We start from the raw sequence: 230,686 nt of genomic DNA on the forward strand, positions 1-230,686 counted from the left end.
TAGTTCAAAGCTGGACGAAACTAAGAGAAAGTCATCTATCCTTAACAGAAGGTGAGGCACATTTTTTATATAATACTCGCAATGATTTATTTGCGATTTATAGATGTGTAGAAGAGGAAGAGAGTCTGTGTGTATTTAATTTTAATGATTATGAAAAAGATTATTTAGCTAGCGATTGGTACTGTGATGAATTAAATCAGTTTGAGGTCGCTAGAATGTTACAACGGTTTGATATTCCTAAATTAAATATATCAAAACAGCACTATTTATTTTTAGTGAAGTCTAAAAAATCAAAATAATAAAAGAAAACCCCATTTTTTAAGTTTAAAAATTGACAAAAATGTTGATTAAAAGCTATTATATTAAAAAGAAATGGGGTTTTTTATGTTTAAAACATATGAAAAAGTACTTTACTCAATTGTTAATATCTTTTTGTTTATATTAGCATTACTTATTATTGCTTATATGGCGAGAGATTTAATCGGAGCGTTCAATTTAATTATGGCACCAAACGATCAAAGAACGCTGGAGGATATTTCAGGTTATATATTATCCTTTTTCATGTTATTTGAATTCATCGTCATGATTGTTAAATATATTGAAGATGCCCATGATATTCCAATTAAGTATTTGGTCATTATTAGTATTACAGCCATATTAAGACAACTTCTAGTCGTTCATAACGATGGCTTGCAGACACTGCTTTTAACAATTTCAACCTTAATATTAGCAGGCGTTCTTTATTTGTTAGAATTATCGAAGAAAAAGCGTAACGAAGACAAAAAATAAATTATTAGGAGTGGATAAGAGATGGGATTAAACGAATTTATTTTAGGATTAAACAACTTAGAGAAAATTACTAGAGCACCAGGATTTTTTAAATATACGAAACACACGGTTGCGGCTCACTCTTATCGTGTCGCTTCAATCGCTCAAGTGTTAGGTGATATCGAAGAAGCAAATGGTGTTTCTATTGATTGGAAGTCATTGTATGAAAAATCATTGAATCATGACTACACAGAGCGTTTCATTGGCGATATTAAAACACCTGTAAAATATGCCAGTAAAGAGCTTAGAGGCATGCTTCAAACAGTTGAAGAAAAAATGACAGAAGAATTTATTTCTCAAGAGATACCAACAGAATTTCAAGACATTTACCGTAGAAGGTTATTTGAAGGGAAAGATGAAAGTGTTGAAGGAGAAATATTGGCAATTGCTGATAAAGTAGATCTTTTATATGAGTCTTTTGAAGAAATTGTTAAAAGTAATCCAGAAGAGGTTTATATGGCGATGTTTATTGAATCTGTGCAAACAATCCAGTCTTATTCTCATAGACCTTCAGTAAAATACTTCTTCAACGAGATATTTCCAGAATTACTGAACAAAGACTTTTACGGAAGAGAGCATTTTATCGCAAAAATCGATCAAATTCATGATTAGTTATTTTAATTTTAAAAAATGCTGAAATATATGCAATAAAAGCATTGTAGTATGAATTTTAATGTGTTAGAATAGTTATTGTAGTAATTGGATACGAGATTAGGAAAATATTTATTTTATATATAATTCTCCTATTAAGCGTCACATTTATTGCAATAATTCGCGTACAAAGATGCGCAATAGGAGGAAAAGCACATGGCTAACGGTACAGTAAAATGGTTTAACGCAGAAAAAGGATTCGGATTTATCACTCAAGAGGACGGAACAGATGTATTTGCTCACTTCTCAGCTATCCAAGGTGAAGGATTCAAAACTTTAGAAGAAGGTCAAGAAGTTACTTTCGACGTAGAAGAAGGTCAACGTGGACTTCAAGCAACAAACATCGAAAAAGCTTAATTAAAGCTTATCGAACACTAGGGACTTGTTCTCTAGTGTTTTTTGTTCTGAACTTTTAAATAAATTAACAAAAAATCCTCGCTATGAGTTTGACTCTAGCGAGGATTTTTTGCTTTATTGATTTTTTTGAGCTCTTCTTGCGAAGAATGGGAAGATTGTTCCTAAACCAATTAAAATGATTGGTGTTAAAATATTCATAATAAATTGGAAAATGAATGCTCTTGGGTCTTCTGCATAAGGGATTTTTGGTACAGCACCTAAAATACAAGCAAAAGCAGTGAATAAGAAGCACCATAAACCAACAATGTAACCAATTTTAGGATTCTTAATAAATTTATAATCAGAATCAAAATCTTTATGCATTTTATTAATCATCATATAGGCAAAGAATACCCATAGATAACGAAGAGGCATAACGATAGAGTTTAAGTTTAGTAACCAAACATAGTTATCGTTCATATTTTTAATTCCTAAACCAGGAACAATAATTAAAATACTTACTAAGATACCTGTTAAAATATAACCTTTAACGGGTGTTCCTTTAGCATTTTTCTTAGAGAAACTTTCAGGAATAAATTCTTTATCTGAATCAGCTAAAAGAATTTTAAGTGGTGCATCAATAGAAAAGGCTAAAGCTGAAATTTGAGCTAACATTTGAGCAATGGCATAGACGATAACGAAGAAGTTACCGACATTGTAATAAGCACCTAATTTACCAAAGGCTTCATAAGCACCATTAGCCATTAAATCTTTAGGAATATTGTTACTATCAAAGAGCATGCCCATTGAGAATGACCCTAAAATCGCACAGACACCAATCATAATCGCTAACACAAGCATTCCTTTAGGAAACTCTTTAGAAGCATTTTTTGTTTCATTAACATATGGAGAAATTTTCTCAGCCCCACCTACAGCGAAAACTAACATTGAAATCGTTGTAAAGTAAGCAAAATCAAATTTAGGTATATAAGATTTGATATTTCCCATATCTGGTGTTGCAAATGATGCACCAGTTAAAGAAGGTGCTGATACTGCTAATAAGATGAATAATAATGACATGATAAACATGGCAGTTCCGGCAACACCACCAATTCTTTTTAAGGTTGTTAACCCTTTTGAAGATATCCATAAAAAGAATAAGAAGATAACTAAACAAATCATAGCAATCGTTGTCGCACTTGCTGTATTAATAAAATTACCATTTTGTTTAAAGATCCAACTTAAAGAAATAATAATTCCTTGAGGTTTTTGAGCTAAGTAGGGGATATGTACAACCCAATAAGTCCATGCTGCAAAATAACCAATTTTTTTAGTTGTTGTATTCTTAACCCAGCTACTAACACCACCAGGGCTGTCTTTAAATGTTGAGCCTAATTGTCCTACTATTAATGCATATGGTACAAAGTAAAGCGCCATGATAAGTATCCATGAAACAATAACAGAAAGACCTTGTGTCGCATAATTATTAACGACGTTACCTAGACCCCATACGGAAACAAAAGCAATGATAGCAACGTTGTACCATCTTAATTGCTTAGATTTATCCATATTAAAATCACTCCTTTATAATTTAGTTACTTTAATATCATAATGATTAAAAAGAGGGATGACAATGAAAATTTTGTGAAAACAAGCTTAAATGATAACTAGATTAAGAAAAAGTGAATTTTACCTAAAAAAAGAACACTTATTTCTAAGTGTTCTCAGTGAAATTTAATTTATGGAGCGGTGTTTTCACTTTTTTGATCTGTTGTAGACTTCTTGTTAGGATCTAATAAATCAGTTGTATCAGAGTAGTTAAGTCCTTTAAGTTTAAAGATATCTTTACCATAAGATAATCCGATACCACGAGTATCATCAAAACCAATACCACTATAGAAAACATAGTATTGCCCATTATCCTTCAGTAAGGCGCTCTTATAAAGTCCTTTACCATCAAATTGATGTTTGTCTTTAGATGGGAAGATAATAGGGGTTAAATCATCCCATTTTTTACCATCTTTTGATTTAGAGTAGTAAACATTCATCACATGACGTTGAGATAATTGAATTGTACCATCGCTCTGGAAACCAGACACGACTGTTTCGTAACCTAAATCTGTTTTTTGGACATCTAAATGCCAATGTTTCATACCGTCAGCGTTAGAATAAGCCATTTTAACTTCAGTAGGTTTTGTCCACTTAAGACCATCTTTACTTGTACGATGCCAAATTTTAAAGCCGTTAGCAACATACCATACTTGGTAACCATTTTCATCTTTAACAAAAGCAGGGGAGATCCAGTCTCCTTTTTTACGGTTTGCTTTATGAATAACTTTTTTATCACTCCAAGTTTTGCCATCAGTTGAATCAATGCGGTAAATAATAACATCTCCAGAAATATCATCAACATAACGCCAGAATAACTCTAAACGATTTTCTTCTTTATTATAAATGATATTTGTATCTGAATCATATTGAAGAGGAACTTCACCATTGAATTTTTCTGATTTTGGTTCATCTAAAGGGTTGTTATCATCAGGAATCCATTCGATTAAATCATTTGATTTGAAAACATGTGGGTTCTCGTATGTTGCTACACCTTTAGGGTAAGCTGTGATTCCCATCCAATACTTATAACCATTCCATTTTTCAGGAAAGCTAATAACAGAAGGATGGGTATTTTCAATTGTGTCATAAGCTGTAGGTAAGACTAGTCTCTCGTGAGCATTGGCGTGACTGACAACTTTTTTACCACTCACATATTGTACGTTGGCACTATCTACAAAGCCTTTTTTCTCTTTAACATAAGTTATTGTGTTAGGTAACAATAATGCCATACCAGCAAAAGCAACAACTAACATTAAGCAGTTAAGTTTCCAATTTTTTAAATCTTTCTTGAAAAAATAACGATAAATAAAATAACTAAAACCAAATACCATAATACTAATTCCAATAAAAACGATTAGTGCTTCTCTAAATCTCATAATTGACCTCCATTTTGTAACGCATTATCAATCACTTCTTTATTAGGTGTGATAAACAACGTTTTTTGATTCTCATATATAACATAACCGGGTTTTGCCCCGTTTGGTTTTTTTACATGTTTAACTAAAACATAATCAACTGGCACTTGGGCTGATAACCGGTACTTAGAATAATAGGCAGCTAAATTTGCCGCTTCGAATAAAGTTTCTTCATCAACCTCAGGGCTATTAATAATAACATGAGAGCCTGGTATATCTTTGGCGTGTAACCAAGTATCCGTTTTTCTGGCTGATTTTAATGTTAATTGATCATTTTGCAAATTATTTTTACCAACAAAAATAGATAAGCCTGTTGAAGAGACAAATTTTTCTGGCTCACTTTTTTTCACTTTGTTTCTTTTCTTTTTCTGCCTGTCTTTAATATACTTTTCAGCAATTAGCTCTTCTTTAATCAACTCAATATCTTTAGGTGAAGCAAGTTCTAACTGATCAGTGACTGATTCTAAATAGAGTAGCTCAAAATTAGCTTTTTCGAGTTGCTCTTTCACAATTTTAACGCTATTTTTTAATTTTTGATAACGTTGAAAATATTTCTGAGCATTTTGATTAGGAGAGAGAGCTTCATTTAAAACAATTTCAATTGGAGCATTCTCTTCATAGTAATTTAGTAAAGATACTTTTTTTGCACCACGTGGGACTTCATGCAAAAAGGTGGTTAAAAGTTCTCCCTTAACTCTAAAAATCTCAGCATTGTCAGCGTCGACCAAGGACTGCTCTAATTTTTTTATTTTTTTCTTAATTTTAGCTAGATCGTTTTTAACTTTTCTGATAAGTTCTCCCGCTTGTTGTTTCACACGATCGCGCTCAGCTTTTCCTTCATAAAATCCATCTAAAAGCTGACTGAGAGAAGTATATATCGTGTAATCATTTTCTTTTTCTGAGAAGGGGATAGGAGTAAAAAATTCTTTCCCGTCTATTTGGTATAAACAAGGTTTAGTCTCATTGATTAACTCCTCAAAAAAAGCTTGCCAAATATTGAATTTATTTTTGATATCTAAATTAATACGACAAACTAATTCAGCAGCAGTATCTTTTCCAAATCCTTGAAAATTTTCTTGAATGAAGGGTGTATTTATCTCATCAGCCGTGTTCATCAATTCAAAAAGTTGCTTCGACTCAATCTGAAAAGGATTGATTTTATCTTGCTCAGGAGGATAAATATAGTCAGCTCCTGGTAGAATCGTTCGGTAACTATTAACGCTAGAACCGACATGTTTAATCGCATCAATTATTTTTTTAGAGGACTGATTGAATAAGATAATGTTACTATGACGACCCATAAGTTCAATCGTAAGAACAATATTTTCTAGATCACCAATTTCATTGCGACTTGAGAAAGAGAACTGTAAAACCCGATCATTTTCTATTTGAGAAATAGACTCAAGTAAAGAACCTTCCAAATATTTCCGCATCACCATACAGAAGTTCGGTGGTGTTGGCGGGTTTTTATAATTTATTTCAGTCAATTGAACGCGAGAGTAGGTGGGGTGAGCAGATAGTAAAAGAGTCTGATTTTTCCCTTTATTTCTAATAACTAACATAAGTTCATTATCGTAAGGTTGGTGTATTTTTGAAATACGGCCACCAACTAATTGATCGACCAACTCACGAGCCATTAAGTGTGTAAAAATACCATCAAAAGACATGGGATAACCTCCTTATAGTTTAGTAAAATTTATTGGTTCACATAAAGAGAGGATGACTGTTGAGTCATCCTCTTGAGTCCTTTTAATTTGGTCCATTCCCTTTAAACCAACCAGTTTTAGCGTTGATTGTGACAACATAAAGCGGAAATTCTTCCGGTTTACTTTTAGGGAATATTTTAGAGTTGGCTGTAGCGTATAAATTATAGAATCCTTCACCGTTTTCAATATAAACAGGTTCCAGATAATAGCCACCTTCACTAACATAACCTCGACTAATAACTTCAGAGATAACTTTTTCTTGAATACCAGGGTTCCAAGCCCATGCAGCATCGTTATAGTTAATGTCACCGTCTTTACGATTACCCCATTTATAGTTAGGGTCAGTAGGTTTAAAGTTACCGCTAGTATTGTTATTGTTGTTTTGAGTCCCTTGATTTTGTTGTTCTTGTTGAGCTAATCTAGCTTGTTCAGCAGCAGCGTTAGCTTCTTCTTGTTTTTTCTTCTCTTGATCATCTAAAAATGTTTTTACTTTATCAAGATTCTCTGTTAATTCTTTTTTCACATCAGGATCTTTAACATCTTTGATTGCTTTTTCAGCCGTTTCATATTGTTCTTTTGTGGCTTCTTTGACAACTTCTTTTTCTTTAAAGACAACGGATAGAGCATCATTAGCTTTTGTTAATAAACTTTTTTGATCTTCAGCTTCTGCGAATCCTTTATTGTATAAAATGTCAAAACCGTCTTTTTCATCAGCTATTTTATTCATCGGCATTTTATCAGCATCTTTAACATAAACTTTAGCATCTAATTGGTCTGAATCGATGATTGGTTTCTTGAAGACAGCGTTTAGGGCACTTTGTTTATTGAATTTTTCTTCAACGCTATCAAACTCTTTTTTAAAGTCAGCGTAGTCTTCTTTACCCTTAAGCTTATCTAGTGCTTTTTTTGCTTTATCAATATCATCTTGAGTCACATTTTTCTTTAAGAAAACATGCTCAGAAGAACTATAAAGAGAATTTAAGTTTAGCTCTGTAGTTGAAACTAATTCAGTGGTTGCTTTTTCATCAGCTTTCTTTTGTTGAGTCGTGTAGAATGTTAAGCCACCAACGATTAAAACAACAGCAGCGGACATACCGATAATTGCTTTTGTTTTCTTTTTATTGCCATCGGAAGATTGGGTTCTAGAATCATTTGAAGAAGATACAGATGACTCTACTAAAACAGATTCAACCTCGATAGATGTTTCTTCATCAAGCTGACTATCAGCATCCATTATGACGGGTTCATCGTGAGTAACATCAACAGGAATTTCTTCAGATACTGCTTTTTCTTCAATAATGCTAGTTAATTCAATGGTTTCTTCTGGCACTGATTCGATAATTTCTTCTTTTGTATCAATATCTTCTACCGAGGGAGTGTTTTCTTTCTCGATAGATTCATCTTCAGCTTCTTCGACAGACGTTTTTCCGCGGTGCTTAAATGTAGGTTCATTAAATGATTCTTCATTTTTATTTTTAGTTTCTTTGAACGTCTTAAACGTTTGGGTTTTTTCAGGATCAAAGGGTGCGTCATTTTCATTATTTTCATTCACTGGGACAAATAAATCACAGTTTGGGCAATAATCTTCACCACTTTTGAACTCATGACCACAATTCGGGCATTTTTTAATTTCTTTTGTCAAAATAGTGTCTCTCCTAATCTAAAAAATTAGTTTTTCAATTAAACTATTATATACCACTTTAGCATAAAAATATAGTCAAAACAAAATTTCAAGTTAGACGAATTGTTGTTTTTATCTGCTTAAGTATTCTCAATCCTTAATTTTTAAGTTATAATACTACTATTAACAAAATAAGGTGGTTATTCAATGAAGGCAAACACTAAGAATAGTGGAGGATTACAAGGCCAATTATTAACCGTGTTGAAAAAGAAAAAAACGATTGCGATAATAGTGGTAGTTGTAGCATCTTTAATTATAGGTAAAATTTTTGTTTCTATGTATAGAGAAACAATTAGAGAAAATCAAATTGAGTCAGTAGCAAAAGTAACATTTAAAAATAAACAATTTAAAAATGTTAAAGATTCAGACATTAAAACAATGTTAGCGAGTAAAGATCAGATTGTCCTCGCTGTGATTGATCCAACAGACAATAAAGGCTATACGGAACTTGAAAAAATGTTTAATCAAAACAAAGCTGTTGAAGGGTTACCAAATACTGTCTATGTTTATCAACCTATCTATGACAGTAAAAAAAGCTTAGGTGAGCTTAAAATTGATAAGAAGAATACTTTTTTATTGATTGAACAAGGAAAAGAAAAGAAACGATTTGCCTTTGACACATTGGAAAATGGGACGACTGAATTAGTTGATCAAGTAAATTTAATGATTAATCCTAAAATCCCACAGAAAAAACCAGTACGTGTTGAAAAAAAAGAAGAATTAGACTTTAGTTCTAATCCAAATGGAGGGACACACACCTCTGAAGTCCAATTTGAATAATTCTGTGTTGACTTTTGGGTTATTTATAGGTAAGATGTGTTTAATATTTTAACGAAAGAGGGATTGTCATGAAACAAACAACAAATAAATTTTCAGAAATTAAATTTAATAGTTTTTCATGGCAAACTTGGCGTAGATAGTTGTATTTAGGCTAATCTTTTGGCGTGGGTACAGCTTTTTAGAAATCATTCTAAAAATATGTATCTATGTTAGGTAAAGAGAAATTATACCGCATAGATTATGCGGTTTTTGTTTTGTCGTCAGACTAGATGAGCAATGACCAGATTAGTGGTTATTGCTCTTTTTTTGATTTTAAAGGAGGAAGAAAGAATGAAAAATAAAAAATTAATCGTCACATTATTCGCGTTATTTAGTTTTCTAGTTATCAGTTTTATAAAAGATAGTCAAAAAATGGAAGTGAAAAAAGATAAAGCAGATGTTCCAGTTGTTGGAGTGCTTCAGTTTGTTAGTCACCCTGCTTTAGACCAAATTTACGAAGGTTTAATTGATGAATTAAAAAATCAAGGCTTTGAAGATGGTAAGACAATGAAGCTTGTTTTTCAAAATGGACAAGCAGATCAAAGTAAATTGACTAGTATGAGCCAACATTTGATTAATGAAAAATCAGATGTTCTCGTGGGGATTGCTACACCAGCTGCTCAAGCTTTAGCCAATCAAACGGCAGAAACACCGATTGTTTTAGGGGCTATTAGTGACCCGAAAAGTGCCGGATTAGTCGCTGATAACAATAAACCAGGAGGCAATATCACGGGGGTGAGTGACCAATCACCTGTTAAAGCTCAGTTAGAATTAGTCAATACACTCCTACCAAATAAGAAAAAAATGGGAGTACTATATTCTTCAGCCGAAGATAATTCAGCGTACCAAGTAGATAAAATTTCAGAAATTGCGACTCAAGAAGGCTACGAAGTGAAAAAATATGCGGTACCTTCGACAAACGAAATCACACAGATGATGCAAGTGATGTCTAAAGAAGTAGATTTTATTTATTTACCAACAGACAATACCATGGCAAACGCGATGCAAACGATTGTAGATGTGGGTAATCAGTATAAAATACCAATCATTCCTTCTGTTGATACGATGGTCGAACAAGGTGGTCTTGCCACAGTCGGTATCAATCAACATGAGTTAGGAGTTCAAACAGGTAAAATGGTTGCTGACATTCTAAAAGGGAAAACAGAGCCTAAAGACACACCAATTTACACATTTGATTCAGGTGACACGATTGTTAATAAAAAACAAGCCAAATTATTAAATATTGACATTCCAGAAAGCATTCTGGATAAAGCGATAATTAAAGGGGGAGACGACAAATGATTGTATCAACGATAGCACAAGGTTTTTTATGGGCAGTACTAGGTTTAGGTATTTACCTTACTTTTAGAATATTGAATTTTCCAGATTTAACAACGGAAGGTAGTTTTCCATTAGGGGGAGCAGTTTGTGTGACAGCCATAACACATGGTATTTCACCGATTTTAGCGACATTTTTAGGCGTTCTAGCAGGCGTTTTAGCCGGATTAGCAACCGGACTGTTATTTACAAAAGGAAAAATCCCTATTATATTATCAGGTATTTTAGTCATGAGTGGTTTAAACTCGGTCATTTTGTTTGTTATGAAATCACCAAATCTTTCACTACTGAATCAACGAAAGATATTTGATAGTTTAAACTTTTTAAATCTACCACCTAATTTTGACAAGATTATCATTTCTTTGATCGTTCTAGTTATTGTAATTGGCAGTATGATCTTTTTCTTAACCACTAATTTAGGTCAAGCATATGTTGCAACAGGGGACAATGAAGCCATGGCAAAATCTTTTGGGATTCACACAGATTGCATGAAAATTTTAGGTTTAATGGTTTCAAATGGAATTATCGCTTTATCAGGTGCCTTAATCGCTCAAAGTGAAGGGTATGCAGATGTGAATAAAGGTGTCGGAATTATAGTTATTGGCTTGGCTTCTATTATCTTAGGAGAATTATTATTTGGTAATTTAACATTACCTGAGCGTTTAATCGCTATTGTGATTGGTAGTGTGCTCTATCAGCTATTAATTTTAATCGTAATTAAACTAAAATTTGACACCACTTACTTGAAACTTTATTCATCGGTTATTTTAGCCGTTTGCTTAATGATTCCTCAGTTTAAAGAAAAAATATTACCGAAAAAGGAGATAATCAAATGAGCTCACCAATTTTAACTATTAAAGATGGCGTAAAAATAACGGATTCAGGCATGAAAATAATGGATTATCTGAATTTAGAAATTAACCAAGGTGATTTTATTACGATTTTAGGGGGAAACGGTGCTGGAAAATCAACCTTGTTTAATTCGATTAGTGGTAATCTACACTTAACTTCTGGTGAAATAAAAATAAATGATACGCTAATCACTCATATGTCAGAGGAAAAAAGAGCGAAGTATATCGGACGCGTTTTTCAAGACCCTAAAATGGGAACTGCCCCTCGAATGACTGTTTCTGAAAATCTTCTTATTGCGAGTTTAAGAGGTCAGAAACGTGGATTTTCATTAAGAAAGTTAGGAAATAAAAAAGAGTTGTTCTATGAATTATGCCAAACAATAGGAAATGGCTTAGAAAATCACCTAGATACACCTGCTGGAAATCTTTCAGGGGGACAGAGGCAAGCTTTGAGCTTAATCATGTCAACCTTACAAAAGCCAACATTACTTTTATTAGACGAGCATACAGCCGCTCTAGATCCTAAAACGGCTAAACAACTGATGACGTTAACTAGCCAAATTATTGAAGATAACGATCTGACTTGTTTAATGATAACTCACCGCATGGAAGATGCGCTTAGGTATGGGAATCGTCTTATCGTGTTAGAGCAAGGTAAGATTATTAAAGACTTTTCTAAAGCGGAAAAAGAAAAATTAACAATGCCAAATGTCTTATCTTTCTTTTAGTATATTTTTAATATGTCAACCAAAATTCATTCTAAGGTCCAATAACATAGAAACCTTCCTTTGGCTATAATAGAGCGAAGGAGGGTTTTTTATGTTAAGTCTAGCCTTAGCTTTTATCATTTTAACAATATACAACTATAAACAACAAAAAACACTATTCAAAATCATGCATTATAAGGAAATTAATCATTATGTGATTGGGTATGGCATGATGCTTTACCTGATGATTATGCTGAAAGAAATTATCGGTTTTCCTAGTCTATCCAATTGGCAACGAGTTTTAAACGTTCAGGGGAATATTTTTGATCCAAATATCAATATAATTCCTTTTGGTACAGGGATGCTTCATTCGGATTACTTGAATATTTTAATGTTTATACCTTTAGGATTTATTCTGCCACTAATGTGGAGCAAATATCGCTCATTTAAAGAAACATTAAAATATGCTTTTTTTCTATCTCTATTTATTGAACTAAGCCAACTATTTACAAGGTTTAGAGCAACAGACATTAATGATTTAATTACGAATACATTGGGAGCTGTGATTGGTTGGTTAATTTATCTAGCTCTATCTAAATTAATCTTGAAGAAAGTAACTCCGATACCTCTATTTCAATCAAGTAAGTTTTTTTCTTTTGAACCTAAAATGTATGTTTTAATAGCTGCTGTATGTAGCTTTTTAAGTTAGGAGCCAAACATGACAATCAAGTTAGTTAGTATAGATCAGGTAACAGACCAACAAATTTTAATGTTTAAAGAACCTTTTCTCAAAGAAAAAGAATTAATCCATGGCTCATCGGGTCTAACTACAGCCAAAGATATAACTAAATGGCGTCGCCAAGTAATTAAAGATAAAGAGAATCCACCTACAAATCATGTTAAGGTGACTCAATTTGTCGTATTAAACGAGACGAATGATTTAATTGGCATGGCAAGTTTTAATCACACGCTTTCTGCGTATCTTCAAATAGATGGTGGACATATTGCGTATTCAATCGGAATGAAATATCGGAGTAGGGGATATGCTAAACAAGTATTGATACAGGTACTAACCTATGTAAGAAAAGAAGGTTTAGCTAATAAAGTCCTGTTAACCTGTAATCAAAGAAATACTGCATCAAGATCAGTGATTATATCTTGTGGTGGACAACTAACAAAAGAAGTACAAATCAACCAACAATGCATTGAACATTATTGGATAGAGATAAAGAACAATTCTAATTTTAGTTAGAGTTGTTCTTTTTTATTGAAGATTAATAACTAACTCTTAAATAGCTATTAACAGGTTAATTTTTGTAATAATTAACCTGTTAAATTGTTAATTATAGGTTAATTATTAGTTTTTTGTGGTATTATAGTAAAAAGAGGTGAAAATTATGACAGAAATTTTTCCGAATATTACTAACAATATGGCTCTAAATTTTTTAAATACTCGTCTGTTTAGAAATGGAAAAATGGTTGAGATTATCCAATCTGTTGAGTGTTTAAAAGCATGGTCTGAGGTACCTATGGATGATAACGAATCATATAATACTCAACTTTCTATTTTTAATACATTCGTAGAAAATATGGATGAGCTCAAACCAATTATTAGTTTTAGATCGGAGCTCTATCACCTACTTACTAGTTACTTAAGGAATGAACTAACTGAAAGTGATTTAAAGAATAGGATTGAAGAGGCAACCCTTAACAATCCCTTTTCATTGATTTTTGTAGATAAAAAGGTGATTTACGTTCCTGCCGTTAGTGGAATAGAAGGTATCCAATCATTAATTTATTTATCTCTTTCTGAACTTATCGAATCAGGAGATATCAATAAACTGAGTCACTGTGCCAATGAAGGGTGCCCACTCTTATTTATTAATAAGAATGGTAGAAGAAAATGGTGTTCTATGAAAATATGTGGAAATCGGGCTAAAGTAGAACGATTTGAAAGTAAAAAAACGAATAGTTAGCTATTGACTGTGTGGTAACAACACCATTTATACTAATCTTCATAAAGGAAAGGTGATTAGTTAAATGAAAAAAATAATGATTAAATTATTGATTGCTCTTATCTCTTTAGGAGTAGTGTTAACCGGGATTTTATTGATAGGAAATAACTATCAGTTTAAAGAAGAGAAAGTAACCATAAAGACAGAAAAAAATAGTTTATCTTCAGTTATTGTGACGCCAAAAGAAGGAAATATAAAGGGAACTATCTTTTTTGTCCATGGTGATGGCGCTCAAAACGCGACTCAAGATGGTGGTTATTACCCGATAATGGAACGGTTTGCTAAACAAGGATACGCTTCTGTTTCTTGGAATAAACAAGGTGTAGGCAAATCGAGTGGCAATTGGTTAGATCAATCGATGGATGATCGTGCTAATGAAGTGAGTGAAGTTATTGACTGGGTAAAAATAAATCGTCCAGAAATTGCTAATAAAATTGGATTATGGGGAGCTAGTCAAGCGGGTTGGGTAATACCTAAAGTTGATAATAAACGGAATGACATTGATTTTTCTATTTTACTAGCCCCTGGCGTTAATTGGTTAAGCCAAAGTGAGTATTATACGGCTAATCAAGCCAAAGATGCTGGAAAAACAGAGAAAGAGGTTCAACAAGAAGTCAAAAAATTTCGAAAAGATAGTGATTTAATTGTTGAAAAGAAAAATTATAAAGAGTATCTCAAATCTGGTGGAACAAGTGAAATGACAGAGGATAGATATCAATTTGTTAAAAGAAGTATGTCACTTGATGCCACGAATGATTTGAAGAACATGAGAAGTCGAGTTCATCTAATTTTAGGTGGAAAAGATAAAAATGTTAACTCAAAAAATACTGAAATAGCATACCGAGAGAGTATCGATCCAGCTAATTTAACAGTTAAAACTATTAATGATGCAGAACATCGAATGGTAAATCCAGCAATTGTTGATTCAGAGTTTCTAATGACAACTACAGCTATTTTTGTTCCTAAATATTACTTAGTGAGTGAAGCATTTTTGGATTACTCAGAAGAACTTGTTAAAGGTGAATAGCACTCTTCTTTAAGACTCATACAATTTTTGTATGAGTCTTTTTTATACAGTTATGCTCTACATTTCAACTGTATAGTTGTACTATATAATTATAGACGAGGAGGCTAGTATATGAGTAGACCAAAATTACCTTTAACGGAAACGGTTTTTTACATATTAGTAGCTTTTAAAAAGCCAACATATGGTTACTTAGCTATTAAATCTATTGAAGATATGAGCGAAGGTAATGTAAGAATTGCTGCGGGCACAATGTATGGAGCCATTGATAATTTATTAAAACAAGAACTTATTGTGCAAGTTCCTTCAGAATATGACAGAAGAAAAATGTATCAAACGACTCAATTAGGGAATGAAATCTTGGAATTAGAGATTAAAAGAATGTCTCATTGTATATCTGTTTGGAATAAATTTTTAGTAGAGGAGTGCTGACTGATATGAAAAAGAGTAAAAGTAAATGTAGATATTTTTCAACAATAGATAAAGAAGAAACATGGCTAAATAAAATGATCTTAAATGGATGGAGTCTTATTGAGGCACCGGGTTTTGGTCAATATAAATTTATTCCAAATGATGCGCTGATTTAGTTATTCGTATGGATGTTAGAGAGTTTAAAAATAAATCTGAGCGAACGGAATATATTCAATTTGTTAGTGACTTTGGTTGGGAGTATATAGAATCAAGAGAACAAAGTCATAAATTATATTTTTTGGGTCAATTAAGTGAAAATAGTGAGTTGTTTTCTGATGATCAATCTAAATATGATCGAGAAGTAAGATCTAAGAAAAAACTTGATGTGACTAACCTACTAATTTTAATTTTTTATGTACTATTCTTCTTTAATGAAAAAGATAAATCTATCCTGTTTAATCTAAAAAACGCCTTTTTAACACCTCATTTATTTGAAAAGACAGGAGATGGTTTTATACAAGCTTTCTTGTTTGAATTACCTTTTGCAATTTTACGGATTATAATTGCTTTTGGTCCTTTTATTTTATTAATGTACTTAATCTATCAATCATATTTAGTTCGACAATCTATTAAAAAATATGAAAAAAGAATTATATAAAAATATACACGAATGGAGATAGTTCTTTTAATTAATAAATTATCTCCATTCGTGTATATTTCGCTTTTTCACTAATATGCTGATCAATTAAAGGAACTAAGCGCTTAAAATGTTCAGTCTTAGTGTGAAATGTAAGGGCATCTTCATTTACCCAGCGCTCTAAGAAAATAAAATGCCCTTCATTTTTCAAATCCTTGGTTAATTCATAAGAAATACAACCGGGTTCTTGACGAGTTTTCTCAACTAATTCTTCATAGTAGGGAAGAACTGTTGAAATTTTTTCAACTTTAATAAAGTCTTCAGCAATCAGTAGTAACATTCTTATCTCCACCTTTATCATTTTTTTATTCAGAATAGTAGAAGAAGAGCAAGCTAAGAGAATTCTCAACTTGCTCTTCTAATTTTTAACATTTTACCATTCTTTACCAAAGCTATTTTTATAATCTGCTTTAGAAGTTTCACTTAATTCAATGCCACATTCTTTATAAATAGATTCCCAATCAGGTAATCGTGTATCCTTAAAGCCTTTTTCTGTAAGAACATAGCTTTCTGGTTTTAAAACCCAAACAATTGCTTGTTTCTCAACTAGATCCTTAACGGCTTCAAAAATAGTAGCATTATCGGCAGCATCTTCACTTAATGTTTTGATTAAATCAGTTACATCCGTAGTGAACATTTTACCAGTATACGCATGTTCCCAATGAATCATCACGTTTGAATTAACTGTTTTATCATCTTTACTTAAAGCTTTATTTAACTTAGCGACATCTTGATCGTTTAAGTTTTCAGCAACAGAAAGGAAGGCAGGGTCCTCGATTTTTTCTACGATTTCATCCATACCAAATTTTAGACTGTAGTTATAGTTTCTTAAGTCTGCTACACCTAAATTTTTAGCAAAGTCAGCAGCGCCTTTAGATACAAAAAGATTAAAGGGAAGAGTATTTCTCCATGAAGCTGTCATCACAGTGATAGTTTCAGTAATCAACATTGATTTCACATCAATGATTTCTTGATTTGTTTCATTTTTGATATCAGTCGTTAATTGTACGGCTGTTTTTACTAAATCAGCAAAGTATGAAGTTCTGCCAGCAATTAAAATATCTTTATTGTTTCTAATTGTTTCTAAAGTGATTTCTTTATTTTGGATAATGTTGTTCAAATGGTTCAGCTCCTAAATATAATTTTAACTAGGTTAGTATATCATTAAATGAGTCCGATGAGTTTATAATTATTGAAACTCTCATAAATAATCATAAAAGTAAGCTTCAAGTTAGAAGGGAATGCAAGTATTTAATATTTTTATCTTTGGTTTACATAATATATATTAAACCAAGTTGGATTTAGAAGTCGAAATGTAGGTGTTTCTGATTATTTTTAAGCATTCAATATAAATTCTTTATCTGTTTGCGTCTGTGACGTTTCATTTTCTGTAAAGTTTAACTTTTTAAGCAGCTGGATACTTGGTTGGTTATCTTTATTTACGTGAGCAACAATTTTCGTTATAGATAAGTTCAACCATAATAAGTTAATTAATTTTTTTAAGGTTTTATAAGTAATTCCTTGACGCCAAAATTGACGATTCATTGTGTAACCAATTTTACAAAAAGTACCATTTTCAGCTAAAGAAACACTGATGATTCCAATAATTTTATTAGTTTCATTAAGTTGTATACCGTATTTACCTAATGGGCTGCTTAAATGCCACTTAACAAGCATTATCAAGCTTTCATCAATCGTTTTATGAGCTGGATAGTTGTATTTAAGAGCTTCTTTATCTGATGTTATGTCGTGATAATCGAGTAGATCTTCTAAGGTTAGCGGTCTTAGAGTGTACTTTTTTAGATTAATGACGTTTAATTTTGCTAGTTGGATTTGATTTAGGTCGTATAGATTAGCCATAAGTATCCTTCTTTCTAAAAAGTTCGTTCTAATTCAATTTCTACGGTACTGGTTGGTGAGTTTTCATCGGAAGCTTCTACATAAACTATTTTGTTGAAACCGATTTCAGTCCAAAATTTTAATCCAAGATAATTAGAACCAGAAACGAGTAATTGACAGGTATTTATTCCTTTTTGACGGTATAAATTGTCTAATAATTCGATAGTTGATCGCCCAATATTTTGTCTTTTTAAACTATCTTTTACATAGAAATGAAGAACATAATAAAATTCAGTACTTTCTTCAAGTATCCATGTATAACCAGCTATTTCATTGTTAAAAAAGATAGTAAAACAAGTGATATTTACGCTGGCAGGTAGATTTCCAATTTGTTCTCTGATATCTTCTAATGGTTTTAAAGGTTCTCGACCTTCAACTTTAAGGAAATACGGAATAGATTCTTCAAAAATTTGATTTAAACTTTCTTGATGATTATCTGTGCTTTTGGTTATTTTTATCATAAGTGGATTCTCCTTCACTCTAAAAACTATGGATTAATCTAACTGAATTATTGTCAGTAATCTCTATAATTTGAGTCTTTAATTGATTTTTAAGAACATAAACAGGGACACCGTTACTATCAATACAGTAAGAAATTGGGATAGACACTCCACAATTTTTATAAGAGCCATCAGAATGACTTGCTCCAATGACAATAGTATTGAATTTCTTTGCTATTTTAATCGCTTCGTTAAGCCAAAGGTCAAACTGCTCTTCACTGAACATCCCGACTCCTATTGGTTGTAGTATAAAATCGTAATGAATAAGTGGTAAATCACGCATACCTTTAAGAATCTCCATACATAAGAGAAATCCAACGTTTTTTTGATGGTCAGAATCAATGAAAAATAGAGGATTTAAAAGTTTTTCCTCATCACGTGAAGCTGTTTTTTTCCTGTTGTAAAGAATATTTCCGAAATCGTCAATAACTATTGCTACATCACCATTCTGACGTAGAGAGCTAATGATATAAGTATGATATTTTTTAGCAAGCAGCTTAGCTTTATTCAAGCTATCAATGTCGTTTAGGTAACCTTCAGGAAACAACATATAGTCAACGTCAGGACAGTCAATTAGTAGTTTCTCAAGTGTTTCTAAATTATTTTCATGTTTTGCTTGGCAGATTAGTAATTTCAATATTAATCACTCAATTCATCATAATTTTGTTCCAAATATGCAAGAATATTTTTTCTTATTTCATCATGTTTACTAGGTTGATAAGCTGTTTCTGGATTGCTCCAATTAGAGGAATCATAAAGCCAAACAGGCATTTTGCGACGTTGTTCATCTTCCCATTGATAACGCGGAAAGATGTGAGCATGGAGGTAATTATCTGTATTTCCTAGAATGTCATAGTTGATTCGTAAAGGTTTTAGAACCTCAATTAATGCGTCACCAATAATCGACATATCAAGAAGAAAAAGAGAACGTTCCTGTAAAGATAAGTCATTTAGAGAATGTATTTCTTTTTTCGGAAGTAACACGCAGTAACCTGGTAAAAATTGCACATCACCAAATACTAAAAAACCACCTTTTAACTCTTTAATAAGCATGGGATTTGTTCCGTTTTGAGCTGATTTAATTCGATTTTCATACCATTTCATTTAATAACCTCTTTCTATTAATTTAAATTAAAGAATATCTAACAATTCGCTAAAATCACTAATAATAAAATCAGAAGGATATAATAAACTTTCTGATTGAAACTTTGCCATACCTTGTTTAATTCTAATAGTTTTCATTCCCAATTGTTTAGCAGGAATCATATCATTATCAACACGATCCCCAATGTAGACAGCAGATGAAGCTTTTACATTAGCTTTCTCTAGCGCAATCTTAAAAATTTCTGGATCAGGTTTCTTTATATTTACATCTGATGAAGAAACAATCAGTGAGAAGTAATCTAGAATTTCAAAAGAAGTTAATCTTTCTTTCAATCCTACCCCCTGATTAGCAATGACTCCTAATTTATATTTTCGAGATAACAGATGTAAGGTTTCTCTTACATCTGGATAAAGGCTTTCATTTACATGCTGCCATTTTGGACGTTGGTCTCCAGAGTTGAACGCCTCCCAAGTAGCGTATAATGGGCGTTTTTCGTTTTGTTTGTAGTTATTTTCAATCATTTTTAAGTATGTGCTTGGTGATACTTCGATGTTTTTTGTAGCTAATTGATGCCTACATCGAGTAGCATAGTTAAGATAACTCTTTTTCTCATCAACTAGTGTTTCCCCAACATCGAAACAAATCCATGAAATTTCTTTCAAAAAACCCCTCCTTCAATCATTTTTTATTTCTTTTCTACCTTTCTTGAAAGTAATCTCTTTCCGTAAAGGTAGACATAATATTTTTACATGAAACTTGTTTTAGTAATTTTTCAAATCAGTTAGTAATTCAATTTTTAAATTTTCTGACAATTGACCTTCTGTTTCCAGTTTAAAATAAATAGCTGCTAAAAAATTATTAAAGTTACTTTGGATTTGATAATCCACTACTTCTGTTAAAGGTAGTTTGATATTCCCTAACCACTCAGCAAGTTCTTCGTCCCCTAACATTTTATTTTCTAACAACTCAAGGATCACCACTGCTAGTCTTCTATCCTCTTGATGTGTTAGAGGTTCTTGAAGGTGTTTAAAAACAGACTCAATCGTTTTTAAAACCTCACCTACTCTTTCCTTGCCGAAATCACTATGACAACATGAAGCTGCTAAAAAATCAGCCCCATGCGCAGTGATATGAATCCAACCATATTTTGTCGAGTAACCGGTTTGATTTCTTTCGCGTCTTAAATAAAGGCTAGCTTGATTAAAAAAGTATTCTTTCTCTTCTGTTGTAAGTTGTTGACAGTATTTACTCTCAATCTCATCATCTACAGCAATTACACAAGCATTCATAAGTGCTGTGAAACTCCTTTGAAGCGTGCTAGGTATTCCTTGTGGCGTTTGACTATTAATCATATCGCCGTTAATACTTGAGGAAACTAGTTGATGATATTGATCTAGAGTAAATTTCCCCTGAATTAATGAAAGTGAAATAGCATTATAAACAAGTTCATCTCTAACTCCTGGATCAACATCCCCAATATGATCTATTAACCATGTAACTTCTTCGTCTGTCCAAGTTCCTTTTCTAGTTGTTCTAATTTACTGCTTACGATATTTTCCAAAGTATCACCTCTAATCTTAGAATTTGATTTTTTTCTTAATTAAAAAGAGTGCTGTTGCTCCTAGAGTTAATAAAGAGATAATCATGAAACTGATAATCAACCATTCAGGAGCTTTAAAGACAATCGCAGTATAGATAATAATGGTAAATGGGATGATTTGTTTTAGAAAAAGATTCGTCACATTACTGTTGTTCTTTTCCTTCTTATTCCAAGAAATCTCGACGATTAATTCAATGGCAATTAATCCAATTATAAAGAAAGCTGCAAGTATGGGTAAGGAAATAGAAATTTTTAATAGATAGATAAAAGCACTTAGAACTAAGTTAAACACTCCAAAGAATAATAAGCATTTTCCTCGTAGTTTATTAGTAAAAGGTAAATATTCCTCCTTGTTCTTTCTAAAAAAATAAGAAGTATCGTTCCAAAAGGTATTTGGTGTAAATCGGGACAAGCTACCAAATAAACTTACAATAGAAATCGCTATAAAAAACCAGACTGTTTCATTCATTTAAATCATCTTCTTTCTAATTATTTTTTATGACTAATTGTGGCCATTTTTCCTGCCAATTCTTCTTTGTGACTCGATTTTGATAGGCAATCATTCGCTCAGAGTCTTCTTCAAAATAAGGTGTTGGTTGTACTATAAATGAAGCGATATCGTCAATTCCATAAGGCGCAATGAGTTCTATATTGCCTTCTTTAAGTCTTACGCCGATTGCTGTACAACGCTCAGGAAATTTTGATAAGGCATCCAGACTACTTTTATAAGTATCTGTGTTTGGGTTATGAGAATGCATATACACTTGGTTTTTAAGTTCCCATTGATAGTTCGGGTAGTTATTTTTAAGTTCTTGTTCTATTTTAAGGGTTTCTTCATAAGTAATAGTGGGATCAAAAAATATGACATCAACATCTGTTGTTAGTTGATACTCTTTGGTTTCAGATAAATAGTCCCAAAAGTAATTCCTAATGGTTCCAGCGCATAACCAACAATCCTTTAACTCAAGTTTTTCGATGATTTTTAAAAGGTCCATCAGTTTAGGTTCATCTCTAATAATTTGTTTAAATTCGTCTAAAGTCATCGTTCTGTCTTTTCCTCTTCTGCATAGTTATTAGAATTAATATAGTATTTTCTCTTTTTATTAGTTTCCATCTTCTTTTGAATTTCTTTGTCTAAATCAATGTTGAGAATCTCTGATAAACCTAATAAGTAGATAGCGACATCCGCTAATTCTTCACCTAGAGTGTCACTATCTTTTTTATAAGCATCAAAAGCCTCCGCTACTTCACCGTAAAGGAACAAAAATTCTTTCTCGATATTAGTAGTATTGAAACCTTGTTGCTTTTTATTGTTCAAAATATCTGTTTGATAAGACTTTATACTCATAATTTTGTCCCCCTCAACTATAATAATTAACTTTTCAGGTGCTACATGTTAATTATATCACTATCTGGTTTATTTTTGAATTTTGACAAAAGAGACAATCTATAATAATATTCATCATAGGGAACGTATGTTTTTACGTGAAAGGAAACTAGTAAAATGAGTCGAGAAAAAATAAATAAACTAATTGAAATCGAAAATCAAAACCTACCTTGGTTTGTTAAAGAATATTTGCACTCTAAGAGTATTGTCCCCTACTCTGCTGTGACTTTATATGAGTATGCTAAAGAGTTTCGTCGCTTTTTTGAATGGCTAATCTCAGAAGAAATCATCTCTGCTCCAAGGACTCTTCAAATTGAGTTAGAGGATTTAGAAGAATTAAGAAAAGAAGATGTGGAATTGTATAAGTCTCATTTAATGCATTCACCAAAAGTTGGGACAGTTAAAGATAGTCGTTCTCGCTCTTTTGTGACGGTTCAACGATCAATCACCGCCCTTCGTTCATTGTTTAAATATTTAAATACGCAAACGGAGACAAAAAACAATCAAGTCTACCTCTCTCAAAACGTGTTTTTAAAGATAGAAAATGTTAAGACGACTAAGACGCTCCAGGAACGCTCACGGAGTATTGAAAAGAAGCTCCTTCTTGATGATGAAGCGATTCTCTTTTTATATTATATTGATCAGGATTATGAAAACACCTTAACGAGCCATCAAGCAAAAGCGGCTTTTAAGCGAAATAAGATTAGAGATTTAGGGATTATTGCGTTGTTTTTAGGAACTGGAATTAGATTATCTGAGTTGGTGAATATGCAAGTCTCCGATTTAGATACCCTAAATTTAGAGGCCACTGTTATTAGAAAAGGTGGATTTAAAGATATTGCTTTAATATCCTCTTTGTTTATTGACTACATCGTTCAATACGAAGAAGCTCGTCAGCGACTTTACGCACCAGATTTTCAAGAGAAAGCTCTATTTTTAACGACCTATAAAGGAGCGGCTAAAAGAATTGAACCTTCGACTGTTGAAAAAATGGTGGCTAAATATTCTAGTTCATTTAAAACGCGAATTACTCCCCATAAATTGAGACACACGGTTGGCACTCAACTCTATAAGAAAACCAATAGCTTATTGACTGTCTCTCATCAGTTAGGACAAACGGGAACAAGTGCCACAGCGATTTACACTCATATAGTGGATTCGGAACAAAGAGATGCGATGAATGATTTGTGGAATGATAACGAATAAAACCAGAGAAAACCGATATTTTTCGGTCTACTCTGGTTTTTTGGTGATAAAAGAAGTTAAAAAAAGAGAAATAATCCCTAGAATAGGTAAAACAATCGGAATTAGTAAATTAAGTTGGTAACTTAAGATGGTTTCTTCAAAGAGACCTGATTGAGCGGTATGTAGAATCGCATAATTAAAGGCAGAGAAACCAATTATCGAACCCATACTTAAAATGAAAATGCTAAAAATCAGTAGTTGAAAAGCGACAAACAATTGAATCATACGTGGTGTTTGCCCTAAGAGTAACATGGTGTGATGCTCTTCTTTTTGGGTTAGACTAAATAATTTTATATTCTTCTTCATATTAAGTAGAGACATAATAAATAAGATACCAGTAATGATCATAGAGCTATAAGTAAAAATCGCAATTGGTAGTAGATATGGCGTATTAAATTGAGCTTCCTCTATATTATGTTCCACTTCCCAAAGCATCCCTTGTCTAATGAAATAGAAAAAGAGGGCTAAATGTAGCATAAAAAAGGTAAATCCACTTAAAAATAGATTACCGATTGTTGTTAGGATAATGCCTTTAGTGCGAATGACTTCTTTTATCGCGTCTTGAAACGCATAGTAAACAACCATTAACTCACCTCTTTTTTGAATGTTTCAGCAAGTATCGATTCTCCTTTACTCTTTAGGTAAATATAGGGAATCTTTTTGTATTCTCCGTATTTCTCTTGATCGAGATTAAAATCTACAACTAACATATCACCGTATCTTTCTTCTAAATCAATCATCTCTCTTAAGGCTGTCAGTATTTTATAAGAATCTCCTGTTACAAAAGAATTGCTTAATTGAGCTCTCGTTTCTTTATCCAAGTAATTTAAACTATGAGTGTATTCTTTTCCGTAGTTTTTATCCCAACCCTCTTTAGCTGCGATGGTCCAGGTAATAGCTTGAATAACTTCCTCACGTGCCAATCTTAAATAAAACTCAGCAAGCAACACTTGATTTCTTAAGGTCGCTTTTAGGATGTTTGGTACCATCCACCAAAACTCAGTGATTGAGTTCTCGACTTGCAACTGACTTGGTTTAGTTAAGTAGTAGTCTGATTCAGTGAGGATAGGTAAATCTTTAACTAAATTATCCTTGTCTTCGATAATCAACGTTAAGGAATCCTCAGCTAAATAATCTGTCAACGTCTCCAGTAATCTAATCTGTAAGTCGATTCTAAGACCATCCACGTACTGAACCAAATAAACATACCCTTTTCCTTTTAATAGCTCGTTAGGACAAACTGGATCGTTCTCAGGCTCTGTCATAATTAAGACTTCACCGAATTTATTTAAAAAGCTGGCATTTTTTATGTATTTTTCTAAATCCGTTGTAAAAAAGACCACGTCATAATCTTTGAATTTATCTTCTGGAATATTCGGATTGACTTTTGAACCATTCATTCCGAAGACTCTTAAATCTTCTTGTTCATGGAAAAATTGTTTTAATTGTTGCATAGTATCTGTCATACTTACTTGCCACCTTCTTTTTTCATGTAGTAATTGATAAAGGTTTCCCCGCGAAGGATTAACTGATTTTCTTTGATAACATCATAGCCAAACACTTCAAAGAAAGGTTGTGCTGTTTTTGAGGCATAAGTAGTGAACGTCTTTCCTTGATGGTTCTTTTCTAAAAAAGAAAGTAGCAACTGCGCGACGCCTCTTCTTTGATAATCAAAGTGAACATATAAATGATCTAAGTAACCCGTGTCATCCATATCAGCAAAACCGACAATTCGTTCCTCTAGAGTTACAATAACTGCTAGATGGTTTTCTAATCCTTTCGCCCATGTTTCTGGATTAAAGTCAGCCCACGCTTCTACTTGATTTTCAGTATAATCTTGTTTATTGACTGTCTTAATTGTTTGTTTAATTAGGGCGATAACTTCATCTCTGTTTTCTGCTTGGTATTTAGTAATCTTCAACTAATAACTCTCCTTCGCTTAATCTAACAATATTATCGTTGAATTAAAGTATTGCTCAATAAATTGAACTTTTAGATAAATCTCTTCTGTCGATAAAGTCACGCCCTCTTTAGCAACTACCCACTTATCTTCTACATCGTCATCTCTAATAATAACTGCAATGACTTCACCCTTAAAGTGTGTTACTCCCTGTGCAAGTTCATCAAAGATATAAGCATCTTGCCAATCCTTGTCACCAGCTAAGATACCTTCTACATAACCATAATTTAGTGGGTAAACATTATTAAATTTATCAACGTAGCCTTTAGGACGATCAATGGTGACTGTCACAGAAAAACGTTTCATGGCTTCCACTCCTTAACTCAATTTTAGTTAAACTGGCGGTAGGAATTTTGTATGCTGACTTCTTATTGGAATAAGACTTTTTATTAATATGATGGAGAATAATATTAATTACCCCACCGTGAGTTACCAAACAAATACTTTCATCTAAATTATTTGTTAAGGCTTCCCAAACGTTGATAATCCGGTGATAAAATAATTCAGGGCTTTCGCCTTCCGGATATTTCCCCGTCCAATCTAGAGTTCTAAAATAAAGATTAGGATATAACTTTTCAGCTGTTTCGTTAGGCATACCTGCTAAAAGACCATTGTTCATCTCTCTTAACCGAGAATCAATCGTAATAGAAATCCCTGGTTGATACTCTTTTAAAATAGCGGTTGTTTCTAACGTTCGAGGTAAATCACTGGTAAAGAGATGATCAATCTGTAGTTCTTTAAATTTCTGCCCTAATTGATGAACTTCATCTCTCCCTGATTGAGTTAAGGGAGATTTTGACCAACCCCCTCGAATTTGATCATCGTCTTGTCCGTGTCTAATTAAATAAACAGTCATTTGTTGCACCTACTTTTCAATCAGTATTTTTTGAACCGCTCTAGAATCATCCACAGATAATTCTAGATTATTTAAACGATACACATCTGTATTGGTTACTTTTTGAAGTTGATAGACAACAGGTTTTACATCAGCATCTTTAGTATCATAAGTAAAATAAAATTGATAATTTGTAGGTCCCTCTAAGGCAATATCTGGAACGGCTGTATCATCGAGTTTTTTTGTGATCTCTTGAATGATTTTAATCTCTTCTTTATCTGTGATGGTTTGATAAGGTTTAAAGCTTTCAGTATCAGTTTTTTCTACTTCGATGCCTGATAATTTAATACTAGGATTATTTTGAGAACAGCCAACTAAAAAAATGAAACCAAGTAGTAAAAAGCTAACTATCATTCGTTTATTTTTCATATAAAGCGCCTCCTTTATTGTTCTTTAATTATACCGTTAAATAGACGAAGACACAAAAAGAAATGAAGTTCCTAAAGATAAGAACGTCATTTATTTTTGATTTTATAAGTTAATTTCAATATTCTTTGATTAATCCGCACGTAATGCAATCGCTGCATCTTTTTTAGCTGCAATTTTCGCTGGAATATGCCCACCGATCATCGTTAAGATAGTTGAAACAACCACTAATACTAGTGCGTGTATAGGATTTAATTGTGCGACGTTTTTTAAGTCAGTCATACTGTATAAAATACTATTAATTGGAAAAGTCGCTAAAAAGGCAATCCCAACACCTAAAGCACCTGAAGCAATCCCTAAAATACAGGTTTCAGCATCAAAGACTCGTGTAATATCTTTCTTTCTAGCACCTAGAGCTTTAAGCACACCAATTTCTTTAGTTCTTTCAAGAACTGAAGTGTACGTGATAATTCCAATCATAATCATACTTGTTACTAATGAAATCCCTGCAAAAGCAATTAAAACGTAAGTTATGGCGTCCATTAAACCACCCGTTAAGTCGGTCATAGTTCCAGCTAAATCAGAGTAGAGAATTTGGTCTTTTTTATCCTTTTTCTTGTTAAAAGCATCTAGATAATCTAAAACAGCCTCTTTGTCTTTGTAGTTATTAGGATAAATCATGATACTGTTAGGGATACTTGTCCCACCAAGATAAGCTAGCGTGCTTTCTTTAGTCATCTCATCTAAAGCTTCTCCTGTCATCACATTATTTTGGCTGTCTTTTTGCGCTTTTACAATATCAGATGTTTCATTTTCAGCCACAATTTTTGAAGTTAATTCATTGCTATAGGCAAAACCAGGGGCTAATAAATTCATAGTTGAAGAAGATTTGACCCTTAAAATACCACTAACAGTTAATGTTTTGTTGTTTTTATTGTCATACATCTTTTGATAGTCTTGATTAGGTACAAAGTTACCTGTTGGAAGTTTTGTGTAGTAATCATTATTTGAAATCAGACTTAATTTGGTTCCAATAATTTTATCAAATGCTAAGGTTTCGTTTTCTTTAGCGTCCATCCCAATATTTTTTAGTGCGTTAATATTGGTACTATTGTTACGATCCACAATCAACACGATATCTGTTTCATTTTTTGGATAGTCTCCTGACAGCACGCTATAGTTTTCTTTTAGAAAATCACTAGCTGATCCATCCGCGTTTGTTGGGAATGAGGAAACGCCAACGCCCGTCATGCTTGCCATAGCACTGGACATAGACCCGCCAGACTTATTAGCATCATTTGAAAAAGATACAGGTTTTACTTCACCATCTACGTCTCTAAGTAAGTTCATGTGAACTAGACGTGTATAACCAATACTATTGCTTAACTTAGGATCAATTTTTTTAATGTAATCCACGTAGTCTTGGTTAATGTTATTTGTGTGTTGTGCTTTATCACTATCACTGGTTTTTAAAGTGACTTCCTTTGTCTTAGAAAAACTACCTTTATCCGATCCTAAAGCATCTTTCGGATTTTTAGACTGATCAGTGGTTACTTTAGAAATGGTAATCGGGAATTTTGATAGGGTTTCTGATTGGGTTTGATCAATTTGTTTTTGGAACCCACTGGATAAGGCTAAAACTATCCCGATACTAATAATGCCAATACTAGAAGCAAAGGCTGTTAAAAAGGTGCGACCTTTTTTAGTTCTAAGGTTGTTGAATGATAATTTTAAAGCCGTTAAAAAGCCCATTTTGGTTCTCTTTAATTGAAACTGATCTTTTTTCTCTTTTTCAATATGAGGTTTAGAATCCGATTTGATGCGCCCATCTGAAAATTCAATGATTCGACCAGCATACTCATGAGCTAGTTCTGGATTGTGTGTCACCATAACAATCAATTTTTCTTTAGAAAGTTCTTTGATTAAATTCATAATCTGAACACTAGTTTCAGTGTCTAAAGCACCAGTGGGTTCATCGCAAAGTAAGATATCAGGATCATTGGCTAAAGCACGAGCAATGGCTACCCGCTGCATTTGTCCACCTGATAGTTGATTAGGTTTCTTATTCATATGTTGTTCTAAGCCTACACGTTTTAGGGCATCTTCTGCGTGTTTTCGTTTCACTTCTTTTGAGACACCGCTTAACGTCATTCCAAGCTCCACATTTTCAATAATACCTAAATGATTGATTAAGTTGTAACTTTGAAAAACAAAGCCGATTGAGTTGTTTCGGTAAGCATCCCAGTCACTATCTTTAAATGTTTTAGTAGATTTTCCGTCAATAACCATATCTCCTGAATCATAGTTATCGAGACCTCCAATAACATTTAACATGGTTGTTTTACCAGAACCACTGGCACCTAAAATAGCCACAAATTCTTGTCGTCTAAAAGCGACAGACACACCGTCTAAAGCTTTTGTGACAGTATCTCCGACTTGGTAATGTTTTTTGATATTTTTTAATTCTAACATGAGATCCTCTCTTTTCTTTAAGTGATAGTTAAGAGATTAACACAGGTTTGTTAACTCAAAATGAACAAAATTCATGTTGGATTCATCTAGTTCTGTTAAACTAGGAAAAAGTAGTCAGGAGGAAGAAATGAATGAATTATATTTTAATTGTTGAAGATGATGAAAATTTAGCCCTACTTTATCAATCGACTTTAAAGAAACGACAATTTAAAACTGTGATTGCTAAAAACGGTTTGGATGCGCTTGAAAAATTTGATGAATATACCATTGATTTAGTTATTAGTGATATTATGATGCCTGATATGGATGGTTTTCAATTAGTCGAATCAGTTCGTGCTAGTGGCTTTCAATTACCCTTTTTATTTATTTCAGCTAAGAATTCTTTTGAGGATAAAAAGCGAGGGTTTAAGTTAGGTGTCGATGACTATATGGTTAAACCGATTGATGTTAATGAGATGCTTTTACGAGTTGAAGCACTTTTAAGACGAGCTAAAATTGTCTCTAGTCAAAAATTAACTGTGGGTAAGACTATTTTAGATAAGGAAACCTTAGAAATTAATGATGGCACGCGTTTTGAGATGCTACCTCAAAAAGAGTTTTTGCTCCTATATAGGTTACTTTCTTACCCGAATAAAATTTTTACCAGACAACAATTAATGGATGAAATTTGGGGAATGGAGTCAGATTCCGATGAGCGAACGATTGATGTTCACATAAAAAGATTGCGCAGTCGTTTAGATGATAATCCAGATTTTTCAATTGAGACAATTCGTGGATTGGGTTATAAAGTGGTGGTTTATTCATGAGAAAAAAACTGCACTCTCAGTTATGGATTTATTTTACTTTCTTTATTTTTTTTACCATTCTTTTTGTGTTAATCGTCTTTATTTTGTTGATCTTTCTTTTAAGAAAATATAACTTATTAGCGAATAATCACAATGATCCTTTATTTCCAATGGTAGTCGTGATGTTGATTAGTTTATTAATTGGTGTCGCTCTCTCTGGATTTATCGGTCGGAAGATACTGCAACCGATTGGGAATTTAAGAGAAGCCATGGGGCAAGTGGCTAAAGGTGATTTTTCTATTCAACTAACTGAAAATCAAAAAATTAAAGATGTGAATCAGCTGTATCATGATTTCAATGTCATGGTAAAAGAGTTACGTAGCATTGAAAGTATGCGTCATGACTTTGTCTCCAACGTCTCACATGAATTTAAAACGCCTATCGCAACAATTAAAGGCTACGTTCAGCTGCTTCAAGATGAAGAACTCTCTACAATGGACCGAGAAACGTATTTACATCGCATGTTAGATGGTGCTAATCAGTTATCTTATTTAACGGATAATATTTTAAGGTTAACAAAGTTAGAAAACCAAGAAATTGGCTTAGACTATCAGTCATTTCGTTTAGATGAACAAATCAGAGAAGTTATTTTGTTCTTGCAACCTAAATGGGAACCCTTAAACATTGAGCTTGATTTAGACTTACCAAAAGTTTATTACAAGGGAAATGAAGAACTACTTTATCATGTTTGGTTAAACATCGTTGAAAATGGGATAAAATATAATCAGGAAAATGGAAAAATTTCAGTGGAAGTATCTTCTTCAAGAAACCAAGTCAGCGTTTCGATTAGTGACAACGGGCTTGGCATGTCAGAAAAAACCGTACAACATGCCTTTGACAAATTCTACCAAAATGATCACAGTCGAAAAGCTAAAGGTAACGGTCTGGGACTATCCTTAGTTAAACGAATTATTAACTTACATGATGGGGAAGTTAATATTAAAAGCAAGCTAGATCAAGGGAGTACTGTAACTGTGGTGTTACCTATAAAATAGGCGTAAGGCTCCAATTTTTGAGCCTTACGCTTATTTACTCTTTCAAGTTTAAATAGTTTTCCATTTCTTTTCGTTGAATAAAATAGGTATTCTCATTTTTTATAATTAAACCACTATCCTTTAAAAATTTAAATGTATGCATGTAATGACGGTAACTTGTACCTAAATATTCTGCGAGCTCAGTGTGTTTTTCTTGGTATGTATCATCAATCGTAATCTCTAAAAGCAGTTTGATTAATCTGATTTTTAATTCTTGAGTTTGCTGATCTTTGAAGTGATCCACACGAATCAATAGTTTTTTTCCGATATAGTTTGCTAAGAAAAAATTAAAGTCGGCTTGGTTGATTAACTGGTTATCAACTATCTTCTTTGGAATACCCAAACAAATAGTCTCTCCTAAAGCAATCACATCTTTAATTGTTTCTTCTGCTTGAACTGCTGTTAACTCGCCGATTAAATCATCTTCTTTTAAAAATTGTAAAATTAATCGTTTTCCATTAGTTTGAGTGGTCATGATTTTCGCTCTTCCAGAAAGAATGAAGTAAAAGTAATTGGGAATTTCTTCTTGCTTGGTAATTAATTCACCAGTTTGATACTCAAAAATAGCAGATTGACTTAAAATTTCTTCATTAATACCTGGAATATCGAAATGCAATTTCATCTTCGACAAAGAATAAAGTGTTTTTTTCAATTTTTCACCCTCTTAGTATGCTATATCTCATACTAACATAATGAGACTTCCTTTAATATAAGTGTATCAAAAGAAAAAAGGATGAGTATTCATGGAAAAATTATTAAAATCATTGTTATTTTATTTTATTAGTGCAGTGGGAATTTCGTTAACCATCAAAGCCAATGTTGGGGTGAGTAGTTTTAATTCTTTAAACGTTTCTTTAAGCCAGTTGTGGGATATCCAAATCGGAACGGTAACCACTATTTTAAATCTAAGTTTCCTTGTTGGGTGTATTGTTTTAGATAAAGACCGTCGATTAACTAAATATGCGCTAATGCTAGTGGCTGTTTTAAGCTTTGGAGAAGTTATTAATCTCGTTTATTACTATTTACTAGCTAATTTAACACTCACAGCCTACCCTATTCGCTTAATCGTGTTCTTACTAGGTGTTTTTATTGCTGGAGCTGGTACGGGGCAGGTATTGCGTTTAAGTCTGTTGAAGTTTCCGATTGAGTCATTCTGTCAATTATTATCAGAAAAAACAAAAGTAAAATTTTCGACTTATCGTTATGGCGTGGATATTATTTGTGTCAGCCTATCCCTCCTATTCTCTCTTCTATTCGACCTACCGATTGTTGTTCGGGAAGGAACCCTTATTAGTTTATTCTTACTGTCAGGAGTCATCAATTGGTCAAAGAATAAACGAATGATCTAGGATAAAACTTGTAACCATTCAGACAATGTGAGAATATAATAAAAGAAATATTTTATGAACAGGAGTTGTCTGAATGAAGTTATCTGAATTCAAGGTGAAGTTACCTGAAGAAATCGTGGAAGAATTAAAACTTTCGGAACAGGACACCATTTTTTTGAAGAAGGAAAACAATCGCGTTATTATCGAGCGAAAAAAGAATGTCGCAGAGTTTCAAGAAGTTTCCTTAAGGTGGTTTTTGATTCCTGTTATTCTAAGTAGCTTAGCTTTTTTTATCTTTTTCTATTTTGAAAATAGCACTCAAATACCTATGGCTGGTGAAGTCTCCATCGCAAGTGCGGTATCATTACTAGGTTTAATAAGTGGTAGTATCTCCTTTATTTTCTTTTTCATTAAAGAGAAGAAGAATCAAGAAAACGATGGGTTGAAAGATATTCTTTGGCGTAATGTCCCAACGGTTATTTTTTCTTTTATGGTTATGCTATCTCTAGGAATTCTTTGCTTTTTCTGGATGATTGGTATTATGTTTGATGGAGCGAGTTTTGATATCTACACAGCAACTGTGGTTTTCTTTTTATTTACTGCTATTATTAATTATTTAATGATTTATGCTGCTCTTAGCTTTACCTCAAACATGATTGTTAATTTACTGATCTTTGTAATTATTGGCGGTGTCTTTTTCGCCATGTTAACCAACAGTGAAAGTAAGTGGTGGCAACATAATTTTAGTTTCTTAGGAACAAATGAAGCAGTGAATAGTTGGCAGTTTAATTTAACGTTAATGTTGTCCGCCCTACTACTCGTTGCGTTGATTGATTATTTATTTGTTAATTTGAAGAAGAGAAATTATGTGGGATGGAAAATTCAAATATTAAGAGTGTTATTAACGCTTATGGCGATAGCTCTTGGTGCCGTTGGTTTCTTTCCTAATAATGGAACAGGTCAACTACATGTGCTTCATACGAAAGCTGCTAATTGGCTCGTTCTTTTAATCATCATTTTGATTATCGGTATTAAGTGGTTGCTTCCTAAAGTAACGAAAGAGTTTTTGATCATCTCTTACGGGATTGCTGGCACCTTAATCATCGCTAACTTTTTATTCCAAAATATCGGTTACCTTTCTTTAACTGTCTTCGAATTAATTGCCTTTGGATTAGCTTTTAGTTGGATTTTACTACTCTTGCAACATATTCAGAAGTTAACCCATTTTTCTAGTACCATTTATGAGATTGAAATTGAAGAAAGCTAAAAAACGTTCTGCCTAAACAAATTAGAGCAGAACGTTTTTTTAGCTGTTATTGGTTTACATAAAATTATTATTTCAATTTTTGAATAAAGTCTTTATTTTTTTGTACAGCAGATGTATCTTTTGCGTTTTCAATCATACTAACCACAAGAAACTTACTTTCTTTAGCATCATAAGCTAGAATAAAGCTATTTTCCTGTCCTTTAGTATCTTGTTTTTCTTTAATTTCAGCAGTTCCTGTTTTACCAGCAATACTGCCATCTCCTGTTGATAATGGATGAGCTGTTCCGTTTTGGTCTTCTACTGTTTTAATTAACGCATTCGTTACTGTTTCAGCAGCAGATTTAGAGATCACATTATCTGTTTGTTTCGCTTTGCCCCCAACCATAATTTGAGGATAAACAACGGCTCCTTGATTTGCAAAAGCTGAGTACATGACCGCTTGTTGAATCGGGTTAATTAATAATTGTCCCTGTCCATAAGAAGTATCTGCAAGTAATATGTCTGATTTAATTTCATCGTTACTAATTTGAGCTGGTGTCATTGGAATATTAACATTCATTTTTTCACCAAACGGGAATTTTTTAAGACCAGCTAAATACTTGTCTTTCCCTATTTCTAAAGCTTCCTGAGCGAAATAAATATTATCAGAGTAGATTAACGCCGATTCCATGTTTACTGTAGTTGGAACTTCTGAAACACGTGTCACAAAATAATCCCCCAAGAACCATCTTTTTGCCATTTAAGCCCAGTGATTTCATGAGTTTTATCTGGTGTAGTGACTTTTTCATCAATACCAATCGCTGCGGTAATGGCTTTAAAGGTTGAACCTGGGGCATAACCTGTACCAAAACGAGCTAAGAATGGATTAAGTGGGTCTTTTGCTACAGCGTCATATTCTTTTTGATTCATTCCTAAAACAAATTTATTAGGGTCGTAAGATGGAGAGCTAACAACAGCTTTTAATTCTCCTGTTTTTGGTGCAGTTACTACCGTTGAACCTGGTAAATTATCTAGAGCTTCAAAGGCATTTTTTTGAATTTGACGATCAATGGTTAATTGAATATCTTCCCCATCTTTTTTCTTTTGTTCAATCAGAGTTTCTTTAAATTCCCCGTTTTCATTAACGATATCGATTTTTCCGCCAGCTTTTCCTCTTAATTTTTCATCAAGTTGTGCTTCAAGGCCTGTTTTACCTGTTTCGTCAAAACCTGTTAAAGAAGGATCTTTTTCGATTTCCTCAGCGGTTGTTTTACCTGTGTACCCTACTAATTGTGCACTAGCTTTTCCGAGTGGATAGTAACGTTTGTTGACAGTCTGTGTAGAAACGCCAGTTGCATCATATTTAGCTAAATCTTCATTGAAATCCACTGTTTTAATGGGAACAAAAGAATCTTCTTTCACCCAACCTTGTGATAACAGACTATTTAGCTGTTCTTCTGTCATATCAAATTTCTTCTCAATATCAGCGAGATTTTTCTTTTTATCCTCGCCCTCACCTAATGTATTAGGGATAATCCCTAATTGCGGATAAGCATGATCAGTAGCTAAAGGTTGTTTGTTAACATCTTGAATCTCCCCACGTTTAGGCGGTTCATTATTAATAAAAACTTTGTCACCTTTTTCCATCTTAGGAAAAATTAAAGAATAATTCCAATCAATAACGTACTTTCCATTTTCTTTAATGAGTTTCCCGGTCATTTTTTCATTATCTAATTTTCCAAAAGGTGTTGTCATATTCAAAGCAATATCAAAATTTTCTTTTTCGACTTTACTAATATCTCCTTTAATACCAGAAATACCTAAGCCATTAAAGATAGAATCATATTTTTCGACGACTTTTTTCTGATCTAATCCTTGATCTTTTACTGATGTTTCAGAAAGATTAGTTGCTAATTTTTCAAAATCTTTCTTCTCAAAAGCCTTCACAAAATTTTCGACTGCTTGTTTTTGTAATGACTTATCATGATATTGGTAAGCCATGTATCCTCCACCAGCAGCTAGTAAAACAGCAGCTGTACTTGCTCCAATAATTATTGTTTTCTTATTCATAATACCCTCACTCTCACATTTCTATTCACTATAACACAGTTTATTTAGTCAGAAAATGCCTTTAAGTTTTTATTAATCTTTTCTTTGTCATAGTCAAATACCCAAGAATGATATTTTTAGTAAAGTACCTTTTGCCTTGTTATGTTATCAGACCAAATATCGCATCCACGATCGTCATAAATGTTCAGAATAATGTTCTCTTTTGCGTTATAGAAAACAAAATTGCTTTTTATTTTTAACTTACCGCGATTAAAAATATCAGTATTTTCTAGATATTTTAACCACCTACTAATACAATGGTAATTCCAAAATTTTGGAACTTCTAGTTATTCCAAGTTGATCAACCCAATTATTTTGAATCGTATTGATGATATCAAAACCGATGGATTGATAGAGTGCTAAAGCTCGATTATTTTCTGGTGCAACGCTAATTTCTATTTTTCTATAGTCAGTATTGGATTTTATATAATCAATACCTTTCAATAATGCGTTTTTACCATATCCTTTTCCTTGACTAGATGTATCCCCAATTTTTAAATCGAAACTACATTTATGATGAGTTAACTCATAGTAGCAAAATTCACCAATCGGATTTCCAAATTCATTTTGTATAATGAGGAATCGAGAGGTATTTGTATTATTATACCGATTTATCGTATTGGATATTTCTTTTTCTGTAATATTTAACCCTAGTGGATACCCAACGCTTTCCATAACGTTTCCGTCAGACCACCAGGCTAATATCGTTTTAGTATCTTCATTATTAGCTAATCTAAGGGTAGGTTTTACTTGCTTCATAATATGCCCTCCGTTCTATCAAAAAAGAAGAACAATTTTTAATCACTGTTCTTCTTAACTACTAGTTTTTAAGTGTTTCAATATAATTTTCAGCCACAGAATAATCCCCTAAATAAGGTGTATCCACACCCTTAATTTTTTGGTATTTATCTTGACCTTTACCTGCAATAATCACTGAATCTTTTTCTCCAACGATTGATAATGCTTTTTGAATCGCTTCAACTCTATCCACAATAATCAGCTGTTCGATGTCTTTATTATCAATAGCTGAACTAATTTCCATTGCGATATCTTTTGGATTTTCTGAACCTGGATCATCTGCCGTTAAGATGGCAACGTCTGTTAATTCTGCTAAAACTTTACCGAAATCAGCACGTCTTGAAACACCTTTGTCCCCTGTGCTTCCAATAACTGTAATGATTTTTCCGTCTGGATGTGCTGACTTAGCAAAACTCAACAGATTTTTTAAACTTGAATAGTTATGGGCGTAATCAACAAATATATTCGCCCCATTAGGATGAGTTAAATGCTCCATACGTCCTGGTACAAGTGTTTCTGCTAATCCTTTTTCAGCCGCTTCTTTTGAGGCTCCAGCTATTTTAGTGGTAATTAAACTTGCTAGGGCATTGTCTTTGTTAAAGTCTCCCATAAGTTTGATTTTATAACGACCATTAATATCTAAAGAATCTTCATGAGTCGATTGAACGTTAAATTCTAGTAGGCTATCTACCGCTGTCTCCCAAGTATAATCAGCCTGTTTATCCGTACTACTATATGCGTAATAAGGGATATTTTTACTTTCTGTTAGTTCTTTTAATAAAGGATAGTCTTTTGTATCTGTGTTCAGCACCATGCGTTTTGAGTTTTCGATTAGTCTTCTCTTACAATAATAATAATCATCAAAGGTTGGATGCTCAATTGGTCCAATATGATCTGGTGAAATATTTAAGAAAATTCCTACATCAAAAGTTAAACCGTAAACGCGATTCAATTTGTAAGCTTGAGATGACACTTCCATAATTAGATGTGACATGCCGTTACTAACTGCTTCAGCCATCATTTTGTATAAATCTAGGGACTCTGGCGTTGTGAGTGCTGATTTGAAATAGTTCACTCCGTCTAAAGTCGTGTTCATCGTTGATAACATGGCAGTTTTATTGTTTGTTGCTTCATCTAAAATGAATTTAGTGAAGTAAGCGGCTGTTGTTTTTCCTTTAGTCCCTGTAAAACCAATCACCGTTAATTTTTCTTGTGGTAACTCATAAAAGTGCATGCTGATTAGAGCCATGGCTTTTCTAATATCTGTCACAATAATACCTAACTTACTGTTCACTTCATAAGGATTTTCTGAAATGTAGAATTTTAAGCCCGCATCCACAGCTTTTTCTAGGTACTCTTCTTTAAAGTTAAGTCCTTTACAAAAGAAAAGGGTATCGGCTGTTACGTTTCTTGAATCATATGAAAGTTCTTTTATTTCAGTATTAGCTATAGGTAAATTATAATACCAATTATTTTGGTAAACATATTCTTTTAATAAATCTTCTTTTTTTAATAAATCATCAATTTTGTTTAATGTTAGTGTCATGGTCAACATCCTAGTATTTTTGTAATTAATTTATTTTAGAGATAAACAAATTAATCCATTTTTTAATTCTATTTTATAGTGTTGGGTCATTTCTTGTATAATCTGTTGTTTCTTCTGTTCCTCAATGGGTTGATTCGTTAATTGATGAAACAATTGATCGATGAGCCAAAGGACAGTGTCATTGAATCCGTGATCAGTACCCTGACTTCCTGATAGAGCGGAAGTTCCTAGTGGGATACTTTGTAAGGTTACATCAATCCAAATCGTGTTATGTCTTTTTATAATGGCTTTTTCTAATTCTTCTAGTGTATTCACATACAGTGACGTTATCACAAAAGATCATCTCCTTTACGTCTAGAAACATCATATCATTTTTTTACGAATTTTCGTACCAATAAAAACATTAAATCTTCATTTTTTTTAAGTAAAATGAACTTATATTAAGGAAGGGACTGTTTAAATGAAAAGATTTATCTCATTATTATTTAAACTAGGTCTAGTATTTCTATTGTGTTACGTCTTTTTAACGCCTGAAGGCTCTGTTCGTCTAGGTGTTTTACGATCTGGGGATATTAAAGATGCATTGACAGCCGATGTTTCTAAATTATCTGAAGAAAAAAACCACTCAGTATATCAAATAAACAAAACGATTGAGGATAAAGAAGGCACACTAGGTTACTGGAAAACGCAAAATAAATCTGTTGTATACTGGAGTACCTCTTTAGATGGGATTTAATCTTTTGTTCGCTTTACAAAGAGAACGTATATTCGTATAATCTTTGTAAGGAGAGAAAAAGATGATTAGGTTAGACCGTATAAAAAATAGTAACGTTGTAGAAATAATTAAAGAAAGTCAGCATTACCTCTCTTTTAATTGGGAGGATGAGGGAACTTTTTTCATCATAAGAGTGCTTTTTGAAAAAGAAGTTCATCTGTCAATTTGTCAAAAAAATAACAATGCCTCGTCTCTTGAAATAGAAAATAATCGTTTAAACCGGTTAAAGCAATTGTGTTTTGGTTACGCTAAACCGATGAAAATCGTTCAAGGAAAAAACTGTGTGTACTTACAGTCTATTCCGGTAAACGAAAAGAAAAGCAATATCTTATTTTTGTGATAAGATATTGCTTTTCTTTATATCTTCCTAATAAATTCTAACATCATTTCTTTTAATATCTCAATATTCTGCTCATCAAATTTAGTATCTAGTCTTGTATGAATATCATTAATATAATACCCAAATAAAGGTATTTTTTTAGCAGCCACAACACCTACACTATTTTTGAAAATCAATTGATCTGAAGTATAGATATGAGTCAGTGCTGAACCGAAGTGGATAGATTTAGTTTTCGGTAGGGATATCTCCTCAACCGCTAATTTCAGTTGAATAAATTTAAACGACTCTCTGAATGTTTTTTTATGAACAAAACAGAAGGTGTTTCCATTCGCGACACAATCAAAGTTGATTAAAGGGATATCGTTGATTTCTGCTTCATGCTTTCTTTTAAAATTAGCCGCTCCGATTAAGCCAATTTCTTCCTGATCAAAAAAGACAACACAAACTTTTTCACGCTCTTCCTTAGGTAAATCTTCTAAAATGGCTAGTAAAGTCGCAACACCTGATGTATTATCATTAGCCGTATGTTTATTGGCAACCCCTTTTGTTAGTTGGTAGAGATATAAAATACAGCTGATTCCTAAAATTAAAGCCATCAACAAGTGGTTAATACTAAAATCAGCTATTAACGAGCCTATGTGATAGCTAGTAAAGTGAACCAATAAAATAGTTGGTAGTAACACCCAGACTTGGCTAATAAAAAAGGAAATCCAGTTACTAAATCCCATAAATACCGGAATTAGACCATTAGGCTGTGTGTCATAATGAGCTGTTAAAATAACCTCCGCAGTTTCTAATTCACCAATGATTAAGTTAGTCCCATTTTTTTCAAAAGCTTCTTCTTTTATTTGATAATCATAATGGTCTAAGTGTTCTTTTAACCATTTAATAAAGCGTTGTTTCTCCATTAATGATTTTCTGACTTGATACTGATTTAATAATGTTTGACTGCTATCTCTCATTTTCTACCTCCTCTTAACTTATCCATTTATAATATATGTTATCTTTTCGTGTTCCCCTTTACAACGAGAACGGATGTTCTTATAATTAGTTTATCAAATAAATGGAGTGATGATGTATGGCAAAAGAAAATTTAATTGGTGTGGTTGATAAAATTAAATGTTTATCGATGTATCCTAATATTTTACTGCGTTTTACCTTGGTTATTGGTAGTGATAAAGTAAATTGTTTGGTGACTGATAAAGCTATCTGTCATCAACTACTCTTTTTAGAAAACGGTAAAAAAGAAGTCGCATTGTTCGGTCAATACAATCAAAAACAGCAGTTAATTGTCCAAAAATTAGCGCTTAGACATTCGGTTAGTATGGAGAGTTCCCTTTTAAAGGAGTGTGGTGCGTAATGAAATTGAATAACTATTACCATGATCGTGGGATTCAGAAATATATGGGCTTTTACCTCTCTGAACATACGAGAGAAATTGATAAAGAAAGCCATGAATCCAAACGATTTAATTTTGGGCTAGAAGAAATGTCTTATGAAGCGATTTCTGAAGTTATTGAGATTGCTTTAATAAAGGATATGCCCGTAGTGATTCAGCCTAATGTGAAATCAATGGATAATCGAGGTTTCCGAGATAATATAATGGGAAAAGTTCTGGGATTTAATGGGGATATCCTTTTTCTTAGTAATGGTCAGATACAACTAGATTTAATTCGACATATTGTCATTACACCCAGTGTGAAGTGGTATTTGAAGGAAGGCGTCTCTTAAAGTGTGGCAAGAAAGCAACCAATATTTTGATTACAGTGAAGAAAAAGTGGAGCCTATTTTATGCATTGATATGAAATCATTTTATGCTTCAGTGGAGTGTGTGGAACGAGGCGAAGACCCTTTAGAAACACTACTTGTGGTGATGAGTGGTGGTGATTCTCCGGGAGGATTGGCTTTATCTGCATCTCCTAAAGCAAAAGAAATTTTAGGAATTAGTAACGTTAGTCGAAGGTTTGAAATTCCTTATCATAAAGACCTGATTTTTGCGGAGCCTCGCATGAATTTATATATCGAAAAGAATCTTCAACTAAATAATATTTTTAAACAATATGTGTCAGATGAAGATATTTTGATTTATTCGATTGATGAAACCTTTGTCCGAGTTAAGGGGTCGCAAAAATTATTTGGCCTCTCCCCTTACCAATTTGCTGAACGTTTTAGAGATGAAATCAAACTAAAATTAGGTTTACCGTGTACTGTAGGTATTGGGGACAATATGCTTCTAAGTAAACTAGCCCTAGATAATGGGGCCAAACATGAGCAGAGCATGATTGCCTCTTGGCACTATGAAGATGTCCCTGAAACTGTCTGGAAAATTAAAAAGATGACTGATTTTTGGGGAATTAATACAAGAACTGAAAAGCGACTAAACAACAAAGGTATTTATTCTATTTACGATTTAGCCCATTATGATTTTTTTAAGATGAAGGAATCTATGGGGATTATTGGCCAACAGTTAATCGCTCATGCATGGGGAATTGATCGAACAGATATCTCAGAGAAATATACGCCAAAATCCAAAAGCATTGGTAACAGTCAAGTATTGCTGAAAGACTACACTAATTCAGTAGAGACTAAACTTGTTCTTCGGGAAATGACGGAACAAGTTGCGGCAAGACTTCGAGCTAGAGAGATGCAAACTAGTTGTGTGCAAGTATCGATTAGTTATTCTAGAACGGAGCTTTCTTCTGGATTTAGTCGCCAACTTAGTATTCCTAAAACAAATAGTTCAAAAGAACTAGTTTCCTATTGTTTACAACTTTTTGATAAATTTTATGATGGCAGTGCCGTTCGAAATGTTGCGGTCAATTTTTCCAAGTTGTCTACTGATACTTCTCTTCAACTTAATTTGTTTGATCAACCAGAAGAAAGTATGAGTAATCAACTACTTGATACAACGATTGATCAAATTAGAAAAGAATACGGATTTGACTCGATTTATCATGCGAGTAGTTTAATGGAAGGTGCGACAGCTATTGCTCGTAGTCACTTAGTTGGTGGACATGCTGGTGGGATGGATGGATTGTAACGTAATAACTTTTAACTCCTCAACAGTATCATCTATTCACTTATGTCATCAAATACAGCTATCCTATTTATGAACCAAAGATATCATTATATATTTTGAAAACTATAAATCGTATCATTTGTACTCTTAAAGTCTTATATGTTAGAATTTGATTGTAATAGAAAGAATATCAAGGAGGTTTTTCTATGACTGATAAAGGTTTTACGGATAAAGTAAAAGGTAAGGCAAAAGAAGTAACCGGTGATATTACACATGACAAAGGTATGAAAGCTGAGGGTCTTGTTGATCAGGCAATTGGTAAAGCAAAAGAGGTAAAAGCGGATATTAAGGATGTTTCCGAGGAGTTAGCCGAAAAAGCCAAGGAAAAATTAGATAAGAATAAAGATTAGTTAAGTTAAAATTAATAGATTTATGAGGTTGACCAATTTGATGTCAGCCTCTATTTTTTTCAGAAAAACAAGCTAGAAAGCGAATAGTCACTTTCTAGCTTGTTTTTTAATATTCTTTTTTACTTCTTTTTCTTCTGGCAAAGAAAATACCACTACTTGTAATAAGTGTCAGTAAACCTAGATAAAACATTTCATTGTTTAAATTTTCCCCAGTTGCTGGGAATTGTTGCTTTTTATTCGTCGTTTTTTTCTGTGGTTCTATTTTGTTTATAGTTGTGACTGGTAATATCGAGATATCTTTATTACTTCGTGTATTTATGATATCAAAACGGTCATAAGTTGTCTCATATGTTGCTATTTTTTCTTGAGCAACAGAGTATTGGTATGTATCTAAACGTGAGTCATATTTCTTTAACTCTTTAAAGGTGTAATGCCATTGACCATCTTTATCTGGAGTTACATCGATTGATTCCATAAGTAAATTTATTCCAGAATTAGTCTGTTGATATAAATTAACTCTTACTTTTTCCGGTCGTTTACTTAGTTGTTTACTATCGTTTTTCCAGATGATATTACCAGAAACCTCTAATGTTTCTTTGTTTTGATAGGTGTTTCTAAAATTCGTTGTGTTTCTTTGATAAGTTATCTCAGTTTGATAATTTTTAATTTTTTCTTGTTCTACTCGGTACTCAATTTCATTACCTTCTTTATCATATTTTGGTAAATCATTAAAAGTATGTTTGTAGTTATTTTTTCGTGTTACTTCTATCTTTTCGATGGCTTGTTGATCATCATAAAGTGTCACTGATATTTTTTCAGGACGAGTGTTTAACTTATTACCTACATCTATCCATTCAAGTGCTACTTTCATTTCAGTCAATTCATTGTTACGATAGCGATTTGTGATGATATGTTGATTGTTTTGAGAGTGATATTTTTCTACAACTACTTGTTTTGTTGTGTAGTTGATTTCTTTGTTTGTTTCATCGTTTTTAACCAAATTTTTAAATTCAAATGCCCAAGTATCTGTTTGTTGAGCTGAAACAATTTTAGTATCAATTAATTTTTGATTAGCATAAAGTTCAATTGTTACAGCTTCAGGTCGAGTATTGAATTTATTATGGTAATCATCCCAAACAATCTCACCGTTGACTGTCGCTAACTCTTTTTCGGTTACTTCAAAAGTATTCGTAAAACTAAACCCATCGATTGCTGTCGTATAATCATCAGGTAGAGCCATTTGTTCTACTGTGTAAGTATAAGCTTTTCCTGCTGAATCAAATTTCTTTAATTCATCAAACGTATAGTTACTAGTATCTGAATCTGTAGAAATCTCTACCTCATCAACTTTTACACCGTTTTGTTTAAGAGTAAGTGCTAGTTTCTCAGGTCGAGTGTCGAACTTATTACTGTAGTCATTCCACGAAACGTTACCTTCTATCTTTGTCTTTTCTTCATTCACAAAAGTATTCGTAAAATTAAAACCGTCAGCTTTAACAGTGTATTCATTAGGCAGATTACTCTGTTCTACTGTATAAATATAAGCTTTACCTGCTGAATCAAATTTCTTCAACTCGTCAAATGCATAGTTACTAGTATCTGAATCTGTAGAGATTTCTTTCTCATCAACCTTCAATCCGTTCTGTTTAAGAGTCAGCTTTAATTTATCGGCACGAGTATCAAATTCATTATGATAATCATTCCACGAAACGTTACCTTCTACATTTGTCTTTTCTTCATTCACAAATGTATTCGTAAAATTAAAACCGTCAACTTTAACAGTGTACTTACTAGGTAGATTACTTTGTTCTACGGTATAAGAGTAAGTCTTACCTTCTGAATCAAATTTCTTCAATGCATCAAACGTATAGTTACTAGTATCTGAAGTTGTAGAGATTTCTTTCTCATCAATTTTCACTCCGTTTTGTTTAAGAGTCAGTTTTAATTTCTCAGGTCGAGTACCAAATTCATTATGATAATCATTCCACGAAACGTTACCTTCTATCTTTGTCTGCTCTTCATTCACAAATGTATTGATAAAATTAAAACCATCAACTTTAACAGTGTACTTGCTAGGTAGATTACTTTGTTCTACTGTATAAATATAAGCTTTACCTGCTGAATCAAATTTCTTCAACTCGTCAAATGCATAGTTACTAGTATCTGAATCTGTAGAGATTTCTTTCTCATCAACCTTCAATCCGTTCTGTTTAAGAGTCAGCTTTAATTTATCGGCACGAGTATCAAATTCATTACGATAATCATCCCAAGTGATGTTACCTTCTATTGTTATCTTTTCTTCATTCACAAAAGTATTGATAAAATTAAAACCATCAGCTTTAACAGTGTATTCATTAGGCAGATTACTCTGTTCTACTGTGTAAGTGTAAACTTTACCTTCTGAATCAAATTTCTTTAACTCATCAAACGTATAGTTACTAGTATCTGAAGTTGTATAGATTTCTTTTTCATCAACTTTTACACCGTTTTGCTTAAGAATCAGTTTTAATTTTTCAGGTCGAGTATTGAATTCATTGCTGTAGTCATTCCACGTAACCTTACCTTCTGCTTTTGTTTTTTCAGGATATGTATAAGTATTGATTATCAGGCTATCAGCGATACTTGTTTGATAGTTATCAATCGCTTCTTGCACAATTTCATAGTCATAAGCTTCTAGATAATCGTCATATTGTGGCAAATCATCAAAACTAAAATACCATTGATTATTTTGCTTATTTAAAGGAGCATTTACCTTTATCGTTTTAAAAGGATTATCAGATGTTGACTTACCATCACTATCTTTTTGAATAAGCATTAGTTGAACATGGTCTGGTCTACTAGAAAGAGCTTCATCACTATCAATCCAATTAATAGAGCCTGATAGATCAATGGTAGCAGTGTTAATGAATTTATTCTTAATCGTAAAAGAAGTTCCTGCCGTACTTAATTCATCCTTATTTAACAATTGATATTGAGCAACTTCTTTTTGTGAAATGGTGTATTCATACAACTCACCGTCACTATCGAATTTAGGTAAATCATTGAATTCAGCGTAATTATTCATTTCTTTGGTAATCGTGTTTTCTTGAAATTTCACTCCATTTTGATATAACACCACAGAGGTACTATCAGGTCTGAGGTTTAATTTATTTTCTTCATCATCCCAAGCAACATCAACTGTAACTGTTTCTTTATCAGTATTACGATAAGTATTCACAAATAAACTAGTATCATTAGAAATTTGCGTTAGTTGATAGTTGTTAGGAACCTTTTCGTCTACTTTATATTTTATGGTATTTCCTTGTTCATCGTATATAGGTAAATTAGTTATTTCATGGTACCATGTATCACTATCATCATTAGGGTTTTGAACAACTATTTGTTCATCAAGAACCTCGCCATTATTGTTTGATAGGACAAACGTGATTGATTCAGGACGAGTATTAAATTTATTGTGATAATCATCCCATTTTTTGGTAATTGTTAAAGACTTCGTTTCCAGATTTTTATACGTATTAGTGATTAAGACATTTTTACTCACATCGCCAAAATCTAATGCACTAAAATTATCAGGAAGCCATAGATAACTAGTTTGATAATCCATTAAAGTTGAAGTACCACTGTCTATATTTTCAATGGCACTATAACGGTAAGGAACACCAGTTGTATCATAACGTGGTAATTGACTAATTTTAAATGAAAACTCATCTCTACTTGTATCAGTCGTATCTAAGGTTAACGTTTTTAAGAAGCGTTCATTTTGAAAAAGATCAATCGCAATTTTATCAGGGCGTGTATCAAATTGATTATGGTAATCATCCCATTTTTTAGTCCCATTAATTTCAATGGTTGCTTGGTTAAGGTATTCAAAAGTAATATGTCTTTCATCTGTTGAAAGAGTTTTAGTATAACCTTTATTTAGGAACTCATCTTCATTTTCAACAACAACTTGATATGAATAGTTGTTGTTTGTTGTATCATCTGTATTTTTTTGACTTCCAAAAGAATAACCATAGTCGTTGTTTCTGTTTAAAGACAATGTTCGAGTCTGATCTGTTGGTTGATTGTCACGGTATAAACGTAAATTAATCGTCTCAGGGCGTGTTCCAAATTTGTTTTCATAATCTAAAATCGTCACAGTTCCTTCGATTTCAATTTCATCAGAAGTTCGGTAACTATTTTCAAATTTAAACCCTGTACTAGTCTGAAGCGGCCCTCGTGTTTGATAATCAGCAACTATTTCTTGTCTAGCTGAGTAAACATAAAGATTACCATTCTCATCATATTTGGGTAAATCCGCGACCGTTTTTTTCCATATATCGGTATTACCTTCTAGTTGTGTGGTCTTATCTGATAAGAGGCGATTATTTTGAAGAACTTCTACAGTGACATGACCAGGTCGTTTACCAGCAATTCCACCGTTGTCATCCCACATACTTTCAAGGGTTAAAGAGACTTTTTCAGTATTTAGATAGGTGTTTTTAATGATATCTCCTTTTAACTCTGAATGATACGGAGAGGTTTCAGGAAGCACTTCTTTAATGGTATAACGATACTCTTCTCCGAGACTATCATACTTAGGTAAATTTTCGAAGGTCGAGGACCAAATATTCTCTTGTTTAGAGCCTGACACTAACATGTCTTTTAAGTAAGCATCATTTTGATAAAGTTCCACTTTTACTGAATCTGGTCGAGTATCAAACTTATTAGAGTAATCATCCCACATTTTGGTAACTTGTTTTGACACTTGATCAGTATTTTTATATTGATAACTAACATTTAAAGGATTACTTACCTCAATTTCTTGCGTGTACTTATCGACTTCACCGAAGTAAACAGTATAGTTATATGGTGTGGCATTAGGATCATACTCTAACAAGTCATCAAAGGTATAATTCCATACATCCGTATTATTAGTTGGTACTATTTGTGTCTGTCCAGTTGGTTGATTATTACGAAACAAACTGATTTCAACATTTTCAGGACGTGTGAGGAACTTGTTTTGATAATCATCCCAAGTAATAGCGCCTTTAACTTCTCTTTTACCTTCATAAGTATTAGTAATCACAAAACCATCTTGACTAGATCCAGTTACTTCAGTTTTGAAATCTGGAATTGCTGTAGTTTCTAGTGAGTACTCAATCAATTCACCGTCTGATGTGAACTTTCTAACCTCTTCAAAGTTTCCATCAAAATTGTTTTCAGAAGTTAATGTCTTATCATAGGATAAATCATGATTGTTAGTTAGTGTTGCTAGTACGTCAGGTTTAGTCAGACTATTAGGTACGCCCTGCCATCTAACTTTGACTGGAACAACTGTCAGAATATCGGTATATTTTCGGTTAGTAATCGTCCTAATTTCAGTATCATCTTCGGTGACTCCGGTTTTCAAATTAATAGCTGTTTGATTTGAGGCATTTAACTGATAACCATCAGGGGCTTTTGTTTCAACCAATAAATAATGATCAAATGTCAATTCGTTGAAAAATATTTTACCATTACTGTTGGTTTTTCTAATATCAACTATCTTTTCAGGATCGATTTTATTGCCTCTATAGAGGGTAAATTCAGCATCTGGTAACATAATACTTGTGTCTAAGGCATCTGCTTTATTTACAATGACACGCCCTGTCTTTCCTTCAACACCACCACCTGTAGAAGGAACAACACCAGAAACACCTGTGGTAATGCGCTGTTCACTATCTTTAGAAATATTACTTCCAGAAATAGATAAATCATTACTCATGACAAAAGGCATCCCTAAGGAATTTGGTGGATAAATTGGATTGCTTGAAAAAAGTAACGTGACTTTATTATTAGAAAAATCTTTCAGAAAATTTATTTGAAAGGATCGTTCTGTGTAAATTAATTGGTAATCCTGACCTTCAATCAAGGGTCTATCTAAGCGAGAAATCGTATCGTGTTCCGTTAGTTTAATGGTATTTTTGATAACTTTCATATTTTGCCATTCATTATTAGTCAAACTAACATCTTGAATAGCTAATTCATTTAAATTAATCGTTGTTTTCCAATTAACTATATTGGTTACTGTATTATTGGTTCCTGTTTCATTTAAAAAAGTTGAACCATCAGATACTGGAACAACAGAGCCACTAAACTCTTGTAAATTAGTATAATCATCTTGATAGAAACCAGTCATGCCTACTTCTTTTATGCCATCAGGAATCATCTCACTAGTTGTCCTAAAGACGACACGACGTTGATAACTATTAGGTTTAAACTTAGCTGTAATTTCATTTGTTATCGCATTGTATTGACTGCTGGCGTTATAGTCGTTAGACCAGGTAGTTGATGAAGGTGAATAGGAATATTCTAATTTAACAGAATTTGGTACAAGTTCTAGACCTTCCGTTATTGGGATTTTTAGTTCGGCATTTTCAGCTAAATTTATTCTATTCTCATTAACATAAGCGCTCCACTCAATCTGATTCTTTTTTGGAAGGTATGTTCCAGTCATTTTTACTAATGGCGACTTTCTCTGATCAATTATTGAATACGTCGCTTTTTTAGGACTTGTCCCATTTTTTGCTGGAGAATAGTCATAATCTGCTGTATTTTTTAATTTTCTTTCTTGATCAACAAAGGCAACTTCGCTAATATCTGAGTTATATCTGATTTGATAAACAAACTTCCCAGCGTTTTCCAAGTGGAGATTAAATCCGTTTGTTTTTCCATCTGAACGTTTTTTTAAATCTAACGTATATTTATCAGGTGAAACTGCCGTAAAACTATTTGTATTACCTGTTGAACTTCTCTCAACAATGATTCCTTTATTTTCTTTAGATTCATCTAAAATAATATAACCTGAATCAAGTGTGTCTGTTATTTCTATTTTCTCTAATGTATCCACTTCTTGATAAGTTCTGGGTTCGTTAGCGATTATTGTCCAAGAAGCGACATCATCTTTTACAGTACCTCTTTTTTTAACGGTACTATCGATATTGCTTTTGGTTGGAGGTACTTTAACATATGCTAAGCTAGATTGCTTACCAGAGTCGATTCGATTACTCGCTAATTCAGCCTCACCACCTAGGTATTTTGTTTGGTACGTGATGACCACTTTTTCAGTAACATCCTGTTGAAATTTTATTTTAAACCCTTTATTAGTTGGTTCTAAGATGTGGGGCAAATTAGGGGTTAATTGAATACTTTCCTTAATAATCTCATGATTACTTCCTGAAATAGCATCTGTAATTACTGCTTCATCTTTAGGAATATGAACATTTTCAGGATTATAAACCGCTTCCCAAAACAAGGGTTGTCCACTTGCGTAAGGTTGGGTACTACTTTTTGTGATAAGTGTAGCTCCTTGAACATTAACTTTCTGTATGTCGCTAACAGGTTTACTACCTGTAAATCTAACGGTTGAACTGATGTCACTTATCACTCCAAAAGAAAGTGTTGTCTTTGTATAAATAATATAAGTTTCTTTTGAACCAGCAGGAAACTTAATATTCCCTTGACTGTCTTTAACAAGTGTCACAGGTTCTTTTTCAATTATTTTAGAGCCATCTATAGAAATATCTGCTGTGTATGCCTTGATAATATCCAATTGTTTTAGATTGGTACCATCAAGTGTTTGTTTTAGAGTGGCACGCGTTAAATCTTCTTGGAGAGGATTTACAATAATTTTCCAGCTTAAGGATGTATAATGATTATTCTCTATTTTTTGATCAATAAATTGATGCGAAACTTGGGCTTGATTTGATTTGACGTACACAAAACCACTCTCTATAGACGGAGGTACCTGTGTAAAAGGAACTTCATGTTTTCCTGGGAAATCTCCTGAGTCTCCTTGAATTTGAAGCATGGCATAGATAGAGCCTCTAATCCCATTCAAATTTTCATTCGCCTTAAAAAAACTAATTTTAGCATGCCCTGATTCACTGATAATAATCGTTCCGTGAGTTTCTCCTGATTGATCTTTTAGAGGTTGTGATTTTCCTACAGAATTATCAATATACAGTTTAACAAGATCTGTTTTAGGCAAATCAAACTCGAAATAATCTCCCTCTTGAATATTTAAGTAAAGTTCTTCCGGGATATCAAAATCATAAGTAGCGTTGATTTTATCACCTACAGAAATCGGAGTAAGTTCTGTTCCTGAATTTGAAATTTCAGCATTTTTTAGAATGGTTGGCTTACCAACTTTATCTAAAGAAAGTTTATCTTTTCCGGTTAACGTTGTAATGTCTTGCGTTTCTCTGCGTTCATTTTGTTCACTAGCAGACTTTAGCTCTGATCTTGTTTCTGTGGTCTCTTGTTCTTTTATTTCTTCGGTTATTTTTGGTTCGGATATAGAAGATGATTCTGTTGAGCTTACGAGGGAATCATCTGTTTGCTTCTTTGTTTCTTGGATTATGTCTGTTTCCGCTACTCCTTCCCCAAATGCTATAATAGTACTGACTGATAATGAAAGATTAGTAACAATTCCCATCAAAAGCACCAACAGTAAAAATAAACTTTTACCTTTTTTCACTTCAAGTCCCCCTTTTTTATTTTTTGTAAAAAACGACGAATAAATGATTTTTGTGATGCAACTATAAATGCTTTATCTGAAAATGGTTTCTAATTATATCTATCGGTATTTTTAATCATTTTCTTAATGTTTTCTAATAAAATAAACTGAAATTTGTTGATTTGACTTATGATTAAAATACAGTCATAATGTTAAAATGATAGTTATTATTAATACTAATTTTATCATAAATGTATTCAACACATAAATTTAAATCAATAGAAATGAGGAATTTTATGGGATTATTTGATGGCTTAATGGGAAATGCAAGTCAAGTGAAACATTCGGAAGTTGAAAGAGAATTAGAGACAGTTTTAATTCCTGGAGAAACGATTGATCTTGCTTTTAAATTAGTGAGAGATTTAATTGTTTTTACAGACTCACGCTTAATTATTGTTGATAAACAAGGGATGACTGGAAAAAAATGTTCTTATAAATCAATTCCTTACCGTAGTATTTCAAGGTTTAGCGTTGAAACATCAGGACATTTTGATTTAGATGCTGAACTTAAAATTTGGATTTCAAGTGGTGTTGAACCAGCTGAAGCTCTACAATTTAGAAAAGATAAAAATATTACTGCGGTTCAACAAGCACTTGCTATGGCGGTTTTAAAGTAATTTATTAATATTAAAAACATTATTTTGATGGAGAAATCTGTTGAGATGGTGTTTTTTATTTGGTTATCGTATATTATTAAGTGAAAGAATAGAATTATAGGAGTTGGATAAAATGGAAATTTTTAAAACAATTTTTTCAAATACTGAGTTAATGAAAATTTTGGGAATAACATTTTTGATTGGTTTATCTTTACATGTGTTAAAGTTTACTATCCAAATAAAGCAAGCACGAAAAATAAATCGAACAATTCACAGTTTAGCTAATAACTCTTTGGAATTAACACCTAAAGAGTACTTAGAATTAAGAAATAAAAAATTATATGGTGAAAAAGCACGACATGCTAATACTCAAAATTTTTCTGGTGTCTACATCCTTCATAATATAAGTAAGGATTTAATTTATGTTGGACAAAGTATTAAAGTGTTAGATCGAATTGGCAATCATTTTAAAGGTAATGGCAATGGAGATGTCTATGCTGATTATAAATATGGAGATGAATTTAAGATTCGAACTATTTCATTAGACTTAAGTCCGTATGATAATTTAAATGACTTAGAAAGACATGCGATTAAAGTGTTTGGGGCTTATGAGAAAGGATATAATAAAAATCGTGGGAATAAAAGATAACTATCCTTAAGGAGGGAATTTGTTTTTGAAAAAGAAACTAATTTGTACAGCACTGATCATTGTGATTGCCCTATTTATGTTTATTCATACTAACTCTAATCGGTCTTTAAGGTTTACAGTAATGCTTCATGGATTCCCTAAAGAGGCACTTCATTCAAAAATTAACTATTCTTTTAAAGATGGAGAGAATACAAAATATTACTTTTTAGATCCCACACCCGTTAGTTCGGCAACTGGACCTACAAATGCTTGGGAAGTTAAAAAGGTCGGTATTTTTTATTTTTCTAGTTATTTTGGCGCTTAAGAAATAGTATTTTTCATTCGTATAATTATTGGTAACTTTCGAATATTAATAGTAAGAATATCTTGGAACTATTCATTTTTTAAGGAGGTTAACAATGGATTTAGATAACTTAAGTGATAATGAGGTTAAAAACCTGATTAAGTCTTTAAAAAATCCGACTAGATTATTTGCGATTGAAGATATTAACGCACAGATCTCCACTATGTTTGGAAATATTGATATTGATAAAACTATGATTGGTGTTATTGATAATATTGAGTACACGCTTCATATTTTTCGTGGTAAACGGGAAGCAAATCGATATAGTATCAATTTAAGATTTACAAATAAGTATCATCAATTGATTCGACTTGATATTGGCTCTAACCACACTAACCCAGATAATACGCAAATTATTGGTGATCACATACATTTTTATAGTAATAAATTTCCTAAAAGAGACTGCGTAGCATATCCTATAAACGTAACAGATTTTCCAAATGTCTCAAATATAATAGATGCGTTTAACCAATTTACGTTGTATACTAACATCATTGAATAAACGAGGAGGCAAGAACTATGAGCCAACTTCTAGATCTAAAAAAGCAGTACTCTGACTGGATAATGGATAGTATGAATTACACACAATTAGATAAGGATATTATACGAATCGATACGCCTTTTTTGGATAATGATTTTGACCATATTGTTTTGTACGTAGAGTTTTTGAAAAATAATCAAGTTCTCATTACAGATGATGGTTATACATTAGCTAATTTAAAAAATTTAGGGTTTAAAATTAGCAATCAAACAAAAAAAAGAAAGACCATCTTGACAGATATTTGTGATGATTATGGAATTGAATTTGATAGTAAGGAAAATGAACTATTTATTAAATCCAATATTGATAAATTTCCTATCTCTAAACATCGACTATTACAAGCAATACTAAAAATAAACGATTTGTTTTTATTGAGACCAAATTATGAGCCTAACTCTACTTTTGAAACTGTCTCAAAGGCTTTAGATGAAGAAAATATTTTTTATTCTACTAAATTCCCAGCAATCGGAAAAAGAGGAATTACTTTCGTTTTTGATTTCTCGATCCCTACTCGCTCTAAAAAGGATAAACTCATTAGAATCATTAACTCGCCTAACGATTTGAATTATTCTAAAGTTTTAAGCATGGATGTCAGTATGTTACAAGGTAATAAAGACGCTGATTATTTCGCTATTCTAGATGATTTAAATCATGAGCTAAAAAACTATGCTGAAGTCGAATCTGTTTATGAAGAAGTAAAAGAACAGTATAATATCAAAATCCATCCAATTAAGATGTCTCAGTTAGATCAAAAAATTGAATTGTTGAGAAATTAGCTGCTGTTAAGTGGCTTTTTTTGATAAAAAAAGCATGTGAATTCATATAAATTGGTTGATATATGAAGAAGAATGTATAAAAAACTTCCGACATTCCCCATCATTTGATTTCAAATGTGGGAAGAATGTCGGAAGAATCAGTCATATTTAATTTTAGAACTTTAACAAACCCTTATTTCTTCTTACCTTCGTCGTCATCCATCTTAAGAACTGCCATGAAGGCTTCTTGTGGAACTTCAACTGAGCCGATTTGTTTCATACGTTTCTTACCATCTTTTTGTTTCTCAAGAAGTTTACGTTTACGTGAGATATCCCCACCGTAACACTTAGCAAGTACGTTTTTACGTAGGGCTTTAATATCCGTACGAGCCACAATTTTTGTTCCAATCGCTGCTTGGATTGGGACTTCGAATTGTTGTCTTGGAATTAATTTCTTCAATTTATCAACGATGGCTTTACCACGTTCATATGAGAAGTCTTTATGGACGATAAAGCTTAAAGCATCCACGTTCTCTGCGTTAAGAAGGATATCCATCTTAACAAGGTTACTTGTACGGTAGCCGATTAATTCATAATCAAGTGAGGCATAGCCTTTTGTTCCTGATTTTAATTTATCAAAGAAATCAAAGACAATTTCTGATAACGGAATATTATAAACCACATTAACTCGGTACTCATCTAAGTAATCCATAGTCACAAATTCCCCACGTTTCCGTTGAGAAATTTCCATAACAGCCCCAACATATTCATTAGGAACCATGATTTGTGCTTTAACAAATGGCTCTTCAACGTTATCAATCATACTTGGCTCTGGGAAATCAGCTGGGTTATCAACGATGATTTTTTCGCCATTTGTTTTGTTTACATGATAAATTACAGATGGTGCGGTTGTAATTAAATCTAAGTTAAACTCGCGCTCTAAACGCTCTTGGATAACGTCCATGTGGAGTAATCCTAAGAACCCACAACGGAAACCAAAGCCGAGTGCTTGTGATGTTTCAGCTTCGAATTCTAAAGCTGAATCGTTTAGTTGTAATCTTTCTAATGCTTCTCTTAAATCAGTGTATTTTGACGTATCGATTGGATAAAGACCGCAATACACCATTGGATTCATTTTACGATATCCTTTTAATGGTTCACTTGCAGGATTATTTGCCAGTGTGACAGTATCCCCTACTTGTGTGTCTTGGATATTTTTAATGCTGGCTGTGATGTAACCAACGTCACCTACCATTAGGAAATCACGAGCAATTGTTTTAGGTGAGAAAATCCCCACTTCTGTTACTTCGTATTCTTTCCCATTTTGCATTAATTGAATAACATCTCCAGGTTTAACCACGCCGTCCATCACACGAACGTTTAAAACCACGCCGCGATATGAATCATAAACTGAGTCAAAAATTAATGCTTTTAAAGGTGCTTCTAAATCTCCATCTGGAGCGGGAACATTTTCAACGATTTGTTCTAAAATTTCTTCGATACCAATCCCTGCTTTCGCACTCGCAAGTACAGCATCTGTAGCGTCAATTCCGATAACTTCTTCGATTTCTCCGCGAACTCTTTCAGGATCTGCTGCTGGTAAATCAATTTTATTAATAACTGGTAAAATTTCTAAATCATTGTCCACTGCTAAATAAACGTTAGCTAGTGTTTGGGCTTCAATTCCTTGAGCCGCATCAACCACTAAGACTGCACCTTCACAAGCCGCTAAGCTTCGAGATACTTCGTACGTGAAATCCACGTGTCCCGGTGTATCGATTAAGTGAAAAATATACTCGTTTCCATCTTTCGCATTGTATGTTAGTTCCACGGCATTCAATTTAATTGTGATCCCGCGTTCTCTTTCTAAATCCATTGAATCTAATAATTGATCTTGCATTTCACGGTCAGATACAGTATCTGTATGTTGTAAAATACGGTCGGCCAAAGTGGATTTACCATGGTCAATATGTGCTATGATGGAGAAATTACGAATAGATTCTTGCCTTTTTTTCATCTCATTCAAATTCATATATATCTCCTACTTTCTTTTCAATCAGCATTTTTAATTATACCAAGCTTTAAGCAGTTTTTAAAGTATTTTAGGAAGGAGTTTGATATAATAATTAGGAAAACAATTTTAGGAGCCTAAAAAATGGATAAAAAAGAAATCAAAGATTCATTAATTTTAAAAAAAGTAGAATTAAAACATATTAAACAGTTCAATGAGTTACTTCGTTATGTTTTTCAAGTCACAGATTCTGATATTGAAGAAGGTGGCTACGAGGATGAATCTGAAATCATTCGTGCTAAGCGCCCTGTTCTTCGTGAAGCCGATGTGTACGGGTGGTTTACTCAGGAAGATCGCTTGATTTCTCAACTGGCAATTTACCCTTGTGAGGTGAATATTCATGACTCTGTTTATAAAATGGCTGGTGTGACAGGCGTTGGGACATATCCAGAATACTCTAATTTTGGGTTAATGAGTGATTTAATCGGTTTAGGGCTTAATAAAATGCGTGAAAATGAGCAATGGATTTCATACCTATATCCATATAGTATTCCCTACTACCGTCGTAAGGGTTGGGAAATCATGTCAGATAAAGTCACTTTTGAAATCAAAGATACCCAATTACCTAAACGTGTGGATGTTCCTGGTTATGTGGAACGTGAAGACATTCATCATGAGGATGTTTTTACAGTCTACGATAAATTTGCTGAGGACAATCACGGGGCGATGATTAGACAAGATTTAAACTGGGAAGAATATTGGCGTTGGGAAAATGAAGTAGAACGAACTGCCGCAATTTACTATAATAGAGAAGGCGAGCCTCAAGGCGTTTGTTTCTACTGGATTGCTGAGGAAATTTTCCATATTAAAGAAATGTTTTACTTAAATCAAGAAGCACGTCACGGTTTATGGAACTTTGTTTCTGCTCATTTTTCTATGGTTGAGTTAGTTCAAGGTGAAACTTATAAGAATGAACCAATTGCCTTTTTATTTGATGATAGTGAGATTAAAGAAACGATCGAGCCTTATTTTATGGCACGTATCGTTGATGTGGAACGATTTATTGAATCGTATCCGTTCATCACAACAGGAAAACCATTCCACTTTGTTGTCGAAGATCCGATTGCTGAATGGAACAATCGCGTCTTTGGTTTGATTTGGGATGAAAATGACGATTTGACAATTACAGAAGAGCCAATTGGAAATCCGGTTCATATCGATGTTCAAACCATGGCAGCTTTATTTATGAGCTATAAACGACCTTCTTATCTTTACAGAATTGAGCGCTTAAAAACAGATAAAGAAACCCTAAGGACTTTAGAAAGAATTATTCCTGATCAAGAAGCTTATTTCAGTGATTACTTCTGATTAGGTATGCCAAAATGGAATAGCAAACACATAAAAACACGTTGTACAAAGTGCGTTAAACCGCTACTTGTACAACGTGTTCATTTTTATTCTACGGATTCTTTAGAAAATTCTAATTGGTTGTCAACCAACTCAATCAAAACTTTTGTTTTAGGCGGTATTTTTCCACCCACGATTTCTTTGGCTAAAGGTGTTTCCACTTCTTTGGTTAAGAAACGTTTGATTGGTCGTGCCCCGTAAATTGGATCATAAGCTTGTTCAGCAATCCATGTTTTAGCAGTATCTGACATGTCCAAGAATATTTCTTGATGTTCCAAGCGTTTTGTTAATTGACTAATCATTTTCACGATAATTTCTTTCACGTTTCCTAAACTCAAAGGCGTGAATAAAATCGTATCATCAATTCTATTTAAAAACTCAGGTTTAAAGTGAGCTTTTAACATGGTCATGACTGCTTCACTTGTTTCATCTGAAATTTGTCCCTCTTCAGAAACCCCTTCAAGAAGAAGTTGTGAACCGATGTTACTTGTCATAATTAATACCGTATTTTTAAAATCAACCACGCGCCCCTTAGAATCTGTCAAACGACCATCATCCAAAACTTGTAGTAAAATATTAAACACATCTGGATGAGCTTTTTCGATTTCATCAAGGAGTACAATCGTATAAGGACTTCTTCTCACAGCTTCGGTTAATTGACCACCCTCTTCATAGCCCACATAACCAGGAGGCGCTCCAACGAGACGTGACACACTGTGTTTTTCCATGTACTCACTCATATCAATCCGCACCATGTGTTCTTCTGAATCAAAAAGGTTTTCAGCTAAAGATTTAGCTAACTCTGTTTTACCCACACCAGTTGGTCCGAGGAATAAAAATGAGCCAAGTGGACGATTTGGGTCTTGAAGTCCAGCACGTGAACGGATAACAGCATCTGAAACAGCATCCACTGCTTCATCTTGACCAATCACACGCTCATGAAGAGTTTCGTTTAGGCGTAAGATTTTTTCTCTTTCACCTTCTTCTAATTTAGACACAGGAATACCTGTCAATCGTCCTACAACTGTAGCGATTTCTTTATCCGTTACCACTTCTTGAACCATCTTACTGTCATTATTGCCTTCTTTTTCTTCCAATTCTTTTAATTCATCTTGTAATTTTGGAATGGTTCCATGTCTTAAAACAGCTGCTTCTTCTAGATCATAGTTACTTTCAGCATTTTCAAGCTGTGTTTTAGCAGCATCGATTTCAGTTCGTTTTTTATTGACACGATCGACTTCTTCTTTTTCTGTTTCCCACTGCATTTTTAAGCTGTTGGTTTCTTCTCTTAATTCTGACAATTCTTCTTGAAGGAGTGATAACCGTTTTTTACTTGCGTCATCCTCTTCTTTTTTAAGAGCAGCTTCTTCGATTTCTAACTGCATCAATCGCCTTGTAACTTGATCAAGCTCTGTGGGCATTGAGTTCATCTCAACACGAATGGTCGCACACGCCTCATCTACTAAATCGATAGCTTTATCTGGTAAATAACGATCTGTGATATAGCGATTAGAAAGAGTCGTCGCAGCAACTAAGGCATTATCATGAATATTGACACCATGATGAATTTCAAAACGTTCTTTCAATCCACGTAGAATACTAATAGTGTCCTCAACAGTTGGTTCTTTAACGAGTACTTTTTGGAAACGACGTTCTAAGGCTTTGTCTTTTTCCATATACTCACGATATTCATCTAAGGTTGTCGCACCAATACAGTGAAGCTCACCACGCGCTAACATTGGTTTAAGTAAATTTCCAGCGTCCATACTACCTTCTGTTTTACCAGCACCCACGATGGTGTGAATTTCGTCAATGAAAAGAATAATTTGACCATCGCTTTTCTTCACTTCTTTAAGTACTGCTTTTAGTCGCTCTTCGAATTCCCCTCTGAATTTTGCACCAGCAATCAAAGCGCCCATATCAAGTGAGAAAATTGTTTTATCTTTCAAGTTTTCTGGTACATCTTTTTTAACAATTCGTTGTGCTAGTCCTTCGATAATCGCGGTTTTACCCACACCAGGCTCCCCAATTAAAACAGGGTTATTTTTGGTTTTTCTTGATAAAATACGAATCACGTCACGAATTTCTTCGTCACGTCCAATAATCGGATCTTGTTTACCACTTTTTACGGCTTCAATCATATTGGTTGCGTATTTTTCTAATGATTCATATTGTTCTTCTTGGTTTTGAGAAGTCACGCGATCCCCTCCTCTAATGTCTAATATTTTTTCGTTTAACTTTTCTTCTGTTATTTGTTGGCTGACTAAGTATTTAGTCAAGGCATGATTTTTTAGTTTCATTAAAGCCGCTACAACGACTTCTGTTGAAAGAAAATCATCTCCTAACTTTTCTCTTATTTTATCGGCTTCTTGTAATAAATTAAATAAGTTTTGACTTAGGTTTTGTCCATATTGAACGTTACTCCCACTAACTTGTGGTAATTTATCAATTTCTTGGTCAATTTCATGTTCGAATAATTCAACGTTTAAGCCTAATCCACTATAAAGATTTCTAGCAAAGTGGTTAGGTTGTAAGAATATTTTCCACAAATGGACAATGTCGATGCTTTGTTGTTGTCTGACCATCGCTATTTTTTGTGCTTCAGCAATGGCTTCTTGTAAGGTTGTTGTCATTTTTTCAATGTTCATTGTCATTCCTCCTCTTACTCATGATTATATTTTACTCTCTTGGTCAAAAAAGGTCAAACAATATGCTAAGAGATTAACTTAAAATATATAAAAAAAGCACTACCTAATAACCATATATGTAAAACATGATGTATTAAGTAATGCTATATTGTTTAATCACTATAAATATTTCTTCTTCTTGACCCTTGTCTCTTTTAAACAAACACCGATACCTACTTCATTCGAGGCTTTCATCTTTCCATTATTTAAGCTAAAGGATTGAGTGATAACATCTTCCACATAATAACGATCAGAAGCTGATAAATCTCCTGGTAATGTAAAAGCTGAATGGTTTGCCAAAATAAGATTTAAACTACGTCCTACGCCAGATTCCAACATACCACCCAACCAGATGGATAGTTGATTATCCTTAGCGTATTCCAGTATCTCAAGGGCTTCGGTTAGACCACCTACTCGAGGAATTTTTAAATTAATACTTTGGCAACTCCTTATTGAATGAGCTAATTTCACATCATTTAGAGAACGAATATTTTCATCTAAGCAGATGGGAGTGTTGATTTCTTTTTGTAGGAGTGAGTGCTCATAGAAATCACTAGCGCCTAAAGGTTGTTCAATCATGGCTAATCGATAGTTGTCCAGTTGCTTTAGGAGATCTATATCAGATAAATGATAACCAGAATTAGCATCCACCATAATCGTTAAATCAGGATAGACTTCTCTTATTTTTTTGATATAGGATAGGTCTTTTCCTTTACTAATCTTGAGCTTAATTCGAGAGTAACCTTGATTAACGTAATCCGTCACAATATTTAAAAGAGTCTCTTCATCCTTTTGAATACCTAAACTAACCCCAACTGTAATCTCTTCATTAATTAAGCCAATATACTCAGATAAAGACAATTCATTCACCTTCGCAAAAAGATCCCAGATAGCTGTTTCTATCGCTGATTTTGCCATTTGATTTCCTTTGACTGGTGAAAAAAGATCTCTAACTTGTCTGGGTGAATACAAAACTTGTCCCGCAATTAATGGCACTAAGTCAGTTTTAATGAGATGACGATCATTGGATAAAGTTTCCTCAATGTAGTCTGGGGTTTCAAAACTAAGGAGTTCTCCGTATCCTTGAATCCCACCTGTAGATGTCACAACAAAAATATCAGTTTTTTTACGTGTCAGTTCACCGTAACTTGTTTTAAAAGGTGTCACCAATTCTAAATCATGCTCATACGCTTCAATGTTTTGAATCTGAATTGTTTTACCTTCAATCATAGCGTGTAAAATATCAAAAAAGTATTCAGGTGCTTCTAAATGAGCACAATGTCCCACATTTTTGATAATCACTAAATTAACCTGTTTAAGGTCTGTTAATGTCTGACCAATTTGCGTATACTTTTCATCTAGACTTCCTGCTATAAAGGTTGTAGGGACTGTATTAAATAAATCTGTTTCTAAAAAATTTAGTTGGTGAGCAACTGATCCATGAACAAGTGAAAGAGCCATTGTTTCAGAATTTTGTTGTTTTTTGCAAGTTACTTCAGCCATTATTTTTTTATCTGAGATTAGTTTTTGACTAGCAAATAAAGGTAGATTTTGCCACATCTCAACAAAACTGACCATACCTTCATGTTTAAGTTTTTGAGCTAACTTTTGATCACTTTCTTTTCTAAGAGTTTTTTCTTCCTCTTCTTTGAGACCTGTCCCAGCACTTTCCAAAAACAAATGTTTTACTCGATTTGGATAATGATAAGCATAGGTTTGTGCCAATCGACCACCAAAAGAATAACCTAGCAAGTAAATGTCAGTTAATGCCATCTTGATAAAAACTTCTTCTAAAGCCTCCGACATGTTAGTTAAAACATAATCCACGCTGTTATTAGAAAGTTCTGATTCCCCGTGCCCCATTAGGTCGATACCAATTATATTCCATTGACTATGTTCCTTTAAAAAATCAAAAGTCGCATGTGTTCCCATAAAGCCGTGTAGACAAACTAAGGTTTTAGCGTTCTTTTTGGGTTTTGTTAAATAATGGCAGGCATAAGAACCAAATTTAGTTTTGATGGTTAACATAATATGTCTACCGTTAACTTCGAAGATATTAATTGGTTTATTTCTTTTCGCTTCGCTGTTTCTTCTTCTCTATTTGTTAAAATTTCAACGATTCTTAATTTAGGTTCTCCCATAATTTTAGGCAACAGACACTTCCATTCTGAGAGTGATTGGATTTTATGGTAATCACAGCTGAAACCTTGTGCTAAAGCTTCTATATTTAAGCTTTGAGGGGTTCCAAATAACGGTTCGAAGGTTTCTTTTGGCAACTGACCTTGAGGTAACATGGAGAAAATTCCCCCACCATCGTTATTGATAACAAAAATGGTTAAAGGTAATGATTCCTTTTTTCCAAGGGCTAGCCCATTTAAACTATGAAAAAAAGATAAATCTCCAATGATTAATCCATTCCAACACTCTTTACTTGCTGCGGTCATTCCAAAAGCAGAGGATAGAATGCCGTCAATCCCGTTAATACCGCGAGTCCCAAATAATCTACTAGTTTGTGGTATTGCTTCAAGAACAGTGTCTGTATCTCTAATCGGCATACTATTCGAAATAAATAATTGACTCTTATTAGGTAAATTATTTAGAATATCAGCTGTTATCCGTGTTTCAGAATAATCAGTCAAAAGATTGGTTTGATGTAGAATCTGACTAACTTTTTCATCTAATTCTTTCCACTGCTTCAACCAATTGTTTGGTGCTAATTCTTCAACTTGACATAAACTTGCTTCAATAAAAGCATTCTTATTAGATTCTATTACTAAATCACACTGATGAGAGTAATCTTGAATCAAACCCGTGTCGTCTACTATGTAGTAATGTCCTTCAAAATTTTGTAGAAAGAGATTGGTATCTTTTGACAAAAGAGCACGACCTAAGCGGATAATAACTTTGGGTTGTAGGTCTTCTTTTAATTCCAAATGTTTCATAAGTAAATCATGATGATTGATGATGACAGACGATTTTACGCCACTTGTTTTTAGATTGGCTAGGCTGTCACTAAAAATCGGCCAACCTAGTTTTTCTGCTAAAGCAACTAATTTTTCTACATCAACTAATTCTGTGGTTTCTCCTAATAAGAAGATTCCTTTTTCTTCATTGAATCCCTCTTTTAACGTTTTTGGGAATTCTTGAACAACTTTTATTCCTTTGACTCTTTGTTTTCTTTTAAGAACGGGTGTCTCTACTTCTAGATTCGGAATTAACGGTTCTCGAAAAGGGAAATTTGCATGAACTGGACCCATTGGAATACTCTCTGCTCGTGAAACTAATTGAAATGTTTGAGCATAGCTATACTGAAGCATACGAGGAGTTTCCTCTGCTACGGGAAACTCCATAGAAAATTTAACTTTATCACCATATAAATGGACTTGCTCCATAGTTTGAGGTGCTCCCACGTGTCTCAGCTCCTGTGGTCGATCAGTTGTTAAGATGATTAATGGAATTTGACTTTCTTTTGCTTCACAAATAGCTGGAAAGTAGTTGGCTGCTGCTGTACCTGATGTGCAGACACAAACAACAGGTTTCTTTTTAGTTTTTGAGAGACCTAAAGCAAAAAAACTAGCTGAACGTTCATCTACATCCATGTAGACTTTAAAATCCTCATCGTTTTCAAAAAGTAAGGCCAAAGGTGTCGATCGTGATCCTGGTGAAAGAACCACATCAACTACGCCGCTATCTTTAAATCCCTCAATACTCGCTTTTAAAAATTTTGTCATTGTGTCACTCATTTATCTCATCTCCTAAGGCTCGTAACATGGGTTGAAATTTGACTTTTGTTTCTTCTCTCTCTAATTCTGGAATCGAGGCTTCCACAATGCCGCAGCCTGCATACAAAATTGCCGTATTTCCTGTAATAATTCCTGATCTAATACCAACAACCATCTCCCCAGTATCTTCCACAATATTTCGCCAACCAAGTGGACCACCATATAAACCACGGGCGTAATATTCATGTTCTCTTATCCATTTTGTTGCTTCTTCTTTAGGTAAGCCGCCTAAAGCAGGTGAAGGATGTAACTCTTTAATCCCATCTAAAAATGAGATTCCAGATTTTCTTTGACCTCGAATTGGTAAAAATAAATGCTGAATGTCTCTATTTTTAAGTAAGGATACAGGAATATTATCTTCAAGAGAAGTCGTTAGTTGGCTCATCTCTTCTTGTAACCACTTCACCACATAATGATGTTCCATCACATTCTTTTGATCATTTAAAAGCTCTGTTCCTAATTTAAAATCTTCTTCAGCATTCTTCCCCCGTTTAATAGAACCTGCCACACAAACAGTCGCAAATTCTTCCTTTGTTGCTTGCAAAAGTCGCTCTGGAGTTGCTCCTATAAAGTACGTTTGATTTTTCGCTACAACAAAACGGTAAGTATCAGGTTGTTCTCTTCTAAGTTTCTTTAACACATCAATTGGTTGGATATTTTTTTCAGTGGTTACTTTTAACTGTCGAGCCAAAACAATTTTATCTAGTGTTTCAGACTCTTTCAAATGTGCCACACAATCAGACACAGTTTTTAGCCATTCAGACACTTTTAATTCTTCCTTCATCAGGATATTAGTAGGAAGACTATTAACTGTATTTTCTATTTCAAAAAAGACGTTTAGCTCCTTCATATTTTCTACCCAGACATCTCTTAAATCATCATTAGATTTAACTACTATATTTATCGTTACCCACTGTTTCAAGTGTTTTTCAGTTCTAATGATCTTTGGTAAATAAGAAACTGATTGATCAAGGTTACCCCAATTCGCTGTATTGTTAGTTTTTTCATCAAAAAGACCTGACGATAATTCAACAGGACCAGTCATAGCAACAGTTGCATTGGTTAAAATACTTGAAAAAGTTTCTACTATTTCTCCTATTCCATAAATAGAACTCTGGTCCACAGCCTTTTCAAAATAAAAATGTTCGTTATAATACCCAGAGGTTCGTTCGTAATCTGAAATGAGAGAGCTTGCTTCAATCGGAAATACCCAGCTGATTAAAGTAGGCTCTCCTATTTTTTTGTTTTTTAACTCTTCTGGTAATTTAAAATTTATTAAGTCTTTATTCATTTATTTTAACTCTTTCATCAAGTGATTTTTATTAATTTTCCCTGACGTCGTTCGAGGTAGTTCCGAAACAACGTGCCACTCTTTAGGTAATTTATATTTAGCTAATTTAGCTTGCCCGTAACTGTTAAGGTCTTCTTCTGAAAGTTCAGTCACCACAAAAGCAATGGGAATAGCTCCCCATTTAGAGTCGTTTTTCCCGATAACTGCGATTTCTTTTATTTTTGGATGAGCTAAATAAACTTGCTCAATTTCAGCAGGATAGATGTTTTCCCCACCTGAGATTATTAATTCTTTCAAACGGCTTTTTACATATAAATAACCGTCTTGATCAAGATAACCTAAATCCCCAGTTTTAAACCAACCCTCTTTGGTCCAAGAATCTGTTTCTCTTAAGTAACTTGTAATAACTTGAGGTCCCTTCAACCAAATTTCACCCACATTATTTTTAGGGTTGGCAATTTTTATTGAAAGGCCTTCTAATGGTAAACCAGATGAGCCAATTTTACTGTAAGCATCCTTTTCACTGAGGGCAATTACTTGGGAACATGTTTCTGTCATACCAAAAGATTGGACCACTGAAATATTGTTTTTCTGGCAGTTTTCAATTAAGTGAGTCGGAACACTCCCTCCACCAACAAGCATTAATCGAAATGATTTAGAATAGCCATTTTCAGGATAAATAGCCATTAATCTTTCCAACGTCATTGAAACCACTGAAACAATGGTGATCTTACCTTTTTTAAGTTCACAGGTTAACTCCTCTTCATCAAAAGTGGTCATCAGGTTAATCGTCAAGCCTAGTATAAGACTCCGACAAACTATAGATAATCCACTAATATGAATGAGAGGTGTTGGCGCTGCCCACTCATCTGAGGAACTTAAATTTAAATTTTTCTTCGTCGCTAAACAATTAGCATAATGATTATCAAAGGTTTGGATGACGCCTTTTGGATGACCTGTCGTGCCTGAAGTGAACATAATTGAAGCGACATTAGTCTTTTCTAAAAGATTAGTTGCAGGATCATCCAGAGATTTTATCTTATTAAGATCGTTAAAATCAATAAATTCAATGGCAGTCAATTTTTCTCGCTGTTCACTGTCTCCAATGACAATTTGCGTGTTCGCTTCTTTTAGTTGATATTCCAACTCATTTTTTGTCAGTCTAAAATTAAGAAAAACGATTTCTCGATGTATTTCCCACAAAGCTAAAATAGTTAAGTACATCTCTAAGGAATTTTTACCGATTAAACCTATTCTTCTTTCGTTACCTACTAGGGTAAGCAGTTTCTTTTTCTTTATCTTAACCAAGTCGTAAACTTCAGAAAAGGTATAGGATACGCCTTTAAAGCGAATCGCTATACCTTCTCCATTCTCAACCACTTGATTTTGTAACCAAGTTTGCATAATTAGCCTTCTTTTTAAGGGAATTTAGGGAATTGATCAAAGTCAGGTTGACGTTTTTCTTTAAACGCGTCACGCCCTTCTTGAGCTTCTTCCATTGTGTAATATAAAAGTGTTGAGTCTCCTGCTAGTTGTTGAATACCAGCTAAGCCATCAGTATCAGCGTTAAAGGCAGCTTTTAACATACGTAAAGCGAGTGGTGATTTTTGTAAAATCTCTTCACACCAACTAATTGTTTCTTCTTCTACTTTATCTAAAGGAACAACGGTATTAATCCATCCCATGTCTAAGGCTTCTTGGGCTGAATATTGACGACACGTAAACCAAACTTCCTTGGCTTTTTTGTGCCCGATATTACGAGCTAAGTAACCCGCACCGTAACCACCATCAAAACTACCCACATTAGGACCAGTTTGACCAAATTTAGCGTTATCAGCAGCAATCGTTAAATCACAAACTAATTGAAGCACGTTTCCACCACCAATTGACCATCCTTTAACCATGGCAATAACTGGTTTTGGAATCACACGAATTAAGCGTTGTAAGTCTAAAACGTTTAATCTAGGAATATTATCTTCACCAACGTAACCACCATTCCCACGAACTTTTTGATCCCCACCAGAACAAAAGGCTAAATCGCCCTCTCCCGTTAGAATAATTACACCAATACTTTGATCGTCACGACTGATTGTAAAGGCATCAATCATCTCAAAAACTGTTTTTGGTGTAAATGCGTTGTGAACATGCGGTCTATTAATACTTATTTTAGCAATTTTTCCAAGTCTTGAAAAAATAATCTCATCGTATTCTTTAATTGTTTCCCATTGGTTCATTTCTTAATTCCCCCTTAAAATTGTACTATCCCATTATACATTGTTTTCATCATTTTCATAAGAATTTTGTTTATGGTTTTTAAATCTTATGCTATACTCCAAAAAAGAGGTGAATCCTAGTGAACTTATTAGATTATTTAAATATTCAGATAGAAGAAGAAAACAAAGAACAAGTTATTTTAACGATGATCGTTGAGGATTGTCACAAACAACCCTACGGCGTTCTTCATGGCGGTATTAACGGCGTTCTGATAGAAACGGCAACTAGTATGGCAGCCATGCAGAATAAGCCTTCTGAGACGGATTATGTGGTAGGAATTGATTTACAAGTCAATCATTTAAAGCCTGTAACAAGCGGCTCTCTAAGAACGATTGCCACACCGAATCACATTGGACGAACCACTCAGGTTTGGGAAGCTGTTGTGTTAGATGAGAATGAAAAGAAAGTTGCGGTAGGTAGGTGTACTTTGTTAAATAAAAAGTCGTAAAACAAAATTTTGTTTTACGACTTTTTGCTATTGTTCTTTAGAGATTGACTCACTTTTCTCTTTCAAAATATAAATTGGTCTCTTTTTAGTTTCTAAGAAAGTTTTCCCTAAATATTGCCCCACGATACCTAGACAGAACAATTGTAAGCCTCCTAAAGCTAAAATAATACAAACCATAGATGGCCAACCACTAGTTGAATCCCCATAAATAGCTGCACGAATGAAGAAAAATATTAAGGCGGCACTTGCGGCAATAAAAGAAAACAGGCCAACAAAAGCTGATAGAACTAAAGGAAAGACTGAAAAAGCAATAATTCCATCTAAAGAATATTTAAATAATTGCCAAAATGACCAAGAAGTATCGCCTTCTGTGCGTTCAATATTTTCGTATTCAAGATAATAAGTATTAAAACCCACCCAACTGAATAAACCTTTAGAAAATCGATTATATTCCTTAAGTTCTAAAATCGCATCCACCATAGGGCGTTTCATTAATCTGAAATCCCGTGCCCCGTCCACAATATTAACATCTGATATTTTGTTAATCACTCGGTAAAAACTTTTAGCAAAGAAAGACCTGATTTTAGGCTCGCCCTCCCTTGTCACTCTTCTTGTTCCAATGCAGTCATAGTCTTCATTTTCTTCGAGTAACTCAAACATCTTTGGAAGTAGTGACGGTGGGTCTTGTAAGTCCACATCCATTACAGTGATATATTCCCCTTTGGCATAGTTCAAACCAGCGTAAAGAGCTGCTTCCTTTCCAAAATTTCTCGAAAAAGATAAGTATTTGACTTGTTCTGGATCTTTTTTTTCTAATTCTCTTAAGACTGTTAAAGTTTTATCTTTTGAGCCATCATTAATAAATATAAATTCAAAATTAATTTGAGGAATCTCCTGCTTAACCTTTAAAACTTCCTCATAAAACGTATGGATTGTTTGTTCTTCGTTGTAACAAGGAACAACAATTGATAGTAAGTTAGACATAGACTAACTCCTTTCTAAAAATACAACTTATGTCATGATAACTCAAAAACATAAGAAAATAAAGTCCATACTAAGCAAAAAAACAGGACTAGTCAGAAACTAATCCTGTTTATATAGATTATTTTTCAGCATTTACTTTCGCAATTTCAACGATTAATGACGTTGCTTTTTGCATACTTTCAACAGCCACAAACTCAAAACGTCCGTGCATGTTTTCGCCACCAGCAAAAATATTTGGTGTAGGAAGTCCCATATAAGAAATTTTAGAGCCGTCAGTACCACCACGAACTGGTTCTGTGTTAGGTTTGATGTCTAAGTTTTTCATTGCTTCTTCAACTAAAGTCACAATACTCATGTCTTTTTGAATCACTTCAGCCATGTTGTAATATGAATCGCTCATATCTAACTTAATACGGTCTTGACCGAAATCTTTGTTGAATTTATCAACGATTGATTGTAGCAATGCTTTTCTTGCTTTGAATTTGTCCATGTCGTGATCACGAATGATGTAAGACATAGAAGCTTGATCAGGTACACCTTTTAAATCTAATAGATGGAAGAATCCTTGATAACCGTCAGTTTTTTCAGGAACTTCATCTTGTGGTAAGGCATTTTGTAAATCAATTGCTACTTGTAGAGCGTTGATCATTGTATTTTTAGCTGTTCCTGGGTGAACATTTTTACCTTCGATTGTAATTTCAGCGCCAGCTGCGTTGAATGTTTCGAATTGTAATTCTCCAACAGGTCCACCGTCCATTGTGTAAGCAAAATCAACGTCAAATTGTTTCACGTCAAATTTATCTGCCCCAATACCGATTTCTTCATCTGGTCCAAAAGCAACCATGATTTTACCATGTTTAATATCAGGGTTTTTAACTAAATATTCCATTGCTGTCATAATTTCAGCAATTCCAGATTTGTCATCAGCTCCTAAAAGTGTTGAACCATCTGTTGTAATTAATGTTTGACCTTTATAGTTTAAAAGATTAGGGAAATCAGTTGTAGTTAACTTGAATTTGCCTTCTTTATCTAAAGCGATGTCTGATACACCATCATAATTTTCTACAAATTGAGGGTTAACGCCGACAGCATTAAAGTCAGCTGTATCCATATGAGCAATGAATCCCATACTTCTTACTTCTTTATCCATATTACTTGGTAACGTTGAGATTAAGAAACCATTTTCCTCATTATAGAAGACGTCAGACATACCGATTTCTTCTAATTCTTTTTTAAGAACCTGAGCAAAATCGACCTGCGTTTGTGTTGTTGGTGTCGTTGTGCTTGTTGGATCACTTTGTGTTTCTGTTTGAACATACTTGATAAAACGAGGTACTAAATTTGTATACATGTTTTTCTCTCCTTTAAATAAATTCAAATGGGTTGGTATTTGTTTCACTCATAATAAATGAAATATCCCAGTTGTTTTTAGCTTTCCATGTGTTGAACAACTCAACGTATTTCTCTTTGCAGCGTTGTTCAATGTAGTGTCCTGGATCGATGACAGACAATTTTTCTTCAATCATGTCATGGGCTGTGTGATAATACACATCTCCAGTAATATAAACGTCAGCGCCTTTTCTTAAAGCGTCTCGGTAAAACTTCTCCCCGCTCCCACCACAAATGGCAACAGTTTGAATTTGTTTATCTTTTGTATCCGTTATCAATCTTAACCCATCAAGATTAAAAGTACGCTTCACTTTCTGTGTGAATTCGATTAAAGAAATAGGTTCTTTTAATTTTCCAATACGTCCTAACCCGTAAGTATCTTTCATATTGGTAATGTCAAAGATATCAAAAGCAGGTTCTTCGTAAGGATGAGCCTTAATAATTGTTTGAATCACTTTAGACTCTAATTTTTCTGGAAAAATAAATTCAAGCTTATCTTCTTCAACAACTTCAATCTCATCTAAACTACCAATGTAAGGTTTTGCTTCGTTGATTGGTTTAAAGCGACCTTGTCCATTTGAAGTAAAACTACAAAACTCATAATTTTCACCATAACTGCCCACACCAATCTTACCTAGTGCTTCTCTTAAAATCAAGCTATGACTTCTTGGTGTATAAATAACCAATTTTTTGTAACCAAAACGATGAGTTGGAGTAATAAAATCAACCACCTCTAACTCTAAATCTTCACAAAACCAATCGTTGAGCCCTGGTTTAACAATATCCATGTTCGTATGTGCTGCATACACACTAATGTCATGTTTTAGTAGATCTGCATACATTTTAGTTTGGAAATCATCAGTTGTCAGTCTTTTGATAGATCTAAAAATAGGCGGATGTTTTGCTACAATCAAATCAATTTTTTTATCAATGGCCTCTTGAACGACTTCTGGACGAACGTCTAAGGTCATCATTACCCGGTTAATCGGTTTATTTAGTGTCCCTATATGTAAACCGACAGGATCTCCTGCTTCAGCTAGATATTGGGGACAGTATTCTTCAAAACGATCAATAAATTCTTGACCTGTCACTTTCATTTTAACACCTCATTAACTAACTCAATTTTTTCTTTCATCTCATTTATTCTACTAGAAACATCCTTAGTAGATTTTTCTAATTGACTTAAAATATTTTCATACTGCTTTAATTCATGCTGCCATTTTTCTTTAAATACTCGATTTTTCTCTTTTAATAGGACAGGACCAAACAGGAGTTCAGCTGCCGTTAATTCGATTTTTTCTTCCGCTTTAGTAGCAACGATTATTTCGTAAATTTTTTCATTTTCACTGATAATATCTTCGTTATCAATAATATAATTATGGTTAACCAACCATTGGCGCAACGTAGGTTCGCCAATATTTGCTTGTAGTAATAACACTTCTCTTCCTGATAACTTTCTTGTCAAGTGACCACGATTTAGAATATCTCTAATCAACGCTCCACCCATACCGCAAATTGAAATAGCCGTGACATTGTCTGATGTCTTAATAACTTCTAGGCCATCCCCTTTTCTAACAGCGATGGCTTTAGACAAATTAAGTTCGGCTACTAAATGCTTCGCAGATTGGAAAGGTCCTTCTACGACTTCTCCAGCAATGGCAGAAGTGATTTTGTTATTTAAAATTAAATTAGCCGGTAAGTAGGCATGATCTGAGCCGATGTCTGCTAAGACCGCTCCTTCAGGTACAAGTTCTCCTACACGTTCTAATCTTCTTGATAATTGTTTGTGATCCATATATCTACCTTCCCATTTCTTTTCTCATAGCATTATTATAACACTAAAAAAATAATTTTAAATGACTTAAAATAATAAAAAGGTTATAACAGAAGCTTTTTCTGTCATAACCCTTTTTATTATATTTTTTATTCTAAAAAGTCTTTTAACTGTTTAGAACGACTTGGATGTCTTAATTTTCTTAAAGCTTTTGCTTCGATTTGACGGATACGTTCGCGAGTTACACCAAATACTTTACCAACTTCTTCTAAAGTTCTTGTACGACCATCGTCTAAACCAAAACGTAAGCGTAAGACGTTTTCTTCACGATCAGTTAATGTATCTAAAACACTCTCTAATTGTTCTTTTAACAACTCATAAGCAGCATGTTCAGCTGGACTTGTTGCGTCTTGATCTTCAATGAAATCTCCTAAATGAGAATCATCTTCTTCCCCGATTGGTGTTTCTAGTGAAACAGGTTCTTGAGCAATTTTTAAAATCTCGCGAACTTTCTCAGGTGTTAATTCCATTTCAGCACCAATTTCTTCTGGTGTTGGTTCGCGTCCTAAGTCTTGTAGTAATTGACGTTGGATACGAATTAATTTGTTAATTGTTTCTACCATATGCACTGGGATACGAATTGTTCTTGCTTGATCGGCAATGGCACGAGTGATCGCTTGTCTAATCCACCAAGTTGCGTAAGTCGAGAATTTGAATCCTTTTTCGTGGTCAAATTTCTCCACAGCCTTCATTAATCCCATGTTTCCTTCTTGGATTAAATCTAAGAACTGCATACCACGACCCACATAACGTTTGGCGATACTTACAACTAAACGTAAGTTGGCTTCGGCTAATTCTTGTTTAGCTTCTGGGTCACCTTCTTTAATACGTAAAGCTAAAGCTACCTCTTCATCGGCGCTTAAGAGCGACACACGACCAATTTCTTTTAAATACATACGAACAGGGTCATTAATTTTTACACCAGCAGGAGCGATTAAATCTTCTTCTTCAGGTTTTTCTTTTGCTTGTTTTTTAGTTGTTACTTTCAAACTATGTTCACTTGGATCGCCTTTTTCATCAACGACGCTGATACCAGCATCCTCAACTTTTTGAATTAAATCGTCCATATCATCTGAGTTTAATTCAAAAGGTGTCGCCAATTTATTCGTTAAATCATTATAATAAACTGAACCCTTTAATTTATTTTCTTTTATAAATTTATTTAATTCTTTTTTGTACGCTTCTTGATTTTTAATGTTTTTTTCTGACATAAAAGAAATCCCCCTTTTAAATTAAATCGCTTTTAGCTTTTGTTGTAGTTGAATAATTTTGAGTGTTGTTTCGCCCTCTAACTCTTTATTACCAAACCTACTCGCCTCTTTCTGTTCAAACCTTAATTGATCTATCTCTTGCTCTAAAATTGCTCGTTGAATCACTAATAAACAATCTTCTAACTCTTGTTTAGTACTCTCACTACTAAAATTTTGCATCGTTACATTAATCAACACGGTTTTTAACTGATCTTCTTTTAAATAATTAAGAAAATCCGCAACTAATACTTCACCATTAACAGCTATGTAATTGTTTAGATGGAGGTACAATTCTTGATAGACATCATGAATAAAGACAATCTCATTTTTAGTTAATAAATGTTGATAACTTCCCCGCTCAGTTAAGACACGATAAATCAATGTCATTTCAGCTTTTTCAACTTGATTGACCTTTTTTACTTCATGAAATTTAGGAATGACCATTTCTCTTTGATTTTCAGAGAAACTAGGCGTTGCTACTTTGTTTTTATAATTTTGCTTTTTTGATCTTAATTCTGACTGCAACGTCTCTTTAGAAATCGCAAATTCCGTCGACAGTTGAGTCAAGGCTGAATCAACTTCAACCATTGATGACACTTTAACAAGTTCCGTTAAGAGTTCATCAATATATAATAATTTATCCGTTTCGAGCTGGATATTTTTATCACGCTTTAAATAATCTTTTTTAAACTGAAAAACAGTATCTCGACTTGTTCTAATCAGTTCATTTAAGGCATCATTTCCGTATTTCATCCGGTAGTCATCTGGATCTTGTCTATCTGGTAGAGAAACGATTTGAATGTTCATCATACTTTGAGCAGAAATTAAATCTACTGCTCGACTCGTTGCCTCGATCCCAGCGTTATCTCCGTCATAACAGATTAGGACTTCTTCACTGACTTTCTCGAGGGCATTAATTTGATCAACGGTTAAACTAGTTCCCATAGATGCAACGCCATTCTTCACACCTGACATGTAGGCCGATATAACATCCATAAAACCTTCAAATAAAATAACTTCATTCTTTTTCCTAATCTCGCTTCTGGCTTGATGGAAATTAAAAAGAATAAATCGTTTGTTGAAGAGTTCTGTTTCCGGACTATTTAAATACTTTGGCTGATCGCTAGAATCAAAGCTTTCATCCTCTAATATTCTTCCAGAAAAACCAATGATTTTCCCTTGAAAATTTGTGATAGGAAACATAATTCGTTGATAAAAACGATCTAACCAATTGCTATTGTCTAATTGAAATAGCAAACCGGATTTTTTTAGAGTATCTTCTGAAAAATTCTCTTTTTGGAGAACTTTGTACAGTAAACTCCGATCAACTGGCGCAAATCCAATTTTAAATGTTTTTATCACTTCTTCTGTTAAACCACGATTTTTAAGATAAATTAGCGCTTTTTCACCGATTTGTGTGTTCATTAAAATATGATGATATAAATCAGCTGTCTTTTCATGAACGTCGATTAATTTGTGCTCTTCTAGGACTTTAGGAGACATCGTTTGTGGCGTACTGCTTAAATTGAACGTTACCTCAATAGATGATAAATCAGCAACTTTTTCAACAGACTCTGGAAAATTTAAGCCTTCAATTTCTTGAATGAATGAAAAAACATTGCCACCTTTACCACAGCCAAAGCAGTGAAAAATCTGTTTATCTTCCGCAACTGAAAATGACGGTGTTTTCTCATTATGAAACGGACACAAGCCGACATAATTCTTCCCAGATTTCTTAAGTTGTACGTACTGCCCAACAATATCGACAATGTTGGTTTGTTTTCTTATGTTTTCGATTGTTTCTTGAGGAATTAACTCTGACATTTAGACATTCCCCCTTAACTTTTTGAAGTAATAAAAGTCGCACTGAAATCAGCGCGACTATACGACATAAATCTACAAAATAAAGTATACCATATTCTTGAAAATTTGCTAGTTTTTTGACTAATTTTCATGAAAAAAATTAAGCTCTCACTGAATCTTTAACAATTAACTTGTCTAAAATAATTTTTCCGATTAGTGTAATAACGACTAAAACAGCAAATATTGGTAATGATTCACTTGTTAACATTGATATTTCAAGTAATCCTTTGAATAACATCGCAGCGACATATGTTCCGACTGTTGTTGTAATCGCAAGGAATGAACGTAATAAATTAAACGGCATACATGCTTTAATCACTGCCATCGCACTTACTGCAATTAACATGTAATACATTAAAGTTGTGATATCAATTTGTGCCCAATTATTTGCATTTCCGTAGAAGTAAATAAACAAGACATTCAATATCACTAGAATCGCATTAGGTAAAGCTCTTCTTAGTGCTGTCGGTAAAAATTTAGTTGTTACTTTTCGCTTATCATTTTCAAAAGATAAGAAAAACGTTGGATATCCTTCAATCGCTAAATCAAGTAAAGTGATTTGGATTGGAATAAACGGAAATGATACTGCCGTTAACGCACATAAAATAGATAAGAATAAAGAATAGATTGTTTTAATAAAGAAAATACTAGACACTTTTGTGACATTATTAACGACACGACGGCCTTCAAATAATACATCAGGAAGAGTGGTGAAATCAGAATTAAGTAAAACTAAGTTGGCAATTTGGCGAGTAGCGTTATCACCTTCTGCCATAGCAATACTACAATCTGCTTCTTTAAGAGCTAATACATCATTGACCCCGTCCCCTGTCATGGCAACCACGTGACCTTGTGCTTTTAATTCTTCAACTAATATTTTTTTCTGTTGTGGAGACACACGCCCGAAGACACGGTAGTCATTAACCACTGAACGAACTTCTTCATCAGATGTTAATTCTGACAAATCAATAAATTTATCATAGTTTTCTAAACCAGCACGACGAGCCACGTTAGAAACCGTTACAGGATTATCACCTGAGATTACTTTAATGTCCACGCCTTCTTCTTTTAAATAGGCTAGCGTTTCATTGGTATTTTCTCTAATTGGGTCATCAATTTTTAAAATAGCTAAAGGTTTTAATTTAGGTAACTCACTAGCAATAATTTGTGTTTCTTCACTAACTCCTAGCATTAAGACACGGTAACCTTCTTTTTGAGCCTCTTCAATATCAGCGGGTAACTCAGATTCAGCAAATAATCTTTCTGGTGCACCTAAAGCAACCACACCGATTGAATCTAAAACCATAGCTCCCCATTTTCTTTCAGAAGAAAAACTAATCACATCTTCTGCTGCAAATTTTGTTGAAATTGGGTAATGATTTCTAATCGCTTGCATTGTAATATTATTATCAGTTGATTGGTTTAAGTAACTACCAATAATTTCATTAAAGTCAGCTTCATAATCACTGTTTAAAATGTTAGCTTCTTGAAGTTTCATTTTTCCTTCAGTAATTGTTCCTGTCTTGTCTAAACAAATCACATCAACATGGGCTAATGTTTCTACAGAATACATATCTTGAACTAATACTTCTTTTTTTGCTAGTTTTGCTACCGCAGTTGCCAATGCAATCATGATTAACAAAACCATTCCTTTAGGTAACATCCCTAAAAGTGCTGCAGCTGAAGCGACCACTGATGATTTTAACTCACCATCACCAAAGAAGAAGGCTTCTGCAAATAAAATTAAGCCTAAAGGTACGATGACAAAACTTGTAAATTTAGCCACTTTTCTAATAGAAGATACTAATTCAGAAGTAAATGGTTTATGGATTTTTGCCTCATTGGCAATTTTTGTTGCATAGTTATCTTTACCAACATGAATAACACGGCCGTAACAACTACCACTTGAAATAAAACTTCCCGATAGTAATTCTGAGTCTGTTTCTTTTTCAATCAAATCTGATTCACCTGTTAAAAGTGCTTCATTGGCTTCGACTTGCCCACTAATTACTACCATATCAGAAGGAACTTGATCACCAGCAACTAGTTTTACAACATCATCCATTACGATATTTTCAGATGGGATAGAAACTTCTTCCCCATCTCTGATCACGATGGATTTATCTTCATTGATAATTGACAACTTAGCCACTAAATTACGAGCTCTAATTTCTTGAATAATCCCAATAGTGATATTCATTAAAATAATTACCATAAAGAATAGGTTACTAAATGCCCCTACTAATGCCAAACAAATACCAATAATTAAATTCAACAAGTTAAATAGTGTTAGAACGTTATCTTTAACAATATCCTTTGTTGATTTTGACACATCTTCATTGTAATTATTTTGCTGTCCTTGATCTATCCGTTGCTTAACTTCTTTTGAGGTTAAACCAGTTATTTTTTTATCCATGTTTATCTAATCATTCCTTTATCATTTGTTTAAAAGACTATCTTAAATATTATACCTGTTCTTCTTTTTAAAAGAAACCATCTTCACAAAAACTTTACATCTCATAAAAAAACACAAGCTATTTTTCCATAGCTTGTGTTTTGGCATCCTCTTTGTCTGATCCTCTTTCTTGTTTACCTGGCTGGTCCGCGAAACGACCATTACTAATACCAAAAGTGATATACGCATCAGAAGCAATGTATTGATTGTATAGATTCATTTTAACAATTTGACCTTTTTCTTGATCTGAATCCATGTAATAAATACCATATGTAATATTGGCACCTTTAGAATTGAAATCATCGTAAATCAATTTAGGAATATCTCCTTCTAATTGACCAAAGTAAGATTTAATATAAGGTTGTCCATATGAATAAACAACTTTAACGGCTTTAGAATCTTTTCCAGTTAAACGTGTTCCAGCTGGTACAGATTGAGAAATCACTTGGCCATAAGCCACATTATCAGCAAAGACTTGCTTGATAGAAACTTCTAAACCTTCCACAGCACTCTGAGCAGACTCAGCTGAATAATCAGCAAAGTTTGGTACAACGGCTGCTTTACCGACTGAAACTTTGACAGTCATTTTATCATGTTTTGCAATTTTTTTATTTTTTTCGATGTTTTGAGAGAGGACTTTCCCCTCTTCCACTTTATCAGAATCAGCTTCTTCATAAGTGACAGTCACAGTATTTTTTTGAGCCCATTCTTCAACTTCCGATTTCATTTTACCTGTAAAATCAGGAACTGAAATGTTCTTCTCAAAAGTTTCTTTTCCTTTAGAATAGTAAACATTGACAGAATCACGACGTTTATAAGTATCTGCTGTAACTTCTTTATCGTTAAATTCAATTTTAGTAAATTTACCTTTTTCAACTTTATCACTGTACTCAGTTAAAATATTGACATTATCAGCTTTATTTTTCTTAACAAACTGATTTGCCTCTTCTTGAGACTTTGTTTTAAAGTCAGGAAGTTTAATTACTTCTTCTGGGTTAGGACCTTCACTAATCGTAAATTTAACTGATTTACCTTTTTTAACCTTTTTACCCGGGTTAACATCTTGCTTCATGACAACATTTGCTTCTTCTTTTAAAGAGTAGGCTTGTTTCACATCAAGTTCCATTCGATTTTCATTGGCCCATTTTTTTACATCAATAATTGTTTTTTCAGCAAAGTCAGGCATTTTCACATGAGTCATTTGATAATACACCATGTAAATAGCAATTAAAGCTATGGCACTTGAAACACCGATAATGATTTTTTTGTTGCGTTGTTTCTTTTGGTAAGCAGGATCGATAGACACTTCATGAAGATCATCAAACTCTTCCTCCACTTGAGCAGATACTGAGACCGGTAGAGGAATTGCTTTTTCTTCTTCACTATCCACCATTTCTGCTTGATCAAAAATTTGCGGTTCAGCCGTTCTTAACTCTTCTGACTCAACTTCTTGTGGTGAACTATGTCTTTTACGTTTTCTAATTTTCTTAAGTTCTTGGACTTCTTCTGTTTCATTAAGTAGTGGTTCTGGTGTTTCAATTTCTTCTTTAGGTTCCTCTACTTGTTTTTCCTTTTTACTTTTCATAGTATCTTTGTAGTTATCATTTGAAAAGTTTGATAAAAAATCACTCATAATCTTTTAAAACTCCTTTTTTAAGTAAAAATGCTTTGTCAGATTGTTGAGCGATCTCTTGAGAGTGAGTAACCACAATGACGCATTTATTATGTTCGTGAGCAAGCGTCTTGAAAATCTTAACAATTTCTTGCTCCATTTCTTCATCTAAATTACCAGTAGGCTCATCAGCTAGGATAATATCCACATTAGTCGCTAATGCTCTTGCGATGGCAACACGTTGTTGTTCTCCCCCAGATAACTGATTCACAATTCGGCTGGCTTTATCTTTACCAATACCAATATAATCGAGGAGGTTATAAGCTACTTTTGTGTTATCCTCTGGCAGTTCATTTTCTGTAATCGCCATGGGAACCATGACATTTTCAACACCTGTTAAATAAGGGATTAAATTGTAATGTTGAAAGATGATACTAATATCATTTCTACGGTAATTTTCAAAACCAATTTCTTTGATGTTTTTATTTTCATAGTAGATAGCACCTTTTTTAGGTGAATCTAAACCACCTAGTAATGATAAAAGCGTTGTTTTACCAGAACCAGACTGACCTAAAATCGTATAGAATGTTCCTTTTTCAAAATCAACATTGGTATCTTTCAAGATGTAGCGCATTTTATCCCCATCTTGGTAAAAGTAATCTAATTTTCTTGCTTTTAAAATCGCCATAATTTTCTCCTCCCTTACATCATTATTTTCTTCGGATTAAGTCGCATAATATATACTAATGGAGCTATCGTAGAAACTAAAACCACACCGATTCCTACTACATAGAATAAAATGATATAAGATGCATTTAAGGAGATTTGGTAAGCATCCACAACGTCATCTTCTGAAATTTCAGTATTTGTTAATTGTCCTAATTGCATACTGTCCATATCATAGGTCATACTATCAGATTGTTCTGTTTTTTGGGTTTGGATTAACGAATTAGAGAAACCTTTAGCCAACATATTTCCTGAGAACACAGAAATAGTAATCGCAACAACTGCTACAACGACAACTTCTATGACAATTTGTCCAACAACTTTACTGCGTTTTTCACCTAAAGCTAAGTAAATTCCCAATTCATGTTTACGATCTCTTAAGAAGAGAATCGTCACTAAGGTAATGATTAAAATCGATGCTAAAACAGAAATGATTAACACTAATTTTGATATTTTAGCCATACCTTTAACAGGTCCAGCAACTTGATCATATTTATCAGAACTAATCAAAATTTTGCTATATTTAGCTTTGTTATCAGTTAATATTTTTTCAGCTTTAATTCTAAAATCTTCAACAACTTCTGGTTTTTTAAGGATATATGTTGATGTACCAAAATCATTCTCTTCAAGTTCTTTTAAGAATTGATCTTTAGATTGACCCTCAAAATTTTGTGGGAATTCTTCATAATTCTTAATAGCAATTTCTTTATTCATTTTTTGAACGAAATCATTTGGTGCATAGATTGAATTAACCCGTTCATAATAATTCATACTATCCATCATTTTCTCATCACGAGATTTCTTTTTACTACTTTTTTCAGCTTGTAAGACTTTATACGTGCCAATAATTTCTACAGGGACGTCTTTAATAACTTTCTTTTGATCGACTTTCTTCTCTTCGCCGTCTCCACTATCACCACTGTCTCCGTACATAGCTGAAAAATCTTGTAAGACATTATCGATGACCATCTTATCACCAACACGTAAATTATTCTCTTTAGCCATATCTTCTGAAATTAAGACAACAGGTTTACCGTTTTTGATTTCATCTTTTTCAAAGACTCGACCTTCTTTGATTTCAATAATATTATTCTTAGTATCTAGTATTTCATTAAAGTTAACACCTTTTACCATAAACCAGTTCATGCCAGGCATTCCAGTTTGATAGTCCTCTTCTTTAGGTTGCACCATTTTTAATTTCTCAGTGGTTACATGTCCTAGAATGGAATAATCATAATAATTTACCTCATCTAACTCACCGATTTCTTTTAAAACTTTTGGTTTTGGTGGTTTTGCTTGGTCATAAACTTTTTCGTTTTCTTGAGAATCTTTTTCTAATTTTTCGTAATCTTGAGTAACCGTAGCTACTGCCCCTAATTTTTTCTTTATCGTTGATTCCACGCTTTTAGTTCCTTGGTCAATCGCAATAGCTCCCGCCATAACATTTCCTAAAATAAAAATAACTGCAAATAGAATAAGCGATTTACCTTTTCTTCTTTTCAAACTCGCCATAGCCCGTTTAAAATAATTCATTTTCATTCACTTCCTTTTCTATCCCTTTTCATTTATTCTATCATTCTTTGATAGCGCGTGCACCTGAAACCACAAAAAAAGAGGGAATATTATCCCTCTTTTCTCTATTTGACAATTAATTTGTCAAGGCTTGCAAATGAAAGTGCCATCGTTGCAATTTCCCGTAATTGAATCAAACGGTTATTTCTAATAGCTTGATCCTCTACCATAACCATTGTGTTTTCAAAGTAAGCTTCAATTAATGGATTCAAGCCTTTTAGTGCTTCAAATAGCTCTGTTAAAGTTAATTCTTTCGCTTTTGTTTGAATCGAGCTAAATGCTTCATGTAAAGCTTTTTCTGCGTCATTTTCAAATAAAGTTGCATCAACTGAAACATTTTGGTCTAACTCTAATTTACTCGCTAAATTAATCACACGAGTTAAAGATTCAACAGTTGGTTTGAAATCTGATTGAGTGGCATTAACTTTTAAGATAGTTGCAATCTCAAACATTTTGTTTAAATCATCTTGCTTACTTTCAACCACTGCTTCGACAATATCATGACGGATATTTTTTGTGTTAAACCATTGTTTCATACGAGCCATTAAGAAGGTATGAACCGCTTCTTTTGTATCTGTTAAATGTAAACCATAAACAGTTTCATTTCCATTAATTTTTTCTTCAATGATTTTGTGTAGTTTATCAATTGGGAACTTCCAACCTTTGCTCTCAATGATACGAACATTTCCGTATGCTTGACGTCTTAAAGCATATGGATCATTCGAGCCTTTTGGTGTTAAGCCTACTGAGAAGAAGGTAATTAATGTATCTAATTTATCAGCTAAAGCTAAGACAGCTCCCACATTACTTTCAGGTAATTCACCATCACTTGATTTTGGTAAATAATGTTCTCTAATTGCTTGAGCCACTTCTTTGTCTTCGTTGTGCAGTAAAGCATAACGCTCGCCAATCACGCCTTGAAGTTCAGAGAATTCACCCACCATTAACGTCACTAAATCGAATTTGTAGATTTCGCTTGCACGTTTTAAGTGTTTCAATTCTGTTTCAGATAAACCAACTTCTTTACCAATAATTTGAGCAATTGCTCCAACACGTTCTTGTTTTTCGTAGATTGAACCTATTTTTTCATGGAATGTTACGTGTTTTAATTTTTCCACGTAAGATTCGATGGAAACTTTAATATCTTCTTGATAGAAGAATTCAGCATCTTCAAGACGAGCTTTCAAGACTTTGGCATTTCCTTTAGCCACATTATCAATGTGTTCAGCATTACCATTTCTAACGCCGATGAAGTGATTTAATAATTGTTCATTCGCGTCTAACACTTCAAAATAACGTTGGTGTTCTTTCATTGAAGTGATTAAAACTTCTGATGGTACTGATAAATATTGTTCTTCAAAATCACCAACAAAGGCTGTTGGGTATTCAACTAAATTGTTTACTTCTTCTAACAATTTTTCATCTAAAGGAATAATCCAGTTGTTTTCTTTAGCAATTACTTGAATTTGTTCTGTAATCAATTCTTTTCTTTCAGTTGGATTAACTAAAACAAATTCTTTAGCTAAAGCCGCTTCATACTCTTTGGCATGAGCAATCTCAGTGTCTTGACCTAAGAAACGATGTCCACGCGTTGTGCGACCACTTTTAACAGAAAATAATTCCATATCAACTAATTCATCGTCTAATAGACTGATTAACCAATGAACAGGGCGAATAAATTTGTAATCAAACCCAGCCCAGTGCATAGAAACAGGGAAAGTCATTTGAGTGACAACACTTGGCAAGTCTACTAAAACTTTTTCAGCGACTTGTCCTTCAATAAATTTATTAACGAAGACATATTCTTCTCCTTTAAATTCTTCAAAGAATAGGTCGTCTGGTGTTGCTTGTTGTCCGCGAGCAAAACCAATAGCCGCTTTACTCCACTCGCCTTTGTCATCTTGAGCGATTCTCTTCGCAGGTCCTTTCGCTTTTTCTTCAATGTTTTCTTGTTTTTCAGCTAATTCATTAATACGAATCGCTAAACGTCTTGGTGTTGAGAAGATTTCAATATCACTAAAACTTAAGCGATTTTCTTTTAAAAATTCAGCAGTCTTTTCAGCTAATTGTTTGGCACTAGGTGTGACTACATGAGCAGGTATTTCTTCTAAACCAATTTCAAATAAAAATTGTTTTGTCATCTTATTTTTCCTCCTCTGATAATTTTTTTAAGAGTGGGAAACCTAATTTTTCTCTCTCTTCAACAAATGATTTAGCTAATTCACGCGCCATGTTACGAATACGAGCCAAGTAACCAGCTCTTTCTGTTACAGATACAGCACCGCGAGCATCTAATAAGTTAAATGTATGACTACATTTTAAAACAAAATCATAGGCTGGGTGAACCAACCCTTTTTCAATACAACGTTTAGCTTCTGTTTCGTAAGTTTCAAAAAGACCTAATAGCATCTCTTGGTTACTTACTTCAAATGAATACGTTGAATGTTCAAATTCTGGTTGAATAAAGATTTCTCCGTATTTTACCCCATTCGTCCATTCTAAATCATAGACACTGTCAACTTCTTGGATATATGAAGCCAGTCTTTCGATTCCGTATGTAATTTCAGAAGTCACTGGTTTACACTCAAGACCACCTACTTGTTGGAAGTAAGTGAATTGGGTAATTTCCATTCCATCTAACCAAACTTCCCAACCTAAACCAGCACAACCCATTGATGGATTTTCCCAGTTATCTTCAACAAAACGAATGTCGTGTTGCAAGGGATCAATTCCTAATAATTTCAAGCTCTCTAAATATAATTCTTGAATGTTTAAAGGAGAAGGTTTCATCACAACTTGGAATTGATGATGTTGGTATAAGCGGTTCGGATTTTCTCCGTAACGACCATCATTAGGACGTCTCGAAGGCTCAACGTATGCTGCGTTCCAAGGTTCTGGTCCAATAGCTCTTAAGAAAGTATAAGGACTCATTGTTCCTGCACCTTTTTCAGTATCGTAAGATTGCATTAACATACAGCCTTGGTCTGACCAATATTTTTGTAGCGTTTGAATCATTTCTTGTACAGTTAATTTGTGACTCATCGTTTCTTCCTCCTTCAATTGTATACAAAAAGTCCCTATGTTTGCCTAAACAAACATAGGGACGATAATTTTTAATATCGCGGTTCCACCCTACTTCCAATCCTAATTCGATTGGCAGCTTCGTTAGCTTACTCAAGAGTGCCTGTTCAAAAAAATCTTATTTCTTGGCTTCCACTTACCCAAAATCGCTTTTAATGAAGATTATTTCTACTTTTCTCCGTCTACGTAATTTATATTTATTGTCTTATATTAAGCCTAAACGTACCTTTTGTCAATATGAAAGCTACTATTTATCGACTTTCAGCATGTTTTCCCAGGATTTCATTTGGTTGATAAATTTTTTACTTTTCAAATGAATCCCTACATACTCATCGTAAATGTTGTCTAGGGTTTGACGAATGGCTAATTTAGTTTCATCCTTTAATTTGATACTACTAATTTGTTGATAATTAATTCGTGAAAATATCCGTATAAAATGAATGGCTTTACGATCAAAATGAGAGCGTCGTTCATCCATCCCGTAATGACTCTCACACAACAGCCCAGAATAAGCATAAGAAAAATCAAACTGACCATCTGTTTTTCCGCAAACAGCACACCCATTCCAATTTACCTTCACACCGAACCGCTCTAACAATTGAACTTCAAAGATATTTGTAATAATCTCTGGATCATAACCCTTTTCAAGCAGTGTTAAAGCTTCTAAGGTGAATCCGTAGAGTGCTGGATCGTAGACACCATCCTCAATCGCAACATCCACTAAATTTAGTATATAAGTAGCATAGGCCGAGATAAAAATATCTTGTTGGATGACTTTGAAAGGAGTTATTTCTTTGACATTGTTCAAAAAAGATAATCCTTCTGTTTTAATATCTGCAATATAAACTGCTTTGGTGAAAGGTTGAATAGCTGCTTGAAAGGGATTGTTTTTTCGATTGGCATTTTTGACAAAAAACATTTTTTTCCCATGAGACTCTGTAAACAGTTTAACTAGTTTATCTTTCTCCCGGTAATTTTTTGAGAATAAGACAAGCGCTTGAACTTCTTCTTGATGTCTCAAAATAAACACTCCTTTCATTTGATAAAAAGATAGAGGTTGACAACAATTGTCAACCTCTGTCACAACTTCATATTTATTAGTAATCCATTTCACGGTAACCAAAGTTTTGTAAGTCTTTTTGTTTATCGCGCCAATTTTTTTGAACTTTTACCCATAATTCAAGGTAAACCTTATCTCCAAGTAAGTTCTCAATATCTTTACGACTTTTCACACCAATATTTTTAAGCATTTTACCACCTTTACCGATGATAATACCTTTTTGACTATCTCGTTCAACGATAATAGAAGCTTGGATATGAACTTTATCAAATTCATCACGTTTCATACTTTCTGTTACCACTGCAATCGAGTGAGGGACTTCTTGTTCAGTTAAATGAAGAACCTTCTCACGAATTAATTCAGAAACAATAAAGTACTCTGGATGATCCGTCACTTGATCCTCTGGGTAAAACTGAGGACCTTCTGGAAGATCTCCTACAAGAGTTGTTAAAAGTGTTTCCACATTATTTCCTTCTGTTGCAGAAATTGGAATAACTTCAGTAAATTTAAATTCATCTTGATAATCTTTAATGATTGGTAATAAATCGTCAGGTTTTACTGTATCAATTTTATTAATAATTAAATAGACAGGTGCTTTCACATTTCTTAAACGCTCAATAATAAAATCATCACCACGTCCTCGTGGTTGATCCGCACTTACCATGAATAAAACAGCATCTACTTCACGTAAAGCACTATAAGCCGTCTCTACCATAAAATCACCTAGTCTCGTTTTAGGTTTGTGGATACCAGGTGTATCGATGAAAACAATTTGTTCTTCTTTTGTAGTGTAGACACCTTGAATTTTATTACGTGTTGTTTGTGCTTTGTCACTCATAATCGCAATTTTTTGAGCCACAATTCTATTTAGCAATGTTGATTTACCAACATTTGGACGTCCAATAATCGCGACAAAACCAGACTTGAAACCTTCTTTATACATTATATTCCTCCATTATATTATCAATTGCCATATTTTAGGTATAAAAATAATGGCACCTATTAAACTAGCTAAGATGGCACTTAAAAACACTGCTCCAGCAGCCATATCTTTGACTTTTTTTGCTAAGAGAGCGTACTCGTGATTGGTAACTAAATCGACCACTGTCTCAAAAGCCGTGTTGATTGTTTCAGTAATTAAAACCATGAAAATGGAAACTAAGACAAACAACCATTCTATCCTACTTATATTGAAAAACAAACTCATCATGACAGACAACGCTGTTAATAGCAAGTGATACTTCATGTTCCGCTCTTCTTTTAAAACAGTGAGTAAACCAGCTAACGCATGTTTCAATGATTCTAAAAATGATTTGTTCTTTCTTGTTTGTTTTCTATCTCTTAAGTCCATAATCATCTAAGATCTTTCTTTGCAGACCAAACATTTCTTTTTCATCTGGTTCAGTCATATGATCGTATCCATTTAAATGTAAAAAACCATGGACAACTAAAAAACCTAACTCACGTTCAAAAGAATGATTGAATTCATTAGCTTGTTCTGTAATTTTTTCGACTGAGACAATAATATCTCCTAAATTTCTAGGAATACCAAATTTAGAAAAATCAAGGGACATTTCATCAATGCCCTCATCTTCTAAAGCAAAACTAATGACATCTGTTGGGGCATCTTTTTCACGATACTTCCGGTTGATTTCATGAATCTCCTCATTCGTTACAAAAGTTACTGACATTTCAGTGTCATCTGCTAACTCTAAACTTGGGGTTTCTGAGGCAAAATCAATGATATCACTTACCAATTTTAATTGTTCATCAGTTATTTTATTTGTTTTATCAACAATCGTAATGTCCATTTTAAACTTTTCTTCCTTCCTGCTCTTGTTTCATTTTTTCTGCTTCTGACTTCATTTTTGGATATTTAATCCTTGAATGGAAGGTGCTACATAAGCCATCTACAATTGATTTTTCAATGATAGCAATTTCGTTTAATGTTAAGCCACTTTCGTTTAATTGTCCATCATCAAGTCTCGAGCGAATGAGACCATGTACAAACTCAGCAATTTTCTGATTCGTTGGGTGATCCATTGCCCTGACAGCTGCTTCAGCACTGTCGGCAATATTGATAACTCCGGCTTCTCTTGATTGAGGTTTAGGTCCTGGATATCTAAAAGTTTCCTCGATTGTATCGGCATTTCTTTCTTGTTCTTTAATATAAAAATATTTCATTAAAGTTGTCCCGTGATGTTGCTGACACACATCAATTACAAACTGTGGCATTTTAGCTTCCTCTAAAATTTTAACCCCTTCAGTCACATGACTAAAAATAATTTCTTTACTATCAGAAGGTAATAAGAAATTATGTGGGTTCTCAACGCCATCAGGTAAATTTTCCACGAAAAAGTTAGCATGTTTAATTTTCCCAATATCATGATAATAACAAGCCACTCGTGTTAAGAGTGATCTGCCACCAATTTCAGCTACCGCATTGGCACTCAGACTTGCTACCATCATACTATGATGATAGGTCCCCGGTGCTTCTTGGAGCAATCGTTTCAATAAGGGTTGGTTTGGATTACTCAATTCGTTTAATATAATCACGCTATCATCTGTAAATAACAACTCTATATAAGGATGGAGACCAATGGATAAGATAAACGAGAAAATTCCGCCTGCTGAGGCGATAAATAAACTAGTTAAGGTCTTACTATCCCCAAAGTCTAACCCTTGATATGCGGTTAAAATAGCGATAAATACAAAAGGCACAATTATCAGTAAAAAGAAAGCCGACTTAAGCTGTGACTCAATCCTTTTTCTAACTAAGAAAGTCGCAATACATCCACTAAATGCGTAGAATAAAGTGATAACTAACAAGGATGTTGTTCCTGCCAAATTATAGAAAATAAAAATTGAAAAGATTGATTGGAACATCGCTACTAAAAGTCCCCATTTACGGCTCATAAACATTGTTAAAATAACTGGAACGAATGCTGATGGGAAAAGAAGAGAGACATTACTAAACGTATCTTTTTGGAAAAGATAGAGTAACTTCATAAAGAAGATCGAGATTAAAATACTACAAGCATAAAAAATAATATTCTTCATGACGTTTTCTTCATCGTCTTCTGTTTTAGAAATGAAATAAATCAACGACAACTGTAAAATTAACGTTAAAACAAGAGCTAACATTGGAAAAACAGAAGTTGATTGATTCGTTAAACCTAACATTTTTATTTTTTCCATTGCTTTAGAATCAATTTGTTCAGCTTCTCGAACAATAATCTCACCTTGATAAATCATGACAGGTTGAACGTTATTCTTAGCATTTTCTTTCATTTGCTCAGTTGCTTTTTCATTTGCCACTTCATTTACGACAACGGTTTTATCAATGATTGTATTCACTGATTGCCTCATGGTTGTCGTGATATCAATATATTGAAGACGCTCCTTAGCAGTTTGTTTTTCTGTTTGTAAATTAGTATTTCTAATTTTACGATTCATCACCTCGCCAATAACTGATGCACTTTCTTCTTTAACACGCTTCAAATCACTTGTTGAATAAGAAAAAAGTTGTTCATAGAAAGAATCTGGGTAAGATTGAAAATAAGCTAAATCATTTGGGTTTAGCTTTTCAAACTGTGATTTTAGCATAGGTATTTTTTCCTCTACACTAACTTCACTAACAGTTTTTTTATCTTTGGCTTTACTTACATTTTCATTGTAAGTTTTCTCTGCATCAGCATTAGTTTTTTCAACCATTTCAAATAGTTTTGCTACCAAAGCTTCTTGAGCGTCTGATTTAGTGGAATCATAGGTATATTCCGGAGAAACACTTTCAACCGCCAAGCGTTGCTTTTCTTCTGTCTCAGATTTATTTTCAACCGTCTTATTTGCCCGAATTGTTTCTTCTGCCAACTGACCTTCTTTAAATACTTTTTGTTTTTGCTCAACACTCCCGCGCATAAAAACAAACAAAACAATTGACATGACAATTAAAATTACCGGAATAAACTTTTTATCTAATAAATTCGGTATTTTCTTTATATCGAGTTTCATTACTATCCCCCTTTATTAAATCAGCCACCGTTTAATCATTAGAATAGGCTTTAATTATATCGGCTACTACAGGATGTCTAACAACATCATTTGTAGAAAATTCAATAAATTTAATTTTTTTAATATCTCTCAAAATACTCTCAGCATGGATTAAACCACTTGGTATACTTTTGGGTAAATCGATTTGTGTCGGGTCCCCATTAATAATCATTTTAGATTGGTTACCTAATCTGGTTAAAAACATTTTCATTTGTGATTTCGTTGTATTTTGTGCCTCATCAAGAATAACAAAGGCTTCTTCTAATGTTCGTCCTCTCATATAAGCAAGAGGAGCAATTTCAATAACGCCACGCTCCATTAAGCGATTGGTGTGCTCCATCCCTAATATAAGGTACAGCGCATCATAAATCGGTCTTAAATAAGGATTTACTTTTTCTTGTAAGTCCCCAGGTAGAAAACCTAAGCTCTCTCCTGCTTCAACGGCTGGACGCGTTAAAATAATTTTTTCAACTTCACCATTTTTAAGTGCCGCAACAGCCATACAAACAGCTAAAAATGTTTTACCGGTACCTGCTGGACCAAAACCAAAAACAACATCATTTCTTTTGATGGCTTCTACGTAATTTTTTTGCCCTGTATTTTTAACTCTTATTGGCGTTCCTTTTGAATCTTTAATAATTGTTTTTTCGTACAAAGATAAAAAATTAGCTAAATCTTCTTTTTTTGCCATTTGGACAGCTGTAATAATATCTGTGGTATTTATTTTGTGTCCTCGTAAAGCTAATTTTTGAATATTTTTTAAAATTTCATGAGCGTAGGTTACATTGGGTTCAATCCCCGTAATTTTAATCACTTCACCACGACTCGTAATAGTTAAATTTAAGTATTCCTCTAACATGGTTAAATGCTTATCGTGAGCCCCGAATATTTCGTTAACCTCAACTTGTTCACTTAAAATAATATCAATTGATTTTTCATCTACATTTGCCAAATAATCTACAGCTCCTTTAATAAACTATCATTACTAAATAATACCATAAATATCGGTTATGAAAAAGGGAGAGCTAAAATTAGACAAAAAAATAAGCAGTGAGTTATACACTCACTGCTCAATGGATTTTAAGATATTAATTCTTTAACTAAAGCATTAATTTTTTGTCCGTCAGCTTTGCCTTTTGTTTTCGGCATCACTGCACCCATTACCTGACCAAAATCCTTCATCGATGTTGCGTTCACAGAAGCAATAGCCTCTACAATAATAACCTTAAGCTCATCATCTGAAAGCTGTTCTGGCAAATAACGAGCAACAATAGAAATACCACTTTCAGCTTGTTCCACTAAATCTTGACGACCAGCTTTTTCAAACTCGATCAGTGCTTCTTTCCTTTGTTTCATTTCACGAGACACTAAAGTCAGCTCTTCTTCAGGAGATAAATCATCTCCCTTACTGATTTGCTCGTTTTGGATAGCAGTTTTAATCATTCTAAGAATGGCTAAAGACTCCTTATCCTTGCTTTTCATCGCTAATTTGATATCATCATTTAACGTATTTAAAAGTGACATAATATCAGATCCATTCATTAAAAACTAGAATTTTTTACGCTTTCTTGCAGCTTCAGACTTTTTCTTACGCTTAACACTTGGCTTTTCGTAAAATTCACGCTTGCGGTATTCTTGTAAAGTACCAGTTTTTGAAACGGAACGTTTAAAGCGACGAAGAGCGTCATCTAATGATTCGTTCTTACGAACAACAGTTTTTGACATATAAATCCCTCCCTCCAAACTTTTAGGTAACCGTTTTTCATAAATTACATTAAAACAAAAAACCGTTCGTAGTATATTATACCTAATGAGTTTTTTTCAGTCAACTGTCTCTCAGTGTTTTTTTAAGCATTTTTGACATTTTCCTAAAATTTCGAACCTGTGAGACTCAATTTCACAGTCTGGAAGTTGCTCATCAAAGAAGGTCATCGGGCATAAATTGACTTCTTTTGTCGCTCCACAACTTGTACAAATAAAGTGATGATGGTGCGAATGTTCGTGACAACTAGACACATCACAATGAAAACGAACTTTTTTTTCACCCATTAATTCGGTTTCTTCCAGTAATCCCATTGTCGTAAAATCTCTTAAATTTCGATAAATTGTATCGTAACTAATCCCTGAATGTTTTTTATTCATAAAGTCAAAAACTTCGATTGCTCCAAGATATCTGTTCTCTTGAATCAAAAAAAGGAGGATTTCTTCTCTTTTTTTAGTATATTTATAACCATTTTCTTTCATAATCTTAATGGCGCTCTCTAATTGACCGTTCACTGCTTTCACCTCGCTAACGTTGTTTCATTAACATCATTATATGATATAATGAGCCATATGTAAAAAACAAAAGAAGGGAATAATCAAATGACCAATAACCAAATTTATATGTACATTATTTCTGATTCAGCTGGAGAAACAGCCTCAAAGCTTGCCCACGCCTCAATTGCTCAGTACGATCAATTAGACGTTGACGTTCAACTTTTAAAGCAGACATTCATAGAAAACCCTAGCGATTTAATGTGCGCTTTAGAAGAGGCGAAAGAACTAAATGCAATCGTTCTACAAACCTTAATCTCTGAAGACCTCGTTCAATTATCAAATGAGTATTGTAAAGAAAATAATTTATTTACAATTGACGCCTTATCACCTATCGTTAACGAAGTCAAAAAAAGAACAGGTATCGAACCTAGTCGCGTACCTGGTGCTCTTCATTTCTTAAATGAAAATTATTTTGAAAGAATTAACGCCATGGAATTTGCGGTAAAGTATGATGATGGTAAAGATCCTCGAGGCTTTTTAGAAGCTGACATTTTATTATTAGGTGTTTCAAGAACGTCTAAAACACCTCTCAGCTTATTCCTAGCCAATAAAAATTTAAAAGTAGCTAACTTACCATTAATACCAGAGGCTCATATTCCTCCTCAGATTTGGGAAGTAGACCCTAAAAAAATTGTTGGTCTGACAAATGATCCAAAAATTTTAAACGCAATCCGAGAAGACCGTATGCGCTCATATGGGTTAAGACCAAATACCGCGTATTCTGATATTGGTAAAATTAAAGATGAATTAAAATTTGCTAATGAGTTATACGAAAAAATCGGCTGCCTCATTATCAACGTTGCTCAACGCTCAATCGAAGAAACAGCCTCCATCATTTTAACTGAACTCGATCTAGAAGATCACAGCTATTTCTGTTAACAAAGAGTAGTGAAAAAGGCGCTTAGCTCCAAGCGACTGGAAGAAACGAAAAACAATTCGCCCTTTTTGAATTGATTTTCATTTCTGAAGTTGCCGCAGGAGTTGCCTTTTGAACCCGGACTACAAAGAGTGGTGAAAAAGGCATTTTTCTCCAACTAAAACTAAAAAAAATTTATAAAACAAACCCGATGCTAATTTTTTAAAATCAGCATCGGGTTTTGTTTTATTTAATTGATATTTTATAACTTCTTTCAAACACATCTCCAGGGTGAATTAAATTCATCCCTTTTTTATCTTCAATTTTACCTGTAGCATCTGTTGTATCAGCAATTCCTGCCCAAGGTTCAATGCACACAAAAGGGGCTTCTTTAGGGAATGGGGACCAAATACCAACGTACGGTAGATTATCATACGACACCACAACCCCGTGATTCGTTACATCTGATAAAATTGAAAAGGCATTTTCTCCCTTAGTTTCTAACACAAGTGCATCTTTTTCGAAAATACGTCTTTCCACTTGAATGGAAGTATTTGTTTGAGCCAATGTTTTTTCAGCTAGATTGATAAAGGCACCCTCTAAAGGTAATAAAAATCGGGATTTTGAAGGAGCAAAATGTAAGTAATAATCATTAAAGTTTGTTCCTTTAACAAGTGGAATATTAAAGGCAGGATGACCACCGATACCAAAATACATTTCCTCTGATTGAGTTTCCACTTGATAAGCAATGGTTAAATCATTATCAACCAATCGGTAAATTAGTCTAAGTTCAAAGTGAAAGGGATAGTTTTTCAATGTTTCTTCACTACTTTTTAGTAAAAACGTTGCACTATCCTTTTCTTGATGTTCCACAATAAATACCATATCTCGTGCAAATCCGTGTTGATTCATCGTATAGGATTCATTGTTATACGTATAACTATCACCCTTTAATTTACCTACAAAAGGAAATAGAACAGGAGCATGTCTTGCCCAATAGGTTTCATCTGCTTGCCAAATATACTCTAAGTTGGTTTCTTTGAGTACAAAACTACAAACCTCTGCCCCTTTTTCATTAATGCAAACACGACTACTTTTACTCTCCAAAATAACTGACATACATTAACCTCCTAAAAAACTAAATAATGTTTTCTTTGTTTAATTCTTCTTTGAAACGATCATTAGTAATTTTGATATAGGTACCTTTCATTCCTAAAGATCTAGTTTCGACAATCCCTGCAGACTCTAATTTTCTTAGAGCATTAACAATCACAGAACGAGTAATACCAATCTCATCAGCAATTGTTGAGGCTGTAATGCGGCCTTCTGTTCCTTCCAAGACATTAAAAATTGCTTTAATTGCCTTAGTTTCACTAAACGATAATGTCCCAATAGCCATTTTAACGTTTGTTGATTCTCTGACTCTTTTTTCAATTTCACGAGATTGTTGATATAAAATTTGCATACCCACAACTGTAGCACTGTATTCTGCTAGAACAAGATCATTAGAATTAAAAGGTGTTTCTAATCTTCCTAGAATAATCGTCCCTAGACGTTCTCCAGCACCATATATTGGTACAACTGTTGTATAAGCTTCGATAAACCCTGTTTCTTCCCGCAGTTCAATTGGAAAAACAGTCATTTCACTATCGATTTTAATATTTTCCTTGGTTAAATCAACATAAGAAATTCCGCGAATATATGATCTAGGAAACTTTTGTTCTAGTAACATGCTTTTGACACGCTCATTATTAAAATCATGAAGAACGATATACCCTAAAACGACGCCTTCTTTGTTAATAATATACGCATTACAATCTAAAATATCACCCAATGTGTCAGCCATCTGATTATAAGGCAAATCAGATGACAAACTGAATGTGTTTTCCTTTTGCAATAGTTCATTAATCATTCGTGTTTTTGCTAGTAGTGTATCCATCCGTTACTCCCCCTCAGATTAAACAAACGATTATAGAATATAACGACTTAAATCTTTGTCAGTTGCAATATGATCTAATTTTTCATTCACATAGCTCTCTGTTATAGTAATTTCTCCCATTTGCATATCTGGTGATTCAAATAATAAATCTTCAAGTAATTTTTCAAGAATCGTATGTAAACGTCTCGCTCCAATATTATCCGTTTCACTGTTCACGCTAAACGCGATGTTAGCGATTCTCTCGATAGCTTCTTTCGTAAAAGTTACTTTTATATTCTCCGTAGCTAAAAGCGCAATATATTGCTTCACAAGCGCGTTATCAGGCTCTGTTAAGATTTTGATAAAGTCTTCAGCTGTTAAATCATCTAATTCCACTCTAATCGGGAAGCGCCCTTGCAGCTCAGGAATTAAATCGCTTGGTTTACTTAAATGGAACGCACCTGATGCGATAAACAAGATATGATCTGTTGAGATTGTTCCGTATTTTGTATTAACAAGTGAGCCTTCAACGATTGGTAAAATATCACGTTGAACGCCTTCTCTTGAGACTTGACCAGAATTTTCTGATTTTGATGTGATTTTATCAAACTCATCAATGAAAACAATACCGTGGTTTTGAGCTAAACGAATTGCTTCACTATGAATATCAGCATCATTGACTAATTTTTCAGATTCTTCATTAATTAAAATCTCACGAGCTTCTTTGACAGTCAACGTACGTTTCACTTTTTTCTTAGGTGTTAGAGCGCTTAAGGTATCGTTTAAATCAATTCCCATTTGTTCTAAGCCGTTATTCATTGCAGGGGCTGTTTTCTTTTCTTCAACTTCAATCGTAATTTCACGATTTTCAAGCATGCCTTTTTCAAGTTGTGATTGAACTGTCTCACGACTGACACGAATTGTGTCGTTGATTTCCTCTTTTTCTTCTTCTTGGTTATTTCCCATACCATTCATCATGTTCATCATCATATCAAACTGATTGGTATTTTTCTTTTGTTCCTTTTTAATTCCTGGAACCAATAATTTAACCAATCTCTCTTCAGCTTTTTTCAACGCTTGAGAATAAACACTGCTGTATTGTTCTTTTTTAACAATCACAATACTTGATTCGACTAAATCACGAATCATTGATTCCACGTCACGACCAACATAGCCGACTTCAGTAAATTTCGTTGCTTCCACCTTAACAAAAGGGGCATTCACGATTTTAGCTAATCGACGGGCAATTTCTGTTTTACCAACACCTGTTGGTCCGATCATTAACAGATTTTTAGGTGTAATTTCTTGTTGCATATCTTCATCTAATTGCATACGACGGTATCTATTTCTTAAAGCAACAGACACTGATTTTTTTGCAGTGTGTTGTCCAATAATATATTTATCTAAATCTGAGACGATTTCTCTAGGTGTTTTTTGATTAGTTGTCGTTGTCATAGTGTCACCATTCCTTTAAAATTCTTCTACAATAATATTATGATTTGTATAAACACAGATGTCTCCTGCAACATGCAACGCCGCTTGAGCAATCTCACCTGCCGTTAATTCTTCTTTACCATTTGATTTTAAGGCTCTTGCAGCTGCTAAAGCATAGTTGCCACCTGAGCCGATTGCTAAAATACCATCATCTGGTGCGATAACTTCTCCTGTTCCTGAAACAACCAACATCTCTTTGTCGTTCATCACGATTAACATGGCTTCAAGTTTTTGCATCATCTTGTCGCTGCGCCACTCCATGGCAAGTTCAACGGCTGCTCGCATTAAATTGCCTTTATATTCATTTAATTTACCTTCAAATTTTTCTTCTAGGTTAAAGGCATCTGCCACACTTCCAGCAAACCCAACAATAACTTCATCATTATAAATTCGACGAACTTTTCTTGCTGTTCCTTTCATCACGACAGATTCGCCCATTGTTACTTGGCCGTCTCCTGCCATTGCAAATTTGCCGTCTTTTTCAACAGCACAGATTGTTGTTGAATGAAATGTTGTGTATCCCATAATATTCTTCCTCTCTTTTAAGCTCTCGGATGAAAATTTCGATAGCTTTTTTGCAGTGTATCTGTTGTTACATGAGTATAAATCTGTGTAGAAGACAAACTTGAATGTCCCAATAATTCTTGAACTGTTCTCAAGTCTGCTCCGTTATTTAATAAATGAGTCGCAAAGGTATGCCTAAACATATGCGGATGAATATCCGTCGTTAAGCTACTCTTTTCGATAATTTTTTTTAATATATATTGAATCCCTGAATCTGTTAATTGCTCACCTCGATGATTCACAAATAAAAAATCATGGGATGTTTTACTCTTGGTCATTAGTTCCGCGCGCCCGGACTGAATGTAATCCATTATCGCGTCATTTGCAAATGAACCAAAAGGAACGTATCTCTCTTTATTACCTTTTCCAAAAATTAGCACAACCGAATGTTCAAAATCGATATCTTTAATTTTGATATTCACACATTCCGTTACCCGAATCCCTGTACCATAAAGGACTTCTAGTAACGCTCTGTTTCGATTGTCTAAAGCATCATCTCCTTGCGTCTGCAAAAATAAGGCTTCCATTTCTTTTTCATAAAAGAAACGAGGCAATTTAGCTTGTTGGCGTTTCATCTGAACATAGGAAAATGGGTTATCTTCTAAGACTCCATTTTTTACTAAAAACTGATAGAAAGAGCGCAAACTAGAAACATTGCGACTAATCGTATTTCGACTGTAATTTTGATCGTGAAGTTTAGATAAGTAGATTCTAATATCTTGAAGGGTCACAGATAAGTAATCTTCATCACCTGTTTCCTTTAAAAATCCAAAAAAGTTTAGCACATCATCATGATATGCCTCTTTTGTTTTTTCAGAATACTGTCTCTCAATCATGATATATCTTAAAAACTCAGTTAAGTGATCCATCGTCCAAGAAAGTCCTTTCAAATAAATTACAAGACAAATGTAACATACTCAATAATCTAAAACAAATGAATTGTCAGAATTTAACGAATTATACAGAAAAAGGACACAATTTGTTCACAAAAATAGCACTCGATTATATCGAGTGCTAAAAATTTAATTATTCCAAGTCAATGTTTTTTCTAAATGACCTGTTTCGTCTATTGATTCTGATAAAAAAGTAAATCCTTGTTTGATATAAAACTCATAAGCCTTTTTATTTTCTTCATAAACGCTTAATGTCAGGTGAGTATGACGCTCTTTAACAAAATTAAGTAACTTCTTACCCACACCTGTTCCTTGTGATTCATTTTTAACGAAAATACCCTCGATATAATCATCACCCATACCGATAAAACCAAGAACTGTATCCTCTTCTTCAAAAACATACACAAGGGCTTCTGGCATCATTTTCTTAACAAATGGTAGTGCTTCTTCCCAATACGAGGCATCAATAAAACTATGAGCTTCCGTATTCGCACTTAACCAAATATCAAAAACCTGTTGCCATCTAGAGTCTGTCACATCTACCAATTGATTAATCATACTATCGTACAACCTTCTTAATATCTTTTAATGCACGATCAGCAATCGCTTGGTATCGTTCTTTTTTATCTCTAATTTTCATTGGTAATTCAGGGAAAATACCAAAGTTTGCGTTCATTGGTTGGAAATTTTTACCTGATGTATGCGTAATGTAATGCGCCATACTTCCCATTGCTGTTGTTTCTGGGAAAATAATTGGTTCTTCACCTTTTGCTAAACGGGCTGCATTAATACCAGCAACTAATCCACTCGCTGCACTTTCAACGTAACCTTCCACTCCAGTCATTTGACCAGCAAATAAAAGAGTCGGACGTTTTTTTGATTGGTAAGTAGGTTCAAGTAGTTCAGGTGAATTCATAAAGGTGTTACGGTGCATTACCCCGTAACGTACAATTTCAGCATTCTCTAATCCTGGAATCATTTGAATAATTCGTTTTTGTTCTCCCCATTTCAAATGAGTTTGGAAACCAACAATGTTGTAAAGTGACGCTGCTGCATCATCTTGACGTAATTGAACTACGGCATAAGCACGTTTGCCCGTTTTAGGATCTTCTAATCCAACTGGTTTTAGAGGACCAAATGTCATTGTTTTTTCTCCACGAGCCGCCATAACTTCAATCGGCATACATCCTTCAAAGAATTTTTCTTTTTCAAATGTTTTTAACGGCGCTACTTCTGCTGTGATTAATGCTTCTCTAAATGCGTAGAACTCTTCTTTGTTCATGGCACAATTTAAATAAGCTGCTTCCCCTTTATCATATCTTGATTTAAGGTAAACTTTATCCATATCAATCGTATTTTTATCTAAGATTGGCGCAGCTGCATCGTAAAAGTATAACCCTTCTGATTCCGTAAATTCTTTAATACTTTCAGCTAAAGGTTCACTTGTTAAGGGACCTGTTGCGATAATCGTAATACCCTCTTCTGGAATTTCAGTGATTTCTTCATGATGAACTGTTACATTTTCATGATTTGATACTTTATCTGTAATATATTGAGAAAAGCTTTCGCGATCAACGGCCAATGCCCCACCAGCTGGAACTTGGTTCACATCAGCTGAGTCAATAATGACAGAATCCAAATAACGCATTTCTTCTTTTAAAAGACCAGCAGCTATTGTGACACTGTTACCTCTAAGGGAATTCGTACAAACAAGTTCCGCAAATTTATCCGTGTGATGAGCTGGTGTTTTTTTGACCGCTCTCATTTCATATAAATCAACTTTAATACCAGCCTCAGCTACTTGAAACGCTGCTTCACTACCAGCAAGACCAGCACCAATTACAGTTACTTTCATTTCTGTCATTAAAAAAACCTTCTTTCTTTTTCACAAAAAAATACTAAAGGGACTTAAAACATTTTTTGTTTTAGTCCCTCGACGATAGTATTATACACAATTTAATTAGTAATAGACAACATTTTATTTTTGCACATCTTCTGTATAATCACAGTCGCTACAAATAATTTGTTGACCACCACGTACTTTTTTAAGTATTAGGTAATGAGAACATTTTGGACAATCACGACCAATTGGGCGATCCCAAGAAGTAAATTCACATTCAGGATACTGATCACAGCCAAAGAAGATACGATTTTTCTTCGTTTTCTTCTCGATAACATCTCCTTTTTTACAAGTTGGACATGTCACACCGATTTTTTTAACGATGGCTTTCGTGTTACGACAATCAGGAAAATTACTACAGGCATAGAATTTACCATATTTACCTAATTTAATGAGCATTGGATTGCCACATTCTTCGCAGTCAAAGCCTGCTGGTTCATCTTTTAATTGAACTTTTTCTATTTCTTTTTCAGCGACTTCTAACTCTTTAGCAAATGGTTTATAGAATTTATCAACGACGTCCACCCAATTTTCTTGAGCAATGGCTATCTTATCTAAATCTTTTTCCATCTCAGCCGTAAAGTTCACATCCACAATTTTCGAGAAGAACTCACAAACTAATTTATTAACAATTTCACCAAGCTCAGTTGGCTCAAAACGACGCGCGTTTAATTTCACGTAGTAACGTCTTTGAATGGTTTCAAGGGTCGGCGCATACGTAGATGGGCGACCTACACCGTTTTCTTCTAAGGTTTTAATCAAGGTTGCTTCACTAAATCTTGCTGGTGGTTGAGTGAAATGTTGTTTTGGCTCAATATCGGCTGATTTAACCGCATCTCCCTCAGCAAGTTCTGGTAAGATATTTTCTTTATCTTCTTTACCATCATCTTTGCCTTCAATATAGACTTTCGTGAATCCAGCAAACTTGATTTTTGAGCCATTGGCAACAAATTTAATGCCATTTTGTTCGATATCAACACGCATTGTATCTAAAATAGCTGGTGCCATTTGACTTGCGACTGTTCTTGCCCAAATTAATGAATACAATTTAAATTGATCTTTATCCAAGAATTCTTTGACTGATTCTGGTGTTCTTAAAATACTTGATGGACGAATCGCCTCATGGGCATCTTGAGCACCCTTAGCATTTTTAGTTTTCTTAATAGCACCACCAGTATAGTCTTTTCCGTATTTCTCAACGATAAAGTTAAAAGCTTCTTCTTTAGCCGTATCAGAAAGACGAGTTGAATCAGTACGCATATAGGTAATTAAACCGACTGTTCCTTGACCTTTACCAAGCTTAATTCCCTCATACAATTGTTGTGCCACCATCATGGTTTTTCTTGTTCTGAAGTTTAATTTACGAGCAGCTTCTTGTTGCATGCCACTGGTTGTAAAGGGTAGTGATGGGTTTCTTTTACGTTCTTTTTTCGTTACTTTCGTCACATCGTAATCGCGAGAAGTTAATTTTTCTGTGATAGCTTTTACTTCATCTGCATTATTTAATTTTAATTTTTTACCGTCAATCCCGTAAAAATTAGCTTTGAATTTTGATTTCCCTTTGACAAAATCACCTGTAATACTCCAATATTCTTCTGGAGTAAACGCACGAATCTCATCTTCACGGTCAATAATCATTTTTAAAGCAATCGATTGAACCCGACCGGCACTCAATCCTTTTTTTACTTTCTTCCATAATAACGGACTAATTGAATAACCTACCAAGCGGTCTAAAATCCGACGAGCTTGTTGGGCATCCACTAAATCAACGTTAATTTTACGTGGTTCTTTAAACGCTGCTTTAACAGCATCTTTTGTAATCTCATTAAAGACAACTCGGTTGTTATCTTCTAAATCCAAATCTAAAATGTGGGCGAGGTGCCATGCGATGGCTTCCCCTTCCCTATCCGGATCGGCTGCGAGGTAAACTTTATCCGCCTTTTTCGCATATTTTTTTAATTCTTTGATAACGGGACCTTTTCCCCTGATATTAATATATTTTGGATCATAGTTATCTTCAATATCTATACCCATTTTACTTTTAGGAAGATCTCGAATATGACCCACACTCGCTACAACTTTATAATTTCTGCCTAAGTACTTTTCAATGGTTTTAGCTTTTGCTGGGGATTCTACGATTACTAAATATTTATAACTCATGTTTTAATCCCTTTCTTTCACTTATTTTATCTTTTATTTTTTTGTGTTCAACAATCGATAACCATATTAGTCCATTAAACAGCCATTTGTCAAGGAGCGAATTTTTTTTGACTCTTATTTATGAAAATTCATTCAAGATATCAGAGGCTTTCCACGTACATTTAGCTCCTTCTTGAATGAGTTGTAAACAACCTTCAGAATGATCCTTCAAAGGATTCCCTGGAACTGCAAAAACATCTCTCCCTTCCTCTAAAGCAAGTTGTGCTGTAATAAACGTTCCACTTTTCTTTTCGGCTTCAATCACACAAACTCCTTGACTTAACCCTGCAATAATTCGGTTACGACTTGGAAAATGATAAGCTAATGGTGGTGTCTTAGGTAAATATTCTGTTAGAAGGAGATGTTTTTCTCCTATATATTGTTGCAGGCGCCAGTTTTCTTTTGGATAAACATAATCCAGACCTGAACCGATAACCGCAATCGTTTGTCCCTGATGTCTAATGGCTGCTTGATGAGCCGATGTGTCATTCCCTCTTGCCAATCCACTGACAATTGTGATTTCTTTTTCACATAAATCTGGAACAATTTTTTCAATCATTTCTTTCCCATAAGGGGTGGCATTTCTTGAACCAATAATCGCTAGTTTTTCTCTCGACATTAACCTGATATTTCCTAAGTAAAATAAAGCAATCGGTGGATTATAGATTTCTCTCAGATTTTCTGGATACTCATCATCCATAATAGTCACAAATGAATATTTATCCAAAAAATCTAATAAGTTTTCTTGAGATATTTGCTGTACTTTTTCAAATGATTGTGAAAAAGTCTCTTGATAAGATGACCTCACACGTCCAATAATGCTCATTTTTTCAGCTGTCAATTCTTCCTCTGGATTTTCGACTTTATATTGCAATATGAGTAGTAAACCTTTATTACCTATTCCTTTTAAATGCTTTAATCTAAAAATAAATAATCTTTGATCTAACATAAAAAAACCTCCTATTTATTGTACTATTAGTAAAGTACGTAAATAGAAGGTATTTTTTTGATTTAAACCATATCTTTTACAGGGGCAAATGATTTTCTATGAATCGGTGTGACACCATGCTCTTCTAACCCCATCAAATGCTTTTTAGTTCCATATCCAGCATTGTTTGAAAAGTCATATCCTGGATACATGATGTCAAATTCTTCCATCATCTTATCTCGTGTGACTTTTGCAATAATACTCGCACAAGCAATAGAAATACTTCTAGCGTCACCTTTGATAATTTTTTCTTGTCCAATCGGTAAATCAAGCACCATCGCATCAATTAACAAAAAGTCCGGTTTGACTTCTAATTGTTCCACAGCTTCTTTCATCGCAAGTTTTGTGGCTTCGTAAATATTTACTTGATCAATCACGTCATGATCTTTAATCCCGATACCAATAGCTACCGCTTGCTCTTTAATCTTCACAAAGAGTTCTTCTCTTTTTTTCAATGAAAGTTGCTTAGAATCATTCACTTCATGTAAATCAAAATCTTCTGGTAAGATAACTGCGGCTGATACAACAGGTCCAGCTAAAGGTCCACGACCCACTTCATCAATTCCCGCAATAAATTTAAAACCTGACTTTCTAGCATTTTTTTCAAACTCTTTCATTTCTTCAAAATGTTCTTTTAATTTCTGAGCCTTTAACAAGCGATTTTGACATGATTTGATTGCAGTCTGAACACTTTTTCTTTCATCATCAAAAAAAGACTGTTGTTCTAATTCATTTAGAGAGCTGACCTCTACTAACAGTTCCTTTATCTCTTTTGCCGTTAATTTACTCATTACATATCCTCAACTCGGTCTAAAGTATATTGACCCAAACGTCCGTCACGAATTTCTTGAACCACCATAATACTCGCTCGGTCAAAATCATCTTGGAATCCTCTTTTTTTAGTGATTAAGAGTAAAATATCTACTGGTGTTAACTCAAGCTCTTCTTCTGATAATTGATATCTCTTACCTAATTGGGCAGAATAATGCTCTTTAAAATAGGCTAAACCAAATAAAGCTAAATCATCCATATGAAGTAACGTATCTTTAATCGCTCCTGTTAAAGCTAACTTACGACCAATTTCTTGATCTTCAAATTTAGGCCATAAGATACCCGGTGTATCTAAAAGTTCCAACTCATTCCCTGTTTTTAACCACTGTTGCCCTTTGGTTACTCCAGGAGTGTTACCTGTTTTCGCCATATTTTTTTTAGCTAAACGATTTAATAAAGTTGATTTACCAACGTTTGGAATCCCAATACACATAGCTCTGATTGGTCTTGGTTTCATCCCACGAGCACGTTGTCTTTCAATTTTTTCAGCTAAAATTTCTTTGGCTTTAGGAACAATTTTTTTAATTCCTTTGCCTTCATTAGCGTTAATATTTAAACACGCATGTCCTTGTGATTCGAAATATCTTTGCCACTTGCTTGTTTCAATTGGATCTGCTAAATCAGCCTTATTTAATAAGATGATTCTTGGTTTTTGTTGAATTAAACTATCCAACATTGGATTTCGACTAGAAATTGGTAGTCTAGCATCGACTATTTCTAACACGATATCCACTAATTTTAATTTTTCAGAAACTTCTCTACGGGCTTTCGCCATGTGTCCTGGAAACCATTGTATTGTCATTTTCTTCCACTCCTAATTACTTAACTATCTTACTATGAAAAATTGGGTAGTACACCACTCTAGCTTTACCTAAAACAGATGTTTCACTGATGGTACCAAATGATCGGCTATCTTTGCTTAATCTTCTGTTATCACCTAAAACAAAATATTGGTTTTTAGGAATTTTCTTCGTTCCTAAAATATCTTCTGAGTTTAAATCTGTCGTAAAAACATACTCATTTTTATGTTTTTTTATATCTTTTAAAAAGGGTTCCTCTACTTTTTCATTATTAATATAAAGTTGATCTTTCTCGTATTTCACATGATCTCCTGGGAGTCCAATCACACGTTTAATATACGTATTACCATCTGGTGAAGTGAAGACAATAATATCAAATCGATCAATTTGACTAAAATTTTCCATGACGATAAAGTCATTTTCTTTTAAAGTTGGGGACATCGATTTTCCACTTACCTCAACAGGAATCAAGATAAAAGCTTGGACTATCACGGCAAATATTGAGCATACCACAATTAATTTTAACCAATGCCAGACTATATCTAGAACTTTCTTTTCCAATTTTTCACCGTCTTTCTTCCACACTATATAATATAGAAAAATCAATGAAATTGCTAGTCTTTCAAGCTTTAATTTAAAAAAAGTTACAAGAAATTGATTTTTTCTTGCAACTTTTCCTCTTATTTACTTTTTAAAACGTCAATCGCTTTATTATACTGGATATCATTAGCTTTCCAATGATTTCTGATGCTGTCTTCTAATTTTTCTACAGACGTTTTATCCATCACACCAGTGACCTCTAATTTCATGTCTGCTTGATATTTTTTCACAGCTTCAGTTGTTTCTTGCGTATAGGTTTCGCTGTCTTTATCCACGCTATAGCCTAACTCGTTTAAGTATGTATTAATGATTTTAACATTGGGACTAATAACGCCTTCTTTATATTCCATTGAACGGTCAATCACACGATTTTTTAAATAAGCTGGGTAATCAACTTTAATCGTTGGCTCTACCCCTTTTTTATCAATCCATTTGCCATCAGGGGTTAACCATTTACTGATTGTTAATTTAACTTCCCCGTAACCCTTCATTGGAACCATTGTTTGAACTGTTCCTTTACCATATGATTTAACACCAATCACGTCCAAACCATGCGCTTTAAAGGCACCTGCCATGATTTCAGAAGCACTGGCACTGTTTTCATCAATCAGAATAACTGATGGCTCTTTAATTTTGTTACCACCATCTAATTTTTCACTAGCAACTTCTTCTTGTTTATCTTTGGCTTTATTTTCAAATCCAACGATTGTTTTTCCGTCTTCAAGGAAACGGCTGGTCATTTTCTCAACATTTTGAAGAACACCACCAGGATTTCCACGAACATCAATCACAAATTTTTTCGCGCCTTCTTTTCTCATTTTGTCGACGGCTTTATCAAATTCATCTGATGTTGTTTGATTAAAGCTATTAATTTTAATATAACCAATCGTTGGTTCATTTTTATCAATGTTAGCTTTTACTGATTCAACGGCAATTTTATCTCTGACTATTTCCACGTTAAAGGTTTCGTCTCCACGTAAGATGTCTAATTTAACACGAGTCCCCTTTTTACCACGGACTTTTGACACCACTTCTTGAAGTGCTTTCCCTTTTGTATCTTTTCCGTCTACCTTGACAATGACGTCCCCTTTTTTAAGTTTAGCTTTTTCAGCAGGCGAGCCTTCGATTGGCGGTTCTGCGATGGTTGGATAATCATTTTCAAGCATCATCGTAGCGCCGATTCCTTCAAAACTACCAGAAACACTTGTATCAAATTCTTCGGCTTCAGCTTCCGGGAAAAAACTAGAGTGTGGGTCTCCGATTGCTGCCGTCATTCCTTCTAGTGCACCCGTGATTAGTTTTTTCTGATCCACGTCTTCAATGTACTGACTTTTGATTAATTCATTTAGTAATTCGATATTATCAAGATCTTCTTGAGTGCTGCCCATTGATAGGCGACTCATTGGATTGTTTAATTCATAAACAAACAAAGTAATACCTGACGCAAGTATCCCGACGATCACAATCGTTAAAATGTACTGCGTTAGCGAAATCTTATTTGAATCTTTTTGTTTCATCTGTTTAACACATCCTTTGGTGATTAGTTATTTTCAATGTAGTTTTCCCATAAGTTATCAAAAATATCCATATTAGGAATATAATAAGCATTTGTTTCTAAATAATGAGAAATTTCATCATAATCTTCAGATTGTTTTGGAAACTGTAGATCTTTGAAAATATCCTCTGCCAATTTTGATTCATCTGTTTGTTTCAATTTACCTCTAAACGTTTGAACATAATGATAAAAACTACGCTTCATTTTCATTACCATCCCATACTTTTTTTAAAAATGCTTTTCTGGTCTGACTTGAAAGGCTATATCTCTCAGGATTTTTCTTATAAAAATCTTGATGATAGTCTTCTGCCTCATAAAACGGCACAGCTTTCTCAATTTTTGTCACTATTGGATCCAGATAATACCCTGAGTCCGCTAAATTTTGCTTACTTTTTAAAGCCATTTCTTTCTGTGTCTCACTTGTGTAAAAAATAACGGGGCGATAACTATCACCTCGGTCCTCAAATTGACCAAACGCATCTGTCGGATCAGTTTGTTGCCAGTAGATAGTTAGAAGTTGTTCATAACTAATAACTTTAGGATCAAAATCAATTTTAACTGCTTCTGTATGCCCTGTTTTACCAGAACAAACCGCTTCGTAGGTTGGTTTTTCATCATGTCCACCTGTATAACCAGAAACAATAGAATCAATGCCTGGATGTTGATCAAATGGCTTTATCATGCACCAAAAGCAGCCACCTGCAAATATTGCTGTTTCTTTCAATCGCGTTCACATCACTTTTCTTTAGATTTTTCAGTCGATGTTTCTTTTGTCGAGTCTTTAGTATCTGATTTCTTCTTATCTTTACCTGCATCTTTTGGTAAGTACAAGCTAAAACTAATGTCATCATCTATTAAATTTATTTTCTTCGCTTTAATAGCTAGGCCATTTTTCATTTTAAATTTATCTAAGTGAAGATTAATAATTTGTGCATCCGCATCAATTTCAATCCAATCTGGTAAATCTGTTGTTGACGAGATGTAGTTAATCATGGCTGGGATTGGCACATTTAAAGAACCAACAGACAGGCTTTTCGCTCTTAATTGAACGTTACCATCACTTAAAACAAAGGGATCAAAGTATAAATAAAAATGAGTCTCGTGACCTAAAAGCTTGAATGTTCCATCAATCAAAGCATCATTTTCTAAATTAAAGGAATAATCAACCCCAGACTCTTCCATCATATCTTTCATGAAAAAATTTAAAGATTCATTCACTTGTGCTTTTTTCATATTGATATCTAAAATAGGTTTACTTTTTGTCTCAATCTTTGGCGCAGATTTATCATAGCTCATACGCGGAGTGGTAATCCGATTAATCAGAACCAGTGAAAACCCAACTAAAACAGCAACTAAAAGAATAAAAGCTGTTTTCCATGGGTTATTAAAAAATTGGACGATCTTCGATTTTTTAATTTTTTCTTGTCTATTTTCTTTTTTTGTCATGTAGACACCTCACTACTACTTATTATGTAGCCATTCTTTTTTAGTTGATTCCATTTTCGCTCTAAAGGCATTTGCTATAATTTGGTAACCTAAATTGTTTGGATGGAAACTGTCTTCTTCAGAAATCAGATTATTAATCAAATCCTGACTTGATTGACTTTTACCTTTTTTATCTTTACTGCCACTATCTTTAGTGACTTCAATATCTGGTAAGCCATTATAAATTTCATCATTAATCGGAACAAAATAGGCATTCTTTTGACCCTCTACGAATTCTTTACTACCTTCATTCCAATAATCAACAATCTCTTGCATTTCTTCTATTTCAGAAAAATTCTTATAAAAAGGATTATAAATCCCTAATTGATAAATAGGAGCTGTTGGATTTAAACTTCTAATTTCATCGTATAATTCTTCTAATTGTTTTTGATACTTAACTCGTGGTTTTGTAAATGTTTTTAATGATAATTTATCAAAAATTTTCGTTTGGATAACCTTCATTAAATCATTACCACCCACAGTTAAAAGGATCACATCTGCTTTTTTAATTGACTCTTGCATCTCTTCATTTTTCTTAATTCTTTTTAGTATTTGATCACTACGATCTCCAGATTTTCCGTGATTATCTACTTGAACCACATCGATTGGGTAACGTTCACTTAAATCTGTTTGAAGGAGTGGAACGTAACCACCTGTATGAGTTGTGTCGCCAATACCTTCCGTTAAAGAATCTCCAACTGCACTAATTCTTAGTATTTCCATTCGATTTTCTGCTTGTTTTGACTGTTTATCAGGTGAACTTATTCTTTCTGCCTTAGGAATTAGCATTAAACCTACAAAAAAGGTTATCAACACCGTGGCAAAAAACAAAACAACAAATGATAAACTATTTTTTATTTTATTCATCTAATCCCTCGATTTAAAAAAGCAGACCAATTGATCTGCTCTTAGCTTTTTTTAATTCGTGTAAAACATTACCGCAAAAGCACCTTTACCTGCGTGAGTTGCCACAAGTGGTGTTGTTCTAATAATAGGTATCTTCATATCTGGCAAGACACTCATAATAGAATTTTTTAATTCTGTCGAGATTTCCATACCGTCTGCTTCTGATAAACCTAAATAATTTACTGAGTAAGTTGCTAATTTTTCATCTAAGCCCTTCACCCATTTAGTAAATGTTTTATTTCCGCGACCTTTAGCAATAACTTCTAATTCTCCATTTGTCAATTGACAAAGAACCTTCATATTTAAAAAGCCTGAAACAGCTCCCACTAATTTACCGATACGCCCACCTTTAACTAGGTTGTCTAATGTTGCCACACCAATATATAATTGCGTGTTGCTCTTTACTTTTTCAATGTGTGCTAAAATTTGTTCCACAGTGGCACCTTTTTTGGCTAAAGTTGCCGCTTCATATACTTGGAACCCTAGCGCTTGATCAATATAGTCACTATCAATTACTGTAACCTTTGATTGGGACATTTGAGCTGCCTGACGAGCAGTATTTACTGTACCACTTAATTTTTCAGTCAGATGTATAGAAATAATTTCACTACCATCTTTTCCTAATTCATCATAAAGGGCAATAAACTCACCAATTGGCGGTTGACTTGTTTTAGGTAATGACGGCGAATTTTCCATCATCGTTATAAATTCATTTTTGTCTAGTTCATTTTGATCAGCATAAATGGTCCCATCAATCATAATTGATAAGCTGATTGTATGAATGTCTAGGTCCTTCATTCTATCTGAATCGATAATACAAGAAGAATCCGTTACAATTTTTATTTTTGTCATTCTCAAACCTCTTTCAAAAAACAGCATATTCGTGTAGAATAGTAATAATCTATCTGTTGTACAGTATAACAGATTAAAAAAATATTTTCACTTAAAATATGAAAGGATGTTTGGGATGGAACAAACGACTTTTACAAAAAGATATTTAATTGTTAACGAAGTCTTTAATGCGATTACCCACGGGATTGGCACAGGCTTAAGTATTGCAGGTCTAGTTTTACTTATTATCAAAGGAGCACAGATGGGTGATCCCGTTCGAGTGGTCTCTTATACTATATTTGGCGCTTCGATGGTACTACTTTTCCTTTTTTCAACTTTATTTCATAGCTTGATTTTCACTAAAGCAAGAAAAGTATTCCAAGTGTTTGATCATAGCTCAATTTACTTATTGATTGCTGGAAGCTATACGCCTTATTGTTTAGTCACTATTCAAGGGTGGTTAGGTTGGACCCTTTTTGGAATAGTTTGGAGTATTGCGATTGCAGGGATTGTCTTCAAATCAATTTGGCTTCAAAAACGAGGTAAAACAGATGTGGTCCTCTATATTATTATGGGATGGATTTGTTTAATCGCTATCAAACCGCTTTATATCGGTTTAGGATCAACTGGTTTCCTACTTTTATTTCTAGGCGGCGTATCTTACACGGTAGGAGCACTTTTTTACAGCATGAAAAACGTTAAATTTATGCATGTTGTCTGGCATTTATTCGTTATGCTAGGTGCAATCTTTATCTTTTTCTCAGTTTACTTGTTTACTTAAATCAAAAATGTCAAAAATAAGTTGCGTGGTAAGTCCGAAAATTTACCTCACAACTTATTTTTTTATTTATAAGACTAAAGACCAATGTTTTCTTTTTTATATTTCTTTATAATAAGAATATAAAAAAGGAAAATGGAAAATTAAGAGGACGTTGTTTATGGAAATTTTTATTATTTATTCAGCTAATAATAGTTTGTTATCAAAAGCCATTAAATGTTACACCAAAGAAAAATACAATCACGTCTCTATCGCATTGGATGTTGAGTTAAAAGATACTTATAGTTTCGGTAGAAAAAAGATTAACAATCCTTTAATTGGTGGCTTTGTTAAAGAAGATTTTAAAGATCCATTCTTTTTAACGAGTCATTGTTCACTTTATTCTTTAGAAGTTACTGAAGAACAATATGAGTCAATAAGAAAAATCATTAGTTACTTTGAAACAAACAAAGAATTATTTCAGTATAATCTTTTAGGACTAGTGGCATTATCCATGGAATATTGTATTGAAAGAGAAAACGCTTATTTTTGTTCCGAATTTGTGGCAATGCTTTTAACAGAGAGTAAGATTGCTACCTTTCAAAAGAAAAATCAATTTATAACCCCAAAAGATTTATTAGCTTTGGATAATTTAACTAAAGTTTATGAAGGTCAAATGATTGATTATCTCTTGAATACTGTTCGTTATGAAGAGAATAATGCGTATGCTTCATTTGCCTAAAAAACTAGTGGTCGAAAAGTTAAATTTTCAACCACTAGTTTTTATTTATCGCTATGTCTAATTTGTTCTTTTGGTAATAACTCATACTAGTTTCCAAAAAGAAAAAACTTCACTTGGGTTAATAATAATCTTTTTAATTTTCAACATTTATAGTAATAGAATTCAAATTATCGAGGAAATTGTAATATAAAGAATTACTCTTAAAAAAGAATACTTTTTTTAAATAGGTGTGAATACAATCTTTATCAAAATACAAATCAATAGTAGTATTATAAAAAACCATATAATTTTCCCATAGATATTAAATGGATTAACAGTAACACCTATTCCATATACTTTTGGTATTATTACTGGACCATTTTTATCAGTGATATCTTCATAAAATAATTGAACTAGTTTTAAACTTAAAATTACAAGTATAATTGCCATAACCATAATAAAAGCAGTTATTGATTTTGCAATAATAAGATTAGGATGAAAAGTAATAATAAATAAGGCAGGCAAGCATATTAACAGAAAAGTGCTAAGAATATACTTTTGATATTTTTTTGTTTTTTGTTTCTTATCCATGTAATCCTCTCCTAATGATGATTATCTAATATTAAAGTGCGTAAAGCCCTATTGTGAATATGTATTGAAATACATTTAAAATTAAACTATTGCGAATTTAATACATAAACACTAAAAAGTTTTTACATTGCTCATTATATCACTATCAAATACTTTAGTCATAATAATCAAAATTTAGAAAGTATATTTTATTATGATAAAAAAATCGAAGTTTCACACTCTATATTTCTTTAAAACGCTCTTAATTAATGATCAATTGTGAAAAAATAGCAAAATAGTGATCAAAAGACTCAACTTTCGACTACTAATTTTTATTTGTTCTTTTGGTATTAACTCATAATCAAACATCACTTCAGAACTATTATCCCATATTAATTCTTTATTTAGTTTTTCACCACTTTTTTCATCAAAACTCACACAGTAAATTTTTGATTTTCGGTAATACTTATCATTTTTTTGATAAAAATGATAATCCTCTTCTACTATTTCATAAATAACAGCATATGGACGTTCACTTCTTAATTCCGCATGAAGCATATCTTCCTCACACCAAAGTAACAATTGAAATGCTTGATCTGTTGTATTTTTAAATCGGTAATCCAAATTACTGTAACTAACAGAAGTACCAGCACTTAATGGCTTTCTACCACCCTCATCAGGAGCCAGCGCATCTGAATGAGTATTGAATTCAATTATCTTTAAAGGACTATGAATAATCAGTAAATTAATCGTGTTAGCTAAGTTACAAATCCCTCCACCAATACCTAGTACCAATTTATTTTTCTCAATCACTCGTCCTGATTTATAACTTTTTTTCTCAGAAATTCTTCCAACTAGTTTCCAAAAAGAAAAAACTTCACCAAAAAACATATATTGTTTTTTGGTGAAGTTTTTAAGCATTTCTTTGATACGTTTCAAAATCGTGAGGGTAGATATTTTTTTCATCTACTTCTCCTTCGCTGGTACTCACACAATTCCACTCTTCCCAGTCTAAGTAAGGGAAATAAGTGTCCCCCTCAAATTCAGCCTTAATTAAAGTTCTATAAAGAACATCAATATGCGGCAAGAAGTTTTTATAAATTTCTCCACCACCTGTGATAAAGGAAATCCCTTCAAACTCATTTGCAAAGTTTATTACCTCTTCTACAGAATGCATGACTAAAGCGCCACTAGCATCATAGTTTTGGTCAGTTGTTAAAACAATTGTTTGGCGATTAGGTAATAAATGTTTCCCCATTCCTTCAAAGGTTTTTCTTCCCATTACGATGACGTTATTTTCGGTCATTTGTTTGAAAAATTGTAAATCGTTTGGCAGATGCCAAGGAAGTACTTCCTCTTTCCCAATTAAACCATTTTCATCCTGAGCCCATATAGCTGCTATCATTTATAAATATCCTCCCAAATAATTCCTTTGTTCCTTATACCGCAATTGGTGCTTTGATCGATGGATGCGGATTGTAATTCACTACTTTAATGTCTTCCATGTCAAAATCAAAAATTGAATGTTTTTCTTTATTTAATTCAAGTGTTGGAAATTCACGAATTTCTCTAGATAACTGTTCCTGAATTTGATCCATATGATTTAAATAAAGATGGGCATCCCCAAAAGTATGAACAAAATCGCCAACTTCCAGTCCCGTTTCATGTGCAATTAGATGTGTTAACAATGCGTAACTCGCAATATTAAAAGGCACACCAAGAAACACATCTGCGCTTCTTTGATATAGTTGACAACTTAGTTTACCATTTGCCACGTAAAATTGAAATAGGGAATGACAAGGTGGCAACGCCATATTAGGTACATCTTCTGGATTCCATGCAGAAACAATCAAACGTCTTGAGTCTGGAGTATGCTTAATCATCTCGATTAAGTCACTAATTTGATCAATCGTCTCACCCTGACTTGTTTTCCAGTGGCGCCACTGCGAACCGTAAATATTGCCTAATTCACCATATTGATTCGCAAATGCTTCATCAGCTAAAATTCGTTCACAAAAAGCTGTCATCTCTTTTTGATAAACGTTATTAAATTCAGGATCCTTAACTGCGCGACGTCCAAAATCAGTCATGTCTGGACCAACATAGTCCGCACTTTTAACAAAACGCTCAAAGGCCCATTCATCCCAAATATGGTTATTGTGCTCTAATAAATACTTAATATTTGTGCCACCTTTTAAGAACCATAACAATTCACTTTTAATCAGTGAAAATGGCACTCGTTTTGTGGTTAGTAAAGGAAATCCTTGACTTAAATCAAAGCGCATCTGATGACCGAATAAACTTTTGGTTCCCGTCCCAGTACGATCATGTTTTTCCGTGCCTTCTTCTAAAATTTTTCTTGCTAAATCTAAATAATCTTTTTCCATAAAAAGGTCCCCTATTCTTCTACGTACTGACTTAAGTATTCCCAGCGTGCCATTTTTTCTTCTAATTTCTCTTCGGCATTCGTCACTTCTTTTTGCATATCCTGAAGTTTTAAAGCGTCACTCGAATGATTTAACATATCATTTTGAAGTGTTTCAATCGTCGTTTCTAATGTTTCGATATCATCTTCAATGGTTTCCCACTCTTTTTGTTCCATATAAGTTAATTTATGCTTTTCAGAAAAGGCTGCCACAGTTTCAGATTTAACTTCTTTAACCACTGAATTTTTAGTAGGAGTCTCTTGTTTCTCACTCTCTAAATAATCACTCATAGAGCCGTAGAAAGGTTCAATCACGCCCTCGCCTTGAAAGACTAATAATGTTTCCATTGTTTTATCTAAGAAGTAGCGATCATGGCTAACAGTAATCACAGCTCCTGCAAAATTATTCAAATAATCTTCTAAAATAGTCAACGTTTCGATGTCCAAGTCATTGGTTGGCTCATCTAAAAGCAAAACGTTTGGTTGTTGAATTAAAATGTTTAAAAGATATAACCGTCTCTTCTCGCCACCAGATAACTGACTAATCACCGTTCCGTGCATGTTTCTTGGAAATAAAAAGCGCTCTAGCATCTCAGTCGTTGAAATAGTTGTGCCATCTTTTTGCTCAACTAACTCAGCTTTTTCTTGAAGGTATTGAATCATTCTTTTGCTTTCATCTAAGCCTTCATTTTCTTGAGTATAATAGCCAATTTTCACCGTTTCTCCAAGTTCAATGGAACCACTCTCTAATTCTAATTTCCCAGCGATTAAATTAAGGAGTGTTGACTTTCCAGCGCCATTTTCGCCTGTAATTCCTAATCTTTCTTTTGATTGGATTAACAAATTGAAATCAGTTAACAACTGTTTCTCTTCAATTGAATAATTAGCATGCTCAATTTCAAGAACTTTTTTACCTAAGCGTTTGGTTGCGACAGAAATATCTAAATTATCCTTACTATTACTACCTGAAACAACCTTTTTCAAGTCATCAAATCGATTAATTCTAGCTTGTTGTTTGGTTCCACGCGCTTTAACGCCGGCTCTCATCCATGCTAATTCTTGTTTGAAGAGTTGTTTATTTTTATGACTTTGTTTGCCTTCAATTTCTTCTCTCTCAGCACGTAACGTTAAATAAGCTTCATAGTTTCCTTGGTACTCATATAAATCTCCACGAGAAAGTTCCATAATTCTGTTGGTCACTCGGTCAAGAAAATAACGATCATGGGTAGTAATCACTAATGCCCCTCTATAATCTTTTAAATAATTTTCTAACCAACGGATACTTTGATAATCCAAGTGGTTAGTTGGCTCATCCAGTAATAATAAGTCAGGTGCTTGAATTAACACTTGGGCTAAACCAAGACGTTTCTTTTGTCCACCTGACAGTTCAGACACTTTCTTTTCTAAAAATAAAATACCCAACTTACTTAAAATTGTTTTAGCATTTGTATCTGCTAACCAAGCATCTTCTTGGTTCATTAATTCTTCGGCTTGTTGATATTTTTTTTGGTATAAAGGATTATCCCCTTCACTAGCTAATTGACTAAGAGCTAACTCATAGCCTTTAACAGCCTTAATTATCGGTGAATTACCTTCAAAAACAGTATCTAAAACTGTTAAATTCTCATCAAAATCAATTTGTTGTGACAGGTAGCCAATTTCATAGTCATGAGGAAAATCAAGGGATCCCACCTCGGCTTTATCAAGACCAGCTAAGATATTCATTAATGTTGATTTCCCAGTCCCATTAATGCCAATTAAACCGATTCTATCCCCTTCACGAATAAGGAAAGAAACATCTGTTAATAAGTCTTTAATTCCGTATGATTTCTTCAAATTATCTGCACGCAGCATCTTCATTTATTCTACCTACTCTCAAAATAGTCCAATCCATTCTACCAAATTTAAGCCTCTGAAACAAGCATGATGAAAAAGGCGGTTAACTCCAAGCAACTGGAAAAGGCCTTAAACAGTCCGTGCTTCTTGGACTTTTTAAGGAGTTTGAAGTTGCCGCAGGAGTTGCCTTTTGAATCTGTACAAAACAAGCATGATGAAAAAGGCGGTTAGCTCTGAGTAAGTGGAAACCATAATAAACAATCCTGGTTTTGGATTGTTTATTATGGTTGAAGTTACCTCAAAGAGCTGCCTTTTGAATCTGTACAAAACAAGCATGATGAAAAAGGGGCTTTACTCCAAAATCAGCCAAAAAAAGACCAATCTCTTTCAAGATCAGTCTTTCTCATTTTTAAAATTTATCTGCGTATACTTCTGTTACTGTTTTTTCAGCGTCAATAACAATATATAATTTGTTATCTGGTGAGATTTTAGTTGTTTGGTAAACATTGTCTAAACCTTCTTGACCAGGCGTTGCTTTGTCTTTATATGGGAAGTAGATTAAATCACTTGATCCATCGTCAAAATTAATACTCATTTTTTCAATATCTTGATATTTAACAGCTCTTGAGAACATACCTAACTCTAAACCACCTAAGTTAATATCATCAGTTTGTACATGATCTGCTTCTTGGAATACTTCAATTTTTAAGCCTTCACATGGATTAATTTTTTGGAAATCACTTCCGTTAATTCTACCGTAACTTGTAGTGACTTTACTAATCCATAAGTCCCCAATATGTTCACGTTTAATCGTCCATGTTTCATCGTTTCTAAAATAGAATTTGAAGCTGTTCATTTCTTTTGACATCTATGATCTCCTCTTTCCTCTTAACTTATTACACGATTAGTATAACATGATAAAACTAAAAAATAAACAACTTTATTAAAAGTTTCACAAATTATACTCATTATTTTATGTGAGATAAAAATTCACTTGTATTCACAATGTATCGCGTATGGTTCCCTTTTCCGACTAACACGTCATTGTCAAACATTTCAAAGGTAAAACTCACCTTTTTCCCCTCATGTTTCATTATCTCGGCTACTACCTTAATCACGGCATCTACTTTTGATGCTTTAATGTGTTTAAAATTAATTTCAGTTCCTACAGTTGTCTCCTCATCTGTTGTTAAAGAATCAGATAGTAACATACACGTATTTTCTGCCATAGCAAGCCCACTTGGTGTCGCTAAGACTTCTAGTGTTCCTGAGCCCATATTTAAAGCTGTTTGATTCGATGTAACTGTATATTCTTTTTCAAGTATCACCTAAAACATCTCCTTTACAAATTCAGCACTACGTTTTAGTAACAAATCTTTCTCATTAGTTAACTTAGACTGGACCACTTCTTTTTCTAAATATCCTAATGTCTCACCTAACCATTGACCAGGAGATTTCTCAAGATAGCTTAGCAAGTCTTTTCCACTCACAGCAAGTTCTTTCATTGACTTAATCGCTAATTCATCATATAGTCTAACATTTTGTTCTTCATCACTTGCTTGATTGATTAGAAGACGAACTTTTTCAACATAGGAAACAATTTCCCTCCCTGCTTGATATAAATTAAGCTTAGACCATTCTTCAGTTTCTCTTTTTTTTAGCTGTTGAACCCCTTCTTTAACAGCAGCAATCACTTTATTAGATGCTTTCCATTTTTTTAGAAATCCAGAAACATCTGTGATTTCTAAATTATAAGAAATGAACATCCAAGCAATCATTTCATTTTCAATTCTCTGAGATTCATCAAAAAGTAATAACTCTTTTAATTTTTCACCCTTTGTTTCAAATCCTGGACAACATTCATAACAACCTGTTTCAATAAAATCAGCTAGTCCCTGATTTCGACTTTCTCCCATTAATAATTTAATCCACTCAATATAAATTCTTTCAATGGAAATTTTACTTAACAACTGATGATGAGTTACAATAGCTGCTTTGGTCTTCTCCTCCATCGCAAAACTTAACTGACTTGAAAAACGTAAGGCTCTCATCATTCTTAGAGCATCTTCGTTAAAACGCTCGGAAGCATCTCCCACAGCCACAATTTCTTTTCGATTAATTGCTTCAATTCCGTTAAACAAGTCGATAATATTGCCTTCTTTATTCATAGCTAAAGCATTCATCGTAAAATCACGACGCTTTAAATCCTCTTCAAGAGATCTTACAAAAGTCACTTCATCAGGGCGTCTGTAATCTTGGTAAGTTGACTCTGTTCTAAAGGTTGTAATTTCATATTGTTCATCCTCATGTAAAACAAGAACCGTTCCATGCTCAATCCCAACATCAATGGTTTTCTTAAAAATCTGTTTAATTTCTTCAGGAAAAGCACTGGTTGCGATATCCACATCATGAATTTCATGATCTAAAATAATATCTCGGACACTTCCTCCAACGAAATAAGCCTCAAAACCTGCTTCTTCAATTTTCTCAATAATCGGTAGTGCTTTTATAAATTCTTCAGGCAACTTATTTGTTTTCATTTCACTTGTTCCAATCTATTCATTATTTTTCATCTTTACGCTCAAAACGATGTTTATCTCTTTGGTTAAATTTTACCATGTTTTCTTTAAATGTTTCTTCTAAATCGATATCAAAAGAATTAGCCATAATAATCGTGGCGATAAGAACATCTCCTAACTCTTCTTTGACACTGTTAGGAAGTTCCGTCGCTTTCTTCTGCTTTTCACCATAGGTATGATTAATCTCTCTAGCTAATTCTCCAACCTCTTCTGTTAAACGAGCCATTTGAGAAAGGGGTGAAAAATAACCACTTTTGAATTGATTAATATAATCATCTATTTCACGTTGCATTTCTTTTAATGTTTGTGGGTTATTTCCCATAGTTTACTCAGTCCTTTATCCATATCTCTTACCTATCTTATAAAAGTTAGGCTCACATTTCAACTCCCTTCTCTTGTTGTCCTGCATTCTTAATGATAATATAACAAGGAGGATGTGATTAAATGAAGTTAAATAAACAATCAATTATCGACGTGATCATTATTTTTTTAGGAGCAAGTATTTACGCATTTGGTTTGGTAACTTTCAATATACCTAATCAATTAGCTGAAGGTGGTATGACCGGTATTACTTTAATTATCTATAATTTAACAGGTCTAAATCCTGCCTACAGTACTTTATTGTTAAACATCCCGTTAATTTTAATTGGGTTTAAAATATTTGGATTCCAAACGCTCATTTACACTTTAGTTGGAACTTTTTCCCTCTCAGCTAATATTTTAATTTGGCAAAATATGCACGTTGTCATTTCAGTTGATAACGACATGCTGATTGCGGCTCTTCTAGCTGGACTTTTTGGAGGCGTCGGCAGCGGATTAATCTATAAAGTAGGCGGGACAACTGGTGGAACAGATATTATAGCAAGAATCCTAGAGAAAAATTTTGGCCTCACAATTGGTCGCTCACTTTTAATTTTGGACATGATGGTGCTCCTTCTATCACTCAGCTATCTTTCAGTCAAACAGATGATGTATACACTCATCGCGGTGTTTGTCTTTAGTCTTGTTGTTGATTTTGTTCAGGACGGGACTTATAGCGCTAAGGGAATTCTCATTATTTCAGAAAAAAATGATGTGATTTCTGCCAGAATTTTAACAGAACTAAAACGAGGAACAAGCTTTTTAAAATCAGAAGGTGCTTATTCTAATCGGGAACGAAATATTATTTACTGTGTCGCAACACACCCTGAAATTAATGCGATCAAAGATATTTGTAAAGAAGAAGACGAAAAAGCCTTTATTTCAGTTATTACTGTTAACGAAGTGATTGGTGAAGGCTTCTCTTATGAAAAAATCAGAAGAAATAAACGAAACAACAAACTAAAACAGGAACAAAGCTAATTTTGGCTTCGTTCCTGTTTTTATTTGTTATTTAAATTCTTTCCCTATTTCTTCTTTTGCTAAGACTCTTAAAGCACCGTTTCTTAAAGCTTCCATTTCAAATTCTCCTGGAATCGCAGAAACAGGAGCGATAAATGATACTCTCTCAGTTACCCAGTCAAGAATACGCTTAGAATAAGCAAAACCACCTGTAATCACAATCCCATCAACTTGACCATTCACCACAGTTGCCAATTCGCCAATTCCTTTAGCTACTTGATAAGCCATGGCTTCAAGTATTAAACGAGCTTCCTCATCCCCTGCATCAATGCGTTCTTCTACTTCAATCCCGCTATTTGTGCCAAGATAAGAAATCATGCCACCTTTTTTACGTGTCCAACTTGTGACTTCTTCTTGAGTCATTTGATAGCAGAAAGGAATAAATTCTTTCAAACAAAGACTCCCAGTTCGCTCAACAGAAAATGGTCCCTCGTCATCAATAGAAAGATCAATCATTCGACCTTTTTCATGAACACTAATAGACGAGCCACTACCTAAGTGAGCCACAATTAAATTCAGGTCTTCGTATTTTTTATCCATCTCTTCAGCTGTCTTCATCGCAATCGCGCGCATGTTTAACATATGACCAATGCTACGACGGTTTACGCCTTTAAGACCAGAAATTCGTGATAAATCATGGAATTGATCCACAGTAATTGGGTCATAAATCATGGCAATACAATCATCTTTAGCTTTTTCTTTAAATCCACGAGCCAACATTGCCCCTAAATTAGAGGCATGATGAACGTCAGTTTTATTGACCAACCAATCAATCATTGAATCATTTACTAAGTAAGCGCCAGCATCAACTGGAGGAAGTGAACCACCACGTCCGACTGCTGCATCTAAATCAGAAACAGAAATCCCTTCTTGTTCTAAAAATTCAGCAATTAGATTTAAACGATAATCGTATTGATCAGAAATTTTTTCAAAACCTGCTAATTCAGAATTGTCATGAAACACGTTTTTATTGAGTTTTTCTTCTTTATCTTCGTAATAAGCAACTTTTGTTGATGTTGAACCTGGATTAATTACTAAAATCTTTTTCATTCTTTCACCTCTTACATTAAACATGCGATCATTAATGAATTCATTTTTTCTTCAGCACTTGAGCCGCGAGACGTAATGATAATTGGCACAGTCGCTCCTAGTACAAGTCCTGCCATTTTACCTTGTCCAAAGGTCATCATGCTCTTACCTAATAGATTTCCTGCTACAATGTCAGAAACAAGTAAAATATCAGCATCCCCTGCTACAAGACTTGTGTATTCTTTTTCCTTCGCAATCTCTTTGCTTAAAGATAAATCTAGGGAGATTGGACCTTCAATAATCGCATCTCTGAACATTCCTAGTTCCCCACGATTTTTTAGTTCTTCCGCGTCAAGTGAAGCTTGTAGTTTCGGATTCACATTCTCACTGGCATCTAAAACAGCAACCTTCGTATTTTCATAACCTAATTTTTCAGTTAAGGCTAAACAATTCATTAAAATAGCCTGTTTCATATCCACATCAGGGGTTAACATCATGCCACCATCTGTTAGGAACAGCAATTTATGGTAATAAGGAATTTCATTGATTGATACATGAGATAAGACACCTTGTTTTCTAATCCCTTTTTCTTTATTCACCACAGCTTTTAGTAAATCTCTCGTTTGGATGTGCCCTTTCATTAAGACATCACCCATACCTTCTTTAATCAAAGCCACACTTTTTTCAGCAATTTCAGTATCTCCTGAAACATCAACAATTTCTAAAGTTGATGTTTCAGTTTCATTGATACTTGTCAGAACTTCTAAGATTTTTACTTTTTCCCCAACTAAAATCGGGAAAAATAATTTTTCTTTAAAAAGCGCCATGACAGCTGACAAGGTTTGAGCATCTGTTGGGTTAGCAACAACCACTCGTTTTAACTTGCCATCTTGACTTGCAAGGTGTTTTTTTAATGCGTCAAATGATTCTAAAATCATTTCAACACCTCCCTATTTTTAATTTTTTAGTAACATTAAGTTTGGATCACCTAACGCTTTTTTGAATGCTGCTAAAGCATTTTGTGCTTCCACACCATCAACTAAACGATGGTCAAAAGCAAATGATAATCTCATGATTGAGGCAATTTCCATTTCACGATCTTTATTAACAACCACTTCATCAGAAATACGAGAGATTCCCATTATCATTGATTCTGGATAGTTAATAATCGGTGTGGACCAAACGCCTCCTGCTTCAGGCATGCCACCAATATTAGTAATCGTAGCTGAACTACCACTCATGTCAGCACGAGTTAATTCGTTCGCCATTGCTTTTTTAGATAACATAGAGATTTCTTCGGCAATTTCAAAGATGCTCTTACGATCCGCATTTTTAATAACTGGTACAAATAAACCATGTTCAGTGTTTGTTGCAATCCCGATATTAATATTTCCTCGGTGAACAATTTCAGATTTTTCCATATTCACTGATGCATTTAATGATGGGTAAGCTTTTAACATCGCTACCATTGCTTTCACAACGTAAGGTAAGAAAGTTAATTTAACCTCTTCTTCTTTCGCAATTTCTTTGTACATGTTACGGTGTTCTACTAATTTTTCAGTTCTTAATTTATCAAACACAGTCACATGTGGAATTTCAGTCCGACTTGTCACCATTGCTTTAGCAATCGCACGACGAGTTGGCGTCATTTTCTCGACCCAATCTTCACCTTGAACACTAACTGGAGCAGGAGCAGCTTTTTCTACTTTTGTTTCAGTTGGTGTCGCAGCTACTGCTGATACTTTCGGTTTGACTACTTCTGGTGCCGTAACTTTCGTGCCACCAGCAAGGTAAGCATCCACATCAGATTTCAAGATTTTGTTGTTTGGTCCAGTTGCAACAACTTGACTTAAATCAACTTGTTGTTGTCTTGCATAGCGACGAACAGATGGTAAAGCTCTCACAATACCTGTTGTTTTTGTAGCACTTGTCGCAACCGGTGCTGCAGTAACTGCTTGCGGTGCAGACACTTGAGCCGTCTCAACTACAACTTTTTCACCTGTGTTGATTTCAATAATTCCTTCATCCACTTGAGCCACACCGTCTGGAACTAGTATTTTAACGACGGTTCCTGCTACTGGTGACGGGATTTCCATTGATGATTTATCATTTTGAATCTCAACTAAAGGATCGTCTAACTTTACAACGTCCCCAGCTTTAACAAACCATTGTAAAATATCTGCTTCTGTTAGACCTTCTCCAACATCTGGTAATTCAAACACATAGTTTCCAGTTCTTTCAGTTGATGCTTCTACAGGTGCAACTTCTGCTGTTTCAACTTTAACTGTCTCAACAACAATTTCCTCACCTGTATTAATTTCAATAATCCCTTCATCCACTTGAGCCACACCATCTGGAACTAAAATCTTAACCACTGTCCCTGCCACTGGTGACGGAATTTCCATTGATGATTTATCATTTTGAATTTCTACTAACGGATCATCGACTTTTACAACGTCGCCTTCTTTAACGAACCATTGTAAAATATCCGCTTCTGTTAATCCTTCTCCAACATCTGGTAATTTAAATATGTAAGCCATGAGTCATCCTCCTAATTTCTATTCAGCCATTGTCTTTCTAACTTGTTCTTCGATTGTTTTAGCATTTGGTAACCAAATAGATTCAGCTTGACCAAATGGGAAGTGACTATCTGGCGCTGCCACGCGTCCGATTGATGCTTCAAGTTCATACATCGCACCTTCAGCAATTTCAGCCATGATTTGATTGCCAATACCTGTTAAGCGTTGTGCTTCTTGAACCACAACCACACGTCCTGTTTTCTTAACAGAAGCTAAAATTGTATCAATATCAAATGGAGCAACTGTTCTTAAGTCGATTAATTCCACTGAGATACCATCTTTAGCTAATTTTTCAATCGCTTTTTTAGATTCATGAACCATTGCACCGTAAGTGACAATCGTAATGTCTGAGCCTTCTTGAACGATATTCGCTTTATCTAATTCAATAACGTATGATTCTTCTGGCACTTCTTCTTTGATTGAACGGTATAATTTTAAATGCTCTAAGAAGTAAACAGGGTCATTATTTCTAATTGCTGCTGTTAACAAACCTTTTGCATCATATGGTCCACTAGGAATAACCACACGTAAACCTGGAGATTGACTAAACAATCCTTCTAAGTTATCTGAGTGAAGTTCTGGTGTTCCAACGCCCCCACCAAATGTTGAACGAACTGTTACAGGAACGCCTTCACGTCCACCCATACGATAACGGTGACGTGCTAATTGACCTAATAAACCGTCAATTGCTTCCATTGTAAATCCTGAGAATTGGATTTCTGGCACAGGACGATAACCACCTAAAGCCATTCCCATTGCCATCCCCATAATTCCTGATTCAGCTAAAGGTGTATCAAAAACACGATCTGCCCCTAATTCGTTACTCATACCATCTGTAACACGGAAAACCCCACCATTAGTTCCTACATCTTCACCAAAAACTAAAACTTTTTCATCACGTTTCATTTCTGCTGTTAAGGCTTCATTAATCGCCTGTACCATATTTTTAACTGCCATCTTTAGTTTTCCTCCTTAGCTTGGTGCATTTTAATTTCTTTAGCAATACGAGGTGTTGGAACTTCAAACACATTACTTAATAATTCAGAAACTTTTTGTTTTGGTTCAACATCTGCTGCGTCAATTGCGTCATTTACTTCAGTTGTTGTTGCGTCAATTACTTCTTGTTCCATTTCTTCTGTCCAAATACCTTTTTCTGTTAAGTATTTTTTCATACGAATCATGTAATCTTTTTGAATCCACTCGTCTAATTCTTCTTGACTACGGTATCTTGTTGGGTCATCTGATAAGGTATGAGGGCCAAAACGATACGTTAAGGTTTCGATTAACACAGGACCATTACCTGCCATTGTGTATTCTCTTGCCATTTTTGTTACTTCATAAAGTGCTAATGGATCCATTCCATCCACTTGAATACCAGGAATTCCTGCAGCTGCTGCTTTTTGAGCCAAAGTACCGGCTTTACTTTGCATTTCACGAGGAACAGAAATACCGTATTTATTATTTTGAACAATAAAGACTGTTTGAGCGTTGAAGACACCTGCAAAGTTAATCCCTTCATAGAAATCACCTTGTGAAGAACCTCCGTCCCCAATGTAAGTCATAGCGACTTGATTTTTACCATCACGTTTATAGGCCATACCAAGCCCAGCTGCTTGAACATATTGTGAACCAATAATTACTTGTGCCGGTAAACCGTGAACGCCTTCTGGTAAAACGTTCGCTGCCACGTGACCACGATACCAAAGAATCGCATTTTTCATTGGCATACCGTGATGAACCAAAGGAATCACGTCACGATAAGTTGGGAAAAGGAAGTCTGTTTTGTTCATTGCAAATAAAGTTGCCAGTTGAGACGCTTCTTGTCCTTCAGAAGGAGGTAAGTTACCAATACGACCTTGGCGTCCAGCTAAGATTAAACGCTCGTTAACTGTTCTACCCCAAACTAAGACTTTCATTAACTCCACTAATTCTTCGTCATTTAAACTACTTTTTAACCCTTTATTAACTAATTTCCCCTCTTCATCTAAAATTTGAACCAAGGGAACAGCCGCTTCGCTTTTCTTAACCATATCTGTAAATAATTTATAATCTTGTTTACTCATTTTTTGTCGCTCCTTTTCTCTAGTTGAAATTTAATTTATAATCATCAGATTGTGTCATACCAAGTTTCTTGTTAAATAAATAATTAAAAGTAAAACCTAAAACAATCGGTACAATTAAATATGCAATCACTACTTTAAGAATATTTCCAACACTCCAACCACCATCAGCTAAAGCTAGAGCATTAATTGGTCCAATTAGTCCACTAAAACCAAAACCGGCACTAAATGGTGTTCCTTGTAAATCAAGGAAAGCCGCAAGAGAACCTGTAATCGCTGCATTACATAAAATTGGTAACATAATTTTTGGCTTTTTCACCACGTTTGCCATTTGCATTTTTGGTGAACCAATAAAGTGAGCGAGTGATGTTGGCACTGCGTTTGATTTCCATCCAGCAATACATAAACCAAAACCAGCGGCACAAATTCCTAAGTTAGCCGCACCTGAAGCAATTCCAGATAGAGAAATCGCTGTGGCAATCCCAACTGTGGCAATCGGTGAGACGATCATCATTGAGAACATTAAAGCAATCGCAATCGTCATTGGCACAGGTTGTAAATCAGTTAATGTGGCAACAAATTGACCTAACATTGATGTTAATGCTTTAACATAAGGTAGAAGTAAAACACCTAATCCTCCACCAACAACCGTAACAATCGTTGGAATCACTAAAATTGTAAAGGCTTGCAATTTCTCACCTAATACTAGGATAATCAAAACGGCGATTGCCGCAGTTAACCCTGTATTAATCACATCTCCAGAACCTTGGAAAATAAATCCACCATCTGGATTAACACGAGCTACACCAGAACCAACCACACAGGCCATTCCAAGTGAACCAATTTGAATCGGTGTAAATTTAAAGTTAATTGCCACTGCCACGCCCACAACAATTGGCATTAAACTTTGAGCAATTCCTGTGGCTGTTAAACCAAATGACCAATCTAAGGCTTTAGATAATTCACTTAGTAATGCTCCAGGGATTAAAGAAACAACTACCCCTAAAGCCACCCCGTTTAAAATATTCATGGTAAAATCTTTTGGTTTGACACTTTTTATCGACATATAATCATCCTCCATGATGAAATTTTTAAATATGAATTGGTAAACCTAATCCGACTTCAGCAGCTTCCATGATTGTTTCACTAACGGTTGGATGAGGGTGAACAGTTAATGATAGATCTTCAATTGAGGCACTTGTTTCAATTGCTAAAGTAATTTCTGAAATTAAATCACTTGCATTGACTCCAGCAATTTGTCCGCCTAACACTTCTCCAGTTTCTTTATCACTAACTAGTTGAACCAAACCTTCTGCTTTGTTCATTGAAAGAGCACGACCATTTCCTTGGAATGGAAACTCTGATACTTTAACTGAGTACCCTTTTTCTTCTGCTTCTTTTTTCGTTAAACCAGTTGAAGCTAACTCAGGTGACGTAAAACATACAGCTGGCATTGCTTTATAGTCAACAGCCACATCTTGTCCGTCAATTGCTTCTGCCGCAATTTTCCCTTCATAACTTGCTTTATGGGCTAAGGCTAAGCCTGGAATAATATCTCCAATGGCATATACGTGATCTAAAGTTGTTTGGCATTGATCATTAACTTTGATTAAGCCACGCTCATCAAGTTCAACACCCACACGCTCTAAACCAAGTTCTTTCGTATTCGGACGACGACCAACAGAAACTAAAACATAATCACATTCGATTTCTTTGGTTTCTCCATTCACTTCATAAGTCACTAACACATTATCAGCTGTTGTTTTTGCTGATTTTGCTAAAGCATTTGTTTCAATGGCTACATTTAATTTTTTAAATGATTTTTCCACATATGAAACTAGTTTTTTATCAAAGTTTGGTAAAATAGCTGATTGACCTTCTAAAATAGTAACTTCTGTGCCTAAATTAGCAAAAACTCCCGCTAACTCACTACCGATATAGCCCCCACCAATCACGACTAGTTTTTTAGGAAGTTCTTCTAAAGCTAAAATCCCTGTTGAATCTAAGACACGGTCATTAAACTTGAATCCTGGGATTTCAATCGGTGTACTACCCGTTGCGATAATCGCATTTTCAAAGGTATACGTCTCGCCACCAAATTCATGCATCACACGAATTCGATTCTCATCCATGAAATACCCTGTACCTTCTAAAACAGTTACATTGTTTTTCTTAAGTAGAAATTTAATACCGTCCGTTAATTTCTTAACTACTTGATTATCTTTCCACTCTTGAATTTCTGAAAAATCTAAACTAACTTCTTTTGCACTCACACCTTTAAAAGGAGAACTAATTAAATCATGATAATGATGACTTGCTTCAATAAGTGCTTTTGATGGGATACATCCCACATTTAAACAAGTTCCTCCTATATGAGTTTTTTCAATTAATGTAACGCTTTGTCCAAGTTGTGCTGCTCGAATTGCTGCAACGTACCCTCCAGGACCTGCTCCGATTACGACAGTTTCTAAACTTGTCTCGAAATCACCGACAACCATTTGGCTACTTCCTTTCTTTTCTTCTTTATATCGCTGACTTTGTGAGTTATACTAGGCATGTTGCCTTTAAAGCGCATTCACAAGTAAGCGTTTTATTTTTGTGACACCCTTATTATAGGATTCAATTTCACAAATTTGAAATTGACAATTTCTATAGCCGGATAAATTTTATTAAAAAGGAGAATCATTGATGGAATTCAGACAGTTAAGGTATTTCTTAGAAATCATCAAAGCTCAAAATTATTCTCACGCGGCAAAAAATCTCTTTGTGACTCAACCCACCCTTTCTTGGAACATGAACAAACTTCAAGAAGAACTAGGAGCAAAATTGCTTTATCAAGTTGGAAACAAAGTCATGCCAACCACCGCAGGGACCCTACTCTTTGAAAAGGGGCAGAAAATAATTGATGAGCTAGACCACCTAACCGAAGAAATAGAAACAGATCACATCTATGAAAAAAAAGAGTTAACTATTGGATCAAATGCTGTTATCTCCCCAGTATTTATGCCTTTGATTCAACAATTCATGACCATCTACCCAAATTTTTCAATCACAATTGAAGAAGATGGTTCTGTCAAAACCCAACAAAAAGTCGCAAATGGCGAGTTAGAGATAGGTATTGTCTCATTTCCGATTACTGAACCCGATTTAGACATTGAAAGAAATATTTTTGAAGTCTTTAAATATGATGCTTATGTCTTAATGCGAGAGGATCACCCATTAGCCGGTGAAAAAGAACTTAGTATAAAAGACTTAAAAACAGAAACCTTCTCGTCTATGAGTAAAGATTATGTTTTATGGCATGTATTAAAGAACAAAGCACGTGAGTATGGCTTTTCCCCTAAGATTAATTTAATGAGTAACAATCATGAAGTCCTCGTTAATTCAATCCTAAAAGACAACTCCATTGCGCTATTACCCATTCAATTAAAAGACCTATATAAAAGTGAACCCCTCACTTGGATTCCCCTTAAGGACAAAATCAAACCCTTTGATATTGTGGTTGTCCATAAAAAAAATCAACCACTCAGCCCGGCAGCAGCCCTATGTTTAGAATTTATTACAAACCAAAAAAAATAAACCTATAGATGGGATCAATAACCCTATAGATTTTATTGATTAGAAGATTTCTCTCACTTTACCTATACTTAAGTTGTTACTTAATTAACAAGGAAAGGAGCTTTCTTATGAAAAAAATTATCATGATGGGAGCTAGAGAAGACGAAAAAACCTTCGCTCTTGAGTGGGGGAAGAAAAATAATATCGACGTAACCGTCACAACAGAAGTTCTAAATAATGATACCTATCATTTAGTCCAAGGATTTGACGGGATTAGTCTCCAACAAACCATGGGCATTCCAACTGAGATGTACCAACAATTAAGAAAAGATGGTTTTAAACAAATTGCTCAACGTTCAGCTGGTTTTGATATGTATGATTTAGAGGAAGCGACAAAACAAAATTTACTTATTACCAATGTACCTGCCTACTCACCAAATTCAGTTGCTGAATTTACAGTTAGTAGCGCTCTGAATTGTTTACGTCATACAGAAGAAATTCAACGACGTGTTCACTCTCAAGATTTTACTTGGGACAGTCGCATCCTTTCAAAAGAAGTTCGTTCCCTAACGATTGGTATTCTGGGAACAGGACGCATTGGACAAGTTACAGGACAAATTTTTAAAGGCTTTGGGGCGAATATTATTGGCTATGATTTGTATAAATCGACAGCCGCCGAAGAAATTTTAACTTACGAAGATGATTTTGATGTTTTTCTTGCTCAATCTGATATTGTTTCTATTCATATGCCACTAACAAAAGACAACCATCATTTATTCAATAAAGAAACCTTTGATAAAATGAAACCAGGCAGCATACTAATTAATGCGGCTCGAGGTGGTATTGTTGATACAAATGCCTTAATCAACGCTTTGAATGAAGGTCAATTAGCAGGGTGTGCTCTGGATACTTATGAACAAGAGATGAATTATGTCACGAAAGATTGGCAAAACAAAAAATTAGATGATCCCATTCTCCAAGAATTAATCCAACGTGAGGATGTATTATACACGCCTCACATTGCTTTTTATACAGAAACAGCCGTTGAGAACCTTGTCTTCGGGGCTTTAGAGGCTTGCCTTTCTGTTTTAACGACAGGAACAGCTGAAACAATTGTTAATAATTAAAAAGAAAATGAGAGCTGTGATAACATATCACAAACTCTCATTTTCTTTTAATCTTTGATAGTCTTTGGACAACTTTTGAAATTCTTTCTTATTGCCTGTCTCGAGGGCTTGATTTATTTTCTCAAGTAAGATATTTAACTTAAACTTCCGTTCTTCCTCTTCAATAAAACTATTTAGCGCCAGTCTAAATTCTTTTTCAGCTTCTTCATCAAGAGGTTGGTAAGGATTTTCCTCTAACACATCTAAATAATACTTAGATAACGTCATCCCATCAAAAGAAACGCCTATAAACAATGGACTTTTTCGATTCAAACGGATATCATGGAAAATTTTGTTAGGATCTTCAATAACAATTCCTTGATTCACCATCTCTAAACCACTTCCTGAAACAGACTGATCTGTAACAAGTAACCCTCTAGGTGTAGAAAGAACATTCTCGACGAAAGTTACACGGTCTAATAAAAATTCATGATTCAAAAGATAATTTAAAATCCAGTACGACTCTCTCTTTTTCAATGAGACAGATTGAATTAACCAATTAACAAATTTTTTCTTACTTGCTAATTCGATCATGTTAACTACCACCCTTCATTGTCAAGTAATGAAGCAACCTCCACATCATCAGGAACCATCGTCAAATACATTTGTAGTAAGCGATTAGATTCTTCACGATTTCCTTCTTCTCTAAGGAATAATGCATAGTCTTTAACAAATTCAGGATCATCGATTAAAGTTTCTTTGGCTTGGTCATAATGTTTCTTCGCTTGATCAAATTCCTCTAAACCATTAAAAGCTTGCGCTAAAATCCATTCAGCAAAGGATTGTTCTTTCACTTCTAATGTAGCTATCAAAGTAATTACTTCGTCGTATTCTTCTTCCTTAAGTAGTAGCTCAGCCAAACGTATTTTAGAAAGATCTGCATCCACTTCTAAAGAAATCACTTCTTCTAAATATTGTTTTGCTTGATCTTTATCCCCTAAATGATAAGCCGTTTCAGATGCTAAATGGTATAGCGAAGTTTCATACGGGTTTTGCACAATCCCTTCTTCTGCCATTTCAATGGCTTCCTCGTGACGACCTTCATCGTGTAAAATTTGAGCTAAAGGATAGTACACTTGATTAAATGATTCATCCATTAATCTAACTTGAGTTAATAATTCAATGGCACGTTCATTCTGTTCTAACTGATAATAAGTTAAAGCTAATTGGAAGGCACGTTCAACAGTTTCCTCTTCTTCAATTGAAAGCTCTAAATAGTTGACAGCCTCTTCAAAGTCGCCAATTCTTGATAAAGCAACACCGATTCGCTCATTTAAATTAATTGGTGATTCTTCTTTTGATAGCACCTTTTTTAATTCTTGATAAACAGCGATTGCCTTAACATAATCTTCACTAGAGAAGTACAATTCTGCCAATGATAAATCTAATAAAGGTTCATTTGGCATAATTTCTTTGGCTTGATTTAATTTTCGCTCACTTACTTCTGGAATATTCAAAACTTGATACAGGTCTGCTTGTGTGATTAAACTTTGCGCATACAAATCACTCGTTTCTTCAATCGATTCTAAATAACTAAACGCTTTTTCAAGTTCATCATTCTCAATCGCAATTTCTGCTAGTGAAATTTTTAAAGTTTCTTCTTCTGGAAACTCCTCAAATAATTTTGAATATAATTTTTCTGATTCTTCCACAAAGCCTAATTGGAATAAATTATCCGCCAATTGCATTCTTTCTTCTGGTAAATCCTCAACAAGAGCTTTCTCAAAAGCCACTTGAGCTTCGATTAAATCTCCATTTGATAACGCTTCTAACATTTTTTTACTGTTTGACATATAATCTCTCCAAAAAATTTATTTTATCCTACGATACATCTCTATTACTTTAAATAATTCCTCTTGATCTGGTATGTTAACCATATCAACTTGCCCAATTTCTTTTAAGCAGAGGATTTTCTGATAACGGGTTAACTCAATCAACAAACTTTCTGTTAAATCAGTGATTAACATTTGTTCAGGTAATTTCAACTCAATTCCTACAATACTCTCAAACCAAAAATAAAACTTATTATAATCAAATTGAACCTCACTTCTCTCCAATGTCCAAAGAAGATGAAGTAAAAAGCCAATATATTCTTTTTGAGAAATATTCAAATAATGAGCTTCTTCCAATCTGTAGAAAGCTTTCGTAAAGCTCTTACCAAAACTAGAACTGAATTGATTTTCTTTTTTTATTACTTGAATAATCGAAGCAATAAAAGGTGAAAAATTTTCATAATTCTCTGACAAAGAAACTTGGTATATTTTTTTTAGTAATTCAGCATTCTGAGTAACAGCTAAATGAATCAATTTAAAAAAAGATTCTCGCCAAACTTCTCTAGTTTCTAATTCCATCAACATTGTATCGTAAACAACTCGATCAGGCAAAAGTTTTTGTTTCATGGATGGAATGGCTTTGGAATTATTTAACCAAACCTCTCCAAATAACGAATCAATAAAACCTGACAAAGTAGAAGGTAAGTAATAAAATGCTGATAAATAAGGTGAAGACTTCTTTAAAGCACCACATAAATGAAACAGTTCAGCGCCACCAGCTCCAATAATTAGCGTATTTTCAGGAGTTGTCATTTCTTCCATATATTCTAATATCGATTGAAAGGTGTCAATTCCTCTTGCTTTTATATTATTTGGGCAAATATACCACTGAAATTCTAAACTAGATGAAAATAATTTTGAAAATTTATCGTAATAATACTCGTAGAAAGGCTGACTTGAAACAAATAATACAGAAGAAAAATCTTCCAAGTTACTAAAATAACCTTGCGTAATTAACCGATTTAGAGATTCTGCATAAACAATGTCAACTTGTTCATATTTCTCTCTCATTGCCACCACCTCTTACGACCATTTTACCATAAAAAAGTTGATACATAGGGATATACTTCTCTATAAAAAGAGACTCCAACATTTATTCCATGCTTGAAGTCTACATTTTTATCTCCTTGTAAAAAGTGATACAACAGCAATCACAATGACAGCTCCTAGTATTGATGGTATCAAAGCCATACCGGCTAAGTGTCCACCCCAATCACTGCCAAATAATTTTTGTCCAACACTAGAACCGACTAAACCAGCGATAATATTGAACACGCATCCCTTTGGATTATCTTTACCTGTTAGCGAACCCGCAATAGCGCCAATAACCGCTCCTACAAGAAGTACCCAAATCCAATACATAAATATCCACTCCTTCATCTTGATACTCTATTTTAAATGAAAGACAAAAAAATAGTCAAGCACTAGACCGTGTTCTTGACTATAATAAGTGTTATTTTATATATAAACTTTGTTTTCCTGTTTCATTGTATATTTTTTCGAAAGTATCTTGACTGACAGTTACTTCTTTTCCATAAGGATCATTTAAAAATACATTTTCTTTATCAAATCCTGTGATAACTGCAGCATGATGATTAACCCCATACTTTTTTAATCCGTTCTCAGTTGGCCAATCAATCCAATCTTCTTTTCTAGGAACTTTATAATCAATAGTTGTAATGACCCAAACAGGACGACCTGCTTTAATCTGCATGAATAATTCTGAAAGAGAACTTCCTGTACTGTTAACCACTTCATATGGTGAATTAACTAAAGATTGTGCTAAATCAAATACTGGTTGAACGTTGACGCCAGTTCCAGGATTTTTCCCCGTTGCATCCCCAACAAATCCTGAATCTGGATCTCCCAATAGTGTATCACTTACTTGATATGGCTCCTTCTTAATCTTCTCTTGAAGTTGATTCTTATTATAATCAAAGGAATAATAAGTTAAAATCATACTAAGTGCCGTTACTTCACAACCATATATTAAAGATGGTTCTGACATCTGGTCAAATAAAGGAACAGGTAAATGATACTCTGACAGCTGATTTTCTTGAGTTGTTACAGTGTTCATGCCTTTCAATAAATTAGGGTGTTTAGTATAACGAATATGACATTTCTCTTTTGCAATGCGGTTATTTTCAACAGCCATCGTAAAAATAACTTTGGTTCCAAATAAACTAGCGACTGAAATTATAAGTATAACTGAAATATTAATTATTTTTTTCATGAAAAATTAACCCTATAATACTAACCAAGTTTCCAAAAGTTCTTCTAGCATTTTCTTAACCAACTCTACTCGTTCTTTGTTCTTCTCAGTGTTTGCTAATAGCAACTGATTGTACATAAAATCATAAAGTGAGATTAATTGATCTGGAACATCACTGTCAGGTGTCGGTGCAACTGCATATTTTAATTCCAAAACAATATCTTGTACTTTTATCAACTGTGTATTTATTTCTTGCAAATTGCCTTGATCCAAATGAAAAATAGCAAGTTTTGAATGTTTGATTCCTGCCTCATAAAGAATTTCAATTAATTTTTTTGGTGACGCTGTTAATATTTGATTATTTACATATGCTGAATTACCTTTATTATTGTATGTCATGATATACTCCTTAGTTATTATTAGAAATCTTTATCAATAAAGAAAGATTCAGAAAATTGTTTAATGTACTGATGGGCAATTTTTTCAGATTGATTCAACTGAGCCATTTTCTCAAATAACTCTGCTTTTTCACCTTCTAATTTTTCCATCAGCTCTTGATACTCATCACAGAGTTTCTGTAAATCTTTTTTATTTTGATTTGTTAATCCTTCATTAGAAACCACTTGATAGTGACTCATTAATTCATTATGTTGGTCTAAAATATTCATAGATTCTTCCAAATTTAATTCTTGAGACCACTTAGAAATATTATCAAGTAACTTCTTTATTAAAACTTCTTTTTTCCCTATACTTTCAGTCAATAGTTCGCTCCCCTTTTTTCTAAATTAGTTCATGTTAAACGAGTCTAATTGTGTCATCAATGTCGCCATTTGTTGTTCCGCTTGCATCATTACTTGGTCTAAACGGCTGAATGTCCTAACATAATAATCACGCTTTTTATCGAGTTTTTCAGTAAATCGATCAATTCGCTCATCTAAATCTTTTAAACTTTTTTCGTAAGATTCTTTTTTAGTTGAGTAGACACTTTTTTGTCCCGCTTGATCTTTTAAATATGAGTTCATCAATTCATTTAATTTTACTGTATAACCAAACTCTTTTTTATCAAATTCCATGACAGGTTTGCCATCTTCGTCTTTAATAACATTTCCGAATTCATCTTTTTTCTCTACTAACGTTTTTTCAGCATAATAGAAAAAATTTTGAACATTATCAGGGTCTTCTTTTAATAACTCTTTAAATTTTTCTTCATCTAAAGATAAAACACCTTTTTTATCTACATTTAAACCTAACTCAGATGGAAACTTAAACGTAGTATGTGAATTTTGATCAGGAATACCTGTTACTAACATTTTTAAACTTGACTGTAAACGAGCTGCAGTACTATCGCCTGCTAGAGGTCCCTGTTTATTATCTTTTTTACTAGGATCTCCTACTTCTGTTTTTTCGTTTAAAAAACTCATCAATTCATTATATTGTTCAACAAATGCATTTAACGTTTCTACTGGTTTATCTAAATCTCTCTTTAAACCAACTTTAACAGGTTCTTCTGTCTTTTCATGGATATGAATCGTAACACCTTCGACGACATCATCAACGTTGTTAGATGGACGCTCAACCTGCATTCCATCAATTGTAAATTTAGCATTGATTCCTTGTGTATATTTTGGTGCATTGTTCACATCATCTTTATTCATTCCAAGATCGTTCATCAATGAAGTATCTCCACGAACTTCAAAATCTGTTTCACCCGTATCAACATTACTCAATACTAATCGATTATCGACAATTGTTGCTTTGACACCTGTTTCTTTTGATTCATTATTAATTTTATTAGTAATGTCTTTTAAACTATCTTTTTCATCAATCTGGATCTTAATCTCTTCTCCATCAGGATCTTTCGAATCAAATTTTAACTCACCAGACGTACCCAATTCATCGTAAATGGTTTTATCATCCATTTTATCTATTTTTCCCGAAACTTGACGAGACGATGTCGCAACTTGTTGGACTGTAATATCAAAATTATCTTCTTGAGCCTTATCCGTTCCAGTGATTGTTACTTTATCTGGTTTCGAACTTGTCGCTAGTTTTGAATTCCAAGTTTCATTTTTTTGAAGCGTCTCAATCGTTTTAAAGAAAGTGTTCATTCTCAGGCGAACATCTTTCCATGCGTTTTGTTGTTCAATAATCAAAGACTTTTCATTATTCATTCTAACTAAAGGTCCTGATTCTGCCTCAATCATTTGATCAATTTGTGCCGCCCCAATTGTTGAGTAACTTCCTAGCATCACACTAATTCCGGTTTCACTTGTTACTGTTGGCATATTATCATCCTTCCTTGTTAACGATGATTCCAACCATTTTCCAGATATTGGCAATAGAATCCAACATTTTTTCAGAAGGAATTTCTTTCACCACTTCATCTGTTTCTGTATCAACTAAGGTAATCATAGTTCTATGGGTTGTCTCATGAAGTTTAAACTCCATTTTCACATCTTTACCATTGAGTTGTCGGTTAGATTCTTCAATTATTTTTTCTAATTGCTCTCTTTTATAATCTGATAAACCATTGGTAAAATATTCATTTCCTTCTGGTTCTTTAAACTGCTCATTTTGAGTATTCGTTTCAAGTTCCGTTGATACTTTAGAAACAGGTTCTATTTTTTCAACTTTATCTACATTATTATGAGCACTTAACCAATTTACATGATTGATATCAAGCATTTGTTTCACTTCCTTTAATTAAATTACCTAGTTAAAGAAAAGCCGACCAAAATGTTAGTCGGCTTAAAAATTAATTACTGTAATAAAGAAAGAACACTTTGTGGCATTGCGTTAGCTTGTGCCAACATTGAAGTTGCTGCTTGAGAAAGGATGTTATTCTTAGTAAAGTTCATCATTTCTTCAGCCATATCTACGTCTCTAATACGAGAGTTTGCTTCAGTTAAATTTTCTTGTGCTACAGATAAGTTGTTGATTGTGTGTTGTAATCTGTTTTGAGCAGCTCCTAAGTCAGAACGAGTGCTTGATACTTTTTGAGAAGCTAAGTCTAATTGGTTGATTGCCATTTCAGCTTGTTTTTGATCACCTAAACTTAAATCTCTAATACCTAAAGTTTTCGAATCAATTGTTCCAATTTCAACACTGATGATGTCCCCTGTGTTAGCTCCTACATGGAAGTCTAAACCTGATTTAGGTGTTGTTTGTGCTGTAAATTTAGAAGTATGTGTTTCAGCAGTTGTTACTTCTCCTTTACCGTAACGACCTTCTGTTGTTAATTTAATTACGCCAACATTTGAATCTTTTGTTGGTGGTGTCGCTGCTGTATCACCTTTTTTGATGATAGTAAATGTTCCGTCTTCATTATCTTTTTTATCAAACTTAGCTGCATCAGCACCACTTAATACAACATCAGGTGTTCCATTAGCATCTCTAGTATATTCAACAGTTAATTCTCCTTCTAGATGTTTATCAGAATAACTTACTGTCATATATAAATCAGCATTGTCAGATTTACTAATATCTTGTACAGATGAGCTATCAAACTCACCATCTAATAAGTTCTTTTGGTTAAAGTTAGTTGTTTGTGAAATACGATCTACTTCATCTTTTAATGCGTCAAATTCTTTGTTGATTTCAGCACGGTCTTCGTTGCTTAAAGTACCATTTGACCCTTGAGTTGCTAAATCACGCATACGATTGATGATGTCATGTGTTTCGTTTAAAGCACCCTCAGCTGTTTGGATTAATGAAATTCCATCTTGTGCGTTACGGCTAGCTTGTTTTAAACCACCGATTTGACCTTTCATTTTTTCAGAAATTGCTAAACCTGCTGCGTCGTCTCCGGCACGGTTGATACGTAGTCCTGAAGATAATTTAGCTAATGAATTCGCTTTTCCATTGTTTGCTGCTGTTAGACGTGAATAAGTGTTTAATGCTGGTACGTTTGTATTAATTCTCATTGTTGTTTTCCCCCTGTAATTTTATTAAGGTATTATTTATAATGAGGTCACCCTCTGATATATATATCGGCATAAATTATTTTTTATTAAATATTTTTTCAAATAAGGAGAGATATATGATAAAATTAATAGCATATAATAACGTAAGGAGCGTTTACTATTAACTACTTAAAAGAACTACTACATGTATTGAAAGATAAAAAAAATAGAAAACTCGTTATCTGTTCAATAATTACTCTATTAATATTATTCATTTTCATTCCTAAAAAAGACAAAGAAGAAGTAAAGAAAGAAATTGGGGGACCTAAAGTTACTCTTGTTGAAGAAAAAGTAACAAAGGAGAAGACAAAGCAAAAAGAATACCCAGATGTTGAAAAGAAAAATCCCATAACTATTCAGGAATCAAAAGATGCTAACGTAGAAAAAGCCTGGAAAAATTCGGAATGGAAAACAATTAAAACTGCACAAACTGGTACTCACTACGCTAACTTTGATGATAATAGTATTGACCGAAAAGAAATAAAGCTAGCTTTTTCAGAAGCACTTAATTTAGCTCCAGAGAATATTGAAGAATGGTGGTTAGACGGACCTAATTCATCTGATATCTATGGTTTTTTAAGTAACAAGAAAACGAATGAAGCTTACAAGGTTCATCTACACTGGATAGATAATACAGGATGGCAACCTAGTTTAGTTGAAAAACTTCACACATTACCTACTTCTTTTAACTAACACAAAAAAACCGATCAGAATGTAGCGACCCCCAAAAGTTAGACCAAAAATCTAACTTTTAGGGGTCACAACAGAACGATCGGTTTTTTTTATTATTATTGTAATAAAGAAAGAACACTTTGTGGCATTGCATTTGCTTGAGCCAACATTGAAGTTGCAGCTTGAGAAAGGATGTTGTTCTTAGTGAAGTTCATCATTTCTTCAGCCATATCTACGTCTCTAATACGAGAGTTTGCTTCAGTTAAGTTTTCTTGTGCTACAGATAAGTTGTTGATTGTGTGTTGTAATCTGTTTTGAGCAGCTCCTAAGTCAGAACGAGTGCTTGATACTTTTTGAGAAGCTAAGTCTAATTGGTTGATTGCCATTTCAGCTTGTTTTTGATCACCTAAACTTAAATCTCTAATACCTAAAGTTTTCGAATCAATTGTTCCAATTTCTACACTGATGATGTCCCCTGTGTTAGCTCCTACATGGAAGTCTAAACCTGATTTAGGTGTTGCTTGTGGTGTAAAAGTTGTTGCATGAGATTCAGCTGTTGTTACCTCATCTTTTCCATAACGGCCTTCTGTTGTTAATTTAACAACTCCAGCTTCCTTTCCAGATGCATTTTCTTTAATTGAATACGTTCCATCTTCATTATCTTTTAATGTATAGTCTGCTTTACTTCCGCCATCTAATTCTACTGTAACTTTACCTGCAGCATCTCTGGTATATTTAACTTCTAAATCACCATCCATTTGCTTGTCAGAATAATTTACAGTCATATATAAATCAGCATTAGTAGATTTTACAACATCTTGTTTAGATGAACTATCAAACTCACCATCTAATAAGTTCTTTTGGTTAAAGTTAGTTGTTTGTGAAATACGATCCACTTCATCTTTTAATGCATCAAATTCTTTGTTGATTTCAGCACGGTCTTCGTTACTTAACGTTCCATTTGATCCTTGAGTTGCTAAATCGCGCATACGGTTAATGATGTCGTGAGTTTCGTTTAAAGCACCTTCAGCTGTTTGAATTAATGAAATACCATCTTGAGCGTTACGGCTAGCTTGTTTTAAACCACCGATTTGACCTTTCATTTTTTCAGAAATCGCTAAACCTGCTGCGTCGTCTCCGGCACGGTTGATACGTAATCCTGATGATAATTTAGCTAATGAATTCGCTTTTCCATTGTTTGCTGCTGTTAAACGTGAGTATGTGTTTAACGCTGGTACGTTTGTATTAATTCTCATTGTTGTTTTCCTCCTATTTTTCAAACCATTTTTCTGAGGTTACCCTCTGTTATATATATCGGTTATTTTTTGTTTTAATTAATCTAAAAATAAAGAAAAACGACCTATAATCAGATCGTTTTCATAAAAATTATTGTAATAAAGAAAGGACACTTTGTGGCATTGCATTTGCTTGTGCCAACATTGAAGTTGCTGCTTGAGAAAGGATATTGTTCTTAGTGAAGTTCATCATTTCTTCAGCCATATCTACGTCTCTAATACGAGAGTTTGCTTCAGTTAAATTTTCTTGTGCTACAGATAAGTTGTTGATTGTGTGTTGTAATCTGTTTTGAGCAGCTCCTAAGTCAGAACGAGTGCTTGATACTTTTTGAGAAGCTAAGTCTAATTGGTTGATTGCCATTTCAGCTTGTTTTTGATCACCTAAACTTAAATCTCTAATACCTAAAGTTTTCGAATCAATTGTTCCAATTTCAACACTGATGATGTCCCCTGTGTTAGCTCCTACATGGAAGTCTAAACCTGATTTAGGTGTTGTTTGTGCTGTAAATTTAGAAGTATGTGTTTCAGCAGTTGTTACTTCTCCTTTACCGTAACGACCTTCTGTTGTTAATTTAATTACGCCAACATTTGAATCTTTTGTTGGTGGTGTCGCTGCTGTATCACCTTTTTTGATGATAGTAAATGTTCCGTCTTCATTATCTTTTTTATCAAACTTAGCTGCATCAGCACCACTTAATACAACATCAGGTGTTCCATTAGCATCTCTAGTATATTCAACAGTTAATTCTCCTTCTAGATGTTTATCAGAATAACTTACTGTCATATATAAATCAGCATTGTCAGATTTACTAATATCTTGTACAGATGAGCTATCAAACTCACCATCTAATAAGTTCTTTTGGTTAAAGTTAGTTGTTTGTGAAATACGATCTACTTCATCTTTTAATGCGTCAAATTCTTTGTTGATTTCAGCACGGTCTTCGTTGCTTAAAGTACCATTTGACCCTTGAGTTGCTAAATCACGCATACGATTGATGATGTCATGTGTTTCGTTTAAAGCACCCTCAGCTGTTTGGATTAATGAAATTCCATCTTGTGCGTTACGGCTAGCTTGTTTTAAACCACCGATTTGACCTTTCATTTTTTCAGAAATTGCTAAACCTGCTGCGTCATCTCCGGCACGGTTGATACGTAATCCTGATGATAATTTAGCTAATGAATTCGCTTTTCCATTGTTTGCTGCTGTTAAACGTGAATATGTGTTTAAAGCTGGTACGTTTGTATTAATTCTCATTGTTGTTTTCCTCCTATGTTTTAAACCTTCTTTTTTGAGGTTACCCTCTGTTATATATATCGGTTATTTATTGTTATATTTAACAATTTTTAGTTTTATTTTTTTCACATACAAAAAAAAAACACATAAAAATTACTAATAAAAGTAATTTTTATGTGTTTTTTAAACGTAATCAAGCAAACTAGTTTGCATAATTTTACTTCCAACTGATAAACATGCTTGGTAAGCAACCATTTGATTACTAAATTCCATGTATTTTTCAGCCACATCAATGTCTTGTTTCTCAGATAAAGCTTCTTTTAATTGAAGATTTTCAGCTTCATTACGATCTCTTGCTGATTCTAATCGATTAGTCGTTGTTCCTATTTTAGCACGAGCATCCACCATGTTCTCAAGATGAGTATCCCACCTAGCAACTAATCCTGTTGCTGGTTGATCACTAGTAGCTGCTGTTCCTGAGATAGCCGCATGATCATTATTATTCATAGCAAGCATTAGATCTTGAACAAAAATATTTAAATTATCAACATTTCCATTAGCGTCTGTCGTCTCATTCATGAACTTAGTTCCATCTGTAACTAGCTCAACATTCACACCCTCAGCTATTTCTCTAGGTAGATTGTTAGCTGTTCCATGATACTTAATCTCTGTAATATCCCCATTGTCATCCTTAACAACTTCGAAAGGAGGTGTTTGAGTATTCTGACCACCAAAGACATAGCGTCCATCATAAGTTGTATTAAGAGAGTCGACAATGCCATCAATCTCAGAAATCATTTCTTGCTTGTTAGCTTTCATTTCGTCTGGACCTAACGTTTCATTGGCACTTGCTAGCATTAAATCTCTCACACGGTGCATTGATTCTGTGGCATTTTTAAGTGCCGCATCTTGTGTGTTACTCCAACCGATAGACTCATTAATCGTTTGGTTATACCCCTCGTTTCGATAAATCGAATCATTCATTTGTAGAATTTTAGAAAAAGCTAAAGGATTATCTGAAGATTTTTCAATTTCTAAAAAAGAACTTAATTGACGATGATATTTATTCATCATTGTATAATTGTGATTTAAATTTCGTTGAAATGACGCGTGTTGATTAGCATCTGATACTCTCATTTATAACTACACTCCTGTTCTATTAATTAATGTATCTAATAAATCAGATACAACAGATATTACTCTAGCATTTGCTTGGAAAGCACGTTGGAAACGCATAACATCCGTGATTTCCTCATTGATATTTACACCTGAAACAGAATATTTACGATCTTCTAATTGGAAAAGTAAAAATTCTTGAGTGGTTACTCGATTATCTGCTTGTTGCTTAGCAATACCATTTTTAGTCACGATATCAATATAAGAACCAAGTAGAGTTGAACCTCCTGGCTCATCTTTAATTGTCATCGTATCCGGGTCATAATCAAAGGTCGCATTAGGATAGCCTAATTTGGTATCTTTTAATTTACCAATTTCTTTAGCTCTCGTACCATCCCCCACAGATCCATCAGATGGTAAGTACTCACCGGGATTGTTTGGATCTGGAACACGAACTTCTTTTCCTGCGTTAACTAATGAAGGATCTTTTTTTAATTTATCATTTACTTTAATATTTTTTGCAAAATTAGGATCGTTGGGATCTCCCAAAGTAAAGAAATCATCGCCCTTACCACCATCAGAATGGATAATATTAACTGATGTTGCTAAATTAAACGTAAAAATATTAAATTCTTCTGTCCTAGCATCAATTTCTGCTAATCCTTCTTGCAAACCTTTTGCCGCACCACTTTCAACCGCAATTGGCTGGAATGTTGGTGGTGTATCTTTAGGATCTGAAATTAATAACTGCCCAACTGGATAATTCTCACCATTCGTCAAAGGTACCTTCTCGTTAGTTAAGTTACCACCTTCTGAAACTAAAGGTTGGTCATTAGCATCAGTTCCTACAACAACACTAATCGTTTTAATTTCACCTGGAGCTAGGATAGTTTCTCCACCCATTTTGACTGATACTCGGCCATATTCATCAAATGTTGTTTCAATATTACCAAAGCCAGATAAATCTTCTAGTAGCATATCTCTTCTATCAAGTAAATCGTTTGGCGTTCCACCATCTGCAGATGCTTTAAAAAGTTGCTGATTAATTTCATTTAACTCTTCTAATTTAGAATTGAAATCTAATACATTTTTTTCAAGGACTGAAACAGTGTCATTATGCAATGTTTCTAATTGTTTAGCCGTACGATTAATGTTCTCAGCTAAATTATTTCCATTTTCAACAACAATTAATTTTGCTGTATTCGATTCAGGATTATTAGCTAGTTGCGACCAAGCATCAAAATAGGCAGCTAAATCATCTGAAATTGCTTTTTGTCCTGGACTTTCATTAAAAATACTTTCAATTTGACCTAAAACATCTGCTTTTTGCTTGTATTGATTATATACCGAATTTTCTTTTCTAATGTTTGCTAATACAAACTGGTCAGAGGCTCTAGAAATTGAGTTAACTTTTGATCCTGTTCCAATTTGCCCTATTCCTGTGTAAGTATAAGGTTGGTTTGTTTCCATATCCGCTCTTTGTCTTGAATAACCTGGCGTATTGGCATTAGCAATATTATGTGATGATGTTTCTAATGCCGTTTGTTGTGTGTTCATACCACTGTTTGCAGTACCGAGAGTTCCAAATAAACCTGTCATGAGTTTCCTCCTACGTTTTTCTAATTATTTACATTGAATGATTGATAAATCCAACATCTGTTTGCTTTTGTAAGCTACCTTGTCTTGAATAAGTAGCATTCGTTTTCTGCGCTGCATCACCTACCACTTTTAAGAAATTATCATTAAAAGAGATAGCTTGTTGCGTGAGTAGTAGATTATCATCTTGTAGTTGTTTGACTTCTAAAAGCAACTTTTTTTCATTATCACTTGGAATAGAAGTGACTAATTTTAAAGAGTCTGCGATTGTTTCTTTTTGTTTTGAAATTTTTTCTATTTTAACGCCATCGCTTTCAATCAACGCTTTGTTTTCTTTTTTTAAAATTCTAATTAATTGTTTTAGTAATGGCGTAAGCTGTTTAGTTGTCTCCATATACTTATTCTTGTCCTTTTAACGTCATAAATATCTTGTCAGCAATCTCTTCTGAAGAAACTTTATATGTGCCATCTTTTATTGCTTTTTTGATATCTTGAACTTTTTGAGAGTTATCTATCTCTGTAACGTGATGTTCCATTCTTAATTTTTGGCTAGTATTAGATAAATTAATTTCTACACACTCGTTACTAGATGATTTTTTTATTTTTTCTCTATTTTCATTCGTTTTTTGTGAATTATAAGTATCACCATATTTATTATATTGATTATTTATTTTCATATGAATTTCTCCTTTATAAAATGATAACCGCTAGCATTAAGCTCTACATATTAGTTATCGGCTCTTTAAATATTTAGTTAAGACTAAGAAACTAGTTTAACAGCTAATATAATAAGCAATACATATTTTTTATGAAAAAACATTGATTAAACGAAAAAATGCAAAAAAAGATGAACAAGCCTGATAGACTCATTCATCCATTTTAATGTAAATTATTGATTCGCTGTTTTTGTGATAATATACTTGTAACTCTGATGCCAAAATTCTCATTGATGACAACCACTTCACCATGTGCTATCAATTTACCATTGACATAAACTTCTAAAGGCTCATCAGTTAGTTTATCTAATTCAACGACAGAACCCACACCAATTGATAAAATTTCTTTAATAGATTTTCGACTGTTTCCTAGTACAACACTAAAATCTAAGGGGACATCCATTAATAAATCTAAGTTATCAACATTTGTTTCGACTTTTTTTACATCTAAATCTTCAAATTCTGGTTGTTGGATGACAATTTTTCGAGTATTTTCTTTCTTAGGAGCCGGCTTTTCAATCACTTTTTCTGCCACGACTTCACGTCCTTCTAAAACTTCTGCTGTATCTTTCATCATAAGTTCCGAAATTTCTTCAACCATTTCACGTGTGTATATTTGCATGATTTCACTTTCAATCACACCTTCAACAGATAAATCGAATGATACTTTTGATACGACTGTGTCTAGGGCAATTCCTGTGTAACTAACTGACTCTTCGTCCTTCCATAAATTGACTTCTGGAGGTAAGATATCCACTTTTTTACCAATCATAGTTGCCATAGATGTTGATGCCGAACCGATCATTTGATTCATAGCCTCACCCACTGCGCTAAGTTCTAATTCAGTGAACTCTGTGTTGTCAGGATGTCCATCTCCACCAATCATTAAATCGGCAATAATAATCGCATCTTCCACATTTAAGAGTAGTAAATTACTTCCTTCTAACCCTTCCTTAAAGCCTACAACTGATGATACTTTTGGTGTTACCAAATCACTTAATATCTCATTAAACTCTACATATTTTACTCTAGGCGTTGTAATGGTTACTCTTCGATTCAAAATTGAAGACAGAGTTGTTGCTGCTTGAGACATTGAAATATTTCCAACTTCTCCAATTAAATCGGTAATTTCTTGATTAAAGAGAGGTTCTACTGACTCACTTTCTTCTTTTAATAACTTTTCTATTTGTTCTTGAGATAAATTTTCGCTCATTATTCTGATTCTCCTTCTGAAATTTCTAATACTTCAACCGCTAACCTTTTTTCTTTTTTACCAGGTTTAACGTAACCAAAGAATTGATCTCCTGCATACATTTTTAGTGGCTCTGAAATTTTTTGATCTAAACTTATGGCGTCACCAACCTCGAGATTTATAAAATCAGAAAGAGTCATTTGGGTCGTCCCTAAAACAGCCTGAAGTCCTAAGTCAACGCTTTTGATATTTTTATGTAAGTGATCATTGTCTTCTTGATTAAATCCCTTGTCAGAATCAAACCAATTTCTGAAGCTCAATTTATCCATAATTCCTTCGAAAAAGACATAAGGGATACAAAGATTAATAAAAGTTTTTTGATTTAAAACAGAAACTGTACATGTCACTAAAACTACTGGCTCATTAGGTGACATGTTTTGTAATAGTTGGGGATTTGTATCTAGTCCATTAAGGTGACAATCTAATTCCACAATATCATTCCAAGCCGTTTCAAAAGCAAGTATTAAAATTTTGTATACTTCTTCTAATAAAGCAAGTTCAATATCAGTAAACCCTTTTTTCTCCTGATTTTTGAATTTACCAATTTCAGTCTCACTTCCTCCACATAAAAGTTCAACTAAAATCATTGAAAATTGCGGATTTATTTCAATCATTTGAACACCTGATAAAGGCGTTGATTGAAAGAGACCTAATAGAGTGAATTTAGGAATCGAATGAATAAATTCATCATAACTAATTTGCTCAATTGATGCTAATTTAAGAGAAACGTTTGATCTAATTTGTGTCGTTAAATGATTACCTGCGTACTTAGAAAAATCCTCAAAAATCATAAACAACGTATTGATGTATTCTTTTGATAATTTAGTTGGTCTTCTAAAATCATAAGATTTAACGTTGGATTCTTCTTCTTTATCTAAATAAGCCTTTTCATCAATCTCACCACTACTCATAGCATTTAAAAGCGCATCAATTTCTTGTTGTGTCAATACTTGTGTCAAATTGATCCCTCATTTTCAGTAAATATTGTCATTATGTCGATAATATTGGTTAGTTTATCTTGAATCATGATAATTCCTTCAACATTATCATCATTTTTTGAATCTAAAGTCTGAATCTCTTCTGAATCAATCGTAAAAACGCCCACAATATCTTCAACAAGTAATCCAATTTTTTCTTCTTCATTTGTAATCACTATAATATTTTTATGAAGACTATTTTCATCTTCTTTAAGAAATTTAGAAAAATTAACTAGTGTCACAATCGTTCCTCTTAAATTAATCAAGCCCTCAACCCAAGATTGGGCTTGAGGGACCTTGAAAATTTTAGTTGATTTAATTATTTCACCGACATTTTCAGTTTTTATACCATAGTACTTTTCACCCTTAGTAAAGACAATTAATTGCATAATTTTTTCTCCTCACTGTAATACAACTACACACTAACTTTATCTAACGCTTTGATTACTCGATCTGCATCAAAAGGTTTGACAATAAAATCAAGTGCACCTTCACGAATAGCTTCCATAACCATCGATTGTTGCCCCATAGCACTACACATTAATACTTTTGCATTAGCATCAAATTCTTTGATTGCTTTTAATGCTTCCACACCGTCCATCTCAGGCATTGTTATGTCCATTGTCACTAAATCTGGTTTTTCAGTTTTGTATTTCTCAATTGCTTCTAAACCATTTTGAGCTTCTCCTAAAACAGAATAACCATTCTTCTCTAAAATATCCTTAAGCTTCATTCTCATAAATACCGCATCATCTACTATTAAAACTGTTTTTGTCATTATTATTTCCTACTTTCTACATTCCTATTGATTTAAATAAATTTTCTAAAACGCCAACTTCAGGTATAAAATAAAGAAGAGCATCCATTTTTTTTCCAGAGTAATAAAACTCATTTTCGATAATCAAAACTTCATCATCAAATTGATCAAATACCATATATAAACTACTAATAATCGAACCAAACATATCAATAGTTAATCCTGGTTCAGATGTGTGAAACTCAATTTCTAACATTTGACCAATTGAATTCATAAATGAATTAACCAAGATATTAGAAAGTTCTGTAATCGCTGAACCAATCATTTCTTCAGATTTCTCAAAATCTGGCGGTAGCATCATATCACAAATTTCACTAGCTGAACTCTCTGGGAGAGCAAATAAAAACATGCCTTCCCCTTTACTGCTAACTTGAATTGTCACAGCATAAATAATTTCACTTTCAGCCATAATATCCTTGTACAGTTCTTCATAATTCATCACTTTTATCAAAGGAACAATCATTTCAACTGGCTTATCAATTAAAACAGAAATACTTGTTGCTGCATGACCGCCACCAATATTCACTAACTCTTTTAACGCATCAATTTCTAAAGAAGTTAATTTATTCATCATATTTTTTTCACGCTACCTTCACTACAAATCACATTTATATCTAATATCAAAGTGATATCCCCGTTACCAAGAATCGTAGCACCTAAAAATTTATTCAAGTGTTTCAACTCTCGTCCAAGTTTCTTTATCACAATTTCTTGTTGCCCTATTAATTCATCTACTAGAAACGCATAGTAATTTTTACCTAGTAGTACAATAATCAAATGAGGATTCCCATCAGGATGTTCATTTTTAGGTAATTCTAAGATTTCTTGGAGCCTAATGACTGGAATTGCAATATCTTGATACATAAACACTTCTTTCATATGTATTTTAGAGATATTTTCCTCAGAAACTTCAACTACTTTCTCGATAGATCCTTGTGGTAATGCGAAAAGTTCCCCAGAAACTTTCACCATGAGTGATTGAATAATCGATAATGTCAAAGGCAAATTAATCGTAAATGTTGATCCTAAATCTACTTGACTTTGAAGTTCAATTGAACCACCTAATTGACTAATTTTAGACTGAACGACATCCATTCCAACCCCACGACCGGAGACATTCGTAACTTCTTGTGCAGTAGAAAAACCAGGATGAAAAATTAAATGAAGGATTTCTTTCTCTGAGAGACCTTCCGTTGAAATACCTTTTTTTTCAGCACTATTTTTTATAACTTCTGGATTAATACCTTTACCGTCATCCGAAACAGTGATTGTGACCCTGTTTCCTTGTTGAAATGCGGTAATCTTAATTTCACCTTCAACTGGTTTACCTAATTCCTGTCTCCGCTCTCTAGATTCAATCCCGTGATCAGCCGAATTTCTAATGAGATGGACAAGAGGTTCGCTTAATTCAGAAACCACCGTTCGATCTAATTCAGTATCTTCACCTTCAATAACTAACGTCATATCTTTGTCTAAATCACGTGCTAAGTCACGAACAACCCTTGGAAATCGATTCATAACAACACTTACTTGCTGCATTCTGATCTTTAAAACCAAATCTTGGAGTTCAGACGTTATTCTAGCAACTTCTGTTAATGGCTCTTTGATATCATGTTTCGTATCACTTGTGCTTATATTTTCTAACCTTGTCCGGTAAACAACTAGCTCGGAAACTAAATTCATGAATGTATCTAATTTAGTTAAATCAACTTTTATTGATTGCTGACCATGTTTAGCTGCTTGTTTATTTTTCTCTTTTTTGGTGGGTGCTTTTTGAGTTGGTACATCTTTACTTTCAGATACAGCAACTACTTCTACTTGTTTTGTAAAAATTTCATCGGGCGTTAATACATCCATCGTTTCAATATCACTGTTTGATAATATATTTTCTCGAACTACTTCTTGAGTTTTATCAGTAATTAAAATTAAATGAAAATCTTGATCAAATTCGCCTTTTTCTAACGTTTCTGTATCAGGATAGCTAAAGGTTACTTCCCCGACTTGATTTAATTTATCTAAAATCAAGTAAACTCTAGGTGCTTTTAACGTACACGTCTCTTCTAATCTAATACTCACCCCAAAAGGCATATAATTAGTATTTTCTAAATCGTTCATTAATTGAATATCTACAGAAGTTAAATGATCTGTTGGAAAACAAATTGTTTCTTTTTTATTTTTTTTTATGACTTCATCTTCAACAACGTCTTCTGTTGAATTTTCAACTTCCTTTAACCGCTTCATTAAAGACGAAATCTCTGCCTCTTCAAAATCAGTTTCACTTCTTAAACTTTCAATGATTTCAGATAAAGAATCCAAACAATCAAATATTAAAGAAATACTATCTGAGTTGACTTCAACTACTTTATTTTTAAAATGTTGAAAAATATTTTCCATGCGGTGAGTCAGTTTAGCCATTGTCTCATATCCCATCGTTGCTGCCATTCCTTTTAACGTATGTGCCGATCTAAAAATACTATCTATCGTCTCTTCACTTCCAGGATCATTTTCCAATTCTAAAACACCATCGTTTAAATTTTCTAAATGTTCATCTGCCTCTTCAAAAAACAGTTCCCGGTATTTTTCATTATCATCCATTTAAATCCCTCCTTCCTTTATTTTTGGTAAATAAATGAATCTATTTTCTTAAATCCAAATTTTTCAGGTTGATTGATTGTTTCTGTTGCTCCTGTGAAGAAAATTCCACCAGGTGCCAATGAATCGTAAAATTTTTGATAAAGCGCATCACGTGCTTCAGATTTGAAATAAATGGTAACATTTCGACAAATAATTAGATGAAATCCTGTTTCAAAGCGACTTTGAAGTAAATCATGCTCTTTAAATCTAATATTATTTTTAATTTCCTTTTTCACTTCAAATCCGTTATCCTTCTCTAAAAAATGCGATTGTAATTGCTTTTGTGAGACATTTTTTAATTCATTTTTAAAATAAAATCCTTTCTTTGCTCGATCAAGGATTATCTTATCTATATCTGTTGCCAGTATCTTCCCAGATAATTTAATGTCATTTTCTTCAAATAACATGGCTAGACTATATGGTTCTGATCCATTAGAACAAGCAGCGCTCCAACATTTCAATGAAGAAAAATTGGTTTGTAAATCACTTTTCACGTGTTTAGTTAAAGCCGTAAACAATTCTGGATTTCTAAAAAACTCTGTCACATTAATGGTCAAATAATCCTTTAACTCGTCTTTAACTTCCTTATCTTTTTCCATTAAATTCATATAATCTTTTAAACTGGTTACTTCTCTATTTTCCATCATATTCAGAATCCGTCTTTGTAATTGACTCTCTTTGTATGATTCTAAATCCATACCTAGATGCCTAATTGCCCATTTATTGAATTCTTCAAAGTTCTTTTTCATTGTTTCACCCTTATCATCCAATCTAATTTAGTGCCAATCATATCTAATGATAGAATCTCATCAACCACTCCTAATTCAACAGCTCTTCTAGGCATTCCATAGACGACTGAAGTTTCTCTGTCTTGAGCAATTGTATAACCTTTATTATTAGCAATTATTTTCATTCCTTCTGCCCCATCACTTCCCATTCCGGTCAGAATGATACCAACCAAACTCTTCCCATAAACTTTGGAGGCTGATTCAAACAATGGATCAACAGCAGGTCTAACACTATTAATTTTTTTCTCTTCATTCGTTAAATAAATTCTTCGCTGATCAATGCGCATATGATAATCTCCAGGAGCAATATAAACCACTCCTGGTCTGATTAACTCGAGGTGTTTAGCCTCAACTACTTCAACATTTGCTTCAGTATTCATTCGTTTTGAAAAAGATTTTGTAAACCCAGAAGGCATATGTTGCACAATAAATATAGGAACATTTAATGTTTTTGGAATATACTTAATAATTTCCATCAGCGCTTTTGGTCCTCCTGTTGAAGAGCCAATGACAATTCCGCGGACTTTATTTGGAAACCTTTTTTCGCCAACTACCTTAACTTCTTTAATCACTTCAACAGAACCAGGTTTAACGATAATCGATTTAATCTTTTTTTCTAGTTCCTCTTTAAAAGAATCTTCTATTTTTGATATATTGGAAGGTTTCTCTACAAAATCCATCGCCCCATTCTCTAAACAAGTAATTGTCATTTCTTCACCTGAATGGGAACTTAACATGATTACTGGTATATTAAATTCTCTTTTAATGATTTTTAATGTTTCTAACCCATTAATTCCTGACATTTCAATATCTAGGGTTATCAAATCAGGCTGTATTTTTTTTAGTTTTAAAAGCGCATCTTCTCCACTCCTAGCAGTAGCACTTACTACCACATTGGAAATTTGATTGACTTGATCTGATAAAACTTTCCTCATAAAAGCCGAATCATCAACAACCATTACTTTAATTGACATTTAATCTACCTCTCACTTTATAGTTCATATACTTCCCGATTGACCATTTTTATAGAGACGGTCATCTCTTCCACATTTACAAAAATCGAACGTCCCATATTCCCACCTACGTGCTTAGCAACGATAGGAATTCTGAGTTCTTTTAGAGCTTTTTCAACAGCCTCTATATTTCGTTCGCCTACATTTTGTGATTTCACATCATTAGCTAGCTTAAACATACTTGCACCACCAGCTATTTTGGCAGCCAATCTACCATGATTAGGTTGTAACTTTTTGATTTCTTCAACCATTGCAGGAATGGCTAAATCTGCAAATTTTTCAACTTTGATCATACTTCTTGTAGTAAACATTTCACTATCAGGTAGCATAATATGACTCAATCCTGCAATTTTGTTTTTCTTATCATAAATAACAATACCAATACAAGATCCCAAACCTAACGTCAATAATTGATCTGGGGCTTTGGCAATTTTATAATCCGATATTCCAACTTTTATGTCATTACTCATCGTCTTCACTCAATTCACTTGAGGTTTCAGAACTTTCTACTTCTAAACTACGTAGTAACTTATCTAACATAATGTTTCCTTCAAAAAGTGCATCGATATTTAACTGAATAACAATGCCTTCTTTTGTTCTAACAAAGCTATCTATATAATTTTTATCAAACGTAACATCATTATTCATCATTTCGAATTGCTCCACTGAGAAATCAACAATTCCTTTTATAGAATCCACAACTAACCCAAGGCACTCATCTTTCCACTGAACAACAATAATTTTTAAGTCATTATTTCTCACCGTTTCTTGTGCATATAACCGTTGATTTAAATCGATTACTGGTAATATAGTCTCATTGTAATCAATCACACCTAGAACAAATTGTGATGTCTCTGGGATTGGAATAGGTTCTGTCCATTGAATGATTTTTTCAATCTTTTTGATTGGAAGACTTAATGCTTGTCTTTGGCTCAAAAAAACAATTTGTTTTTCCATACTTTTTCCTCCACTAAAACGACTTGCTACATTTTAAATATTGAATTGATTAACTTGTTTTTTCAAACCATCAGCAATTGTTTCAAGATCTTGAATATTAGCAGTGAACTCCTGCATTGTTGCTAATATTTCTTCAGCATTTGCTGATACTTCTTCTGTCCCGGCAGAATTTTCTTCAGTTGATGCTGAAATATTTTCAACCGAAAACAGAACATCATCTTTTTGCTGCTTAATATCTTGACTAAGTTGATCAATTTTATGAACGTTTTGAATAATCGTATCGAACTGTTGAGTGACTTTATCTGTTGAATCAATGGCACTATTGATAATCTCTGTTTGTTTTTGACCACCATCATATGAAGCTGAGACTTGTGTTACCATTTCGTTTGATTTCATTTGAATTTCTTCAATAATTGTCTCAATATCTTTCGTTGAAATAGCGCTTTGTTCAGCTAACTTACGTACCTCTTCGGCAACAACAGCGAATCCTTTACCTGCTTCACCAGCTCGTGCTGCTTCAATGGAAGCATTTAGCGCTAGTAGATTGGTTTGAGTTGAAATATCCGTAATAACTTGAATAATTTTATTAATGTTTTGAATATCCGTATTCATACCAGCCATATTATCTACTAATAATTTTAATTTTTCTCTTTCAATCTCCCAGTTTTCATGCACATCATGCATTAAGTCCGAATTATTTTGGTTATCCTGACTAGCTGTTAGTGCTTGGTCATTCATTTCAATCGCTGATTGATTAATCACTTCAATAGTATTACCTAATTCATTCATTTCAGTTACAGTTTTTTCTGCATCAATTGCTTGTGAGCTTGTTGCTTGAGCAATTCCTGTAATTGTTTCTGATACTTCTTCCGTTGCTGAATTTGTTTGTTTTGATATATCTGATAAAGAAACACTCATATCTGCAATTTGATTGCTTTCATTTTGGATATTTTTAACCAAATTTGCAAAACCATCTAACATGCCGTTGTAAGCATTCGCAATTTGGCTAATTTCAGCGCCATCTTCTTTTGCCTCACCAGAACCAAAGAATTTAGTTACAAGTGGTCCAGACTCTTTTGTACCACCACGAATATTAATAATTTTAGCTTTTAAATTCCCAGATTTCGCTTTTTCAAAAGAATCAACAATCGTTTTAACTAAACCAATAATTCGATTAGAAACAAAGACTGCGATAAATATTGAGATGACACCCCAAATACCTATAATAATCGATGAATATTTAAACATTTCAGCTTGTTTCATTTGAAATTCTTTTTGTGCTACTTCTGCAATGATGAATAAATCACCTTTAGTTTTGAAATAATAATCATGACCAGCTGGTGTATCAACCATGCCTTTTTCTTCAGTCATTTTTTTAAATCCAGGATTTTCACTGACATTTTTTCCAATTTCGCTCTTTTCATTTGAAGCTAATACTTCACCATTAGCCATGACTAATTTCATTCCACCGTAAATACCTACACTTGTTGTATTAACTATGTTAACCGCTTCATCTGTACTAACATCAATGGCCAATATTCCTTTTATCTGATTGTTCTCCACAACGGCTGTTGACACCGTATTAATTAAGTTTCCTGTGTTTACATCTTTCACTGGTTTCGATATATTAATTTCTTGAGGATTAGCAATTGCTGTCTTGTACCATTCTCGTTCTTTATACTGATCTGGTGTCATTTTGAAAGTGACACTGCTTACAATATCTTTGTTATTTGGAACAAAATAAACATCTGCATAATTTTCATCTGATTCAAATAGGAAATTTAAAACTTTAAGAATTTCCTGCTCTCTTTTCGGACTGTTTAAGTCTCCTTTAAAAACGTCATGCTTCTTTAAAATTTCAATATCGTTTAATGCACTCTTTTGAGCTGCTCCTGCTTGATTTTGAACACTAGCTATTTTCTCTTCCGCTTCAATTGATAGTCGATGCTCTAAGGTTTCTTTCATTAGTTTCATATTGATAAATAAGACAGTAATAACAGGAACTATCGTTAAAAACAGAATAAATCCAATTATTTTGCCTTTTACTGATTTTGATTTTTGTTTTTTCATCCTAACAAATCCTTTTTCAATAATATAGTCTACCCTTTAATTATTTCAAAATAAAACCGTTCGCTTGTAATTTCAATATTTCAGAAATTTGTTCTAAAGCCTCAATATTACTTGAGAACTCTTGCATTGTTGCTAAAATTTCCTCTGCATTAGCAGATACTTCTTCCGTTCCAGCTGAATTTTCTTCTGTTGAAGCTGAGATATTTTCTACAGCGAATAACACTGAATCTTTTTGAATGGTAGCATCTTTACTCAACTGATCAATTAAAGAAATTTCTTTAGTCAATAAATCAAATTGGTCCACCACTTGATGAGTTGAATCAATCGCTTCATTAATGACTTGAGTTTGTTTTTCTCCACCTTCATACGACTCTCTAACTTGTGTTACCATACCATTTGATTTATATTGAATTTCTTCAATAATTGACTCAATATCTTTCGTCGATTTAGCACTTTGTTCAGCTAATTTTCTAACCTCTTCTGCGACCACTGCAAAACCTTTTCCAGCTTCACCAGCTCGTGCTGCTTCAATCGATGCATTTAGTGCTAAAAGATTTGTCTGTGAAGAAATATCTGTGATAACTTGGATAATTTTGTTTATATTTTGGATATCCATATTCATTCCTGAAATATTTTCTACAAGTTCACCTAATTTACGACGTTCACCTTCCCAATTATCAAATACTTTTTGCATTAACTGAGAGTTCAGTTCATTGACGCTAGTTGCTTTTTCAGTTGTTTTATTCATATCTAAAGATGATTTTTGGATGGAATCAATCACTTGTCCCAATTCATTCATCTCATTAACTGTTTTTTCTGAATCAATTGCTTGGGAACTTGTTGCTTGAGCGATACCTGTGATTGTCTCTGATACTTCTTCAGTTGCTGAATTTGTTTGTTTTGAAATTTCAGATAAAGATATCGTCATATCTGATATTTCATTACTCTCTTCTTGAATCCCTTGAACAAGTCCTGAAAATCCTGTTAACATGTTATTAAATGCAATCACAATTTGAGAAATTTCATTGCCACTTTCTCTTACTTCACCATCACCAAACATTTTTTTAAGGCCTGGTATTCTACTTAAAAGTGGTTTTGTTCCTTCAGAATTACCTTTAGTATTGGTAATTTTTACTGATAAATCACCACTTGAGGCTTTTTCAAAGGCATTGACAATAACTTTTGCTGAACTGATAACACTCTTAGAAATACCTATGGCAATTAAAATAGCTATCGTTCCCCACACAACAATAACTGTTGCTGAAACTTTAATTAAAGATTTTTTTTCTGATTCTAATTCTTTCGGTGAAACACCACCAATTAGAAGTAATCCTGTTTCAGTTTCACCAAAGTATACTTTCTCTGTTCCTTTTCCCGTATAACCTTCTTTTTCTGGTTTATTTTTGAAGAATCTTTCTTCTGAAATATTCTTACCATCAAACCTTGGGTTACCGGACGTTAGAACATCTCCATCTTTAGTAGCTAGAATCATATTTCCTGTTGTTCCTATTAAGGACGATTTAACCATGTCTCCGACATTTTTTAGATTAATATCCACTCCAACAATACCAATAACCTTGTTTCCATCACTTACTGTTTTTGAAGCTGTCATTGATATTTGCTTAGAGCTAATTGACTCATAAGGCTTTGACCACATTATTTTATTAGGATTAGCTAAAGCCTCTTTATACCAAGTGCGATCAACCCTTTCACCGACTTTTGCGTCTTTTTCTTTACCTAGTGACGAAACACTGTCAGCATTAAGCGGCTGATAAAAAACATTTTCTGTATTTTCATCAGCTTCATTGGCCACTTTGATAATGTGTCGAATATTTTCTCGATCTTCTAAAGTATTTTTAGTGTTAATAATCGTTGTATCCTCAGTTAAACGATTAAGAGTATTCTCTATATTATGTTGAATTCCGTTCATCCGGTCTACAACACGAATTGTACTGTTTTTCTCTTCAATCGCTACACGATGAATAATCATCTGATCCATTAACTTCGTATTTAGGAACAGCAATAATAATACTGGTATTATTCCTAAAAATAAAATGATGCTAATAATAACTGGTCCTAGTGATTTTTTTTTCTTCGTTTCTACTTTACTCATAAAAACCTCCATTTTTATTTATTAAATGACAAATATGTCTTTATAGTCACTTGCAAGGCCGTAAGAACCTTCCTTTTGATCTCTAACGATTATGCCTTTTTTTATTTCTAGCACACGATATCTGATGGTATTAACAATTGTTGAATTATGTGTCGCCATCAAGATTGTTGTCCCTTTTTGATTTAGCTGATATAAAATTTTCATAACATCTATTGCAGATTTATTGTCTAAATTTCCCGTAGGTTCATCAGCTAGCAATATTTTCGGATCACTTAAAATAGCTCTTGCAATAGCTACTTTTTGTTTTTCACCAATAGACAATTCATCAGGATAGTAATCTTTATACATCCACATACCGACTTCTTCTAATGCTGTTGTTACTTTATCAGCAATTAGTTTCTTCTCCACACCAATTGCTTGCAGAACATATACTAGATTTTTATAAACCGTCAGATTCTCAAGAAGAATAATTTCTTGAGGAATGATCCCTATTTGTCTTCTAAATTCTGGAATTTTTTTATCTGGTAATCGACACAAATCAATATTTCCAACATTTAAAAGACCATGAGTTAAACGTTCTTCGCAAGTCATCAATTTTATTAAGGTTGATTTTCCTGCACCACTTGGACCAACTAAATAAATAAACTCACCTTGCTTGATTTCTAATGTAATGTTTCTTAATGCTGTCGAATTTTCTGTATATTTTTTAAATACATTTACTAACCTGATCATGTCATATCTTCTTTCTACTGTTTAAAATTATTAATAATTTGCATCATCTCGTCAGTTGATTGAGCAACTTTTGTGTTCATCGAATATACTCTTTGTGTGACAATCATATCTGTCATTTGATCAGCCAAATCAACATTTGAAGCCTCTAAATAATACTGCTTAATAGTCGGATTATTCATTACCTGCGCATTTGTACCTTGAGGTAACTGAAAAAGATTATCTCCTGTTTCCTGGAACTGTTCATAACGATCTGTTGCATAGACTGGAATTTGAGCAACCAATTGATTACCCACTGTTACTTCCCCCCGTTCACTCACTGTAGCACTTCCATTTGGCCAGTTATTTTTAGGTACTAAATAATTAATATCCACTTGATTACCATTGCTCGTTCTAAGAGTTCCATTAGCATCAAATCTAAATGAACCATCTCGAGTATAGGCCATTTGATTATTCGGCAATCTAACTCCAAAAAAACCATCACCCACTAAAGCCAAATCAAAATCGTTTGACCCTGGAATAAAACCTCCTTGTGTCATATTTAACTGTGCCTGTTCCGACTTCATACCACGAGAAATACCATTTAAAAGTAAATTTTCTCGTGACTTTGTATCTTCTCTTAATAATTCGTGAAAATTAGTGTCTTTTTCTTTAAAACCAACTGTATTAGAATTTGCTATATTGTTAGCAACAATATCTAAGTTAGTTTGTAAACCATTCATTCCACTTTTACTGACTGCAAGACTCGGATTCATTTTTTAACAACCTTTCTATACGCGACCTACTTCATTGGTTAATTTTCTAAGCGTTTCATCTGATGTGTGGAGAGCTTTCTGATTGATTTCAAATTGTCTAGCAGTATCCATCAACGTCGTCATTTCATTAACCATATTGACATTTGAGCCTTCAAGCATACTTTTTCTGACAGTACTTGCTCGATCATCCATTCCAGGATTTTCAGCTACAAATAACGACTCACCTTGTGCAGTCAAATCTTCCTGATCTGTGAACCGTGTTAATCTAAAATCAGGTAAATTTTCACGAGCATCAATAGGGGCTCCATTTTTAGAAAGTATTACGTTACCATCCTGAGTGACTAATTGATTTTGCTGATTTACTTGAAAATGTCCGTTCTTGGTGTAACCTATATCACCGTTTGGTAATTGAACATTAAAATAACCTTCGCCTAAAACCGCGTAGTCAGTTGCTTTATTTGTTTGTTTAAAGCTACCACTGGACATGTCTTTGTAAATTTCATCTACCTTATTTCCAAATACAAAAGAACCTAACTCTCTTCTTTTGTTTAATTCTGGACCATTAGTGTAATTATGCAATTTTTGCTCTTCATCTGTTTTTTGAATAGCTTGCTGTGATTTGTAACCGTAAGTATTTGCATTAGCCACGTTAGCACTTGTGTTCTCTTGTTTGGTTTGAAGAACATCTAAATTTCTTTGTAGAGTATACATACTTCTAATCATTTCAAGTCCTCCTCAATCATTTTTTTTAGTTTAATTAATATTTTTCCATGGAGTTGAGAAACACGAGGGACTGAGACTTCTAGAATTTCAGCAATCTCTTTCAACGTTAATTCTTCTACATAGTACAAATTTAGAATAATTTGTTCACGTTCATCTAAAAGAGCAACTGTGCGTCGTAATGCCTGTTTTTTTTCATCATCCATTAATAAAATATCTATAGGTATAGTATCGGTATCTTCAACAATATCTTTTAATTCTAAGGTTTCCCCTTGATTCGTAAAGATCGTATCATCCAAAGAAACATTTGCTAAGTAGTGTATCGTTTCATGGATTTTAGATAGTTGTTTAGCATTAATTTTCATTTCTTTACAAATTTCTTGATCTGTTGCAGTTACCATTTTTTCACGTTCAATTTTCTCTTTAGCTTTATAAAAGCTATCTAAATGTCCCATTCTTGAACGGGAAACTCTGGATGATTTTCTTACCTCATCAATAATTGCCCCACGAACACGTATATAGGCATAACTTTCAAAGGAAACTTTTTTATTCACATCAAATTTTTTCAATGCGTCCATTAATCCGATGACACCAATATTAAATAAATCATCTTTATCATATTCTGTTGACTTTATTTCGATTCTATTAACAACCCTTTTGACAAAAGGAAGATGTTTCACTATTTCTTCCTCATAATCAACTTCATACATGACGATTCCCCCTTTCTTAATACCGTGTTAGCTATAATTTTTAGTCTAATGAAATCATTCCCAAAGTTACTATTTCAATTTCATTGGGTACTTCATTTAAAGAAAGCACCGCAAGGCCTGGAAAATTATATGAAATTAGTTTTTTTAAAGTCAATCTTGTCGTTGGTGATGCTAGAATGACATGTTGAATATTTTCTGCTGTAAACTGTTGATGAACTTTATTAATCGAATCAAAAATTTGTGTAATGACTTCCGGTTTTAATACTGGTATTGATCCTGACGTTGTTTTTTGAGTATTCTTTGAAATCATATCTTCCAATTCAGGATGAATCGTAAGAACTCTCAATACATTATCAGATCCTAAATATTGTTTAGCAATTGTTCTTTTTAGAGACTGTCTAACATGCTCTGTTAAGATTTCTACATCTTTAGTGACCATCCCAAAGTCTGCTAACGTTTCTAAAATAGTTACTAAATCATTAATAGGAATTTGTTCTTTCAGTAAATTTTGTAACACTTTTTGAACTTCACCCAGTCGCATAATATCTGGAATAAGCTCATCAATAACCACATTATATTTATCCTTAATTCCTTCAAGTAAGTGTTTCACTTCTTGTCTACCTAATAATTCTGCTGTATTACTATAAATAACTTCTTTTAAATGAGTGGCAATAACCGTCACAGGCTCAACGATTGTTGCACCGTGAATATCAGCTATATCTCGGTCTTTTTCTTCAATCCATAAGGCATCAAGACCAAAAGCTGGCTCTTTTGCATCAATTCCCTCTAAGTTAAGTTGTTCATTTTCTGGATTAATAACCATTAATTTATTGGGATAAATGACTCCCCTTGCTACTTCATTTCCTTTTATCTTGATACAATAATCATTTGGACCAAGTTGTAGGTTATCCCTTATTCGAATCGGGGTCAGTAGTACACCTAATTCATGGGCACATTGCTTTCTTATGTTAACTATTTGACGCATTAGAGAATTATCCAAGCTGTCATCTGTCATCGGAATTAGCGTATAGCCAATTTCTACTGAGATAGGCTCAACTTGAAAGGATGAGACAGTATCATCTTCTTCTAATTCTTGTTCTTTCTGCATTAAAAGCATCTCTTGTTTTTGTTCAGCTAACTTTTGTTCAGCCAGATCTTCATTTTTGTATTTCTTAAAGGCTATAAATCCAAACACAGCCGACATAATAAAGAATGGTATTTTAGGAAATCCTGGAACCATAGCAATAATAATTAAGACGAAAGATACAATTCCTGCAATTAAAGGATTAGGGAAGAAATCTTTACTGATTGCTGCACCAAATGTATTATTATTATTTGATCTCGTTACTATAATCCCTGAAGAAATTGAAATTAAAAGAGATGGTATTTGACTCACTAACCCATCACCAATTGATAATTTCCCAAATTTACCTAACGCTTCGGAGACATCCATTCCTTGACCCATTGAAAAGATTAAAATACCACCAAGTAAATTGATTAAAGTAATGATAATACCAGCAATGGCATCACCTTTTACAAATTTACTCGCCCCATCCATCGCACCGTAGAAACTAGCTTCACGTTGAAGATCTGCTCTACGTTTCTTTGCTTCATCTTCGTTAATTAGACCTGAATTTAGATCAGCATCAATTGCCATTTGTTTACCTGGCATCGCATCCAGTGTAAATCGTGCAGAAACTTCAGAAACTCGTCCCGCACCATTTGTTACAACGACAATTTGAACGATTGTAATAATTACAAATATAACAGCACCTACAATATAATTATTACCTGCTACAACGTTGGCAAATGCATCAATCACATGACCAGCATTCCCTTTAGTTAAAACTAAACGTGTAGAAGCAATATTTAATCCCAACCTGAACATTGTTGTTATTAACAAAAGCGTTGGAAAAGTTGTAAATTCTAAGACACTTTTTGTAAATAGTGTAATTAACAAAATATTTATTCCGACTGTTATATTTACAATTATTAAAAAATCCAAAAATGAGCTTGGTAAAGGTATGATGATTAGACCAATTACCGCGACAACAACAAAGGATACGATAACATCAGAATAATTCTTATTTTTTAAATTAAATTTTGAAACCAAATTTTTTCATTACCTCCATTATGTCCCTTTGATTAATTAATAATTAAATTTTATGTTTATTTTCCTCATTCATCTTATAAACAAAGGCTAATATCTCGGCCACAGTTTCATACATATCAACTGGAATAGGCTGACCAATATCCGTTGACTTATAGAGTGACCTAGCTACTGGTTTATTTTCAAGAATAGGAACTTTATTTAGAGTTGCTTCTTCTCTAATTTTTTTAGCGATTAAGTCTGCCCCTTTAGCGACAACGATAGGCGTTCCACTGTTCTCCTTATCGTATTGAATAGCAATTGCTAAATGAGTCGGATTTGTGATAACAACTGTTGAATCTTTTACTTGACTCATCATGCCTGAAATCATTTCCATATACATACTTTTTCGTTTTGATTTAATTTGTTGATCCCCTTCTTGCTGTTTGTATTCATCTTTGACTTCTTGTTTAGACATCTTCATTTTCTTTCTAAATGATAACCACTGAACAACATAGTCCAATATTCCAAGTAAGAATAAAATTATCGCAAGTTTCAAACTAAGTTTTTTTAAAAAATGTAAAATAAAGAAAGGTAGTGCTTGTATTCCGGCAGAACCGGCATTAAAAAAACTATCCAGTACAGATTTTATTTCACTTAAAGTAATTACAAAAACTAGTATTAACTTACCCATATTTTTCAAAAGTGTGAAAAATGCTTTTTTATTAAACAAATTTTTAAAACCGCTAATAGGATTTAATTTTTTGAAATTTGGTTTTAAAGGCTTTGTTGTAAATAAAAAGCCTACTTGAAGCAAATTACTAATCCAAGCACTAAAAAATGCAATCAACATGAATGGAGCAACAATCACTAAAAATTTCATTATATTTTGAAACCCAATGACATTTAAGTTATTTTCTAAATTTTCGTAGCCATAAAAGTTGGAATAATAACTTTGAATCAAGCCAACACATTGTCTAATGACATATTCCCAAAGAGGAATAAAGAACAATGAAAATATGAAAAAAGAAGTGGCTGATACCAAATCAGGACTCTTTACGAGCTCTCCTTTCTTTCTGGCATCTCTTAGCTTCTTGGGACTGGGTTTTTCAGTTTTTCCATCTTTATCTGACACCCTCTCACCTACCTAACGATTGTAAGAATTCACTCATATATTTATTCATATCTGGAAAAATATGGATGATTAATTGAACTAAATTTGGTAGAAATAGTAATACAAAGAAAAAACTAATTAATATTTTCATTGGCATTCCCAACATTAAGACATTAATTTGAGGAACACTTCTTGAAACAATTCCTAGTACACAATCAGTGACAAACGCAACTAATACAACAGGTGCTGCTAGCATGATTGACATTTCAAAAACTTTAGCAAACAATTTAACCATTCCTTCAACAGTATTCCACTTCATACTGGCTTCGGTTAATGGAACGATATCAAATGATGCTAGTAAGTTTTCAATCACAATATGATGCATATCAGTCACAAAAAAAAGTGTTAATGCCAACCAATAATACAATCGTCCATAATTAGAGCCTTGAATCCCAATTGTCTGATCATATACTGAACCCATTGAAAAACCAACTTGAAAGTCAATGATTTGCCCTGCCATCTCAATAGCAGAAAAAATTAATTGAACAACAAAACCTAAAGCAATTCCAACCAACAGCTCCTTAATAATATAAAAAATGCCGATATATAAGTTATTTGTTGAAATAGTCTCTGGAAGTACACTAAAAACACTAATACTTAATGAAAAACTAATCAGTATTTTTAATAAACTCGGCGTTTGTTTAAAGGAAAATCCTGGAGCTGTCACCATAAAACTGGATATTCTACAAAATATTAAAATAAAAGTAAATAGTATTGTATTCATTTCTCACCATCATTATAAAGAAGACATTATTTCAAACATATGTTTTGTAAATTCGATTAGTGTTGTGATCATGAAATTTCCCAATATTATTAAGAATAAAAATACAGTTAATAATTTCGGAACAAAACTCAACGTTTGTTCTTGAATTTGTGTCGTTGCTTGTATGATACTTATAAACAATCCTACGACCATCGCTACTAGCAGAATTGGACCTGCAATCAAAATGATCTTAAGAAAAGCTTCACGCATGACATCTAAAACTAATTCAATTGTCATCTAAAAATCCTTTCTACTGAAATCCTTTTACTAAAGTCTCTACGACTAAATACCAACCATCTACTAGAACAAATAACAATAGCTTAAATGGTAAGGAAATCATGACTGGTGATAACATGAACATCCCCATTGACATTAAAATACTAGATACCGCCATATCAATAATTAAAAATGGTATAAAGATTAAAAAACCTATACTAAAGGCTGTCCTTAATTCACTAATTAAAAATGCAGGCGTCACTATATGTAGTGGTAATGATTCTGGATTTTTAACCTCTTTTTTACCAGAATTCTTTACAAAAAGTGCTAAATCTTTTTCTCGGGTTTGTTCCAACATAAATTTTTTAATGGGCTTTTCAGCTAGTTTAATTGATTCAGCTTGAGTGATTTCATCTTTCATTAAAGGTTGAATCGCTGTAGTATTAACCTCTGTGTAGACAGGTTGCATAATAAAGAATGTTAAAAACAAAGCGATTCCTATCAAAACTTGATTAGGTGGTGTCTGTTGTGTTCCTAATGAATTACGAACAAATGAAAGAACCATTATTATCCGAGTAAATGATGTAGTTAAAACCAGAAGAGTTGGAATCAAGGTTAATACCGTCATAAGGACAAATAATTTAACTGAATCTGTTGTTCCACTTGTTCCTACTAATTTACTCACTGTATCAGTCAAATCATCCACTGGAACAGCGACTGCACTAACAGGTAAACAAAAAAGACCAAGAATTATCAGAATAATTTTAGCGTTAATCTTTCTTTTCATTCCGGGTCTCCTTTCTAAAAAATTTTAGTTTACCAATTGTCTTTTGATATGTATTCAATATTTGCAGCTGTTTCTCTTCTCTAAATTCTTGATCCACCATTTTTTGAACAATAATCTGTTGAACTTCTTCTTCACCAAGTTCTTTAATTAAATCATTTGAAGTGGGCGTCATACTCATTAAATAGTACTTTTGACAAACTATGACGATTGCCATGGATGACTCTTTTCCCACTGTTAATTTTTCTATTATTTCTATATTTTTACTTTGGCTATAAGTTACTTTATTCATATAATTTAATGTTATTTTGATTAAAATAATTATTGCAAAAAGAAAAACAATACTTTTAAAAAGTAAAAAGATACTTCCCATTATTTCCCCTTCTTGATTACTGAATTACTAGATTTGTTATAAAGACTTCTCTAACTAAAGCAGAACCGTAATCTTTATTAATTTGATCTCTTAATTCTTCTTTTAATTTATTAACGCCATTTTGATCTGCTAATATACTGGATGCATCTTTTTGTCTTAATTTATTAATGACGCTATCACGAATCATTTCAGTATTTTCTTGAACTGTTTCAGCGTTTTTACTATTAGCTGTTAATAGTGACATCTCAATACGTATGTAAGATGCTTCCTTATTAGGTCCTTCTGCAAGATTAATTAAAAATTCTTCTAGCGGAACAGATACTTCATCTTTATTATATTTTTTATCAACTGCTACAACTTCTTCTTTTGGTTCATTTTTATGTAAAAACATGTTCCCAACAATCGTTCCAACAGTTCCAGCTGCAATTCCTACAATTACGATAACTACAATTAGAATTATTGATTTTAAACTTTTTACTTTTTTTTCTTTTTTTTCTTCACCATTATTTTCTGGCTCCATCTTTCAACACCCCATACATTAGTTATCATTTATCAAAGTAAAATTAAACACTTCTTTTTGATAATTTTTAAAAAGATTAACTACTCGCTCTGATGATTCTTTTACCATAATTGTTTTACCATCAGAAAGTGTAATAATTGTATCTGGTGCTTGCTCAATTCGAAAAATAAGTGCGGTATTTAAATAAAACTCTTGATTATTCATTGTCGTTAATTTAATCATTTGTTTCTCTCCTTTTTAGCAAGCACCAGGCTTGTTTTAAATTATCGTTTTAAGTTGATTAATTCTTGAAGCATTTCATCAGAAGTTGTGATTGAACGTGAGTTAGCTTGATACGCACGACTTGTCACAATCATATCTGTAAATTCAGTTGCTAAATCTACGTTAGATCCTTCTAACGCTCCTTGAATCAATCGTCCACTTCCGCTTTGTCCAGCTCTTACATAGTTAGCTTCACCAGAGTTATTTGATTGTAAGTAATTATTACCACCTTGTTTTTCTAACCCATCAGGATTGGCAAAAGTTGTTACAGCTACTTGACCGATAATGTACGTGTTATCATCACTGTAACGCCCTGTCACAAGACCTGATGAGTCTATAGTGAAGTTCACTAGAGTAACGTCTTTTCCATCTGCACCCACTAATGTATTTGGAATCACAATAGGTCCTACTGGCTCTTCTAACTGAGTTTGAGCATTGAAATCAGGACTATTTTGAATAGGAGCTCCAGTTTTCGGTTGATACCCCATAACTTTATATCCATCTACATTTACAAGTGTTCCGTTGCTATCTAAACTAAATGCACCATTTCGTGTATAGTATTTTGTTTCATCTTGATCATCTTTTTGTAAAACAAAGTATCCTTTATCATCTAAAGCGAAATCAAGTGGTCTACCTGTTGGTTGTGGCGTTCCAATCGTATTCATTTTATCAATTGATCCTACTTGAACTCCTAAACCAACTTGTCTTGGGTTAACCCCACCGCCACCAGTCATCGTCGGTCCTTGTGCATTTGCTTCTGTTGAGCTCATTACATCTTGAAAAGTAACACGTTCTGATTTGTAACCATACGTGTTTACGTTGGCGATGTTATTGGCTGTAACATCCATTTTTGTTTGTTGACTTTTCATACCACTTACGCCTGAATTCATTGAGTTTAACATTATTTTTCCCCTTACTTTGCACAGAGAGTGCTTTTTTATTATCAATTTTCAACATAATAACATTGTTAAGTTACTATACTGAAAAATCATAAAAATATCCTTACGGTGTTGGTACTTCTGGATTCTCAGGTGTTTCTGGAGTAGCTGGTTCTTCAGTCTCCTCTTTTTTCACCTCACCTATGGCTGATACTTGTGCCATTAAGTAATCTTTCCCGTCGATTACAATAGTTGCGATTCCACCTTTAAATTTAACTTGTTCAACAACACCTTCAACCGTATTATCTTTGTCTACCATTACTGAAACAGTTTTACCAATTAAACCGATTGCTTGTTGCTGGTGAGTCATCATCATTGTGTATTCCAGGTCGCCACCGATTTCTTGAAGTTGCTCCAATGTCGCGAAAGTTACCATCTGAGTGATATAATCCGTACCGCCACTACCACCACCATCAGAACCATCAAAACTCGGATTAGCCATAGATGCTGCTAATATTTTTAAAAATCCATCCATATCTAACCCATTGTTTTTCTTTCGATCAGTTGGAACGTATCCACCTGTATAATCAGTATTTACATCCCGGTTTTCCATAATATCTGGCATTTTTTTGCCTCCTTAGACTAAAATATCAACAGAATCTCCATTATTACTTTCTTTTATGTCATGTCTGTCTTCTTTGATATCATAATTATTTTGTGATTTTTTCTCATTCAGCATTTTTTGTTGATTCTGTCTCTGGCTCAAATCACCGCCAAAATCAGAGCCTGAATGATTCGACATATTCAACATAACTTCTGTTTTAGAGACTACTATATTTTGTTTCTCCAAAGCTTCTTGTAGAATAGGTAAATTATGATTAACTAATTCTTTTACCTTATTAGAATCTACTAAAAATTTTGCAGTTAGTTTCCCATTATCTAACTCCAAAAGGACATCTAAATTACCTAAATTCTCAGGTTGTAGAGTCACTTTAAATTGGGAATTTCCTTTTTCGATGATTTTCCCTGTTTCTTCTGACATCCACTCTATGATTGGTGTCAAATTATTTTCTTTAAATACAACACTGTCTTTAGTTGAAATAGTTTTTGTAGAATCAATAACTTTATTCTCTGATATTTTTTCTTCTGAACTCTTTAAGAAAAAAGGATTGATTTCATCTTCACTATTTTTTGCATCAATTACTACATTTTCACTATCATTTTTTGAATTATTAGTTTCAGATTTCACAATATCAAAATCGTTCTCATCTTTTACATCTATCTCACTTACTAATTTTTCTGAAACGCCTTCAACTTTACTAGCATGTAGCTTATTAGCATCTAACAATGTTTTATTTGATAGGACATTATCCTTGTTTAAATCAGTTAAATCGAACGTATTTATCTTTTTTAAAGGCTCTGCTACAAAATCTTTATTTAGCAATTGTTTTAAGCTTACATCAGTCTCCACTGGAAATTTCTGAAATTTGCGAATAGAAAAGTCAATACTTGGAGATTGATTCTTTATTGTCTCTGCATTATTACTTATCTGATTTTCTACAAACAACTCTTTTTTAATATCAGAATCTATAACATTCGTTTGATCTTGTTGTACATCTAGACCGCTACTTAAAAGTTCTGCAGGTAATTCTTTTTCTTGACTTGTTTCATTTGTATCTTGATTATCTTCAAGACTTTCAACCACATCTTCAAAATTAATTAATCTTGGTAGAGCATTTTCCTCTAAGGAACCTTCATTTCCATTGATTTTTAATTGTTGCATCAATATTTCAGAAAAAATTCCTTCGATACTTCCATTAGATTGTGCATTTGATTTTGTACTACTAAAACCACTGGAAATTTTTCCTGCATCCATTTATGTTTCACCCTTTTTTAAAAAATAGAATTACCATATCTTAATGTACCCATTTCATCTAATTCTTTTTGTTCTTCTTTTTTACTATCACTAATATAGGTTTCATAATGTTTTTCTTTTAAACGTTCTAAGATCTTCCGTTCTTTCTGAGCACCAACAAAAATGTCTTTCATTTTTTCGGTTTCATTACTGTACTTCATAACGGTTTGTTGTTGTTTAATAATTTCATTATCCAAATGATCCTTATAAACATATTGTTGTCTTAACGTATTAATATCAACCAAATTAGTTTGCTCTTTTTTAATACGCTGACTCGCTTCAACAAATCCCTCTAGTATTTCTTCCTGCTCTCGTTGTGCTTGCTGATAAACCAAAAAAGATTTTTTTGCTTCTTCCTCTTGAGAAGAACGCCAATTTAAAACATTGTCCAAAGAAAATTTGTATTTATTCAATAGTTTGCACTTCCTTTACCACTTCTTGTTTGATATAAATATTCGGTTCAATTCCTCAACTGTTTTAGCATAACTAAATCTTTCCTCAACTTTTTGCGTTAAAAATTCCTTGATACCATTTTGCAGTGCTATGGCTTGATCAACTTTACTATTTGTTCCGGATTTATAGGCACCTATATCAATTAAGTCTTTAGCCTCTGCGTATATAGCCAAATTCTCTTTCAATTTCCCTGCTTTTTCATTTTGATCATCATCAACAATTGATTTCATTAAACGACTTAAACTTTGCTGGATATCAATCGCTGGATAGTGATTCTCTCCAGCAATTTTTCTTGATAAAACAACATGTCCATCAAGAATCCCACGAACCGCATCTGCAATTGGCTCATTCATGTCATCACCTTCTACTAAAACCGTATAAAAAGCAGTAATCGACCCTTTTTCGGACATACCACTTCGCTCAAGTAATCTTGGTAACATCGCAAAAACTGATGGTGTGTAACCTTTAGACGTGGGTGGTTCTCCCGTAGCTAGACCAATTTCTCTTTGAGCCATTGCAAAACGAGTGACTGAATCCATCATTAAAACAACTTTTTTCCCTTGATCTCGGTAGTATTCAGCAACAGCAGTCGCAACAAACGCTCCTTTAAGTCTTACAAGAGGTGGCTGATCTGAGGTAGCACATACTATGACTGATTTTTTATAACCTTCAGGTCCCAAGTCATTTTCAATAAACTCTGTCACTTCTCGACCACGCTCACCGATTAGGCCAATAACAATGACATCTGCTTCACAATTTCTAGCAATCATACCTAACAAAGTACTCTTACCTACACCACTACCTGCAAATATTCCTAATCTTTGACCTTCACCAACTGTTAAAATACCATCTATTGCTTTTACTCCAGTACTCATAACTGTCTCTATTTTTCTTCTTTTAAAAGGATCCGGGGACTCTTGTTCAACAGGATATGCTGTCACTTTATTTCCTTTTTCTCCAGTTAGAACTCTTCCCAACCCGTCTAAGGTTTTACCGAGTAAGTCCTCAGAAATTTCAACTTCAAGTGATGTCCCTGTCGGTTTTACTAGACATCCAGGACCTATACCATTTAACTCATCTAACGGCATTAATAGAACAGTCTTGCTTACAAAACCCACCACTTCTGCCAAAACAATTTTTTTTGTTTTGGCAATTTCTATTTCACAAACTTCTCCAATAAAAACATCTAAACCTTCTACTTTTATAATTAGTCCTACAACTTGACTAACTTTACCGTATTTCGTTAAGTACGTTTTCTTACTGAAATTATTCTGAACTTTTTGAAGTGTTAAATTTTCAAACATCGCACTCACCCTCTGATAAATCTTTTACCATCAACTCTAATTGTTTCTTAATATCAAGATCAATCACTTCATAATCTGTTTCAATTACACATCCATTTAATTTAAGACTTTCATCAACAAGTACTGTATACTTCATTTGCTCAGATGTTTGTTTGAGTTTTTCCATATATTTTATTGTTGATTCGTAGTTATCCTTAGTAACAAAAACGGTTATAAAGTTATCTTCTTTATCTAATCTATTAAGAACTGGGGCAATTATTTTTCTTAAACTAACCTCATCTGTTGATAATTCTTCATTGACAACTTTTTCTGCCATGATAGAGGCCAGTTCTATAAACTCATTTTGTTTTTCTTTTTTATATTGTTCCACTTGTTCTTTAGTATTTTTGATAATTTCTAAAGCATTATCTTTTAAGTAACCTGCTTCTTCTACTCCGACTTGAAAACCTTCTTTTTTCCCTACTTCAAAACCGTCTAATCTTCCTTCTTTTAACCCTGAATCGTATGCCTCTTCTTTTATTCTTTCAGCTTCTAACTCTGTTGCTTCTTCTACTGTTGCTCTAATTGTTCTTAACTCATGAAAAAATTTATCTCGTTCTTTTTTTATGACTATTTGATATTTTTTTTTCAGAGCTTCTAATTCTTTCTCTAAATTAGAAATCATTAAGCTACTGTATGGATTATCTTCTAATCCTTCTAAAGATAATAGGTCATCCCCTATATTTTTATCAATAGGAAGGCTTTTTTTTTTTGGAACATAAGTTGTCTCGATCTTTCTTATGTCTCTTTTTTCAATGACATTGGAGTGCTTAAAAAGATTATGAGATGACGGCATCTTGATCACCTCTTCCGATGTAAATTTCTCCTTCCTCATCTAGACGACGAATAACAGCAACAATATTTTGTTGTGCTTCTTCAACTGCTGATAATCGAGCTGGTCCTAAGAACTGTAGATCCTCTTTCAGCATTTCAACAGAACGCGAACTTTGATTTCCATAAATGAAGTCTTTAATTGTATCTGATGCTCCTTTAAGTGCCAATACAAGAACATCATGATTAACTTCACGCAACACTTTTTGGACATCTGATTTTTCAAGACCAACAATATCATCAAATGTGAATAAGTTAGCTTTAATTTCTTCAGATAATTCTGGTTGTGTTTTCTCAAGGTCGCTAATAATATTTTTCTCTGTACTTCTTCCGACTGAATTCAAGATGTCTACTAATGTATCTACTCCACCAACATTTTCAGTATCATTATTAATAAAGTTAGAGAATTTATTCTCTATAACTTTTTCAATTTTTTCTATAATAATTGGTGATGTTCCAGAAATAGTTCCAATTTTTTCAGCTATTTCAGCTTGTCTATTGTCTGGGAAATTTGCCAAAATTTCTGCTGCCTTTTCTGGCTGCATGTAACAAAGAATCAATGCTACTGTTTGCGGATGTTCCTCTAATAATAAATTGGTTAATTGTTGTGGATCTGCTTTTCTTGCAATATCAAACGGTCTTTCTCGTAATTGAATTTGTGTTAACACATCAATTACTTCCTTGGCTTTTTGAGTACCCAGTGCTTTATTTAAAATATCTACTGCATAATCAATCCCACCATCAATCATATGTCTTCTTGCTGTTGACATTTGAATAAACTCTTCTATAACTTGATCTTTTTCATCCGGATTTACATGGTCAATATTAGCTATTTCATAACTAACTTTCTTTATGTATTTTTCTGGAAGAAGCTTCATTATTTGAGATGCTGTTTCAGATCCTAGTGAAATCAATAAAAGAGCTGCTTTTCTTGTTCCATCTACATTTTCCATTGATTCACCTACTCATCTTTCATCCAAACTTTGATTAATTCTGCTGCAAGTTCTGGGTTTTCTTTTGCGTAACGTTTTGCTTTTTCTTCTTTTTCAATCGCATCTTGATATTTCAAATTATCTTCTTCATTTAGTATTTCAGGCTTGACCATTTTTTGTTCGTTCTCTTCAATGTTAGAAACAATTTCATCTATTTTTTCTGAAGGAATTTCATTAATCATTTGACCTGATACATCTAAATCTTCGTAGTCGTAGTAATTATCTTTTTTCTTCTTATTTTTGATAACTAAGAAAATAATGACAACTGCTGTTACAATTATTGCTGCAATAATTCCAATAAAGATCGGATTAGATAAGATATTTTTCATGAATGAAGCATTACCTTCATTTTGATTATCTTCATTTGTTTCCTCATCTGTTGCTATTTTAATTCCTTGAATCGTAATTTTATCACCACGATCACGGTCATAGCCTACAGCTGATTGGACTAGTTCTTCAATTTGATTTTTTTCTTGAACTGATAAATTTTCATTAATTAAAACAGAGGCAGTGACTCTTTTCACAACTCCTGGTGCGTTTAAGACTTTTGTCGTTTCTGTGTCTAACTCATTATTTATAATATGACTATATGACTTTCCATTCTCACCATCTTCACCGATAACATTCGTCACATTATCTTGAATGTTGCCACCTTCGATAGCTTGTTGGTCGATACCCGCACCATCAGAATTAGCTCTGATTTCTTCACTTCTTACTTTTGGTTTATCATATGTTACTGACGTTCTTTCAATTGAGTCAAAATCTAAATCTACATTGACTGCAACATTTAACTTATCTTTATCAAATAGTGTATTCAACATATTTCCAGTTTTATCTTCTAACTTAATTTCTAAATCATCTTTCATTTTTTGATACTTATTAGCTAAATCTGTTGAGCCATTCCCTCTTTTTTCATCAAGAATGTCAGACAATACATTTCCTTGCTCATCAACAATTTTAATATTTTTTTGAGGTAAGTTTTCAACTGCACCACTTGTTAAAGAAGCAATTCCTTTAATAGCTTCTTCGCTTAGAATTTGATTAGGCTTTAATTTTAAAATAATTGAAGCACTTGATTCCTTATTTTTATCTTCAAAAATACTTTTATCTGGTGTAACTAACATCACTTTTGCTTCTTTTACAGCTTCTAAAGACTCTATCGATCTTTGAAGTTCCCCCGTAACAGCTCGTTGATACATGATTTTTCGATCTTCATCTGTTGTCATCATGTTTTTTTCATCAAAAATTTCAAATCCAGTTGATTTATTGGGTAGCTGGTTATCCATAGCTAATTCAATTCTTGTTTTATCAATCGAATTACTTTCAACTAGGACCTTACTTCCTTTATCTTCAAGCTTATATTTAACACCACGCTCATCAAGGTTTTTAACTATATTTCCTGAATCAGCATCAGATAGATCTGAAAATAAAACAGAATAATTGGTTTTATTTTTTAAATAAGTGGAAAATATAATAACTGCTATTAAACTAACTATCCCAAGTGAAATACTAATTTTTCCAATTCTACCCAAATTTTTCCATTTTTCGATGAGAGTGTCTTTAACTTCGTGTACCTTTTCCATGTACTAAATCATTCTCCTTCGCCAATCAATTAAAACTGCATATTTTTAACTTCGTTATATGCCTCGACACATTTATTTCTAACTTGAACGGCAGTTTGAAGAACAAGTTGTGATTTATTCATATCAATCATCGCAGTATGGATATTGTCTAAATCACCTGATATTAATTTAGGAATATTATTACTACTACTAGCTAATTCAGTATCAACTTTATCAATTGCCTGACCTAAAACACTCGAAAACTCTTGCTCGTTATTTTCTTGATTATTTTGTGGTTGTTTTTGAAAGACATTTCCTGAATCCATTCGATTTTTTAATTCTTCTCGATAATTTGAAATCTCATTAAAATTATTTGTTATCATATTCATCCAGTTTCACTCCTTTAATCTTTCGAAATCTCTAAAGCCTTTTTCATTAAATTTTTGCTTGATTCAAAGGCTGCAGTATTCGCTTCATATGTCCTTAATGTATTCATCATGTTTAACATCTCATCACTCAAATTTACATTTGGTAATTCTAAGTAGCCAGCTTCATCAGCATCAGGATGTTCTGGTTGATAAACCGTTCGAACATCTTCATCTACACGTATACCGGTTGTTTTAACACCAAAACTTTTATTTCCTTTGTCTGATTCTTTCTTCAAGCTTTCTTGAAAAGTGACCGTTTTTCGTTTATATGGTCCTCCCTCTTCCGTTCTGGTTGTATTCACATTAGCTATGTTAGTTGAAATTGTATCTAGTTTCATACGTTCTAACGTCAACCCGCTTGAATTAATATTAAATGAATCAAATACTCCCATGCTTTATCCCTCCATTTTTTATTTAAAATCAACTAGTGATTTATAACATAATTTAACTGAGACAGTTCGTGATTAACCTGTCTTTGTAAAGAACTATAGTAAAGTTCATTCACTGCTTTTTCAGTCATTTCGTAATCCAAATCAACATTATTGCCGTTATCTTTTACTGACGTATTGTTTCTTCGAACTACTTCTGGCTCTAAATTATTTAATCCCCCATTAATAGACAAGTGATTACTATGAGTTTTATTTAAATCAATTTCATAATCAGCATTCGCTTTTCTTAATTTCTCTTCAAATGAAACTCTTTCCACTTTATATCCTGGGGTATTAATATTCGAAATATTCGTTGAAATTGTTTTTTGTCTCAAGTCGGAAGCGTCCATCGCTTGATTCAAAAAATTTAAACTCTGAAAAACCATATTATTTTCCTCCTATTTTTATGAAAACCATCGTTATTTTACGTTAATATTTTTCTCTAACAATATTAATAAAAAACAAAAACATTTTTTCACATGGAAATATCAATTTTAAAATAACTGTTTTTTTGTTTTGTTAAGTTATAAAAACTAGTTATATAACTACCAACAATAAAATAGTACGTTAACTGAAAAAAACGTTATTAAATCATTGTCGTTTTTTATTAAACAAAAAACTAACTGATAGAAAAAACACTATTTAAGTTGTTAATGTCAATTAAATTATTTATCTATTATCTTTCTAAATAGCTATTTCACTATAAATGAAAAATAAAGAAAATTCAATACCTAATCTACTTAAAAAAATTAAAAAATGATAATTGTTTTCTAATTTGATTATTATTTAATTATCTATTAATTTTTTTAAAAACATACCGATAAATATAAATGTAGTGTTTTTTTATATGTTTATTTAATAGTATAAAAATACGCAATAGTTATAAAGACAGCGTTTTAAAAAAACAAAGAAGTTAAGGTTAGGTGGAAAATGATGGATATATTTTTATTATTAGGTGTTATTGCAGGAGCTTTATCTGTTGTCGTAGGGATGATTGTTAAGGGAGCTGATCCGACAGTTTTACTTAATCCCGCAGCTATTATTATTATTGGAGTTGGAACTCTGGCAGCGTTAAACAATTCTTTTCCTCGAGAAGATATAAAAAAGTTGCCTAAAGTCTTAGGTGTCTTATTCAAAAATAAAAAACAAACGCCTCCCAAAGAATTAGTTAACACCATTATGCTACTAGCACAAAAAGCTAGACAAGAAGGAATACTTGCTTTAGAGAGCACTGTCGATAGCTTAGAAGATCCTTTTTTAAAAAATGGCATGCAAATGGTAGTCGACGGAGTTAATGTGGATCAAATTGAAGAAATTTTGAATAATGAAATTTCTTCTTTAGAGGCACGCCATCATACAGGTGCTTCGATGTTTAAAACTGCTGGTAGTGCATCACCTACTTTAGGCGTACTTGGTGCGGTTATCGGTTTAATTGGTGCCTTAGGGGATTTAAACGATGTGGATGCTCTTGGTCATATGATTTCAGCTGCCTTTGTAGCAACTCTCTACGGAATATTTTTCGGATATGTTATCTTGATTCCTTTTGCTTCTCGCTTAAATCGAAAAACAGAAGAAGAAGTTAAAAATATGCTTATTACATTAGAGGGTGTTCTTGCTATTCAAGCAGGACATAATCCAAACACCATTGAAAAGAAATTGAATGGTATGTTATCTCCACAAGAGAAAACAGCAACTGAATAAATCGGATCAATAAGAAAGTTGGGTTAAAATAGCATGAAAAAAAGACCTAAAAAACATGAAGAACACGTAGATGAAGGTTGGTTATTACCTTATTCAGATATGTTAACATTACTATTAGCACTTTTCATCGTTATGTTTGCCATGGCAAAAACAGATGATGGTCGCTTAGATGAATTAAGTAATGAATTCAGTGTAATTTTATCTGGAAAAAGTAACGGAAGTGACAATGGAATACTACCTGGTCAACGAAAAAAAACACCAGCAGAAGACAAAAATGGAAAAACGGAAAAAAAGAGTGAGAGCAAAAAAATAATAGATACTCCAAAAAAAGCCGAAACAGATGAAGAGAAAAAGATGCAAGCTGCTGGTGATTCAATTAAAGATGAATTATCAAAATCTGGACACGCAGAGGATATTGATGTTGATTTAGAACAAGATGGTTTAAGGATAGCCATTAAAAGTGGACTTTTATTCACTCCTGGTAGTGCTGATATCACAGGAGATGTTGAGGATGTTGTCCAAAAAGTTGCAGAATCTCTTAAGGGATTAGATAATGATTTGATTATTGCTGGATACACCGATAACGTTCCCAGTAACACACCTGAGTTCCCATCAAACTGGGAATTGAGTTCTGCTCGTGCCATGACTGTTATGAAGTTACTTGTGAAACATAACGGTATCACAGAAGACCGCGTTTCTGTTCAAGCATATGGGGAATTCAAACCAAAAGTACCAAATAATAATGATGAAAACCGAGCAAAAAATAGGCGTGTAGAAATTTTTATTATAAAAAAAGATAAATAAAAAAAGAATGATCCTTGGATCATTCTTTTTTGTTGCTTGAGAGCTCAAAAAAACAGTTCTAAATGAATAGAACTGTTCCCTTAATTATTTTACAGCGTCTTTTAAAGCTTTACCTGGTTTGAATGCAGGGACTTTACTTGCTGCGATTTGGATTTCTTCTCCAGTTTGTGGGTTGCGACCTTTACGGGCAGCTCTTTCACGTACTTCAAAGTTACCAAAACCGATTAATTGAACTTTTTCGCCTTCAGCTAAAAATTCTTGAATTGAAGCAAATACAGCATCTACTGATGAAGTTGCGTCTTTTTTAGTTAAACCAGTTGCCTCAGCAACTTTTTCGATTAATTCTGCTTTGTTAGCCATGTTTCTATTTCACCTCCTTATAAAGGAAATTGATGGTTAATTTGAACATCATATTTTAGGCAGTCACTTTTGAGTGGTCCAAAAGTAACAGTTTGAAATATTCAAAATAATATTTCTTAAACAAAGATACCATAAGAATCAAGTGATAGCAATGCTTTTAGCCCTATTATTACTATTTTTTTGAATTCAATCGATTAATCTTGAAATTAAAATACATCTATGCTAAAATGCATTTTTTATTTTCTGCGTCTTGCAATGACGCGGATTGGTGTCCCTTCAAACTCGAACGCTTTACGAATTTGATTTTCTAAAAATCGAGCATAAGAGAAATGCATCAACTCTTCTTCATTAACAAAGATAACAAAAGTTGGTGGTTTAATTGCCACTTGAGTTGCATAAAAAATCTTCAATCGTTTTCCTTTATCAGTTGGTGTTGGGTTGATGGCTACAGCATCCATAATAACATCGTTTAATACGGCTGATGGGATTCTTAAGGTTTGATTTTGACTAACTCTCTCAATCATCTCTGGTAATGTGTGAAGACGTTGTTTTGTTTTAGCAGAAACATAGGCAATCGGAGCATAATCTAAGTATTTAAACTCTGTTCTGATATCCTCTTCAAACTCTTTCATCGTATGATTATCTTTCTCTAACGTATCCCATTTGTTTACAAGGATAATAATCGCTTTACCTGCCTCATGAGCAAATCCTGCAATTCGTTTGTCATACTCTCTGATACCTTCTTCAGCATTTAAAACCACTAATACTACGTCAGAACGATCAATCGCTCGTAAAGCTCTCATGGCACTATATTTTTCAGTACTCTCGTAAACTTTTCCTTTTTTACGCATACCAGCAGTATCAATCATCTCAAATTTTTGACCTTCTGGAGAGACAAATGACGTGTCAATCGCATCTCTTGTTGTTCCAGCAACATCTGAAACAATCACACGGTCTTCACCAAGAATTGCATTGATCAATGATGATTTCCCTACATTTGGGCGTCCAATTAAACTGAAACGGATAGTATCGTCTTCTTCAGCTTCTGGAACCATTTTTAGATGCTCACAAACTTTATCTAAGGCATCTCCTAATCCGATTCCGTGACTCCCTGAAACTGGCATTGGATCTCCTAATCCTAATGCGTAAAATTCATAAATATCATTTCTCATTTCAGGATTGTCTACTTTATTGACAACTAATACAACTGGTTTATCACTTTTATAAAGAATTCTTGAAACGTATTCGTCAGCATCAGTGATACCTTCTCTTCCACTAACAACTAACATGATAACATCGGCTTCTTCAATGGCAATTTCTGCTTGATGCTTGATTTGATCCATAAATGGCTCATCACTCATCTCGATACCACCTGTATCAATAATACTAAATTCTCTTCCTAACCAATCGCCATGGGCATAAATACGATCTCTGGTTACTCCTGGAATGTCCTCAACGATCGATATTCTTTCTCCAGCTATACGGTTAAATAATGTGGATTTTCCTACGTTGGGTCTTCCTACTATTGCTAATGTTGGGTTTGCCATATTGGCCACCTCCTATATTCTTTACATTATACTATATCCTTATAAAGTTTATCCGATAGCGAACTTCCTTGCAAGTAAAACATTCAAAAATTAAAAAAGAGATTAACTATTTAAAGTTAATCTCTGAAATATTTTGTTTTATTCGGTTAAATCTTTACCAATTACGTCTCCTAGAGTAAAACCTGTTGATTCTTCTGGCATAACGTAAACTTCTGCAACCACTTCTTCTTCTTTTTCTTCTAAAGCTTTAATACTCAAGCCGATTCGTTTATTTTCTTCACTCACGTCAAGAACTTTAACTGTTACTTTTTGACCTTCTTCAAGAGCTTCATGAGGTGTTGCAATATGTTTATGAGAAATTTGAGAAATATGAACTAATCCCTCAACTCCTGGTAAAACTTCTACAAAGGCTCCGAATGAAGTTAGACGATTTACAGTACCTTCTAGAACACTATCAACAGCAGCTCGCTCAGCAATATTTTCCCAAGGTCCAGCTTCTGTTTCTTTAATAGATAGTGAAATGCGATCTTTTTCAGGATCAATACTTAACACTTTCACGCTAACTTCTTGTCCCACTTCTAGCACGTCTTCTGGTTTATCCACATGTGCGTGAGAAATCTCAGAAACATGGACTAAACCATCCACGCCACCTAAATCAATGAAGGCACCAAAATTAGTTAATCTTGCTACTTTTCCTTCAATGATATCTCCAGCTAAGATTTTACCTAGTAATTCTTTTTTAGCCACTTCTTTTTCTAGTTCAACAATCGCTCTATGAGAGAGAATTAGGCGATTTTCTGATGGTTCGATTTCAATAATTTTATAAGCTAATGTTTTACCTTTATAATCAGTAAAATCAGAAACAAAATGATCTTCTACCATTGAGGCAGGAACGAATCCACGAACACCTGCATCAACAACTAATCCACCCTTAACAACATCTGTTACTGGTGCTTCAATTGTTTTGCCTTCTTTAAATGCTTCTTCAATATCTTCCCAAACTTTTTTAGCATCTACGCGTCGTTTTGACAACAAGTAGCTACCATTTTCTTTGTCTTTTCCGATCTCAGAAATGACCACTAAATCAATAATGTCACCAATATTAACAACATCTGTTACGTTTTCTACAGCTAGAGTTGATAATTCTTTTAACGGAATAACACCCTCTACACCTGCGCCAATAATTCCAACAATTGCTTGTTTGCTGTCATCGACCGAAAGAATTTCACCTTTCACTAAATCTCCGACTTTTACTTCTTGTACACTTGCCATAGCGTTTAACATTGTTTCGTTAGTTTGCTCTGTCATTTTCCCATCCTCCTCAACAACAATAGTTCAACATTCATTGCATACTACTATTCTACCTAAAATAAAAACACTTTACTAGGGTAAAATGTTCTTTTTATCTATTATAAAAATGTTTTCAACTCTTTTTCTATTTTCTGAACCACTTCTGGAATTGTTAAGCCTGATGTATCAACTAAAATCGCATCTTCCGCTTGAACTAAAGGTGAATTTTTTCGATTTGAATCATAGTGATCACGATCAGCAATTTCTTTTTTTAATGTTTCAAAATCAGTTTGAATGCCTTTTGAAAGATTTTCTTTATAGCGTCTTTCTGCTCGTTCTTCTACACTTGCCACTAAAAATATTTTTAAATCAGCATTGGGTAAGACCACTGTACCAATATCACGACCATCCATGACAATACTATTAGAAGAGGTGATTTTTTGTTGTCTATTAACCATTTCTTCTCTGATTGTTTTATAAGCCGAAACTTTAGACACAGCATTTGTGACGTCACTTACTCTTATTTCATCTGTCACGTCTTGTTCATTTAAATAAACATGTTGCCCATCTTCTTTTTGTTTAAAGCTGATAGTAATAGTCTCTAATAAGCTTTCTAATTCAGTTTCAGAATCCAAATCCGCTTTATTTTCTAAAGCAGATAATGTTAAGGCACGATACATAGCTCCTGTATCACAATAAATATAGCCTCTTTTTTTAGCTAAGATTTTAGCTACCGTACTTTTCCCTGCTGATGCTGGACCATCAATTGCTACTTGAATACTTTTTGTCATTTACTAACACCTTTACTTTATAAATGAAAAAGTCGTCAAAAGACGACTTTTTTATTTAATTCTAATTTGTTGTCCTGGTTGGATATTTTGTGGATCTAACCCTGGATTTAACTGCATAATTTGTTCTTGCGTTACACCATTATTATTAGCAATACGCCAGATACTAATGTTTTCACCTTCACCAAACGATACTGAACTGCCACCAGCTGCTTGCTGTGTATTAGCACCTTGTTGCGCATTTGCTGCGTTGTTTTGGTTATTTTGTGCTTCACCAGGTGATACTTCTACATCAGCAAAAGCTTTTGATGATGATGAACTTGATGAAGTACTTGAAGATGTACTGCTGCTTGATGAACTAGTTGAACTGCTTGATGTTTTTTCTTTCGTCTCAGATGTCTTTTTAGCTACTTTTGAGCTATCTTCAATGACAACAGAACTGTTGGCTGTTTTGCCTTCGTTCATTTTAGTATTCATATTGAAGTATAGAATAGCTGATACTGGAACTAAAACAATCAAGAATAATAGAACAACTAATATAATCACATACCAGTTTTTACCTTCTTCTTGAACACGTCTGTCAGTTCTTGAACTACCATCGTCTTCTACTTCTTGTCCTTCTTGGTGTTCTTCTTGTCCTTCATATATGGGTTGATCCCAAGGCTCTTTTTCGTTTAATTGATCTTTATCGTTATCTTTTCTACTCACTTATTGACCTCCTCAAAACTTCTGAATTTATTCTATCACATATTAGCATATATTTCTTTAAAAATTATATTAAAAATAATTTTTTTAGAATCTCTTTAGAATTTAGTTCTTTTTTTTCCTCGTCAAACTCTTCAACATTCGAATGTAGTTCTGGTAATTCTTCTTGGCAGACATCACAGCAAATCGGCTGCTCAATTTTTTGATAGGTATCACTAAAATAATTTAATATAAACTGACGCCTGCAAATCGAGCTATTGATATACTCACTCATCCTGATTGTTTTACTTTTCTTCTCAAATTGTTTTAGATTCAAATTCCTTTCAAATAATTCCCAGTCCCAATCGTTATTTTCTAATTGAGTTAACCATTTTTTTTGAATATCCGTTAAAATAGTTTCGTATTTCTGTAATTCTTCTTTTGTCTTATCCTTTAAAAATAATAAATCTCTTTTTTGATTAAAACTTTCTTCTTGTAGATAGTAATGAATCCTTTCATCTCCTGGTTGATAAAGTAATATCGAAATACTTTGCTTTCCGTCTCTACCTGCTCGTCCAGATTCTTGAACATAGTTTTCTAAACTATCTGGCAAATGATAATGAATGACAAATCGAACGTTTTTTTTATTAACTCCCATTCCAAAGGCACTCGTTGCACAAAGAACTCTAATGTCATCTTTTATAAATTGCTGCTGGATCTTCATTCGATCAGTCGCCGATACGTCCCCGTGATAGAAAGCAACAGGATAAGGCAAGCTACTGTTTAAAATGCTAGAAACTCTTTCAGCTTCTTTTTTACTTGAGAAATATACAATTCCTGGAATGTTTTTATCTGATAAAAATTCCTGTAAATACTCTACTTTATCTTCACAGCTTTGGACTTTATAGAAAATATTCTCACGGTTTACGGAATATGAGAAACGAGTGATTTTCCCAGAAGAGAAGATTTCATTCTCAATATCTTTTGCCACAGATGTTGTGGCTGTCGCTGTTAATGCAAGGGTTAAAGGATGATTGAGCTTCTTTAAAATTGTTTTTAACTCAAGGTAACTTGGCCTAAAATCATGCCCCCACTCCGAGATACAATGTGCCTCGTCAATAACGAACAAGCTAATCTTTAAGTTCAGGAATTGATTCAACACCTCTTTTTGATTCAAGGTTTCTGGACTAATGAAGATAAACTTAAATTCATGTAAGTGGGATAACACGTACTGTTTAGAAGAGTAATCTAAGGTACTATTCAGAGCAATCACTGATTTTTCTCCCATTTCTCTAAGTTGAGCGACTTGGTCTTCCATTAAAGAAATCAAAGGTGACACAATAATCGTATGTCCCTCAAATAAATAACTTGGTAATTGATAACATAAGGATTTCCCTGTTCCAGTTGGTAGAATAGTAAATGTATTTTCTTTTCTCAGTAGCGCTTCAATTGTTTCTTCTTGACCTATCTTAAACTCTTCAAATCCAAATTTTAATTGTAATATTTCTTTAATAACTGTCATAATACCTTCTCCTGTTCCACTAGAAAGAATTGATACATTTTAAATTCATAGAAACTAAGGTTTGGCATCTCTTTTCGTACATCTGAGAATCGCCATCTTCTAAAATCAGGTTGCTCTACTCTAAATTTATCTAATATTTGTCTATTTAATGATTCATTTAAAATAATTTCTTCTTTACTCGTCGAAATTAAAAATGACTCTAATAAATGATCAGTTATGGTGCTTTCTTTAAGATTTCTAACCTGAGCAACTTCTCTCACAGATTGAGTCTTTTCATATATTTTTTTAGTGACTAAATAACTTTCCTCTTTTAATAATTGCTTTTCCTCCCCCATCATTCCGAAAAAAATTGGCAGTTTATCTTGGAACTCTTCTATTAATTCTATCATCTCATGTAGAATATTTTTGAATTCAAGATAAGAGAAAATTAAATCAGTTTCTTGATTCTCTGTTATCTGCTGAAATGTCTGACCTACATGTTCATGTCCAACAAGTTGTTTAAAAATATATATCTGATCATCTTTAGGCAATTGATCTGCTATAAATCGCCACTCATCGTAAATATTTTCGATAATTTTTTCATCTTGTTTCTTCAACCAACGTTTTAATTGTTGTTGTCTAAACACATTGTTTTCAATTGGAACATAGTTTTTTTCCTTAAATGATTTTTCAGAAATCACTTGCGTCACAAATAGAAGGCGTTGCCAATATTTTAAATCCCATTTATAATATTTCAACTGATTAAGTGAGGAAAGATTTGGCTTTGCTTTTTGATTAATTAGTAATAACAATCCTTCGTCCGTTATTTGTACCACACCCTCTTCTAAAACCTCCAAGTAACCATTTTGAATTAATTCCTGAATTGTTTTTAAATAAGAGCTTTCTTGCTGTTTTGAAAATAAATTGAAATACTCTAGTAAATCATAAAAGTACGCATAAGACAGAATAGAGGTAGTTCTTTTACCTTTTAATAAATGATATAATGTTGATACTCGCATTGGTTGTTTCGATTCAAAGCAATGCAAAATAAAGTGATGATAGTATGTCATGAGTCACCTCGATAAGGAGTTTTTATATGTTATGTAAAATTATACCAAAAAAATGTATTGCATGCGGTCTTTGTCAAATTAAAGCACCTAATATTTTTGATTACCACGACAACGGAATTGTAAAGTTAAGTGACTCTGACGAGACAGAATTTCAGATTGGCACAGACGTCCCAGAAGATCTTCTAAACGCATATAAAGCTTGTCCGACACGAGCGATTGTTATTGAAAAATAAAGCAGCATTTAGCTAAAAAAATCTGTGACATACAGGGTAACCTACATGTCACAGATTTTTTATTTTAACGTATCATAGATTTCTTTTCCAACAAAGTTAGCGAAAATATCTGCTCCATCTGGCGTTAGATGGACATTATCGCCATCAAACCAGTTACTATAACCTTCCGAATATTTTTTCCAATCAATGACATGAGCATTGTCAAAACGCTCAGCAGTTTTTTCTAATTCTGTATTAACTGTTTTTTGCCAAGGCTTTTGAACCATGGTATTAACAAAAAAGACTGGTCTTTTTCCGACCTCTTTCATCACATTATCAACATCACTAGAAGAAAAGCTGCCATTTGTTCCTAAAACGACTAAAACAATGTCACCTAATTTGTCATCTTTATTTGCTTTTTTGAAGGCATCCTCACTGTTCATGAATTGTCTACCCACTTCAGCATCAATAAAGTTACTAGGAAAAACCTTCTGAATTTCTGGGGCTGCACTTAACAGCAGTGAATCCCCAATAGCACTGATTTTCTTTTCTTTCAAGAATTCACTTTCAGTTGCTGTTAATGTCACTAAACCATTTTCCTGAGTTGAATTTTCCGTTGTTTCTTTCGTTTCAGATGATTCTTTAGTAGAGCTTTTCGTTTCTGAAGGTTTTGTTTCACTTGTTTTTGGCTTATTAATTAATTCTTTATTCTTTTCTAATTTCTTTTGAAGAGCAATACTTTCTTCTGTTCTACCAGAAGGAGCAATCGCCATTCCATACACAAAAACAAGAGTAAACACCATAATAACACCAACAGCTAGTTTTCCATTTAACGTTTGGGTTAACTGTTCTAAACGATTTTTTCCATCCAAATCTGAGTTTTTCCAATTAACTTCATAAACAAGTAGTTGAACCACTCGGTAAGTCACTTCGGATAATAATAAGATTAAAACCAACTGGATAATCAAATGAAGGAAACTATGATCTCCATTCCATTTGATTGTTTTCTCATAAACAATCATTACTGGGAACTGCCATAAATAAATTTCGTAACTTCTAGTACCAATCCATTTAAACAAAGGGTTCGTTAGAGCTTTATTAGCTTGCGCACTAACAATCACAATTCCTAATAAAATCGTACTACATAAACTGAATAAAAACATTCCTCCACGATAAGTAAAGCTCCAATTATCTTTAATAAGGATTAAACCGATGATAACCGAAACAAGAGAAATAATAAAAATACCTAGCTTAGATTTATCATCCATTTTTGCTATTAATTCTTCTTTTTCTCGTAAAAACAGTGCTAGATAAGCTCCCATTAAAATTGAAAAAATTCTTGTATCCGTTCCGTAATACACTCGGTTAATACTCTCTGGTTGATAGATGACAGCCATTAGTACTCCAGAGATAACAATCCCCGCTAAAATAAAATTCTTTAACAAAACATAGTCTTTTCTCTTGAAAATGAGTAGCGCGAGAATTATTGGCCATAAAAGATAGAACTGCCCTTCTATTGACAAGGACCATAAATGAGTAAAGGCTGATTCATTACCAAATCGATCAAAATACGAAGATCCATTAAAAATTTGCCAAATATTATTGATATTTAATAGACTTGTTGAAAATATCTGTTTCAAATTTTGGAGTAAATCTTTAGATAAAAAGACAAAGCTACTGCCTGCTATAACAAACATCATGATTAGTGATGGATAAATTCTTCTTGCGCGTTTAAAATAAAAACTCTTTAAACCAATCTTTCCTCTATTTTCCCATTGATTCAGTAATATATCAGTCATTAAATAACCTGATATAACAAAAAACAACGCCACCCCTAAGTAACCACCAGGCATTTTACCTGGTATCAAATGGTAGAGAATCACACCTATGACTGCAATTGAGCGCAGTCCATCTATCCCTGTAATATATTTTCTTTTATTCATTAGTTAAAACCTCTTTTGATATTCTTTATATGACATATATTAAGGTATTTTTACAAACATTTCAAGACGTGTAACAAAAATAAATACCATTAGTGTTATTAAAACGTAAAATTATGAATTTTTTGTGATTTTTTATCATAAAATATCCTATTTAAGATAAAATTAAGCATTTTTTTTTAATGTAATAGAAACATTAGAAATTTTTGTAACAAAAAAAATTAATGATAAAAAAAAGAAGCCAGCCTTTTAGCTGACTTCTTGATCATTTTAATTTTTAAACACTATTAAATATTTGAATTTCAAACTAATTTTTCACAAAGGCCATTCTTTTTTCAATGACTGGAACCAATTTTTTATATGTTACAAAAAAGACTACACTCACTGCTAATCCTTTAAATAAATTAAATGGAACTATTCCATATAAAACCATTTCCTTTATTGGCATACCAAAATTCATTCCTGCTACATACATATAGAGTGGGGTAATGACAAAGTAATTAGCGATTGACATAAAAATCGTCAAAGCGATTGTACTGATCGTCATACCTGTAACCAAATTTTTATTACTCGTTTCTTTTTTCATCATTAGGTAGATTGGTAACAGCATAATAACTGATGCTAAAAAGCCGGTTATATTTCCAATCAAACTCAAAATGTCTCCACCACGCAATACAAAATTAAGCGTTGAGCGAATGAAAGCTATCACAATTCCTCCTATCGGTCCTAATACAAACGTTCCAATCAAAATTGGAACATCGCTGAAATCTAGTTTTAACCAGTTAAATCCTGGTAAAACAGGTATTTCTACCAATAATAATAAATACGAAAATGAAGCTAATAACGCTGCGACCACCATTTTTTCTGTCTTGCTTTTTCTCATGAGAGAATCCTCCTAATCAGGACCATCTTCAGACATTTCCAAGAATTTTTCAAATAAAAAACTGTCCTCTCGTCTTACCTCCCTAAAGAGTATGACAAAAAAACAGTGCATTATCTGATAATATTCTCAAATAAGCCCTATCTTCTTTACTCCAGACTCTAACTGTCGGTACTGGAATTACACCAGTTCGGCAAAAATGAAATAAATCATTTAAGCTCGTGGACTATAACCACCGGTCGGGAATTACACCCTGCCCGTGAAGACGACCTTTTTTATTTTTTTTACAACCTAATTATAACTAATTCATTAAAAAATTCAACTATTTTTAACCTTTAGCTTCTACTAAAATTTGGCTAACTTCTTTTTTGCTTAGCTCTCTGTATTGACCTGGTCTTAATCCTGTTAACTCTAAGCTACCCATTTTTTCACGCTTTAACTTAATAACTGGGAACTTAATCATTTCAAACATTTTTTTAACTTGGTGATTACGCCCTTCATGAATAACTAATTCAATAACGCTAGTTTTCTTCACATGATCATTTGAGATTACTTTATATCTTGCTGGGGCTGTTTTACGTCCATCAATTTTCAACCCTTTTGTTAAAGGTCTAAGCTCTTCTGGTGTAGGGCATCCTTTAATTTTAGCAACATACGTCTTAGGTACTTCGTGACTTGGGTGGGTTAAAATATTAGCAAATTCACCATCATTGGTTAATAAAAGCAAACCTGATGTGTCATAATCCAAACGTCCTACAGGGAAAATCCTTTCACTAACACTTGGGAAATAATCAGTTACCACTGTTCTGTCTTTGTCATCTTTTACTGCTGATATAACACCTCTTGGTTTATAAAATAAGTAGTAAACATGTTGTTCTTGATACACTGGTACGCCATCTACTTCGATTTGATCATTACTTCCAACTTTAACGCCTAATTCAGTCACTCTTTTTCCATTAACTGAAACACGACCTTCTTGAATCATTTGCTCTGATTTTCTTCGTGAAGCTACTCCACAATGTGCTAGTACTTTTTGTAATCTTTCCATTAATTCCCACCCTGTTCTTCTATTTTTTCAAATTGTTCTTTAAATCGATCAAAAAACAAATCGTTTGGTATTTCTTTTTCTGCATTTACTTCTAATTGATCCACTGTCGGTAATTCTTCGATTGATTTCAAACCAAAGTAATCAAAAAAGTAGGCTGTTGTGCCATAAAGAATTGCTCGGCCAGGACCTTCAACTCGTCCTTTTTCCTCAATTAACTGGCGTGCCACTAATTTTTGGACAGAACCTGAGGATTGAACCCCTCTTAATTCTTCGATTTCAGCTCGTGTTATTGGTTGTTTATAAGCAACTATAGATAAACACTCTAACGCTGCTTGCGATAAATTTTGATTGATAGACGACTGTGCAAAAAGCTTCAGTAGTGCTGCATATTCTTTCTTAGTACTTAAAATAAAATGCTCTCCTACTTCTAATATGGTGATTGCTCGTTGTTCGTCTTTATTATAATTTTCTTTTAAGTCCACTATTAACTGATATGTCGGCGCTGTTTTCTTATTTAAAATATTGGCTATTTCATTCAAAGTCAACCCTTCGTTTCCAGCGACAAACAGAAGCGCTTCGATTTTACTAAAGACTTCCATGACTAACCTCTTCCATTTCATTTTTTCTAAACAAAATAATTGGTTCTTCTTTACAGGCTTGTTTAGCAATTACTTCTCCTGATTTTACTAATTCTAAGAGCGCTAAAAAAGTTGTCACAATCTCATTTCGAGTAAACAGGTTGAATAATGATTCAAAACGGACCCCGTCATGACTATTTTGTCTAAATAACTTACCAATAATTTCATTGATTTTATCTTCTATTGTATACTCTTCCGTTAAAATACTCGCAGTATCTGGTCCCAACTCTTTTTGTCGATTAATAATATCATTAAAGGCTAAGAACAAATCAATCGTTGTTATTTCGTTTGGCTCCAGCGGAATTGTTTCTTGACGATAATCTTCTAAATTAGTGGCTTCTTTTGTATAATATTTTCCTCGCTCTACTTCTTTATCTTTAAGAAGTGTCGCTGCATATTTAAATTTACGGTACTCTAATAATTGAGCTACTAATTGGTCTCTTGGATCAATTCCATCCTCGTACTCACCCATCTCAGATAAATCAACTTCCACTTTAGGGAGCAAGGTCTTACTCTTAATCGACATTAAGGTAGCTGCCATGACAATATATTCACCGGCAAGCTCTAAATCTAATTCCTGCATCGACCTGATATAAATCATGTATTGCTCTGTTATTTCAGAGATAGGGATATCATAGATATCAATCTCCAATGTTTTAATTAAATGAAGTAATAAATCCAATGGACCTTCAAATATTTCTAATTTTACGTTTAATTCTTTCATTTCCCAATCCTTCTTACGTTCATCCTATGCTCTTGGAAAGTGCATTTTGTAAACGTCAGCCATTCTTTTTTTACTAATATGCGTATATATTTGCGTCGTTGAAATATCGGCATGACCCAATAACTCTTGGACAACTCTTAAATCTGCCCCATTCTCTAATAGATGAGTAGCAAAGCTGTGTCTCAATGTATGAGGGGTTACTTCTTTTTCAATGCCTGCTTGTGTCACATAAACCTTTAAATTCTTCCAAATACCTTGTCTTGAAAAACCTTCACCCTTATAATTCAAAAAGAGGACAGTTGGTTTTTCCTTTGTATTTTTAGCTAGTAATTCTGGTCTTGATTTTTCTAAATAAATTTCAATCCATTTAATCGCAACGTCCCCTAAAGGTATAATGCGTTCTTTATCACCTTTACCAATGGTTTGAAGTAACCCCAATGATAGATGCAAATCATCTAATTTAAGAGAAATTAATTCCGTTACCCTAAGCCCTGTGGCGTACATTACTTCTAAAATCGCACGGTCGCGAATACCAAGACAAGTTGTTGTGTCTGGTGCTTCGATTATTTTTTCTACTTCTTTAATCGAGAGCGTCTTAGGTAATTTTTGCGCTTTTTTAGGTGTATCAATATGCTGCATCGGGTCATTATCGGTAAATCGTTCTTGTCTTAAAAACTGATGGTATTTTCTCAAAGTAGAAACCATTCGTATAATCGTAGCTGATGATTTTCCTGTATTTTTAAGCTGTTCTAAAAAATCAAGGACAGTATATCTATCAATAGCATCTAGAGAATCGATTTGTCTCTCATTTATAAAAAAAGCGTATTGATTCAAATCTCTTTGATAGCTCTGGATGGTATTTTCAGATAGACCTCTTTCAATTTTTAAATAATGCAGATACTCTTGTATTTCGTCTTTCATCTGTACACCCCACTTACCGTTTCCTATTTTAGCAGTTTTTACTACTTAATACTATTATTATGTAAACTATTTTTATTTTTATTCAAATAGGAATAGACTTTTTTTTCTCTAGAATATACAATGGACATATTGCTAAAAAGAAGGGATGTGATAGTCGTTGTTACCTAGTCAATCTGACTATAAAAATCTTCACTTGTTTAATATAATAAATGTAAATAATGATAGTTATTACCAAAAATTAACCACTTATTATGAAGAAAAGAAAAGCTTTTTCAAAATCTCTATTATTTTAGATATACCCATTGTTTTTGTCCTAGCTTTGTTCAGCACTATTCACTTTAAATCTTCTTGGTGGCTATTTTTTATCTACTTTTTTATCATATTTGTTATAAGTTTTTTTATTATTTGCTTACCAGTTTACTCATCATTGGTCAAAACAACGAACGAAAAAGAAAAAATACTTTTTCAAGAAGTTGATGAACACTTAACTGAATTAGCCAATCAAAATTATTTTTCTAAAGAAGCCAAAGCAAAGAGATTATTAAATCAAGAATTTGAATTAATCAAAATTCAGCCTTTATCTTCTTCAAGAATCAATTTAATTTTAAATAATCAAAAACTGGCTTCACAAGCAGTTGATTTTTACGATAAGAAAAAAAATGAAATACACTCTTCAACGACAATTTTCTTTGAACAACAACCTTTAAAACCTGTAGCACTTGCTACGATTAATTTTTTAGGTCCAGATAAGAGCTTTTCAATTCAAGCTCAAATCCCTATTGAATACGAATTAGTTAACGGTCTTGTCAGTGAGCAAATTGTTTATTTTGACAAAACTGATTACATCGTTAATCCAAATATTTATATTGATCGACAACATTTTAATGATATATATAAAATGAATTAATCGAGGTGACTTATGGATAATTTGAAATGTTCCTGGGCAACGCGAAGTGAATTAGAACTAATTTATCATGATGAGCAGTGGGGATTTCCTCTTCTTGATGATGACTTACTTTTTGAAATGTTAATTCTTGAAACGATGCAAGCAGGACTTAGTTGGACAACCATTTTAAATAAACGAGCTGGTATGAAACTAGCTTTTGATAATTTTGATCCTAAAATCATTCAAAACTATGATGATCAAAAAATCGAAGCCTTACTTTCTAATGAAATGATTATTCGAAATAAATTAAAAGTTAAAGCGACTGTTTCCAATGCTACTGCTTTTTTAAAAATTGTTGAAGAATATGGTAGTTTTAATCAGTTCATTTGGGCATATGTTAACTTTACACCAATTCAAACGACTGCCAAAACAATGAGTGATGTCCCAAACTTTACACCACTTGCTGAAAAAATATCAAAAGACTTAAAAAAAAAAGGCTTTAAATTTATTGGACCAACTACAGTCTATGCGTTCATGCAAAGTATTGGCATGGTGAATGACCACGTTATCACCTGTCCTATTCATGAAAAAGCAAAAAAAGCAGCAACTCACTTAAACTGAGTTGTTGCTTTTTATTTTTTATCTAGACAGCGATGACAAACACCATGGAACGTTAATCGGTGATCTGTTACTTTGAATTTAAAGCGATCTTCGACAACTTGTTCTACTTCAATAAGCAAATCATCTTCTACTTCTTCGATATCTCCGCATTCCAAACATAATAAATGATGATGAAAATGCTTTGCACCTTCTTTTCTCATATCATATCGGGCAAGCCCATCTGTAAAGCTGATCTTATCTAATATTTTTAATTCTGTCAGCATTTCTAATGTTCTATAGACTGTGGCAAGACCAATATCTGGTGCTTTTAACTTAGCTAACATATAAATTTCTTCTGCTGATAGATGGTCTTTCTCATTTTCTAATAAAACTAGCACAGTTGTTTCTCTTTGCGGTGTCAACTTGTAACTCGCTTCGTGTAGTTTTTTCTTAATTCTAATTAATGACTCCATAGTATTTTCCATGGGCACCTGGCACTTCCTTTTTATAATCATTATAATTTATTCTTAATTTTATAAAACCACTTTGTATAAATTATAATTTATATAAAACATAAAAGCAATGATTCTCAATTAGATTTTTATTTTTTAACTAAAATTGTCCATCCGTCTTCTTGAGTAATCATTCTAGCTTTCATTAACGATCCTAATGCTCGCTTAAATTGACCCTTACTAATCGCAAAAGTTGTTTGAATTTCTTCAGGCGTTGATTTATCTGAGAAATTAATTTTGCCTTCTTCTGATCTTTCTAAGAAAGTTAAAATCATTTGAGCATCTGAAGAGATAACTTCATGTGATCTTGGCTTTAACGACACATTAATCACACCATCAGGCCTAACACCAATCACACGTCCTGTAACACGTTCGCCCAATCTAGGCTCTTCAAAACGCTCAGAGGGATGTATAAAGCCGATGTGTTTCTCATCCGTAATAAAGAATGTTCCCACTAATTTAAGACGGTAAACAATCCCTGTGACATTTTTATTGTGCATTTCTTCCGCTGTTCCCGCATGAGACATTGCTAAAAATTCAACATCATCAGCAATAGTTGCCCATAAGCGATCTTTTTCGTCTACTTTTAATGAAACTAATAGTTGATCTCCTTTTTTAGGCCATAAATTTCTCATTTCTGGTAGTTCATCTAAAGAAACAACAATTTCTTTGTCTTTTAAGCCTATATCAACAAACACACCTAAGTCTTTTCTTGAAGCAATAACTTCGGCAAATTCTTGATGGTCTTTTCTAACTGAAGGAAGTGTTGTTGTAAATACATTTTGTTGTTTTTGATTTTGATAAGCAAATCCTTCTACCATGTCACCAATTTCTCTTTGGCCTTCTTCTTTAGCGAGTAAAAAAGTAATCCCATTTTTTTGGACAAAATAACTATGATCGTTTTCATCAAAAATCATCCCTAGCCAGACACTACCTATTAATTCATTCATTATTCCCTCATCCTTTCAAAGTCAATTTAGTATACCATAATCCTCACTATCAAAATATAATTTTAATAGCTTTCAATCGATAAATTCGGTGTAATATGATGATAAATTTGACTGATTTCTTTAATTAAACTTTCTTCACTCAGAACACTAGCCTCAAATGTAAATAATGCGAATTCAACGTCACTTAATTTCATGTTAGTTTTTCTTCTAACAAATCCATTTTTTTCATAAAATGCAATTCTTCTTTGTCTAATAATCAGCTCTTTTTGACTGTCTGCAAAGTCTGGATCTTCGGATTCTATTAATAATTCAGAAATCATGTCATTATTCTTAATCCACGCAAGCATTTTACTGCCATAACCAGAACCTCGTAAATGGCTAGTTACAGCAAAATAATCCAAAATCTTAATCTCCTCAGAGTACCAAGAAAAACATGCGTAGGCTTTAATTTCAGACGCTTCTTCCATAATAAAACAAGCATACTTCTCTTGATCGTAGGCAGTTAGAATCGTCTCGAGGGTTTTTAATTCATTTTCAGGAAAATCATGAATCATAAACTGATTGTAGATATCAGCAAAGTCTTCTTTTTTAATTTGTTTAAATAGTATTGTCATCTGTTCCTCCTGTTTTTCAATCACATTAAATATCTAATAAGTCCCATAGTAACAATCCCAGTCACAACTGTCCAGATTAAACTTTTAGTCCAAAATCCGATGATGATGGTTGGAATACTTGCTAATAAATTTTCTGTGTTGATCCCCGTCATTTCGCTATTTTTTGACACAAATAAGGTTTGAGCAAACAGTGCCGTCAAAATACACATTGGAATATAGGACATAAATTTTTTAGTTCGTGTTGAAAATACCATTTTTTTACTAAAAATAAAGGGAATCACTCTCGGAAGCCACGTTACAATGCCGCATCCTATGATTGTTAGGATGATGAGCCAATTATCGTTTATCATCTGTCATAACCCCCACTCCACACCCTATTATTGTTGCAATTAAAACACTCATTTCCATTGAAATAATATGAGACAGTAAGTATAAACTAAGCACGATGACACCTAAAATAAGCAGCGTTTGTCCTGTTTTATTTTTTAATGGATAGTCTATTTGTAAAATAATTAAACCAATGAACATCGCTACTAAAGCATAATCTAAGCCAATTAAATTAGGATCAGGAATCAAGTTACCTAGAACAGCTCCTAACAACGTTGAAAGAATCCACGTTAGATAAGCGGTTATATTTAACCCATTTGACCATTGAAAAGAGACTTTCTTTTTATTTGAAACAGCCGTCATTAAAACACCGTAGGACTCATCTGTAAGTAGGGTGCCTATTCCCATTGATTTTGGAATCGATAAGTCATTAAAATAGTCTGACACAGAAAAGCTCATTAAAAAATGTCTGAGATTGACTAAGAATGTCGTAAAAATAATAGCAGAAATCGGCGTACCTGTAACAAGCATTCCTGTAATAATAAATTGAGAACTACCTCCATAAACAATGACGGACATTAAAACAACCATCCAAATAGATAATCCAGAACTCTTCCCTACTACTCCCGCTGCAATACCAATCCCTAAGTAACCTAAAATAGTTGGTACACAAGCAATAACACCTTCTTTAAAGGTTTCATACCCTTTTGAATAATCAGTCATACTCATTCCCTCCCTTTTTGATTATAATAAAACACGAGCAATCTCATTTTTGAAATTGTTCGTGTTTGTCATTCATTTATTCGGTTGCATCTTTTGAAACAGGTTCTTTTTTCCATCTTAATGATAAGAAACTCGTGATTAATAAAACGAGAGCTGAGACATAGTATGGGTAGAAATGATTTACATCAAATAAAAATCCAGATGCCATTGGTCCCAATATATTTCCAAAACTAGTAAATGTTGAGTTTAGTCCATTAATCGTTCCTTGTCTATCACCTGCATGTCGTGAAAGATACGTTGTAATGGCAGGTCTGACTAAATCAAATGCTAGAAAGACAATAAACGTTGAAATAATAACGACCCAATTATTATCAGTAAAGGCAATCACCCCAACAAAGATGGAACTTGCGAAGAATGAAATTCGAATTAAACCAACTTCTCCAACCATACGAATCATCCCGTCAAAAAAGACGACTTGGCAAATCAACGCTAAAACCCCACTAACCATAATAATTATCGCAATTTCAGTTGTATTGAAACCAAAGTTAATAACCGCCATGATGCTATAAATAGACTCAAATGCTTGCAATCCAAAAGAAGAAATCAAGATAATAACAAAGGGAAACGTATAAATAGGATTCTTTATAATTTCTTTGAATGATCCTTCATTAGTTACTTGCCCATGCATAATTTTTTTCTCTGGTTCCTTTAAAACCATAATCGTTAGGATACAACCTAGAAATCCTAAAATTGCTGCTGCAAAAAAAGGAACTCTCATACCAAAGTGAGCGATAAGACCGCCTAATCCAGGACCAATAATAAAACCACCACTAATCGCAGCAGAAACTAATCCCATTGACTTAGGACGCTCCTCAATGGTTGTCACATCGGCAACATATGCTGTGACAGAAGGCATAATTAAAGCGGCTCCAATTCCACCTAAAGCACGTGACACATACAACCAACTAACAACATGTCCTAAACCAAAAATCAGCTCAGACACACCAAAAATAAACATTCCAGCTGCAATTAACTTCTTGCGCCCAAATTTATCAGACATGTGCCCAGCGATTGGAGAAGCAATTAACTGGGCTATCGCAAATACAGAGACTAATGTTCCCATCGTTGCCCCTGATAAGTTCATAGAATCTTTTAATAATGGCATGACAGGAATAACTAAACCAACGCCCATAAAAACAATAAATAGATTGGCGATTGCTAAATACAACATCCTATTTCTATTTTTCATATACTACCTCCTTTTCCATTCAGTCCAGATTATTCTACACTATCTAATCAGATAAAAGCTAATATTTTAGATTAAAAAAAAAGAAAAAGGGATAAATTCCCTTTTTCTTTATACATAAGCTACTAATTAAAATGCAGTTTCGCCTTCGTAGATAGTTCCTTGACGTGGGTCAACAGTGATTGTTGAGCCATTTTTGATTGAACTTACTGCGTCAACTGCTCCAACGATAACTGGAATTCCTTCAGCGATTGCTACAACAGCAGCATGAGAAGTTAATCCACCTTCTTCAACAACAAGTGCAGAAGCTTTTTCGATAGCTGGCATGTAATCTTTATCTGTTGTTTTAACAACTAAGACTGAACCAACTTCCATCATGTTAACAGCATCTTTAGCAGATGATGCCACAACAGCTTTTGCTGAAACTGGTGTATCACCAATTCCTTGTCCTGCAGTTAATTTAGAACCAATTAATTGAATTTTCATCAAGTTAGTTGTTCCTTTTTCTCCAATTGGAGCTCCTGCAGTGATTAAGATTAAATCGCCATCTTTAGCAAATCCTGTTTCTTTAGAAACTTTAGTTGCTAGAGTGAACATATCATCTGTTGAAGATGGTTTTTCAGTTACTTGTGGGAATACTCCCCAGTTAAGAGCTAAGCTTCTTGCATTTCTTTCGCTAAATGTAACAGCAACAATGTGTGCTTTTGGACGGTATTTAGAAATCATACGAGCTGTGTGACCTGAGTCAGTAGCTGCAACGATTGTTTGAATACTTAAGTTTTTAGCTGTATGTCCTACGGCTTGACCAATTGATTCTGTCATATCTGCTTTTTTATATAATTTAAGGGCATAAGCATCTCTGTCGACTAAAACTCCCTCAGTACGAACAGCAATGTTGTGCATTGTTTTAACGGCTTCAACTGGGTAATCACCAGCAGCTGTTTCACCTGATAACATGATAGCGTCTGTACCATCATAGATAGCGTTAGCCACATCACTTGCTTCAGCACGTGTTGGACGTGGGTTATGTTGCATTGAGTCTAACATTTGAGTTGCTGTAATAACTGGTTTACCTAAAGCGTTACATTTTTTGATCATTTCTTTTTGAACAACAGGTACATCCTCAGTTGGAATCTCAACACCCATGTCACCACGAGCTACCATTAAACCAGCAGATACTGTTAAGATATCGTCTAAGTTATCAATACCTTCTTGGTTTTCAATTTTAGAGATGATTTGGATGTGAGTCGCATTTTCTTCTTCTAAAATTTTTGTAATTTCTAAAACATCACTTGTACGACGAACGAAACTTGCAGCGATGAAGTCAACATCGTTTTCAATACCAAAACGGATATCAGCAGCGTCTTTTTCAGTGATACCTGGTAAGTTAATACTTACGTTAGGAACGTTAACACCTTTTTTGTTTTTAAGAACGCCTTCGTTTAATACTTTAGTAACGATTTCGCCATTAGCAGTATCTAATTCAAGAACTTCTAAGTCGATTAAACCGTCATCTAATAGAATATGATCTCCAACAACCACGTCTTTGATTAAGTCTGGATAAGTAACAGAGAATTTTTCTTTTGTTCCTTCGACTTCTTTCATTGAGATTCTAGTAATATCTCCTGTTGAAAGTTCAACGATACCGTCTTTCATATTGTTTGTTCTGATTTCAGGACCTTTAGTATCTAATAAAAGTGCTACTGTTTTACCAGTAATTTTTGATGCTTCACGAATATTTTTGATACGTGCTCCGTGCTCTTCAAAATCCCCATGTGAGAAGTTTAAACGAGCCACGTTCATCCCATTATTAATTAACTCAACTAACGTTTCAAGAGATTCACTAGCTGGTCCGATTGTACAAACAATTTTTGTTTTTTTCATTACAAAACGCTCCTTAGTATTTTTATTTTATTTTAAAGATTAAAGAAATTAACTCATTAAAATGAAATTTGATTATTTAATTCATAAAGACTTAAATCTGGATGATGTTTTTTAGTTTCTAATGTTTCAACAATATCACTAGCAACTAATTCATTGTTAAGAAGTCCAACGCATAAACCGCCTTTTCCTTCTTTTAATAAATCAACAGCATATCCACCAAACTTACTTGCTAAGACACGGTCGCGAGCAGTTGGAGAACCACCACGAACAATATGTCCTAAAACAGAAACTCTAGCATGGAAATCACCATGTTCAGCTAATTTTTCTGCAAATTCATGACCTGGCATAACACCTTCTGCTAAGATAATTAAGCAATGTTTTTTACCGCGGTCGCGTCCATCACGAACTTTTTGGGCAACTGATGCCATATCAAATTCGTGTTCTGGGATAATGATATCATCCGCTCCACCAGCTACACCAGCCCATAAAGCGATGTCTCCAGCGTCACGTCCCATTACTTCAATGATGAATGTACGAACGTGAGAAGTTGCTGTGTCTCTAATTCTATCAATGGCATCTAATACAGTGTTAATCGCTGTATCAAAACCAATAGTGAAATCTGTTCCTGGAATATCGTTATCGATTGTTCCTGGTACTCCTACAGCTGGAAAGCCGCGTTTTGTCAAAGCTAAAGCGCCATGATAAGAACCGTCTCCACCAATAACAACTAAACCTTCGATACCGAATTTTTTCAATTGTTCAATACCTTTTAATTGGCCTTCTTCTGTTGCAAACTCAGGGTAACGTGCAGAATATAAACATGTTCCACCTCGTTGAATAATATCCCCAACATCTGGTACATCCAATTTACGGATATCTCCAGCTACTAAACCTGCGTAACCGTAGTTAATTCCGTATACTTCCATTCCTTCGTGGATTGCTTTACGTGTGACTGCACGAACTGCTGCATTCATACCTGGTGCATCTCCACCACTTGTTAAAATAGCGATGCGTTTCATAAGCGTATTCCCTCACTTCAACTAATTTGTATGTTCTGTATTTTAATTATGTATAAAATACTTAAATCCAAAAATCATTTTACCATTTTTTGAAAGAAAAGTCTTTCGATATCCGAAAAAACTATTGAAAAAGTTTTGAAAACGGATAATTTATTCACCTTGACAAATAAATGAGCCTTTCATTGAGCGATTTGCCTAACTTTTTATTGAAAAACAACCGTATTATTCCCAAGAATCATGAAAACAGCCTCCATAAATTCCTGATTTTCATTGATCCAAAAAACTTCATCTAATAAAACATTCTTTTGGTCAAATACTAAAATCACAGGCAAATCACCTTTATTATTTTTTAAAAGGCGTTTAACTTTATTTAAATTAACAGGTGTATCGTTTTCTTGCGTCACTTTAATGTAACATTTTTTACTACTCTCGAAGGAAGGAATATCTTTAGCAGATTTCATGGATTCAGCTAAAATTTGAGGCATTTGGTTAAATTTACTCGCTTCTATTTTCCCACCAATGAGATATACATTATTTTCTAACACGTCTTGATTTAATTGTCTAAAAAGTTGGGGAAACAGTGTGATGTCCATTTCTTTAGAGCCGTCATTTCCGGAAAGAAATGCCATGGACTCCCCTTTTTTAGTTCTAATTTTTTTTACACTTGTTATATAGAGTAAAAATTGCCCGGTGTCTCCAATCTCACTGTCAGAAAGATCTTTAATTTGACGTCCTTTTTTTAAGTAATGATAGGCATCAATCGGATGACCTGAAACATAGCTTCCTAGATATTCAGCCTCTTGATTCAACTTTTCTTCCAAAGTAAAATCTGGCACATCTTCTTTTTTTAAACTAAGAACTTCTAATAAATCAATACTTCCACCACTGTACTCTATGTTTCTAATCATGCTGTCTAAATCCGTGATCAGCTGCTTTCGATTTCTATGTAGTGAGTCAAAGGCACCAATATAAATCAATGGTAAGATATTAGCTTCTTTTAACCATTTGCCATTTATTCTAATTAAAAAATTTTCTAAAGAGGAATAATTACCATCTTTTTTTCTGACATTGATGATATGTTGAATAAAATCTTTTCGAATGCCTTTTAAACTAGAAAAACCAAATAGAATATTCCCTTTATTCAAATTAAAACTATACTCACTTTTATTTATATCTGGTGGTAAAATAGCCACACCGTATTTTTTCGCTTCCGTGATGTATTCATTTATCTTGGTTGGATTGTTTTTAACTGAGTGCAGTAAAGCTGAAAAAAAGCATTCTGGATAATGAACTTTTAAGTACGCCATTTGATAGGCTACCACAGCATAAACAACAGCATGAGATCGGTTAAAGCCGTAATTAGCAAAATGTTCGATATAATCATAAACTTCGCTGGCAACCTCTTCTGTGTACCCTTGTTCCTTAGACCCTTTAATAAAATGTGCTCTTTCTATATCAATGACATCTTTTTTCTTTTTACTAATGGCACGTCTTAAAATATCTGCTTGTCCTAAAGAAAAACCAGCCATCAGAGAAGCGACTTGCATAATTTGTTCCTGATACACAATAATTCCGTATGTATAATTGAGTATTTTATCTAAATTATCATGAGGGTAGCTGATTTTTTCTTTTCCTTTTTTTCTAGCGACGAACAAATCAATATTTTGCATGGGTCCTGGACGATACAAAGCATTCACAGAAGCGATATCTTCTATGGATGTCGGTCCTAATTTTCTCAAAACTTTCTTGATACCTTCTGATTCAAATTGAAAAATCCCAACTGTGTTGCCCGTTCTAAATACCTCTAAGGTCGCCTCATCATCTAAAGGAATTCCTTCTAAATCGATGGTTTCTTTATGTAAGTATTTGATTGAATCAAGTGTATTGCCGATAATTGATAAATTACGTAACCCTAAAAAATCCATTTTCAACAAGCCAATTTCTTCCACTTCACCCATTGCCATTTGTGTTAATGGAATCCCATTTGAACCTTGTTGCAGTGGGATAATATTCGTTAAATCTTGATCACTAATCACAACTCCTGCAGCATGTGTGGAAACGTGTCTTGGTAAGCCTTCAATTTTTTTAGCTGTTTCAAATAATAAAGTATTTTTTTCAGAATAAGCTACTAAGTCTCGTAATTTATGTGACTTTTTATATGCTTCGTCCAAGGTTATTTTTAACACATTTGGAATTGTATTGGACCAAGTATTCGCTTCATTAGGTCTTAAGCCAAACACACGGCTTACATCTCTTAAAGCCATCTTAGCTGCTAAAGTTCCAAAGGTCGCAATCTGAGCTACTCGGTGGTAACCATATTTTTGATTCACATATTGTAATACTTCTTCACGTTTGTTATCAGGAATATCCATATCGATATCAGGCATTGTGTACCGTTCTTTATTTAAGAAACGCTCAAAAAGCAACCCATATTCGATTGGATCCACATTGGTAATGCGCAAAACATAAGAAACGAGAGAACCAGCTGCTGAACCACGACAGGCAGTGACAATGTTATGGTCTCTGGCGTACTTCATCACATCCCAAACGATTAGAAAGTAATCATCGTAGCCCATATCATGAATGACAGACAGCTCCATCGATAAACGCTCCAAATACTGATTGTCGTTTTCTAAATTTCTTTCAGACAACCCTGCAAAACACAATTGTTTTAGAACACTTTGAGCATCCTCTGATTCTTCTAAAGGAAACGCTGGTAATAACTTTTGTTGAAGTAACATCTCAAATTGGCACATCGCTCCAATTTTCTCATTGTTTATTAGCGCTTCTTTAAAAGCAGAGGCTTCAAAACTTGCTTCAAAACTCTTTTTTTCAGGTAAATAATAAGAGCCTGAAATTTGTTCGAAGTCTATATCGATCTGTTCGCCACTTTCGATGTGCTTTAAGACCTCCACAGAAAAATGATCACTAGGCGCTAGGTATCTGACGTCTTGAAGCGCAACTAATGGAATTTCTTGTGTTTGGCAAATGGATAGACACTCTAGATGATTATCTTGTAAGACAACACCTTGATAAAGAGCATCCGGAAATTTAATTTTTAACTCACGGATGTACTCAAACAGTAAATCTGATTTATTTTCATTGATAGCGATTAATTCATTTTGTTGTGACGGTAAAATAGCAATCAAATCGTTCGTTAAACCTTCAATCTGATTCAATGAAATAAGTTGCTCGTTCTCCATTCTCATTGAAGAAATCTTAACTAAATTTTGATAGCCTACTTGAGTCTTGGCAATCAAAATTAAGGGATAACTCTTCTCTTCTATTAGTTCGCTCTGATAGGTTAACGTCATTCCAATCAAAGGTTTAATATTTTTTTTGCGACATGTTTTATAAAAATCGACCACACCATGCATCGTGTCGATATCTGTAATTGCTAAATAGGAATATCCCAGTTCTTGACTCTTTGAGACCAAATGATCAATTTGATTGGTACTTTTTAACAATGAATATGAAGTTAATACTTGAAGTTGACCTAATTCCACTTGATCTCTTCCCCCTACTTTTTATAGACAGTATAACATAAAAATTTTAAGGCATAAAAGACCAGGATCCGCTTTACTTTTAAGTTTAAGCTTGGTAAAATTACTCTGAAAAGAGGTGCAGATACATGAGTAAATTAATTGTTCTTTTTTGGACATTTATTTTAGGACAAGTTGTAGGTTATATCGGTGGAGCATTGACACAAGGTACATATAATTTTGTCCAAGTAACGATTGTCTCTCTTATCGTCGGCGTTATTATTATGCTTATCGGTGAAGTTGCTTTACCTAAAAAAGAAAAAACAACTGCAAAATAAAAAAACAGACTCTTTAGTCTGTTTTTTTTATTTTTTAAACAGGTTTTTAAAAGCAAGTTCTCCTCTAAAATTAAATAAAGTTAAACAAATATTTATCATTATTAATATACTGGTTGCAACAAAAACAGAACGATAACCATATCCATTAGCCACGGTTGAACCCACAAGAGGTCCCATTACTTGTCCAAAATTAGTAAACATGTTGTTAAAACTAAAAATACGACTAACCCCTTCTGGTGGCGTCAGTTTACTGATCAACGTATTAATTGAAGGCATCAAAGCTCCTGTTGAGAATCCCATGAAGAACCGTAACACCCCTAGTTGAAAAGGGGATTCAACCATTGACATTGGAAACACGCAAATAACTGATAGGATCAATCCTGCTAGAAGTATTCGTTGATTCCCAATCCGATCTCCAATCTTCCCTAAAATAGGTGAAGATATAAAAGTTGAGACACCTGCTACTGAAACAATCAAGCCACTAACAAACAGAATATTTTCTGTCCCACCACCTAAATCTCTAATGTATAAGGTTAAAATTGGACTAATACTTGTAATTCCAATTTGTAGGATGAGAGATGTAACAAATAAACCGATGAGTACAGAAGGTTTTTTGACTAATTTAAAGACTTCTTTGGTCGATAACATATTTTTCTTCTCAATTGGTTGGAAATCTTCTTTAACAAAGAAAATCGTTAAAATGGTATTGATTAAAAGGATCGTCCCTGTCACAATAAACACATTTTTAATTCCCACTGTCTGAGCAAGAAAGCCCCCAATAGAAGGTCCAATCAAACTACCGGCCACGGCACCAGTTGCAAGCGTTCCTAGTGCCCAACCACTTTTTTCTCTTGGTGCTTGGGAGGCGATCATTGCTGTTGCATTAGGAATATATCCTGCTAACACTCCGTTAAAAAAGCGCATAACGAGTAACCAAAACACATTAGGAACAAAAGCAAGTGACCCCATCGTGATAGCCATTCCAGCAGCTGCCCTAATCATCATCAACTTACGACCACGTCTATCTGCCAAATTCCCCCAAATCGGTGAAAAAATAGCAGCAGATAAAGCTGTTACGCTAATTGATAAGCCAGCATAAAATTCAATTTTATCTTTTGGTGCCCCTAATTGCTCAATATATATCGGAATAAATGGCATTACTAAACTAAAACTGGCTCCCGTAAAGAAACATCCAATCCAAGCGATGTACATATTCTTTTTCCAGTCTATTTCCATTAAATGAATCATCACCCTTCTATAATGAAATTAAGTATATACTATAATTAGAATAAGAACACCCTAAACTACTTATTTTTGCTCTCTCATTTCTTTTAAAATAATAGAAATTTCTTTCCTTTGATTGTCTAATCGCTCTTGAAAACGATTCATTCGATAGTCCCAATCATAGTCATTCATTCGACTCTTTACACTTCTTAGTTCAAACAAGATATGTTCTTTGTTTGTTACTTGATTCTCTCCACTCATTCTAAAACCCCAATCATCTTTTATATTAAGTTTACCCTATTTAAAAGATATTATCTATTGGCAACATATAAAAAGTGAGCACACATAAGTTCTGCGTACTCACTTTAAAGGAATTCTCTATTTTTATAAAGTTGCCATAACGATAAAGTTGATTAAGAATAATCCTGTTACAATCCAAAGGACCGGAGAAATTTCTTTTGATTTTCCTTTAACCACTTTAATGATAACAAAGAAGATAAATCCTGCAGCAATTCCGTATGAAATACTATAACAGAATCCCATAAATACTGAGGTAAAGAAGGCTGGAATCGCATCTTCAAGTTCTGTCCAGTTGATTTCTTTAAATGAAGACATCATCATAATACCAACTAAGATTAAGGCTGGCGCTGTTGCTTGCGCTGGAACGATGGCAACGATTGGTGATAAGAAGCTACTTAATAAGAATAAAACAGCGACAACAACTGACGTTAACCCAGTTCGACCACCTGCACCAATGCCAGCCGCACTTTCCACAAAAGTCGTTACATTAGATGTTCCGAATATAGCACCCATTGTTGTAGCGATGGCATCTGAAAATAGAGCTTTATCCATTTTTGATTTGAAGCCTCTACTATTTTCAACAGCTTCTTCATCTTCTTTAGTAAAGATGCCTGTTCTTCTTCCTGTTCCAATAAACGTTCCGATTGTATCAAAAATATCAGATAAACTAAACGCCAGAATCGTTAATAAAACCTGTGGAATTTTTGATGCATCAGAAAACAATGAAGGTAAACCATTTGGACCAAAAGCCGCACCAAATGTTGTTCCCAGTTCTTTAAATGAATTACCTAAAGAATTTTCTTGGAAGTTAACTTGACTTAAATCAATCACACCCATTGGAATTGCCAATAGTGATGTGCTTAAAATACCAATTAAAATAGCCCCTTTAACTTGTTTAACCACTAAAATACTTGTAATAACTAAGCCGATAATCGCAAGAATGATTGCTGGGTTATTAAAGTTAGCCAATGCTGGGACAATTCCACCATTAGAGATAACATGCGTTGCTTTGTCTCCCTCAACACTTGACGCAACAATACTGTTCGCATCTGATGTAAATTGTAAAAAGCCTGCATTTTTAATTCCTACGTAGGCCACAAAAATCCCAATTCCTCCACCAATCGCATGTTGTAAACTCTCTGGAATTGATTTGATAATTAGTTTTCTAAATTTAGTGACTGTAATAATAATGTTAATAATACCGCATAGAAAAACCATTGCCAAAGCTTGTTCCCATGAATAACCTAATCCCATGACCACTGTAAAGGTGAAAAAGGCGTTAAGTCCCATACCAGGAGCTTGTGCGTAAGGAACATTGGCAAATAATCCCATAATTAATGTTCCAATTGCTGAACTGATGATTGTCGCTAAAAAGACTGCTTGAAACGGCATCCCAGATAACGACAGGATCGACGGATTAACGAATAATATATAACTCATTGCAAAGAAGGTTGTTAATCCTGCAACTATTTCTGTTGAAACTGTGGTTCCATTTTCCTTTAACTTAAAAAACTTTTCCATTTCTTAATTATCCACCCTTTTTATATACTTTTTGTTCGCTTTTAACGAATTACAAAATTGATTATAGTCTTAGGTAACTATTTAATCAAGAATTAACTTAGTTTTTTTGTTAAATTTCTGTTGAATGTTCGTGTTTATTGATTGACAAAAAAAAGTGTCCTAGTTAAAATAGGACACATAGAATATTAAATGGAGGTAAAACTATGTTGATTAACGAACTTGATTCAACTCCTTTATATGAACAAATTATTATTTACATCAAGAAACAAATAAAAGACGGCGTTCTCTCTCCCGGAGACAGACTCCTCTCAGTTAGAGAGATGGCAAACAGCTTAAAGATTAATCCAAATACGGTTAACCGAGCTTACAAAGTACTGGAGCAGGAAGAGTTTATTATTGTTCTTCATGGTAAAGGAACTTTTGTGAAAAACATTAGCCAACATCAACCAACTAGCTTTAAAAAGAATGAACTTAAAACTGAATTAGAGTTACTGCTCTTGAGTATTCACTATCAAAATATTTCAAAAGAAGAAACAGCTGAATGGATCACTCAATTCTACCAAAAGGTTGGACTAGATCTATGAAAATCAAACAATTAAAAAAAGTAATTAATAAAAAAATCATTCTTGATGACATTAATTTTGAACTGAACCCTGGGGAAATAATCGGATTAGTCGGAAGAAATGGAACAGGTAAAACCACTCTTTTTAGAACTATGGCAGAATATTATAAAAAAGATGGTGGCGATATTTTAATCGACAACCAGTCACTCACAGAAAATCAATTACTAAAAGAGCAACTTTTTTATATTGATGACCAATTTAATTATTTGGCGAGCCAAACACCTAAAACTCTAGAATTCTACTATAAAGAGTTATATTCGGCCTTTGATTCTGAAAAATATTACAGTTTACTAAAAAAATATCAATTTGATATTAATTATAAAATTAGTAACTACTCAAAGGGCTTTCAAGCGCTGTTTAAAGTTATTTTGGCATTTTCTTGTCAGGCGAGATATTATATTTTAGATGAACCTTTTGATGGACTTGATCTTATTATTCGAAAAAAGGTTATCACTCTTATTCTTAATGAAGTCAGCGTTAATCGATGTGGGGTTATCATCTCTTCTCACAATTTATTAGAATTGGAAAACATTATTGACCGTGCTCTGATTATCCAGAATGGTTCGATTACGAAAGAATTTAATTTAGAAACCATTAATCGGGATTTCAAAAAAATCCAAATGGTTTTTAGAAAAAAAGACATTCCTAAATTAGTCAAAGACAATTGTAAAATCATCCAAGTTCAAGGGCGTGTTTTGATTGGCATTTTTGAATCTTTAGATGAACAGCTTTATGAAGAAATTTTAGCCTTAGATCCCGTTCTTTTTGATGAAGTCCAAATGAACTTAGAAGATCTTTATTCTTCTCAATTTACAGATGAATCAGATTATCAATTATTTAACTAAAGGAGGCTTATCGTCATGAACCGTTCATTGAAAAGACTAATGTTACACCGCTATAAACGCTTAATGATTTTTTTATTCTTAATTATTTCAGGAATTTATTTTTTCCAAACCATATCCGGTATTTCTTCTTGGAAGACTGATTTTAATTACTTTTCGAGTCATGAGTCTTTGGAGCATTTTAATCAACAGATTGAAGATTCCTATGAATTCGAAGATTCTGAAGCAGGTAAAGTTTTTCTTTATTACGATTTAAAACATGATAAATCAATCTATACAGATGACTTTGAGGACTACAAAAAATATAGTCTAACGATGTTTAATCCTAATTCCGATGCGAATCAACAATCATTTAATTCCTATCCCTATTATAACGAGCATTTTTTACAAATCGCTATTATCTTTGGTGTTGTTGGGATTCTTTTATTCTTACTGGATTTAAAAACGAACTTTAATGCCTTAATTTTTACAAGTAAGTTTAAACGCTCTGCTGTTTATTGGTATAAATACTATTTTATTGGTGACACACTCGCTTTCACTCTATTTTTTAGTAAATTAATATCGATTGCTGCTTATCGATTTTTTATTCCTAGTGAGTATTTAAATATTTCTTTACCGCAACAACTTGCTTCATCATTTTCTGGTTGGCTCTTTCTCCTGTCTTTATTCTTAATTTGTAGTTTTTTAGGACTTATTATTGGCGATTGGTTTTTAGGTATAGCTGCAACGTTGACCGTATTCTTTACCATTCAGCCGTTTCTAGCTAACATTGAGTACATACATCAAACATTTTTTGTGAAGGAATCAGAAGCAACATCCGTTGTTACCGCTACAGCCTTAGATAATTTACTACCTGTTGCCCAAACAACTACTCAGTCGATTAACTATTTACCAATCTTTATTTTTCTGATAATTGCTTTGTCGTCTCTGTTTTTTGGTCAATATATCTTCAACAATATCTCTTTAGAAGAAAAAAACAACTTTATCATGGTATCTAGATTCAAACGTTTATTCCAATTATTCATCATGATTTATGGTCTAATCACAACGTGTACTGGGTTATTTATTATGACTGTTTTCCCCGTCGAAAAACTCAATATGAGTAGTTTAGTTTTGAATTGGTCAAAAATGATTTTAATCTTTTTTATCCTATTTTTTGTTTCAGAGTATGTTTTATTTAACAAAAAACCTAAACTTTTAGAAAAATTATTGTTTTAAGGAAACTACTGTATCACTGTTCTTTGAACGACTTATTTTTCTAATAGCCATTAAACGAACGATAATGAAAAGAGCATTTTTGAGTAACTTTAGTTATTTATATGGTATAATTATATTTACGAACTAGCCATCAAAGAAAGATCCCCATTTCCCTTCTTTCTTTAGATTCCCAACTAGTTCGTTATTTTATTACTTATTCTTTGAATTATCCCCTACTATACAGTTATAATAGGTTAAATCTTTTGCAAAAGGAGGACTCTTTTAAATGGATAAGAAAAAAATCTTACTAACAATCATTATTGGCTTGCTTTCTATTTCAACCATTATCGGTTTTGGTATGTTAAAAAGTACTAAAAGTAAATTGGATGAAGAAACACAAGCGAATACTAAATTAGTTGAACAAAACAAAAAATTGATAGATGCTAATACAAAAGCGGATAAAAAAATAGATGATCTAGCTAAGAAATACGATGGTATCAATAAGGAATTAGAAAAAATTAAATCCGAAACAGGAACTGTCGAGTAAACTCAACACCTAACTTACCTTAAAGTTAGGTGTTTTTTGTTGACTTCTTATGAAAAAACACTTATTATATTGAACTGTTGGCTATCATGTAAGTTTTCAGAAAATTACATGTCAGTTAATTTAGGGACAAGAAACAAACGTAAGGGAGAACATGTAGCACAATGAAAATTAATTTCAAAAAATTAGTACAGCACCTATCTTTAGACCACAGCTTTGATTTCATCATGGGCAAAGGTTTAAACGATTAGAAAATAGTAATAAAACATCAACTCCAGATCAATGATTGTGATTTGATGTTTTATTGGTATTTCTTTAAAAAAACACTACAGGAGGCTCAAAAAATGGAACTAATTATTTCTAACCAAAATAAGACTTTTTCTAATTTTCTACCTAGCTTTATTTTAGGGAAAAAAATATTCTTTGATGACTTCAACGAAGTACTTAAAACTAATTTTAGTTTAAGCACTCGTACAAGCGAAGCAATTAACTATTCTCAAATAAAAGCAATCACACCATCTGAAACAACCAGTCAAGTTGAAACCATGACGAATCGATTGACGCTAAAAAATACGACGCATGATAATACCATGACGTTAGTAACAAATAGCTTAAAAATCACGTTAGAACTAATCAACGGTGACTCTAAAACAATCTATTTTATCACAAGTAAAACCTCTCAAGATTCTTTCTACTATGAGGCTAAGTACCAAGCTTATCTAAATACGATTGATAAAATAAATCAAATTATCTTAAATAATGAAAAAAACTAATAACTAAAGCACGCTGGAAAATGATATCATTTTCCAGCGTGCTTATTTTTTAGATATTCCCATTGCTATAACAATGATAAGAAAAATCGGTTTAGATCTGTCCATTCAGTTTGAGTAATGGTCATTTCCTTAGCCCTTTCTTCCATCTCTAATAAATTCTTTTCGATATATTCGCTTAGTGTATCAATACGAGGAACTAAATCTAATTCTTTGACTTCTTTTTTCTTTTCTAACAAATCATAAACAACTGGTTTCAACTCACCAGGCAATTCGATTTCCACAAGAGTTTCAAATAAAATCGGCGGATTACTTTGATGCTTCAATACCCATGTTGACGCCAAGATTGGACGAAGCACATAAAAATATTTTTTAGCTTTAACTGTCTCACCTGTTAAATGCTCTTGATAATTCGTTTTTGCCATATGCCAATAGTGGTATAAACTTTTTTTAGGTGAAAAATAAATCGGTAAAAGTTGACGTAATTGATTTGCTTCTTCTGTTTCTCGGTAAACGATTGGTGAAGAACACCATTCAAAGAGGGTTGGGTTCGACTTATAAAGCAGTCTCAGAGCCTTTTGAATATCCCAACCATTAATATCTAACGTTTCGTCTAACTGCCATTCAACGACGTCTCTAATGCCATCAAGCTTTAAATAGTCCTCTTTTGAGCGAATATAGACAAATCTGACATCATAGTCACTGTCACTGGATTCAAATCCCCACGCACGACTACCTGACTCTACAGCTAAAATAATTTTGATATTTTCTTTTAGTTCAATTTCTTTTAGTTTTTGTTGGATGATTTTTTTCATGGTGGTGGACTTCTTTTACTAAGTTTAATCTTTCTTACTATTATTAACATATCATCTATAAATTAGGTAGCATAATTTATTACATTTCAGTAAAATAACAGTATATATATATATATATATATATTGGAGGAGAAAAAATATGATAAAGCAAAAAGAAGTTATTATGGATGATGAAAGTAAGGGGTTAATATTTTTCTTTAAAAAGTTAAATATCGTATTACTCATAATTAGTTTAATAGGTTCATGCGTCATTTCATTTGGTATTAGTAAGAATATTAAGCAGCAACAACAGATAGGAGAAATAAGAGAAGGTATCGTTTATGACGACCTGCATAAAGAATATAATTTTGAAGAAGATGAACCTAAGAATAACGATTCTAACACTTCATATGATGGAATGTCTCTATTCCTAACTCTTATTTTCAGTCTTTTTATTTCAATCTTTAACTATAATTTGGTTTTGATTTTACTTAAACATTTCAGTAATTTAGCAGAATTGAAAGAGATTAAGAAGATTGAGTATTTAAATAAATAAGTTAAAAAAGAATACACACAGAATAATAGAATAAAAAACACCACTCTCCCCTACCAAGTTTGAATGATGTTTTGTGATAGAACTCTATCCAGTATAAAATTATACCATATTGGAGGATTTAAATTAATGAAAAAAGTTATGTTACTCTCTTCTTTACTATTATTATTTGCTGGGTGTCAAAATAATACGTTAGATAATAATAAAGATTCGAGCGTATCAAGTGAAAATTCTGTCAAAGCAACTTCTGAAAGTACTGACAGTAAAAAAACATGGTTAAGTATTAATGGGGCTACACCAAAATATCTTGAAAGAAATAAAATTGAGTTAACTGGAAAAGGAAAGCCAAATACTAAATTGGTCATAAGTTTAGAAAAGGACCAATCTAATGTTGCAACTACCGAAATAAATAGTCAAGGGGATTTTACAGTTCGTTTTAATGCCCCTGAATCTAAAGAAAGCTACTTATTTGAAAACCAAGACAAAAAAACTTTTATTTATTTGTACTCCGAATCAAATTTCGCTAAAAAAGATGAAATAGCTAATAAAGAAAAGGAAGATAAAGAAAAAGCCGAAAAAGATAAGCAAGAGGCTGAAGAATTAAAAAAGAAAAAAATAGTAGAAGAAAATAGAATAAAAAATGAAAAAGAAACCGCGCGACTTGAAGAGATAAAGAAAAAAGAAGAAGAAAAACGCCAAGAAGAAAAACAAAAACAAGATATGCTTAATAATGCGTCCAGAGAACAGAAAAATGCATTAAGATTATATAAATTATACAGCCTTCTCCAAATCTAATTTGTATGATCAATTACTTTTTGAAAAATCCTCTGAAGATTCTGCGCAATTTGCGATAGATAACATTGAAGTAGACTGGAATCAACAAGCTCTAAAAAAAGCAAAATCATATCTAGAATATTCTTCTTTTTCTGATGCAGGATTATATGATCAGTTAATTTTTGAAAAATTTACTGAAGAACAAGCTAGATATGCGATGGATAACTTACCAAAATAAAATATATAGATTATAACGATTAACCAACAGCACAAAAAAAGGTCTTATAAACATTGATGTATCAACGTTTATAAGACCTTACTTAATTATTACTATGGAGGCGGCGGGAGTCGAACCCGCGTCCAAACACATTGCCACTTAAACTTCTACGCTCATAGTTATACCATTTAAAGATTCGCTTTGTTTCATGCCGTATAACAGGCCCTAAACTTCGCTAGTCTGATGAGCTCTTTTAACTTTTACAGACGGAAAAAGTTAATGTATCCCACTTAGTTTGAGACCCTTACTCGAGCACATGGGCGATGCCGAGAGGATCTTTGCTAACTGTTTTTAGGCAGCTAAAGCAAAAGTGTTATTTTGATTTTTAGCAGTTATATTTAACTGTAACGTTTTTACGTAGTCGTAACCTACGAAGCGCAATTCAAGCTCAACTATGCCTGTCGAATCCGTAACGCCCCCTTATTTTTTTAACAGATATTAGTATAACATATTTATTCAAAAGATAAAACAAAATAATCTACGCCTTTAACAACTTCAGTCACACCACTCAATCCTAAACCCGTGGATTGAATGATCTGACTTCCAGTTGCTCGGAGCTAATCCCTTGTCTCACCTTTCTATTTTAGTCCAGCTTCTACAAGCAACTCCTTCGGCAACTTCAGTCACACCACTCAATCCTAAACCCGTGGATTGAATGATCTGACTTCCAGTTGCTCGGAGCTAATCGCTTGTCTCAGCTTTCTATTTTAGTCCAGCTTCTACAAGCAACTCCTTCGGCAACTTCAGTCACACCACCCAATCCCAAACCCATGGATTGAATGATCTGACTTCCAGTTGCTTGGAGCTAATCGCTTGTCTCAGCTTTCTATTTTAGTCCAGCTTCTACAAGCAACTCCTTCGGCAACTTCAGTCACACCACTCAATCCTAAACCCGTGGATTGAATGATCTGACTTCCAGTTGCTCGGAGCTAATCGCTTGTCTCACCTTTCTATGTTCATCGTTTTATGTTTTCTGCGTATTTTTTTAAGTGACTTAAATACTGCTTACGGCATATGATGAAGAATAGTAGTTGGAAGACAATATACACGCTTAAAATTTGGAACACGTAGTGATAAACAGGTAGTTCAATTAAAATCCTTAGCGCGCTCATTGCCGCTACAAAATGAAGGGTGGATATAACGAAGGGAATGAAAAACATAATCAACATTTCGATGGTAACCATTTTTTCGCGTCTCTTCTCTGTTACACCTAATATATACAGTGACCGATGATACTTCCCGTCTTTTTCTAGTTCGCCAAATAGCTTGAAGTAAATGATACTGCATGAAAAAGTGAAGAACACTGATCCTAGTAAAACACTGATTAAAAGGATTGTTCCATTTGATTGTTTGGTCTTTAACCATGTTTCATACATGGATGAATAGTAAAAGCTGTCGTAATTAATGGCAACAAACTCTTTAACTTCCTCTTCCGTCAAATCATCATAAGGTTCTTTCTTAATTCTCTTATAAAATTCTGTAACTTCCTTTTCTGCCTCTTTTAATTCTCTTTTTAAGAACAGATTGACCTCTTTATTAAGTTCTTTATCTTCATTCCATTCGTTAAAATGGATAATGTGAGTTGAAGGATAAACATGGCTTTGTTTTTCTTTCAATTCTTGATACTTTTCATCTGTCACGACACCAAAACCTGCAAAGTTTCCCAGAGACATTTGTATGTCTGATTGTTTTATCTTAATTTTCTCCCTGGTTTCTTTTTCATCTTTATAAAAAACAAGGTCTGTTTCATAAGTTGTATCAGCTAACTGTTTCACTTTTACTTCTTGCATCTCAGAATTCGTTGAGACTAATTTCAATATTTCATCTTTTTTAGTAAGTTTTACAGTCTCTTTTTTCATAAACGTCATAATGCGATTAAAGTCACTTTCTTTCAGCACACTCATGGATAATAACCCTGTCATTTGATTTCCAGTTTCAACTTCCACCATCAAATCAACTAAATTCAAATCAAGTGAAAGATAGTCATATCCTGCTTCTTTAATTGTATCTTCAATTTCTTCAATATTTTTTTGATGGATGTCACTTGATTTTTTATCATCCTCTAAAGACATAGGGTTATAAACAAAGGCAAAAGAGGCACCTTGTGTTCGACCAAAATCATGACTTCCAATTGATTTAGCCACTCCTATTCCGACAAAAGCAATTGCTCCTACAATAGAAATAAGAAAATACATCATGGCATTAGTTTTCATACGCTGAACTAAATTACTAACGGTCAACATATTACCATTCTTAAAGTACATTGGTTTTATTTTTATCCGTTGAAATATATTAACACTTGAAAATTTAAAGAACAGAAAAGTTCCTAGTATCGTGATTAACACGCACAGTAAAAGAACCAGTAAATCTGCATTAAAGGGAAGTCTAATATAACCAGTCACACCGTAGGAAAAAGCAAATGCTAAACTGTAACCTAACAAAATCAAAAATATTCCTAGCACTGTGTAAAGTTTACTTTTCTTAGGTTCTATAAACACATCTTCCTTTGTTTCTCTCATTTCGAGTAAAGACATTTTTCTTAATTTAAGGACAGTGAAGAAAGAGATTAAAACAAATATTAAGCCATAAACTAACCACGTTACAGCAATTGCTTTTAATGGAAAATAAAATGGCAAGCCTTCCTCTAAATACAAAATATTTTGTGTAATAAGTAAAATAAGCTTAGAAAATAAAATACCCACAACGGTTCCTGTTACAATTGAAGTAAAACCTAGTAGAATATTTTCATAAATAACCATTTGTTTCAGTTTTTTCTCTGACATTCCTAAAGTTAAATAAACTGATAACTGCTTTTTTCGTCCCTTTAAGAACGTATTAAAGGCGTACCACAAAAAAACAAAAGACATTAAAGCAATCACCACTTCTGCCACTTGGATGCCAAAATTTGCCATTTCTGAGACACCATCGCTACTCCCTTTTAAGTTATCCCCTAAATCTGGATGGAAGTAAAGTAAAGAGAAAACAAAGAAAACCATCACTGAGAATAAACTACTTAAAAAGTAAGTGGCATATTCACGACCATTTCTTGTCACATTACGAAGGACGAGTTGCTTGAAATTCATGGTTGGTTCCTCCTAAATGAGCTAAAACATCTAAAATATTTTGATAAAACAACTCTTTCTTCTCTCCAGAATAAATCTCATTATAAAAACATCCATCTTTAATAAAAACGACACGGTTAGAATAACTTGCTGAGATGGCGTCATGAGTTACCATGATGGTTGTCACATTTCTCAATTTATTTATTTCTGACAAGATAGACATCACATCTCCCGCCGATTTAGAATCTAAATTCCCTGTGGGTTCATCCGCTAAAATAATATCTGGATCATTAATAAGCGCTCTAGCAATCGCAATCCGTTGCTTTTCGCCACCTGACGCTTCATGAATTCTATTTTTCGCCAGATGAGAAATACCCAATTCATCCATTATTTTCTTAACTTTCTGTTTCATTAATTTTTCTGGTTGATTATCTAAGGTTAGTGGCAACATAATATTTTCCTCAACTGTAAGTGGTGGTAACAAGTTAAAATCTTGGAAAACAAAACCAATTTTTTTGAGCCTAAACAAACTTAGTTCATCTTTAGATAATTGACTCACATCGCCTCCTTTAATTTCAATTAAGCCACTTGTTGCCTTATCTAGGGTGGCGATAATATTAAGTAGCGTTGTTTTTCCACTACCTGATGGCCCCATGATACTTAAAAACTCACCTTCTTCAACACTTAAATCAATCTTTTTTAAGGCTTCATAGGGAACGACACCTTGATATATTTTAGAGACTGTTTCTAAATTAATAATTGTCATCTTTTTTCCTCCTTGTTTGAACTTCTTAACTATTAGTTTACCTGTTCTAAATAAAAAAGGTATTGTTATTAATGACAGTTTTCTTACAACCTTGTCACAAAAGCCCCCTAGATTAATTCATCTAGGAGGGCTTTGAGTTAATTCTATTTAGTTAGTGAGTTTTTCTTTTTTTAATAACTAGGATAATAAATACCAACGGGATCAATAGCGCGCCTACTGCAAACATGATTGTTGATAAATATGTTTTTTCACCGGTTTGAGGAAGGATTTTCTTACTTGTGACCGTAATAGTCGCTGTTGCTTCTTTATCTTCTAATTTGTAAGTAACCTTATAAACTCCTTCTTTATTTACATCCACAGTTCCTTCGATTTTCATATCTTTAGAAATATCAGCCCATGTTCGTTCAGTTCCATCTGACATTTTCACTGTGATAAAGTTATCTGAGGTATTCCATTTACTACCTAATGGGATGGTCGTATTTTTAACTAAAATTTGTTGAACTTTTACTACTTCAAAAATCCCTACTGTTACGTTTACTGTGACACTTTGACCATCATAAGTATAGGTAACTTTATGTGTTCCTGGTTTAGAAGTATCAATCATTTGAGCATTGTCATCTATAGTCACTACTAAATCATTCACAACATCTTTCCAGTATAATTTGATGCCGTTAGATAAGAGGATATAATTAAAATTTTGAGAAGCATCCCATTTTTCACCTAATGGTAAATTGATATCTTTGACTGAAATTTCTTGAACTTTAATCACTTCCATATCTTTGACAGTGACTGTCGCTACTGCTTGTTTATCTTCATATTGATACGTTACTTTATAGGTACCTTGTTGACGAGAATCAACTGCACCAGTTACTTTTATCTCATTAGCAACTTCTGCCCACTCTTTTTTGGTACCGTTAGTCAATTCTACATAATTAAAACTATCTGAAGCTTTCCACTCAATACCAAGTGGTAAATTAATATCTTTCACTGATATGTTTTGAACTTTTGTTACTTCCATATTTTTAACAGTGACATTCATGTTTGCTTGCTTGCCTCCATAAGTATAAGTAAGTGGATAAACACCTGGCACATCAACATTTACTTGGCCTGTTATTTGGATATCATTCACAACATTTTGCCATGATAAAGTTGATCCATCTGCCAACTCAACACTAAGGAAACCATAAGAATTGTCCCATTTTGTGCCAGTTGGTAAATTGACATCTTTCACTGCAATCGATTTGACATCCACAATCGGAGAAACATTTTCTACGTCAGTTGTTGACTGTTCATCGGCAAAAGAGACGATAGGAGCTGAGAATGACAATAAGAGAAGAGCAACCATCATACCTCTATACTTTTTCATTTCAAACACCCTTTCTTTTTCCTTTTGTTTTCCTTTTTACACTTATAGTTTACTATGTTTTATGACAAAAAAGCAACTTATATTACAAAAATATTACAAAAGTTACATAACTCTTAATAAATTCTTTATTCTTTTGCTTGAGAGAAGACTTGTTTCATAAACTCTATTGTTAAAACGGACATATCTGTGATAATTTCATCAGCTTCTTTAATGTCAATTGGTGGGTAATTCAAGTTATTAAAACCAATGCACGTCATTCCTGCTGCTTTTGCTGCTAGGACACCATTCCTTGAATCCTCAATCACTAAACAATTTTTAGGATCAACATTTAAGACTTCTGCTGCTTTTAAAAAGACATCTGGTGCCGGTTTAGAATTTGCAACTTCTTCTCCAGATTGGAGGGTGTCAAAACAAGAAGCAATTCCTAACCCTGTCAAATGCTCTTTAATCAAGACTTTACCAGTTGATGAAGCAACAGCTGTCTTTAGAGGTGATTTAGCTAAATTAGTTACTAGTTTTTCAACTCCAGGTATTAATTCTACTCCTTTTTCTTTAAACAACTTCAACAAATACACAGGTGCCATTTCTTTTAATTCTTCCAAGCTGACAGGTAAATCAAATTCCTCTTTAATGTGACTCCATATATAATCTTGTGTGGTTCCACAATACTTCCTAAAATGAAGAGCTTCCACTTCAATACCAAAAGATTTTAAAATAAGCTGTTCTGATTCCATGTAAAATTTTTCAGAATCAATCAACACCCCATCCATATCAAAAATAATCGCTTCTAAAGTCATAAATATCCTCCTAGATAAAAAAGGAGATGACTAAAAAATCATCTCCTTAGTATTTTATTTTCAGTTTGGTAAAAACAGGCAACTCCTTCGGTAACTTCAAAACTACTAAGCAACCCAAAGAGCGGATTGTTTAGTAGTTCCTCCAATTACTCGGAGCTAACCGCCTTTTTTACACCCTATTATTTACTTTCAATCCAAGCTGTAACTGCTGCTAGAGCGTCTTTCATGCCTGCTGGGTTTTTACCACCGGCTTGAGCCATGTCTGGACGTCCACCACCGCCACCACCTACTAGAGGAGCGATTTCTTTGATTAAATCACCAGCTTTTAAGCCTTTCCCATTCATCTCTTTATTCATAGCTACTAGTAAGCTCACTTTTTCATCTTGAGCCGTTCCAAGAACTAAGATATCTGAATAACTGTTTTGTTTCCATTGATCAGCTAATTGACGCAATTGGTTCATGTCTTTAACGTTAACTTCTGCAGCAATGACAGTTGCACCGTTAACAGTTTGAATATCTTTAAAGATTTGGTCACCTTCAGCGTTCGCTAATTTAGAAGATAATGCTTCGTTTTCTTTTTGTAATTCTCTTAGTTGTTCTTGTAGTGAACCAACTTTAGAGACAGCTTCTTTTAGTTGTGGTGCTTTTACCATATGAGCAATTTCTTTTAAAGCCATTTCTTCTGTATGTAATAATTCAAAGGCTTCTTTACTTGTAACAGCTTCGATACGTCTTACGCCTGCACCAATTCCTGATTCAGAAACGATTTTGAAGATACCAATATCAGATGTATTTCTAACATGAACCCCACCACATAATTCAACAGAGTAATCAGAAACACTCACAACACGGACAACTTTACCGTATTTTTCACCGAATAATGCCATAGCGCCCATTTCTTTAGCTGTTGCTACGTCTGTTTCGATGGTTGTTACTGGAATACTTTCCCAGATTTTTTCATTTACTTTACGTTCCATTTCAGCTAATTCTTCTGCTGTTACTTGCTCAAAGTGAGTGAAGTCAAAACGTAAGTTACCTGAAGCAACTAATGATCCAGCTTGGTTCGCATGCTCGCCTAATACATCTTTTAAGGCACGATGTAAAAGATGGGTTGCTGTATGGTTTTTAATAATTTTATTTCTTAACATTTCATCAACAACTAGTTCATAAGTTTGACCTAAAACTAATTCACCAACAACCTCTACTAAATGAAGCGGTTGACCATTTGGTGCTTTTTTAACATTTAAGACATTCGCTACAATTTCACCTGACGCTGTTTGAATCGTTCCTTTATCTGCAACTTGTCCACCCATTTCAGCATAGAAAGGTGTGATGTCAAAGACAAGTTGTGCATCATTTTGAGATACTTTTTCTTGGATAGCATCCTCTTGAACGATTGCCACTAATTTAGCACTTGCTTTTGTTTCAGTGTATCCCATGAATTCACTCTCAGCTTTAAGTTCTGATAAAACAGCTGATTGAACATTCATTGAGCTTTCTGTTGAACGAGCAGCACGAGCACGTTCTCTTTGAGCTGTCATTTCAACTTCAAAACCTTCATGATCAACTTTAAGACCTTGTTCTTCAGCCATTTCTTCTGTTAATTCAACTGGGAAGCCATATGTATCATATAATTTGAAGATATCTTTTCCAGCAAGTGTGTCTTTGCCTTCCGATTTTAATGAAGCAATTAAATCAGTAATGATTTGTAAACCGTCATTAATTGTTTCATGGAATCTTTCTTCTTCTGTACGAATAATTTTTTGGATAAACGCTTGTTTTTCAACAACTTCTGGATAGTAACTTTCCATAATCCCTCCAACAACTGGGACTAATTTATAAAGGAACGCTTCATCAATTCCTAATTTTTTACCATGCATGACAGCACGACGTAGTAAACGACGTAAGACATAGCCACGACCTTCATTAGATGGTAAAGCACCATCACCAATTGCAAATGATACCGCACGAACGTGGTCTGCGATCACTTTAAAGGATGTTTTTGTTGCTAAATCATCATCATATTTTTTACTTGCTGACATTTCTTCAGTTGCATGAATAATCGGCAAGAATAGATCTGTTTCAAAGTTAGTTGGTGCGTCTTGGAAAATCGATACCATACGTTCTAAGCCCATACCTGTATCAATATTTTTTTGTGGTAATGGCTCATATTCATGATTTTCAGTATGATTGAATTCAGAGAATACTAAATTCCAAATTTCTAAGTAACGTTCATTTTCTCCACCAGGGTAGTTTTCTGGATCATCTTCTGCCACATCGTTAAAGGCTTGTCCACGGTCATAGAAAATTTCAGAGTCCGGTCCACATGGGCCTGCACCAATATCCCAGAAATTATCTTTGATATCAATAATTGATTCATGTGGTAAGCCAATTTCTTCATGCCAAATACGACGAGCGTCTGTATCTTCTGGATAAACTGTGACATACAATTTTGATTTGTCTAATGCAAACCATTCTTCGCTTGTTAATAATTCCCAAGCCCAATGAATCGCTTCTTTTTTAAAGTAATCACCAATCGAAAAGTTTCCTAACATTTCAAACATGGTATGGTGACGGGCTGTTTTACCAACATTTTCAATATCGTTAGTACGGATACTTTTTTGTGAATTGGTAATTCTTGGGTTTTCTGGAATCACAGTGCCATCAAAATATTTTTTTAATGTGGCAACACCTGAATTGATCCATAGTAAACTTGGGTCTTCAATCGGAACAAGAGACGCACTTGGCTCTACTTGGTGTCCTTTTGCTTTAAAGAAATCTAAATACATTTGTCTTACTTCAACACTTGTTAATGGTTTCATCTTTTTTCCTCCTAAAAATAGAAAAAAGCACCTTGCAGTCAAGGACGATTTACGCGGTACCACCTTGATTGCAACGATGCTTTAGCATTCATTACCTCTTAAGTACTTTTTAACGCAAAGTAAGTCGTGATAATTTCTTATCAATTATTGGTAAAGTAGCCAATATTTTTACACAGTCTTTCTTTTCACCTAACAGAAAGCTCTCTAAACTGTGAACCAAATTTGTTCTTTACTAGCCTATTAAATTATAATGAAAAGTTGTTATTATGTCAACTAGCTTCTACTTTTTAATAGGTTTTTAGATTAAAAAAATAAAATATCATTAATTATTTTTTAATATTAATATTATTTTATAAAAAACATCATTCATTTATATATTTCTTCAAAAAATCACCAATCGTCTTTTCGTATTTTTGAGGATTCGAATAATAACTTGTAGCATGTTTCGCTCCCTTAAAAATAACAACCTCTTTAGGACCGCTTGTTGCTTTCTCCAAATTATAAACAAATTTAGTGGGCACAAAATCATCTTTGTCTCCATGAATTAAAAGTAATGGTAGCTTATTTTTCTTCAACTGATTCACTGCACTGGCTTCTTTAAAAGAATAGCCTGCTCTTACTTTAGTATAAACGGACGTTAAAGGAATTAAGGGGAAAGTTGGCAAACCAAACATATCATCTATTTGAAAAGATAACTCATTTTGTACAGTATCATAGCCGCAATCAGCAATCACTGCTTTAACTTGAGGTGGTAATTTTTCACCGCTTGTCATCATCACGGTAGAAGCTCCCATGCTAACACCAAATAACACGATCTCTTCTTGCGCTCCTTGTTTCTTTAACACTTCATCTATCCATTTCACATAATCCTTACGATCTAACCAACCAAAGCCCGTATATTTTCCTTCACTTTTACCATGTCCCCTGTTATCAGGAACCAGAACATCATAGCCTGATTCATAGAAATACTTGGCATAATCTCCCATAGCAAGCCCCTCACTCATATAACCATGAGCAATAATCACTGTTTTATTATCTTTCTTCTGATGAGTTAACCACTTAGCTTTTAACTGTAACTTATCCTCTGATTGAATTATTAGTTCTTCTGAAGAATCGGTTTCAAATTGCCATTTTTTATGCATTTTCTCATGACTTTCTGCTTGGATAAACTCTTTATCACCTGCGACGATGGCATAATTAAATAAATAATTAACAGCAAAACCTAATACCACAATAACAAGTAGTAATATAAGACTACTTATAATTATTAACTTTTTTTTCATATTTTCCCTCCCTAAACATGTTATGATTATAGTGTAAATAAAAATTGGAAAGGATGGTTTTCATGATCTCAATTGTTTTTGATAACAAACAATGGGTGAAAGCGGCATCTTATTATCTAAGAACGCTGGTTTTCGTTCAAGAACAAAAAATATCTCCAAAAGCGGAGTTTGATGTTTACGATTCGGATCAAACAAACTATCTGGTTATCTTTTATGATCAAACACCGATTGCAACGGGTCGTTACCAACAAGATGATTTACTAACTGTTCGACCTGACCGGGTATGTGTCAAAAGAGAATGGCGTAAAAAAGGGCTTGGTCGCCGTGTTATTTTAGAAATTGAACAACAAGGACGAAAAAATAATTGTTCACTCTCTCGGATTCATGGAGAAAAACAAGCCGTTCCTTTTTATGAAAAATTAGGCTATCAAGTTGTCTCCGATGATTTTATTGAAGACGGTATTATTTGTGTGAAATTAGAAAAGAAGCTTTATTAACTAAAAAAAGAGGCAAGTCCAACCTATTTTAGGATTGTGCTTGCCTCTTTTGAACTTAATAATCTTGTTTTCTTGATTTTCTTTTCGCACGATCAGTTTGACGACGATCAATTTTACGTTTTTGTTTTTCATTGTCATCAATTGCGTATTGTAATTTCTTTTTGTAACCAGGTTTAACTTTTTTCTTTTTCTTTTTAACTAAACCAATCATTGATATGTCTAATTGTTTTTGTGATTTATCACGTTTCTCACGACGGTTACGGTCATAAGAATCGATAATTTCTCCACCACGAATTACTTTTGGATGAAACTCAATTCCTAATTTTTCTAACTCAGCTAGTGAATTTTCATCACTTGGTTGGTACAACGTAATCGCTGTTCCCTCTAAACCGTTTCTGCCAGTACGACCTACACGGTGAATGAAAAATTCTAAATCCGTTGGAATTTCTGTATTGATAACATGAGAAACACCTTCAATATCAATCCCACGAGCAGCTAAATCAGTCGCTACCACAAATTGGAAATCTAAATTTTGGACATTTTTCATGACACGTTTTCTTTCACGTGGCGGAATATCTCCATGAATTGTCGCAACTTTTAAGCCTTGCTCTTTTAAATACGTTGAAATCTCATTCACACGTTGTTTCGTATTCGCAAAGACCATCACTAAATACGGTTGACCTATATTTAATAATTGATAGATAACCTTATTAACATCTTGGCCTTTAGTTGAGATTGCCCAGTTATCAATTGTATCTGAAATAACTGATGATGGTTTAATATGTTCAACCACTGGATTGTCCATATATTTTTTTAAGAATGGTTTCAATTTAGTTGGAATAGTTGCTGAGAATACTAGCATTTGTAATCCTTTTGGTAACGTTGCAGCAATTTTATCAACATCTTCTAAAAAGCCCATATCAAGTGTCATATCTGCCTCATCCACAACAAAGTGATTGGCTGTAAATGTTTTTAGTGACTGATTATTTACTAAATCTAAAATTCGCCCTGGTGTTCCAATCACGATATGTGGTTGACTTGTTTTTAATTTTTCCATTTGGCGTTTTTTATCTGTTCCCCCAACGTATTGAGAGACTCTGATTTCTTTTTCAGAGTGTTTAGCAAGTTGAACAGCCGCTTGATAAATTTGTTCCGCTAGCTCACGACTTGGTGTTGTAATAATACCTTGTACTTCATCTTTTTCTGGGTCCACTGCATTCATCATTGGTAGTAAGAATGTATGTGTTTTACCAGAACCTGTTTGTGATTGTCCTACCACGTTTTTCCCTTGCATGACAACTGGGATTAATTTTTCTTGTACTTCTGTTGGTTTAAGAAACTTCTTTTCATCTAAAGCGTTCATTATAAATTCTTGAAAATTATATTGTTTAAATAAATTCATTCTCTCACCTTCCTTCTCTTTTTTTTACCCTTTGGCATTATAGCACATTTTAAAAGAATAGTTTTAAAATGATTAAGATAAATACAAAATAACTTAAAATCGAGTAAGTTAAACTGCTTGTTGTAAACTCTTCATCGGCTCCGTAACTTCTTGCTAAGATTGGCATCGCATTCTGAACTGGCATAGCTGATTGCAATATAAATACATTTAACATTAAAGGTGGTACAGGGAAAAACAATGATAATGTATAGACCACTAAAGGCGAAACAACGTATCTCCCAAGTAAGACGCCAGCAACATCTTTATTCATTTTTATGTTTTTAATTCCTGTTTGATAAATGATAATCCCAATCACAAATAAAGAAAGGGCAGTCGTCATGCCACCCACATAGGTTGAAAAATCAAACAATGGTTTTGGGACTTCTTTTCCAGTGAGTAACCATAAAATACCAATCACAAATCCCATTAATGCAGGAGATAAAAGCTGCTTTAATAATTTTTTAAAACTAAATTTAGCTTGTTTGATATCTATGGCTGGATTATCATTGGCAATCAACAACACACCAATGGTAAAGAAAAATGTCGTATTACACATATAATAAAGTAACGCATATGGAATTGCCTTTTCTCCAAATATCGCCATATTCACAGGCAGTCCCATAAAAATCGTGTTAGCTGCTGTAAACATAGTCATGAAGGCACCTCGTCTAGTGACAGGTACTTTAGTCAATCTTGCATACACAAAACTAATCCCAAAAGTTATTAAAATAGACATAAACGGAATCGCAATTCCTTTAAATAATTCTAGAAACTCTGATCTCGTAAATTTCTGAGTCATATTCAGAAACATGCTAAGAGGTAATGTAATATTTAAGACTAACTTAGAAAAAACATCTGCGGTATGATTATCGAACCATTTACGCCAGGTTAGAATGTAGCTAAGTAAGATTATGGCAAAAACGACTAAAATATTTAAATAAGCTGCTAACATCTATTTATCTAAAACCTCCGACCCATTTTCCCTATACACACGCGGCAAACGATCCGTCAAACCACAAGTGACTTCATAATTAATGGTCCCTACATACTCAGCTCCCGATTGAACTGAATTAAACCGTTCTTGATTGTGACCAAAAATGGTTACCTTAGTTCCTACTGGTAATTCTTCTTCCAATCTAATCATACACTGGTCCATACAAACTCGTCCAACAATTGGTGCTTTCTTACCTGAAACTAATACCTCAAATCCTTGATAACGTCTGATTAATCCATCGGCATAACCGATAGGAAGTGTCCCAATCCATTCATTTCCTGATGTTTCATAGGTTGCACCATAGCCAACTTTTTCACCTTTTTCTAGTTGCTTTATGTGAATGATTTCAGTTTCTAAAGTTAAGGCTTGTTTTAATTCAAAGGGAGATTCTAACTCATTTCCTGATGGGTTCATTCCGTATAATGCGTCCCCGTAACGAACCAGATTGCTTTCCCAAGCCCCATGCCACAAAGCAGTTGCAGAATTAGAGGTATGGATATACTTCATCTCTCTACCAAAAATATCTAGCGCTTTTGAAAAACGTTCTTGTTGTAAATTCAAGTGACTTTCATCTTTTGAATCAGCCTTTGAAAAATGGGTAAAGATACCTTCAAAATCAATCAGTGGTTGCTTGTCTAAAATATTTTTTGCTCCAAGCATCTCCTCTTCAGTTCTCAGCCCAATTCGTCCCATCCCTGTATCGATCTTCAAATGAATACTAATGGGTGACTGAATCCTTTCATTGACTTCTTTCAACCACTCTAAATTTGTAGCAGTTACTGTTATTTGATTTTTGGCTGCGATTTCGATATACGCAGAGTTCACATAACCTAGCACTAAGATAGGACCGTTAATGTTAGCTTGTCGTAACTCTAAAGCTTCATCTAGATTAGAAACACATAAACCACTTGCTCCTGCGTCTAATGCGGCTTGAGCGGTCTCAACAGCACCATGCCCATAGCCGTTTGCTTTAACAACAGCAAACAGTTCTTTACTCTCATCTAAACGTTTTATTTCTTCACGGACATTGTGTTTCACACAATCTAAATCTATCACAACTCGACTTGGTCGATAATTACTTGGTATCATTTAACTTCCTTCTTCCATTTTTCTTGTTCTAATTTATTGTACCATAGTATTTTTTATAACTTTTATTAGTCAATCTATATTAAAAAAGACTTAACAAAACTGTTAAGTCTTTTCCTAATTTTTAGGTGCCACACCGATAGCTACAGCTTTTTCACCGAGATGAGTACCAACAACAGGTCCAAAATCACAAATAACAACATCTAACGTAGGATGCTTATCTAATAAACTTTGCTCCACTTGTTTGGCCACTTCTAAGTTATTACAATGAATCACATAAAATGAACTATCTTGTGGTTGGCTTTTTATTTCATTTAACACAATATCTTCCACACGATTTAAAGCTTTCTTTTGTGAACGAATCTTTTCACTTAAAATAATGTCCCCATCTCTAAAACAAAGAACAGGCTTAATCTTTAGTAACGTTCCAATAATCGCCGCGCCATTTTTTAATCGTCCGCCACGAACTAAATGGTTTAAATCATCTACAACGATATAACCTTCAACTTTTTTTCTAACTTCTGTTAATTTCTCAATAATGACATCTGGGGTCATTCCGTCTTCTTCAACCATTTCAAGAGCAATTTCGACCATTTTCCCCATCGGACCACTTGTTAATAAGGAATCAAATGGATATACGTTAACACTCTCAACTTCTTTTGAAATACTTTTTAAGGAACTAATAAAACCAGAGATACCAGATGACATATGAATACTAACTACCGCATCATATCCCTCTTTAGCAATGTTATCGTATAATTCAAAAAGTTCACCAATGGATGGTTGAGATGTTTTCGGAAAAGTCTTTGCGTTGTTTAATAAATCGTAGAAGCCATCTACATGAATATCTATTCCTTCTTTGTACATCGTATCATCAATAATTAATGGTACTGGGACAATAAATAAATCTTCACGACGACGATAGTCATCTTTTAAAAAAACGGTGCTATCAGTGACGACTGCAATTTTCATCTATAATTCCTCAATTCTTTTGTCTTTCGGGCAAAATATACCTAGCATCCATTATAGAGTTCTCTTTTCTTAAAGTAAAGAAAAACTATCACAAATTATTTATTAAAAAAGTTTTTAATCGCTTGCCCATTGGCTTGTGTGTCGATTTCTAACACGCTTCCTGCATGGTCATAGTAACCGTCGCTCCACGTTCCTTCAACAGGTACTGTTAAAATTTCTAATGGTTTGTGTTTACTAAACAAATAACTCATTCCTGATTTTGGATAAAAACCAAAAGGGATATCGGTCTGTGTATACCCTTGGACTTTTCCAACTGCCTCTGGGAAACGCCAAGCATTGAGTGGATTTAGTCCCTGTTGTAATAAAGCAGACATCACTTGTTGCTGACGTCTCACTCGACCAAAATCACTTTCCGCGTCTTTTCTAAATCTGGCATATTGAAGAGCCTCTTCACCGCTCATTTTTTGAGGGCCTTTTTTAATCACAGTTCCTTCGACTTCCAAATCTTTCTCGGCATCAATTTTTAAACCGGACGGAGCTAGTGTATCCACAATTTTAGGAAATGATTCAAAATTAACAATCGCATAATACTGAATCGGAATTCCAAAATTATCTTTAATCGTTTTTCGAACTAATTCTGGTCCACCATAAGAATAAGCCGCATTAATTTTATTATTTTCTGGACCACTATCCGTCGGAATCGTGACAAAAGTATCCCTCATAATAGAAACTAACTTGGGTTGTTTGGTTTTATTGTCATAATGAGCAATCATAATCGAATCTGAACGACCTTGATCTTCCCCACGAGAATCACTTCCTAATAGAAGAATATTAGTTGAACCATCTCCACTTTTTTCACCTGAAAAATGCCCTACATCTGCTTGCTTATTGTTCTTATCAAATTTCGTTGACATTAAACCTTTCATATAACCAAAAGCCGTTAAACCGATTAGAATTAAAAGAATCCAGACAATAAGTCGTTTCTTTTTTCTTTTCTTTTTCGGTTTATTCTTTTTACCCTTTGGCATTGTTGGTTCTGCTGTCGTCTTATTTGGTATCACTTGTTGCTTTTTATCATTTGTTTGTTTTTTCTTTGCTTCTTTTTCCTGTTCTTCTTGACGCCTACGGTCCATTCTCGTCATATCAGCCATAAAAACACCTCTTTATTTATACTCTAAATATAAGGATAAGCTATTTTAAAACAATTTAACACTAAAATTGTTTTATCTTATATCTTTTTTAGATATACATCATAACTACCAAAATTTTTAACAGTTCCGCCTAATGCTTCTATTTCTTGAATCGCCGAATCAATTAGAAAAGAATCTTTAGCCTTAATATCGAG

Annotated in this window: 235 protein-coding genes, 1 other RNA gene, 1 pseudogene and 1 riboswitch (2 of these 238 only partly in view); of the genes and pseudogenes, 55 read left to right on the forward strand and 182 right to left on the reverse strand. The window is 33.5% G+C overall.

The window, feature by feature from the left end; translation table 11 throughout:
• The 4 genes from G7082_RS12135 to G7082_RS12150 form a co-directional block, all read left to right on the forward strand.
• Nucleotides 1–299, forward strand: the end of a protein-coding gene (locus G7082_RS12135) for a glycoside hydrolase family 13 protein (RefSeq protein WP_166035310.1). Its footprint begins 1,552 nt before the window's first position; the window shows 299 of its 1,851 coding nt (coding positions 1,553–1,851); the start codon falls outside the window, past its left edge; its stop codon occupies nt 297–299.
• An 85-nt stretch (nt 300–384) separates the two neighbouring features.
• Complete coding sequence (locus G7082_RS12140) at nt 385–789, forward strand: phosphate-starvation-inducible PsiE family protein (protein WP_166035311.1); 405 nt, start codon at nt 385–387, stop codon at nt 787–789.
• A gap of 21 nt (nt 790–810) precedes the next feature.
• Nucleotides 811–1,440 (forward strand): YfbR-like 5'-deoxynucleotidase, encoded by a 630-nt coding sequence (locus G7082_RS12145; protein WP_166035312.1) that lies wholly within the window; start codon nt 811–813, stop codon nt 1,438–1,440.
• A gap of 195 nt (nt 1,441–1,635) precedes the next feature.
• The gene (locus tag G7082_RS12150) at nt 1,636–1,836 is read left to right on the forward strand and encodes a cold-shock protein (protein ID WP_086951454.1); all 201 of its coding nucleotides are present in this window, start codon (nt 1,636–1,638) and stop codon (nt 1,834–1,836) included.
• Between the two features lie 114 nt (nt 1,837–1,950).
• Here G7082_RS12150 and G7082_RS12155 read toward each other — a convergent pair whose 3' ends face one another.
• The 4 genes from G7082_RS12155 to G7082_RS12170 all read right to left on the reverse strand — a co-directional run bounded on the left by G7082_RS12155 (nt 1,951) and on the right by G7082_RS12170 (nt 8,189).
• A complete protein-coding gene (locus G7082_RS12155) occupies nt 1,951–3,384 on the reverse strand; it encodes an APC family permease (protein WP_166035313.1) in 1,434 nt (477 codons plus the stop codon).
• 170 nt (nt 3,385–3,554) lie between these two features.
• Entirely contained in the window at nt 3,555–4,802 is a 1,248-nt protein-coding gene (locus tag G7082_RS12160) for a sialidase family protein (RefSeq protein WP_166035314.1), read from the reverse strand.
• Nucleotides 4,799–6,508 (reverse strand): NFACT RNA binding domain-containing protein, encoded by a 1,710-nt coding sequence (locus tag G7082_RS12165; RefSeq protein ID WP_166035315.1) that lies wholly within the window; start codon nt 6,506–6,508, stop codon nt 4,799–4,801. Before G7082_RS12165 ends, G7082_RS12160 begins: the two co-directional genes overlap by 4 nt.
• Nucleotides 6,509–6,590: 82 nt before the next feature.
• On the reverse strand, nt 6,591–8,189 hold the full coding sequence (locus G7082_RS12170) for a cell division site-positioning protein MapZ family protein (protein ID WP_166035316.1): 1,599 nt from the start codon (nt 8,187–8,189) through the stop codon (nt 6,591–6,593).
• A 186-nt stretch (nt 8,190–8,375) separates the two neighbouring features.
• Between G7082_RS12170 and G7082_RS12175 the strand changes: the two genes are divergently transcribed.
• From G7082_RS12175 to G7082_RS12225, 11 genes are all read left to right on the forward strand, one after another.
• Entirely contained in the window at nt 8,376–9,008 is a 633-nt protein-coding gene (locus tag G7082_RS12175) for a hypothetical protein (RefSeq protein WP_166035317.1), read from the forward strand.
• Nucleotides 9,009–9,338: 330 nt separating this feature from the next.
• On the forward strand, nt 9,339–10,349 hold the full coding sequence (trpX, locus tag G7082_RS12180) for a tryptophan ABC transporter substrate-binding protein (RefSeq protein WP_166035318.1): 1,011 nt from the start codon (nt 9,339–9,341) through the stop codon (nt 10,347–10,349).
• Nucleotides 10,346–11,221, forward strand: coding sequence for an ABC transporter permease (locus tag G7082_RS12185; protein WP_166035319.1), 876 nt, complete (start codon nt 10,346–10,348; stop codon nt 11,219–11,221). The genes trpX and G7082_RS12185 overlap by 4 nt, the downstream gene beginning before the upstream one ends.
• Nucleotides 11,218–11,964 carry an ABC transporter ATP-binding protein gene (locus G7082_RS12190; protein WP_166035320.1) on the forward strand — a complete coding sequence of 249 codons (747 nt, stop codon included), beginning with the start codon at nt 11,218–11,220 and terminating at the stop codon, nt 11,962–11,964. Before G7082_RS12185 ends, G7082_RS12190 begins: the two co-directional genes overlap by 4 nt.
• Before the next feature lie 91 nt (nt 11,965–12,055).
• Nucleotides 12,056–12,652: a VanZ family protein gene (locus G7082_RS12195; RefSeq protein ID WP_166035321.1), complete on the forward strand. Its 597-nt coding sequence runs from the start codon at nt 12,056–12,058 to the stop codon at nt 12,650–12,652.
• Nucleotides 12,653–12,661: 9 nt separating this feature from the next.
• Nucleotides 12,662–13,195 carry a GNAT family N-acetyltransferase gene (locus tag G7082_RS12200; RefSeq protein WP_166035322.1) on the forward strand — a complete coding sequence of 178 codons (534 nt, stop codon included), beginning with the start codon at nt 12,662–12,664 and terminating at the stop codon, nt 13,193–13,195.
• 145 nt (nt 13,196–13,340) lie between these two features.
• Nucleotides 13,341–13,919: a CGNR zinc finger domain-containing protein gene (locus tag G7082_RS12205; protein ID WP_166035323.1), complete on the forward strand. Its 579-nt coding sequence runs from the start codon at nt 13,341–13,343 to the stop codon at nt 13,917–13,919.
• Nucleotides 13,920–13,983: 64 nt separating this feature from the next.
• Nucleotides 13,984–14,985, forward strand: coding sequence for an alpha/beta hydrolase family protein (locus G7082_RS12210; protein ID WP_166035324.1), 1,002 nt, complete (start codon nt 13,984–13,986; stop codon nt 14,983–14,985).
• 111 nt (nt 14,986–15,096) lie between these two features.
• Nucleotides 15,097–15,414 carry a PadR family transcriptional regulator gene (locus G7082_RS12215; protein ID WP_166035325.1) on the forward strand — a complete coding sequence of 106 codons (318 nt, stop codon included), beginning with the start codon at nt 15,097–15,099 and terminating at the stop codon, nt 15,412–15,414.
• Nucleotides 15,415–15,419: 5 nt separating this feature from the next.
• Nucleotides 15,420–15,569 (forward strand): DUF2812 domain-containing protein, encoded by a 150-nt coding sequence (locus G7082_RS12220; RefSeq protein ID WP_166035326.1) that lies wholly within the window; start codon nt 15,420–15,422, stop codon nt 15,567–15,569.
• Nucleotides 15,570–15,577: 8 nt separating this feature from the next.
• Nucleotides 15,578–16,051, forward strand: a complete 474-nt coding sequence (locus tag G7082_RS12225) for a DUF2812 domain-containing protein (protein WP_166035327.1) — start codon at nt 15,578–15,580, stop codon at nt 16,049–16,051.
• Between the two features lie 31 nt (nt 16,052–16,082).
• On the opposite strand, the gene G7082_RS12230 is transcribed toward G7082_RS12225, so the two are convergent.
• The 11 genes from G7082_RS12230 to G7082_RS12280 all read right to left on the reverse strand — a co-directional run bounded on the left by G7082_RS12230 (nt 16,083) and on the right by G7082_RS12280 (nt 22,542).
• On the reverse strand, nt 16,083–16,370 hold the full coding sequence (locus tag G7082_RS12230; protein WP_166035328.1) for a putative quinol monooxygenase: 288 nt from the start codon (nt 16,368–16,370) through the stop codon (nt 16,083–16,085).
• Nucleotides 16,371–16,463: 93 nt separating this feature from the next.
• A complete protein-coding gene (locus G7082_RS12235) occupies nt 16,464–17,210 on the reverse strand; it encodes a hypothetical protein (RefSeq protein ID WP_166035329.1) in 747 nt (248 codons plus the stop codon).
• A gap of 215 nt (nt 17,211–17,425) precedes the next feature.
• A complete protein-coding gene (locus tag G7082_RS12240) occupies nt 17,426–17,950 on the reverse strand; it encodes a GNAT family N-acetyltransferase (protein ID WP_166035330.1) in 525 nt (174 codons plus the stop codon).
• A 14-nt stretch (nt 17,951–17,964) separates the two neighbouring features.
• Nucleotides 17,965–18,450 carry a GNAT family N-acetyltransferase gene (locus tag G7082_RS12245; RefSeq protein WP_166035331.1) on the reverse strand — a complete coding sequence of 162 codons (486 nt, stop codon included), beginning with the start codon at nt 18,448–18,450 and terminating at the stop codon, nt 17,965–17,967.
• 19 nt (nt 18,451–18,469) lie between these two features.
• The gene (locus G7082_RS12250; RefSeq protein ID WP_166035332.1) at nt 18,470–19,126 is read right to left on the reverse strand and encodes a carbon-nitrogen hydrolase family protein; all 657 of its coding nucleotides are present in this window, start codon (nt 19,124–19,126) and stop codon (nt 18,470–18,472) included.
• Nucleotides 19,127–19,128: 2 nt separating this feature from the next.
• On the reverse strand, nt 19,129–19,593 hold the full coding sequence (locus tag G7082_RS12255) for an HIT family protein (RefSeq protein ID WP_166035333.1): 465 nt from the start codon (nt 19,591–19,593) through the stop codon (nt 19,129–19,131).
• A 27-nt stretch (nt 19,594–19,620) separates the two neighbouring features.
• A complete protein-coding gene (locus G7082_RS12260) occupies nt 19,621–20,256 on the reverse strand; it encodes an HAD family hydrolase (RefSeq protein ID WP_166035334.1) in 636 nt (211 codons plus the stop codon).
• A gap of 99 nt (nt 20,257–20,355) precedes the next feature.
• The gene (locus G7082_RS12265; protein WP_166035335.1) at nt 20,356–20,883 is read right to left on the reverse strand and encodes a DUF2785 domain-containing protein; all 528 of its coding nucleotides are present in this window, start codon (nt 20,881–20,883) and stop codon (nt 20,356–20,358) included.
• A 288-nt stretch (nt 20,884–21,171) separates the two neighbouring features.
• Entirely contained in the window at nt 21,172–21,663 is a 492-nt protein-coding gene (locus tag G7082_RS12270) for a hypothetical protein (protein WP_166035336.1), read from the reverse strand.
• Nucleotides 21,664–21,679: 16 nt separating this feature from the next.
• Nucleotides 21,680–22,237, reverse strand: coding sequence for a nucleotidyltransferase family protein (locus G7082_RS12275; RefSeq protein ID WP_166035337.1), 558 nt, complete (start codon nt 22,235–22,237; stop codon nt 21,680–21,682).
• Nucleotides 22,234–22,542, reverse strand: coding sequence for a MazG-like family protein (locus G7082_RS12280; protein WP_166035338.1), 309 nt, complete (start codon nt 22,540–22,542; stop codon nt 22,234–22,236). Before G7082_RS12280 ends, G7082_RS12275 begins: the two co-directional genes overlap by 4 nt.
• A 156-nt stretch (nt 22,543–22,698) precedes the next feature.
• Between G7082_RS12280 and xerS the strand changes: the two genes are divergently transcribed.
• The gene (gene xerS / locus G7082_RS12285) at nt 22,699–23,787 is read left to right on the forward strand and encodes a tyrosine recombinase XerS (RefSeq protein ID WP_166035339.1); all 1,089 of its coding nucleotides are present in this window, start codon (nt 22,699–22,701) and stop codon (nt 23,785–23,787) included.
• Between the two features lie 27 nt (nt 23,788–23,814).
• On the opposite strand, the gene G7082_RS12290 is transcribed toward xerS, so the two are convergent.
• The 7 genes from G7082_RS12290 to G7082_RS12320 form a co-directional block, all read right to left on the reverse strand.
• Nucleotides 23,815–24,411, reverse strand: coding sequence for a hypothetical protein (locus G7082_RS12290; RefSeq protein ID WP_166035340.1), 597 nt, complete (start codon nt 24,409–24,411; stop codon nt 23,815–23,817).
• Nucleotides 24,411–25,292, reverse strand: coding sequence for an aminoglycoside 6-adenylyltransferase (locus G7082_RS12295; protein ID WP_166035341.1), 882 nt, complete (start codon nt 25,290–25,292; stop codon nt 24,411–24,413). The genes G7082_RS12290 and G7082_RS12295 overlap by 1 nt, the downstream gene beginning before the upstream one ends.
• 2 nt (nt 25,293–25,294) lie before the next feature.
• Nucleotides 25,295–25,747 (reverse strand): GNAT family N-acetyltransferase, encoded by a 453-nt coding sequence (locus G7082_RS12300; RefSeq protein WP_166035342.1) that lies wholly within the window; start codon nt 25,745–25,747, stop codon nt 25,295–25,297.
• A gap of 18 nt (nt 25,748–25,765) precedes the next feature.
• Entirely contained in the window at nt 25,766–26,092 is a 327-nt protein-coding gene (locus G7082_RS12305) for an inorganic pyrophosphatase (protein ID WP_166035343.1), read from the reverse strand.
• Complete coding sequence (locus tag G7082_RS12310; RefSeq protein WP_166035344.1) at nt 26,061–26,642, reverse strand: histidine phosphatase family protein; 582 nt, start codon at nt 26,640–26,642, stop codon at nt 26,061–26,063. Before G7082_RS12310 ends, G7082_RS12305 begins: the two co-directional genes overlap by 32 nt.
• A 9-nt stretch (nt 26,643–26,651) precedes the next feature.
• Complete coding sequence (locus G7082_RS12315; RefSeq protein WP_166035345.1) at nt 26,652–27,050, reverse strand: hypothetical protein; 399 nt, start codon at nt 27,048–27,050, stop codon at nt 26,652–26,654.
• A gap of 129 nt (nt 27,051–27,179) precedes the next feature.
• On the reverse strand, nt 27,180–29,519 hold the full coding sequence (locus G7082_RS12320; RefSeq protein ID WP_166035346.1) for an ABC transporter ATP-binding protein/permease: 2,340 nt from the start codon (nt 29,517–29,519) through the stop codon (nt 27,180–27,182).
• 131 nt (nt 29,520–29,650) lie between these two features.
• Here G7082_RS12320 and G7082_RS12325 point away from each other — a divergent pair, with 131 nt between their 5' ends.
• The gene (locus G7082_RS12325) at nt 29,651–30,325 is read left to right on the forward strand and encodes a response regulator transcription factor (RefSeq protein WP_166035347.1); all 675 of its coding nucleotides are present in this window, start codon (nt 29,651–29,653) and stop codon (nt 30,323–30,325) included.
• Complete coding sequence (locus tag G7082_RS12330; RefSeq protein ID WP_166035348.1) at nt 30,322–31,359, forward strand: sensor histidine kinase; 1,038 nt, start codon at nt 30,322–30,324, stop codon at nt 31,357–31,359. The genes G7082_RS12325 and G7082_RS12330 overlap by 4 nt, the downstream gene beginning before the upstream one ends.
• A gap of 34 nt (nt 31,360–31,393) precedes the next feature.
• On the opposite strand, the gene G7082_RS12335 is transcribed toward G7082_RS12330, so the two are convergent.
• Entirely contained in the window at nt 31,394–32,050 is a 657-nt protein-coding gene (locus tag G7082_RS12335) for a cyclic nucleotide-binding domain-containing protein (protein ID WP_166035349.1), read from the reverse strand.
• A 91-nt stretch (nt 32,051–32,141) separates the two neighbouring features.
• On the opposite strand from G7082_RS12335, the gene G7082_RS12340 reads away from it, so the two are divergent.
• Together G7082_RS12340 and G7082_RS12345 are read left to right on the forward strand one after the other, a co-directional pair.
• Nucleotides 32,142–32,747 (forward strand): YczE/YyaS/YitT family protein, encoded by a 606-nt coding sequence (locus G7082_RS12340; protein WP_166035350.1) that lies wholly within the window; start codon nt 32,142–32,144, stop codon nt 32,745–32,747.
• A gap of 73 nt (nt 32,748–32,820) precedes the next feature.
• Nucleotides 32,821–33,993 (forward strand): AbrB/MazE/SpoVT family DNA-binding domain-containing protein, encoded by a 1,173-nt coding sequence (locus tag G7082_RS12345; protein WP_166035351.1) that lies wholly within the window; start codon nt 32,821–32,823, stop codon nt 33,991–33,993.
• 67 nt (nt 33,994–34,060) lie between these two features.
• On the opposite strand, the pseudogene pbp4 reads toward G7082_RS12345, so the two are convergent.
• The 5 genes and pseudogenes from pbp4 to G7082_RS12375 all read right to left on the reverse strand — a co-directional run bounded on the left by pbp4 (nt 34,061) and on the right by G7082_RS12375 (nt 38,758).
• Nucleotides 34,061–36,042: pseudogene (gene pbp4 / locus G7082_RS12355) on the reverse strand (penicillin-binding protein PBP4(5)).
• A gap of 116 nt (nt 36,043–36,158) precedes the next feature.
• Nucleotides 36,159–36,335 carry a DUF3885 domain-containing protein gene (locus G7082_RS15240; RefSeq protein ID WP_166036089.1) on the reverse strand — a complete coding sequence of 59 codons (177 nt, stop codon included), beginning with the start codon at nt 36,333–36,335 and terminating at the stop codon, nt 36,159–36,161.
• Complete coding sequence (locus G7082_RS12365; protein ID WP_166035354.1) at nt 36,331–36,840, reverse strand: GNAT family N-acetyltransferase; 510 nt, start codon at nt 36,838–36,840, stop codon at nt 36,331–36,333. Before G7082_RS12365 ends, G7082_RS15240 begins: the two co-directional genes overlap by 5 nt.
• Before the next feature lie 61 nt (nt 36,841–36,901).
• A complete protein-coding gene (locus G7082_RS12370) occupies nt 36,902–38,425 on the reverse strand; it encodes a UDP-N-acetylmuramoyl-L-alanyl-D-glutamate--L-lysine ligase (protein ID WP_166035355.1) in 1,524 nt (507 codons plus the stop codon).
• Between the two features lie 30 nt (nt 38,426–38,455).
• Nucleotides 38,456–38,758 (reverse strand): hypothetical protein, encoded by a 303-nt coding sequence (locus tag G7082_RS12375; protein ID WP_166035356.1) that lies wholly within the window; start codon nt 38,756–38,758, stop codon nt 38,456–38,458.
• A gap of 127 nt (nt 38,759–38,885) precedes the next feature.
• Between G7082_RS12375 and G7082_RS12380 the strand changes: the two genes are divergently transcribed.
• Together G7082_RS12380 and G7082_RS12385 are read left to right on the forward strand one after the other, a co-directional pair.
• Nucleotides 38,886–39,161, forward strand: a complete 276-nt coding sequence (locus tag G7082_RS12380; RefSeq protein WP_166035357.1) for a hypothetical protein — start codon at nt 38,886–38,888, stop codon at nt 39,159–39,161.
• 61 nt (nt 39,162–39,222) lie between these two features.
• Nucleotides 39,223–39,540: a hypothetical protein gene (locus G7082_RS12385; RefSeq protein WP_166035358.1), complete on the forward strand. Its 318-nt coding sequence runs from the start codon at nt 39,223–39,225 to the stop codon at nt 39,538–39,540.
• Nucleotides 39,541–39,557: 17 nt separating this feature from the next.
• On the opposite strand, the gene G7082_RS12390 is transcribed toward G7082_RS12385, so the two are convergent.
• A complete protein-coding gene (locus tag G7082_RS12390; RefSeq protein WP_166035359.1) occupies nt 39,558–40,502 on the reverse strand; it encodes a M28 family peptidase in 945 nt (314 codons plus the stop codon).
• A gap of 116 nt (nt 40,503–40,618) precedes the next feature.
• Here G7082_RS12390 and G7082_RS12395 point away from each other — a divergent pair, with 116 nt between their 5' ends.
• The 4 genes from G7082_RS12395 to G7082_RS12410 all read left to right on the forward strand — a co-directional run bounded on the left by G7082_RS12395 (nt 40,619) and on the right by G7082_RS12410 (nt 42,969).
• Entirely contained in the window at nt 40,619–40,900 is a 282-nt protein-coding gene (locus tag G7082_RS12395) for a hypothetical protein (protein ID WP_166035360.1), read from the forward strand.
• The gene (locus G7082_RS12400; protein WP_166035361.1) at nt 40,900–41,271 is read left to right on the forward strand and encodes a hypothetical protein; all 372 of its coding nucleotides are present in this window, start codon (nt 40,900–40,902) and stop codon (nt 41,269–41,271) included. Before G7082_RS12395 ends, G7082_RS12400 begins: the two co-directional genes overlap by 1 nt.
• Before the next feature lie 70 nt (nt 41,272–41,341).
• On the forward strand, nt 41,342–42,580 hold the full coding sequence (locus G7082_RS12405; protein WP_166036090.1) for a Y-family DNA polymerase: 1,239 nt from the start codon (nt 41,342–41,344) through the stop codon (nt 42,578–42,580).
• Nucleotides 42,581–42,765: 185 nt separating this feature from the next.
• A complete protein-coding gene (locus G7082_RS12410) occupies nt 42,766–42,969 on the forward strand; it encodes a CsbD family protein (RefSeq protein ID WP_166035362.1) in 204 nt (67 codons plus the stop codon).
• A 106-nt stretch (nt 42,970–43,075) separates the two neighbouring features.
• Here the strand turns inward: G7082_RS12410 and G7082_RS12415 are convergent, their stop codons facing one another.
• On the reverse strand, nt 43,076–51,469 hold the full coding sequence (locus G7082_RS12415; protein ID WP_166035363.1) for a Cna B-type domain-containing protein: 8,394 nt from the start codon (nt 51,467–51,469) through the stop codon (nt 43,076–43,078).
• Nucleotides 51,470–51,744: 275 nt separating this feature from the next.
• Between G7082_RS12415 and G7082_RS12420 the strand changes: the two genes are divergently transcribed.
• From G7082_RS12420 to G7082_RS12440, 5 genes are all read left to right on the forward strand, one after another.
• On the forward strand, nt 51,745–52,125 hold the full coding sequence (locus G7082_RS12420; protein WP_166035364.1) for a PH domain-containing protein: 381 nt from the start codon (nt 51,745–51,747) through the stop codon (nt 52,123–52,125).
• Nucleotides 52,126–52,237: 112 nt separating this feature from the next.
• Nucleotides 52,238–52,753, forward strand: a complete 516-nt coding sequence (locus G7082_RS12425; protein ID WP_202983108.1) for a GIY-YIG nuclease family protein — start codon at nt 52,238–52,240, stop codon at nt 52,751–52,753.
• 25 nt (nt 52,754–52,778) lie between these two features.
• Entirely contained in the window at nt 52,779–53,057 is a 279-nt protein-coding gene (locus G7082_RS12430) for a hypothetical protein (RefSeq protein WP_166035365.1), read from the forward strand.
• A 94-nt stretch (nt 53,058–53,151) separates the two neighbouring features.
• On the forward strand, nt 53,152–53,598 hold the full coding sequence (locus G7082_RS12435) for a DUF6978 family protein (RefSeq protein WP_166035366.1): 447 nt from the start codon (nt 53,152–53,154) through the stop codon (nt 53,596–53,598).
• A 17-nt stretch (nt 53,599–53,615) separates the two neighbouring features.
• A complete protein-coding gene (locus G7082_RS12440; protein WP_166035367.1) occupies nt 53,616–54,413 on the forward strand; it encodes a DUF1828 domain-containing protein in 798 nt (265 codons plus the stop codon).
• Nucleotides 54,414–54,585: 172 nt separating this feature from the next.
• Here G7082_RS12440 and lepA read toward each other — a convergent pair whose 3' ends face one another.
• Nucleotides 54,586–56,424, reverse strand: a complete 1,839-nt coding sequence (gene lepA, locus G7082_RS12445; protein WP_166035368.1) for a translation elongation factor 4 — start codon at nt 56,422–56,424, stop codon at nt 54,586–54,588.
• Between the two features lie 123 nt (nt 56,425–56,547).
• Between lepA and G7082_RS12450 the strand changes: the two genes are divergently transcribed.
• Nucleotides 56,548–57,771: a GNAT family N-acetyltransferase gene (locus tag G7082_RS12450; protein ID WP_166035369.1), complete on the forward strand. Its 1,224-nt coding sequence runs from the start codon at nt 56,548–56,550 to the stop codon at nt 57,769–57,771.
• Nucleotides 57,772–57,857: 86 nt separating this feature from the next.
• On the opposite strand, the gene clpB is transcribed toward G7082_RS12450, so the two are convergent.
• The 6 genes from clpB to menB form a co-directional block, all read right to left on the reverse strand.
• Nucleotides 57,858–60,458: an ATP-dependent chaperone ClpB gene (gene clpB / locus G7082_RS12455; RefSeq protein WP_166035370.1), complete on the reverse strand. Its 2,601-nt coding sequence runs from the start codon at nt 60,456–60,458 to the stop codon at nt 57,858–57,860.
• Nucleotides 60,459–60,617: 159 nt separating this feature from the next.
• Complete coding sequence (gene menC / locus G7082_RS12460; protein WP_166035371.1) at nt 60,618–62,525, reverse strand: o-succinylbenzoate synthase; 1,908 nt, start codon at nt 62,523–62,525, stop codon at nt 60,618–60,620.
• Nucleotides 62,519–64,240, reverse strand: a complete 1,722-nt coding sequence (menD, locus tag G7082_RS12465) for a 2-succinyl-5-enolpyruvyl-6-hydroxy-3-cyclohexene-1-carboxylic-acid synthase (protein WP_166035372.1) — start codon at nt 64,238–64,240, stop codon at nt 62,519–62,521. The genes menC and menD overlap by 7 nt, the downstream gene beginning before the upstream one ends.
• On the reverse strand, nt 64,233–65,570 hold the full coding sequence (locus G7082_RS12470; protein ID WP_166035373.1) for an isochorismate synthase: 1,338 nt from the start codon (nt 65,568–65,570) through the stop codon (nt 64,233–64,235). The genes menD and G7082_RS12470 overlap by 8 nt, the downstream gene beginning before the upstream one ends.
• Nucleotides 65,571–66,974, reverse strand: a complete 1,404-nt coding sequence (menE, locus tag G7082_RS12475) for an o-succinylbenzoate--CoA ligase (protein WP_166035374.1) — start codon at nt 66,972–66,974, stop codon at nt 65,571–65,573.
• 14 nt (nt 66,975–66,988) lie between these two features.
• Nucleotides 66,989–67,804: a 1,4-dihydroxy-2-naphthoyl-CoA synthase gene (gene menB, locus G7082_RS12480; protein WP_166035375.1), complete on the reverse strand. Its 816-nt coding sequence runs from the start codon at nt 67,802–67,804 to the stop codon at nt 66,989–66,991.
• A gap of 119 nt (nt 67,805–67,923) precedes the next feature.
• On the opposite strand from menB, the gene G7082_RS12485 reads away from it, so the two are divergent.
• A complete protein-coding gene (locus G7082_RS12485; protein ID WP_166035377.1) occupies nt 67,924–68,292 on the forward strand; it encodes a PaaI family thioesterase in 369 nt (122 codons plus the stop codon).
• A gap of 27 nt (nt 68,293–68,319) precedes the next feature.
• Here the strand turns inward: G7082_RS12485 and G7082_RS12490 are convergent, their stop codons facing one another.
• The 21 genes from G7082_RS12490 to G7082_RS12590 all read right to left on the reverse strand — a co-directional run bounded on the left by G7082_RS12490 (nt 68,320) and on the right by G7082_RS12590 (nt 92,412).
• Nucleotides 68,320–69,276 carry a glycosyltransferase family 2 protein gene (locus G7082_RS12490; RefSeq protein ID WP_166035379.1) on the reverse strand — a complete coding sequence of 319 codons (957 nt, stop codon included), beginning with the start codon at nt 69,274–69,276 and terminating at the stop codon, nt 68,320–68,322.
• Between the two features lie 118 nt (nt 69,277–69,394).
• Nucleotides 69,395–70,627 carry a peptidase T gene (gene pepT / locus G7082_RS12495; protein WP_166035381.1) on the reverse strand — a complete coding sequence of 411 codons (1,233 nt, stop codon included), beginning with the start codon at nt 70,625–70,627 and terminating at the stop codon, nt 69,395–69,397.
• Between the two features lie 13 nt (nt 70,628–70,640).
• Nucleotides 70,641–71,762 carry a Nif3-like dinuclear metal center hexameric protein gene (locus G7082_RS12500; protein WP_166035383.1) on the reverse strand — a complete coding sequence of 374 codons (1,122 nt, stop codon included), beginning with the start codon at nt 71,760–71,762 and terminating at the stop codon, nt 70,641–70,643.
• Nucleotides 71,759–72,460, reverse strand: a complete 702-nt coding sequence (locus tag G7082_RS12505; RefSeq protein ID WP_166035385.1) for a tRNA (adenine(22)-N(1))-methyltransferase — start codon at nt 72,458–72,460, stop codon at nt 71,759–71,761. The genes G7082_RS12500 and G7082_RS12505 overlap by 4 nt, the downstream gene beginning before the upstream one ends.
• Nucleotides 72,461–72,588: 128 nt before the next feature.
• Nucleotides 72,589–73,710, reverse strand: coding sequence for an RNA polymerase sigma factor RpoD (gene rpoD, locus G7082_RS12510; protein WP_166035387.1), 1,122 nt, complete (start codon nt 73,708–73,710; stop codon nt 72,589–72,591).
• Nucleotides 73,711–73,731: 21 nt separating this feature from the next.
• Nucleotides 73,732–75,573 carry a DNA primase gene (gene dnaG / locus G7082_RS12515; RefSeq protein ID WP_166035389.1) on the reverse strand — a complete coding sequence of 614 codons (1,842 nt, stop codon included), beginning with the start codon at nt 75,571–75,573 and terminating at the stop codon, nt 73,732–73,734.
• Between the two features lie 139 nt (nt 75,574–75,712).
• Nucleotides 75,713–78,028, reverse strand: coding sequence for a cation-translocating P-type ATPase (locus G7082_RS12520; protein ID WP_202983109.1), 2,316 nt, complete (start codon nt 78,026–78,028; stop codon nt 75,713–75,715).
• Between the two features lie 118 nt (nt 78,029–78,146).
• Entirely contained in the window at nt 78,147–79,700 is a 1,554-nt protein-coding gene (locus G7082_RS12525) for a PASTA domain-containing protein (RefSeq protein ID WP_166035391.1), read from the reverse strand.
• Nucleotides 79,693–80,367 (reverse strand): ABC transporter ATP-binding protein, encoded by a 675-nt coding sequence (locus tag G7082_RS12530; protein ID WP_166035393.1) that lies wholly within the window; start codon nt 80,365–80,367, stop codon nt 79,693–79,695. The genes G7082_RS12525 and G7082_RS12530 overlap by 8 nt, the downstream gene beginning before the upstream one ends.
• Before the next feature lie 14 nt (nt 80,368–80,381).
• Nucleotides 80,382–81,938: an ABC transporter permease gene (locus tag G7082_RS12535; RefSeq protein ID WP_166035395.1), complete on the reverse strand. Its 1,557-nt coding sequence runs from the start codon at nt 81,936–81,938 to the stop codon at nt 80,382–80,384.
• Nucleotides 81,939–82,042: 104 nt separating this feature from the next.
• On the reverse strand, nt 82,043–84,118 hold the full coding sequence (gene glyS / locus G7082_RS12540) for a glycine--tRNA ligase subunit beta (protein WP_166035397.1): 2,076 nt from the start codon (nt 84,116–84,118) through the stop codon (nt 82,043–82,045).
• A 1-nt stretch (nt 84,119) separates the two neighbouring features.
• Nucleotides 84,120–85,019 carry a glycine--tRNA ligase subunit alpha gene (gene glyQ, locus G7082_RS12545; RefSeq protein ID WP_166035399.1) on the reverse strand — a complete coding sequence of 300 codons (900 nt, stop codon included), beginning with the start codon at nt 85,017–85,019 and terminating at the stop codon, nt 84,120–84,122.
• Between the two features lie 286 nt (nt 85,020–85,305).
• Complete coding sequence (gene recO / locus G7082_RS12550) at nt 85,306–86,079, reverse strand: DNA repair protein RecO (protein WP_238842654.1); 774 nt, start codon at nt 86,077–86,079, stop codon at nt 85,306–85,308.
• Between the two features lie 76 nt (nt 86,080–86,155).
• Nucleotides 86,156–87,061 carry a GTPase Era gene (gene era / locus G7082_RS12555; protein ID WP_166035401.1) on the reverse strand — a complete coding sequence of 302 codons (906 nt, stop codon included), beginning with the start codon at nt 87,059–87,061 and terminating at the stop codon, nt 86,156–86,158.
• A gap of 12 nt (nt 87,062–87,073) precedes the next feature.
• A complete protein-coding gene (locus G7082_RS12560; protein ID WP_166035403.1) occupies nt 87,074–87,475 on the reverse strand; it encodes a diacylglycerol kinase family protein in 402 nt (133 codons plus the stop codon).
• The gene (gene ybeY, locus G7082_RS12565) at nt 87,453–87,929 is read right to left on the reverse strand and encodes an rRNA maturation RNase YbeY (RefSeq protein WP_166035405.1); all 477 of its coding nucleotides are present in this window, start codon (nt 87,927–87,929) and stop codon (nt 87,453–87,455) included. The genes G7082_RS12560 and ybeY overlap by 23 nt, the downstream gene beginning before the upstream one ends.
• Nucleotide 87,930: 1 nt before the next feature.
• Nucleotides 87,931–90,129 carry an HD family phosphohydrolase gene (locus G7082_RS12570; protein WP_166035407.1) on the reverse strand — a complete coding sequence of 733 codons (2,199 nt, stop codon included), beginning with the start codon at nt 90,127–90,129 and terminating at the stop codon, nt 87,931–87,933.
• A gap of 31 nt (nt 90,130–90,160) precedes the next feature.
• Complete coding sequence (locus G7082_RS12575) at nt 90,161–91,120, reverse strand: PhoH family protein (RefSeq protein WP_238842655.1); 960 nt, start codon at nt 91,118–91,120, stop codon at nt 90,161–90,163.
• A gap of 128 nt (nt 91,121–91,248) precedes the next feature.
• The gene (locus tag G7082_RS12580) at nt 91,249–91,692 is read right to left on the reverse strand and encodes a GatB/YqeY domain-containing protein (RefSeq protein WP_166035409.1); all 444 of its coding nucleotides are present in this window, start codon (nt 91,690–91,692) and stop codon (nt 91,249–91,251) included.
• A 24-nt stretch (nt 91,693–91,716) separates the two neighbouring features.
• Nucleotides 91,717–91,893 carry a 30S ribosomal protein S21 gene (rpsU, locus tag G7082_RS12585; RefSeq protein ID WP_086951372.1) on the reverse strand — a complete coding sequence of 59 codons (177 nt, stop codon included), beginning with the start codon at nt 91,891–91,893 and terminating at the stop codon, nt 91,717–91,719.
• 111 nt (nt 91,894–92,004) lie between these two features.
• Nucleotides 92,005–92,412 carry a Fur family transcriptional regulator gene (locus G7082_RS12590; RefSeq protein WP_166036095.1) on the reverse strand — a complete coding sequence of 136 codons (408 nt, stop codon included), beginning with the start codon at nt 92,410–92,412 and terminating at the stop codon, nt 92,005–92,007.
• A 120-nt stretch (nt 92,413–92,532) separates the two neighbouring features.
• Between G7082_RS12590 and G7082_RS12595 the strand changes: the two genes are divergently transcribed.
• A complete protein-coding gene (locus tag G7082_RS12595) occupies nt 92,533–93,366 on the forward strand; it encodes a pyruvate, water dikinase regulatory protein (protein ID WP_166035411.1) in 834 nt (277 codons plus the stop codon).
• Nucleotides 93,367–93,589: 223 nt separating this feature from the next.
• Here G7082_RS12595 and G7082_RS12600 read toward each other — a convergent pair whose 3' ends face one another.
• The 18 genes from G7082_RS12600 to G7082_RS12685 all read right to left on the reverse strand — a co-directional run bounded on the left by G7082_RS12600 (nt 93,590) and on the right by G7082_RS12685 (nt 110,328).
• On the reverse strand, nt 93,590–94,462 hold the full coding sequence (locus tag G7082_RS12600; RefSeq protein ID WP_166035413.1) for an aldose 1-epimerase family protein: 873 nt from the start codon (nt 94,460–94,462) through the stop codon (nt 93,590–93,592).
• Between the two features lie 19 nt (nt 94,463–94,481).
• On the reverse strand, nt 94,482–95,282 hold the full coding sequence (codY, locus tag G7082_RS12605; protein WP_166035415.1) for a GTP-sensing pleiotropic transcriptional regulator CodY: 801 nt from the start codon (nt 95,280–95,282) through the stop codon (nt 94,482–94,484).
• Nucleotides 95,283–95,312: 30 nt separating this feature from the next.
• Nucleotides 95,313–96,716 (reverse strand): ATP-dependent protease ATPase subunit HslU, encoded by a 1,404-nt coding sequence (gene hslU / locus G7082_RS12610; protein WP_166035417.1) that lies wholly within the window; start codon nt 96,714–96,716, stop codon nt 95,313–95,315.
• 15 nt (nt 96,717–96,731) lie between these two features.
• Complete coding sequence (hslV, locus tag G7082_RS12615) at nt 96,732–97,280, reverse strand: ATP-dependent protease subunit HslV (protein WP_166035419.1); 549 nt, start codon at nt 97,278–97,280, stop codon at nt 96,732–96,734.
• 17 nt (nt 97,281–97,297) lie between these two features.
• A complete protein-coding gene (gene xerC / locus G7082_RS12620; protein WP_166035421.1) occupies nt 97,298–98,188 on the reverse strand; it encodes a tyrosine recombinase XerC in 891 nt (296 codons plus the stop codon).
• A gap of 153 nt (nt 98,189–98,341) precedes the next feature.
• Nucleotides 98,342–98,770: a GNAT family N-acetyltransferase gene (locus G7082_RS12625; RefSeq protein WP_166035423.1), complete on the reverse strand. Its 429-nt coding sequence runs from the start codon at nt 98,768–98,770 to the stop codon at nt 98,342–98,344.
• Between the two features lies 1 nt (nt 98,771).
• Nucleotides 98,772–100,067 carry an FADH(2)-oxidizing methylenetetrahydrofolate--tRNA-(uracil(54)-C(5))-methyltransferase TrmFO gene (gene trmFO, locus G7082_RS12630; protein ID WP_166036096.1) on the reverse strand — a complete coding sequence of 432 codons (1,296 nt, stop codon included), beginning with the start codon at nt 100,065–100,067 and terminating at the stop codon, nt 98,772–98,774.
• Nucleotides 100,068–100,190: 123 nt separating this feature from the next.
• On the reverse strand, nt 100,191–102,272 hold the full coding sequence (gene topA, locus G7082_RS12635; RefSeq protein WP_166035425.1) for a type I DNA topoisomerase: 2,082 nt from the start codon (nt 102,270–102,272) through the stop codon (nt 100,191–100,193).
• Nucleotides 102,273–102,390: 118 nt separating this feature from the next.
• Nucleotides 102,391–103,260, reverse strand: a complete 870-nt coding sequence (gene dprA, locus G7082_RS12640; protein WP_166035427.1) for a DNA-processing protein DprA — start codon at nt 103,258–103,260, stop codon at nt 102,391–102,393.
• A 62-nt stretch (nt 103,261–103,322) separates the two neighbouring features.
• Entirely contained in the window at nt 103,323–104,090 is a 768-nt protein-coding gene (locus tag G7082_RS12645) for a ribonuclease HII (RefSeq protein ID WP_166035429.1), read from the reverse strand.
• On the reverse strand, nt 104,090–104,932 hold the full coding sequence (gene ylqF / locus G7082_RS12650) for a ribosome biogenesis GTPase YlqF (RefSeq protein WP_166035431.1): 843 nt from the start codon (nt 104,930–104,932) through the stop codon (nt 104,090–104,092). The genes G7082_RS12645 and ylqF overlap by 1 nt, the downstream gene beginning before the upstream one ends.
• A 16-nt stretch (nt 104,933–104,948) precedes the next feature.
• Nucleotides 104,949–105,515, reverse strand: coding sequence for a signal peptidase I (gene lepB / locus G7082_RS12655; RefSeq protein WP_338064242.1), 567 nt, complete (start codon nt 105,513–105,515; stop codon nt 104,949–104,951).
• A 95-nt stretch (nt 105,516–105,610) separates the two neighbouring features.
• Nucleotides 105,611–107,047 carry a S41 family peptidase gene (locus tag G7082_RS12660; protein ID WP_166035435.1) on the reverse strand — a complete coding sequence of 479 codons (1,437 nt, stop codon included), beginning with the start codon at nt 107,045–107,047 and terminating at the stop codon, nt 105,611–105,613.
• A 23-nt stretch (nt 107,048–107,070) separates the two neighbouring features.
• Entirely contained in the window at nt 107,071–107,289 is a 219-nt protein-coding gene (locus G7082_RS12665; protein WP_166035437.1) for a YozE family protein, read from the reverse strand.
• On the reverse strand, nt 107,279–107,809 hold the full coding sequence (msrA, locus tag G7082_RS12670; RefSeq protein WP_166035439.1) for a peptide-methionine (S)-S-oxide reductase MsrA: 531 nt from the start codon (nt 107,807–107,809) through the stop codon (nt 107,279–107,281). The genes G7082_RS12665 and msrA overlap by 11 nt, the downstream gene beginning before the upstream one ends.
• Nucleotides 107,810–107,820: 11 nt before the next feature.
• Nucleotides 107,821–108,531 (reverse strand): YpmS family protein, encoded by a 711-nt coding sequence (locus G7082_RS12675; protein ID WP_166035441.1) that lies wholly within the window; start codon nt 108,529–108,531, stop codon nt 107,821–107,823.
• Between the two features lie 15 nt (nt 108,532–108,546).
• Complete coding sequence (locus G7082_RS12680; RefSeq protein WP_420825037.1) at nt 108,547–109,428, reverse strand: SGNH/GDSL hydrolase family protein; 882 nt, start codon at nt 109,426–109,428, stop codon at nt 108,547–108,549.
• Between the two features lie 60 nt (nt 109,429–109,488).
• Nucleotides 109,489–110,328, reverse strand: coding sequence for a DegV family protein (locus tag G7082_RS12685; protein ID WP_166035445.1), 840 nt, complete (start codon nt 110,326–110,328; stop codon nt 109,489–109,491).
• A 115-nt stretch (nt 110,329–110,443) separates the two neighbouring features.
• Between G7082_RS12685 and trhA the strand changes: the two genes are divergently transcribed.
• The gene (trhA, locus tag G7082_RS12690) at nt 110,444–111,088 is read left to right on the forward strand and encodes a PAQR family membrane homeostasis protein TrhA (RefSeq protein ID WP_166035447.1); all 645 of its coding nucleotides are present in this window, start codon (nt 110,444–110,446) and stop codon (nt 111,086–111,088) included.
• A gap of 157 nt (nt 111,089–111,245) precedes the next feature.
• Nucleotides 111,246–111,806 carry a hypothetical protein gene (locus tag G7082_RS12695; protein ID WP_166035449.1) on the forward strand — a complete coding sequence of 187 codons (561 nt, stop codon included), beginning with the start codon at nt 111,246–111,248 and terminating at the stop codon, nt 111,804–111,806.
• Between the two features lie 219 nt (nt 111,807–112,025).
• On the opposite strand, the gene G7082_RS12700 is transcribed toward G7082_RS12695, so the two are convergent.
• The 9 genes from G7082_RS12700 to G7082_RS12740 form a co-directional block, all read right to left on the reverse strand.
• Entirely contained in the window at nt 112,026–112,376 is a 351-nt protein-coding gene (locus G7082_RS12700) for a hypothetical protein (protein WP_166035451.1), read from the reverse strand.
• 252 nt (nt 112,377–112,628) lie between these two features.
• Nucleotides 112,629–113,321, reverse strand: coding sequence for a VanW family protein (locus G7082_RS12705; RefSeq protein WP_166035453.1), 693 nt, complete (start codon nt 113,319–113,321; stop codon nt 112,629–112,631).
• The gene (locus G7082_RS12710) at nt 113,269–113,760 is read right to left on the reverse strand and encodes a dihydrofolate reductase (RefSeq protein ID WP_166035455.1); all 492 of its coding nucleotides are present in this window, start codon (nt 113,758–113,760) and stop codon (nt 113,269–113,271) included. The genes G7082_RS12705 and G7082_RS12710 overlap by 53 nt, the downstream gene beginning before the upstream one ends.
• 34 nt (nt 113,761–113,794) lie before the next feature.
• Nucleotides 113,795–114,742 carry a thymidylate synthase gene (locus G7082_RS12715; RefSeq protein WP_166035457.1) on the reverse strand — a complete coding sequence of 316 codons (948 nt, stop codon included), beginning with the start codon at nt 114,740–114,742 and terminating at the stop codon, nt 113,795–113,797.
• Between the two features lie 11 nt (nt 114,743–114,753).
• The gene (locus G7082_RS12720) at nt 114,754–116,640 is read right to left on the reverse strand and encodes an ABC-F family ATP-binding cassette domain-containing protein (RefSeq protein ID WP_166035459.1); all 1,887 of its coding nucleotides are present in this window, start codon (nt 116,638–116,640) and stop codon (nt 114,754–114,756) included.
• A 385-nt stretch (nt 116,641–117,025) separates the two neighbouring features.
• Complete coding sequence (locus tag G7082_RS12725) at nt 117,026–117,484, reverse strand: hypothetical protein (protein ID WP_166035461.1); 459 nt, start codon at nt 117,482–117,484, stop codon at nt 117,026–117,028.
• Between the two features lie 100 nt (nt 117,485–117,584).
• Entirely contained in the window at nt 117,585–117,944 is a 360-nt protein-coding gene (locus G7082_RS12730) for a thioesterase family protein (RefSeq protein ID WP_166035463.1), read from the reverse strand.
• Nucleotides 117,945–119,156 (reverse strand): CCA tRNA nucleotidyltransferase, encoded by a 1,212-nt coding sequence (locus G7082_RS12735; RefSeq protein ID WP_166035465.1) that lies wholly within the window; start codon nt 119,154–119,156, stop codon nt 117,945–117,947.
• A gap of 22 nt (nt 119,157–119,178) precedes the next feature.
• On the reverse strand, nt 119,179–119,517 hold the full coding sequence (locus G7082_RS12740) for a nucleotide pyrophosphohydrolase (protein WP_166035467.1): 339 nt from the start codon (nt 119,515–119,517) through the stop codon (nt 119,179–119,181).
• 122 nt (nt 119,518–119,639) lie between these two features.
• Between G7082_RS12740 and G7082_RS12745 the strand changes: the two genes are divergently transcribed.
• Entirely contained in the window at nt 119,640–120,536 is an 897-nt protein-coding gene (locus G7082_RS12745) for a YitT family protein (protein WP_166035469.1), read from the forward strand.
• A gap of 27 nt (nt 120,537–120,563) precedes the next feature.
• Here G7082_RS12745 and buk read toward each other — a convergent pair whose 3' ends face one another.
• The 7 genes from buk to lpdA are packed head-to-tail and all read right to left on the reverse strand — an operon-like array spanning nt 120,564 to nt 128,741.
• Nucleotides 120,564–121,625, reverse strand: coding sequence for a butyrate kinase (gene buk / locus G7082_RS12750; RefSeq protein ID WP_166035471.1), 1,062 nt, complete (start codon nt 121,623–121,625; stop codon nt 120,564–120,566).
• A gap of 11 nt (nt 121,626–121,636) precedes the next feature.
• Nucleotides 121,637–122,542: a phosphate acyltransferase gene (locus G7082_RS12755; protein ID WP_166035473.1), complete on the reverse strand. Its 906-nt coding sequence runs from the start codon at nt 122,540–122,542 to the stop codon at nt 121,637–121,639.
• 18 nt (nt 122,543–122,560) lie between these two features.
• On the reverse strand, nt 122,561–124,144 hold the full coding sequence (locus tag G7082_RS12760) for a 2-oxo acid dehydrogenase subunit E2 (RefSeq protein ID WP_166035475.1): 1,584 nt from the start codon (nt 124,142–124,144) through the stop codon (nt 122,561–122,563).
• 18 nt (nt 124,145–124,162) lie between these two features.
• Complete coding sequence (locus tag G7082_RS12765) at nt 124,163–125,140, reverse strand: alpha-ketoacid dehydrogenase subunit beta (RefSeq protein ID WP_166035477.1); 978 nt, start codon at nt 125,138–125,140, stop codon at nt 124,163–124,165.
• A 2-nt stretch (nt 125,141–125,142) separates the two neighbouring features.
• Nucleotides 125,143–126,246 carry a pyruvate dehydrogenase (acetyl-transferring) E1 component subunit alpha gene (pdhA, locus tag G7082_RS12770; RefSeq protein ID WP_166035480.1) on the reverse strand — a complete coding sequence of 368 codons (1,104 nt, stop codon included), beginning with the start codon at nt 126,244–126,246 and terminating at the stop codon, nt 125,143–125,145.
• Between the two features lie 19 nt (nt 126,247–126,265).
• Complete coding sequence (locus G7082_RS12775) at nt 126,266–127,309, reverse strand: PTS sugar transporter subunit IIC (RefSeq protein ID WP_166035482.1); 1,044 nt, start codon at nt 127,307–127,309, stop codon at nt 126,266–126,268.
• Between the two features lie 25 nt (nt 127,310–127,334).
• The gene (gene lpdA / locus G7082_RS12780) at nt 127,335–128,741 is read right to left on the reverse strand and encodes a dihydrolipoyl dehydrogenase (RefSeq protein WP_166035484.1); all 1,407 of its coding nucleotides are present in this window, start codon (nt 128,739–128,741) and stop codon (nt 127,335–127,337) included.
• Nucleotides 128,742–128,931: 190 nt separating this feature from the next.
• Here lpdA and G7082_RS12785 point away from each other — a divergent pair, with 190 nt between their 5' ends.
• Together G7082_RS12785 and G7082_RS12790 are read left to right on the forward strand one after the other, a co-directional pair.
• Nucleotides 128,932–129,822 carry a LysR family transcriptional regulator gene (locus G7082_RS12785; RefSeq protein ID WP_166035486.1) on the forward strand — a complete coding sequence of 297 codons (891 nt, stop codon included), beginning with the start codon at nt 128,932–128,934 and terminating at the stop codon, nt 129,820–129,822.
• 107 nt (nt 129,823–129,929) lie between these two features.
• Nucleotides 129,930–130,928 (forward strand): D-2-hydroxyacid dehydrogenase, encoded by a 999-nt coding sequence (locus G7082_RS12790; RefSeq protein ID WP_238842656.1) that lies wholly within the window; start codon nt 129,930–129,932, stop codon nt 130,926–130,928.
• Between the two features lie 27 nt (nt 130,929–130,955).
• On the opposite strand, the gene G7082_RS12795 is transcribed toward G7082_RS12790, so the two are convergent.
• From G7082_RS12795 to G7082_RS12840, 10 genes are all read right to left on the reverse strand, one after another.
• Nucleotides 130,956–131,501, reverse strand: a complete 546-nt coding sequence (locus tag G7082_RS12795) for a YpiB family protein (protein WP_166035488.1) — start codon at nt 131,499–131,501, stop codon at nt 130,956–130,958.
• A 5-nt stretch (nt 131,502–131,506) separates the two neighbouring features.
• The gene (locus G7082_RS12800) at nt 131,507–132,760 is read right to left on the reverse strand and encodes a tetratricopeptide repeat protein (RefSeq protein ID WP_166035490.1); all 1,254 of its coding nucleotides are present in this window, start codon (nt 132,758–132,760) and stop codon (nt 131,507–131,509) included.
• Nucleotides 132,761–132,778: 18 nt separating this feature from the next.
• Complete coding sequence (locus tag G7082_RS12805) at nt 132,779–133,810, reverse strand: hypothetical protein (protein ID WP_166035492.1); 1,032 nt, start codon at nt 133,808–133,810, stop codon at nt 132,779–132,781.
• 108 nt (nt 133,811–133,918) lie between these two features.
• A complete protein-coding gene (locus tag G7082_RS12810; protein WP_166035494.1) occupies nt 133,919–134,161 on the reverse strand; it encodes a GlsB/YeaQ/YmgE family stress response membrane protein in 243 nt (80 codons plus the stop codon).
• Between the two features lie 91 nt (nt 134,162–134,252).
• Nucleotides 134,253–135,032 (reverse strand): C39 family peptidase, encoded by a 780-nt coding sequence (locus tag G7082_RS12815; protein ID WP_166035496.1) that lies wholly within the window; start codon nt 135,030–135,032, stop codon nt 134,253–134,255.
• A gap of 12 nt (nt 135,033–135,044) precedes the next feature.
• Complete coding sequence (fliS, locus tag G7082_RS12820; protein ID WP_166035498.1) at nt 135,045–135,410, reverse strand: flagellar export chaperone FliS; 366 nt, start codon at nt 135,408–135,410, stop codon at nt 135,045–135,047.
• 20 nt (nt 135,411–135,430) lie between these two features.
• Nucleotides 135,431–135,772, reverse strand: coding sequence for a hypothetical protein (locus G7082_RS12825; protein WP_166035500.1), 342 nt, complete (start codon nt 135,770–135,772; stop codon nt 135,431–135,433).
• Between the two features lie 24 nt (nt 135,773–135,796).
• Nucleotides 135,797–137,296, reverse strand: coding sequence for a flagellar filament capping protein FliD (gene fliD, locus G7082_RS12830; protein WP_166035502.1), 1,500 nt, complete (start codon nt 137,294–137,296; stop codon nt 135,797–135,799).
• Between the two features lie 4 nt (nt 137,297–137,300).
• Complete coding sequence (locus tag G7082_RS12835) at nt 137,301–137,696, reverse strand: flagellar protein FlaG (RefSeq protein ID WP_166035504.1); 396 nt, start codon at nt 137,694–137,696, stop codon at nt 137,301–137,303.
• Nucleotides 137,697–137,770: 74 nt separating this feature from the next.
• Complete coding sequence (locus G7082_RS12840) at nt 137,771–138,934, reverse strand: flagellin N-terminal helical domain-containing protein (RefSeq protein ID WP_166035506.1); 1,164 nt, start codon at nt 138,932–138,934, stop codon at nt 137,771–137,773.
• Between the two features lie 189 nt (nt 138,935–139,123).
• Here G7082_RS12840 and G7082_RS12845 point away from each other — a divergent pair, with 189 nt between their 5' ends.
• Nucleotides 139,124–139,666 (forward strand): YrrS family protein, encoded by a 543-nt coding sequence (locus G7082_RS12845; RefSeq protein ID WP_166035508.1) that lies wholly within the window; start codon nt 139,124–139,126, stop codon nt 139,664–139,666.
• 95 nt (nt 139,667–139,761) lie between these two features.
• Here the strand turns inward: G7082_RS12845 and G7082_RS12850 are convergent, their stop codons facing one another.
• The 41 genes from G7082_RS12850 to flgB form a co-directional block, all read right to left on the reverse strand.
• On the reverse strand, nt 139,762–140,901 hold the full coding sequence (locus G7082_RS12850) for a flagellin N-terminal helical domain-containing protein (protein ID WP_166035511.1): 1,140 nt from the start codon (nt 140,899–140,901) through the stop codon (nt 139,762–139,764).
• A gap of 130 nt (nt 140,902–141,031) precedes the next feature.
• A complete protein-coding gene (locus tag G7082_RS12855; RefSeq protein WP_166035506.1) occupies nt 141,032–142,195 on the reverse strand; it encodes a flagellin N-terminal helical domain-containing protein in 1,164 nt (387 codons plus the stop codon).
• A 162-nt stretch (nt 142,196–142,357) separates the two neighbouring features.
• Entirely contained in the window at nt 142,358–143,311 is a 954-nt protein-coding gene (flgL, locus tag G7082_RS12860) for a flagellar hook-associated protein FlgL (protein WP_166035513.1), read from the reverse strand.
• Nucleotides 143,312–143,317: 6 nt separating this feature from the next.
• Nucleotides 143,318–144,889, reverse strand: coding sequence for a flagellar hook-associated protein FlgK (gene flgK / locus G7082_RS12865; RefSeq protein WP_166035515.1), 1,572 nt, complete (start codon nt 144,887–144,889; stop codon nt 143,318–143,320).
• A 28-nt stretch (nt 144,890–144,917) separates the two neighbouring features.
• Nucleotides 144,918–145,280 (reverse strand): flagellar protein FlgN, encoded by a 363-nt coding sequence (locus G7082_RS12870; protein ID WP_166035517.1) that lies wholly within the window; start codon nt 145,278–145,280, stop codon nt 144,918–144,920.
• Nucleotides 145,281–145,284: 4 nt separating this feature from the next.
• On the reverse strand, nt 145,285–145,563 hold the full coding sequence (gene flgM / locus G7082_RS12875) for a flagellar biosynthesis anti-sigma factor FlgM (RefSeq protein ID WP_166035519.1): 279 nt from the start codon (nt 145,561–145,563) through the stop codon (nt 145,285–145,287).
• Between the two features lie 202 nt (nt 145,564–145,765).
• The gene (gene fliY / locus G7082_RS12880; RefSeq protein ID WP_166035521.1) at nt 145,766–146,815 is read right to left on the reverse strand and encodes a flagellar motor switch phosphatase FliY; all 1,050 of its coding nucleotides are present in this window, start codon (nt 146,813–146,815) and stop codon (nt 145,766–145,768) included.
• Nucleotides 146,815–147,813, reverse strand: a complete 999-nt coding sequence (gene fliM / locus G7082_RS12885; RefSeq protein ID WP_166035523.1) for a flagellar motor switch protein FliM — start codon at nt 147,811–147,813, stop codon at nt 146,815–146,817. Before fliM ends, fliY begins: the two co-directional genes overlap by 1 nt.
• Nucleotides 147,810–148,220, reverse strand: a complete 411-nt coding sequence (locus G7082_RS12890) for a chemotaxis protein CheW (RefSeq protein WP_166035525.1) — start codon at nt 148,218–148,220, stop codon at nt 147,810–147,812. Before G7082_RS12890 ends, fliM begins: the two co-directional genes overlap by 4 nt.
• 26 nt (nt 148,221–148,246) lie before the next feature.
• The gene (locus G7082_RS12895; protein WP_166035527.1) at nt 148,247–148,609 is read right to left on the reverse strand and encodes a response regulator; all 363 of its coding nucleotides are present in this window, start codon (nt 148,607–148,609) and stop codon (nt 148,247–148,249) included.
• Nucleotides 148,610–148,625: 16 nt separating this feature from the next.
• Nucleotides 148,626–149,222, reverse strand: a complete 597-nt coding sequence (locus G7082_RS12900; protein ID WP_166035529.1) for a chemotaxis protein CheC — start codon at nt 149,220–149,222, stop codon at nt 148,626–148,628.
• On the reverse strand, nt 149,219–151,243 hold the full coding sequence (locus G7082_RS12905; protein ID WP_166035531.1) for a chemotaxis protein CheA: 2,025 nt from the start codon (nt 151,241–151,243) through the stop codon (nt 149,219–149,221). The genes G7082_RS12900 and G7082_RS12905 overlap by 4 nt, the downstream gene beginning before the upstream one ends.
• Nucleotides 151,244–151,260: 17 nt before the next feature.
• Entirely contained in the window at nt 151,261–152,031 is a 771-nt protein-coding gene (locus G7082_RS12910; protein ID WP_166035533.1) for a CheR family methyltransferase, read from the reverse strand.
• The gene (locus G7082_RS12915) at nt 152,028–153,044 is read right to left on the reverse strand and encodes a protein-glutamate methylesterase/protein-glutamine glutaminase (protein ID WP_202983111.1); all 1,017 of its coding nucleotides are present in this window, start codon (nt 153,042–153,044) and stop codon (nt 152,028–152,030) included. The genes G7082_RS12910 and G7082_RS12915 overlap by 4 nt, the downstream gene beginning before the upstream one ends.
• 17 nt (nt 153,045–153,061) lie before the next feature.
• Nucleotides 153,062–153,553 (reverse strand): chemotaxis protein CheD, encoded by a 492-nt coding sequence (locus G7082_RS12920; protein WP_202983112.1) that lies wholly within the window; start codon nt 153,551–153,553, stop codon nt 153,062–153,064.
• The gene (locus G7082_RS12925; RefSeq protein ID WP_166035537.1) at nt 153,546–154,040 is read right to left on the reverse strand and encodes a chemotaxis protein CheW; all 495 of its coding nucleotides are present in this window, start codon (nt 154,038–154,040) and stop codon (nt 153,546–153,548) included. Before G7082_RS12925 ends, G7082_RS12920 begins: the two co-directional genes overlap by 8 nt.
• 33 nt (nt 154,041–154,073) lie before the next feature.
• Nucleotides 154,074–156,110 (reverse strand): methyl-accepting chemotaxis protein, encoded by a 2,037-nt coding sequence (locus G7082_RS12930; RefSeq protein WP_166035539.1) that lies wholly within the window; start codon nt 156,108–156,110, stop codon nt 154,074–154,076.
• Nucleotides 156,111–156,150: 40 nt separating this feature from the next.
• Entirely contained in the window at nt 156,151–158,223 is a 2,073-nt protein-coding gene (locus G7082_RS12935; RefSeq protein ID WP_166035541.1) for a methyl-accepting chemotaxis protein, read from the reverse strand.
• Between the two features lie 21 nt (nt 158,224–158,244).
• Nucleotides 158,245–158,955 carry a cell division ATP-binding protein FtsE gene (locus G7082_RS12940; RefSeq protein WP_166035543.1) on the reverse strand — a complete coding sequence of 237 codons (711 nt, stop codon included), beginning with the start codon at nt 158,953–158,955 and terminating at the stop codon, nt 158,245–158,247.
• Nucleotides 158,956–158,969: 14 nt separating this feature from the next.
• Nucleotides 158,970–159,707, reverse strand: coding sequence for a flagellar hook-basal body protein (locus tag G7082_RS12945; protein ID WP_166035545.1), 738 nt, complete (start codon nt 159,705–159,707; stop codon nt 158,970–158,972).
• A 15-nt stretch (nt 159,708–159,722) separates the two neighbouring features.
• Complete coding sequence (locus G7082_RS12950; RefSeq protein WP_166035547.1) at nt 159,723–160,430, reverse strand: flagellar hook-basal body protein; 708 nt, start codon at nt 160,428–160,430, stop codon at nt 159,723–159,725.
• The gene (locus G7082_RS12955) at nt 160,427–161,137 is read right to left on the reverse strand and encodes a sigma-70 family RNA polymerase sigma factor (RefSeq protein WP_166035549.1); all 711 of its coding nucleotides are present in this window, start codon (nt 161,135–161,137) and stop codon (nt 160,427–160,429) included. The genes G7082_RS12950 and G7082_RS12955 overlap by 4 nt, the downstream gene beginning before the upstream one ends.
• A gap of 40 nt (nt 161,138–161,177) precedes the next feature.
• Nucleotides 161,178–163,250, reverse strand: coding sequence for a flagellar biosynthesis protein FlhA (flhA, locus tag G7082_RS12960; RefSeq protein ID WP_166035551.1), 2,073 nt, complete (start codon nt 163,248–163,250; stop codon nt 161,178–161,180).
• Nucleotides 163,251–163,293: 43 nt separating this feature from the next.
• Nucleotides 163,294–164,361 (reverse strand): flagellar biosynthesis protein FlhB, encoded by a 1,068-nt coding sequence (gene flhB / locus G7082_RS12965; RefSeq protein WP_166035553.1) that lies wholly within the window; start codon nt 164,359–164,361, stop codon nt 163,294–163,296.
• A 4-nt stretch (nt 164,362–164,365) separates the two neighbouring features.
• Nucleotides 164,366–165,124 (reverse strand): flagellar biosynthetic protein FliR, encoded by a 759-nt coding sequence (gene fliR, locus G7082_RS12970; RefSeq protein WP_166035555.1) that lies wholly within the window; start codon nt 165,122–165,124, stop codon nt 164,366–164,368.
• 12 nt (nt 165,125–165,136) lie between these two features.
• Entirely contained in the window at nt 165,137–165,400 is a 264-nt protein-coding gene (gene fliQ / locus G7082_RS12975; RefSeq protein WP_166035557.1) for a flagellar biosynthesis protein FliQ, read from the reverse strand.
• A gap of 13 nt (nt 165,401–165,413) precedes the next feature.
• A complete protein-coding gene (gene fliP / locus G7082_RS12980) occupies nt 165,414–166,166 on the reverse strand; it encodes a flagellar type III secretion system pore protein FliP (protein ID WP_166035559.1) in 753 nt (250 codons plus the stop codon).
• Entirely contained in the window at nt 166,150–166,536 is a 387-nt protein-coding gene (locus G7082_RS12985; RefSeq protein WP_166035561.1) for a flagellar biosynthetic protein FliO, read from the reverse strand. Before G7082_RS12985 ends, fliP begins: the two co-directional genes overlap by 17 nt.
• Nucleotides 166,537–166,552: 16 nt before the next feature.
• Nucleotides 166,553–167,056, reverse strand: a complete 504-nt coding sequence (locus G7082_RS12990) for a flagellar basal body-associated FliL family protein (RefSeq protein ID WP_166035563.1) — start codon at nt 167,054–167,056, stop codon at nt 166,553–166,555.
• 18 nt (nt 167,057–167,074) lie between these two features.
• Nucleotides 167,075–167,278: a flagellar FlbD family protein gene (locus tag G7082_RS12995; protein WP_166035565.1), complete on the reverse strand. Its 204-nt coding sequence runs from the start codon at nt 167,276–167,278 to the stop codon at nt 167,075–167,077.
• A 41-nt stretch (nt 167,279–167,319) separates the two neighbouring features.
• Complete coding sequence (locus G7082_RS13000) at nt 167,320–168,219, reverse strand: flagellar hook-basal body protein (RefSeq protein WP_166035567.1); 900 nt, start codon at nt 168,217–168,219, stop codon at nt 167,320–167,322.
• A 100-nt stretch (nt 168,220–168,319) separates the two neighbouring features.
• Nucleotides 168,320–168,820, reverse strand: a complete 501-nt coding sequence (locus G7082_RS13005; protein WP_166035569.1) for a flagellar hook capping FlgD N-terminal domain-containing protein — start codon at nt 168,818–168,820, stop codon at nt 168,320–168,322.
• 12 nt (nt 168,821–168,832) lie between these two features.
• Entirely contained in the window at nt 168,833–170,071 is a 1,239-nt protein-coding gene (locus G7082_RS13010; RefSeq protein ID WP_166035571.1) for a flagellar hook-length control protein FliK, read from the reverse strand.
• 17 nt (nt 170,072–170,088) lie between these two features.
• On the reverse strand, nt 170,089–170,523 hold the full coding sequence (gene fliJ / locus G7082_RS13015; protein WP_166035573.1) for a flagellar export protein FliJ: 435 nt from the start codon (nt 170,521–170,523) through the stop codon (nt 170,089–170,091).
• 15 nt (nt 170,524–170,538) lie between these two features.
• Complete coding sequence (gene fliI, locus G7082_RS13020) at nt 170,539–171,867, reverse strand: flagellar protein export ATPase FliI (protein ID WP_166035575.1); 1,329 nt, start codon at nt 171,865–171,867, stop codon at nt 170,539–170,541.
• Entirely contained in the window at nt 171,860–172,702 is an 843-nt protein-coding gene (locus G7082_RS13025; RefSeq protein ID WP_166035577.1) for a FliH/SctL family protein, read from the reverse strand. Before G7082_RS13025 ends, fliI begins: the two co-directional genes overlap by 8 nt.
• Nucleotides 172,686–173,690, reverse strand: a complete 1,005-nt coding sequence (gene fliG, locus G7082_RS13030; RefSeq protein WP_166035579.1) for a flagellar motor switch protein FliG — start codon at nt 173,688–173,690, stop codon at nt 172,686–172,688. Before fliG ends, G7082_RS13025 begins: the two co-directional genes overlap by 17 nt.
• A gap of 8 nt (nt 173,691–173,698) precedes the next feature.
• The gene (fliF, locus tag G7082_RS13035) at nt 173,699–175,312 is read right to left on the reverse strand and encodes a flagellar basal-body MS-ring/collar protein FliF (RefSeq protein ID WP_166035580.1); all 1,614 of its coding nucleotides are present in this window, start codon (nt 175,310–175,312) and stop codon (nt 173,699–173,701) included.
• A 29-nt stretch (nt 175,313–175,341) separates the two neighbouring features.
• A complete protein-coding gene (gene fliE / locus G7082_RS13040; RefSeq protein ID WP_166035581.1) occupies nt 175,342–175,680 on the reverse strand; it encodes a flagellar hook-basal body complex protein FliE in 339 nt (112 codons plus the stop codon).
• A gap of 14 nt (nt 175,681–175,694) precedes the next feature.
• Entirely contained in the window at nt 175,695–176,111 is a 417-nt protein-coding gene (gene flgC / locus G7082_RS13045; RefSeq protein WP_166035583.1) for a flagellar basal body rod protein FlgC, read from the reverse strand.
• Nucleotides 176,112–176,143: 32 nt separating this feature from the next.
• A complete protein-coding gene (gene flgB, locus G7082_RS13050) occupies nt 176,144–176,533 on the reverse strand; it encodes a flagellar basal body rod protein FlgB (RefSeq protein WP_166035585.1) in 390 nt (129 codons plus the stop codon).
• A 547-nt stretch (nt 176,534–177,080) separates the two neighbouring features.
• On the opposite strand from flgB, the gene motA reads away from it, so the two are divergent.
• Nucleotides 177,081–177,848, forward strand: a complete 768-nt coding sequence (motA, locus tag G7082_RS13055) for a flagellar motor stator protein MotA (RefSeq protein WP_166035587.1) — start codon at nt 177,081–177,083, stop codon at nt 177,846–177,848.
• 33 nt (nt 177,849–177,881) lie between these two features.
• Nucleotides 177,882–178,652, forward strand: coding sequence for an OmpA/MotB family protein (locus G7082_RS13060; RefSeq protein WP_166035589.1), 771 nt, complete (start codon nt 177,882–177,884; stop codon nt 178,650–178,652).
• A gap of 84 nt (nt 178,653–178,736) precedes the next feature.
• Here the strand turns inward: G7082_RS13060 and G7082_RS13065 are convergent, their stop codons facing one another.
• The 7 genes from G7082_RS13065 to G7082_RS13095 form a co-directional block, all read right to left on the reverse strand.
• Nucleotides 178,737–179,012, reverse strand: coding sequence for an HU family DNA-binding protein (locus G7082_RS13065; protein ID WP_086343077.1), 276 nt, complete (start codon nt 179,010–179,012; stop codon nt 178,737–178,739).
• Between the two features lie 236 nt (nt 179,013–179,248).
• Nucleotides 179,249–180,559: a ribosome biogenesis GTPase Der gene (der, locus tag G7082_RS13070; protein WP_166035591.1), complete on the reverse strand. Its 1,311-nt coding sequence runs from the start codon at nt 180,557–180,559 to the stop codon at nt 179,249–179,251.
• A gap of 138 nt (nt 180,560–180,697) precedes the next feature.
• Nucleotides 180,698–181,867 carry a 30S ribosomal protein S1 gene (rpsA, locus tag G7082_RS13075; protein WP_166035593.1) on the reverse strand — a complete coding sequence of 390 codons (1,170 nt, stop codon included), beginning with the start codon at nt 181,865–181,867 and terminating at the stop codon, nt 180,698–180,700.
• Between the two features lie 101 nt (nt 181,868–181,968).
• Nucleotides 181,969–182,640, reverse strand: a complete 672-nt coding sequence (cmk, locus tag G7082_RS13080; RefSeq protein ID WP_166035595.1) for a (d)CMP kinase — start codon at nt 182,638–182,640, stop codon at nt 181,969–181,971.
• A 51-nt stretch (nt 182,641–182,691) separates the two neighbouring features.
• Nucleotides 182,692–183,345, reverse strand: coding sequence for a LysM peptidoglycan-binding domain-containing protein (locus G7082_RS13085; protein WP_166035597.1), 654 nt, complete (start codon nt 183,343–183,345; stop codon nt 182,692–182,694).
• Between the two features lie 64 nt (nt 183,346–183,409).
• Nucleotides 183,410–184,843, reverse strand: coding sequence for a RecQ family ATP-dependent DNA helicase (locus G7082_RS13090; RefSeq protein WP_166035599.1), 1,434 nt, complete (start codon nt 184,841–184,843; stop codon nt 183,410–183,412).
• The gene (locus tag G7082_RS13095; RefSeq protein ID WP_166035601.1) at nt 184,840–185,892 is read right to left on the reverse strand and encodes a helix-turn-helix domain-containing protein; all 1,053 of its coding nucleotides are present in this window, start codon (nt 185,890–185,892) and stop codon (nt 184,840–184,842) included. The genes G7082_RS13090 and G7082_RS13095 overlap by 4 nt, the downstream gene beginning before the upstream one ends.
• Nucleotides 185,893–185,918: 26 nt before the next feature.
• Between G7082_RS13095 and G7082_RS13100 the strand changes: the two genes are divergently transcribed.
• Nucleotides 185,919–186,125, forward strand: coding sequence for a ferredoxin (locus tag G7082_RS13100; RefSeq protein WP_166035603.1), 207 nt, complete (start codon nt 185,919–185,921; stop codon nt 186,123–186,125).
• Nucleotides 186,126–186,184: 59 nt separating this feature from the next.
• Here the strand turns inward: G7082_RS13100 and G7082_RS13105 are convergent, their stop codons facing one another.
• The 6 genes from G7082_RS13105 to xerD form a co-directional block, all read right to left on the reverse strand.
• Entirely contained in the window at nt 186,185–188,047 is a 1,863-nt protein-coding gene (locus tag G7082_RS13105) for an acyltransferase family protein (protein WP_166035605.1), read from the reverse strand.
• A 304-nt stretch (nt 188,048–188,351) separates the two neighbouring features.
• Nucleotides 188,352–188,927 (reverse strand): ECF transporter S component, encoded by a 576-nt coding sequence (locus G7082_RS13110; protein WP_166035607.1) that lies wholly within the window; start codon nt 188,925–188,927, stop codon nt 188,352–188,354.
• Between the two features lie 135 nt (nt 188,928–189,062).
• Nucleotides 189,063–189,195: riboswitch (FMN riboswitch) on the reverse strand.
• A gap of 57 nt (nt 189,196–189,252) precedes the next feature.
• Entirely contained in the window at nt 189,253–189,972 is a 720-nt protein-coding gene (locus tag G7082_RS13115; protein WP_166035609.1) for a pseudouridine synthase, read from the reverse strand.
• On the reverse strand, nt 189,972–190,571 hold the full coding sequence (gene scpB / locus G7082_RS13120; RefSeq protein ID WP_166035611.1) for an SMC-Scp complex subunit ScpB: 600 nt from the start codon (nt 190,569–190,571) through the stop codon (nt 189,972–189,974). The genes G7082_RS13115 and scpB overlap by 1 nt, the downstream gene beginning before the upstream one ends.
• Entirely contained in the window at nt 190,558–191,334 is a 777-nt protein-coding gene (locus G7082_RS13125; protein ID WP_166035613.1) for a segregation/condensation protein A, read from the reverse strand. Before G7082_RS13125 ends, scpB begins: the two co-directional genes overlap by 14 nt.
• A 24-nt stretch (nt 191,335–191,358) precedes the next feature.
• Complete coding sequence (gene xerD / locus G7082_RS13130) at nt 191,359–192,255, reverse strand: site-specific tyrosine recombinase XerD (protein WP_166035615.1); 897 nt, start codon at nt 192,253–192,255, stop codon at nt 191,359–191,361.
• A gap of 157 nt (nt 192,256–192,412) precedes the next feature.
• Between xerD and G7082_RS13135 the strand changes: the two genes are divergently transcribed.
• On the forward strand, nt 192,413–193,162 hold the full coding sequence (locus G7082_RS13135; RefSeq protein ID WP_166035617.1) for a hypothetical protein: 750 nt from the start codon (nt 192,413–192,415) through the stop codon (nt 193,160–193,162).
• 12 nt (nt 193,163–193,174) lie between these two features.
• Nucleotides 193,175–193,762: a DNA-3-methyladenine glycosylase I gene (locus G7082_RS13140; RefSeq protein WP_166035619.1), complete on the forward strand. Its 588-nt coding sequence runs from the start codon at nt 193,175–193,177 to the stop codon at nt 193,760–193,762.
• Nucleotides 193,763–193,773: 11 nt separating this feature from the next.
• Here the strand turns inward: G7082_RS13140 and fur are convergent, their stop codons facing one another.
• The 9 genes from fur to dnaE all read right to left on the reverse strand — a co-directional run bounded on the left by fur (nt 193,774) and on the right by dnaE (nt 204,522).
• A complete protein-coding gene (gene fur / locus G7082_RS13145) occupies nt 193,774–194,226 on the reverse strand; it encodes a ferric iron uptake transcriptional regulator (RefSeq protein ID WP_166035621.1) in 453 nt (150 codons plus the stop codon).
• Nucleotides 194,227–194,342: 116 nt separating this feature from the next.
• Complete coding sequence (locus G7082_RS13150; protein ID WP_166035623.1) at nt 194,343–195,203, reverse strand: CvfB family protein; 861 nt, start codon at nt 195,201–195,203, stop codon at nt 194,343–194,345.
• Between the two features lie 62 nt (nt 195,204–195,265).
• Entirely contained in the window at nt 195,266–195,817 is a 552-nt protein-coding gene (locus G7082_RS13155) for a GNAT family N-acetyltransferase (protein WP_166035624.1), read from the reverse strand.
• Nucleotides 195,818–195,837: 20 nt separating this feature from the next.
• Nucleotides 195,838–196,167 (reverse strand): AzlD domain-containing protein, encoded by a 330-nt coding sequence (locus tag G7082_RS13160; protein WP_166035626.1) that lies wholly within the window; start codon nt 196,165–196,167, stop codon nt 195,838–195,840.
• A complete protein-coding gene (locus tag G7082_RS13165; RefSeq protein WP_166035628.1) occupies nt 196,154–196,867 on the reverse strand; it encodes an AzlC family ABC transporter permease in 714 nt (237 codons plus the stop codon). The genes G7082_RS13160 and G7082_RS13165 overlap by 14 nt, the downstream gene beginning before the upstream one ends.
• Before the next feature lie 76 nt (nt 196,868–196,943).
• A complete protein-coding gene (locus tag G7082_RS13170; RefSeq protein ID WP_166035630.1) occupies nt 196,944–198,116 on the reverse strand; it encodes an MFS transporter in 1,173 nt (390 codons plus the stop codon).
• Between the two features lie 126 nt (nt 198,117–198,242).
• Nucleotides 198,243–199,997 carry a pyruvate kinase gene (gene pyk / locus G7082_RS13175; protein WP_166035633.1) on the reverse strand — a complete coding sequence of 585 codons (1,755 nt, stop codon included), beginning with the start codon at nt 199,995–199,997 and terminating at the stop codon, nt 198,243–198,245.
• Nucleotides 199,998–200,053: 56 nt separating this feature from the next.
• Complete coding sequence (gene pfkA / locus G7082_RS13180) at nt 200,054–201,016, reverse strand: 6-phosphofructokinase (protein ID WP_166035635.1); 963 nt, start codon at nt 201,014–201,016, stop codon at nt 200,054–200,056.
• 203 nt (nt 201,017–201,219) lie between these two features.
• A complete protein-coding gene (gene dnaE, locus G7082_RS13185; protein ID WP_166035637.1) occupies nt 201,220–204,522 on the reverse strand; it encodes a DNA polymerase III subunit alpha in 3,303 nt (1,100 codons plus the stop codon).
• A 125-nt stretch (nt 204,523–204,647) separates the two neighbouring features.
• On the opposite strand from dnaE, the gene G7082_RS13190 reads away from it, so the two are divergent.
• Entirely contained in the window at nt 204,648–204,836 is a 189-nt protein-coding gene (locus G7082_RS13190; RefSeq protein WP_166035639.1) for a YjzD family protein, read from the forward strand.
• A gap of 27 nt (nt 204,837–204,863) precedes the next feature.
• Here G7082_RS13190 and G7082_RS13195 read toward each other — a convergent pair whose 3' ends face one another.
• The 3 genes from G7082_RS13195 to G7082_RS13205 all read right to left on the reverse strand — a co-directional run bounded on the left by G7082_RS13195 (nt 204,864) and on the right by G7082_RS13205 (nt 207,881).
• Nucleotides 204,864–206,072 (reverse strand): multidrug efflux MFS transporter, encoded by a 1,209-nt coding sequence (locus G7082_RS13195; protein WP_166035641.1) that lies wholly within the window; start codon nt 206,070–206,072, stop codon nt 204,864–204,866.
• 72 nt (nt 206,073–206,144) lie between these two features.
• Nucleotides 206,145–206,321, reverse strand: coding sequence for a hypothetical protein (locus tag G7082_RS13200; protein ID WP_166035643.1), 177 nt, complete (start codon nt 206,319–206,321; stop codon nt 206,145–206,147).
• 123 nt (nt 206,322–206,444) lie between these two features.
• Nucleotides 206,445–207,881, reverse strand: coding sequence for an NCS2 family permease (locus G7082_RS13205; RefSeq protein ID WP_166035645.1), 1,437 nt, complete (start codon nt 207,879–207,881; stop codon nt 206,445–206,447).
• A 203-nt stretch (nt 207,882–208,084) separates the two neighbouring features.
• Here G7082_RS13205 and G7082_RS13210 point away from each other — a divergent pair, with 203 nt between their 5' ends.
• The 5 genes from G7082_RS13210 to G7082_RS13230 all read left to right on the forward strand — a co-directional run bounded on the left by G7082_RS13210 (nt 208,085) and on the right by G7082_RS13230 (nt 211,860).
• Nucleotides 208,085–208,465 (forward strand): GntR family transcriptional regulator, encoded by a 381-nt coding sequence (locus G7082_RS13210; RefSeq protein WP_166035646.1) that lies wholly within the window; start codon nt 208,085–208,087, stop codon nt 208,463–208,465.
• Nucleotides 208,462–209,349: an ATP-binding cassette domain-containing protein gene (locus G7082_RS13215; protein ID WP_166035647.1), complete on the forward strand. Its 888-nt coding sequence runs from the start codon at nt 208,462–208,464 to the stop codon at nt 209,347–209,349. Before G7082_RS13210 ends, G7082_RS13215 begins: the two co-directional genes overlap by 4 nt.
• 15 nt (nt 209,350–209,364) lie before the next feature.
• Nucleotides 209,365–210,564 carry a hypothetical protein gene (locus tag G7082_RS13220; RefSeq protein ID WP_166035648.1) on the forward strand — a complete coding sequence of 400 codons (1,200 nt, stop codon included), beginning with the start codon at nt 209,365–209,367 and terminating at the stop codon, nt 210,562–210,564.
• Between the two features lie 265 nt (nt 210,565–210,829).
• A complete protein-coding gene (locus tag G7082_RS13225; RefSeq protein ID WP_166035649.1) occupies nt 210,830–211,090 on the forward strand; it encodes a hypothetical protein in 261 nt (86 codons plus the stop codon).
• 341 nt (nt 211,091–211,431) lie between these two features.
• Nucleotides 211,432–211,860, forward strand: coding sequence for a hypothetical protein (locus G7082_RS13230; RefSeq protein ID WP_166035650.1), 429 nt, complete (start codon nt 211,432–211,434; stop codon nt 211,858–211,860).
• Nucleotides 211,861–211,925: 65 nt separating this feature from the next.
• Here the strand turns inward: G7082_RS13230 and G7082_RS13235 are convergent, their stop codons facing one another.
• Entirely contained in the window at nt 211,926–212,672 is a 747-nt protein-coding gene (locus G7082_RS13235; protein ID WP_166035651.1) for a nucleotidyltransferase domain-containing protein, read from the reverse strand.
• A 139-nt stretch (nt 212,673–212,811) separates the two neighbouring features.
• On the opposite strand from G7082_RS13235, the gene G7082_RS13240 reads away from it, so the two are divergent.
• The 3 genes from G7082_RS13240 to G7082_RS13250 all read left to right on the forward strand — a co-directional run bounded on the left by G7082_RS13240 (nt 212,812) and on the right by G7082_RS13250 (nt 214,216).
• Nucleotides 212,812–213,207 carry a hypothetical protein gene (locus G7082_RS13240; protein ID WP_166035652.1) on the forward strand — a complete coding sequence of 132 codons (396 nt, stop codon included), beginning with the start codon at nt 212,812–212,814 and terminating at the stop codon, nt 213,205–213,207.
• 126 nt (nt 213,208–213,333) lie between these two features.
• On the forward strand, nt 213,334–213,999 hold the full coding sequence (locus G7082_RS13245; RefSeq protein ID WP_166035653.1) for a hypothetical protein: 666 nt from the start codon (nt 213,334–213,336) through the stop codon (nt 213,997–213,999).
• A 1-nt stretch (nt 214,000) separates the two neighbouring features.
• Nucleotides 214,001–214,216, forward strand: coding sequence for an Ltp family lipoprotein (locus G7082_RS13250; protein ID WP_238842657.1), 216 nt, complete (start codon nt 214,001–214,003; stop codon nt 214,214–214,216).
• Between the two features lie 92 nt (nt 214,217–214,308).
• Here the strand turns inward: G7082_RS13250 and ssrA are convergent.
• From ssrA to G7082_RS13285, 7 genes are all read right to left on the reverse strand, one after another.
• Nucleotides 214,309–214,675: a transfer-messenger RNA gene (gene ssrA / locus G7082_RS13255) on the reverse strand.
• 536 nt (nt 214,676–215,211) lie between these two features.
• Entirely contained in the window at nt 215,212–217,338 is a 2,127-nt protein-coding gene (locus G7082_RS13260; RefSeq protein ID WP_166035654.1) for an ABC transporter permease, read from the reverse strand.
• The gene (locus G7082_RS13265; RefSeq protein WP_166035655.1) at nt 217,310–218,083 is read right to left on the reverse strand and encodes an ABC transporter ATP-binding protein; all 774 of its coding nucleotides are present in this window, start codon (nt 218,081–218,083) and stop codon (nt 217,310–217,312) included. Before G7082_RS13265 ends, G7082_RS13260 begins: the two co-directional genes overlap by 29 nt.
• Nucleotides 218,084–218,234: 151 nt before the next feature.
• On the reverse strand, nt 218,235–219,449 hold the full coding sequence (locus tag G7082_RS13270; RefSeq protein WP_166035657.1) for a bacterial Ig-like domain-containing protein: 1,215 nt from the start codon (nt 219,447–219,449) through the stop codon (nt 218,235–218,237).
• 125 nt (nt 219,450–219,574) lie between these two features.
• On the reverse strand, nt 219,575–220,246 hold the full coding sequence (locus tag G7082_RS13275) for an HAD family hydrolase (RefSeq protein WP_166035659.1): 672 nt from the start codon (nt 220,244–220,246) through the stop codon (nt 219,575–219,577).
• A 179-nt stretch (nt 220,247–220,425) separates the two neighbouring features.
• On the reverse strand, nt 220,426–223,068 hold the full coding sequence (gene alaS / locus G7082_RS13280; RefSeq protein WP_166035661.1) for an alanine--tRNA ligase: 2,643 nt from the start codon (nt 223,066–223,068) through the stop codon (nt 220,426–220,428).
• Between the two features lie 362 nt (nt 223,069–223,430).
• Entirely contained in the window at nt 223,431–224,351 is a 921-nt protein-coding gene (locus tag G7082_RS13285) for an alpha/beta hydrolase (RefSeq protein ID WP_166035663.1), read from the reverse strand.
• Between the two features lie 62 nt (nt 224,352–224,413).
• Between G7082_RS13285 and G7082_RS13290 the strand changes: the two genes are divergently transcribed.
• Nucleotides 224,414–224,848: a GNAT family N-acetyltransferase gene (locus tag G7082_RS13290; protein WP_166035665.1), complete on the forward strand. Its 435-nt coding sequence runs from the start codon at nt 224,414–224,416 to the stop codon at nt 224,846–224,848.
• Nucleotides 224,849–224,903: 55 nt separating this feature from the next.
• Here the strand turns inward: G7082_RS13290 and G7082_RS13295 are convergent, their stop codons facing one another.
• From G7082_RS13295 to pheA, 6 genes are all read right to left on the reverse strand, one after another.
• Nucleotides 224,904–226,250 (reverse strand): DEAD/DEAH box helicase, encoded by a 1,347-nt coding sequence (locus G7082_RS13295; protein ID WP_166035667.1) that lies wholly within the window; start codon nt 226,248–226,250, stop codon nt 224,904–224,906.
• Between the two features lie 49 nt (nt 226,251–226,299).
• Complete coding sequence (locus G7082_RS13300; RefSeq protein ID WP_166035669.1) at nt 226,300–227,241, reverse strand: AEC family transporter; 942 nt, start codon at nt 227,239–227,241, stop codon at nt 226,300–226,302.
• Nucleotides 227,242–228,372: an alanine racemase gene (alr, locus tag G7082_RS13305; RefSeq protein WP_166035671.1), complete on the reverse strand. Its 1,131-nt coding sequence runs from the start codon at nt 228,370–228,372 to the stop codon at nt 227,242–227,244.
• A 114-nt stretch (nt 228,373–228,486) separates the two neighbouring features.
• A complete protein-coding gene (locus G7082_RS13310; protein ID WP_166035673.1) occupies nt 228,487–229,341 on the reverse strand; it encodes a DegV family protein in 855 nt (284 codons plus the stop codon).
• Between the two features lie 95 nt (nt 229,342–229,436).
• Nucleotides 229,437–230,492: an LCP family protein gene (locus G7082_RS13315; RefSeq protein ID WP_238842658.1), complete on the reverse strand. Its 1,056-nt coding sequence runs from the start codon at nt 230,490–230,492 to the stop codon at nt 229,437–229,439.
• Between the two features lie 77 nt (nt 230,493–230,569).
• On the reverse strand, nt 230,570–230,686 hold the 3' portion of the coding sequence (gene pheA / locus G7082_RS13320) for a prephenate dehydratase (RefSeq protein ID WP_166035675.1). 729 nt of this gene lie beyond the right edge of the window; only the last 117 of its 846 coding nucleotides appear in the window; its start codon lies beyond the right edge, outside the window; its stop codon occupies nt 230,570–230,572.

The organism is Vagococcus hydrophili (genome assembly GCF_011304195.1).
GTDB lineage: Bacteria > Bacillota > Bacilli > Lactobacillales > Vagococcaceae > Vagococcus > Vagococcus hydrophili.

Bases quoted from the DNA above. Each gene is read 5' to 3' on its own strand.
- G7082_RS12205 (WP_166035323.1), top strand. From the start codon at position 13,341: ATGACAGAAATTTTTCCGAATATTACTAACAATATGGCTCTAAATTTT.
- G7082_RS13010 (WP_166035571.1), bottom strand. From the start codon at position 170,071: ATGGATGCAGGAAAAATTTCCAGTGGTTTTAGTAGTACAAAATCAAAT.
- G7082_RS13270 (WP_166035657.1), bottom strand. From the start codon at position 219,449: ATGAAAAAGTATAGAGGTATGATGGTTGCTCTTCTCTTATTGTCATTC.
- G7082_RS12595 (WP_166035411.1), top strand. From the start codon at position 92,533: ATGACCAATAACCAAATTTATATGTACATTATTTCTGATTCAGCTGGA.
- G7082_RS12710 (WP_166035455.1), bottom strand. From the start codon at position 113,760: ATGATAGCAGCTATATGGGCTCAGGATGAAAATGGTTTAATTGGGAAA.
- G7082_RS12470 (WP_166035373.1), bottom strand. From the start codon at position 65,570: ATGAATAAAGACTTAATAAATTTTAAATTACCAGAAGAGTTAAAAAAC.
- pepT (WP_166035381.1), bottom strand. From the start codon at position 70,627: ATGTATACAAATTTAGTACCTCGTTTTATCAAGTATGTTCAAACAGAA.
- G7082_RS13230 (WP_166035650.1), top strand. From the start codon at position 211,432: ATGGAACTAATTATTTCTAACCAAAATAAGACTTTTTCTAATTTTCTA.
- G7082_RS12240 (WP_166035330.1), bottom strand. From the start codon at position 17,950: ATGGCTAATCTATACGACCTAAATCAAATCCAACTAGCAAAATTAAAC.
- flgM (WP_166035519.1), bottom strand. From the start codon at position 145,563: ATGAAAATAAATAATCAATATAATAAATATGGTGATACTTATAATTCA.
- G7082_RS12530 (WP_166035393.1), bottom strand. From the start codon at position 80,367: ATGGCGATTTTAAAAGCAAGAAAATTAGATTACTTTTACCAAGATGGG.
- G7082_RS12895 (WP_166035527.1), bottom strand. From the start codon at position 148,609: ATGACAAAAACAGTTTTAATAGTAGATGATGCGGTATTTATGAGAATG.
- xerS (WP_166035339.1), top strand. From the start codon at position 22,699: ATGAGTCGAGAAAAAATAAATAAACTAATTGAAATCGAAAATCAAAAC.
- fliY (WP_166035521.1), bottom strand. From the start codon at position 146,815: ATGAGCGAAAATTTATCTCAAGAACAAATAGAAAAGTTATTAAAAGAA.
- clpB (WP_166035370.1), bottom strand. From the start codon at position 60,458: ATGAACATTGAAAAAATGACAACAACCTTACAAGAAGCCATTGCTGAA.
- G7082_RS12450 (WP_166035369.1), top strand. From the start codon at position 56,548: ATGGATAAAAAAGAAATCAAAGATTCATTAATTTTAAAAAAAGTAGAA.
- trpX (WP_166035318.1), top strand. From the start codon at position 9,339: ATGAAAAATAAAAAATTAATCGTCACATTATTCGCGTTATTTAGTTTT.
- G7082_RS13300 (WP_166035669.1), bottom strand. From the start codon at position 227,241: ATGTTAGCAGCTTATTTAAATATTTTAGTCGTTTTTGCCATAATCTTA.
- rpoD (WP_166035387.1), bottom strand. From the start codon at position 73,710: ATGTCAGAAAAAAACATTAAAAATCAAGAAGCGTACAAAAAAGAATTA.
- G7082_RS12570 (WP_166035407.1), bottom strand. From the start codon at position 90,129: ATGAAACTCGATATAAAGAAAATACCGAATTTATTAGATAAAAAGTTT.
- G7082_RS12290 (WP_166035340.1), bottom strand. From the start codon at position 24,411: ATGGTTGTTTACTATGCGTTTCAAGACGCGATAAAAGAAGTCATTCGC.
- G7082_RS12940 (WP_166035543.1), bottom strand. From the start codon at position 158,955: ATGATCAGGTTAGTAAATGTATTTAAAAAATATACAGAAAATTCGACA.
- hslV (WP_166035419.1), bottom strand. From the start codon at position 97,280: ATGGGATACACAACATTTCATTCAACAACAATCTGTGCTGTTGAAAAA.
- G7082_RS12425 (WP_202983108.1), top strand. From the start codon at position 52,238: ATGGAAATTTTTAAAACAATTTTTTCAAATACTGAGTTAATGAAAATT.
- glyQ (WP_166035399.1), bottom strand. From the start codon at position 85,019: ATGAGTCACAAATTAACTGTACAAGAAATGATTCAAACGCTACAAAAA.
- menE (WP_166035374.1), bottom strand. From the start codon at position 66,974: ATGCAAACTTGGTTACAAAATCAAGTGGTTGAGAATGGAGAAGGTATA.
- G7082_RS13060 (WP_166035589.1), top strand. From the start codon at position 177,882: ATGAAAAAAAGACCTAAAAAACATGAAGAACACGTAGATGAAGGTTGG.
- G7082_RS12855 (WP_166035506.1), bottom strand. From the start codon at position 142,195: ATGAGAATTAATACAAACGTACCAGCTTTAAACACATATTCACGTTTA.
- ylqF (WP_166035431.1), bottom strand. From the start codon at position 104,932: ATGACAATACAATGGTTTCCAGGACACATGGCGAAAGCCCGTAGAGAA.
- G7082_RS13170 (WP_166035630.1), bottom strand. From the start codon at position 198,116: ATGAAAAATAGAAATAGGATGTTGTATTTAGCAATCGCCAATCTATTT.
- G7082_RS12790 (WP_238842656.1), top strand. From the start codon at position 129,930: ATGAAAAAAATTATCATGATGGGAGCTAGAGAAGACGAAAAAACCTTC.
- G7082_RS12410 (WP_166035362.1), top strand. From the start codon at position 42,766: ATGACTGATAAAGGTTTTACGGATAAAGTAAAAGGTAAGGCAAAAGAA.
- xerD (WP_166035615.1), bottom strand. From the start codon at position 192,255: ATGAAAGACGAAATACAAGAGTATCTGCATTATTTAAAAATTGAAAGA.
- G7082_RS12795 (WP_166035488.1), bottom strand. From the start codon at position 131,501: ATGATCGAATTAGCAAGTAAGAAAAAATTTGTTAATTGGTTAATTCAA.
- G7082_RS12755 (WP_166035473.1), bottom strand. From the start codon at position 122,542: ATGATTTTAGAATCATTTGACGCATTAAAAAAACACCTTGCAAGTCAA.
- lepA (WP_166035368.1), bottom strand. From the start codon at position 56,424: ATGAATTTGAATGAGATGAAAAAAAGGCAAGAATCTATTCGTAATTTC.
- G7082_RS12685 (WP_166035445.1), bottom strand. From the start codon at position 110,328: ATGACAAAAATAAAAATTGTAACGGATTCTTCTTGTATTATCGATTCA.
- G7082_RS12145 (WP_166035312.1), top strand. From the start codon at position 811: ATGGGATTAAACGAATTTATTTTAGGATTAAACAACTTAGAGAAAATT.
- G7082_RS13215 (WP_166035647.1), top strand. From the start codon at position 208,462: ATGAAAATCAAACAATTAAAAAAAGTAATTAATAAAAAAATCATTCTT.
- G7082_RS12505 (WP_166035385.1), bottom strand. From the start codon at position 72,460: ATGGATCACAAACAATTATCAAGAAGATTAGAACGTGTAGGAGAACTT.
- G7082_RS12270 (WP_166035336.1), bottom strand. From the start codon at position 21,663: ATGAATGAAACAGTCTGGTTTTTTATAGCGATTTCTATTGTAAGTTTA.
- G7082_RS12440 (WP_166035367.1), top strand. From the start codon at position 53,616: ATGAGCCAACTTCTAGATCTAAAAAAGCAGTACTCTGACTGGATAATG.
- G7082_RS13140 (WP_166035619.1), top strand. From the start codon at position 193,175: ATGGATAATTTGAAATGTTCCTGGGCAACGCGAAGTGAATTAGAACTA.
- G7082_RS12800 (WP_166035490.1), bottom strand. From the start codon at position 132,760: ATGTCAAACAGTAAAAAAATGTTAGAAGCGTTATCAAATGGAGATTTA.
- G7082_RS12930 (WP_166035539.1), bottom strand. From the start codon at position 156,110: ATGAAAAAACAAAAATCAAAATCAGTAAAAGGCAAAATAATTGGATTT.
- scpB (WP_166035611.1), bottom strand. From the start codon at position 190,571: ATGGAAGTCTTTAGTAAAATCGAAGCGCTTCTGTTTGTCGCTGGAAAC.
- fliF (WP_166035580.1), bottom strand. From the start codon at position 175,312: ATGGAAAAGGTACACGAAGTTAAAGACACTCTCATCGAAAAATGGAAA.
- G7082_RS12760 (WP_166035475.1), bottom strand. From the start codon at position 124,144: ATGGCTTACATATTTAAATTACCAGATGTTGGAGAAGGATTAACAGAA.
- G7082_RS13220 (WP_166035648.1), top strand. From the start codon at position 209,365: ATGAACCGTTCATTGAAAAGACTAATGTTACACCGCTATAAACGCTTA.
- G7082_RS12785 (WP_166035486.1), top strand. From the start codon at position 128,932: ATGGAATTCAGACAGTTAAGGTATTTCTTAGAAATCATCAAAGCTCAA.
- G7082_RS12810 (WP_166035494.1), bottom strand. From the start codon at position 134,161: ATGTATTGGATTTGGGTACTTCTTGTAGGAGCGGTTATTGGCGCTATT.
- G7082_RS12365 (WP_166035354.1), bottom strand. From the start codon at position 36,840: ATGAAGCAAGTAAAACCTACCCTTAGATTAGCTAATAATGAAGATACT.
- G7082_RS12160 (WP_166035314.1), bottom strand. From the start codon at position 4,802: ATGAGATTTAGAGAAGCACTAATCGTTTTTATTGGAATTAGTATTATG.
- G7082_RS12805 (WP_166035492.1), bottom strand. From the start codon at position 133,810: ATGAGAGAGAAATATGAACAAGTTGACATTGTTTATGCAGAATCTCTA.
- menD (WP_166035372.1), bottom strand. From the start codon at position 64,240: ATGAGTGACACAATGACAAAATTTTTAAAAGCGAGTATTGAGGGATTT.
- pdhA (WP_166035480.1), bottom strand. From the start codon at position 126,246: ATGAGTAAACAAGATTATAAATTATTTACAGATATGGTTAAGAAAAGC.
- G7082_RS12580 (WP_166035409.1), bottom strand. From the start codon at position 91,692: ATGTCACTTTTAAATACGTTAAATGATGATATCAAATTAGCGATGAAA.
- G7082_RS12955 (WP_166035549.1), bottom strand. From the start codon at position 161,137: ATGTATGAAGTTGATTATGAGGAAGAAATAGTGAAACATCTTCCTTTT.
- G7082_RS12200 (WP_166035322.1), top strand. From the start codon at position 12,662: ATGACAATCAAGTTAGTTAGTATAGATCAGGTAACAGACCAACAAATT.
- trmFO (WP_166036096.1), bottom strand. From the start codon at position 100,067: ATGAAAGTAACTGTAATTGGTGCTGGTCTTGCTGGTAGTGAAGCAGCG.
- G7082_RS13105 (WP_166035605.1), bottom strand. From the start codon at position 188,047: ATGAATAAAAGAAAATATATTACAGGGATAGATGGACTGCGCTCAATT.
- G7082_RS12330 (WP_166035348.1), top strand. From the start codon at position 30,322: ATGAGAAAAAAACTGCACTCTCAGTTATGGATTTATTTTACTTTCTTT.
- G7082_RS12950 (WP_166035547.1), bottom strand. From the start codon at position 160,430: ATGATTAGAAGTATGTATACTCTACAAAGAAATTTAGATGTTCTTCAA.
- G7082_RS12700 (WP_166035451.1), bottom strand. From the start codon at position 112,376: ATGGATAAGAAACAAAAAACAAAAAAATATCAAAAGTATATTCTTAGC.
- G7082_RS13125 (WP_166035613.1), bottom strand. From the start codon at position 191,334: ATGAAAGAATTAAACGTAAAATTAGAAATATTTGAAGGTCCATTGGAT.
- menB (WP_166035375.1), bottom strand. From the start codon at position 67,804: ATGAACCAATGGGAAACAATTAAAGAATACGATGAGATTATTTTTTCA.
- G7082_RS12190 (WP_166035320.1), top strand. From the start codon at position 11,218: ATGAGCTCACCAATTTTAACTATTAAAGATGGCGTAAAAATAACGGAT.
- G7082_RS13205 (WP_166035645.1), bottom strand. From the start codon at position 207,881: ATGGAAAAGTTTTTTAAGTTAAAGGAAAATGGAACCACAGTTTCAACA.
- G7082_RS13200 (WP_166035643.1), bottom strand. From the start codon at position 206,321: ATGAGTGGAGAGAATCAAGTAACAAACAAAGAACATATCTTGTTTGAA.
- glyS (WP_166035397.1), bottom strand. From the start codon at position 84,118: ATGACAAAACAATTTTTATTTGAAATTGGTTTAGAAGAAATACCTGCT.
- G7082_RS12775 (WP_166035482.1), bottom strand. From the start codon at position 127,309: ATGTCGATAAAAAGTGTCAAACCAAAAGATTTTACCATGAATATTTTA.
- G7082_RS13245 (WP_166035653.1), top strand. From the start codon at position 213,334: ATGAAAAAAGTTATGTTACTCTCTTCTTTACTATTATTATTTGCTGGG.
- G7082_RS12305 (WP_166035343.1), bottom strand. From the start codon at position 26,092: ATGAAACGTTTTTCTGTGACAGTCACCATTGATCGTCCTAAAGGCTAC.
- G7082_RS12395 (WP_166035360.1), top strand. From the start codon at position 40,619: ATGGCAAAAGAAAATTTAATTGGTGTGGTTGATAAAATTAAATGTTTA.
- buk (WP_166035471.1), bottom strand. From the start codon at position 121,625: ATGAAAAAGATTTTAGTAATTAATCCAGGTTCAACATCAACAAAAGTT.
- G7082_RS12935 (WP_166035541.1), bottom strand. From the start codon at position 158,223: ATGAGTAAAGTAGAAACGAAGAAAAAAAAATCACTAGGACCAGTTATT.
- G7082_RS13065 (WP_086343077.1), bottom strand. From the start codon at position 179,012: ATGGCTAACAAAGCAGAATTAATCGAAAAAGTTGCTGAGGCAACTGGT.
- G7082_RS12995 (WP_166035565.1), bottom strand. From the start codon at position 167,278: ATGATTAAATTAACGACAATGAATAATCAAGAGTTTTATTTAAATACC.
- flgL (WP_166035513.1), bottom strand. From the start codon at position 143,311: ATGAGAGTATCAGATGCTAATCAACACGCGTCATTTCAACGAAATTTA.
- G7082_RS13090 (WP_166035599.1), bottom strand. From the start codon at position 184,843: ATGACAGTTATTAAAGAAATATTACAATTAAAATTTGGATTTGAAGAG.
- flgC (WP_166035583.1), bottom strand. From the start codon at position 176,111: ATGGGAGTATTTGATTCATTTAATATTAATTCAAGCGGGTTGACGTTA.
- G7082_RS12645 (WP_166035429.1), bottom strand. From the start codon at position 104,090: ATGAGTAAATTAACGGCAAAAGAGATAAAGGAACTGTTAGTAGAGGTC.
- G7082_RS12340 (WP_166035350.1), top strand. From the start codon at position 32,142: ATGGAAAAATTATTAAAATCATTGTTATTTTATTTTATTAGTGCAGTG.
- hslU (WP_166035417.1), bottom strand. From the start codon at position 96,716: ATGACAACGACAACTAATCAAAAAACACCTAGAGAAATCGTCTCAGAT.
- G7082_RS12985 (WP_166035561.1), bottom strand. From the start codon at position 166,536: ATGGGAAGTATCTTTTTACTTTTTAAAAGTATTGTTTTTCTTTTTGCA.
- G7082_RS13195 (WP_166035641.1), bottom strand. From the start codon at position 206,072: ATGGAAATAGACTGGAAAAAGAATATGTACATCGCTTGGATTGGATGT.
- G7082_RS12915 (WP_202983111.1), bottom strand. From the start codon at position 153,044: ATGTCAATTAAAGTAATGGTTGTTGATGATTCGGCTTTTATGAGGAAA.
- G7082_RS12905 (WP_166035531.1), bottom strand. From the start codon at position 151,243: ATGGATGATAATGAAAAATACCGGGAACTGTTTTTTGAAGAGGCAGAT.
- G7082_RS12815 (WP_166035496.1), bottom strand. From the start codon at position 135,032: ATGAAAAAAATAATTAATATTTCAGTTATACTTATAATTTCAGTCGCT.
- trhA (WP_166035447.1), top strand. From the start codon at position 110,444: ATGGAACAAACGACTTTTACAAAAAGATATTTAATTGTTAACGAAGTC.
- G7082_RS12220 (WP_166035326.1), top strand. From the start codon at position 15,420: ATGAAAAAGAGTAAAAGTAAATGTAGATATTTTTCAACAATAGATAAA.
- G7082_RS12735 (WP_166035465.1), bottom strand. From the start codon at position 119,156: ATGAAAACAAATAAGTTGCCTGAAGAATTTATAAAAGCACTACCGATT.
- codY (WP_166035415.1), bottom strand. From the start codon at position 95,282: ATGGATACACTACTAGCAAAAACACGAATGATTAATGAACTATTGCAA.
- G7082_RS12835 (WP_166035504.1), bottom strand. From the start codon at position 137,696: ATGCTTGATATCAATCATGTAAATTGGTTAAGTGCTCATAATAATGTA.
- G7082_RS12725 (WP_166035461.1), bottom strand. From the start codon at position 117,484: ATGTCAAAAGAAATGAACAGCTTCAAATTCTATTTTAGAAACGATGAA.
- G7082_RS12405 (WP_166036090.1), top strand. From the start codon at position 41,342: ATGAAATCATTTTATGCTTCAGTGGAGTGTGTGGAACGAGGCGAAGAC.
- G7082_RS12705 (WP_166035453.1), bottom strand. From the start codon at position 113,321: ATGAAAAAAATATCTACCCTCACGATTTTGAAACGTATCAAAGAAATG.
- G7082_RS12660 (WP_166035435.1), bottom strand. From the start codon at position 107,047: ATGAAACAAAAAGATTCAAATAAGATTTCGCTAACGCAGTACATTTTA.
- fur (WP_166035621.1), bottom strand. From the start codon at position 194,226: ATGGAAAATACTATGGAGTCATTAATTAGAATTAAGAAAAAACTACAC.
- G7082_RS12720 (WP_166035459.1), bottom strand. From the start codon at position 116,640: ATGAAGATGCTGCGTGCAGATAATTTGAAGAAATCATACGGAATTAAA.
- G7082_RS13240 (WP_166035652.1), top strand. From the start codon at position 212,812: ATGATAAAGCAAAAAGAAGTTATTATGGATGATGAAAGTAAGGGGTTA.
- G7082_RS12435 (WP_166035366.1), top strand. From the start codon at position 53,152: ATGGATTTAGATAACTTAAGTGATAATGAGGTTAAAAACCTGATTAAG.
- G7082_RS12175 (WP_166035317.1), top strand. From the start codon at position 8,376: ATGAAGGCAAACACTAAGAATAGTGGAGGATTACAAGGCCAATTATTA.
- G7082_RS13155 (WP_166035624.1), bottom strand. From the start codon at position 195,817: ATGACAATACTATTTAAACAAATTAAAAAAGAAGACTTTGCTGATATC.
- lpdA (WP_166035484.1), bottom strand. From the start codon at position 128,741: ATGGTTGTCGGTGATTTCGAGACAAGTTTAGAAACTGTCGTAATCGGA.
- xerC (WP_166035421.1), bottom strand. From the start codon at position 98,188: ATGGATCACTTAACTGAGTTTTTAAGATATATCATGATTGAGAGACAG.
- flgK (WP_166035515.1), bottom strand. From the start codon at position 144,889: ATGACAGGTTTATTTGGAACTCTCGGTACTGCAAACAGTGGTATGAAC.
- G7082_RS12400 (WP_166035361.1), top strand. From the start codon at position 40,900: ATGAAATTGAATAACTATTACCATGATCGTGGGATTCAGAAATATATG.
- pfkA (WP_166035635.1), bottom strand. From the start codon at position 201,016: ATGAAACGCATCGCTATTTTAACAAGTGGTGGAGATGCACCAGGTATG.
- G7082_RS12675 (WP_166035441.1), bottom strand. From the start codon at position 108,531: ATGACAAAAAAAGAAAATAGACAAGAAAAAATTAAAAAATCGAAGATC.
- ybeY (WP_166035405.1), bottom strand. From the start codon at position 87,929: ATGGACATTACGATTGTTGATAAAACAAATAAAATAACTGATGAACAA.
- G7082_RS12910 (WP_166035533.1), bottom strand. From the start codon at position 152,031: ATGAAAAAGAACTTTGAAGAATTCAATAAATGGGCAATTAGGCATCTA.
- G7082_RS12925 (WP_166035537.1), bottom strand. From the start codon at position 154,040: ATGGAAAAACAAATTGTTTTTTTGAGCCAAAGACAAGCATTAAGTCTT.
- G7082_RS13110 (WP_166035607.1), bottom strand. From the start codon at position 188,927: ATGAGAAAAAGCAAGACAGAAAAAATGGTGGTCGCAGCGTTATTAGCT.
- G7082_RS12990 (WP_166035563.1), bottom strand. From the start codon at position 167,056: ATGGAGCCAGAAAATAATGGTGAAGAAAAAAAAGAAAAAAAAGTAAAA.
- G7082_RS12345 (WP_166035351.1), top strand. From the start codon at position 32,821: ATGAAGTTATCTGAATTCAAGGTGAAGTTACCTGAAGAAATCGTGGAA.
- dnaG (WP_166035389.1), bottom strand. From the start codon at position 75,573: ATGTCAGAGTTAATTCCTCAAGAAACAATCGAAAACATAAGAAAACAA.
- G7082_RS13190 (WP_166035639.1), top strand. From the start codon at position 204,648: ATGAGTAAATTAATTGTTCTTTTTTGGACATTTATTTTAGGACAAGTT.
- G7082_RS12370 (WP_166035355.1), bottom strand. From the start codon at position 38,425: ATGACACTAACATTAAACAAAATTGATGATTTATTAAAAAAAGAAGAT.
- cmk (WP_166035595.1), bottom strand. From the start codon at position 182,640: ATGACAAAAAGTATTCAAGTAGCAATTGATGGTCCAGCATCAGCAGGG.
- G7082_RS12625 (WP_166035423.1), bottom strand. From the start codon at position 98,770: ATGATTAATCAATTGGTAGATGTGACAGACTCTAGATGGCAACAGGTT.
- topA (WP_166035425.1), bottom strand. From the start codon at position 102,272: ATGAGTTATAAATATTTAGTAATCGTAGAATCCCCAGCAAAAGCTAAA.
- G7082_RS12420 (WP_166035364.1), top strand. From the start codon at position 51,745: ATGGGATTATTTGATGGCTTAATGGGAAATGCAAGTCAAGTGAAACAT.
- G7082_RS12150 (WP_086951454.1), top strand. From the start codon at position 1,636: ATGGCTAACGGTACAGTAAAATGGTTTAACGCAGAAAAAGGATTCGGA.
- G7082_RS12295 (WP_166035341.1), bottom strand. From the start codon at position 25,292: ATGACAGATACTATGCAACAATTAAAACAATTTTTCCATGAACAAGAA.
- G7082_RS12385 (WP_166035358.1), top strand. From the start codon at position 39,223: ATGATTAGGTTAGACCGTATAAAAAATAGTAACGTTGTAGAAATAATT.
- G7082_RS12140 (WP_166035311.1), top strand. From the start codon at position 385: ATGTTTAAAACATATGAAAAAGTACTTTACTCAATTGTTAATATCTTT.
- G7082_RS12890 (WP_166035525.1), bottom strand. From the start codon at position 148,220: ATGCAATTAATTGTCTTTACTAAGGGTGAAAAGTACTATGGTATAAAA.
- G7082_RS12490 (WP_166035379.1), bottom strand. From the start codon at position 69,276: ATGTCTAACTTACTATCAATTGTTGTTCCTTGTTACAACGAAGAACAA.
- rpsU (WP_086951372.1), bottom strand. From the start codon at position 91,893: ATGTCAAAAACTGTTGTTCGTAAGAACGAATCATTAGATGACGCTCTT.
- G7082_RS12195 (WP_166035321.1), top strand. From the start codon at position 12,056: ATGTTAAGTCTAGCCTTAGCTTTTATCATTTTAACAATATACAACTAT.
- G7082_RS12215 (WP_166035325.1), top strand. From the start codon at position 15,097: ATGAGTAGACCAAAATTACCTTTAACGGAAACGGTTTTTTACATATTA.
- G7082_RS13095 (WP_166035601.1), bottom strand. From the start codon at position 185,892: ATGACATACTATCATCACTTTATTTTGCATTGCTTTGAATCGAAACAA.
- alaS (WP_166035661.1), bottom strand. From the start codon at position 223,068: ATGAAACCATTAACAAGTGTTGAAGTAAGACAAATGTATTTAGATTTC.
- G7082_RS13025 (WP_166035577.1), bottom strand. From the start codon at position 172,702: ATGCCGTCATCTCATAATCTTTTTAAGCACTCCAATGTCATTGAAAAA.
- G7082_RS13275 (WP_166035659.1), bottom strand. From the start codon at position 220,246: ATGACTTTAGAAGCGATTATTTTTGATATGGATGGGGTGTTGATTGAT.
- G7082_RS13165 (WP_166035628.1), bottom strand. From the start codon at position 196,867: ATGACTGATTATTCAAAAGGGTATGAAACCTTTAAAGAAGGTGTTATT.
- G7082_RS13000 (WP_166035567.1), bottom strand. From the start codon at position 168,219: ATGTTAAACTCAATGAATTCAGGCGTAAGTGGTATGAAAAGTCAACAA.
- G7082_RS12560 (WP_166035403.1), bottom strand. From the start codon at position 87,475: ATGATTATGGACTTAAGAGATAGAAAACAAACAAGAAAGAACAAATCA.
- G7082_RS12525 (WP_166035391.1), bottom strand. From the start codon at position 79,700: ATGAGTGATTTTTTATCAAACTTTTCAAATGATAACTACAAAGATACT.
- fliE (WP_166035581.1), bottom strand. From the start codon at position 175,680: ATGAATATGATAACAAATAATTTTAATGAGATTTCAAATTATCGAGAA.
- G7082_RS12255 (WP_166035333.1), bottom strand. From the start codon at position 19,593: ATGAAATGGTATGAAAATCGAATTAAATCAGCTCAAAACGGAACAAAT.
- fliI (WP_166035575.1), bottom strand. From the start codon at position 171,867: ATGTTTGAAAATTTAACACTTCAAAAAGTTCAGAATAATTTCAGTAAG.
- G7082_RS12600 (WP_166035413.1), bottom strand. From the start codon at position 94,462: ATGTCAGTTATTTTGGAGAGTAAAAGTAGTCGTGTTTGCATTAATGAA.
- G7082_RS12850 (WP_166035511.1), bottom strand. From the start codon at position 140,901: ATGAGAATTAATACAAACGTACCAGCGTTAAACACATACTCACGTTTA.
- G7082_RS13160 (WP_166035626.1), bottom strand. From the start codon at position 196,167: ATGATAAACGATAATTGGCTCATCATCCTAACAATCATAGGATGCGGC.
- G7082_RS12320 (WP_166035346.1), bottom strand. From the start codon at position 29,519: ATGTTAGAATTAAAAAATATCAAAAAACATTACCAAGTCGGAGATACT.
- G7082_RS12695 (WP_166035449.1), top strand. From the start codon at position 111,246: ATGGAAATTTTTATTATTTATTCAGCTAATAATAGTTTGTTATCAAAA.
- G7082_RS12740 (WP_166035467.1), bottom strand. From the start codon at position 119,517: ATGGGAAATAACCCACAAACATTAAAAGAAATGCAACGTGAAATAGAT.
- G7082_RS13100 (WP_166035603.1), top strand. From the start codon at position 185,919: ATGTTATGTAAAATTATACCAAAAAAATGTATTGCATGCGGTCTTTGT.
- fliP (WP_166035559.1), bottom strand. From the start codon at position 166,166: ATGAAAAGAAAGATTAACGCTAAAATTATTCTGATAATTCTTGGTCTT.
- G7082_RS13265 (WP_166035655.1), bottom strand. From the start codon at position 218,083: ATGACAATTATTAATTTAGAAACAGTCTCTAAAATATATCAAGGTGTC.
- G7082_RS13295 (WP_166035667.1), bottom strand. From the start codon at position 226,250: ATGAATTTATTTAAACAATATAATTTTCAAGAATTTATAATGAACGCT.
- G7082_RS12245 (WP_166035331.1), bottom strand. From the start codon at position 18,450: ATGATAAAAATAACCAAAAGCACAGATAATCATCAAGAAAGTTTAAAT.
- fliS (WP_166035498.1), bottom strand. From the start codon at position 135,410: ATGACATACAATAATAAAGGTAATTCAGCATATGTAAATAATCAAATA.
- G7082_RS12500 (WP_166035383.1), bottom strand. From the start codon at position 71,762: ATGAAAGTGACAGGTCAAGAATTTATTGATCGTTTTGAAGAATACTGT.
- fliR (WP_166035555.1), bottom strand. From the start codon at position 165,124: ATGAATACAATACTATTTACTTTTATTTTAATATTTTGTAGAATATCC.
- G7082_RS13225 (WP_166035649.1), top strand. From the start codon at position 210,830: ATGGATAAGAAAAAAATCTTACTAACAATCATTATTGGCTTGCTTTCT.
- G7082_RS13310 (WP_166035673.1), bottom strand. From the start codon at position 229,341: ATGAAAATTGCAGTCGTCACTGATAGCACCGTTTTTTTAAAAGATGAC.
- G7082_RS13150 (WP_166035623.1), bottom strand. From the start codon at position 195,203: ATGAATGAATTAATAGGTAGTGTCTGGCTAGGGATGATTTTTGATGAA.
- G7082_RS12920 (WP_202983112.1), bottom strand. From the start codon at position 153,553: ATGAGTAATGACATAAAAGTTGGAATATCGGATTATAAAATTGCCAAA.
- G7082_RS12715 (WP_166035457.1), bottom strand. From the start codon at position 114,742: ATGGAAAAAGATTATTTAGATTTAGCAAGAAAAATTTTAGAAGAAGGC.
- G7082_RS13210 (WP_166035646.1), top strand. From the start codon at position 208,085: ATGTTGATTAACGAACTTGATTCAACTCCTTTATATGAACAAATTATT.
- G7082_RS12945 (WP_166035545.1), bottom strand. From the start codon at position 159,707: ATGAATCCGAGTCTTGCAGTCAGTAAAAGTGGAATGAATGGTTTACAA.
- G7082_RS12535 (WP_166035395.1), bottom strand. From the start codon at position 81,938: ATGAATTATTTTAAACGGGCTATGGCGAGTTTGAAAAGAAGAAAAGGT.
- G7082_RS13260 (WP_166035654.1), bottom strand. From the start codon at position 217,338: ATGAATTTCAAGCAACTCGTCCTTCGTAATGTGACAAGAAATGGTCGT.
- G7082_RS12520 (WP_202983109.1), bottom strand. From the start codon at position 78,028: ATGGATAAAAAAATAACTGGTTTAACCTCAAAAGAAGTTAAGCAACGG.
- G7082_RS12155 (WP_166035313.1), bottom strand. From the start codon at position 3,384: ATGGATAAATCTAAGCAATTAAGATGGTACAACGTTGCTATCATTGCT.
- G7082_RS12665 (WP_166035437.1), bottom strand. From the start codon at position 107,289: ATGAAGCGTAGTTTTTATCATTATGTTCAAACGTTTAGAGGTAAATTG.
- G7082_RS12315 (WP_166035345.1), bottom strand. From the start codon at position 27,050: ATGAAAAATAAACGAATGATAGTTAGCTTTTTACTACTTGGTTTCATT.
- flgB (WP_166035585.1), bottom strand. From the start codon at position 176,533: ATGGTTTTTCAGAGTTTAAATTTTTTGAATCAAGCGATGGACGCTTCC.
- G7082_RS13115 (WP_166035609.1), bottom strand. From the start codon at position 189,972: ATGGAAAGATTACAAAAAGTACTAGCACATTGTGGAGTAGCTTCACGA.
- menC (WP_166035371.1), bottom strand. From the start codon at position 62,525: ATGTTAACCATCAAAACTAAATTTGGTTCTTATGCCTGCCATTATTTA.
- G7082_RS13235 (WP_166035651.1), bottom strand. From the start codon at position 212,672: ATGAAAAAAATCATCCAACAAAAACTAAAAGAAATTGAACTAAAAGAA.
- G7082_RS12325 (WP_166035347.1), top strand. From the start codon at position 29,651: ATGAATTATATTTTAATTGTTGAAGATGATGAAAATTTAGCCCTACTT.
- G7082_RS13005 (WP_166035569.1), bottom strand. From the start codon at position 168,820: ATGCCAGATATTATGGAAAACCGGGATGTAAATACTGATTATACAGGT.
- G7082_RS13285 (WP_166035663.1), bottom strand. From the start codon at position 224,351: ATGAAAAAAAAGTTAATAATTATAAGTAGTCTTATATTACTACTTGTT.
- G7082_RS12765 (WP_166035477.1), bottom strand. From the start codon at position 125,140: ATGGCAGTTAAAAATATGGTACAGGCGATTAATGAAGCCTTAACAGCA.
- G7082_RS12275 (WP_166035337.1), bottom strand. From the start codon at position 22,237: ATGACTTTAGACGAATTTAAACAAATTATTAGAGATGAACCTAAACTG.
- G7082_RS12745 (WP_166035469.1), top strand. From the start codon at position 119,640: ATGAAGTTAAATAAACAATCAATTATCGACGTGATCATTATTTTTTTA.
- G7082_RS12230 (WP_166035328.1), bottom strand. From the start codon at position 16,370: ATGTTACTACTGATTGCTGAAGACTTTATTAAAGTTGAAAAAATTTCA.
- G7082_RS12225 (WP_166035327.1), top strand. From the start codon at position 15,578: ATGGATGTTAGAGAGTTTAAAAATAAATCTGAGCGAACGGAATATATT.
- pyk (WP_166035633.1), bottom strand. From the start codon at position 199,997: ATGAAAAAAACAAAAATTGTTTGTACAATCGGACCAGCTAGTGAATCT.
- der (WP_166035591.1), bottom strand. From the start codon at position 180,559: ATGGCAAACCCAACATTAGCAATAGTAGGAAGACCCAACGTAGGAAAA.
- dprA (WP_166035427.1), bottom strand. From the start codon at position 103,260: ATGTTAGATCAAAGATTATTTATTTTTAGATTAAAGCATTTAAAAGGA.
- G7082_RS12380 (WP_166035357.1), top strand. From the start codon at position 38,886: ATGAAAAGATTTATCTCATTATTATTTAAACTAGGTCTAGTATTTCTA.
- G7082_RS12840 (WP_166035506.1), bottom strand. From the start codon at position 138,934: ATGAGAATTAATACAAACGTACCAGCATTAAACACTTATTCACGTCTA.
- fliD (WP_166035502.1), bottom strand. From the start codon at position 137,296: ATGCCAACAGTAACAAGTGAAACCGGAATTAGTGTGATGCTAGGAAGT.
- G7082_RS12310 (WP_166035344.1), bottom strand. From the start codon at position 26,642: ATGACTGTTTATTTAATTAGACACGGACAAGACGATGATCAAATTCGA.
- motA (WP_166035587.1), top strand. From the start codon at position 177,081: ATGGATATATTTTTATTATTAGGTGTTATTGCAGGAGCTTTATCTGTT.
- G7082_RS12390 (WP_166035359.1), bottom strand. From the start codon at position 40,502: ATGAGAGATAGCAGTCAAACATTATTAAATCAGTATCAAGTCAGAAAA.
- G7082_RS12870 (WP_166035517.1), bottom strand. From the start codon at position 145,280: ATGGAGACAACTAAACAGCTTACGCCATTACTAAAACAATTAATTAGA.
- alr (WP_166035671.1), bottom strand. From the start codon at position 228,372: ATGATACCAAGTAATTATCGACCAAGTCGAGTTGTGATAGATTTAGAT.
- rpsA (WP_166035593.1), bottom strand. From the start codon at position 181,867: ATGACAGAGCAAACTAACGAAACAATGTTAAACGCTATGGCAAGTGTA.
- G7082_RS12185 (WP_166035319.1), top strand. From the start codon at position 10,346: ATGATTGTATCAACGATAGCACAAGGTTTTTTATGGGCAGTACTAGGT.
- fliQ (WP_166035557.1), bottom strand. From the start codon at position 165,400: ATGACAATTGAATTAGTTTTAGATGTCATGCGTGAAGCTTTTCTTAAG.
- G7082_RS12210 (WP_166035324.1), top strand. From the start codon at position 13,984: ATGAAAAAAATAATGATTAAATTATTGATTGCTCTTATCTCTTTAGGA.
- G7082_RS13315 (WP_238842658.1), bottom strand. From the start codon at position 230,492: ATGGCTGATATGACGAGAATGGACCGTAGGCGTCAAGAAGAACAGGAA.
- G7082_RS12265 (WP_166035335.1), bottom strand. From the start codon at position 20,883: ATGAATGCTTGTGTAATTGCTGTAGATGATGAGATTGAGAGTAAATAC.
- era (WP_166035401.1), bottom strand. From the start codon at position 87,061: ATGTATAAAGAAGGTTTCAAGTCTGGTTTTGTCGCGATTATTGGACGT.
- fliG (WP_166035579.1), bottom strand. From the start codon at position 173,690: ATGGAAAATGTAGATGGAACAAGAAAAGCAGCTCTTTTATTGATTTCA.
- G7082_RS12590 (WP_166036095.1), bottom strand. From the start codon at position 92,412: ATGAAAGAAAATGGTTATAAATATACTAAAAAAAGAGAAGAAATCCTC.
- G7082_RS12165 (WP_166035315.1), bottom strand. From the start codon at position 6,508: ATGTCTTTTGATGGTATTTTTACACACTTAATGGCTCGTGAGTTGGTC.
- G7082_RS12900 (WP_166035529.1), bottom strand. From the start codon at position 149,222: ATGATGAATAAATTAACTTCTTTAGAAATTGATGCGTTAAAAGAGTTA.
- G7082_RS13290 (WP_166035665.1), top strand. From the start codon at position 224,414: ATGATCTCAATTGTTTTTGATAACAAACAATGGGTGAAAGCGGCATCT.
- G7082_RS12280 (WP_166035338.1), bottom strand. From the start codon at position 22,542: ATGAGTATAAAGTCTTATCAAACAGATATTTTGAACAATAAAAAGCAA.